This window comes from Bradyrhizobium tropiciagri, from assembly GCF_018130505.1.
Classification (GTDB): Bacteria; Pseudomonadota; Alphaproteobacteria; order Rhizobiales; family Xanthobacteraceae; genus Bradyrhizobium; species Bradyrhizobium tropiciagri_B.
On record NZ_JAFCKH010000007.1, the window covers coordinates 57,334 to 281,839 of the forward strand.

The 224,506-nt window shown below is 65.1% G+C and carries 216 protein-coding genes and 4 tRNA genes (2 of these 220 running past the window's edge); 146 read left to right on the forward strand and 74 right to left on the reverse strand.

Annotated elements, in window-relative coordinates; genetic code table 11:
• From ribH to JQ633_RS18535, 5 genes are all read left to right on the forward strand, one after another.
• On the forward strand, positions 1-464 hold the 3' portion of the coding sequence (gene ribH, locus JQ633_RS18515) for a 6,7-dimethyl-8-ribityllumazine synthase (protein ID WP_211986501.1). 28 nt of this gene lie to the left of the window's left edge; only the last 464 of its 492 coding nucleotides appear in the window; the start codon falls outside the window, past its left edge; it ends in the stop codon at positions 462-464.
• Between the two features lie 2 nt (positions 465-466).
• The gene (gene nusB / locus JQ633_RS18520; protein WP_211986502.1) at positions 467-961 is read left to right on the forward strand and encodes a transcription antitermination factor NusB; all 495 of its coding nucleotides are present in this window, start codon (positions 467-469) and stop codon (positions 959-961) included.
• A 176-nt stretch (positions 962-1,137) separates the two neighbouring features.
• Positions 1,138-2,139, forward strand: coding sequence for a thiamine-phosphate kinase (gene thiL, locus JQ633_RS18525; protein WP_211986503.1), 1,002 nt, complete (start codon positions 1,138-1,140; stop codon positions 2,137-2,139).
• Positions 2,140-2,367: 228 nt separating this feature from the next.
• Entirely contained in the window at positions 2,368-4,488 is a 2,121-nt protein-coding gene (locus JQ633_RS18530) for a sodium-translocating pyrophosphatase (protein WP_211986504.1), read from the forward strand.
• Between the two features lie 190 nt (positions 4,489-4,678).
• Entirely contained in the window at positions 4,679-6,226 is a 1,548-nt protein-coding gene (locus JQ633_RS18535) for a peroxidase family protein (RefSeq protein WP_211986505.1), read from the forward strand.
• Between the two features lie 44 nt (positions 6,227-6,270).
• Here the strand turns inward: JQ633_RS18535 and JQ633_RS35595 are convergent, their stop codons facing one another.
• The 4 genes from JQ633_RS35595 to JQ633_RS18550 form a co-directional block, all read right to left on the reverse strand.
• On the reverse strand, positions 6,271-6,480 hold the full coding sequence (locus JQ633_RS35595; RefSeq protein ID WP_433995670.1) for a RidA family protein: 210 nt from the start codon (positions 6,478-6,480) through the stop codon (positions 6,271-6,273).
• 12 nt (positions 6,481-6,492) lie between these two features.
• On the reverse strand, positions 6,493-6,657 hold the full coding sequence (locus JQ633_RS35600) for a hypothetical protein (protein ID WP_433995664.1): 165 nt from the start codon (positions 6,655-6,657) through the stop codon (positions 6,493-6,495).
• 39 nt (positions 6,658-6,696) lie between these two features.
• On the reverse strand, positions 6,697-7,701 hold the full coding sequence (locus tag JQ633_RS18545) for a Bug family tripartite tricarboxylate transporter substrate binding protein (protein ID WP_433995671.1): 1,005 nt from the start codon (positions 7,699-7,701) through the stop codon (positions 6,697-6,699).
• 280 nt (positions 7,702-7,981) lie between these two features.
• Positions 7,982-8,254, reverse strand: a complete 273-nt coding sequence (locus JQ633_RS18550; RefSeq protein WP_211986507.1) for a hypothetical protein — start codon at positions 8,252-8,254, stop codon at positions 7,982-7,984.
• A 515-nt stretch (positions 8,255-8,769) separates the two neighbouring features.
• Here JQ633_RS18550 and makC (JQ633_RS18555) point away from each other — a divergent pair.
• The 6 genes from makC (JQ633_RS18555) to makE are packed head-to-tail and all read left to right on the forward strand — an operon-like array spanning position 8,770 to position 13,729.
• Positions 8,770-9,159 carry an alpha-pore-forming tripartite toxin MakABE regulator gene (gene makC, locus JQ633_RS18555; protein ID WP_211986508.1) on the forward strand — a complete coding sequence of 130 codons (390 nt, stop codon included), beginning with the start codon at positions 8,770-8,772 and terminating at the stop codon, positions 9,157-9,159.
• A 52-nt stretch (positions 9,160-9,211) separates the two neighbouring features.
• A complete protein-coding gene (gene makC, locus JQ633_RS18560) occupies positions 9,212-9,604 on the forward strand; it encodes an alpha-pore-forming tripartite toxin MakABE regulator (protein ID WP_211986509.1) in 393 nt (130 codons plus the stop codon).
• A gap of 2 nt (positions 9,605-9,606) precedes the next feature.
• Positions 9,607-10,665, forward strand: coding sequence for an alpha-pore-forming cytotoxin subunit MakB (gene makB, locus JQ633_RS18565; RefSeq protein WP_211986510.1), 1,059 nt, complete (start codon positions 9,607-9,609; stop codon positions 10,663-10,665).
• Between the two features lie 20 nt (positions 10,666-10,685).
• The gene (gene makA / locus JQ633_RS18570) at positions 10,686-11,810 is read left to right on the forward strand and encodes an alpha-pore-forming cytotoxin MakA (protein ID WP_211986511.1); all 1,125 of its coding nucleotides are present in this window, start codon (positions 10,686-10,688) and stop codon (positions 11,808-11,810) included.
• 59 nt (positions 11,811-11,869) lie between these two features.
• Positions 11,870-12,658: a hypothetical protein gene (locus tag JQ633_RS18575; RefSeq protein ID WP_211986512.1), complete on the forward strand. Its 789-nt coding sequence runs from the start codon at positions 11,870-11,872 to the stop codon at positions 12,656-12,658.
• 15 nt (positions 12,659-12,673) lie between these two features.
• Positions 12,674-13,729, forward strand: coding sequence for an alpha-pore-forming cytotoxin subunit MakE (makE, locus tag JQ633_RS18580; RefSeq protein WP_211986513.1), 1,056 nt, complete (start codon positions 12,674-12,676; stop codon positions 13,727-13,729).
• Between the two features lie 52 nt (positions 13,730-13,781).
• On the opposite strand, the gene JQ633_RS18585 is transcribed toward makE, so the two are convergent.
• A complete protein-coding gene (locus JQ633_RS18585; RefSeq protein WP_249159476.1) occupies positions 13,782-14,258 on the reverse strand; it encodes an outer membrane protein assembly factor BamE in 477 nt (158 codons plus the stop codon).
• 136 nt (positions 14,259-14,394) lie between these two features.
• Here JQ633_RS18585 and JQ633_RS18590 point away from each other — a divergent pair, with 136 nt between their 5' ends.
• From JQ633_RS18590 to JQ633_RS18620, 7 genes are all read left to right on the forward strand, one after another.
• Positions 14,395-14,946 carry a ubiquinol-cytochrome C chaperone family protein gene (locus JQ633_RS18590; protein WP_211986515.1) on the forward strand — a complete coding sequence of 184 codons (552 nt, stop codon included), beginning with the start codon at positions 14,395-14,397 and terminating at the stop codon, positions 14,944-14,946.
• Complete coding sequence (locus JQ633_RS18595) at positions 14,943-15,527, forward strand: YceD family protein (protein WP_211986516.1); 585 nt, start codon at positions 14,943-14,945, stop codon at positions 15,525-15,527. The genes JQ633_RS18590 and JQ633_RS18595 overlap by 4 nt, the downstream gene beginning before the upstream one ends.
• Before the next feature lie 303 nt (positions 15,528-15,830).
• A complete protein-coding gene (gene plsX, locus JQ633_RS18600) occupies positions 15,831-16,892 on the forward strand; it encodes a phosphate acyltransferase PlsX (RefSeq protein WP_211986517.1) in 1,062 nt (353 codons plus the stop codon).
• Positions 16,889-17,866, forward strand: a complete 978-nt coding sequence (locus JQ633_RS18605) for a beta-ketoacyl-ACP synthase III (RefSeq protein WP_211986518.1) — start codon at positions 16,889-16,891, stop codon at positions 17,864-17,866. Before plsX ends, JQ633_RS18605 begins: the two co-directional genes overlap by 4 nt.
• 130 nt (positions 17,867-17,996) lie before the next feature.
• Positions 17,997-18,329, forward strand: coding sequence for an integration host factor subunit alpha (locus JQ633_RS18610; RefSeq protein ID WP_211986519.1), 333 nt, complete (start codon positions 17,997-17,999; stop codon positions 18,327-18,329).
• Between the two features lie 31 nt (positions 18,330-18,360).
• Positions 18,361-18,981 carry a MerR family transcriptional regulator gene (locus tag JQ633_RS18615; RefSeq protein ID WP_211986520.1) on the forward strand — a complete coding sequence of 207 codons (621 nt, stop codon included), beginning with the start codon at positions 18,361-18,363 and terminating at the stop codon, positions 18,979-18,981.
• A gap of 97 nt (positions 18,982-19,078) precedes the next feature.
• A tRNA-Pro gene (locus tag JQ633_RS18620) sits at positions 19,079-19,156 on the forward strand.
• A 192-nt stretch (positions 19,157-19,348) separates the two neighbouring features.
• Here JQ633_RS18620 and JQ633_RS18625 read toward each other — a convergent pair.
• Positions 19,349-19,861, reverse strand: coding sequence for a MarR family winged helix-turn-helix transcriptional regulator (locus tag JQ633_RS18625; RefSeq protein ID WP_211986521.1), 513 nt, complete (start codon positions 19,859-19,861; stop codon positions 19,349-19,351).
• A 449-nt stretch (positions 19,862-20,310) separates the two neighbouring features.
• On the opposite strand from JQ633_RS18625, the gene JQ633_RS18630 reads away from it, so the two are divergent.
• The 3 genes from JQ633_RS18630 (at position 20,311) to JQ633_RS18640 (ending at position 23,555) form a co-directional block, all read left to right on the forward strand.
• Complete coding sequence (locus JQ633_RS18630) at positions 20,311-21,870, forward strand: porin (RefSeq protein WP_211986522.1); 1,560 nt, start codon at positions 20,311-20,313, stop codon at positions 21,868-21,870.
• 461 nt (positions 21,871-22,331) lie between these two features.
• Positions 22,332-22,568 (forward strand): hypothetical protein, encoded by a 237-nt coding sequence (locus JQ633_RS18635; protein WP_433995672.1) that lies wholly within the window; start codon positions 22,332-22,334, stop codon positions 22,566-22,568.
• 78 nt (positions 22,569-22,646) lie between these two features.
• Positions 22,647-23,555 (forward strand): dihydrodipicolinate synthase family protein, encoded by a 909-nt coding sequence (locus JQ633_RS18640; protein WP_211986523.1) that lies wholly within the window; start codon positions 22,647-22,649, stop codon positions 23,553-23,555.
• Positions 23,556-23,665: 110 nt separating this feature from the next.
• Here the strand turns inward: JQ633_RS18640 and JQ633_RS35435 are convergent, their stop codons facing one another.
• Together JQ633_RS35435 and JQ633_RS18645 are read right to left on the reverse strand one after the other, a co-directional pair.
• On the reverse strand, positions 23,666-23,794 hold the full coding sequence (locus JQ633_RS35435) for a hypothetical protein (RefSeq protein ID WP_283812794.1): 129 nt from the start codon (positions 23,792-23,794) through the stop codon (positions 23,666-23,668).
• Between the two features lie 57 nt (positions 23,795-23,851).
• Positions 23,852-24,052 (reverse strand): hypothetical protein, encoded by a 201-nt coding sequence (locus JQ633_RS18645; RefSeq protein ID WP_211986524.1) that lies wholly within the window; start codon positions 24,050-24,052, stop codon positions 23,852-23,854.
• Between the two features lie 202 nt (positions 24,053-24,254).
• Between JQ633_RS18645 and JQ633_RS18650 the strand changes: the two genes are divergently transcribed.
• Complete coding sequence (locus JQ633_RS18650) at positions 24,255-25,223, forward strand: SDR family NAD(P)-dependent oxidoreductase (RefSeq protein ID WP_211986525.1); 969 nt, start codon at positions 24,255-24,257, stop codon at positions 25,221-25,223.
• Here the strand turns inward: JQ633_RS18650 and JQ633_RS18655 are convergent, their stop codons facing one another.
• The 4 genes from JQ633_RS18655 to JQ633_RS18670 form a co-directional block, all read right to left on the reverse strand.
• On the reverse strand, positions 25,224-25,712 hold the full coding sequence (locus tag JQ633_RS18655; protein ID WP_211986526.1) for a GcrA family cell cycle regulator: 489 nt from the start codon (positions 25,710-25,712) through the stop codon (positions 25,224-25,226).
• A 47-nt stretch (positions 25,713-25,759) separates the two neighbouring features.
• Positions 25,760-25,960: a hypothetical protein gene (locus JQ633_RS18660; protein WP_016844973.1), complete on the reverse strand. Its 201-nt coding sequence runs from the start codon at positions 25,958-25,960 to the stop codon at positions 25,760-25,762.
• 173 nt (positions 25,961-26,133) lie between these two features.
• Entirely contained in the window at positions 26,134-27,960 is a 1,827-nt protein-coding gene (locus JQ633_RS18665) for an AMP-binding protein (protein ID WP_211986527.1), read from the reverse strand.
• A gap of 81 nt (positions 27,961-28,041) precedes the next feature.
• Positions 28,042-28,983 carry an acetamidase/formamidase family protein gene (locus JQ633_RS18670; RefSeq protein WP_211986528.1) on the reverse strand — a complete coding sequence of 314 codons (942 nt, stop codon included), beginning with the start codon at positions 28,981-28,983 and terminating at the stop codon, positions 28,042-28,044.
• 66 nt (positions 28,984-29,049) lie between these two features.
• Between JQ633_RS18670 and JQ633_RS18675 the strand changes: the two genes are divergently transcribed.
• The 3 genes from JQ633_RS18675 (at position 29,050) to JQ633_RS18685 (ending at position 31,975) form a co-directional block, all read left to right on the forward strand.
• On the forward strand, positions 29,050-29,853 hold the full coding sequence (locus tag JQ633_RS18675) for a YdcF family protein (RefSeq protein ID WP_211986529.1): 804 nt from the start codon (positions 29,050-29,052) through the stop codon (positions 29,851-29,853).
• A 93-nt stretch (positions 29,854-29,946) separates the two neighbouring features.
• Positions 29,947-30,732, forward strand: a complete 786-nt coding sequence (locus tag JQ633_RS18680) for a DUF169 domain-containing protein (protein ID WP_211986530.1) — start codon at positions 29,947-29,949, stop codon at positions 30,730-30,732.
• Between the two features lie 64 nt (positions 30,733-30,796).
• Positions 30,797-31,975: a saccharopine dehydrogenase family protein gene (locus JQ633_RS18685; protein ID WP_211986531.1), complete on the forward strand. Its 1,179-nt coding sequence runs from the start codon at positions 30,797-30,799 to the stop codon at positions 31,973-31,975.
• Positions 31,976-32,340: 365 nt separating this feature from the next.
• On the opposite strand, the gene JQ633_RS18690 is transcribed toward JQ633_RS18685, so the two are convergent.
• Positions 32,341-33,537, reverse strand: coding sequence for an FAD-dependent monooxygenase (locus JQ633_RS18690; RefSeq protein WP_211986532.1), 1,197 nt, complete (start codon positions 33,535-33,537; stop codon positions 32,341-32,343).
• 144 nt (positions 33,538-33,681) lie between these two features.
• On the opposite strand from JQ633_RS18690, the gene JQ633_RS18695 reads away from it, so the two are divergent.
• Positions 33,682-34,155 (forward strand): MarR family transcriptional regulator, encoded by a 474-nt coding sequence (locus JQ633_RS18695; protein ID WP_433995673.1) that lies wholly within the window; start codon positions 33,682-33,684, stop codon positions 34,153-34,155.
• Here JQ633_RS18695 and JQ633_RS18700 read toward each other — a convergent pair.
• The 4 genes from JQ633_RS18700 to JQ633_RS18715 form a co-directional block, all read right to left on the reverse strand.
• On the reverse strand, positions 34,127-35,398 hold the full coding sequence (locus JQ633_RS18700) for an O-antigen ligase family protein (RefSeq protein ID WP_211986861.1): 1,272 nt from the start codon (positions 35,396-35,398) through the stop codon (positions 34,127-34,129). The two genes, JQ633_RS18695 and JQ633_RS18700, sit on opposite strands and share 29 nt — an antisense overlap.
• A gap of 137 nt (positions 35,399-35,535) precedes the next feature.
• Positions 35,536-37,077 (reverse strand): undecaprenyl-phosphate glucose phosphotransferase, encoded by a 1,542-nt coding sequence (locus JQ633_RS18705; protein ID WP_211986533.1) that lies wholly within the window; start codon positions 37,075-37,077, stop codon positions 35,536-35,538.
• Positions 37,078-37,192: 115 nt separating this feature from the next.
• Positions 37,193-38,335, reverse strand: coding sequence for a glycosyltransferase (locus JQ633_RS18710; protein ID WP_211986534.1), 1,143 nt, complete (start codon positions 38,333-38,335; stop codon positions 37,193-37,195).
• 3 nt (positions 38,336-38,338) lie between these two features.
• Positions 38,339-38,965 (reverse strand): polysaccharide biosynthesis/export family protein, encoded by a 627-nt coding sequence (locus JQ633_RS18715; RefSeq protein ID WP_211986535.1) that lies wholly within the window; start codon positions 38,963-38,965, stop codon positions 38,339-38,341.
• 182 nt (positions 38,966-39,147) lie between these two features.
• Between JQ633_RS18715 and JQ633_RS18720 the strand changes: the two genes are divergently transcribed.
• Positions 39,148-41,481, forward strand: coding sequence for a GumC family protein (locus JQ633_RS18720; RefSeq protein ID WP_211986536.1), 2,334 nt, complete (start codon positions 39,148-39,150; stop codon positions 41,479-41,481).
• Between the two features lie 93 nt (positions 41,482-41,574).
• Here the strand turns inward: JQ633_RS18720 and JQ633_RS18725 are convergent, their stop codons facing one another.
• On the reverse strand, positions 41,575-42,483 hold the full coding sequence (locus tag JQ633_RS18725) for a tripartite tricarboxylate transporter substrate-binding protein (protein WP_249159477.1): 909 nt from the start codon (positions 42,481-42,483) through the stop codon (positions 41,575-41,577).
• 142 nt (positions 42,484-42,625) lie between these two features.
• Here JQ633_RS18725 and JQ633_RS18730 point away from each other — a divergent pair, with 142 nt between their 5' ends.
• Positions 42,626-43,585: a LysR family transcriptional regulator gene (locus tag JQ633_RS18730; protein ID WP_211986537.1), complete on the forward strand. Its 960-nt coding sequence runs from the start codon at positions 42,626-42,628 to the stop codon at positions 43,583-43,585.
• 3 nt (positions 43,586-43,588) lie between these two features.
• Here the strand turns inward: JQ633_RS18730 and JQ633_RS18735 are convergent, their stop codons facing one another.
• Positions 43,589-44,782, reverse strand: a complete 1,194-nt coding sequence (locus tag JQ633_RS18735) for a GNAT family N-acetyltransferase (protein ID WP_211986538.1) — start codon at positions 44,780-44,782, stop codon at positions 43,589-43,591.
• 165 nt (positions 44,783-44,947) lie between these two features.
• On the opposite strand from JQ633_RS18735, the gene JQ633_RS18740 reads away from it, so the two are divergent.
• Positions 44,948-45,955 carry a polysaccharide deacetylase family protein gene (locus JQ633_RS18740; protein ID WP_211986539.1) on the forward strand — a complete coding sequence of 336 codons (1,008 nt, stop codon included), beginning with the start codon at positions 44,948-44,950 and terminating at the stop codon, positions 45,953-45,955.
• On the opposite strand, the gene JQ633_RS18745 is transcribed toward JQ633_RS18740, so the two are convergent.
• Entirely contained in the window at positions 45,952-46,161 is a 210-nt protein-coding gene (locus JQ633_RS18745; protein WP_211986540.1) for a DUF2842 domain-containing protein, read from the reverse strand. The genes JQ633_RS18740 and JQ633_RS18745 overlap by 4 nt on opposite strands.
• A gap of 107 nt (positions 46,162-46,268) precedes the next feature.
• Between JQ633_RS18745 and JQ633_RS18750 the strand changes: the two genes are divergently transcribed.
• Positions 46,269-47,354, forward strand: coding sequence for a COX15/CtaA family protein (locus JQ633_RS18750; protein WP_211986541.1), 1,086 nt, complete (start codon positions 46,269-46,271; stop codon positions 47,352-47,354).
• A gap of 4 nt (positions 47,355-47,358) precedes the next feature.
• Here the strand turns inward: JQ633_RS18750 and nadC are convergent, their stop codons facing one another.
• The 8 genes from nadC to JQ633_RS18790 all read right to left on the reverse strand — a co-directional run bounded on the left by nadC (position 47,359) and on the right by JQ633_RS18790 (position 55,200).
• A complete protein-coding gene (gene nadC / locus JQ633_RS18755; protein ID WP_211986542.1) occupies positions 47,359-48,210 on the reverse strand; it encodes a carboxylating nicotinate-nucleotide diphosphorylase in 852 nt (283 codons plus the stop codon).
• Positions 48,207-49,757, reverse strand: a complete 1,551-nt coding sequence (locus JQ633_RS18760) for an L-aspartate oxidase (protein ID WP_211986543.1) — start codon at positions 49,755-49,757, stop codon at positions 48,207-48,209. The genes nadC and JQ633_RS18760 overlap by 4 nt, the downstream gene beginning before the upstream one ends.
• Positions 49,754-50,740: a quinolinate synthase NadA gene (gene nadA / locus JQ633_RS18765; RefSeq protein ID WP_211986544.1), complete on the reverse strand. Its 987-nt coding sequence runs from the start codon at positions 50,738-50,740 to the stop codon at positions 49,754-49,756. The genes JQ633_RS18760 and nadA overlap by 4 nt, the downstream gene beginning before the upstream one ends.
• A 54-nt stretch (positions 50,741-50,794) precedes the next feature.
• Positions 50,795-51,751 (reverse strand): NUDIX hydrolase, encoded by a 957-nt coding sequence (locus tag JQ633_RS18770; RefSeq protein ID WP_211986545.1) that lies wholly within the window; start codon positions 51,749-51,751, stop codon positions 50,795-50,797.
• 14 nt (positions 51,752-51,765) lie between these two features.
• Positions 51,766-52,101, reverse strand: a complete 336-nt coding sequence (locus tag JQ633_RS18775) for a hypothetical protein (RefSeq protein WP_211986546.1) — start codon at positions 52,099-52,101, stop codon at positions 51,766-51,768.
• 145 nt (positions 52,102-52,246) lie between these two features.
• Entirely contained in the window at positions 52,247-53,527 is a 1,281-nt protein-coding gene (locus JQ633_RS18780) for an O-acetylhomoserine aminocarboxypropyltransferase (RefSeq protein WP_211986547.1), read from the reverse strand.
• Positions 53,528-53,677: 150 nt separating this feature from the next.
• Complete coding sequence (locus JQ633_RS18785) at positions 53,678-54,262, reverse strand: CoA-binding protein (protein ID WP_211986548.1); 585 nt, start codon at positions 54,260-54,262, stop codon at positions 53,678-53,680.
• Positions 54,263-54,375: 113 nt separating this feature from the next.
• Positions 54,376-55,200 (reverse strand): enoyl-CoA hydratase, encoded by an 825-nt coding sequence (locus JQ633_RS18790; protein ID WP_211986549.1) that lies wholly within the window; start codon positions 55,198-55,200, stop codon positions 54,376-54,378.
• A 70-nt stretch (positions 55,201-55,270) separates the two neighbouring features.
• Here JQ633_RS18790 and JQ633_RS18795 point away from each other — a divergent pair, with 70 nt between their 5' ends.
• From JQ633_RS18795 to JQ633_RS18815, 5 genes are all read left to right on the forward strand, one after another.
• On the forward strand, positions 55,271-55,699 hold the full coding sequence (locus JQ633_RS18795; RefSeq protein ID WP_211986550.1) for a PaaI family thioesterase: 429 nt from the start codon (positions 55,271-55,273) through the stop codon (positions 55,697-55,699).
• Positions 55,700-55,852: 153 nt separating this feature from the next.
• Positions 55,853-56,317: a 50S ribosomal protein L13 gene (rplM, locus tag JQ633_RS18800; protein ID WP_211986551.1), complete on the forward strand. Its 465-nt coding sequence runs from the start codon at positions 55,853-55,855 to the stop codon at positions 56,315-56,317.
• Entirely contained in the window at positions 56,317-56,793 is a 477-nt protein-coding gene (gene rpsI / locus JQ633_RS18805; RefSeq protein ID WP_211986552.1) for a 30S ribosomal protein S9, read from the forward strand. The genes rplM and rpsI overlap by 1 nt, the downstream gene beginning before the upstream one ends.
• A gap of 236 nt (positions 56,794-57,029) precedes the next feature.
• On the forward strand, positions 57,030-58,244 hold the full coding sequence (locus JQ633_RS18810) for a GGDEF domain-containing protein (RefSeq protein WP_211986862.1): 1,215 nt from the start codon (positions 57,030-57,032) through the stop codon (positions 58,242-58,244).
• Between the two features lie 47 nt (positions 58,245-58,291).
• Entirely contained in the window at positions 58,292-58,528 is a 237-nt protein-coding gene (locus tag JQ633_RS18815) for a hypothetical protein (protein ID WP_211986553.1), read from the forward strand.
• 6 nt (positions 58,529-58,534) lie between these two features.
• Here JQ633_RS18815 and JQ633_RS18820 read toward each other — a convergent pair whose 3' ends face one another.
• On the reverse strand, positions 58,535-59,680 hold the full coding sequence (locus JQ633_RS18820; protein ID WP_211986554.1) for an AI-2E family transporter: 1,146 nt from the start codon (positions 59,678-59,680) through the stop codon (positions 58,535-58,537).
• A 168-nt stretch (positions 59,681-59,848) separates the two neighbouring features.
• Between JQ633_RS18820 and JQ633_RS18825 the strand changes: the two genes are divergently transcribed.
• The 4 genes from JQ633_RS18825 to JQ633_RS18840 all read left to right on the forward strand — a co-directional run bounded on the left by JQ633_RS18825 (position 59,849) and on the right by JQ633_RS18840 (position 65,367).
• On the forward strand, positions 59,849-60,556 hold the full coding sequence (locus JQ633_RS18825; protein ID WP_211986555.1) for a hypothetical protein: 708 nt from the start codon (positions 59,849-59,851) through the stop codon (positions 60,554-60,556).
• 169 nt (positions 60,557-60,725) lie between these two features.
• A complete protein-coding gene (locus JQ633_RS18830; RefSeq protein ID WP_211986556.1) occupies positions 60,726-61,493 on the forward strand; it encodes a gamma-glutamyl-gamma-aminobutyrate hydrolase family protein in 768 nt (255 codons plus the stop codon).
• Positions 61,494-61,861: 368 nt separating this feature from the next.
• Positions 61,862-64,138, forward strand: a complete 2,277-nt coding sequence (locus tag JQ633_RS18835) for a hybrid sensor histidine kinase/response regulator (RefSeq protein ID WP_249159479.1) — start codon at positions 61,862-61,864, stop codon at positions 64,136-64,138.
• A 161-nt stretch (positions 64,139-64,299) separates the two neighbouring features.
• Positions 64,300-65,367: an ABC transporter substrate-binding protein gene (locus JQ633_RS18840; RefSeq protein ID WP_211986557.1), complete on the forward strand. Its 1,068-nt coding sequence runs from the start codon at positions 64,300-64,302 to the stop codon at positions 65,365-65,367.
• A gap of 164 nt (positions 65,368-65,531) precedes the next feature.
• On the opposite strand, the gene glnA is transcribed toward JQ633_RS18840, so the two are convergent.
• Both glnA and JQ633_RS18850 read right to left on the reverse strand, forming a co-directional pair.
• Positions 65,532-66,941 carry a type I glutamate--ammonia ligase gene (gene glnA / locus JQ633_RS18845; protein WP_211986558.1) on the reverse strand — a complete coding sequence of 470 codons (1,410 nt, stop codon included), beginning with the start codon at positions 66,939-66,941 and terminating at the stop codon, positions 65,532-65,534.
• Between the two features lie 153 nt (positions 66,942-67,094).
• Positions 67,095-67,433, reverse strand: coding sequence for a P-II family nitrogen regulator (locus tag JQ633_RS18850; RefSeq protein ID WP_011441447.1), 339 nt, complete (start codon positions 67,431-67,433; stop codon positions 67,095-67,097).
• Positions 67,434-67,791: 358 nt separating this feature from the next.
• Here JQ633_RS18850 and JQ633_RS18855 point away from each other — a divergent pair, with 358 nt between their 5' ends.
• On the forward strand, positions 67,792-69,291 hold the full coding sequence (locus tag JQ633_RS18855) for an NAD(P)H-hydrate dehydratase (RefSeq protein WP_211986559.1): 1,500 nt from the start codon (positions 67,792-67,794) through the stop codon (positions 69,289-69,291).
• A gap of 121 nt (positions 69,292-69,412) precedes the next feature.
• Here the strand turns inward: JQ633_RS18855 and JQ633_RS18860 are convergent, their stop codons facing one another.
• Positions 69,413-70,498 carry an enolase C-terminal domain-like protein gene (locus JQ633_RS18860; RefSeq protein ID WP_211986560.1) on the reverse strand — a complete coding sequence of 362 codons (1,086 nt, stop codon included), beginning with the start codon at positions 70,496-70,498 and terminating at the stop codon, positions 69,413-69,415.
• An 18-nt stretch (positions 70,499-70,516) separates the two neighbouring features.
• The gene (locus JQ633_RS18865; RefSeq protein ID WP_211986561.1) at positions 70,517-71,863 is read right to left on the reverse strand and encodes a multicopper oxidase family protein; all 1,347 of its coding nucleotides are present in this window, start codon (positions 71,861-71,863) and stop codon (positions 70,517-70,519) included.
• Between the two features lie 133 nt (positions 71,864-71,996).
• Here JQ633_RS18865 and JQ633_RS18870 point away from each other — a divergent pair.
• The 5 genes from JQ633_RS18870 (at position 71,997) to lon (ending at position 78,931) form a co-directional block, all read left to right on the forward strand.
• Positions 71,997-72,081 (forward strand) — tRNA-Leu (locus JQ633_RS18870).
• Between the two features lie 165 nt (positions 72,082-72,246).
• Positions 72,247-73,608, forward strand: a complete 1,362-nt coding sequence (gene tig, locus JQ633_RS18875; RefSeq protein WP_211986562.1) for a trigger factor — start codon at positions 72,247-72,249, stop codon at positions 73,606-73,608.
• 224 nt (positions 73,609-73,832) lie between these two features.
• Positions 73,833-74,468 carry an ATP-dependent Clp protease proteolytic subunit gene (locus tag JQ633_RS18880; RefSeq protein WP_076857756.1) on the forward strand — a complete coding sequence of 212 codons (636 nt, stop codon included), beginning with the start codon at positions 73,833-73,835 and terminating at the stop codon, positions 74,466-74,468.
• 440 nt (positions 74,469-74,908) lie between these two features.
• On the forward strand, positions 74,909-76,183 hold the full coding sequence (gene clpX, locus JQ633_RS18885; RefSeq protein ID WP_024506813.1) for an ATP-dependent Clp protease ATP-binding subunit ClpX: 1,275 nt from the start codon (positions 74,909-74,911) through the stop codon (positions 76,181-76,183).
• Positions 76,184-76,504: 321 nt separating this feature from the next.
• The gene (gene lon, locus JQ633_RS18890; RefSeq protein ID WP_211986563.1) at positions 76,505-78,931 is read left to right on the forward strand and encodes an endopeptidase La; all 2,427 of its coding nucleotides are present in this window, start codon (positions 76,505-76,507) and stop codon (positions 78,929-78,931) included.
• Between the two features lie 69 nt (positions 78,932-79,000).
• On the opposite strand, the gene JQ633_RS18895 is transcribed toward lon, so the two are convergent.
• Together JQ633_RS18895 and JQ633_RS18900 are read right to left on the reverse strand one after the other, a co-directional pair.
• Positions 79,001-80,224: an MFS transporter gene (locus tag JQ633_RS18895; RefSeq protein WP_211986564.1), complete on the reverse strand. Its 1,224-nt coding sequence runs from the start codon at positions 80,222-80,224 to the stop codon at positions 79,001-79,003.
• 1 nt (position 80,225) lies between these two features.
• Complete coding sequence (locus JQ633_RS18900) at positions 80,226-80,894, reverse strand: GntR family transcriptional regulator (protein WP_211986565.1); 669 nt, start codon at positions 80,892-80,894, stop codon at positions 80,226-80,228.
• Positions 80,895-81,046: 152 nt separating this feature from the next.
• Between JQ633_RS18900 and JQ633_RS18905 the strand changes: the two genes are divergently transcribed.
• Positions 81,047-81,451 (forward strand): GFA family protein, encoded by a 405-nt coding sequence (locus JQ633_RS18905; protein ID WP_211986566.1) that lies wholly within the window; start codon positions 81,047-81,049, stop codon positions 81,449-81,451.
• Between the two features lie 55 nt (positions 81,452-81,506).
• Positions 81,507-81,583: transfer RNA gene (locus JQ633_RS18910), tRNA-Val, on the forward strand.
• A 16-nt stretch (positions 81,584-81,599) separates the two neighbouring features.
• Here the strand turns inward: JQ633_RS18910 and JQ633_RS18915 are convergent.
• Positions 81,600-81,839 (reverse strand): hypothetical protein, encoded by a 240-nt coding sequence (locus JQ633_RS18915; protein WP_211986567.1) that lies wholly within the window; start codon positions 81,837-81,839, stop codon positions 81,600-81,602.
• Between JQ633_RS18915 and JQ633_RS18920 the strand changes: the two genes are divergently transcribed.
• Genes JQ633_RS18920 through JQ633_RS18930 form a run of 3 tightly spaced genes read left to right on the forward strand, consistent with a single transcriptional unit; the run spans position 81,832 to position 83,325 of the window.
• Positions 81,832-82,137, forward strand: coding sequence for a hypothetical protein (locus JQ633_RS18920; protein WP_211986568.1), 306 nt, complete (start codon positions 81,832-81,834; stop codon positions 82,135-82,137). The genes JQ633_RS18915 and JQ633_RS18920 overlap by 8 nt on opposite strands.
• A gap of 22 nt (positions 82,138-82,159) precedes the next feature.
• On the forward strand, positions 82,160-82,465 hold the full coding sequence (locus JQ633_RS18925) for a YciI family protein (protein WP_211986569.1): 306 nt from the start codon (positions 82,160-82,162) through the stop codon (positions 82,463-82,465).
• On the forward strand, positions 82,465-83,325 hold the full coding sequence (locus JQ633_RS18930; protein WP_211986570.1) for a class I SAM-dependent methyltransferase: 861 nt from the start codon (positions 82,465-82,467) through the stop codon (positions 83,323-83,325). The genes JQ633_RS18925 and JQ633_RS18930 overlap by 1 nt, the downstream gene beginning before the upstream one ends.
• Before the next feature lie 62 nt (positions 83,326-83,387).
• On the opposite strand, the gene pepT is transcribed toward JQ633_RS18930, so the two are convergent.
• Both pepT and JQ633_RS18940 read right to left on the reverse strand, forming a co-directional pair.
• Positions 83,388-84,644, reverse strand: a complete 1,257-nt coding sequence (pepT, locus tag JQ633_RS18935) for a peptidase T (RefSeq protein ID WP_211986571.1) — start codon at positions 84,642-84,644, stop codon at positions 83,388-83,390.
• 160 nt (positions 84,645-84,804) lie between these two features.
• Positions 84,805-85,104 carry an HU family DNA-binding protein gene (locus JQ633_RS18940; RefSeq protein WP_211986572.1) on the reverse strand — a complete coding sequence of 100 codons (300 nt, stop codon included), beginning with the start codon at positions 85,102-85,104 and terminating at the stop codon, positions 84,805-84,807.
• A gap of 304 nt (positions 85,105-85,408) precedes the next feature.
• Here JQ633_RS18940 and JQ633_RS18945 point away from each other — a divergent pair.
• Positions 85,409-85,485, forward strand: a tRNA-Asp gene (locus JQ633_RS18945).
• Positions 85,486-85,885: 400 nt separating this feature from the next.
• On the forward strand, positions 85,886-88,309 hold the full coding sequence (locus tag JQ633_RS18950; RefSeq protein ID WP_211986573.1) for an FG-GAP repeat domain-containing protein: 2,424 nt from the start codon (positions 85,886-85,888) through the stop codon (positions 88,307-88,309).
• Positions 88,310-88,436: 127 nt separating this feature from the next.
• Here the strand turns inward: JQ633_RS18950 and JQ633_RS18955 are convergent, their stop codons facing one another.
• The 5 genes from JQ633_RS18955 to JQ633_RS18975 all read right to left on the reverse strand — a co-directional run bounded on the left by JQ633_RS18955 (position 88,437) and on the right by JQ633_RS18975 (position 91,891).
• Positions 88,437-89,324, reverse strand: coding sequence for a right-handed parallel beta-helix repeat-containing protein (locus JQ633_RS18955; protein ID WP_211986574.1), 888 nt, complete (start codon positions 89,322-89,324; stop codon positions 88,437-88,439).
• A gap of 178 nt (positions 89,325-89,502) precedes the next feature.
• The gene (locus JQ633_RS18960) at positions 89,503-90,846 is read right to left on the reverse strand and encodes a hypothetical protein (protein ID WP_211986575.1); all 1,344 of its coding nucleotides are present in this window, start codon (positions 90,844-90,846) and stop codon (positions 89,503-89,505) included.
• 240 nt (positions 90,847-91,086) lie between these two features.
• The gene (locus JQ633_RS18965; RefSeq protein ID WP_211986576.1) at positions 91,087-91,281 is read right to left on the reverse strand and encodes a hypothetical protein; all 195 of its coding nucleotides are present in this window, start codon (positions 91,279-91,281) and stop codon (positions 91,087-91,089) included.
• Positions 91,282-91,309: 28 nt separating this feature from the next.
• Positions 91,310-91,510, reverse strand: coding sequence for a hypothetical protein (locus JQ633_RS18970; protein ID WP_211986577.1), 201 nt, complete (start codon positions 91,508-91,510; stop codon positions 91,310-91,312).
• A 177-nt stretch (positions 91,511-91,687) separates the two neighbouring features.
• Complete coding sequence (locus JQ633_RS18975) at positions 91,688-91,891, reverse strand: hypothetical protein (RefSeq protein ID WP_211986578.1); 204 nt, start codon at positions 91,889-91,891, stop codon at positions 91,688-91,690.
• 200 nt (positions 91,892-92,091) lie between these two features.
• Between JQ633_RS18975 and JQ633_RS18980 the strand changes: the two genes are divergently transcribed.
• From JQ633_RS18980 to mtnK, 23 genes are all read left to right on the forward strand, one after another.
• Positions 92,092-93,105 (forward strand): TRAP transporter substrate-binding protein, encoded by a 1,014-nt coding sequence (locus JQ633_RS18980; RefSeq protein WP_249159497.1) that lies wholly within the window; start codon positions 92,092-92,094, stop codon positions 93,103-93,105.
• A gap of 163 nt (positions 93,106-93,268) precedes the next feature.
• Positions 93,269-93,784, forward strand: a complete 516-nt coding sequence (locus JQ633_RS18985) for a MarR family winged helix-turn-helix transcriptional regulator (RefSeq protein ID WP_211986579.1) — start codon at positions 93,269-93,271, stop codon at positions 93,782-93,784.
• A 214-nt stretch (positions 93,785-93,998) separates the two neighbouring features.
• Positions 93,999-94,364, forward strand: coding sequence for an NADH-quinone oxidoreductase subunit A (locus JQ633_RS18990; RefSeq protein WP_211986580.1), 366 nt, complete (start codon positions 93,999-94,001; stop codon positions 94,362-94,364).
• Positions 94,355-94,936, forward strand: coding sequence for a NuoB/complex I 20 kDa subunit family protein (locus JQ633_RS18995; RefSeq protein ID WP_211986581.1), 582 nt, complete (start codon positions 94,355-94,357; stop codon positions 94,934-94,936). Before JQ633_RS18990 ends, JQ633_RS18995 begins: the two co-directional genes overlap by 10 nt.
• A 12-nt stretch (positions 94,937-94,948) precedes the next feature.
• A complete protein-coding gene (locus JQ633_RS19000) occupies positions 94,949-95,566 on the forward strand; it encodes an NADH-quinone oxidoreductase subunit C (protein WP_211986582.1) in 618 nt (205 codons plus the stop codon).
• Complete coding sequence (locus tag JQ633_RS19005; protein ID WP_211986583.1) at positions 95,563-96,759, forward strand: NADH-quinone oxidoreductase subunit D; 1,197 nt, start codon at positions 95,563-95,565, stop codon at positions 96,757-96,759. Before JQ633_RS19000 ends, JQ633_RS19005 begins: the two co-directional genes overlap by 4 nt.
• Before the next feature lie 43 nt (positions 96,760-96,802).
• Positions 96,803-97,414, forward strand: coding sequence for an NADH-quinone oxidoreductase subunit NuoE (nuoE, locus tag JQ633_RS19010; protein ID WP_211986584.1), 612 nt, complete (start codon positions 96,803-96,805; stop codon positions 97,412-97,414).
• Positions 97,414-97,623, forward strand: a complete 210-nt coding sequence (locus JQ633_RS19015; RefSeq protein WP_433995665.1) for a hypothetical protein — start codon at positions 97,414-97,416, stop codon at positions 97,621-97,623. Before nuoE ends, JQ633_RS19015 begins: the two co-directional genes overlap by 1 nt.
• A gap of 19 nt (positions 97,624-97,642) precedes the next feature.
• Positions 97,643-98,968, forward strand: coding sequence for an NADH-quinone oxidoreductase subunit NuoF (nuoF, locus tag JQ633_RS19020; RefSeq protein WP_211986586.1), 1,326 nt, complete (start codon positions 97,643-97,645; stop codon positions 98,966-98,968).
• 5 nt (positions 98,969-98,973) lie between these two features.
• Complete coding sequence (locus JQ633_RS19025) at positions 98,974-99,465, forward strand: hypothetical protein (RefSeq protein ID WP_211986587.1); 492 nt, start codon at positions 98,974-98,976, stop codon at positions 99,463-99,465.
• Positions 99,466-99,472: 7 nt separating this feature from the next.
• Entirely contained in the window at positions 99,473-101,548 is a 2,076-nt protein-coding gene (nuoG, locus tag JQ633_RS19030; protein WP_211986588.1) for an NADH-quinone oxidoreductase subunit NuoG, read from the forward strand.
• Between the two features lie 10 nt (positions 101,549-101,558).
• Positions 101,559-102,629 (forward strand): NADH-quinone oxidoreductase subunit NuoH, encoded by a 1,071-nt coding sequence (gene nuoH, locus JQ633_RS19035; RefSeq protein ID WP_211986589.1) that lies wholly within the window; start codon positions 101,559-101,561, stop codon positions 102,627-102,629.
• 7 nt (positions 102,630-102,636) lie between these two features.
• The gene (gene nuoI / locus JQ633_RS19040) at positions 102,637-103,131 is read left to right on the forward strand and encodes an NADH-quinone oxidoreductase subunit NuoI (protein WP_066511816.1); all 495 of its coding nucleotides are present in this window, start codon (positions 102,637-102,639) and stop codon (positions 103,129-103,131) included.
• A 9-nt stretch (positions 103,132-103,140) separates the two neighbouring features.
• Positions 103,141-103,779: an NADH-quinone oxidoreductase subunit J gene (locus JQ633_RS19045; RefSeq protein WP_211986590.1), complete on the forward strand. Its 639-nt coding sequence runs from the start codon at positions 103,141-103,143 to the stop codon at positions 103,777-103,779.
• A complete protein-coding gene (nuoK, locus tag JQ633_RS19050; RefSeq protein ID WP_076857700.1) occupies positions 103,776-104,084 on the forward strand; it encodes an NADH-quinone oxidoreductase subunit NuoK in 309 nt (102 codons plus the stop codon). Before JQ633_RS19045 ends, nuoK begins: the two co-directional genes overlap by 4 nt.
• Positions 104,085-104,091: 7 nt before the next feature.
• On the forward strand, positions 104,092-106,185 hold the full coding sequence (gene nuoL, locus JQ633_RS19055) for an NADH-quinone oxidoreductase subunit L (RefSeq protein ID WP_211986591.1): 2,094 nt from the start codon (positions 104,092-104,094) through the stop codon (positions 106,183-106,185).
• A gap of 1 nt (position 106,186) precedes the next feature.
• Positions 106,187-107,698, forward strand: a complete 1,512-nt coding sequence (locus JQ633_RS19060) for an NADH-quinone oxidoreductase subunit M (protein ID WP_211986592.1) — start codon at positions 106,187-106,189, stop codon at positions 107,696-107,698.
• 10 nt (positions 107,699-107,708) lie between these two features.
• Positions 107,709-109,145, forward strand: coding sequence for an NADH-quinone oxidoreductase subunit NuoN (gene nuoN, locus JQ633_RS19065; protein ID WP_211986593.1), 1,437 nt, complete (start codon positions 107,709-107,711; stop codon positions 109,143-109,145).
• 52 nt (positions 109,146-109,197) lie between these two features.
• Positions 109,198-110,004, forward strand: a complete 807-nt coding sequence (locus JQ633_RS19070; protein WP_211986594.1) for a biotin--[acetyl-CoA-carboxylase] ligase — start codon at positions 109,198-109,200, stop codon at positions 110,002-110,004.
• Positions 110,004-111,674 (forward strand): ribonuclease J, encoded by a 1,671-nt coding sequence (locus tag JQ633_RS19075; RefSeq protein ID WP_211986595.1) that lies wholly within the window; start codon positions 110,004-110,006, stop codon positions 111,672-111,674. Before JQ633_RS19070 ends, JQ633_RS19075 begins: the two co-directional genes overlap by 1 nt.
• A 63-nt stretch (positions 111,675-111,737) precedes the next feature.
• A complete protein-coding gene (gene mce / locus JQ633_RS19080; RefSeq protein WP_211986596.1) occupies positions 111,738-112,142 on the forward strand; it encodes a methylmalonyl-CoA epimerase in 405 nt (134 codons plus the stop codon).
• Between the two features lie 5 nt (positions 112,143-112,147).
• Complete coding sequence (locus JQ633_RS19085) at positions 112,148-112,441, forward strand: DUF1467 family protein (protein WP_211986597.1); 294 nt, start codon at positions 112,148-112,150, stop codon at positions 112,439-112,441.
• Positions 112,442-112,519: 78 nt separating this feature from the next.
• Entirely contained in the window at positions 112,520-113,821 is a 1,302-nt protein-coding gene (gene mtnK / locus JQ633_RS19090) for an S-methyl-5-thioribose kinase (RefSeq protein ID WP_211986598.1), read from the forward strand.
• 225 nt (positions 113,822-114,046) lie between these two features.
• Here the strand turns inward: mtnK and JQ633_RS19095 are convergent, their stop codons facing one another.
• From JQ633_RS19095 to JQ633_RS19110, 4 genes are all read right to left on the reverse strand, one after another.
• Complete coding sequence (locus JQ633_RS19095) at positions 114,047-115,081, reverse strand: ABC transporter permease (protein ID WP_211986599.1); 1,035 nt, start codon at positions 115,079-115,081, stop codon at positions 114,047-114,049.
• Positions 115,082-115,094: 13 nt separating this feature from the next.
• Positions 115,095-116,597, reverse strand: a complete 1,503-nt coding sequence (locus JQ633_RS19100) for a sugar ABC transporter ATP-binding protein (protein ID WP_211986600.1) — start codon at positions 116,595-116,597, stop codon at positions 115,095-115,097.
• A gap of 9 nt (positions 116,598-116,606) precedes the next feature.
• Positions 116,607-117,614: a sugar ABC transporter substrate-binding protein gene (locus tag JQ633_RS19105; RefSeq protein WP_433995666.1), complete on the reverse strand. Its 1,008-nt coding sequence runs from the start codon at positions 117,612-117,614 to the stop codon at positions 116,607-116,609.
• Between the two features lie 99 nt (positions 117,615-117,713).
• The gene (locus JQ633_RS19110; protein WP_211986602.1) at positions 117,714-118,139 is read right to left on the reverse strand and encodes a globin; all 426 of its coding nucleotides are present in this window, start codon (positions 118,137-118,139) and stop codon (positions 117,714-117,716) included.
• A 458-nt stretch (positions 118,140-118,597) separates the two neighbouring features.
• Here JQ633_RS19110 and JQ633_RS19115 point away from each other — a divergent pair, with 458 nt between their 5' ends.
• The 10 genes from JQ633_RS19115 to JQ633_RS19160 all read left to right on the forward strand — a co-directional run bounded on the left by JQ633_RS19115 (position 118,598) and on the right by JQ633_RS19160 (position 129,484).
• Positions 118,598-118,963: a DUF2946 family protein gene (locus JQ633_RS19115; protein ID WP_211986603.1), complete on the forward strand. Its 366-nt coding sequence runs from the start codon at positions 118,598-118,600 to the stop codon at positions 118,961-118,963.
• 86 nt (positions 118,964-119,049) lie between these two features.
• A complete protein-coding gene (locus JQ633_RS19120; RefSeq protein WP_211986604.1) occupies positions 119,050-121,440 on the forward strand; it encodes a TonB-dependent receptor family protein in 2,391 nt (796 codons plus the stop codon).
• Positions 121,441-121,451: 11 nt separating this feature from the next.
• On the forward strand, positions 121,452-122,678 hold the full coding sequence (locus JQ633_RS19125; RefSeq protein WP_433995667.1) for an exo-alpha-sialidase: 1,227 nt from the start codon (positions 121,452-121,454) through the stop codon (positions 122,676-122,678).
• Positions 122,675-123,172: a TlpA family protein disulfide reductase gene (locus JQ633_RS19130; protein WP_211986605.1), complete on the forward strand. Its 498-nt coding sequence runs from the start codon at positions 122,675-122,677 to the stop codon at positions 123,170-123,172. Before JQ633_RS19125 ends, JQ633_RS19130 begins: the two co-directional genes overlap by 4 nt.
• A 34-nt stretch (positions 123,173-123,206) precedes the next feature.
• Positions 123,207-123,728 (forward strand): copper chaperone PCu(A)C, encoded by a 522-nt coding sequence (locus JQ633_RS19135; RefSeq protein ID WP_211986606.1) that lies wholly within the window; start codon positions 123,207-123,209, stop codon positions 123,726-123,728.
• A 7-nt stretch (positions 123,729-123,735) separates the two neighbouring features.
• Positions 123,736-124,263 carry a YcnI family copper-binding membrane protein gene (locus JQ633_RS19140; protein WP_211986607.1) on the forward strand — a complete coding sequence of 176 codons (528 nt, stop codon included), beginning with the start codon at positions 123,736-123,738 and terminating at the stop codon, positions 124,261-124,263.
• Positions 124,264-124,267: 4 nt separating this feature from the next.
• Positions 124,268-125,842: a CopD family protein gene (locus tag JQ633_RS19145; RefSeq protein WP_211986608.1), complete on the forward strand. Its 1,575-nt coding sequence runs from the start codon at positions 124,268-124,270 to the stop codon at positions 125,840-125,842.
• 165 nt (positions 125,843-126,007) lie between these two features.
• Entirely contained in the window at positions 126,008-127,327 is a 1,320-nt protein-coding gene (gene proS, locus JQ633_RS19150) for a proline--tRNA ligase (protein WP_211986609.1), read from the forward strand.
• Positions 127,328-127,496: 169 nt separating this feature from the next.
• Positions 127,497-128,777: a lipoprotein-releasing ABC transporter permease subunit gene (locus JQ633_RS19155; protein ID WP_211986610.1), complete on the forward strand. Its 1,281-nt coding sequence runs from the start codon at positions 127,497-127,499 to the stop codon at positions 128,775-128,777.
• A gap of 8 nt (positions 128,778-128,785) precedes the next feature.
• Complete coding sequence (locus JQ633_RS19160; protein WP_211986611.1) at positions 128,786-129,484, forward strand: ABC transporter ATP-binding protein; 699 nt, start codon at positions 128,786-128,788, stop codon at positions 129,482-129,484.
• Between the two features lie 64 nt (positions 129,485-129,548).
• Here the strand turns inward: JQ633_RS19160 and JQ633_RS19165 are convergent, their stop codons facing one another.
• Entirely contained in the window at positions 129,549-129,815 is a 267-nt protein-coding gene (locus JQ633_RS19165; protein ID WP_211986612.1) for a DUF3551 domain-containing protein, read from the reverse strand.
• Positions 129,816-130,007: 192 nt separating this feature from the next.
• Positions 130,008-130,301 carry a DUF3551 domain-containing protein gene (locus JQ633_RS19170; RefSeq protein WP_249159480.1) on the reverse strand — a complete coding sequence of 98 codons (294 nt, stop codon included), beginning with the start codon at positions 130,299-130,301 and terminating at the stop codon, positions 130,008-130,010.
• A 294-nt stretch (positions 130,302-130,595) separates the two neighbouring features.
• On the opposite strand from JQ633_RS19170, the gene JQ633_RS19175 reads away from it, so the two are divergent.
• The 14 genes from JQ633_RS19175 (at position 130,596) to fabZ (ending at position 148,071) form a co-directional block, all read left to right on the forward strand.
• Complete coding sequence (locus tag JQ633_RS19175; RefSeq protein WP_211986614.1) at positions 130,596-131,348, forward strand: outer membrane protein; 753 nt, start codon at positions 130,596-130,598, stop codon at positions 131,346-131,348.
• Positions 131,349-131,585: 237 nt separating this feature from the next.
• Positions 131,586-131,864 (forward strand): hypothetical protein, encoded by a 279-nt coding sequence (locus JQ633_RS19180; protein ID WP_211986615.1) that lies wholly within the window; start codon positions 131,586-131,588, stop codon positions 131,862-131,864.
• Positions 131,865-132,510: 646 nt separating this feature from the next.
• On the forward strand, positions 132,511-136,035 hold the full coding sequence (dnaE, locus tag JQ633_RS19185) for a DNA polymerase III subunit alpha (RefSeq protein WP_211986616.1): 3,525 nt from the start codon (positions 132,511-132,513) through the stop codon (positions 136,033-136,035).
• A gap of 209 nt (positions 136,036-136,244) precedes the next feature.
• Positions 136,245-137,237, forward strand: coding sequence for a 30S ribosomal protein S2 (locus JQ633_RS19190; protein WP_211986617.1), 993 nt, complete (start codon positions 136,245-136,247; stop codon positions 137,235-137,237).
• A gap of 124 nt (positions 137,238-137,361) precedes the next feature.
• Positions 137,362-138,285: a translation elongation factor Ts gene (tsf, locus tag JQ633_RS19195; protein WP_211986618.1), complete on the forward strand. Its 924-nt coding sequence runs from the start codon at positions 137,362-137,364 to the stop codon at positions 138,283-138,285.
• Positions 138,286-138,358: 73 nt separating this feature from the next.
• A complete protein-coding gene (pyrH, locus tag JQ633_RS19200; RefSeq protein WP_211986619.1) occupies positions 138,359-139,075 on the forward strand; it encodes a UMP kinase in 717 nt (238 codons plus the stop codon).
• A gap of 51 nt (positions 139,076-139,126) precedes the next feature.
• Positions 139,127-139,690, forward strand: a complete 564-nt coding sequence (gene frr, locus JQ633_RS19205; protein WP_211986620.1) for a ribosome recycling factor — start codon at positions 139,127-139,129, stop codon at positions 139,688-139,690.
• Positions 139,691-139,755: 65 nt separating this feature from the next.
• Positions 139,756-140,514: an isoprenyl transferase gene (locus tag JQ633_RS19210; RefSeq protein ID WP_211986621.1), complete on the forward strand. Its 759-nt coding sequence runs from the start codon at positions 139,756-139,758 to the stop codon at positions 140,512-140,514.
• Positions 140,511-141,383 carry a phosphatidate cytidylyltransferase gene (locus JQ633_RS19215; protein WP_433995668.1) on the forward strand — a complete coding sequence of 291 codons (873 nt, stop codon included), beginning with the start codon at positions 140,511-140,513 and terminating at the stop codon, positions 141,381-141,383. The genes JQ633_RS19210 and JQ633_RS19215 overlap by 4 nt, the downstream gene beginning before the upstream one ends.
• 4 nt (positions 141,384-141,387) lie before the next feature.
• The gene (dxr, locus tag JQ633_RS19220; protein WP_211986622.1) at positions 141,388-142,611 is read left to right on the forward strand and encodes a 1-deoxy-D-xylulose-5-phosphate reductoisomerase; all 1,224 of its coding nucleotides are present in this window, start codon (positions 141,388-141,390) and stop codon (positions 142,609-142,611) included.
• A 43-nt stretch (positions 142,612-142,654) separates the two neighbouring features.
• On the forward strand, positions 142,655-143,806 hold the full coding sequence (locus JQ633_RS19225; protein WP_211986623.1) for a M50 family metallopeptidase: 1,152 nt from the start codon (positions 142,655-142,657) through the stop codon (positions 143,804-143,806).
• A 172-nt stretch (positions 143,807-143,978) separates the two neighbouring features.
• The gene (bamA, locus tag JQ633_RS19230) at positions 143,979-146,519 is read left to right on the forward strand and encodes an outer membrane protein assembly factor BamA (RefSeq protein WP_211986624.1); all 2,541 of its coding nucleotides are present in this window, start codon (positions 143,979-143,981) and stop codon (positions 146,517-146,519) included.
• A gap of 32 nt (positions 146,520-146,551) precedes the next feature.
• The gene (gene lpxD / locus JQ633_RS19235; protein WP_211986625.1) at positions 146,552-147,613 is read left to right on the forward strand and encodes a UDP-3-O-(3-hydroxymyristoyl)glucosamine N-acyltransferase; all 1,062 of its coding nucleotides are present in this window, start codon (positions 146,552-146,554) and stop codon (positions 147,611-147,613) included.
• Entirely contained in the window at positions 147,613-148,071 is a 459-nt protein-coding gene (gene fabZ, locus JQ633_RS19240; RefSeq protein ID WP_211986626.1) for a 3-hydroxyacyl-ACP dehydratase FabZ, read from the forward strand. The genes lpxD and fabZ overlap by 1 nt, the downstream gene beginning before the upstream one ends.
• Positions 148,072-148,081: 10 nt before the next feature.
• Here the strand turns inward: fabZ and JQ633_RS19245 are convergent, their stop codons facing one another.
• Complete coding sequence (locus tag JQ633_RS19245; RefSeq protein ID WP_211986627.1) at positions 148,082-148,405, reverse strand: KTSC domain-containing protein; 324 nt, start codon at positions 148,403-148,405, stop codon at positions 148,082-148,084.
• 138 nt (positions 148,406-148,543) lie between these two features.
• Between JQ633_RS19245 and lpxA the strand changes: the two genes are divergently transcribed.
• The 5 genes from lpxA (at position 148,544) to JQ633_RS19270 (ending at position 152,696) form a co-directional block, all read left to right on the forward strand.
• Entirely contained in the window at positions 148,544-149,338 is a 795-nt protein-coding gene (gene lpxA / locus JQ633_RS19250; protein ID WP_211986628.1) for an acyl-ACP--UDP-N-acetylglucosamine O-acyltransferase, read from the forward strand.
• A 20-nt stretch (positions 149,339-149,358) separates the two neighbouring features.
• Positions 149,359-150,216, forward strand: coding sequence for an LpxI family protein (locus JQ633_RS19255; RefSeq protein ID WP_211986629.1), 858 nt, complete (start codon positions 149,359-149,361; stop codon positions 150,214-150,216).
• Positions 150,216-151,394, forward strand: a complete 1,179-nt coding sequence (gene lpxB / locus JQ633_RS19260) for a lipid-A-disaccharide synthase (protein WP_211986630.1) — start codon at positions 150,216-150,218, stop codon at positions 151,392-151,394. The genes JQ633_RS19255 and lpxB overlap by 1 nt, the downstream gene beginning before the upstream one ends.
• 300 nt (positions 151,395-151,694) lie before the next feature.
• Positions 151,695-152,354, forward strand: a complete 660-nt coding sequence (locus JQ633_RS19265) for an SRPBCC family protein (RefSeq protein ID WP_211986631.1) — start codon at positions 151,695-151,697, stop codon at positions 152,352-152,354.
• 6 nt (positions 152,355-152,360) lie between these two features.
• On the forward strand, positions 152,361-152,696 hold the full coding sequence (locus JQ633_RS19270; RefSeq protein WP_211986632.1) for an ArsR/SmtB family transcription factor: 336 nt from the start codon (positions 152,361-152,363) through the stop codon (positions 152,694-152,696).
• Between the two features lie 33 nt (positions 152,697-152,729).
• Here the strand turns inward: JQ633_RS19270 and gltA are convergent, their stop codons facing one another.
• Positions 152,730-154,031: a citrate synthase gene (gene gltA / locus JQ633_RS19275; RefSeq protein ID WP_211986633.1), complete on the reverse strand. Its 1,302-nt coding sequence runs from the start codon at positions 154,029-154,031 to the stop codon at positions 152,730-152,732.
• 160 nt (positions 154,032-154,191) lie between these two features.
• Positions 154,192-155,616 (reverse strand): glutamate--tRNA ligase, encoded by a 1,425-nt coding sequence (gene gltX, locus JQ633_RS19280; RefSeq protein ID WP_211986634.1) that lies wholly within the window; start codon positions 155,614-155,616, stop codon positions 154,192-154,194.
• Positions 155,617-155,682: 66 nt separating this feature from the next.
• Here gltX and JQ633_RS19285 point away from each other — a divergent pair, with 66 nt between their 5' ends.
• The 4 genes from JQ633_RS19285 to JQ633_RS19300 all read left to right on the forward strand — a co-directional run bounded on the left by JQ633_RS19285 (position 155,683) and on the right by JQ633_RS19300 (position 160,903).
• The gene (locus tag JQ633_RS19285; RefSeq protein WP_211986635.1) at positions 155,683-156,270 is read left to right on the forward strand and encodes an NAD(P)H-dependent oxidoreductase; all 588 of its coding nucleotides are present in this window, start codon (positions 155,683-155,685) and stop codon (positions 156,268-156,270) included.
• A gap of 88 nt (positions 156,271-156,358) precedes the next feature.
• Positions 156,359-158,041, forward strand: a complete 1,683-nt coding sequence (locus JQ633_RS19290; RefSeq protein ID WP_211986636.1) for a glutamine--tRNA ligase/YqeY domain fusion protein — start codon at positions 156,359-156,361, stop codon at positions 158,039-158,041.
• A 34-nt stretch (positions 158,042-158,075) separates the two neighbouring features.
• Positions 158,076-158,462, forward strand: a complete 387-nt coding sequence (locus JQ633_RS19295; RefSeq protein WP_211986637.1) for a YybH family protein — start codon at positions 158,076-158,078, stop codon at positions 158,460-158,462.
• Positions 158,463-158,608: 146 nt separating this feature from the next.
• A complete protein-coding gene (locus tag JQ633_RS19300; protein WP_211986638.1) occupies positions 158,609-160,903 on the forward strand; it encodes a ComEC/Rec2 family competence protein in 2,295 nt (764 codons plus the stop codon).
• Here JQ633_RS19300 and JQ633_RS19305 read toward each other — a convergent pair.
• The 6 genes from JQ633_RS19305 to JQ633_RS19330 form a co-directional block, all read right to left on the reverse strand.
• Complete coding sequence (locus JQ633_RS19305; RefSeq protein WP_211986639.1) at positions 160,900-161,127, reverse strand: hypothetical protein; 228 nt, start codon at positions 161,125-161,127, stop codon at positions 160,900-160,902. The two genes, JQ633_RS19300 and JQ633_RS19305, sit on opposite strands and share 4 nt — an antisense overlap.
• Before the next feature lie 203 nt (positions 161,128-161,330).
• Positions 161,331-161,759, reverse strand: a complete 429-nt coding sequence (locus JQ633_RS19310; RefSeq protein ID WP_211986640.1) for a hypothetical protein — start codon at positions 161,757-161,759, stop codon at positions 161,331-161,333.
• Positions 161,760-162,006: 247 nt separating this feature from the next.
• Positions 162,007-162,711, reverse strand: a complete 705-nt coding sequence (gene lexA, locus JQ633_RS19315; RefSeq protein ID WP_211986641.1) for a transcriptional repressor LexA — start codon at positions 162,709-162,711, stop codon at positions 162,007-162,009.
• A 225-nt stretch (positions 162,712-162,936) separates the two neighbouring features.
• Positions 162,937-164,148 (reverse strand): molybdopterin molybdotransferase MoeA, encoded by a 1,212-nt coding sequence (locus JQ633_RS19320; protein ID WP_211986642.1) that lies wholly within the window; start codon positions 164,146-164,148, stop codon positions 162,937-162,939.
• Between the two features lie 67 nt (positions 164,149-164,215).
• Positions 164,216-164,842, reverse strand: a complete 627-nt coding sequence (locus tag JQ633_RS19325) for an HAD-IA family hydrolase (protein ID WP_211986643.1) — start codon at positions 164,840-164,842, stop codon at positions 164,216-164,218.
• Between the two features lie 365 nt (positions 164,843-165,207).
• Entirely contained in the window at positions 165,208-165,447 is a 240-nt protein-coding gene (locus JQ633_RS19330; protein WP_211986644.1) for a DUF6894 family protein, read from the reverse strand.
• Between the two features lie 292 nt (positions 165,448-165,739).
• On the opposite strand from JQ633_RS19330, the gene JQ633_RS19335 reads away from it, so the two are divergent.
• The 4 genes from JQ633_RS19335 to JQ633_RS19350 all read left to right on the forward strand — a co-directional run bounded on the left by JQ633_RS19335 (position 165,740) and on the right by JQ633_RS19350 (position 170,267).
• Positions 165,740-165,949 (forward strand): cold-shock protein, encoded by a 210-nt coding sequence (locus JQ633_RS19335; RefSeq protein WP_211986645.1) that lies wholly within the window; start codon positions 165,740-165,742, stop codon positions 165,947-165,949.
• A 108-nt stretch (positions 165,950-166,057) separates the two neighbouring features.
• Entirely contained in the window at positions 166,058-166,285 is a 228-nt protein-coding gene (locus tag JQ633_RS19340) for a transcriptional regulator (RefSeq protein ID WP_211986646.1), read from the forward strand.
• Between the two features lie 218 nt (positions 166,286-166,503).
• Positions 166,504-167,418, forward strand: a complete 915-nt coding sequence (locus JQ633_RS19345) for an amino acid ABC transporter substrate-binding protein (protein WP_211986647.1) — start codon at positions 166,504-166,506, stop codon at positions 167,416-167,418.
• A 215-nt stretch (positions 167,419-167,633) separates the two neighbouring features.
• Positions 167,634-170,267: a GTPase gene (locus JQ633_RS19350; RefSeq protein ID WP_211986648.1), complete on the forward strand. Its 2,634-nt coding sequence runs from the start codon at positions 167,634-167,636 to the stop codon at positions 170,265-170,267.
• 235 nt (positions 170,268-170,502) lie between these two features.
• Here JQ633_RS19350 and JQ633_RS19355 read toward each other — a convergent pair whose 3' ends face one another.
• A complete protein-coding gene (locus JQ633_RS19355; RefSeq protein ID WP_211986649.1) occupies positions 170,503-171,435 on the reverse strand; it encodes a LysR family transcriptional regulator in 933 nt (310 codons plus the stop codon).
• Positions 171,436-171,538: 103 nt separating this feature from the next.
• Between JQ633_RS19355 and JQ633_RS19360 the strand changes: the two genes are divergently transcribed.
• The 8 genes from JQ633_RS19360 to JQ633_RS19395 all read left to right on the forward strand — a co-directional run bounded on the left by JQ633_RS19360 (position 171,539) and on the right by JQ633_RS19395 (position 179,115).
• On the forward strand, positions 171,539-171,865 hold the full coding sequence (locus JQ633_RS19360; RefSeq protein ID WP_211986650.1) for a hypothetical protein: 327 nt from the start codon (positions 171,539-171,541) through the stop codon (positions 171,863-171,865).
• Positions 171,866-171,925: 60 nt separating this feature from the next.
• A complete protein-coding gene (locus tag JQ633_RS19365; RefSeq protein WP_211986651.1) occupies positions 171,926-172,393 on the forward strand; it encodes a hypothetical protein in 468 nt (155 codons plus the stop codon).
• A gap of 173 nt (positions 172,394-172,566) precedes the next feature.
• Positions 172,567-173,055 carry a Twin-arginine translocation pathway signal gene (locus JQ633_RS19370; protein ID WP_211986652.1) on the forward strand — a complete coding sequence of 163 codons (489 nt, stop codon included), beginning with the start codon at positions 172,567-172,569 and terminating at the stop codon, positions 173,053-173,055.
• A gap of 35 nt (positions 173,056-173,090) precedes the next feature.
• Positions 173,091-173,714 (forward strand): ferric reductase-like transmembrane domain-containing protein, encoded by a 624-nt coding sequence (locus JQ633_RS19375; RefSeq protein ID WP_211986867.1) that lies wholly within the window; start codon positions 173,091-173,093, stop codon positions 173,712-173,714.
• A gap of 23 nt (positions 173,715-173,737) precedes the next feature.
• The gene (locus JQ633_RS19380) at positions 173,738-174,685 is read left to right on the forward strand and encodes a fumarylacetoacetate hydrolase family protein (protein WP_211986653.1); all 948 of its coding nucleotides are present in this window, start codon (positions 173,738-173,740) and stop codon (positions 174,683-174,685) included.
• 282 nt (positions 174,686-174,967) lie between these two features.
• Positions 174,968-176,266, forward strand: coding sequence for a serine hydrolase domain-containing protein (locus JQ633_RS19385; protein WP_211986654.1), 1,299 nt, complete (start codon positions 174,968-174,970; stop codon positions 176,264-176,266).
• Between the two features lie 181 nt (positions 176,267-176,447).
• Positions 176,448-177,632, forward strand: a complete 1,185-nt coding sequence (locus JQ633_RS19390; protein ID WP_249159481.1) for an NADH:flavin oxidoreductase/NADH oxidase — start codon at positions 176,448-176,450, stop codon at positions 177,630-177,632.
• A 118-nt stretch (positions 177,633-177,750) separates the two neighbouring features.
• Positions 177,751-179,115: a S41 family peptidase gene (locus JQ633_RS19395; protein WP_211986656.1), complete on the forward strand. Its 1,365-nt coding sequence runs from the start codon at positions 177,751-177,753 to the stop codon at positions 179,113-179,115.
• A gap of 118 nt (positions 179,116-179,233) precedes the next feature.
• Here the strand turns inward: JQ633_RS19395 and JQ633_RS19400 are convergent, their stop codons facing one another.
• The 5 genes from JQ633_RS19400 to JQ633_RS19420 form a co-directional block, all read right to left on the reverse strand.
• Entirely contained in the window at positions 179,234-181,972 is a 2,739-nt protein-coding gene (locus JQ633_RS19400) for a bifunctional diguanylate cyclase/phosphodiesterase (protein ID WP_211986657.1), read from the reverse strand.
• A 192-nt stretch (positions 181,973-182,164) separates the two neighbouring features.
• A complete protein-coding gene (gene moaC, locus JQ633_RS19405) occupies positions 182,165-182,692 on the reverse strand; it encodes a cyclic pyranopterin monophosphate synthase MoaC (protein ID WP_211986658.1) in 528 nt (175 codons plus the stop codon).
• Positions 182,693-182,696: 4 nt separating this feature from the next.
• The gene (gene trpC, locus JQ633_RS19410; RefSeq protein WP_211986659.1) at positions 182,697-183,515 is read right to left on the reverse strand and encodes an indole-3-glycerol phosphate synthase TrpC; all 819 of its coding nucleotides are present in this window, start codon (positions 183,513-183,515) and stop codon (positions 182,697-182,699) included.
• A 58-nt stretch (positions 183,516-183,573) separates the two neighbouring features.
• Complete coding sequence (gene trpD / locus JQ633_RS19415; RefSeq protein WP_211986660.1) at positions 183,574-184,587, reverse strand: anthranilate phosphoribosyltransferase; 1,014 nt, start codon at positions 184,585-184,587, stop codon at positions 183,574-183,576.
• A gap of 87 nt (positions 184,588-184,674) precedes the next feature.
• A complete protein-coding gene (locus JQ633_RS19420) occupies positions 184,675-186,576 on the reverse strand; it encodes a peptidylprolyl isomerase (RefSeq protein ID WP_211986661.1) in 1,902 nt (633 codons plus the stop codon).
• 239 nt (positions 186,577-186,815) lie between these two features.
• Here JQ633_RS19420 and tpiA point away from each other — a divergent pair, with 239 nt between their 5' ends.
• Positions 186,816-187,568, forward strand: coding sequence for a triose-phosphate isomerase (gene tpiA / locus JQ633_RS19425; protein WP_211986662.1), 753 nt, complete (start codon positions 186,816-186,818; stop codon positions 187,566-187,568).
• 253 nt (positions 187,569-187,821) lie between these two features.
• On the opposite strand, the gene JQ633_RS19430 is transcribed toward tpiA, so the two are convergent.
• The 3 genes from JQ633_RS19430 to JQ633_RS19440 all read right to left on the reverse strand — a co-directional run bounded on the left by JQ633_RS19430 (position 187,822) and on the right by JQ633_RS19440 (position 189,577).
• Entirely contained in the window at positions 187,822-188,382 is a 561-nt protein-coding gene (locus JQ633_RS19430; RefSeq protein ID WP_211986663.1) for a hypothetical protein, read from the reverse strand.
• A 76-nt stretch (positions 188,383-188,458) separates the two neighbouring features.
• Entirely contained in the window at positions 188,459-189,007 is a 549-nt protein-coding gene (locus JQ633_RS19435; protein WP_211986664.1) for a GNAT family N-acetyltransferase, read from the reverse strand.
• A gap of 3 nt (positions 189,008-189,010) precedes the next feature.
• A complete protein-coding gene (locus JQ633_RS19440; RefSeq protein WP_211986665.1) occupies positions 189,011-189,577 on the reverse strand; it encodes a helix-turn-helix domain-containing protein in 567 nt (188 codons plus the stop codon).
• Positions 189,578-189,783: 206 nt separating this feature from the next.
• On the opposite strand from JQ633_RS19440, the gene secG reads away from it, so the two are divergent.
• Positions 189,784-190,185, forward strand: coding sequence for a preprotein translocase subunit SecG (gene secG, locus JQ633_RS19445; RefSeq protein ID WP_211986666.1), 402 nt, complete (start codon positions 189,784-189,786; stop codon positions 190,183-190,185).
• 167 nt (positions 190,186-190,352) lie between these two features.
• Positions 190,353-191,984, forward strand: coding sequence for a CTP synthase (locus JQ633_RS19450; RefSeq protein WP_211986667.1), 1,632 nt, complete (start codon positions 190,353-190,355; stop codon positions 191,982-191,984).
• Positions 191,985-192,028: 44 nt separating this feature from the next.
• On the opposite strand, the gene JQ633_RS19455 is transcribed toward JQ633_RS19450, so the two are convergent.
• From JQ633_RS19455 to JQ633_RS19465, 3 genes are all read right to left on the reverse strand, one after another.
• Complete coding sequence (locus tag JQ633_RS19455) at positions 192,029-192,694, reverse strand: class I SAM-dependent methyltransferase (RefSeq protein WP_211986668.1); 666 nt, start codon at positions 192,692-192,694, stop codon at positions 192,029-192,031.
• A gap of 102 nt (positions 192,695-192,796) precedes the next feature.
• Positions 192,797-194,176 (reverse strand): sensor histidine kinase, encoded by a 1,380-nt coding sequence (locus tag JQ633_RS19460; RefSeq protein WP_211986669.1) that lies wholly within the window; start codon positions 194,174-194,176, stop codon positions 192,797-192,799.
• Positions 194,173-194,847, reverse strand: a complete 675-nt coding sequence (locus JQ633_RS19465; RefSeq protein WP_211986670.1) for a response regulator transcription factor — start codon at positions 194,845-194,847, stop codon at positions 194,173-194,175. The genes JQ633_RS19460 and JQ633_RS19465 overlap by 4 nt, the downstream gene beginning before the upstream one ends.
• A gap of 491 nt (positions 194,848-195,338) precedes the next feature.
• Between JQ633_RS19465 and JQ633_RS19470 the strand changes: the two genes are divergently transcribed.
• Together JQ633_RS19470 and JQ633_RS19475 are read left to right on the forward strand one after the other, a co-directional pair.
• Positions 195,339-196,370, forward strand: coding sequence for a hypothetical protein (locus JQ633_RS19470; protein ID WP_211986671.1), 1,032 nt, complete (start codon positions 195,339-195,341; stop codon positions 196,368-196,370).
• Between the two features lie 198 nt (positions 196,371-196,568).
• Complete coding sequence (locus JQ633_RS19475; RefSeq protein ID WP_211986672.1) at positions 196,569-196,895, forward strand: NIPSNAP family protein; 327 nt, start codon at positions 196,569-196,571, stop codon at positions 196,893-196,895.
• Between the two features lie 55 nt (positions 196,896-196,950).
• Here the strand turns inward: JQ633_RS19475 and JQ633_RS19480 are convergent, their stop codons facing one another.
• Positions 196,951-197,286 carry a PAAR domain-containing protein gene (locus tag JQ633_RS19480; RefSeq protein ID WP_211986673.1) on the reverse strand — a complete coding sequence of 112 codons (336 nt, stop codon included), beginning with the start codon at positions 197,284-197,286 and terminating at the stop codon, positions 196,951-196,953.
• A gap of 165 nt (positions 197,287-197,451) precedes the next feature.
• Here JQ633_RS19480 and kdsA point away from each other — a divergent pair, with 165 nt between their 5' ends.
• From kdsA to JQ633_RS19505, 5 genes are all read left to right on the forward strand, one after another.
• Positions 197,452-198,309 (forward strand): 3-deoxy-8-phosphooctulonate synthase, encoded by an 858-nt coding sequence (kdsA, locus tag JQ633_RS19485; protein WP_211986674.1) that lies wholly within the window; start codon positions 197,452-197,454, stop codon positions 198,307-198,309.
• A gap of 16 nt (positions 198,310-198,325) precedes the next feature.
• Positions 198,326-199,534: an MFS transporter gene (locus tag JQ633_RS19490; protein ID WP_211986675.1), complete on the forward strand. Its 1,209-nt coding sequence runs from the start codon at positions 198,326-198,328 to the stop codon at positions 199,532-199,534.
• Between the two features lie 157 nt (positions 199,535-199,691).
• A complete protein-coding gene (locus tag JQ633_RS19495; RefSeq protein ID WP_211986676.1) occupies positions 199,692-201,818 on the forward strand; it encodes a GumC family protein in 2,127 nt (708 codons plus the stop codon).
• A 97-nt stretch (positions 201,819-201,915) separates the two neighbouring features.
• Entirely contained in the window at positions 201,916-203,148 is a 1,233-nt protein-coding gene (locus tag JQ633_RS19500) for a VpsF family polysaccharide biosynthesis protein (protein ID WP_211986677.1), read from the forward strand.
• A gap of 13 nt (positions 203,149-203,161) precedes the next feature.
• Positions 203,162-204,472: a glycoside hydrolase family 5 protein gene (locus tag JQ633_RS19505; RefSeq protein ID WP_211986678.1), complete on the forward strand. Its 1,311-nt coding sequence runs from the start codon at positions 203,162-203,164 to the stop codon at positions 204,470-204,472.
• Between the two features lie 3 nt (positions 204,473-204,475).
• Here JQ633_RS19505 and queF read toward each other — a convergent pair whose 3' ends face one another.
• The gene (queF, locus tag JQ633_RS19510) at positions 204,476-204,952 is read right to left on the reverse strand and encodes a preQ(1) synthase (protein ID WP_211986679.1); all 477 of its coding nucleotides are present in this window, start codon (positions 204,950-204,952) and stop codon (positions 204,476-204,478) included.
• Positions 204,953-205,076: 124 nt separating this feature from the next.
• Between queF and eno the strand changes: the two genes are divergently transcribed.
• The 13 genes from eno to JQ633_RS19575 all read left to right on the forward strand — a co-directional run bounded on the left by eno (position 205,077) and on the right by JQ633_RS19575 (position 217,404).
• A complete protein-coding gene (gene eno, locus JQ633_RS19515) occupies positions 205,077-206,360 on the forward strand; it encodes a phosphopyruvate hydratase (protein ID WP_211986680.1) in 1,284 nt (427 codons plus the stop codon).
• 45 nt (positions 206,361-206,405) lie between these two features.
• Positions 206,406-207,545, forward strand: coding sequence for a zinc-binding dehydrogenase (locus JQ633_RS19520; protein WP_211986681.1), 1,140 nt, complete (start codon positions 206,406-206,408; stop codon positions 207,543-207,545).
• 267 nt (positions 207,546-207,812) lie between these two features.
• Positions 207,813-208,364: an NADPH-dependent FMN reductase gene (locus tag JQ633_RS19525; protein ID WP_211986682.1), complete on the forward strand. Its 552-nt coding sequence runs from the start codon at positions 207,813-207,815 to the stop codon at positions 208,362-208,364.
• A 101-nt stretch (positions 208,365-208,465) separates the two neighbouring features.
• Positions 208,466-208,780, forward strand: a complete 315-nt coding sequence (locus JQ633_RS19530) for an FtsB family cell division protein (RefSeq protein ID WP_211986683.1) — start codon at positions 208,466-208,468, stop codon at positions 208,778-208,780.
• Between the two features lie 159 nt (positions 208,781-208,939).
• Positions 208,940-209,962, forward strand: a complete 1,023-nt coding sequence (gene pdhA / locus JQ633_RS19535) for a pyruvate dehydrogenase (acetyl-transferring) E1 component subunit alpha (RefSeq protein ID WP_211986684.1) — start codon at positions 208,940-208,942, stop codon at positions 209,960-209,962.
• A gap of 46 nt (positions 209,963-210,008) precedes the next feature.
• A complete protein-coding gene (locus JQ633_RS19540; protein ID WP_211986685.1) occupies positions 210,009-211,397 on the forward strand; it encodes a pyruvate dehydrogenase complex E1 component subunit beta in 1,389 nt (462 codons plus the stop codon).
• Positions 211,398-211,402: 5 nt separating this feature from the next.
• Complete coding sequence (locus JQ633_RS19545) at positions 211,403-211,708, forward strand: DUF5076 domain-containing protein (RefSeq protein ID WP_211986686.1); 306 nt, start codon at positions 211,403-211,405, stop codon at positions 211,706-211,708.
• A 1-nt stretch (position 211,709) separates the two neighbouring features.
• Entirely contained in the window at positions 211,710-213,071 is a 1,362-nt protein-coding gene (locus tag JQ633_RS19550; RefSeq protein WP_211986687.1) for a pyruvate dehydrogenase complex dihydrolipoamide acetyltransferase, read from the forward strand.
• A 12-nt stretch (positions 213,072-213,083) separates the two neighbouring features.
• Entirely contained in the window at positions 213,084-213,260 is a 177-nt protein-coding gene (locus JQ633_RS19555) for a hypothetical protein (protein WP_211986688.1), read from the forward strand.
• Positions 213,260-213,502, forward strand: coding sequence for a hypothetical protein (locus JQ633_RS19560; RefSeq protein ID WP_211986689.1), 243 nt, complete (start codon positions 213,260-213,262; stop codon positions 213,500-213,502). The genes JQ633_RS19555 and JQ633_RS19560 overlap by 1 nt, the downstream gene beginning before the upstream one ends.
• 17 nt (positions 213,503-213,519) lie before the next feature.
• The gene (lpdA, locus tag JQ633_RS19565; protein ID WP_211986690.1) at positions 213,520-214,938 is read left to right on the forward strand and encodes a dihydrolipoyl dehydrogenase; all 1,419 of its coding nucleotides are present in this window, start codon (positions 213,520-213,522) and stop codon (positions 214,936-214,938) included.
• Positions 214,939-215,113: 175 nt separating this feature from the next.
• On the forward strand, positions 215,114-216,355 hold the full coding sequence (locus JQ633_RS19570) for a threonine synthase (RefSeq protein WP_211986691.1): 1,242 nt from the start codon (positions 215,114-215,116) through the stop codon (positions 216,353-216,355).
• 80 nt (positions 216,356-216,435) lie between these two features.
• Positions 216,436-217,404 carry a tripartite tricarboxylate transporter substrate binding protein BugD gene (locus tag JQ633_RS19575; protein WP_211986692.1) on the forward strand — a complete coding sequence of 323 codons (969 nt, stop codon included), beginning with the start codon at positions 216,436-216,438 and terminating at the stop codon, positions 217,402-217,404.
• Between the two features lie 144 nt (positions 217,405-217,548).
• On the opposite strand, the gene JQ633_RS19580 is transcribed toward JQ633_RS19575, so the two are convergent.
• On the reverse strand, positions 217,549-219,786 hold the full coding sequence (locus JQ633_RS19580; RefSeq protein WP_211986693.1) for a lytic transglycosylase domain-containing protein: 2,238 nt from the start codon (positions 219,784-219,786) through the stop codon (positions 217,549-217,551).
• A gap of 267 nt (positions 219,787-220,053) precedes the next feature.
• On the opposite strand from JQ633_RS19580, the gene JQ633_RS19585 reads away from it, so the two are divergent.
• From JQ633_RS19585 to JQ633_RS19595, 3 genes are all read left to right on the forward strand, one after another.
• Positions 220,054-220,923, forward strand: coding sequence for an SMP-30/gluconolactonase/LRE family protein (locus tag JQ633_RS19585; protein ID WP_211986694.1), 870 nt, complete (start codon positions 220,054-220,056; stop codon positions 220,921-220,923).
• Positions 220,924-221,147: 224 nt separating this feature from the next.
• On the forward strand, positions 221,148-222,872 hold the full coding sequence (ilvD, locus tag JQ633_RS19590) for a dihydroxy-acid dehydratase (protein WP_211986695.1): 1,725 nt from the start codon (positions 221,148-221,150) through the stop codon (positions 222,870-222,872).
• A 190-nt stretch (positions 222,873-223,062) separates the two neighbouring features.
• Positions 223,063-223,686: a tetratricopeptide repeat protein gene (locus JQ633_RS19595; protein WP_433995674.1), complete on the forward strand. Its 624-nt coding sequence runs from the start codon at positions 223,063-223,065 to the stop codon at positions 223,684-223,686.
• Positions 223,687-223,744: 58 nt separating this feature from the next.
• Here JQ633_RS19595 and JQ633_RS19600 read toward each other — a convergent pair whose 3' ends face one another.
• On the reverse strand, positions 223,745-224,506 hold the 3' portion of the coding sequence (locus tag JQ633_RS19600; protein ID WP_249159482.1) for an MFS transporter. 603 nt of this gene lie beyond the right edge of the window; the window shows 762 of its 1,365 coding nt (coding positions 604-1,365); the start codon falls outside the window, past its right edge — the gene reads right to left on this strand; it ends in the stop codon at positions 223,745-223,747.

Sequence of the window (224,506 nt, forward strand, 5' to 3'; positions counted from 1 at the left end):
AGGACCAGACCGACATCACCGGCGCGCGCGCGCTGATCGTCGAGGCGCGGTTCTATGACGACATCCAGGACGCGCTGCTGGAAGGCGCGCTGGCCGAGCTGAAGGCCGCCGGCGTCAGCCACGACATCCTCACCGTACCGGGCGCGCTGGAAATCCCGGCCGCAATCGCGATCGCGATCGATGCGGCGGAGGCGAATGGAAAACCCTATGACGCGGCGATCGCGCTCGGCTGCGTGGTGCGCGGCGACACCATCCATTTCGAGATCGTCTCGCAGGAATCCTCGCGCGGCCTGATGGACCTCGCAGTCGCGCGCAAATTCCCGCTCGGCAACGGCATCCTCACCGTCAACACCGAGGCGCAGGCCTGGGCGCGGGCGAGGGCCAGCGAACTGAACAAGGGCGGCGATGCCGCGCGCGCGGCGCTCGCGATGCTGCGCATCAAACGCCGTCTGGCGAAGGCCTGACCATGGCAGACAGCAACAAGCCCGGCAAACCTCCCGAACGCAAGGCCAACCGGCGCGGCGCCGCGCGGCTCGCGGCCGTGCAGGCGCTTTACCAGATGGATATCGGCGGTGCCGGCATCAACGACATCTTCGCCGAGTTCGAGAGCCACTGGCTCGGTAACGAGGTCGAGGGCGACAAATACCTGCCGGCGGAGGCTGCGTTCTTCCGCGACGTCGTTTCCGGCGTGGTGCGCGACCAGGCGCGGCTCGATCCCCTGATCGACGACGCGCTGGCCAAGGGTTGGCCCCTGAAGCGGATCGACGCCATCCTGCGCGCGGTGCTGCGGGCCGGCTCCTACGAGCTCGAGCACCGCAAGGACGTGCCCGGCCGCGTCGTGGTGTCGGAATATGTCGACGTCGCGCACGCCTTTGTCGAGAAGGACGAGACCGGCATGGTCAACGCCGTGCTCGACCAGATCGCGCGCCAATTCCGCGGCGACGAGTTTGTGCGGGGATAGGCTGGCGTGCCTCTCTCCGTAGCCGTCACCCTGAGGTGCGAGCACTTGCGAGCCTCGAAGGGCGGCGGCGTGGCGTGGAGGCTGCATCCGGGCCGTGCATCCTTCGAGGCTCGCACGGGCTCGCACCTCCAGCGACAAAGGCGTAGCCTTTGTGCAGGGATGACGGGTCTGATGGCGTGACGCAGGACAGTAAACAAGCCTCCGGCGAAGACTCCCTGATCGCGCGCTACTTCAAGCCGCTCGCGACCGATCTCGGCGCGTTCGGTCTCGACGACGATGCCGCCGCATTGAAAGCGGGCGGCGAGGAGATCGTGGTCACGACCGATGCGATCGTCGAGGGCGTACACTTTCTCGCCGGCGATCCGCCGGACACCCTGGCGCGCAAGGCGCTGCGGGTGAACCTCTCCGATATCGCGGCCAAGGGCGCCGTGCCGGCCGGCTTCGTGCTGACGCTGGCGCTGCGCGGCGCCGACGAGAGCTGGCTGGCGCCGTTTGCGCAGGCCCTCGGCGAGGATGCCTCGCATTACGGCTGTCCGCTGCTCGGCGGCGACACCGTGTCGACGCCGGGACCGCTGATGATCTCGGTCACCGCGTTCGGCCGCCTGCCGCAGGGGCGGATGGTGCATCGCGCCGGCGCTAAGGCCGGCGACCGGGTGTTCGTGACCGGCACGATCGGCGATGCGGCGCTTGGTCTCGACGTGCTGCGGGGCGGCGTGGCCGCCTCCGCGCTGGCCGACGATGCCGCGGCGCGGGACTGGCTCGCATCCCGCTACCGCGTGCCGCAGCCGCGCAACGCGCTGGCGCTGGCCGTGCGCGAGCATGCCCGCGCCGCCATGGATGTCTCGGACGGATTGGCGGGGGACCTTGCGAAACTCTGCGTGGCCTCAGGCGTTTCCGCCGAGATCGAGTTGCCGCGCATCCCGCATTCGCCCGCCGCGGCGGCGCTGCTGGCGCGAGGGGCGGTCGGCGTCGAGGCGCTGATCGCGGGCGGCGATGACTATGAGATCCTTTGCACAGTGCCGGCGGGACGTGCCGACGCGTTCGTGCAGGCCGCGCAGGGCGCAGGCGTCGCGGTGGCCGCGATCGGCCAGATTGTCGCTGGTCGCGCGCGCCCCCGTTTCCTCGACGGGCAGGGCGCGGAACTGACCTTGAAGCGGCTGTCCTACAGCCATTTCTAGACGTCGGCCCCGGCGGGCCGCGTCTTTCCGCTCTAAATACCTGCTGAAATCGGCGTTTTCAGCCATGGGTGGCGTTGCGCCGCAGTAACGATTTTGGCAAGGTCGCGCCCGATTTGAGGCGATCCCTTTTTGGGGAGGGATTCGGTCCTCAAGAAAACAAGCGCCTGCCGCCTCGAGCGGCACAAAAAAGGGCGCGGGGGTTACATCAAGGATCTGAGGCAACATTCAATGACAGCATTATGGGTGATTGTGCTCTGCGGGGCGCTTTCCATCGTCTACGCGATCTGGGCGACGCAGTCGGTCTTGAACGCGGATGCGGGCTCGCCGCGCATGCAGGAAATCGCAGGTGCCGTGGCCGAGGGCGCGCAGGCCTATCTGCGCCGCCAGTACACCACGATCGGCATCGTCGGTATCGTGATCTTCCTGCTGCTCGCCTACTTCCTCGGCGTGCTGGTTGCCATCGGATTCTTGATCGGCGCCGTCCTGTCGGGCGCCGCCGGCTTCATCGGCATGAACGTCTCGGTGCGCGCCAACGTCCGCACCGCGCAGGCGGCGACCACCTCGCTCGCCGGCGGCCTCGAGCTCGCCTTCAAGGCAGGCGCGATCACCGGCCTCTTGGTGGCCGGCCTCGCACTGCTCGGCGTCACCATCTACTTCATGATCCTCGTCAAGTTCATGGGTCTGGAAGCGGGCAGCCGCACCGTGATCGACGCCATGGTGGCGCTCGGCTTCGGCGCCTCGCTGATCTCGATCTTCGCCCGTCTCGGCGGCGGCATCTTCACCAAGGGTGCTGACGTCGGCGGCGACCTCGTCGGCAAGGTCGAGGCCGGCATCCCCGAGGACGATCCGCGCAACCCGGCCACCATCGCCGACAACGTCGGCGACAATGTCGGCGACTGCGCCGGCATGGCCGCGGACCTGTTCGAGACCTATGCGGTGACCGCGGTCGCCACCATGGTGCTCGCCGCGATCTTCTTCGCCAAGACGCAGATCCTGGTGAACATGATGACGCTGCCGCTCGCGATCGGCGGCATCTGCATCATCACCTCGATCATCGGCACCTTCTTCGTCAAGCTCGGTGCCAGCCAGTCGATCATGGGCGCGCTGTACAAGGGCCTGATCGCCACCGGCGTGCTGTCGCTGTTCGGCGTCGCGCTCGCGATCCAGTGGCTGATCGGGTTCGGCAAGCTCGAAGGCGTCGACTACACCGGCATGTCGCTGTTCTGGTGCGGCGTGGTCGGCCTCGTCGTCACCGGCCTGATCATCTGGATCACCGAATACTACACCGGCACCGACTATCGCCCGGTGAAGTCGATCGCTGCGGCCTCCGTCACCGGTCACGGCACCAACGTGATCCAGGGCCTCGCGGTCTCGATGGAAGCGACCGCGATGCCCGCGATCGTCATCATCGCCGGCATCCTCGTCACCTACAGCCTGGCCGGCCTGTTCGGCATCGCGATCGCGACCGCCACCATGCTGGCGCTGGCCGGCATGATCGTCGCGCTCGACGCCTTCGGCCCGGTCACCGACAACGCCGGCGGCATCGCCGAGATGGCGGGGCTGCCGAAGGAAGTGCGCAAGTCGACCGACGCGCTCGACGCGGTCGGCAACACCACCAAGGCGGTGACCAAGGGTTACGCGATCGGCTCCGCCGGTCTCGGCGCGCTGGTGCTGTTTGCGGCCTATAACCAGGACCTCAAATTCTTCATCGGAGACTCCAACGCGCATGCCTATTTCAAGGGCGTCAATCCGGACTTCTCCCTGAACAATCCGTATGTCGTGGTCGGCCTCCTGTTCGGCGGCCTGCTGCCGTATCTGTTCGGTGCGATGGGCATGACCGCCGTCGGCCGCGCCGCCGGCGCGATCGTCGAGGAGGTGCGCCGTCAGTTCCGCGAGAAGCCGGGCATCATGCAGGGCACCGACAAGCCGGATTACGGCAAGGCGGTCGACCTTCTGACCCGGGCGGCGATCAAGGAGATGATCATCCCGTCGCTGCTGCCGGTGCTGTCGCCGATCGTGGTCTACTTCCTGATCTACGCGATCGCCGGCGGTGGCGCGGCCGGCAAGTCGGCGGCGTTCTCCGCGGTCGGCGCCATGCTGCTCGGCGTCATCGTCACCGGCCTGTTCGTCGCGATCTCGATGACCTCAGGTGGCGGCGCCTGGGACAATGCCAAGAAGTACATCGAGGACGGCCACTACGGCGGCAAGGGCTCCGACGCCCACAAATCCGCGGTGACCGGCGACACCGTCGGCGATCCCTACAAGGACACGGCGGGCCCCGCGGTGAACCCGATGATCAAGATCACCAACATCGTGGCGCTGCTGCTGCTGGCGATCCTCGCACACTGAATATGTAGCAAAGCGAGACACAATGAGCCCCGCGGCATCGCCGCGGGGCTTTTGCTTTGCGTCGCCACTTTGTCGCGGCCTGTCGATATGCCGCAGCCGAATGTGGGGTCAATTACAGATTGCAGGATAAATATGACGTACCCCGTGGGTGATCAGCGCGATCATTCATTTTGCCCCCACGGAGGTGTGCATGACACAGATTGCGAATATCAATCCAAAGCATGGCAGAGCAGGGCGTCAGCCGACCAAGGCCGGACTGAGGCCGTTCAAGGACAATGCCGATCCAGGCATGTTCGGCCGGATGTTCGATCTTCCGGCCTTTGCGCCAACCGAAGCATCATTGCATGCGCTGGCCGACGCGATGCGCGACGCCCAGCCCAATAACGCCGCCGGGGACAATCCCGATATCCCGTCGGGTTTCACCTATCTCGGCCAGTTCGTCGATCATGACATCACGCTCGACCTGACCTCGCTGGCCGAGAAGCAGGAAGATCCGCATGCCACGACGAACTTCCGCACCCCGCGGCTCGATCTCGACAGCGTCTACGGGCTCGGGCCGGACGGCAGCCCGCAGCTCTATGCGCGCGACCCCAACAACGTCACGCAGCCGAGCCCGAAGCTCCTGCTCGGCAAGACCGCGGCAACGCCTCGCGCGGCCGGCGATCTTGCCAACGACCTGCAGCGCAATTCGCAGGGGCGCGCGCTGATCGGCGATCATCGCAACGACGAGAACCTGCTGGTGGCGCAGACCCACCTCGCGTTCCTCAAATTCCACAACAAGATGGTCGACCGGCTCGCCGGCGGCGCCAATCCGCCCGCACCGGACAAGCTGTTCACCGAGGCGCGCAAGCAGGTCACCTGGCACTATCAGTGGATGGTGCTGCATGACTTCGTCGAGCGGCTCACCGAGCCCGGCATCGTGGCGAAAATCCTGCACGAGGGGCGCAAGTTCTATCGCTTCCAGAAGGTGCCCTACATGCCGGTGGAGTTCTCGGCGGCGGCCTACCGGCTCGGCCACAGCATGGTGCGCGAGGCCTACAGCCACAATCGCGTCTTCACCCCCGGCGGCCTCACGCCGGCGACGCTGAAGCTGGAGTTCGCGTTCTCGGGCCTGTCCGGAATCATCCTCGGCCAGGATGCGGCGACGCTGCCGGCTTCGCCAGGTTTGCCGCCCAATGTCGCGACGCTGCCGACCGACTGGATCATTGACTGGAGCCGCTTCTACGAGTTCGATCCACCGGTCGCGCCGACGCCGAACTTCCTGTTCAACCATTCGCGCAAGATCGATCCGTTCCTGATCCCGCAACTGCACGATCTGCCCGGCGGCGGCGGCAGCCTGCCGTTCCGCAATCTGCAGCGCGGCGTCAATCTCGGCTTGCCGTCAGGCCAGGACGTCGCGGGGGTGATGGGAATTCCGGCACTTACCCCGGCCGAAATCGCGACCGGGAGCGACGGCGCGGTCGCGGCGGCGCAGGGCTTCGATAAGAAGACGCCGCTCTGGTACTACATCCTGAAGGAAGCGGCGGTGAAGAAAGGCGGCCAGCGGCTCGGACCGGTCGGCGCGCGGATTGTCGCCGAGGTGTTCATCGGCCTCGTCGCCGGTGACAGCCAGTCCTACCTGAGCGATCCCACCTGGAAACCGACGCTGCCGGCCAAGACGCCGGGCACCTTCCTGATGAGCGACCTGCTGCGCTTCGTCGGGGATCTCAGCCCGATCGACGGCGTCACCACGGGCTAGCAATGTCGCGACGGCGTACCCTCTCCCGCTTGCGGGGGAGGGTATCACCCGGCGACGGCGATAGCCTCGATCTCCAGCAACCACTTCTCGTCGAAGATGTCGGCGATGATGACGGTCAGCGCCGGTGTGTGCTCGCCCAGCACGGATTTGCGGATTTCGCGGTTCTCGACCGCATGGCGCCGGTCGGAGAGGAAGATCGTCACCTTGGCAAGGTTCGCAAGACTCATGTCCGCGGCCTTCAGCTGGGCCTCGATATTGGCCCAGACCTACAGGCATTGCGCGCGAAAGCCATCGGGCAGATCGCCATCGGCGGTTTTCGGAATCTGCCCACTGACGAACAGGATGCGCTGCGCACCGGTGACTTCGAACGCCTGCGCGTAGCCGCCGACCGCGCGAGGTGCAGTGTCGGTGCCGACGATCCGTGTCTTCATTCGCTTGCCCTTACGATCGATGGCTGATGACGCCGCGCGTCACTTCACCTCCATCTGCAGGCCTTCCTTCTCGATGATCGCGGCGAACTTCTTGGTCTCGGCATCGACGAAATCCGAGAACTGCTGCGGCGAGCCGTAGTCGGCGCGGGCGCCCATGCCGGCGATGTTCTTCTTGACGTCGTCGCGCTCCAGCATCGCCTTGACCTGCCGGTTGAGCTCATCGAGCACGGGTGCCGGCACGCTCTTCGGCAAGAACACGCCGAACCAGGACGAGACGTCGAATTTGGCAAGCTCCGGCGCGCCCTCGCGCATGGTCGGCAGGTTGGGCGCGGAGTCGCTGCGCTCCGTCGTGGTGACGCAGAGGCCGTTGAGCTTGCCGTCCTGCACCTGCGGCAGCGACGGATAGAGATTGTCGAACAGAATCTGGATGTCGCCGGCAAGACCGGCCTGCAGCGCCGGGCCGGCGCCGCGGAACGGCACATGCGTCATCTTCAGCCCGGTGAGCTGCAGGAACCAGGCGCCGGTGAGGTGAGGGCTCTGGCCGGTGCCCGACGAGCCGTAGGTCAGCTTGTCGGGATTCTTCTTCAGGAAATCGATCAGCTCCGGAATCGATTTGATGCCGGTCGAGGGATGCGCCGAGACGATGTTCGGGATCCGGATCATGTTGGAGACCGGCTGCAGCTGGTCGGCCTTGTAGGTCAGGTTCTTGAAGATGCTCAGGGCGATCGCGTTCGGCCCGGGATTGCCGATCAGGATGGTGTGGCCGTCGCCCTTGCTGCGGGCGACCTCCGCGGTGCCGATGGTGCCGCCGGCGCCCGAGCGGTTCTCCACGATCACGGACTGGCCCCAGATCGGCTGCAAATGTGCCGCCAGCAGCCGGCCCATCACGTCGGTCGAGCCGCCGGCTGCCGCAGGCACGATGATCCGAACCGTCTCGGTCGGCCGCCAGTCACCGGCGCCAAGGCTCGCGCGCGGCAGAATTGCCGCGGTCGAGACTGCGGCTGCTCCGGTCAATAGCCGGCGGCGAGAAAAAGCTCGATTGATCACCCGGGTCGCTCCCTGCTTGGATTCTTGATCTTGTCGGCAGAGTAGCAATTGAGCGCCGCCGGGCAAGCGGGCGCCTTGACACAGTTCGCTCGTCGAGCGGTTGCCGGGAAAAACACGAAGCGGTTTCGCCTCACGGAATGTTTGGCCGTGCTCGATCCGGCCAGGACGAAAAGGTGCGTGCGTCAGTCCCGGCGCCCCTAACTCGCCCGCGAGGCAGGGGCGCCGGCAGCATTTTGGACGTCTTCGGATAAGTGGGCGAATTCGCCAACCGCCGCGGTTACACCAGCGCGTTGGCGTTCTTGGCAAACTCCTCGTCGGTGGTGAACGGAATTTCCGTGACCTTGACGACCTGGTTCTTGTTGCTGCCGATCACCACGATCTCCTTGAGGAAGGACCCGGGGAAGGAGCCGTGAACCTTATACGGCGTGGTGCCCTGGCCCAGCGGACCGGTCCAGCCCATGACCTTGATCGCGAGGCCGCCGACCCACTGCTCGTCGCGGACGAGCTTGATGCCCGACGTGAAATTCGGGGCGTTGCCCTTGACGGTCACGGAGAAGAATCCCGGAGCGCCCAATCCCGTCCAGACATAAACGGCCTCTGCGCTATCGAAAGGTTCCGGTCCATAAAAGCCCATGACGTTGATCTCCCTGCTGAATGAAGTCCGATGAGAGCTGCTGAAGAGCCGCTTGGCATGATCAGGCTCATCGCGAGCGTAACACGGGCATCGCTGCGTACGTGTGAAAAAGATTACAGGCAACTTGAAATTGTTTGAAACAAATGTGTGGATCGCAGCGTGACAAATCGACATCGCTCGAAGCGAGCTACGCGGCTCTGTTTTGCCATTGCAACATTCCTTTGATTCAAAGTTGAGCATGCACACGAGATCGACGACCAACTTTTCGTGTTGAACGAGAATCGTTCTTGCGCTTGGCGTCTGCACATGCATACTACCTCAACGTGTTACTACCTTAAGCAGCATTCCGTAAAAATTAAATTCTGAGATTGTCGTAGCGACGCGCAGCTGCGCGGGCGCTGACGACGCCTCGTGTTCTGGATCGGACAGCGATGGGGACAGTCAACGCACTGATCGTTGTTGATACCGAGGGCGCGCTCTCCAGCGGGTCAGCAGTCAACAATTCCTTTCTGGTCGACAACAACGGCTATCTCGGCTCGTGGAACGAGGGGACGCCGACGCTCAACACGGTCGTGCAGGACGGCCAGGTCGTGAACTGGAGCGTCACTCCCGTCAGCGCCACGGGCCAGGTGTCGATCACCGGCTTCTCCGGTCAAATGATCTCGACGTCGGTCTGCAAGCCCGCCCCGCAGGTGGGCAACCCGGATGTGTGGTCCGGCCGGGTCGAATCCCACGGTAAATTCGCGTCTTTCTCCTACACGATCGCCCTGTCGATCGGTGGAAGATCAATGACGCTCAACTCATCCATCAAGGTCGTCTAGCCCAGGGAGCAGCAGCGTGAGTGCAGAGAAAACGGATCGTGCAGCAGCCGCATTGAGTCAAGTCGATGTGTTGATCGTGGCGGATGTCGAAGGCGCGCTCGCCTCCGGCAACCTTCAGGACAACGTCTATATGATCGACACCAACAAGCACGCGGGCTCGGGCAGCGAAGGGCAGGCGGAACTCTACACCGCCGTCAAGGACGGTCAGGTCCTCAACTGGAGCGTGGTCGGGGTGTCGCCGTCCAGCGACGTGAACATCACTCAGTTCACCGGCCAGATGATCAACGACAAGATCTGCGTTCCGCAGTCGGTGTCGACGCCCGACGGCACCTATTGGTCCGGCCGGGTCGAAGCTCAGGGCTTCAAGGGCAACCAGCAATATTCCTGCGTCCTGACCATGGACGGCAAGGCCATGACTTTCGATCCATTCCTGAAGATATCCTGACCATGCTCAGCCCATCGATCAACGTCGCCAACAGCCTGCTGGCGCAGGCGTTCAACGAGGTATTGCGGCTCGACAGCTATTCGATCAGCGCGGGCGGCACCACCATCGGCGTGCTGCAGAAGGACCCCGCCTGGCTGGCACCGGTGCGCAACCAGGTCGGCATGCTGGGGCAGGCCGGCGCGAAATGGATCGAGGACAAGCCCTCGATCTGGGGAACGGTGCTGACGCAGTTCTCCAACTATGGCAGCGCCTTTGCCGGTGTGGCCGACGCCAAGGCCACCACAAGCGAGCAGTGGATCAAGTTGCTGAACGACGTTCTGCTCAGCCAGGCCAACAAGTCGATCGACGCCACGAATATCGCGGCGACGGAGCTGCAAAGCCACTACCAGGCTTTCAAGAACATCCAGCCGTTGCTGGAGAGCAGCATCAATGCGGGGTGGGACGCGCTGCAGAACGAAGAGCAGCAGATGGTCAAGATCGCCGCGCAGCTCACGCGTCTGGAGGATCTGGTCGGCTCGCTGCAGGATTCCATCACCGCGGGTGATCTCAGCACCGGCCAGAGCGTGGTCACCACCACGGTGAAGACGCTCTACAACGTCGCCACCGGGGTCGACGAATCCTTCTCCTTCCTAGGCATGGCCGCCGCCGCCTTCACCGTCGGCAAGTTCTACTACGACATCATCACCAAGACCGCGGCGGTCGGCGAGACCTTGCAGCAGATCGCCAAGCTCCAGATCGAGGCGAGCCAGGAGGCACAGGCCGCCGCCGGCACCAAGCTGGTGCTGCGGCTGCTCTACAATCTCGAACTGTCGTTCGGACGCATCGTCGACGTGATGCCCCAGATCGTGACGATGTGGACCACCGAACGCGACAAGGTGCAGCAGGCGATCCAAGCGCTTAAGGCCGGCGCCAACCCGGAGACCTATTTCGACATCTTCACTATCCCGATCGCGAACGCGAACTGGCAGGCGATCAGCAAGTTCGCAATCGCAATACCAGCGACCAAGACCACGGTCGGGCCGCCGGTCACGCTGGACCCGCAGAATCCGATCGCAACCTAGCACCGCGCAGGAGAGAGATCATGATGGCAGTAGCAAAACTAAAAGTGAAGGCAGCGCCGAAACTGGCGGCGACCACCCCGCTCGAGAGCAAAACCCAATCGGCCTTCGTGATCTTGTCGTTGATCACCCAGGCCTGTCACGGCATCCTGAACACGGTGTTCGTGCCGCCGTCGCCGAAGCCGAGCTGGTTCGACGACCTCAACAGCAAGCTCGACGTCGCCAAGACGCACGCGCAGGACTGGATCGACAATATCGGGCCCAGCGTCACCGGCGGCGTTCCGGTGCAGGTCATCAACTACGGCACGACCTATTCGGCCATCACCGGCACGATCCAGTCGATCGTCAACGCTCACCCGGACGCGCAAGGCGCCGACAACCAATACGTCAAGCAGGTCCATGAGCTGGTCGCTGCGCTCGAGCAGTCGGTGCAGGTCATCGTCACCAATGCCAACACCACCCAGACGCTGATGAAGAACTGGGGCGACCTGATGCAGGCGTCGCACGAGGCCCTGACCTCGGGCGCGGTCAGCATCCAGAAGGCGGAAGCGGATCTCAGCGCCGACATCAGCAAGATGAACGAAGCGATCAAGGTGCTCAACGACACCATTCACAACGAGAACATCGCGATCGCGGCGTCGGCCGGCGGCATCGCCATTGGCTTGCTTCTCCTGGTGGTGGGCATCGCGCTCGCGCCCGAAACCGGCGGCGCCAGCCTCCTCGTTGCCGGCACCGGCGGTTTGCTGGTCGTCGGTGGCGCCGTCACCTGGGGCGTCATGCAGAGCAAGATCAACGCGCAGTTCGACGAGATCGCCAAGGACCAGAAGGAGCTCGACGACGACAAGCGCCAGATGGTCGCCCTGCAGGGGCTGGGCTCCGCCTCGAGCCAGGCGATCACGTACATCACCGACGCCAGCAATGCGCTGTCCGACTTCCGCACCGCCTGGACCGTGTTCCAGGGCGAACTGCAGGGCGTGATGGCGAAGCTTCAATCGGCTGAAGCCTCGCTCAGCACCATCGTGGCGGGTGCTTTCACCACCGCAGCGGCCTCGGAATGGGCCGATGCGACGTCGTTCGCGCAGGGGCTGGTCAACGCCCCGGTGTCATATCCGGCCAAGGACCTGGCGATGGACGGCAAGGTCGCTTGATCACCTCGCGGGCACCGCCGCCTGCCGGCGGTGCCCGCCCTGCTTGAAAGGAATGCGTCATGTCGAACGACAAGCCAGGCGGCGAACCGGATGTGGGCGGCTTGGGCACGCTGATTTCTGCGTGCAAGGCGAGCTTCGGGGGTCTCACCGCGGTCACCGCAGCCTGCCATGGTCTGCTCAACGCGCTGCTGATCCCGCCGTCGCCGAAACCCGACTGGTTCGACGACCTCAACAGCAAGCTCGATGCCGCCAAGGCGCAGGCGCAGAGCTGGATCGACAATATCGGGCCTGATGTCACCGCCCAGGTTCTGGTGCAGGTCATCAACCACGGCACGACGTTCTCGGTAATTGCTTCACAGATTGGCTCGATTGCGGCTGCTCATCCGGATGCGCGGGGTGCGGACGATCCCTCCGTTCAAGGCGTGCTCGTACTCGCGGGCTCACTGGATCAGTCATTGCAAGCGATCGTCGCCGCCCTTGAAACGAGGCTCGCTACCCTCGAGACGTGGGAAGAGACCATGCTTGCCCGCGATGTTGCGCTCCGCGCGGCGGCGGACAAATCGCCTGACGCAAAAGCCGCGGCGGCGCCTGCGCTGGCTGCCGCCGAGGGGGTGCTGAATTCGATCGGCGATGCACTGAAGCATCTGCGTGAGCTGATCGGTATCTGGGGTAAGCTTCGGAACGCGATGCGCGATGCATTGGCGGAGCTTGGCGCCGGCAAGGTCACACTGGGCACGTTCGCGGCCAACAATTTCAGCGCGGCCGCGCAGGCCGAATGGGCCGCTGCCACGCAGTTCGCACAGAACCTCGTGAACGCCCCGATCGGAAACCCCGGCAGGGCGGCGTAACGAAGGGGACCCGACATGGCTTTCGACGGTGCGGCGACGAATGCACAGATCGACGCGAGCATGGGCGCGATCGTGCTGCTCAACTCGTCCTGCCAGGCGGTGATCGAGGCCGAGATCGCGGAGGTCTCTTCGCCCTGGTACGATCAGCTCGACCAGGAGCTCGGCACCGCCGAGAATCTGGTGGTCGGCTGGCGCCGCAGCGGGGTGCTGTATTTCCAGACCGATATCCTCGATACGATTGCCGACACCGGGCAGGCGTTTCTCGCGGCTGCCCCGCAAATCAACGCGCTGTTTGCCGCGCTCGAGCAAGACTTCTCGGCCGCGGGCAAGGCCCAGCTGATCGCCGCGATGCAGGCGCTCGAGCCGCCGATCCAGGCCATGATCGGACAGATCGCGGGCTATCTCGGCAAGCTCCAGACCTTCGAGGAGTCGATGCTGCAGGCCGACCAGGCGATGCGCAATACGGTCGGGCAGGTCCAGGCCCAGGAGGAGAAGATCCAGGGCGAGATCGACGCGATCAACAACCAGATCAAGCTGCTCAACGCGCAGATCCAGATCGATCGCGATGCGATTGCAAAGGCTAAGGCCGCGCGCACGCGCGGCATCATCGAGACCATCTTCGGTGTCCTGTTCGCGCCACTGACCGGCGGCGCATCGCTGATCCTGGCCGGCATCGGCGTGGCATCGATTGCCGAAGCCGAGGGCCAGATCGACAGCATGCAATCGGAGATCTCAGGCTATCAGCAGAAAATCGCCGGCGATCAGTCGGAGCTCAGCGACGATCAAAGGGTGGTCGCGACGCTGGGAGCGCTCACCATGAGCACCGGGCTCGTGCTGAGCGACATGGCGATGATCGAGAACGCGCTCGATTCGCTGCGAACCGGTTGGACCGCGCTCGACGGCGAGCTCGACGGCGTGATCGCCAAGCTCCAGTCGGCGACGTCGGCGGCCGACCTCATCGTCAGCCAGGCCTGGTACACCGCGGCCTGCACCGAGTGGAATCTGATCGTCAGCCACGTCGACGACCTGACCGGGCGGCAGATCGAAACCAGCCGGGTGCGAATCGGTTGAGCGTTCGGGACTTAAGCGTTCGGGACTTGCGCGTCCCGAACGCCGATACCGGTCAGTTGAAGCTCAGCAGCTTGAACAGCGGCGTCAGGTAGGACATTTCCTGACCCGAGGTCGGCGTGGTGCGGCTGATGAAGTCGAAAATCTTGCCGTCCTTCATGCCGTAATTGGCTAGCCGGCGCACCTGGCGGTTCTTGTCGAAATAGACCGCGATCACGCGCTGGTCGATCACCGACTGGTTCATGAAGGCGACCGGGCGGGAGGTCCGCTGCGAGATGTAATAGAACACCTCGCCGTCCAGCGTCGCGACGGTCGACGGTGTGCCCAGCACGATCAGCACCTGATCCTGGCTGGCGCCGATCGGAATCTGCTCCAGCGCGCCCTGCGGCAGGATGTAGCCCTTCTGGAATTGCTCGCCGCTGCACGCGCCAAGGCCGGCGCAAACCAGGCCGATGACGGCGACCGCGCAAAGGCGCGAGAGGAGGCCGCGCGGCGAGGCGGGGCGGGATGGTGCTGGAATGATCTGGCTCATTGGCGGAACTAATCCGTCCCCTTGCATCGGGCGAGGCGTTGACGTACCGGGCAGCTCACTGGATTGCAATATCGCGTAAGCCTCCGACGGAGCGCCCTCAACAGGCGACCGCTGGGCCCCGCAGCCGGAACCCATCATGCTTTGGCCGTTCAATCGCTTCAGGAAACCCCCGGCGCCCACGCGCAGCACCATTGAAGCCATCTATGGCATGATCGTGACGCAGGCGCGAGAACCGTTATTTTACCGTGACTTGGGCGTTCCGGACACGGTTAACGGCCGTTTTGACCTGCTTTTGCTGCACCTGTGGCTGGTGCTGCGGCGGCTCAAATCCTCTGAGGCGGCTCCGGAGCTGTCGCAGGCCCTGTTCGACCATTTCTGTACCGACATGGACGACAATCTACGCGAAATGGGCGTCGGCGACCTCACGGTGCCCAAGCGCATGCAGGCCTTCGGCGAGGCATTCTACGGCCGGACCGCGGCCTATGACCTCGCGCTGACCGACGGCGACGAGGCGCTGGCCCAGGCGCTGTGCAAGAACATCCTCAACGGCCAGCACGTCGAGAAGGCCCGCGCGCTCGCCGCCTACGCGAAGGACGCGCTGGCGGCGCTCGCGCGCGCCGACTTTGCTAAGCTCAGCTCGGGCGCCTGGCGCTTCCCGGCGCCGCAGACCGCGGGAGCCACGGCATGAGCGGCGATTCTTCACGCGATCCTTCTCGTGACGCTTCACGCGATCCTTGGCGCGTTCTCGTCAACGTGGCGCAGATTCCGGAGACCGGGCTGCATCGCGAGATCGAGGCCGATGCGGCGGCGCGCCAGGCGATGGCCGGGATCGCCGAGCTGCGCGAGGTGATCTCCGCCCGCGCGGCGCTCGACATCCTGCCGAAGCGCGACGGCAGCTACCACGTCACGGGCAGGGTGCAGGCGCGGATCGGCCAGACCTGCGTGGTGACGCTCGATCCGATCGAGAACGACATCGATGAGCCGATCGACGTTGTGTTCGCCCCGCCGGAGCAGATCCCGCAGATGGCTGACCTGGTCGACGAGGGCGAGGACAGCGACGAGGATACGCCGGACCCGCCGGAGCCGATCGTGGGCGGCTTTATCGACATCGGGCGCCTCGCCACCGATGCGCTGTTTCTCGGCGTCGACCCGTATCCGCGCAAACCGGATGCGGTGTTTGAACAGAAACTTGAAGCGCTTGATCCGGAGGATCACCCCTTTGCCGCGCTCAAGGCCCTGAGGGGCAAGGACGGCAAGAACGGAAGCTAGTCGTCACATTTGAGGGGATGGCTGCCTGCGCGGCAGCGCGAGGAGTGTCCGACGGAACTTCAAATATCTCCATCAATACGTTGAAATATCGATGGATTTTAGCTATCTTCTGGCGTATTCCGTGGTCGGTCAAGCGACTCGGGTGGCCACGGTCAAGAGGTTGTGTCGGACCAAGGACACGCTATTGTCGCGGCCCGGCCGGGACGTCAGTTGGCGTTTCGCCGCGCGCCGCTCGCGGCGGTGACTTCAAGCTTGCGGCTTTGCGTTCAATAGGCTGCGGGAGAGCAGGTTTCCGGGACGTTCATGCCTCAAAAGGTTCGAATCGCGCTTGACGCCATGGGGGGCGATGTCGGCGCAGCCGTCGTCATTCCCGGCGCCGCGATCTCGTTGAGCCGTCATCCCGGCAGCGAATTCCTGCTGGTCGGGGACCGTGCCCAGATCGAGCCGGAGCTTGCGAAGCATCCGGCACTGAAGGCGGTGTCGAAGGTGGTCCATACCGATGTCGCGGTGAAGAATGACGAGAAGCCGAGCCAGGCGCTGCGGCGGACCCGCAGGACGTCCTCGATGTGGCTGGCGATCGATGCCGTGAAGCACGGCGAGGCCGACGTCGCGGTCTCCGCCGGCAACACCGGTGCGCTGATGGCGATGGGCGGAATCAATCTGCGAACGCTGCCCGGCGTCGACCGCCCGGCGCTCGCTGCGGTGTGGCCGACGCTGCGCGGCGATTCCGTCGTGCTCGACCTCGGCGCCACGATCGGCGGCGATGCCCGCCATCTGGCGACGCTGGCGGTGATGGGCAGCGCCATGGCGAGCGTGCTGTTCAACCTCGAACGGCCGACCGTCGGCCTGCTCAATATCGGGTCCGAGGAGATCAAGGGCCATGAAGAGATCCGCGAGGCGGCCGGAATGCTGCGGGCGATGAACTCGGCGCAGTTCGACTATGTCGGCTTTGTCGAGGGCGACGGCATCGGCAAGGGCGCGGCCGACGTGATCGTCTCGGAAGGTTTCTGCGGCAACATCGCGCTCAAAACCGCGGAGGGAACCGCGCGCCAGATGTTCACGTTGCTGCGCGAAGCGATGAGCGCGAACTGGCTGGCGCGCATCGGTTACCTGTTTGCCCGCAGCGCGTTCCAGAAGCTGCGCGACAAGCTCGACCCCAACAAGTCGAACGGCGGGGTGCTGCTCGGCCTGCAGGGGGTGGTGGTCAAGAGCCATGGCGGCACCAGCGCGGAAGGCTTTGCCTACGCGGTCGATGTTGGCTATGAGATGGCCCACTACGATCTCCTCACCAAGATCAATCAGATGCTAAATCGCGACGGCAGTGCGCTGGTGCAGGCGCAGACCGCGCAGGAGGCTGTCTCGTGACTGCGATACGTTCGGTAGTGCTCGGCTGCGGCTCCTATCTGCCGGAGCGGGTTTTGACCAATGCCGAACTGGCCAGCCGGATCGACACGTCGGATGACTGGATCGTGCAGCGCACCGGTATCCGCGAGCGCCACATCGCCGCCGACGACGAGTTCACCTCGCATCTTGCGATCAAGGCGGCGCAGGCTGCGCTCACCGACGCCGGGATCGACGCGCAGTCGATCGACCTGATCGTGGTGGCGACCTCGACCCCCGACAACACGTTCCCGGCCACCGCGGTCGCGGTCCAGCACGGGCTCGGCATCAATCACGGCGTTGCGTTCGACCTGCAGGCGGTGTGCTCCGGCTTCGTGTTCGCGCTCACCACCGCGGACAATTTCCTGCGTGCCGGCAGCCACAAGCGGGCGCTGGTGATCGGCGCCGAGACCTTCTCGCGCATCCTCGACTGGAACGACCGCGGCACCTGCGTGCTGTTCGGCGACGGCGCCGGCGCCGTGGTGTTGGAGGCGCAGCCGGGGACCGGCACGACCGCCGACCGCGGCTTGCTGACCACGCATCTGCGCTCGGACGGACGCCACAAGTCGAAGCTGTTCGTCGACGGCGGGCCCGGCTCGACCAAGACGGTCGGGCACCTGCGGATGGAGGGCCGCGAGGTGTTCAAGCACGCCGTCGGCATGATCACCGACGTGATCGTCGACGCCTTCAACGCCACCGGCTTCACCGCCGAGGACATCAACTGGTTCATTCCGCACCAGGCCAACAAGCGAATCATCGATGCCTCGGCACACAAGCTGCATATTGCGCCGCAGAAGGTGGTGCTGACGGTCGACCTGCACGGCAACACCTCGGCCGCCTCGATCCCGCTCGCGCTGGCGGTCGCGGTGAAGGACGGACGCGTCAAGAAGGGCGATCTGGTGCTGTTCGAGGCGATGGGCGGCGGCTTTACCTGGGGCTCGGTGCTCGTGCGCTGGTAGGTGATCTCTAGGGAGCACCGTCACTTAGCCGACTTCTTTCATGCGACTGCATGCTGGTCGCTGTTGACCATTGCGCGCTAAGCTTTTAATTTCAGTCAAGAAATTGTTCGCCGAGAGTGCGGGGCAGGCGATGACCAATGGAACCGGGAAAACAGTTACGCGCGTCGATTTGTGTGAGGCGGTCTATCAGAAGGTAGGTCTGTCGCGCACCGAGTCGTCGGCGTTCGTCGAACTTGTGTTGAAGGAGATCACCGATTGCCTGGAGAAGGGCGAGACGGTGAAGCTGTCGTCGTTCGGCTCGTTCATGGTGCGCAAGAAGGGGCAGCGCATCGGGCGCAATCCGAAGACCGGCACCGAAGTGCCGATCTCGCCGCGCCGCGTGATGGTGTTCAAGCCGTCGGCGATTCTCAAGCAGCGTATCAATGGCCATCCGTCCGCCAATGGCAGCGGCAAGGCCGAATGAGCATTTGAACTGAGGTCAGAGGAGCCTGCATTTGGACAAGGCGCCGGATGCGTTCCGTACCATCAGCGAAGTCGCTGACGAGCTCGATATTCCCCAGCACGTCCTGAGGTTCTGGGAAACCCGCTTCGCGCAGATCAAGCCGATGAAGCGCAGCGGCGGCCGCCGCTATTACCGGCCCGACGACGTCGACCTGCTCAAGGGCATCCGCCGGCTGCTGTACGGCGAGGGCTACACCATCCGCGGCGTGCAACGGATCCTCAAGGAACACGGCATCAAGTCGGTGCAGGGCATCGCCGATCAGTCAGCGGCGGTCTCGTTCGGCGCGGTCGAGGAGGCGGTCGGCCACAGCATGGCCGAGCCTGATGATGCCGAGCTGAATGACGGTTTCGATCTCGACGGCGAGGAGGGCGACGGCGACGAGGGCGGCATCGACTACCGATTCGTCGATCCCGACGAGGACCCGATCCTGTCGACCTACAAGGCGCGCGCCCAGCCCAAGGCCCAGATCAAGGCCCCGATGAAGGAGCCTGCCGCCGCGGCCCCGGCAGCGCGGGCAGGGGTGCCGGCCGCCGACCGCGCCCGACTCGAGCGCGTGCTGCAGGACCTCGTCGCCTGCCGGCAGATGATCGACGCCGCGTTGAAGGACGGCTGAGGCCAAAGGGAACCGGCGCCCGGCCTGTACTTTAGGGCCTGTTTAAGCCGTGCCGCCGCCTTGCGCGAACGCAGGATCGCGGCTAATGGAACGGCATCGGAGCGTGGCGCAGCCCGGTTAGCGCACTAGTCTGGGAGACTAGGGGTCGGAGGTTCAAATCCTCTCGCTCCGACCATTTTTCTCAATATCGTCAGGAACACCTGAGGCGGTCGGTTGCCGACCGACTGCACCGCAGTCGATTCCCATCCCTGCAATCGACCGCGCAATGTCCCCCGAAACGAATTTCTCTGGCGTCTCTCGCGGCGACCACGCGCAACGCTGTGCGTGCGCCGGTTCGCATGTGAACCGAGACGCCGTCACCCGCGCCTCAGAAATTGTACTCCAGCGCCACGCGTCTGCACTCTTTCTGGAGACGGCTGTTGAGCGTGGCGAGCTTGGTGGTGAACTCGGCCAGCTCTTTCTCGCTGAACTCCTCGAACACCGTCTTGCGGAAAGCCTGGTGCTGATCGGCAAGGCTCGCCAGGTGCTTTCGGGTCTTGTCGGTCAACGACAATCGCACCACGCGCGCATCGGCCGGGGACGGCGTGCGGCGCAACAGTTCCTTCTGCTCGAGCAGCTTGGACTGCGTGGTGACGAACGACGGATCGACGTGGAGCGCCTTCGACACCACGTTGATCGGCACGCCCTCATCCTTGTCGAGATCGGAGACGGCGATCAGGATCATCCATTGCGGACCGCTGACGCCAAGCGCCTTGCCCCAGAACTGGCGCACGTCCTCGAGGTGCGAATTGATCGAAGATATTTCAAGCGTAAAGCGTTTGATGATGTCGAGATTTGCGAGCGCGCGTTGGCGCGTCGCGTCCTTCCTGGTCGCTGACACGGATTCCTCTCCTCTCGCCGACGCAGCTTTTGCGCTGCTTTGATTCTTGTTTTCCACGCGGCGTAGGTAATTTTTCTCGCAACTCGCTAACGAACGCAAGTGACCTTGAAGCAATTATGATGGCTATATGACGGGCGGTCTTTTTGGGGTGCGGCACATTTTCCCCCGTACAACCAAAGGGGTTAGCGTCTCAGCGTTGCTGGCGAGACACACTGTGGCAGCATTCGTATAGCTGACTTTATAAACTATTTTGATTAGGGAATTGGGCAATGCATATTGAACCCGGCGGTAGGGGAATCTCGATCGTCCCGTTGCGTTGATCGTTCAGGTTGTCGGTCCCGGTTTTTTCGAAGGGGGGCGAGACGGCCGGGCGGTCAGCGACAGTGCGGGGGGATCACGGGGCGCTAACGGTCCGGACTCTCCGCATATGAGCAACTTGGAGGTTTAATATGAAATTGGTGAAGAGCCTTATCCTGGGCTCGGCGGCTGCTCTCATGGCGGTCGGCGGAGCACAGGCGGCTGATCTTCCCGTCAAGGCCAAGGCGGTCGAGTACGTGAAGGTTTGCTCCCTGTATGGTCCCGGCTTCTACTACATGCCGGGCACCGACACCTGTATCAAGCTGGGCGGCTATCTGCGCGTCGACGTCGTCGCGAACGCGAACAGCGTCGCGGGTCCGAACTACAACGGCGCCGGCGGTGCCAACAACCGTTTCACGAACGGCTACACTTGGCGTTCGCGTGAAGACCTGAACATCGATACGCGCACCGCGACCGAGTACGGCGTGGTCCGCACCTACTTCGATGCGGTGTTCACCTGGACCACCGACAACTACGCCGTGAACGGCGCTGCTCCCGGCGCGACCATCTACTCGGCGCTCGGCGGCGGCGGCACGGTTGCCCCGGCTTCGGCTCCGAACAACGCGGGCGCCGGCAACGGTTCCTACGGCACGGTCGGCGTCTACTTCGCCTTCATCCAGTTCGCCGGTTTCACCATCGGTAAGGCGGTCTCGCAGTTCTCGGCTCCGTGGACCAACTATCCGGGCAACAACTTCGACGGTCTCGTCGGCGGCGGCGGCACGGTCACTGGTGTCAACCAGTTCACCTACACCGCGCAGTTCGGCAACGGCGTGTCGCTCTCTCTGTCGGCTCAGGATCAGGCTGCCTACTACCAGGCTGGCGTGAACAACCTCAGCGCCGGTGGTGCTTACGGCGCCAGCGACTATGCCGGCACGATCTCGCCGGACTTCGTCGCAGCCCTCAAGGTCGAGCAGGCCTGGGGTCTGTTCCAGGCGTCGTTCGCCGCGCATGACAACCACGCTGCCTACTACGGCGCCACCGAGTTGACCGGTCATCCGGACGACAAGTGGGGCTGGGCTGGTCAGCTGGCTCTGTCGATCAAGAACATCCCGACCGGACCTGGCGACACGATCAACGTCCAGGGCGTCTACACGGATGGTGCGACCCGCTACAACATCCAGGACCTGGCCAACCAGGCTGGCGCGATCGCGATCTACAGCGGTTCGAGCCTGCCGGGCGCCTATGGCAGCATCGGCTTCGGCACTGCGCCTGACACCGTGTTCGCGGCTGGCACTCAGCAGCAGACGGTCAAGACCTGGGGTATGCGCGGTGCGTACACCCATAACTGGGATCCTTACTGGAACACCAGCATCTACGGTGCCTACGCCGCGATCATGTACAATGACACGGCCAAGACCCTCATCTGCGGCGTCGGTGGCGTCGGTGGTACGTTCCGCACTGCCTTTGCTGGCGGCGCTGGCGTGACCTCCTGCAACCCCGACTACAACATCGGCCAGATCGGTTTGATCACCCGCTGGACTCCGGTCAAGAACCTCACCTTCTCGGCCGACGTGACCTACACCATGCTCGATCAGAAGTATGCTGGCACGATCACGACCTCCGCTGGCGCAATCGGCAAGCCGAGCGCGACCTACCAGCTGAAGGATCAGGACACCGTCATGCTGCTGCTGCGCGCGCAGCGTAACTGGTAATACCGGTTGATCTGATCACGATAAACAGAACCCCGGCAGGCAACTGCCGGGGTTTTTCTCTGGCGATGCAAGCAGCGAATGCGCATGCGACAACTTCGCCTCCCGACGATCACGAAGACGTGCCATGCGATTCATTTGTGGCAAACTTATTTACTTAGCTGACCTACTAAACTATATAAGTTCCGGCCAACAATTGAACGATGGCTCTTAGCTTCACGCTAAGCCTCCCAAACCTCCGGCAATGCCCTGCCGGAGGTTTTTGATTCCAGCCTCATCGCACTTGCCCGCTGCGGCCGCCGCGCATATGCGTCCGGATGCGAGCCACGTTCAGCCGATCATCGGCGCGTCAGCGAAATGAGTCGCAGCAGTTGGCCGATTCGATGCCGTCAAGATTTGACGGAATCGATTCGCGATGCATTCTCGCTGACATGCGACGGTTCAAGGACAGCCGCCTGGCTCGCATGAGCAGCGGCCATTACTGCATGATACGCGATCTCGGGCCGGTGAAGGGTGGCAAGGGATTGCGGCACCATGAGGTGGTCCTCGACCTCTCGTGGCGCGGACTGCTCCGGCTGCTGATCCCCTCGCTCGGCCGTCCGGCGGTGGAGCCTCACGGCCAAGCCCCGACCTTGGCCATGCCCGGATCAGGCACCAGTTCCGCCGTCGCGGCCGCTGGACGCAGCAACGACAATCAGTAGGCTTGGCCGGCCGGATCGATACCGCCGCCGCGAAGAGCGGGGATCGGATCCGCGGGATGAAACAGCGAGGGCCTGCCGATGAAGCCGCATCCGACCGGCGTGATACCGCCGATGACCACGCCGTTCCGCAAAGACGGCGAGATCGATTTCAAGCTGGTGGCGCCGCAGGTCGACTGGCTGCTCGGCGCGGGCTGTCACGGCATGGCGGCCGGCGGCTCGACCGGCGAGGGCCACGCGCTCGATCATGAGGAATACCGCGACCTGATCGCAGCGACGGTGGAGGCGGCGCGGGGCCGCGCGCCGGTGATCGCCGGCATTATCGTCGACTCCACGCGCGACGCGGTCAGGCGCGGCAGGCTGGTGCGCGACATGGACGTCGCGGCGCTGCAGGTGACGCCGGTGCACTATCTGTTCAAGCCCGACGACGAGGCGATGGTCGGCCATTTCCGCCGCATCGCCGACGACACCGGCATGCCGATCATCATCTACAACGTGGTGCCGTGGTCCTATCTGTCGCCGGCGCTGCTGACGCGGATCATGACCGAGGTGCCGCTGGTGATCGGCGTCAAGCAGAGCGCGGGCGACCTGAAGCTGTTCGCCGATCTGATGATGATGGCGCCGGACAAGCTGATCTACAGCGCGGTCGATGCGCTGATGTATCCGTCCTACACTCTCGGCGCGCACGGCTCGATCGCGGCGATCCTGACCGCCGCGCCGCATGCGTCGGTGGCGCTGTGGGACGCCGTGAAGGCCGGCGACCATTCGCGCGCGCTCGACCTGCACAAGAAGCTGCTGACGCTGTGGAATGCCGTCATCGCCGACAATCTGCCGGCCTGCACGCGCTACGCGCAGATGTCGCAGGGCATGCCGCAAACCTGTCCACGCGCGCCGATGCCGGAAGCATCCGTTGCGCAACAGGCCGCGATTGCGAAGGCGCTGGAAGGGCTGGGGGCTGTCACCGGCAAGCGGGTCGAGGCGGCCGAATAGGCCCGACGCTTAAACTTTGGCTCTTATTTTCGGAGTGGCGGCCGCCTGAACTCGTGCGGGCGCGAGGTCGTCGCGCGCGACAGCCGTTGCAATGAAGGCCGGCGGTCGGCTCAGATTCCGAGAAGCCAGACGCCGAGGACGACGCCGAGAACCGCCAGTCCGCTGATGGTCCAGCCGGCGGCGTAGGCCGCGCCCGAGGCCTCGGGTTGATCGACCATCGAGTCATGCCAGTGGGTCATGCCAACCTCCTGGAAAACCGCTCCCTGTCGAGTAGGTCTCGCTCGCACGGGCAAGGTTCAACCCCGGCTTACGATTTTGGTTCCGGGGCGGCTGCCGGCTCCGAAATCGCTGGCTACCGGCTCGGCCGCCCCCTGGCCGCGAGCGGCACGTCCGCGGTTGTGCAGGATCAGGGCTTCCTCGTTGGCTGCGGCCGAGTTCAAGATGCCGGCCGCGATCGCCATCAACATCGCCGCGACCGCCTTGTTCAGAGCCACCATGATCAACGTCTCCGATTGCCCATGCCGGTTTGTTCGCGGCGCGGAATGAGTTCGTTACGCCAGGCTTAGCTCACCTGCGCGTGAGCTTTGGGCGCCGTTGCCGGCCGTCGATTGTGATGTAGAGTGCACCGCGAAACGGTGGGGACCGCGATCCGCGCGCCGACCGATACGAAGAAAAAAGCAGGGACGAAACGGATCTCACATGAAGGATTTTGCCGGAAAGATTGCCGTGATCACGGGCGGCGGCACGGGCATGGGGCGCGAGCTCGCGCGTCAGCTGGTCGCCGAAGGCTGCAACGTCGCGATGTGCGACGTCTCGGCCGAGGCGATGGCCGAGACCAAGCGGCTGTGCGAAGTCGAGAAGCTCCCGCAGGGCCTGCGCATCACCACCCACATCGCCGACGTCTCGATCGAGGATCACTACAAGCGCTTTCGCGATGAGCTGATCGAGCAGCAGGCGACCGACAGAATCCACCTGCTGTTCAACAATGCCGGCATCGGCGGCGGCGGCAGCCTGTTCACCAATACCCGCGAGCAGTGGGAGCGCACCTTCAACATCTGCTGGGGCGGTGTCTATCTCGGTGTCCGCACCTTCCTGCCGCTGCTGGTGAAGGCCGACGAGGCGCACATCGTCAACACCTCCAGCGTCAACGGCTTCTGGGCCTCGGTCGGCCTGGGCGTGTCGCACACCGCCTACAGCGCGGCGAAATTCGCGGTGAAGGGATTCACGGAGTCGCTGATCAACGACCTCCGCCTCAACGCGCCGCACGTCAAATGCTCGGTCGTGATGCCCGGCCATATCGGCACCTCGATCGTCTCGAACTCGCGCAAGGTGCAGCTCGGCACCAGCTCCGACCAGCTCTCAGCCGACGAGCTGACGCAGGCGCGCCAGCGTCTGAAGGGGCAGGGCCTCGACGTCGCCAGGATGTCGGATGCCGACATCCAGCAGCTCGCACTCGACCGCGCCCGCATCTTCCACGACGAGGCGCCGACCTCGGCTTCCGCCGCCGCCAAGATCATCCTCGACGGCGTCAAGGCCGAGCGCTGGCGCATCCTGGTCGGCGACGATGCGCATCTGCTCGACGAGCGCGTGCGCAAGACGCCGGAAGAAGCCTACACGCCGGAGTTCTATCAGAGCATCGTCGCGCAGACCGGCTGGAAGGTCGGCTGATCAGCCGCGCGCGGCGCGCTGCCGCGACCCTACCTGATAGGCGAGGCGGTAATGTCCTGAGCAATAGGGCATGCCGCCGAGCGGGGTGTTGCCACAGAAGCAGAAGTCCTCGGCGCCCGGCGTGCTGATCGGCCAGCGGCAGCGCTGCTCGCTCAGCTCGAACAGCGAGCAATTGTTGACGGTGACGATCGACGCCTCATCGACCTGCTCATAGGCCTCCTGCAGGATCCGGAACTGCTGCTTTGCGGTCCCGACCGGTGCGGCGCGCCCGGCGGATTTCTTGCGCCGGGCCCGGCGCTCCTCGGGTGTGGTGCGCATCAGGTTCAGCCGCGACAGCTTGCCGATCACAGCATTGCGGCTGACGCCGATATTGACGGCGATATCGCGGCAGGAGAGGCCGGCAGCAAAATAGCTTTTGAGTTGTTCGACGCGCTCGGGCGTCCAGGTGGGCTGAAGGGTGGGCTGAAGGTTGGGTTGGATGGCAATCATTTGACGGTTCCACATTCTGTGTTGAACCGCCGCTTCCCGCGGCCGCCTCAGGGCGTGCGTCCGTTGTCGCGGATTGCAAGCAACCCGTCCTTGATGGCGAGCCGAATGCCTTCCTCGATCAGTGTCCGTGCGACGCCCGGGACGCTCGTGCCGTGGGTGCCCTGCCGCACCAGCTTCTCGAGATAACCAATGGTCGAGAGTGCCAGCGTGACCGGGACGCGGTCGGTTTCGGCCTTTTCCGTAGCCATAAAGAAACGCTTAACCCTGAACGCTTGTACTGAAAAGTATCTATTTAGAGTCTATTTAGGAATGTAGCTGTTCGTCAAGAGCGGTTCTCGGGTACGGCAGCGGCGCGCGAACGTGCGCCGGGGCCTGGCTCCGGCGCGATATCGTCTGCAGATTATCAAATGATATGAAAGCCTTACGGTTGTAGTTCAACCTTGACCGGGAACTTCTTGAGAAGCCGCTCCGCGGTCTCGGCCTTGTCGGGCGAGGCCGTGACGCTGAGGTACAGCCCGCGCGAGGGGTCGGTGATCGCGTCCACGCTGACTTCGCCGGATAACCCCTCCAGCGCCAGCAGTTCGCGCGCGGCCTCGCCGGCGGCGATCTCGCGCAGCTTCGGCTTGAAGATCTTGCCGACCGGCGTCACCGGCATGTCCGGGATTACCGACACCACGCGCGGCCGCGCCGGCGGCTCCAGGATGTTGTCCTGCACGAAGGCGGCGAGCGCCTGTGCATCGATCATGGCGCCGGGCTGCGCCGAGACGAACAACATCGGCACCTCGCCGGCATAGGCGTCGGGGCGGCCGACCGCGGCTGCCAGCGCCACGCCGGGGAATTGCAGCGCGGCGTCCTCGATCGCGCGCGGATCGATGTTGTGACCGCCGCGGATGATGACGTCCTTGGCGCGGCCCATGATGTAGACGAAGCCGTCGGCATCGATCCGGCAGATGTCGCCGGTGCGCAGCCAGCCGTCGCGGAATGCCTCCTCGGTCTGCTTCCGGTCGACATAGCCGGCGAACACCTGCGGCCCGCGAGTCAGCAACTCGCCGACGGGTGAGGGCCACGGGCCGGTGTGCAGCTTGTCGCCCTCGAGGATCGCGAGCTCGACCAGCGGATTGCGGGTGCCTACGCTTTCAGCGCGCGGCTTCACGCCGTGCACGTCATGGGTAATGGCGCCGGCGAGCTCGGTCATGCCGTAGAGCTGCTGGATACAGTCGCCGCCCCAGGTCGCAAGGTAACGCCGCTCGATCTCCGGCGGGCAGATCGAGGCCCCGGTGGCGGTGACGCGCAGGCACGAGATGTCACTGTCGGCGACCGGCACGTCGGCGAGCGCGCCGAGCGTGGTCGGCACGTTGCCGGCGATGTTGATGCGGTACTGCTCGATGATCCGCCAGAAGTTCGTGATCAGCGCCGGATCGCGCGCACCGGCGGGACCGGGGATGAAGATCGTCGTGCCGGCCGAGAGGCTGTTGGCCGTGGTGCAGAACAGGCCGCCGACATGGAATAGCGGCAGCGTGATCATCGCGCGCTCGCCGCGGTGGAAGTCGAGCGCCATGCGCGAGGAGAGGGTGGAGGCGACCATCGCACGGTTGGTGAGCCGCGCCACCTTGGGATGGCCGGTGGTGCCGCCGGTCGGCAGCATCACGGCGACCCGGTCGGCCTCGCCGCTGTCGGTCGACTTGCCGTAATCATCGCGCCAGGCCGGATCCGGCTTCAGCACCTCGCCGTCGAACGCGATGCTGCCGTCGAGCGGCGCGATCACGATGCGCTTCAGCGAGGGCACCTCGCGCTGCAGGCCCTCGACCTTTTCATACAGCCCGCCCGGCGTGCCCGGCGGCGGCGCCAGCAGCAGCTTTGCCTTGATGGCATTGAGCTGCGCGACGATGGCGTCCCGCGTGAACAGCAAATTGAGCGGCTCGGCGACGCCGCACGCGGCCGCGCCGAAGATCGCGACCACCGTCACCGGGCTCGCCGGCAACAGGATCGCGACCGGGTCGTCCTTGCCGATGCCCTGGGCGCGGAAATAGCTCTCGGCCGCCTTGATGCAGCCCATCAGATGATCGTTCGAGATCACGACCGGATTGGGATCGAGCGGCGCGCGCAGGTAGATCACCGCTTCGGCATCGGGCGCGCCCTGCGGGCCGCGCGCGATCAGATCGAGGATGCGCGGGCAGGCGGCGAGCGTCGACTGCATTTCCTTGTCGCGCGAGGCCTCGTCGGCCGGCGAAAGCCTGTCCTTCAGCATGTCCGTCCCATCCTCTGTGTTCGTTGGAACGGAGTGTATCGAGCCGCACGCGCGGAACACAAGTGCGGCGATATTTCGCGGTCAGCCGTGCACGACCGACTTGGCAATCATGCAGTGAATGCCCTTGGAGCCGTTGACCGTCTGCGTCACCCGCAGGTCGGCGGCAAGGCTGCACAGCGTGTAGGCGTCCTCGCGCGAGAGATTGCGCTTTTCGCCGAGCAGCACGATCATGTCGCGCAGTGCCCGCACCACGCACTGGTCGAGATCGGGATCCATCGCCATGGTCATGTAATGGTCCTGCGTCTCGGCGCGCGGATAGGCGAGTTTGAGGTCCTTGCGCAGCGTGAGGCGGAAGCGGCCGGTGAGCGCGGTCTCGATCGCGGTGACGCAGACCTCGCCGTCGCCCTGTACGCCATGGCCGTCGCCGCAGGAGAACAGCGCGCCCGGCACGAACACCGGCAGATAGAGCTTGGCGCCGGCGCCGAGCTCCTTGTTGTCGAGATTGCCGCCCATCGCGCGCGGGATCAGCGAGGAGATGCGGCCCCAGGCCGGCGGCGGCGACACGCCCATCACGCCGAAGAACGGCTTCAGCGGCAGGTCGAGGCCCCACGGCATGCGGCCGACCATGCGGTCGCGATCGAGCGGGATGTTGAGGATGCGTGTCTCGTGGAAATCGTCGGGCAGGGTGCCGGACAGCGGTTTGATCAGGTTGTAGCCCCAGTCCTGGCGCAGCTGCACGTCGAGGATGTCGACCTCGAGCACGTCGCCGGGCATAGCGCCATCGACCGCGATCGGGCCGGTGAGGATGTGGCCGGGCACCATCCGCTCGTTCTTCGCGTGGATGTCGTCGAGCTCGGGCGGGACGTGAAACTTGCCGCGGTCGGGCACCACGTCGGGGCCGCCGCTGACGGTCTCGATCGTGACCTCGTCGCCACTGGCGACGGTCAGGACCGGCTTCAGCCTGGCTTCAAAGAAGCCCCAATGGCAGGTTTCGGGACTGGACTTCAGGTGATGATGGGGCATGTGGCGTCTTTTGATTGCTTGTCCGGCAGCGTATGACGCTGTAGCAGAACTTCGCAGAGGCTTCCCTTGTTTTTTGTGCTCTCCAAGACGCTCGGCATCATGCTGCTGCCGGTGAATCTCTTGATCGGCCTCGGCGTGCTCGGTGCCGTGCTGCTGCTGACGCGTTTCGCCGCGTTGGGACGCAGGCTGATGGCCGCCGCGGCGGTGCTGCTGGCGCTGATCGCCTTCTCTCCGGTTGGCAATCTCCTGATCTATTCGCTGGAGCAGCGCTTCCCGCCGTGGGATCCGGCACGCGGCGCGCCCGACGGCATCATCGTGCTCGGCGGATCGATCGATCCGGATATCTCGCTCGCGCACCGCACGCCGGTGGTGCGGCAAGCCCCGGACCGCATCATCGTCGCGGCCGAGCTGGCGCGCAAATATCCCGATGCCCGCCTCGTCTTCACCGGCGGCAACGCCAATCTGATCTCGAACGATGCTGCGAAGGAAGGCGACTATGCCGGCGAACTGCTGGAAGGGCTCGGCATCGCGAAATCGCGCGTGATCATCGAACGGCAGTCGCGCAACACGGTGGAGAACGCCGAATTCTCCAAGGCGCTGGTCAAGCCGAAGCCGGGCGAACGCTGGCTGCTGGTCACCTCGGCCTATCACATGCCGCGTTCGGTCGGGCTGTTTCGCAAGGCGGGATTTGCCGTCGAACCCTATCCGGTCGACTGGCGCGTCGGCGGGCCAGGCGATCTCTTCATCGTCAACATGGCGCTGGACGGGCTGTCGCGCACCGAGATCGCGATCCGCGAATGGCTCGGGCTTATCGCCTATCGGCTGAACGGCAAGACCGATGCGCTGTTCCCGGGGCCGGACACGCCCTGAGCCGCGAACGAGCAGGTCGCCTCCGCCGGTCAATCCGGCTAACATCAATGCAAACAGGCGGCGCCAAAGCCGCTGGTCACGGGAGCTCACGCCATGCAGCAGCAGACACCGCCGGAACAGTTCGATCTCGGTGCAATCGTCGCCGATCTCAACAGCCTGTTGCGGCTGAAGACCACCGTGATCGGGATCAAGATGTTCGCCCGCGTCGAGGACATGGAAGCGATCCCGAAAATCCGCCGCCCCAGCGCGGTGCACACCACCGATCAGATCGTCAGCATGGCTTCGCGGCTCGGCTGGACCGTCGGCATCACCGGCGAGGATCTGGTCGGCGCGCAGTGTCGCGCGGTGATCGGGCTCGCGCCGCAGGATGAGAAATGGCTCGCCGGCGAAAGCTATGTCGGCGTCTGGCACGGCACTGCGGAGGATGCGCGAAAGCGGCAGGAGGCGCTCGACGTCGTGCCTTACGGCCAGTACCAGGCGATGGCGGTGAGCCCGCTCACCTCCGGCCGCCTCAATCCGCCCGATATCTGCCTCGTCTACGCGACGCCCGGTCAGATGATCATCCTGATCAACGGCCTTCAATACACCGGCTACAAGAAGTTCGAATGGGGCGTGGTCGGCGAGACCGCGTGCGCGGACTCATGGGGGCGGGCGCTGAAGACCGGCGAGCCGAGCCTGTCGCTGCCGTGCTTCGCCGAGCGCCGCTATGGCGGCGTGCCCGACGAGGAGATGCTGATGGCGCTGCCGCCGGCGTATCTCGTCAAGGCGATCGCCGGCATGAAGCAGCTCGCCAAGAATGGCCTGCGCTACCCGATCGCGCCCTACGGCATCCAGGCCGACGTTCGCGCCGGCATGGGTGTGTCCTACGCCAAGAAATAGCGCATTGCCTCGCTGCGTTCGCGGTGACAAAAGGGCGCCAATTGCTCCGCAGGGAACCTGATCCATGGCCTCGTCGAAATTCGACATCATCGTTTACGGCGCCACCGGCTTCACCGGCCAGCTGGTCGCCGAATATCTCGCGACCCGTTACAAGGGCGACCGCGCGCTGACCTGGGCGATGGCCGGGCGCAGCAAGGACAAGCTCGCCGCGGTCCGCGATGCGATCGGCGCGCCGTCGGATACGGCGCTGATCGTTGCCGATTCCAGCGATGCCGCCGCGCTGAAGGCGATGGTCGCGCAAGGCAAGTCGGTGATCTCGACGGTCGGGCCGTATCAGCTCTACGGCAACGAGCTGATCGCGGCCTGCGTCGAGACCGGCACCGATTATTTCGATCTCTGCGGCGAGCCGGTCTGGATGCGGCAGATGATCGACAGGCACGAGGCGGCCGCGAAGGCGAGCGGCGCGCGCATCGTGTTCTCCTGCGGCTTCGACTCGGTGCCGTTCGAGCTCGGCACGTTCTTCGTGCAGGATGAGGCCAAGCGCGTATTCGGTGCGCCGGCGCAGCGCGTGAAAGGCCGCGTCCGCGACATGCGCGGCACGCTGTCCGGCGGCACCGCGGCGAGCGCCAAGGCGACGTTCGACGCGGTGGCCAAGGATCTCAGCCTCGTTGCCATCCTGAACAACCCGTTCGCGCTGACGCCGGGATTCGAAGGGCCGAAGCAGCCGCGCGGCAGCAAGCCGGCCTATGAGGAGGACCTGCAATCCTGGGCCGCGCCGTTCATGATGGCGCTGATCAACACGCGCAACGTCCATCGCTCGAACATGCTGATGGGCTTTCCCTACGGCAAGGAGTTCGTCTACGACGAGATGGTGCTGACCGGCCCCGGCGAGAAGGGCGAGGCCAACGCCAAGAAGGTGATGGCGCTGAATGCCGAGAAGACCGGACCCGGCGCGCCGAAGCCCGGCGAGGGACCGTCGAAGGAAGAGCGCGAGAACGGCCGGTATGATCTGCTCTATGTCGCGAGCGCGCCGGACGGCCGCACCGTCCGCGCCGGCATCAAGGGTGACCGCGATCCCGGCTACGGTTCGACCTCGAAGATGATCTCGGAATGCGCGATCTGCCTGCTGCGCGATACGCCTGATGTGCCGGCCGGCTTCTGGACGCCGGGCGCGGCGATGCAGCACAAGCTGATCAAGCGGCTGGTCGACCACGCCGGGCTGACGTTCGAAGTCGAGAAGTAGCCGCGCATCGTACGGTGGGCAAAGCGAAGCGTGCCCACCATTCACGGCGTGCTCGCGATGGTGGGCACGTCGCTTCGCTCCTTTGCCCAGCCTACGGATTCCCGCCGCAGGGGCGCTCCGTCAAAATAGCGAAGAACAACCCCATGCAAAGTAGCCGGTGGCGGAAGGCGCTCGATCAGGCGACTTGACACGTCGGGCAACTCAGCGTTACGATTCCAATATTCCGAAATCGTGCCCGCCCCACATTCCGCCGTCATCGCCCGGCTTGACCGGGCGATCCAGTATTCCAGAGACGGTTGTACTTGAGCCGATGGGCCGCGGCGTACTGGATCGCCCGGTCAAGCCGGGCGATGACAGCAGTGCCGCTACGCCGCGCGCGGATTATACGCATACATGAAGTCCATCCCCTTCGACGCCAGCGGCAGCATCAGCTTCATCATGTGATCGCGCAGCCAGGCGCCGGTCGGGCTGAACTCGCGCTTGCTGTTGCCGTTGCGGCGGGCGAGGGCGACGATCTTCTCGGCGCGCGGCCGCCGTTCATGCTCGAAGGCCTGGAAGATCAGGCCGAGCTCCTGGCCGTCCCGCATCAATAGCCCGAGCCGCAGCGCGTCTTCCAGCGCCAGCGACGCGCCCTGGCCGGCATGCGGGCTGGTGGCGTGCGCGGCGTCGCCGATCAGCAGCGTCCGCTTGCGCGACCAGGTCGGCAGCGTCGCGACGTCGAGTGTGTCGGTGACCACGATATTCTCCGCGGCGTCGATGATCGCCGGGATCGGATCGTGCCAGCCGGCGTGGAAGTCGCGCAGATGCTGCCGGATCGCGTCCTGGCTCTGCAGACGGAACGCCGCGGCCGTCATGCCGCGCGACGGCTGCGTGCTCCACCACATCGCGCCCTCGTTCGGATCGGGGCTGCACAGGCCGTAGCCGAAGAAGCCGCTCTGTCCGAAAGTCGTGTCCACCCGCTGGCCGATCGAAAGCTTCTCGAGCATCGCGCGCGGCACGAAGCCGCCGAAGCCGAGCAGGCCGGTGTCGAACGGCGTCGGTCCATCAGGGATCACGTGCCGCCGCACCGCCGAGTGCACGCCGTCGGCGCCGATCACGAAATCGCCCTCGGCCGTGGTGCCGTCGGCGAAATAGGCGATCACCGGTTGATCGCCGCGATCCTCGATCTTGACCAGCCGCTTCTCGAAGAACACCGAGACGTTGGAGGACCAGGCCTTGTCGATCAGCGTCTCGCACAGCGTGGCGCGGCACATGTTCACCGCGGGCTGGCCGAAGCGCTGCTGCATGTTGCGATTGAGCGAGCCGAGCTTCTTGCCGCTCTGCGAGTAGAAGTCGAAGGATTCGGCGATCGAGCCGCCGCGGATCAGATCGTCGGCGAGGCCGAGCTCCGCCAGCACGTGCATGCCGTTCGGCGCGATCTGCAGACCGCCACCGATGCCGGTGGAATAGGGCCAGGCTTCATAGAGCTCGGCCTCGAAGCCGGCGCGCGTCAGAAACATCGCGGTCACGGGACCTGCGATGCCGGCACCGATGATCAAAGCTTTACGGGAACGTCGGGTCATGCCTTGCTCCATGCGTCCGTGTGAGGTACGAAAGATCAGAGACTAATCTTCTTAGTAACTAAGATATAAATCTCGTAAGATAAGGAATCGGCATTGTCAAGAGCGGAGTCGCGCGCGGCGCTGATGCAGGAGCTGGAAATCGCCATGCGGCGATCCTCGGCGCAGGGCGTGATGTACGGCCAAGCCGTTGCCAACATGGCCGGAATCTCCAATTCCGACATGGAGTGCATGGACATCCTGCACCTCGAGGGGCGCGTCACCGCCGGCCGGCTCGCCGAGGTCACCGGGCTGACCACGGGCGCGATCACCGGCGTGGTGGACCGTCTGGAGAAGGCGGGCTACGTGCGCCGCGAGCGCGACGAAAGCGACCGCCGCAAGGTCTTCATCTCGGTGGTGGAGGAAAAGGCCGAGGAGATCGGCAAGTTCTACGTGCCGATGCAGCAGGCGATGCAGAAGCTGTGGAGCAGCTACAGCGAAGACGAGCTGCGCCTGCTGCTGCGCTTCGCCAATGACGGCCACAGAGGCGTGCTGGAAGCAACCGAGGCGCTGAAGGCGATCATCGACATGCCGCCCGAGCAGCGCGCCAGCCTCAAGATGCCGCCGAAGCCTCGGCGCTGATCACCGCCGCTTGCGTGGCGCGATAGCGCTCGGCCGCGGCATACATGCCCCACATCGTGCCCAGCATCATCCAGAAGTGCCGCCAGTGGTCGGTGTCGATGATGAAGCTTTCGGCGACCGTGCCGAGGAATGCCGAGAACATCACGAGATAGCCGCGCTGCCACGGCACGCGCATGAAGACGTAGCGGAAGCCGACGATCACGCTGACGAAGACCAGCGCCGGATAGCAGACGCCCGAGATCCAGCCGCCCGACATGAAGGCGTTGAGGAACGAATTGTGGGTGTCCTCGGGGAAGTAGGTGTGGAATTGCAGCGGCCCAATGCCGAACGGCATCTCGAGCGCCATCTGCGCGCCGAGGATATGGCGGCCGAACCGGCCGAAGCGGCCTTCGTCATAGCTCTGGTCGAAGCTCGCGCGCTGCTTGAACATGTCGGCGACCGAGCCGATCGAGAGCAGCACCGCGATCAGCGCGACGGCGAGGATCACCGCGATCAGCGCCATCACGATGATGCGCGAGCGCTGTGCCTGCGAGCGGCTGGTCAGCACCATCAGCACCAGCATGAACACCGATGTCAGCACGAGGCCGCCCCAGGCGGCGCGCGAGAACGACAGCAGGACCGCCAGCGAGATGATGCCGAAGGCGATGGCGTTGCGGAATGCCTTGCCGACGCGGTCGGAGACCACGCTCTGCAGCGCGAACAGCGCCGGCAGGATCAGGAATGCGCCGAGCACGTTGGGATCCTTGAAGGTGCCGCGGGCGCGGTCGTACAGCGTCAGCAGGTCATAGCCGCCAGGCACCAGGTGGAAGTAGCCTGCGATGCCGGCGAGCGCCGCGATCATCGCGCCGACCAAAAGGCCCCGGCGCAGCATGTCGAGCCGCGCCTCGGTATCCTCCGACATCACCATGGCGAAGAAGATCACGGTGACGGCCATGTACCAGGAGGTGAAGACCCAGGTCACCACCTCCGGCTTGTCGAGGAACGGGATGGCGCCGATGCTGTAGCCGACATTGAGCACGATCAGCGCGAACAGCAGCGGCATGAAGACGAGCCGCATCCGAACGCCCGTGGCGAAGAACAGCACCGAGGCGGTCAGTGTGACCAGTTCGTACGGGCTCGGCTCGATGAACACGATGGCGCCGGACGCGCCAGCCAGCCACACCAGGGCGCGCTGCAAGGCCAGCACGCCGGGCGGCGCCGTGATCGGCGGGTAGGTCGTTCCGGCTGTCGCCGCATAGGCCATCGGATACTCACGCAACGCAACAAATCGTCAAACCTTCCGTCATTGCGAGCGAAGCGAAGCAATCCATCTATCCCCGGACTGCGGCATGGATTGCTTCGTCGCTTCGCTCCTCGCAATGACGGCGGAGGCCTTGGCTCTCAGTAGGCGTTCTCGTTCTTGGTCAGCAGCGAGAACGGTGTCTTCAGGAGAATGTAGAGGTCGAACAGCACCGACCAGTTCTCGATGTAATAGAGATCGTATTCGACCCGCTTCTGGATCTTCTCGTCGGTGTCGACCTCGCCGCGCCAGCCGTTGACCTGGGCCCAGCCGGTGATGCCGGGCTTGACGCGGTGGCGAGCGAAGTAGCCGTCGACGGCCTCGTCGAACAACTGGTTCTGCAACTTGCTCTGCACCGCATGCGGGCGCGGCCCGACCAGCGAGAGGTTGCCCTTCAGCACGACGTTGAACAGCTGCGGCAGCTCGTCGAGCGAGCTCTTGCGGATGAAGCGGCCGACCCGGGTGACGCGCGGGTCGTTCTTGGTCACGACCTTGGAGGCGGTGGGATCGGCCTGATGGTGGTGCAGCGAGCGGAACTTGTAGACGTCGATGCGCTCATTGTTGAAGCCGAAGCGCTTCTGGCGGAACAGCACCGGCCCGGGACTGTCGAGCTTGACCGCGAGCGCCACCAGTCCCATTACCGGCAGCGCCGCGAGCAGGATCAGGCCGCCGGCGATGCGGTCGAACAGCCATTTCATTACCAGGTCCCAATCGGTGATCGGCGCCTCGAACACGTCGAGCGTCGGCACCTTGCCGAGATAGGAGTAGGAGCGGGGACGGAAGCGCAGCTTGTTGGTGTGCGCCGACAGGCGGATGTCGACCGGCAGCACCCACAGCTTCTTCAGCATCTCCAGGATGCGGGTCTCTGCCGAGATCGGCAGCGCGAACAGGACGAGATCGACGCGGGTGCGGCGGGCGAATTCGACGATGTCGTCGACCTTGCCGAGCTTCGGGGAGCCGGCGCAGGTGTCCATGGCGCGGGCGTCATTGCGGTCGTCGAACACGCCGAGCACGTGGATATCGGTATCGTCCTCGGCCTTCAGCGCCTCGATCAGGTTCTCGCCGTTCTGGTCGGCGCCGACGATGATGGTGCGGCGATCGAGCCGGCCGTCATGCGCCCAGGCCCGCACCATCGAGCGGAGCAGCAGCCGTTGCATGATCAACAGCGCGAGGCCGACGAAGAAAAACGACGACAGCCAGACGCGCGACACCTCGCCGCCGAGCTTGACGAGGAAGGACACGCTGATGAACAGCAGGAACACGAAGGTCCATGACGAGATCATCCGCGTCATCTGGCGGAGCTGGCCGCGGAAAATCTGCACCTGGTAGATGTCGGCGGCCTGGAAGCAGATCACGGCGGCAAGGGCCATGCCGAGGATCGCTGTGACGTACCCCCAGGAGAAGAAACCGGAGAGCGGCTTGACGTAGCCAAGATAGAGGCCGACGCCGACCAGGCTGAGCAGCACGAAATCGGCGACCCGCACCGCGCCGGCGATCACGACCGGCGAATAGGCGCCGCGGACCTTCTGATTGGTGACGGCGAGCGCGGCCGGCGACAGGCGCCGGCGGCGTTCGACCTGCGGATGACCGGCCGTTGCTGACGCAGCGGCATCCAGCATCGAGCGTGCGTTAAACGGTTCCACGTGTCCACGTCCATTCCTGCGCATGCAGATGGGCATCCGCGCGCGGCAGCGAAATTCCCCTGCGCGTGAATTAACGGGTCAATTCGGAAGAAACGGTTACGTGCGTAAGGAGTGGTTAACGTTTGGCAAACGCGTCGCGATAACCCGCCAGTACGCCCTCGACCATCGCGCTCTGCGAGAAGTGCTCGGAGATCCGCTCGCGCAGCTTTTGCGCCCGCGCGGCGGTGGCCTCGGGATTGTCGAGCGCGGCCTTGATGGCATCGGCCATCGCGGCCGCATTGCTGGGCTGGAATAGCGCGTCGGTGTGGGTGTCGAAGATCTCCGGGATGCCGCCGACATTGGCGGCAATCATCGGAACGCCGGCGGCGGCGGCCTCGATCACCACATAGGGCATCGAGTCGCCGCGCGAGGGAACCACCAGCAGGCTGCCCTTGGAGAAGCCGTAGCGCGCCTTGACGTGGCCGATGAAGCGGACGGCATCGCCCAGCGCCAGCCGTTGGACCTGGGCCTTGAGCCGCTCGGTCTCCTCGCCATCGCCGCCCAGCGTCAGCGTCACCGGCTTGCCTTCGGCGCGCAGCTTGGCCACCGCGTCGATCAACAGATCGGCGCCTTTGATGTGCCTGAACTCGCCGACATAGACCACGTCGGTGGCGTCTTCGGCCCTCGGCACCGGCTCGAATTCCTCAGCGGTGACGCCATTGAAGACGCAATGCACCACGCCGGCGGTCGGCACGCCGACGGTGCGCTGATAGGTGTTGCGGGCGAACGCGCTCTCGAACAGGAACAGGTCGGTGCTGTTCATCAGCGTGCGCTCGAGCTGGCCGTAGAAGGCGCCCTTGAGCGTGTCGAGCGGGTAGTGCAGCGAGCCGCCATGCGGGGTGTAGACCCGGATGACCTTATTGGAGCGCCGCCGCATCCGGACATAGGCGCCGGCCTTGGCGCCGTGGCCGTGCACGACGTCGGGTTTGAGCTGCCAGATCAGGCGCACGATGTGCGCCCACACCGCGAAGTCGGCAAAGCGCGGCTCGCGGCGGATCGCCACACGGCGCACGCCGAGCGACAGGCGCGGCTCGATCTCGGCGAGTGCGGCGTCGGCCCGCGACCCGCCGGTCAGGCTGTCGGCGACGATGCCGACGTGGTGGCCGCGCGCGATCTGGCCATTGGCGACGTCGAGGATGTGACGGAAGATGCCGCCGACCGGCGCACGGACGACATGCAGGATGCGGAGCGGCGGTTCCTGATTCTGCTGCTGCGTCATCGATCAGAACCAGCGCTCGCTGACGAACACGGTGTCGCCGGGACCGATCGGCGTGCCCTGTGGCACGACGAAGCGGCCCGACCCCGATGCGTCGGTGTGGGTGAGGGTGACGGCGTCACGTTTGGCGCGCGTTGAGAAGCCGCCGGCGATCGCAACTGCACTCTCCACCGTCATGTTGGGCACATAGGGATATTGGCCGGGGGCGGCGACTTCGCCGAGGATGAAAAACGGGCGATAGGACTCGATCTCGACCGCCACCGACGGCTCGCGGATGTAGCCGTTGCGCAGCCGCGCCGAGATCTCGCCGGCAAGCCCGGCCGGGGTGCGGCCACGCGCCGGCACCGATCCGATCAAGGGCAGGGTGATCGCGCCCGCGGCATCGATTGCATAGGTGTTGGTGAGGCCTTCCTGGCCGTAGACCACGACACGCAGCCGGTCGCCGGGGCCGAGTTGGTAGGCGCCGCCGCCCGTCGGCAGCGGCTCGGCATAGGCCATCGGGATGGGCGCCCCATAGGCCATCGAATCGAGGCCGGGAGCCGGCGCGACCGCAACCGGCGCGGTCCGGCCCATGCAGCCCGACAGTGCGAGCGCAGCGATCAGACAAGCAATGGGAGCGCGCAGATTGCGCATGTCGGGAATCCCGCGGGAAATATCGGCGTCGATTAACGGCACTCATGGTTAACAAAGGATGACGCGAAAAATCCGGCGCGGAGGCTCCGCCTGCAACCAGCGGGCGATTAACCCGGCGGCAACCTTAATGGACTGTAATCGCCGCCATTGAGGTGGAGTCGCGGCGTCCGCGGGAGTGTATGATGCGTTTTGCATTTTGGCGTAGGGGCAATGAGAAGGCCGTCGTCCAACGGGCGTTGCCGAAGTCTGCGCCCGTTGCCGACGAGCCTGTCATTGCCGGGCCTGTTTCCTCGAAGGTGGTTGCCGCGAAGCCTGCTCCGAAACCTGTGCAGGCAGTGGAGGCGGGCGATCTCGATCTGCACGCGCTCGGCCGGGCGCTGGCGCGCAAGCGCGGCTGGATCATCGTCCCCACCGTGCTGGTGTTTACCCTCTCGCTGGCCGCCGTCAATGTCGTCACGCCGCGCTACAAGTCGGAAGCGCGCATCCTGGTCGACAACAGAGAGAACGCCTTCCTGCGCCCGAATGGCGAGCGCGATACGGAGCGCACCTCGCTCGATGCCGAGGCGGTGACGAGCCAGGTGCAGCTGTTGCTGTCGCGCGATCTCGCGCGCGAGATCATCAAGAAGAACAAGCTCGCCGAGCGTCCGGAGTTCGATCCGGTGCTGAAGGGCTTCTCGCCGCTGAAGTCGCTGCTGGCGCTGTTCGGCATCGGCCGCGATCCGTTCAGCCTGACGCCGGAAGAGCGGGTGCTCGATTCCTTCTATGAGCGCTACCAGGCCTATGCGGTCGACAAGTCGCGCGTAATCGTGATTGAGTTCCAGTCGGAAGATCCGGATCTCGCCGCGCGCGTCACCAACTCGATCGCCGACGGCTATCTCGTGCTGCAGCAGGCGGCGCGGCAGGATCAGGCCAAGAATGCCAGCACCTGGCTGCTCGGCGAGATCGACAAGCTGCGCAACAAGGTCGCGGACTCGGATTCGCGGGTCGAGGATTTCCGTTCGAAGTCGAGCCTGTTCGTCGGCACCAACAACACCTCGCTGTCCAACCAGCAGATGGGCGAGCTGAACACGCAGCTCAACAATGCCCGTGCGTTGCGCGCGGACGCCGAGACCAAGGCGCGGCTGATCCGCGAGATGCTGCAGAGCGGCAAGCCGATCGAGGCCTCGGAAGTGCTCAATTCGGAGCTGATCCGCCGGCTGGCCGAACAGCGCGCCACGCTCCGCGCGCAGCTCGCCGAACAGTCCTCGACGTTGCTCGACAATCATCCGCGCATCAAGGAATTGAAGGCACAGGTCGCCGATCTCGATCGGCAGCTGCGCGAGGAGGCGGGCAAGATCTCGCGCTCGCTGGACAACGACGCGCGCCTCGCGCGCGGCCGTGTCGACGAGCTGCAGGCGAGCCTCGACCAGTCGAAGAAGCAGGCCTCGTCGAGCAACAGCCAGGACGTGCAGCTGCGCGCGCTGGAGCGTGAGGCCAAGGCGCAGCGCGACCTCTTGGAAGCCTATCTCGCCAAGTACCGCGAGGCGACCGCGCGGGAAAACATCGAGGCTGCGCCGACCGACGGCCGCATCATCTCGCGCGCCACCGTCTCCAACACGCCGGCCTATCCGAAGAAGCTGCCGATCGTGCTGATCGCGACGCTGGCGACCTTGCTGCTGTCGTCGGGCATCATCGTCACCGGCGAACTGCTGCGGATCTCTGCGCCGGGCGCCGTCGGTCGTGCCTTCGCGCCGGCCGCCGCGGTGCTTGGGCGCCGCGAGCCGGTGATGGAAAGCGTGACCGAGGACGACGTCGCGCCGAAACTGTCGCCCGATCCCGACGTGCCGCTCGCGCCGAAATTCGCGCCACAGCCTGAAGTGCCGGCGGAAGCCGCTTTCGTGCCCGAGCCCGTTTTCAGCGAGCCGCCGCCGCTGCCCGCGCATACCGCCGGTGAGATCGACGAGGTCGCCGCAAGTCTGGTCGAGGCCGAGCCTGCCGCGCACAAGATCACGATCCTCGGCACCGCGGCGGGCGAGAGCGTCACGCTGACTGCGCTGGCGCTGGCGCGCCTGCTGGCCCGCCAGGCCAAGGTGGTGGTGGTCGATCTGGTCGCGTCCTCGCCGGCGCTGTCCGCGGCCTCGGTCGATCCAGCCGCGCCCGGCCTTGCCGAGCTGATGCAGGGCGAGGCGTCGTTCGCGCAGATCATCACCAAGGACCGGCTGTCGCGCGTTCAACTCGTCAGCGCCGGACGCCCGGGCTTCGACCGCGCGCATCTGCAGTCGCCGCGGCTGACGCTGGCGATCGACGCGCTGCTGCGGGTCTACGACCACGTGCTGCTCGACGCCGGCTCGGCCGTCGACCTGCCGGCCGAATTGCTGACCGCGCAGGCGCAGGCGATCGTCGTGCCTGATGCCGACATGGCGCAGGATGCGCGCCTGATGATGGTCGATCAGCTCAAGGCCGTCGGCTTCGGCACCGTGACGATGCTGAGCAAGCCGCACCAGCCGGCGCCGGGTCCGCGCGTGGTGGCGGCCTGACGGCCGCCGACTAGCCGGTAGGCGTAAAGCCCGTCGCCTGCACGATCGCCTTCCAGCGATCGGATTCCGCAGCGAGCAGCTGGACGAAGTCGTTCATCGCGACCGGTCCACCTCGACCGACAGCCTGGCCATGCCGGACTTGACCTCGTCGGTCCGCAGCGCCTGCTGGATCGAACCGTTCAACCTCTCGACGGCCGGCGCCGGAGTCTTCGCCGGCACGAAGACGCCGAACCAGGTCAGGTCGCGCAGCGCCGGATAGCCCGCCTCCTTAACCGTCGGCACGTCGGGAAGCGAGGCAAGGCGCTGTGGGCCGGTCGTCGCCAAGGCGCGAAGCTGTCCGGACTGGACCTGGCCCAAGAGGCTGTCGACCGGCATCACGGCCGACGCGATCTCGCCCTTGATGAGATCCTGCACCGCGGCTCGGCCCTGATAGGGCACGTGGAGATAATCGAAGCCGGCGCTGCGGCCGAGCATGGCGCCGATGAAATGCAACGAGGTGCCGGCGCCGGGCGTGCCGTAACTTGCTTGCGCCGGATTGGCGCGGCACCAGGCGACGAAGTCGGCGAGGCTCTTGACGTCGCCCGGCACCTTCGGCCCCACCGCCAGCAACGTCGCGAACGAACCGACGGTTGAAACCGGCGTGAAGTCCTGCGTCGCGTAGGGGAGGCTCTTGTAGATGTGCGGAAACAGCACCATGAAGCCGAGCGGGGCGAGCAGCATGACCGATCCGTCGGCCTCGGCGGTCTTCACGGCCTCGGCCGCGATCCGGCCGCCGGCGCCGGGCCGGGTCTCGATGACGATCGTCTCCGCATAGTCCTTCATCTGTCCGGCCACCAGCCGGGCCACGGCATCGGGCAATCCCGCGGTGAAGCCGGTCAGGATATGCGCGGTCTTCAGGCGCGGCTGCGCGGCGGCCGTCGCCGTGATGCCTGCGGCGGACAGTGCGGCGCTCGAGGCCAGCGCGGCCAAGACATCGTGCAGGACATCGCGACGGGTCAACATGGGCTGCCTCCATGATCCTCGGGGCCACACCGGGCGGGGCGCGACGATCTGCGTCAGCGCACGCGGAGGATGCGTGAGGCGAGGATAAACGTCCAATGCTAGTCTTGTGGGGATCCATAACCGTTTTGGTAGGGGACGTCGCATGCAGGACATCGAGCGCGCCCGGCGCCGCATCAAGCTGCGCGACCTGCATATCCTGCTCGTCGTCGCGCAGCGCGGCAGCATGGCGAAGGCCGCGGCCGAACTCGCAATGTCGCAGCCGGCGGTGTCGCGTGCGGTCTCGGACATGGAGCACGCGCTGGGCTTGCGGCTGTTCGACCGCGGGCGCGGCGGCGTCGAGCCGACGCTCTATGGCCGCGCGCTGCTCAGGCGGGGCGTCGCGATCTTCGACGAACTGACGCAGGGCCTGCAGGAGCTCGAATTCCTCGCCGATCCGACCGTCGGACAGTTGTGCATCGGCAGTTCGGAAAGCGTCGCGGCGGGCCTGTTGCCCGCGGTGATCGACCGCTTCTCGCGGCAGCATCCGGGCATTCGTCTCCATGTCGTCCAGACCGTGCTTGGCACCACGCATTATCGCGAGCTGCGCGAGCGCAGCATCGATCTGCTGCTGGGTTGGATACCGACGCCATTCGGCGAGGAGGACCTGACGGTGGAACATCTGTTCGGCGATCCGCGGGTCGTCGTCGCCGGGCGGCATAGCAGGTGGGCGCGCAAACCCGGCGTGGCGTTGGCTGACCTCGCCGACGAGTCCTGGGTGCTGCCGCCGCCGGAGACCTTTCCGGGCGCCGCGGCCGCCGATCTGTTCCGAGAGAGCGGGTTGCGGGTGCCGCGCGTCCCGGTCGCGACGCTGTCGATCCATCTCTGCTGCAGGCTGGCCGCGACCGGCCGGTTCGTCGCCTTGCTGCCGGGCTCGATCCTGTGGTTCGGCGGCAGCGATCTGGGATTGAAGATGATCCCGGTCAAGCTGCCGCGCGCGTCGGCCACGTCGGTCGCGATGGTGACGCTGAAGGACCGCACGCAGACTCCTGCCGCGGAGATCTTCATCGCATGCGTTCGCGACGTTGCGAAATCGATGGCGGAGAAGCCGCGCGCGCGGAGGTAATGTCTAGCGGAACATCGCGCGCAGATTCTGCGCGATCTCGAGCAGATGCGGGTTCTGCTTCACCGCGCGCTTGGCGCGGTTGAGCCGCGACAGCACGCTCGCCGCCGGCCGGCCGCGCAGGCTGAGCGGAATGAAGCTGTCGAAGATCGCCTCGTCATCCTTGCAGAACAGCCGCTTGTACTCGTCCGAGCCGATGCCGAGATCGAGCGCGCGATAGTTATCGCCGGCATGCCGGTCGATGATGTCGCGCATCAGGATCAGGCCGGGGCTGTATTTGGAATTGGCGGACATCGTGTAGGTGTTGAACATCATCGAGAAGCGATGACCGTCAGCGACGCCGGCGAAGATCGCAATCGGTTCCTCGTCGCATTCCAGCGCATGGATGTCGATCGCATAACCCTTGCCGTCGGCGCGCGGCGCGAGGCAGGCGGCGCGGATGAACTGCTCGACGCCGGGCTCGGCGAACACGTTCGGCAGCTTCTGCTCGGCCATGCGCAGCGGCTTGACGCGGAAGAACCAGTCGAGCAGGCGGCAGACGTCGGCGCCCTCGGTGGCGACGTAATAGCGATAGCCGGGCAGCGCCTGCAGCTTGCGCTCCTTGCCCTTGAGGCGGCGGCGGAACGAATTGCTGACCAAGGTCGCGGGCTCGGCGTCCGGCGGGATCGCCAGCACCGGGCAATCGTTCACCGAGGGCTGGTGCGGCAGCAAGGCCATCGGGTTCGGCAGATCCTGCCAGCGCAGCGGCTGCTGATGCAGCGCCAGCGCATCGACGCGGGAGCGTTCGGAGATCAGGGTGATCAGCGCCGCGAGGTCGGCCTCGGTGGCATTGGCGGCGAAATCGCGGTCGTAGAGCGCCATGTTGAAGGTCGAATGCTTGCCGCCCATGAAGGTCGCGCACTGCGCGCCCAGCCGGGACTCGATGGCCAGCGGCAGCAGCAGCAGCGGCCGCCGTTCGCTGTCGTGGGCGACCACGATGAACGGCCGCAGGCCGTCGCGTTCGCCCACCTGGCGCTGCCAGGCGGCGAGGAAGTCGAAGCGCTGATAGGGTGTGAACGAGTGTCCCGGTGTCTCGAAGCCACGCCAGATCGCCTCGGCCGCGGCGAGATCATGGAAAATGTCGACGCCGGCGATGCGGATTGCATTCGACCACGTTCGCGCACCTGCCGTCTGGCCTTCAATTGCCGCAGCCATGACCATCTCAGAACCCGATTGTTTTAGGAAATTATTTACAGTTCTCGACGCCGCGACCTTCGCAGGGAATCGTCAACAAAGGGTAAGAACAATGCCGGGCGGTCCACGGGAACCGCCGGGACGGGGGCGGGACCTTTGGCGTCGGATAATGGATTATGGCGGCGGGCGGGGATGGAGCTCGCCTATTTCAGCGGCGCGTTCCGCCTGCGGCAGCAGGGGGCCGGGGCGATCCTGCGCTTCGAGCGGATCCGCCCGGCCGGCTCCGCCCGGTTCCAGCCGCCGCGCGCCCGCGAGATCACGCCAGGCTTTCTCGATCGTACCATCGCTGCCCTGAAGCGCTGGAACTATGACATCGTCGGCATCGACGAGGCCTGCCGCCGCGCCGCGGCGCCGTCGGAGCGGCGGCGCTTCGTCTGCCTGACCTTCGACGGCGCCGGCAAGGACCTCGTCAGCCATGCCTATCCGGTGCTGGCGAGGCACCGGGTTCCCTTCACGCTGTATCTGCCGACGGCATTTCCCGACGGCCTCGGTGTGGCCTGGTGGCTGGTGCTCGAGCAGGTGATCGCCCGCGAGGGCCGTATCAGCCTGATGATCGACGGCAGGGAGCGGCACTTTGACGTCCCGAGGCTCGCGGACAAATACGAGCTGTTCGAATTCCTGTCCGGCTGGATGCGCAAGCTGCCGCCGGCGGAGCTGTCCTATGCCGTCAACGATCTCGGCACGCGTTATTCGGTCGACGTCGCGGAGCTGTCGCGCGGCGCCGCGCTGGACTGGGACGATCTGGCGAAGCTCGCCGCCGATCCGAACGTCACCTTTGGCAGCGCCACCGTGAACTATCCGGCGCTGTCGAACCTCGGTGATGCCGATGCCCGGCGCGAGATGGCGATGGGGCAGGCGGTGGTCGAGAGCGCGATCGGGCAACCGGTCAGGCATTTCGCCTTTCCGTTCGGCGATCGTGACTCGTTCCGTCGTGTCCACGTCGTGATGGCGGAGGAGGCCGGCTTTGCCAGTGCCGTCTCCACCATCCCGGGCATTGTCGAAGCGCAGGGGCGCACCAACCTTCACGTGCTGCCGCGCATCGCGTGGGACGGCCGCGTGCGCTCGCTGCGGATGATGCGGGTACTGCTGTCGGGCGTGATGTTTGCGCCGGTGAAGCCGACGCGGAGCGCGTCGGGCTAGGCCCGGTCCGGCCGCGACATCCAGGCGACGATCGGCATCGCCGGCAGCACCCAGCCGAGCCCGGCGACGACGTAGAAGATCGCCTGCAACAGCCCCGAATTGGCGAGCCAGGGCGTCTGCGCGATGGTCATGCCGAGCAGCGACCACACCACGACCAGGATCAGAAGGAAGATGGTTCCGAGCAGTTTGCGGGTGCGTATGGCCATGTCTTTATCGTGGAGCCGGATCTGTGCATTTCGTGATTTCAGCGGCGCTTGCGCCGCTGGCGGGGCGGACTATAAGGGGCGCGAAAATCCAATCAAGTCAGGGCGAAATGGCCGGTATTTCCGCAAAGACCTCGCAGCATCGCGCCGTCAGGATATGGCTGCTCTTTGTCGCCGGCCTGATCGCGCTGATGGTGCTGGTCGGCGGCGCCACGCGGCTGACCGAGTCCGGGTTGTCGATCGTCGAGTGGAAGCCGGTGACCGGCGCGCTGCCGCCGCTGACCGAGGCGCAGTGGACGCAGGCCTTCGAGGGCTACAAGACCATCCCGCAATATCGCGAGCTCAACGCCGGGATGACGCTCGATCAGTTCAAGACGATCTTCTGGTGGGAGTGGAGCCACCGGCTGCTCGGCCGCTTCATCGGCGCTGCCTACCTGCTGCCGTTCCTCTACTTCCTGTGGCGTGGCGCGGTCAGCGGCGAGCTGGGGCGGCGGCTGTGGGTGATCTTCGGGCTCGGCGCGCTGCAGGGCGCGGTCGGCTGGTGGATGGTGGCGTCCGGCCTGACCCAGCGCGTCGAGGTGTCGCAGTATCGGCTGGCGACGCATCTGGTGCTCGCGCTCCTGATCTTCGCCGCGATCGTCTGGACGCTGCGCCGGCTCACCGAGCGGCCGCCGCTGCTCGCGCCTTTCAGGCTGAAGGTCACGAGCGCGGTGCTGCTCGGGCTGACCTTCCTGCAGCTCTATTTCGGCGGGCTGGTCGCCGGCCTGCGCGCGGGCCGGGTCTACAACACCTGGCCGGAGATCGACGGCGGCTTCATTCCGTCGGCCGATCGCCTCTGGTTCGAGACACCGTGGTGGCGCAATTTGTTCGACAACACGCTGACGGTGCAGTTCGAGCACCGCATGACCGCGTATCTGTTGTTCGCGCTGGCGCTCGCGCATGCGATCGATGCGGTGCGCTCGCGCGCCGGCGGCGGCGTGATCGCGGGCGCCTGGTGGCTGGTCGCGGCCATCACGCTGCAGGCGACGCTCGGCATCCTGACGCTGCTGCATCAGGTGCCGATCGATCTGGCGCTGACGCACCAGGCGGTCGCGATCGTTGTGCTGACGCTCGCAGTGCTGCAAGTCGAGCGCTTCGCCGCGCGGCGGACCGAACGGGATCAGCCGACGCTGGTAGCCGTCGGGCAGCCCGGCTGATCCCTCACGCCAGATAGTCCAGTCCGATATCGAGCGCCGCCGAGCTGTGGGTGACCCAGCCGACTGAAATCAGGTCGACGCCAGTGGCGGCAATCGTAGGTGCGGTCGCAGCAGTGATGCGGCCCGACGCCTCGGTGATCGCCTTACCGCGCGCCATCTCCACCGCTTGCGTGAGCTGCTTGATGGTCATGTTGTCGAGCAGCACGGCGTCGACGCCGAGTGACAGCGCTTCCTCGAGCTGGGCGAGGGTGTCGACCTCGAGCTCGACCTTCACGAGATGGCCGACATTGGCCTTGGCGCGCTCGATCGCGGGACGGATGCCGCCGGCGAGCGCGATGTGGTTGTCCTTGATCAACACTGCGTCGTCGAGGCCGAAGCGGTGATTTCCGCCGCCGCCGGCGCGGACGGCGTATTTCTCCAGCGCGCGCAGTCCCGGCGTGGTCTTGCGGGTGCAGACGATCTGGGCGCGTGTGCCTGCTACGGCCTTGACGAGTGTCGCAGTCGCGGTGGCGACGCCACTGAGATGGCAGAGGAAGTTGAGCGCGGTCCGTTCCGCGGTGAGCAGGCTGCGGGCAGGGCCATCGATGATCGCGATCACCTCGTCGGGCTCGACCGCGCTGCCGTCCGGCCGCTCGGCGCGTAGCGCAATCGCCGGCGAGACCATTTGGAACGAGGAGCGCGCGACGTCGAGCCCGGCGACCACGCCGGGCTGTCGCGCCCGCATCACGAGGCGGGCTTGCTGGCTCGCCGGCACGATGGCGTCAGCGGTGATATCGCCGGCGCGGCCGAGGTCCTCGCGCAGCGCGGTCTGCACGATCGGTTCATACAGCAGCGGCAACAACGGATTGAGGGTCATGACAGGGCACTCCTGACTGATGGAACGGACTCGGCGAGTTCGCGCGCGGCGGCGAGCGCTTCGTTGCGTGTGAGCGAGGATGGGACGGCTGACGCAGCCGTGTCGGGAAAGTCGGTGCGGAAATGGCCGCCACGGCTTTCCTCGCGTCGCATCGCGGCGACGGCGATCATGAGTCCGATCAACGCTGCATCGGACGCCGCGCTTTCGCTGCGCGCCAGCGGATAGAGGCTGCGGATCGCGCGCGCGACCCCGATGTGGTCGCGCAACACGCCGAGCCCCTGGGTGAGGATCGGACGCACGGCCGACGGATCAGCCGCCGGCAGAATGGTCTCGGTGCACATTGTCGTGCACGGACCTGCGCCCGCGTCGGCGATGCTTGCGGCGACCCATTGCGCGCAGACGATCGCTTCCATCAGCGAGTTGCTGGCGAGCCGGTTGGCGCCGTGCAGTCCGGTGCGCGCGGCTTCGCCGCAGGCCCACAGGCCCTGCACGCTGCTGCGGCCTTCGCCATCAACGGCGATGCCGCCCATGTGGTAATGGACCGCGGGGCGGATCGGGATCGGATCATGAGCGGGATCGATCCCGGCCATCTTGCAGAATGCGCTGATCACGGGATAGCGCTGCGCGAAATCAGCGCCCGGATGCCTGCGCGCATCGAGGAAGGTGCGATGTCCCGCGGCACGGTGGCGCCACACCGCGCGCGCGACGATGTCGCGCGGCGCGAGCTCCGCGCCGGGCTCGTCGGCCATGAAGCGATGTCCGGTCTCGTCGATCAGCCATGCGCCATCGCCGCGGATCGCTTCGGTGAGCAGCGGCATCGGCCGCGATGGCCCGTCGAAGGCGGTGGGGTGAAACTGGACGAATTCGAGATCGGAGAGTTTTGCGCCGGCGTGCGCCGCGAGTGCGAGGCCCTGGCCAAAACATCCGCCCGGATTGGTGCTGTCGGCGAACAGCCCGCCGATGCCGCCGGTCGCGATCACGACGCGGTTGGTGGCGATCGTCAGTGCGCCGCGATCATTCGCGGCCAGCACGCCCTTGATCGCGTTGTCCTCGACCAGCAGCCGCCGTGCCTCGACGCCTTCGAGCAGCGCGATCGACGGCGTGCGCCGGACCTCTGCGATCAGCGCGCGCATGATCTCGCGCCCGGTGCCGTCGCCGGTCGCATGCACGATGCGGTTGCGGCCATGTGCAGCCTCGAGCCCAAGCCGCCAGCCGCCGTCGGCTCGCCGATCGAAGGCAACGCCGAGCCCGGCGAGACGCTCGACCGCCGCTGGTGCCGCGTCGACAATCCGGCGTGCCGCGGTCTCGTCGCAGAGGCCTGCGCCGGCGGCGAGCGTGTCGGCGAGATGCAGGGCAGGGGCGTCGTCATTGCCGACCGCGGCGGCCAATCCGCCCTGCGCCCACATGCTGGAGGCTTCGGCGCCGAGCGGCGATTTCGACAGCAGCACGACCGGCTCGGGCGCAAGCTCCAGCGCGGTCATCAGCCCCGCGGCGCCGCCGCCGATGATGACGGGGCGGCCGTTCAGATCAGTGACATCCGCGCTCATATCGCCAGCATCCTTTCGACACTGCGCCTTGCGCGATCGGCGATCTCGGGGTCGATCGTGACCTCGTGCTGGTTGGTCTCCAGCGCGTGGCGGATGTTCTTCAGCGTGATCCGCTTCATGTGCGGGCAGAGATTGCAGGGGCGGACGAATTCGATGTCCGGATTCCGTGCGGCGATGTTGTCGCTCATCGAACATTCGGTCAGCAGCACCACGCGCGGCGGACGCTTCGTCTCCACGAAGGTCTGCATCCCGGCGGTCGAGCCGGCATAATCGGCCGCGGCGACAACCTCTGGCGGGCATTCCGGATGCGCCAGCACCGTGACATCGGGATGAGCCTCGCGCAGCTGGCGCACGTCGTCGGCGGTGAACAGCTCATGCACCTCGCAATGGCCCTTCCATGCGATGATCTTCTTCTTGGTCTGCTTGGCGATGTTCTGCGCCAGGTACTCGTCCGGCAGCATGATCACGCGCTCGGTGCCGAGGGATTCAACGACCTTCAGCGCATTGCCGGAGGTGCAGCAGATGTCCGACTCCGCCTTCACCGCGGTGGATGTGTTGACATAGGCCACCACCGGCGCGTCCGGATAGCGCGCGCGCATCAGCCGCACGTCCTCGGCGGTGATGGAATCCGCGAGCGAGCAGCCGGCCCCTAGATCGGGGATCAGCACGGTCTTGGCCGGATTGAGCAGCTTTGCCGTCTCGGCCATGAAGTGCACGCCGGCGAGCACGATGACGTCGGCATCGACCTTGGTCGCCTCGCGCGCGAGCAGCAGGCTGTCGCCGACGATGTCGGCAACGCCGTGGAAGATCTCCGGCGTCTGGTAATTATGCGCCAGCACCACCGCATTGCGGCGGCGTTTCAGCGCCAGGATCGCATCGACGTCCTCGGCAAAGGTCGCCCATTCGAAGGGCGGGATCACGCGCTTGACGCGTTCATAGAGCGGCGCGGTGCGCTCGAGCAGTGCAGCATCTGGACTGGCCATTTATACTCTCCTTGAGCATAAGATGGCTTATACTTATCCTGAGCATAAGGTCTGTCAAGTGCGAGTCAGCGGCAGCTTGGTGCCGGCGACGGCCCGTTCGGCCAGCACGGCGTGACGGAAGCGGAACAGCTTGGCCGGGCGGCCGACCGTGTCGGCGGCCATTGCGCCAGTTTCTTCAACGAGTTCCTGCTGCTCGATGAGGCGGCGGAAATTCTGCTTGTGGACCAGCCGGCCTGCGAGCGCCTCAACACTGCGTTGCAGCTGCAGCAGGGTGAACTCGGCCGGCATCAGCTCGAACACGACCGGGCGGTACTTGATCTTGGCGCGCAGCCGCGCGATCCCGGTGGCTAGGATGCGGCGATGGTCGGCGGTCATCGGCTTGCCCGGGACGATCGCGGTGTCGCGGCCATGCTCGCGGCCGGTTTCCGGGATCAGTCCGGACTCGTAGAGCAGCTCGTAGCGCTGCAGCACCAGCTCCTCGTTCCAGGCGCGGTCGTCGAGACCGAAATTGATGGCGCAGCGCTGCCAGCGCTCGCGCTGCAGCGCGGGCGGCGGCGCCGACTTCGCCCAGGCCTTCAGCTTCGGCGTGATGACCTTGGCAAGGAACGGCGGCACGCCGGCGCGGTGGTCCTCCCACGGGAAATAGCCGTACCAGCCGGACCAGTGCGCCTCAAAACCTGCGCCGACCTGGTCCTCGCGGGTCAGGCCGAGATAGCTGATCGAGACGCTGTGCGGCGTCCCGGCGTCGCCGGAGCGGCCGCGGTCTGCAAAGGTGTAGAGCTGCTCGACATAGCCGAGCGGATGGCCGGTCTGCGCCTCGACCCAGGCGCGAAGCGCCGTCTGCAGCGAGCGGTGGCTGAACTCGAACGGGCCGCTCGGCAGCGCCGAGCCGCCGGCGATGGTCATGATCTTGGGCGTGCCGTCGGTGACGGCGACCAGCACGGCGACGAGGTCGGCGGTGATCGCGTTCCCTGACGGTGCGGTGCTGCGCTTCTGCGGCGATCTTGCCACCCGATCGTCCCGCGCTAGCAGTAGCCGTAGACGCCGCAGGCGTAGGGCAGGCGGTCCCAATAGTCGACATAGGCGCCGCCGTAATACGGGCCGAGATAGCTGTAGGAGCGCGAGTTGCCGTAATAGCCGGGCAGCGACGACGATCCGGGCAGCAGCGGCTCGCCGGGCACCCACGGGATGAAGGGCTCGGAGTTGAGCGGAACCACGACCACCCTGGGCTCGACCACGACGAGCTGGCGGCCGACCCGTGCATAGGTCGGCGGGGCCTTGGCGGCGGCTGGGACGTCAGCGGCCTCGGCGGGCGGGATCGCAACAAGCGCGATCGCGAGCGGCAATATCCAGCGCAGCATCAATGGTCTCCCGAATCATCCGGAGCCTATCACTGCCACTTTATGCCCGAATGAGCGTTAACGAGAGCCTTGCACCCTTGTGGGAGTCAACGGAGTTGAAGCCACCGGAGCGATGCGGCGCACCGCTCCGGAACCGGCAACCGGATCAGGCGCGCAGCGCCTGGTCGAGGTCCTCGATCAGGTCTTCCTTGTCCTCGATGCCGATCGAGAGTCGCACCACGTCGGGCGCCGCACCAGACTTCACCTTGGCGGCATCGTCGAGCTGGCTGTGCGTGGTGGAAGCCGGGTGGATCACCAGCGAGCGGGTGTCGCCGACATTGGCGAGGTGCGAGAACAGCTTCAGGTTCGACACCAGATTGACGCCGGCGTCATAGCCGCCCTTGAGGCTGAAGGTGAACACCGCGCCCGCGCCCTTCGGCGCATATTTGCGCTGCAGGTTATTGTAGCGGTCACCGGGCAGGCCGGCATAGTTGACCGCCGAGACCGCCGGATGGGTGGACAGGAATTCCGCCACCGCCTTGGCATTGTCGCAGTGCTTCTGCATGCGCAGCGGCAGCGTCTCGATGCCGGTCAGGATCATGAAGGCGTTGAACGGCGACAGCGCCGGTCCGAGATCGCGCAGCCCGAGCACGCGGCAGGCGATCGCGAAAGCGAAATTGCCGAACGTCTCCTGGATCCGGATGCCGTGATATTCCGGGCGCGGCTCGCTGAGCATCGGATATTTGTTGTCCTTGGCCCAGTCGAAGGTGCCGGCATCGACGATGATGCCGCCGAGCGAATTGCCGTGGCCGCCGAGGAATTTGGTCGCCGAGTGCACCACGATGTCGGCTCCGTGGTCGATCGGCTTGATCAAATAGGGCGAGGCCAGCGTGTTGTCGACGATCAGCGGCACGCCGGCATTGCGCGCGATCGCCGCGATCGCCTCGATGTCGGTGATGCTGCCGGCCGGGTTGGCGATCGACTCGATGAAGATCGCCTTGGTGTGCGGCGTCACTGCGCGCTCGAAGCTGCCGGCGTCATCGGGATCGGCCCAGGCCACGTTCCAGCCGAATGCCTTGAAGGCGTGGGTGAACTGGTTGATCGATCCGCCATAGAGCTTTCGCGCGGCGAGAACTTCGTCGCCGGGTCGCATCAGCTGCTGTAGCACGACGAGCTGCGCCGCGTGGCCGGAGGCCACGGCGAGCGCCGCGGTGCCGCCTTCCAGCGCGGCGACGCGCTCTTCCAGCACCGCATTGGTCGGGTTGCCGATCCGCGTATAGATGTTGCCGAACGCCTGCAGGCCGAACAGCGAGGCGGCGTGGTCGGCATCGTTGAACACGAAGGACGTGGTCTGGTAGATCGGCGTCGCCCGCGCGCCGGTGGTCGGATCAGGCTGTGCACCGGCATGCACGGCGAGGGTGGAAAATCCCGGAAGGCGATCGGTCATTATCTGCGTCCTGTTGTGGCCTGATCCAAAATGCGCGGCATGCTGATGGCAGCTCGCGCCGCCGTCAAGCCGCGTTGGCGAGGGCTCGCGTGTTTGGAACGGGCATGCTGCCCGATATCGCGCGATCGCGACGAATATTCCGCCGGTGCGTCAGGTTGACTCGGTTTTGTTTTTCGCGGCGCGGTCGGATGCCGCAGTCTGGCCGCCGCCGAAGCTGGTGCGGTTGAGCGACAGCCGCATGCCCTGCGTCGGCACCGGCGCGCGCTTGGAGCTCAGCGTGCGCGAGTTGACGCCCATCCAGGAGATCTCCGACGACAGCCGGCCATACTCGATCTTCGGGCAGCGGTTCATCACGACCTTGAGGCCCGCGGCCTCGGCCTTCTCCGCGGCGGCATCGTCGCGCGCGCCGAGCTGCATCCAGATCACCTTCGGCGGCGGCGACAGCTTCAGCGCCTCCTCGACCACCGGCATGATGTGGCTCGAATTGCGGAAGATGTCGATCATGTCGATCGGACGGCCGATGTCGGCGAGCGAGGCCACGAACGGCTTGCCCATCAGCGCCTTGCCGACATGGCCCGGATTGACCGGGATCATGTCGTAGCCGCGCTGCGCCAGATATTTGAACGCGAAGTAGCTCGGACGCACATTGACCGGCGAGGCGCCGACCATCGCGATCGACTTCACGCCGTTGAGGATGCTGCGGATGTAATTGTCGTCGTAGGCGTCGTGGTTCATGTCTGTTCTTTTTTGCTGTCATTCCGGGGCTCGCGAAGCGAGAACCCGGAATCTCGAGATTCCGGGTTCGATGCTTCGCATCGCCCCGGAATGACGACGCAGTTTCTGCGTCGTCATTTATCCTGCCATTTCGGTTCGCGCTTCTCGATGAAGGCGCCGATGCCTTCCTCGGCGTCGCGCGCCATCATGTTCTCGGTCATCACCTCGGCGGCGAAGCGATAGGCGTCGGCGAGGTTCATCTCGGCCTGGCGGTAGAACGCTTCCTTGCCGAGCTTCACCGTGTAGGCCGATTTCAGCGCGACCTTCTGCGCCAGCGCGAGCGCGGCGTCGCGCTCGGTACCGGCGGGTACCACGCGGTTGATCAGCCCGATGCTTTGGGCGGTGGCGGCCGAGATCGGCTCGCCGGTGAGCAGCATCTCCATCGCCTGCTTGCGCGGCACGTTGCGCGACAGCGCCACCATCGGGGTCGAGCAGAACAGGCCGATGTCGACGCCCGGCGTCGCGAAGCTGGCAGCTTCGGAGGCGACCGCGAGGTCGCAGCTGGCAACGAGCTGGCAGCCGGCCGCGGTCGCGATGCCCTGCACGGACGCGACGACGGGTTTCGGCAGATGCACCACGGCCTGCATCATGGCGCTGCAGGCATTCATCATGTGCGCGAAGTAAGCGCGGCCGCGATCGGCATCGCTGCGGCGCGTGGTGAGCTCCTTGATGTCGTGACCGGCGGAGAAGGCCGGGCCGTTGGCGGCGAGCACGACGCCGCGGACGCTGTCGTCGTCGCGGATCTCGTTCAGCGCGCCATGCAGCTCGGCGATCATGGCTTCCGACAGGCTGTTGCGGACCGCCGGGCGGTTGAGCGTCAGAATCGCGATACTGCCGACCTTTTCACGAAGCAGGATCGGGGCGTGCGGCGCTGCTGCGCGGGCGGCTTGAGCGGGCATGGCGAAATTCCATTATGGTCTGGATGACAATTTAATGTAACAGGCGACCAGAGGCGAGGGTACGGACGGCATGGCAACGGCGAAAATGAGCGTGGCTGAGGTGGAGGAGTTCCTGCGCAGGGAATTTCCGCAGGCCTTCGTTTACGACGACGTCAGGATCGAAAGCGCCGACGGCGAGACCGCGCTGCTACGCCAGCGCTTCAGCGAGCGCATGCTGCGGCCGGGCGGCACCGTATCCGGCCCAACCTTGATGAACCTGGCTGATTTCGCGATGTATGTCGTGCTGCTGTCGGCAATCGGGCCGGTCGGCCTTGCCGTCACCACCAACCTCAACATCAATTTCCTGCGCAAGGGCCAGCCCGCGCAGGACGTGCTGGCGGTCGCCAAGCTGCTCAAGCTCGGCAAGCGGCTGGCGGTCGGCGAGGTCAACCTGCTGTCGGGCTCGTCGCCCGATCCGATCGCCCATGTCACGGCGACCTATTCCATTCCAAATGCGTGATGTTTTCTCTGGTACTATAACACCATATTTTTAAATCATTGTTCTGATTGATGTAATTTGCGCACGCGGCCGTTGACGTGCGCCGGTACCTTCTCTAGAAGTCCGCCCAGTTCGGCGCATACGGCGCCGATTTCCTTTTTCACGGATATCACCATGAGCACGTTCTCGGCCAAGCCCGCCGAAGTGACGAAGAAGTGGGTCGTGATCGACGCCAAGGGTCTGGTCGTCGGCCGTCTTGCCACTATCGTTGCGATGCGTCTGCGCGGCAAACACCTGCCCACCTACACCCCGCATGTGGATTGCGGTGACAACGTCATCATCGTCAACGCCGCGCATGTGGTGCTGACCGGCCGCAAGCGCGACCAGAAGACCTACTACAAGCACACCGGTTTCATCGGCGGCATCAAGGAGCGCACCGCGAAGGAGATCCTCGAGGGTCGTTTCCCCGAGCGCGTCGTCGAGAAGGCGATCGAGCGCATGATCCCGCGCGGCCCGCTCGGCCGCATGCAGATGGGCAATCTGCGCGTCTATCCGGGTGCCGATCATCCGCATGAGGCCCAGAGCCCCGAGAAGGTCGATATCGCTTCCCTGAACCGCAAGAACACGAGGGCCGCATAATGTCCGATACGTTGCAGTCCCTCGACCAGCTCGCGCAGGTCAAGCCGGCGGCTCCCGACGCGCCGAAGTACGTCAAGAAGGTCGACAAGTTCAACCGCGCCTACGCCACCGGCAAGCGCAAGGACGCCGTCGCCCGCGTCTGGATCAAGCCGGGTGCCGGCAAGATCTCGGTCAACACCCGCGAGTTCGAGACCTATTTCGCCCGTCCGGTGCTGCGCATGATGATCCAGCAGCCGCTGGTCGCTGCCGCGCGTAACGGCCAGTATGACGTGATCTGCACCGTCGCCGGCGGCGGTCTGTCCGGCCAGGCCGGTGCCGTCCGTCACGGCATCTCGAAGGCGCTGACCAACTTCGAGCCCGAGCTGCGCAGCGTCCTCAAGAAGGGCGGCTTCCTGACCCGCGACAGCCGCACCGTCGAGCGCAAGAAGTACGGCAAGGCGAAGGCCCGCAAGTCCTTCCAGTTCTCGAAGCGCTAATTCGCGAACTAAAATTTGCGGCAATTGCCGCAGGCATCGAGTTGAAGAGGGCGCCGCGAGGCGCCCTTTTTGCTGCGCCGTTAGATGCGAATTAACGCAGATTTTCGCGAAAACTTGCCGGTGCGCGCAAACGAAATTGGAACTCGCTGCATCCTAGCGTGCGCATCAGCAGTAGCGCCGCATCACACATTTAAAAATCGCGCCTGCGAATTGTTGCATCACAGCGGGCTGGGCCAATTATGTCGTTCGACACATCGACACTGTATCTGTTCGCCACCATGGTCGCGGGCATGCTCGGGGCTATGCTTTTGTTGTTCGGCCGTCAGGAGAGCATTCCGGCGCTGAAATGGTGGGGCACCGCCTATCTGCTCGGCGCGTCCTCGGTCGCGCTCTGGACCATCGGCGGCCCCGCGCTGGGCGCGCCGGTCCTGCTCGGGCTGAATGCGGTGGGCTTTGCCGCCTGCGGCATGGTCTGGAACGCCTCGCGCGTGTTCCACGGCCGCAAGCCCAATCTGCCGGGACTCGTGCTCGGCCCGATCGCCTGGATCGGCGCCGTGACCACGGTGGAAGATACTGCGATCCGGCTGATCATCGGCGCGGCGATCGTCGCGGTCTATGCCGCGCTGACCGCCGCCGAGCTGTGGAGCGAGCGCCGCCGCGCGATGCAGCGGCGCTGGCCCGCGATCGTCGTGCCGGTGGTGCATGGCTGCGCCCTGATGATCCCGATCCTGATCGGCGCGCTGCTGCGGCCGCATGACGAGAGTTTCGCCAACAGCTTCTGGGTCACGCTGTTCGCGATCGAGCTCGTGCTGTACGCGATCGGCACGGTGTTCGTGATCTTCATGATGGTGTCGGACCGCGCGGTGGCCGTGCACAAGACCGCCGCGTCGGTCGATCCCTTGAGCGGCATGCTCAACCGCCGCGGCTTCTCCGAGGCCTGCGCGCGGGTGATCGAGCGTGAGGCCAATGCCGGCCGTCCGGTCACGGTGATGATCTTCGACATCGATCATTTCAAGTCGATCAACGACCGCTTCGGTCATCCGGCGGGCGACGAGATCCTGAAACTGTTCTCGGCCGTCGTGGTCAACAATTTGAGGATCAGCGATCTGTCGGGCCGGATCGGCGGCGAGGAATTCGCGGCGCTGCTGCCGTGCTCGCTCGAAGAAGGCGTGCTGGTCGCCGAGCGGGTGCGCGAAGCCTTCGAGACCAGCAACATCGTCTGCGAGGAGGGCGCCGTCGACACCACGGTCAGCATCGGCGTCGCCGGCGGGCCCGCCGGCACCGAGCTCGAAGTGCTGCTGGCCTCCGCCGACACCGCGCTCTACCAGGCCAAGCGCGGCGGCCGTAACCGCGTCGAGGCGGCTGAGGAGCTGCCGCTGTCGCTGGAGAACTGGCGGCGCAAGACGGCCGGCCTGCCGGCGTCGGCGCGCCAGAAGCCGGCGACCGCCTAGGGCTTGCGGTAACGACTGGTTAACCATTCGATCCCATGCTTTCCGGCATGGACTCGATCGGTCGTCGCAATCCACAAGCTGCCCTGATGTCGCTGGAAGCGTACGCAGCCTCGGCGCGCGGCGGCTTCGCCTGCCTGTTCTCGAACTCCGACGAATATGAGCGCGCACTGATCGCCGAACGGCGGGCGCAGGGCCGCTACGCGCAGCCGAAGCGCCGCTGGCCGCTGCTGATGTTGATCGGCGTCATGATGATGATCGCCGGTACGGTCCTGTTGCTGGTCTGACGCGGTTCACGCAATGCGCGCCGGCGCTTCGTCCTCGGCCTTGAAGTGGTCGATCATCACCTTGACGATCGCCATCAGCGGCAGCGCCAGCGCCAGTCCCCAGACACCGAACACGACGCCGAGCAGGATCTGGAACGCGAACAGCGTCGCCGGCGGGATGTCGAGCGCCTGGCGCTGGATGATCGGCGTCAGCACGTAGCTCTCCAGCGCGTGCACGCCGAGGAACAGGATGAAGGCGGAGAGCGCCGCGATCCAGCCGCTCGCAAGGCTCGCCAGCACCACGATCAACCCGCCGAGGATCGCGCCGACCGTCGGGATGAAGGCGAGCAGGCCGGCCTGGATGCCGAGGATGAACGAGCTCGGGATGCCGATGATCGCAAGCCCGATCCAGGTGACGAGGAACACCGCCGCCATGGTGATGATCTGCGCGATCAGCCAGCGCTCCAGCGTCTCGCCGATGCGGTCGACGATCGCGGTGGCCTCGCCGCGGTATTTCGCAGGCGCGATGAACAGCAGCCCGGCGCGGTAGATGCTCGGCTGCGCCGCGAAGGCGAGCCCCAAGAATAGCACGATGAAGAAGTTGCCGACCACGCTGACGGTGCCGAGCAGCACCTTCAGCGTCTGGCCGATGATCGCGCCGCCGCTCGAGGCGAGCGCGCTCGCGCCGCTCGGCAGGCCGTGGTTCTGCGACGCCGCAGGTGTAGCGGTGGTCGTCGTCACCGCGGTGCCCTCAGGCTTTGCCTCAGTGGCGGCGTTGGTGAAGTCGAAATAGCTGGTGTCGACGCCGTGCTGCTCGAGGAAATCCTTCACATTGCCGAGCTGCGACTTGATGGTGTTGGTCAGCACGGTGGCTTGCTGTGCGATGGTGGTGCCGCCGAGGAACACGATGCCGGACAACATCCCCGCCAGCGCCAGGCAGACGATCGCGAGCCGCAGCGCGTGCGGCAGTCCGGTCAGGCGGCCGAGCAGGGCGGCCATCGCATTCAGCCCGACGCCGAGCAGCATTCCTGCGAACAGCAGGAACAGCGTGGCGGCGTAATGCCAGGCGAACACCAATAGCGCGGTAAACAGCACGATGCCGATGCCGCCGACGGCGACCGCCCACGCCATGTCGTTGCGGGCCCGCAGGCGATTGTCAGCCGAATCTGTCACGTGATTCCCTCATTCGCGCCCTTCGACGCCACCTTGTCGCGAAAAAGCCCGCTGGGATCAAGCTGCGACGGCACGGCCGTTTGACGCTGGCGTCCCGATTGTGCCAAGCGAGGCGAAAGAGCGATCGGGGGCGGCAAAGTCCGCTCGGGGAAACGGCGAGGGCGGGGAATGGTTTTGAAATGGATCGGGCCGCTCGCGCTGCTCGCCGCGCTCGTGATCGGCGACCAGATCCGGATCAACCGGCCCGGCCACAAATACCGCCTGTCGGTCGAGGTCGAGACGCCCGATGGCGTCAAATCAGCCTCCGGCGTGCTCGCCGTGCATCCCGACCGCGGCTACAGCCGCGGCGGCCAGACCCGCACCGCGGGTGATGCGGTCTATGTCGATCTCGGCGGCGGCAAGAACCTGGTCGCGCTGCTGGCCCATGTCGACAAGGCAGTCGACAAGGCGATTGATCTCGACGACATCAACTACGTCGCGCTGCGTGCCTACACCGCGGCGAAAGGCGGGCGCGTCTCGTTCAATGAGATGAGCAAGCAGACCGGCGTGGTGCCGGTGACCGGCAAGCTGGTCCCGGTGCTGGTGACGTTCGCCGATCCGGCCGATCCGGCCAGCGCACGCGCCGTGTCACCCGACGACAGCGAAGCCGCGCTGGGTAACGGGTTCCGGCTTCACGGCCTCACCGCCGAGGTGGTGCCGAACGGCTATTGGCCGCTCGATTTCGGCGGCAGCCTCGGCGAGCCCGTCACGCGCGGGATCAGGGCCCGGCTGCCCTGGGGCGCTAGCGGCAGCGCCCCGGCGGCTTCGGCGCTCCGCGCTGCAGGCCTGCCCGGCGCCGACAGCATCGATGCCGGAGCCGCATTTACGCGAAAGTGACCGCTTTTGCCGGAACCAGCCGCGATCAGCACCGGATGTTTGCAGGACTGCACACCGCCGGTTGCAGATATCGCTGTTGATCCAGCGGGAACTCGAAGGCATGATCGCCTCGGAATCGCTCCCAAGATAGAAAATTCATTTCGCAAGACTTGAATGTGAGATCTGACGAATGAGACGGCCCGTGGTCGGCGTGATCGGAAACGCCCATCGCATCGAGAATCGCTTCACAGTCCAGATGGTCGGAGAGCGCAACCTCCGCGCGGTTGCTGAAGTGTCGGGCGCGGTGCCGCTGATGTTCGCGGGAAGCCCTGATATTACCGATGTCGGTGCCTTGCTCGACGTAGTCGACGGCGTGGTGCTGACCGGGGCCCGCGCCAACGTCCATCCGACCCGCTTCAACACCGAGCCCTGCGAGGCCCACGAGCCCTACGATCTGCACCGCGACGACGTCGCGCTGGCGCTGTCGGAAGCCTGCGTCGCGCGCGGCGTGCCGATCTTCGGCATCTGCCGCGGCCTGCAGGAGATGAACGTCGCGTTCGGCGGCTCGCTGCACCCGGAGATCCGCGAGATTCCCGGCCGCATGAACCATCGCATGCCGCGGCTGGAGAACGGCGAGATCCATCCCGATCCGACGGTGGTGTTCGCCGACCGCCACGACGTCACGCTGACGCCCGGCGGCGCCTTCGCGAAGATCCTCGGCCGCGAGACCATCCGGGTCAATTCGCTGCACGGGCAGGGCATCCTGGTGCCGGGCGAGCGCGTCGTGATCGAGGGAATTGCCGAGGACGGCACGATCGAGGCGATCCGCATCGCCGATGCGCCGGGCTTTGCGCTCGGCGTGCAGTGGCACGCCGAATACGACCCGCAGCGCAACCCGATCAACCGCGCCCTGTTTGAGGCGTTCGGTGAGGCATTGCGCGAGCGGCGGGCGGCGTAGCGCGGCGCAAAGGTCGGGGCAATCCAATCTCGGTGTCATCACCCGGCCAGTATTCCAGAGACACCAGCGATTGAGCCGATGGGCCGCGGCGTACTGGATCGCCCGATCCCGGGCGATGACAGATGTGGTTGAGGATGCAGTTTTGGGGCTCGCGACATGCGATGGGCCCTCGCGCTATGGGTGCGAATACCCACGACGCACGACCTCCGTAATTTTACGGATACGAAATTGGCGGATTGCAGGGCCGGACTCGGCTAAGCAAGCACGACAGCCGCCACCGGATATTGCCCGGCGCCGACACTCCTTTTCGAATTCCTGTTTTCCATTTTCCTGTTTCCGGTGTGGCTGATCACGATGAGTTGGTCGGGATGAAGTTGTCGGGCCGTCTGGCGCTCGGGATGCTGGTCCCGGTCGTCGCGATGCTGCTTGTGCTGGGCTCACTCCACGGCGTCTCCGGGCCGGGCTTGCTGCTCGCCGCGGGCGCGATTGCGGTGGTGCTGATGATTGGCGAGATCTTTGCGAGGTCGCTGTCGACGCCGCTCGCCCAGGTGACGCCAGCGGTAAAGGCGGCGACCGGCGAGTCGGCAAGCCGCGAGATCGCGAGCCTCACGGGCGCGCTTGCCGAACTGTCGGCGCAACTGGGCAGCCGGCAGAACCTGCTGGAGAAGACCGTCGAGAGCATCCGCGACCCGGTTGTGGTGGCGGACGAGACCGGCACCGTCGTGGTGGTCAACGCCGCCGCGCGCCGCCTGTTCGCCGTCGAGGCCGGTTTCAACAGCCTGACCGATGCGCGGGCCTTCCGGTGCTATTACGCCGATGGCGCGACGGCGATGCCGATTGAGGAGTCGCCGCTGGCGCGTGCGCTGCGCGGCGAAGAGATCGACGATCTCGAGCTCGTCGTGAAGGTTCAGCCCCCGGGGGCGGATGTTTCGCTGCTGGCCAATGCCCGGCCGCTGCGCGATGACGGCGGCAATCTGCGCGGCGCGGTCGCGGTGCTGCACGACATCACCGCGCAGCGGCGCGCGCATCAGGCGCTGGTCGAGAGCGAGCAGATGGCGCAGGCAATCGTCAAGACCGCGCTCGATGCATTCGTCCAGACCGATCAGGACGGCGTCATTCTGGAGTGGAGCCCGCAGGCCGAGGCGCTGACCGGCTGGACGCGGGCCGAGGCGCTCGGCCGCCGGGCGGTCGACCTCGTGCTTCCGGAGGAGTTGCGGGATGCTCACCGCCAGCGGGTTGTCCGTTTCCTGCAGGAGACCGCGGACGGCGGCATGGGCATGCGCTACGTATCCCCGTCGCTGCACCGCGACGGCAGCCAGTTCTTGGCCGAAGTGTCGCTTAACGCGTTCAAGCGCGGCGATGGCTACGTCGTCAACGCCTTCGTCCGGGACGTCACCCAGCGCCGCATCGCCGAGGAGCAATTGATCCAGGCGCAGAAGACGGAATCGCTGGGGCGGCTGACCGGCGGCATCGCGCACGACTTCAACAACATGCTGACGGTCATCACCGGCACGATCGAGATCCTCGCCGACGGCGTGAAGGACGACCCGCAGCTTTCGGCGATCGCCAAGCTGATCAGCGACGCCGCCGATCGCGGCGCGCAGCTCACCTCGAGCCTCCTGGCATTCGCCCGCAAGCAGCCGCTGCAGCCGGCCGAGACCAACGTCAACGATCTGATCGGCGACGTGGTGCGGCTGCTATCGCAGACGCTGGGCTCGCAGGTCGCGATCACGACCGAGCTCGGCCGCGATGCCTGGCTCGCTTTCGTCGACCGCAGCCAGCTCAGCGCGGCGCTGGTCAATCTCGGCATCAATGCGCGCGATGCGATGCCTGAGGGCGGCACGCTGAGCTTTGCGACCCGCAACGTCCAGCTCGGAATTCGCGAGGCGGTGGCGCGCGGCGTCGAGCGGGCGGGCGATCATCTCGTCATCGAGGTGACCGACACCGGCACTGGCATTTCACCGTCGCATCTGGAGAAGATCTTCGATCCGTTCTTCTCGACCAAGGAGGTCGGGCAGGGCACCGGGCTCGGCCTGAGCATGGTGTTCGGCTTCGTCAAGCAGAGCAATGGCGGGATCGAGGTGCAGAGCGAGGAGGGGCGTGGCACGACGTTCCGGATCTATCTGCCGAAGGCCGACCGCACCGCGCCGCTTGTGACCGAGGAGGACGATCAGCCGATCCGCGGCGGCACCGAGACCATCCTGTGTGTCGAGGACGATGTCCGGATCCGCGACTACGTCACCGGCCAGCTGGAGAGTTTCGGCTACAAGGTGCTGGTCGCGGCGAACGCGGATGCCGCGCTCGAGATCGCCGGCGGCGGCGCAGCGTTCGATCTGTTGTTCACCGACATCGTGATGCCCGGGACCATGAACGGCCGGCAGCTGGCCGAGCGGCTGATGGCCGGACGGCCGACGCTGCGGGTGCTGTTCACGTCGGGCTACAGCGACGGCGCTCTGCCGTTGCAGGGCGCCGGCCACGGCATTCCGCTGCTGATGAAGCCCTACCGGCGCAGCGAGCTGGCGCGGATGCTGCGGCGCTGCCTCGACCTCGCGGTTGATATCGAAGGCGATCCGGTTCCGATGCCTTACTCCGTGCAGCCCGATCTCGAACGCTTCCTGCGCGAGAACCCGCCGGAGAAGACGTAGCCTGCAGCTCGTAGGATGGGTGGAGCGCAGCGATACCCATCATCTCACCGCACACGGGCATGCTCTCGATGGGTATCGCTTCGCTCTACCCATCCGACTATCATCACGTCAGCAACGAAGGGTGCGGCCGGTCAACGGCCCGATCTGAAGGGAGTGTGCAGATGCATGACCGCAATTGGTCGCGACGCGACTGGCTCAAGGCGACGGCGGCCGGCGCGGCCGGACTGGTGTTCGCCGAGCCGTTGAAGGCGGCGGCGCCTCCGGCCACAGCGGTGACGGCTGAGCTGATCGCTGCGGCGACCAAGGAAGGCAAGGTCTCGTTCTACACCGCGCTGGAATTGAACACCGCCGAACGGCTGGCGCGGACTTTCGAGCAGAAATATCCGGGCATCAGCGTCCGCGTCGAGCGCAGCGGCGCAGAGCGTATCTTCCAGCGCATCGCGCAGGAGCAGGGCAGCGGCATCAACGCCGTCGACGTCGCCAACTCGACCGACCCCGCGCACTATCTCGACTGGAAGAAGAACGACTGGCTGGCAGCCTACGTCCCTGAAGAAGTCGCAAAGCACTTTCCGGCCGACCAGATCGATCCGGACGGTACTTCCGCGACGTCCTGCGCCTGGTTCGAGGTGATCGGCTACAACACCGAGCAGGTGAAGGGCGAGGAGGCGCCGAAGAGCTACGCCGATCTGCTCGACCCGAAATGGCGCGGCAAGATCGTCAAGGGCCACCCCGGCTACTCGGGCGCGATCATGACCGCGACCTTCGTGCTGGCGCGCGATCTCGGCTGGCCTTATCTGGAGAAACTGGCGCAGCAGCGCGTGATGCAGGTGCAGTCAGCGGCCGATCCGCCGAAGAAAATCCTGCTCGGTGAGCGCGCCGTGATGGCCGACGGCAATGACTACAATCTCGTGCTGGCCAAGGATCAGGGCAAGCCGGTCGAGGTGGTCTATCCGACCGAAGGCGCGCCGCTGATCATCGTGCCGAGCGGCATCTTCAAGGGCGCGCCGAACCCGAACGCGGCAAGATTGTTCCAGAGCTACTTCTTCAGCGCCGAGACCCAGCAGATGCTGGCCGACGAATTCGCTCACCGCTCGTTCCACGCCAAGGTGAAGGAGAAGGCCGGCCACGTGCCGCTCGACAAACTGAAGATGCTCAAGGCCGATCCGGCCCAGGTGCAGGCGCAGAGCGAGGAGATCAAGGCAAAATACGCGAAGCTGTTCCGGGTGTGAACCGGGCGACCTTGTAGGATGGGTGGAGCGCAGCGATACCCATCATCCGACCACGCGGATCGAAGTTGATGGGTATCGCTTCGCTCCACCCATCCTACGGTCTTTCGCAAAACAAAAGGCGCTTCCACCGGAAGCGCCTTTCGCATTCGTCAGGGCCGTAAGACTTACAGCGAGTAGTACATCTCGAACTCGACCGGGTGCGGGGTCATCTCGAAGCGAGCGACCTCGGTCATCTTCAGCTCGATGTAGGAATCGATGAAGTCGTCATCGAACACGCCGCCGTTCTTGAGGAACGCGCGGTCCTTGTCGAGGTTCTCGAGTGCCTCGCGCAGCGAACCGCAGACCGTCGGGATCTGCTTCAGCTCTTCCTTCGGCAGATCGTAGAGGTCCTTGTCCATCGCCGGGCCCGGATCGATCTTGTTCTTGATGCCGTCGAGACCGGCCATCAGCATCGCGGCGAAGCCGAGATACGGGTTGGCCATCGGATCGGGGAAGCGCACCTCGACGCGCTTGGCCTTCGGGTTCGCGGTGTAGGGGATGCGGCATGACGCCGAGCGGTTGCGCGCGGAGTAGGCCAGCAGCACCGGAGCCTCATAGCCCGGGACCAGACGCTTGTAGGAGTTGGTCGACGGGTTGGTGAAGGCGTTGATCGCCTTGGCATGCTTGATGATGCCGCCGATGTAATGCAGGCAGTTCTCCGACAGATCGGCGTACTTGTTGCCGGCGAAGGTCGGCTTGCCGTCCTTCCAGATCGACTGGTGGACGTGCATGCCCGAGCCGTTGTCGCCATAGACCGGCTTCGGCATGAAAGTGGCGGTCTTGCCGTAGATGTGCGCGACCTGGTGGATGCAGTACTTGTAGATCTGCATCTGGTCGGCCATCAGCGTCAGCGTGTCGAACTTCATGCCGAGCTCGTGCTGGGCGGAAGCGACTTCGTGGTGATGCTTCTCGACCTTGACGCCCATCTTGGCCATCGCGCCGAGCATTTCCGAGCGCATGTCCTGCACCGAGTCCTGCGGCGGCACCGGGAAGTAGCCGGCCTTGGTGCGGATGCGGTGGCCGAGATTGCCGCCTTCATATTCGGTGGCGGAGTTGATCGGCAGTTCGGAGGAGTCGAGACGGAAGCCGGTGTGGTAGGGGTCGGCCGAGTAGCGCACGTCGTCGAACACGAAGAACTCGGCCTCGGGGCCGACGAACACGGTGTCGCCCACGCCCATCGACTTCACCATCGCCTCGGCCTTCTTGGCGATGCCGCGGGGGTCGCGGTTGTAGGGCTCGCCGGTGGTCGGCTCGAGCACGTCGCAGGTGATGACCATGGTGGTCTCGGCGAAGAACGGATCGATCGTCGCGGTGACCGGGTCGGGCATCAGGCACATGTCGGATTCGTTGATCGCCTTCCAGCCGGCGATCGAGGAGCCGTCGAACATCTGACCTTCGGCAAAGGTGTCCTCTTCGATCATGCCGACGTCGAAGGTCACGTGCTGCCACTTGCCGCGCGGATCGGTGAAGCGCAGGTCGACGTATTTGACGTCGTTGTCCTTGATCATTTTCAGGACGTCTTTGGCGGTCTTCATGAATACCCCTTATGGATGTGCGGGTCGGTTTTTGCGGCGGTGGGCGACGTTATTCCCGCCTGCGGCGGGCTGGTGTGACGACTCAAACGAAATCAGGCTGCCGAAGCAGCCTTTATTCTCTTTTGACGTCGGAAAATCCGGATAGCATCGCCCTCAAATAGCGTCCAGCCCGGATTCACCGGTCCGGATGCGGATGGCTTCCTCGATGTTGGAGACGAAAATCTTGCCGTCGCCGATGCGCCCGGTCTGGGCAGCGCGGCGGATCGCGTCGATCGCCTTCTCGACCAGGTCGTCGCCGATCACGATCTCGATCTTCACCTTGGGCAGGAAGTCGACGATGTATTCTGCACCGCGATAAAGCTCGGCGTGTCCCTTCTGGCGGCCGAACCCCTTGGCCTCGGTGACCGTGATACCCTGCAGTCCGACTTCCTGGAGCGCTTCTTTCACCTCGTCGAGCTTGAAGGGCTTGATGATGGCTTCAATCTTCTTCACTGAGCGCCTCCCGGGCATTGCAGATTGCAGGGTCGTATTTTCGATGCGCGTGGGGCGCAGTCTGGTCGGGTTCTAGAGCTTCCGGCACCTCGCCGGAAACGCGCATCAAGGTCGCACGACGTGTCCCTAATGCGCGGCTTCCTCGAAAGCAGGGTCTATGCCAAGTTGTAAGGGTCCCCGAATTTGGAATGTTATCAGCCTTTTAACAGGCAGTCGGCTGATATCGAACCACCCTCGTCATGATATCCAAGCCTAGAGAATAGGCAAATAGATCAATCCTTATGCAATCGACCACTGGAAACCGCGGGAACGTCACCGGAATTGCCTCTGGAAAAGGCGAAGAGATCGAGGATTCGGCATGGACGTGCTGACCACCACTGAGATGGAACGCGCCGATCGTCTGACCATCGCAGCCGGCACGCCCGGCTTCGCGTTGATGATGAGCGCGGGGCAGGCGGTCGCCGAGGCGGCGATGGACCTGGTCGAGGAGGGGCCGATCGTGGTGGTGGCCGGGCGCGGCAACAATGGCGGCGACGGCTTCGTCGCCGCCGCCGAACTCGCCGCGCGCGGCCGCGAGGTCTCGGTCATCCTGCTCTGCGAGCGCGACAGCCTGCAGGGCGATGCGGCGCTGGCGGCGAAGGGTTGGAAATATCCGGTGCTGCCGTTCAACCCGCAGGCGCTCGGCAGGCCGGCGTTGATCATCGACGCCCTGTTCGGCGCCGGCCTCAACCGCCCGGTGAAGGGCGATCCGCTGGAGATGATCGTGGCCATCAACGCCAACGGCGCGCCGGTGCTGGCGGTCGACCTGCCGAGCGGCATCAACGGCACGACGGCTGCGGTGATGGGCGCCGCGGTGCAGGCGACCGAGACCGTGACCTTCTTCCGCAAGAAGCCCGCGCACCTCTTGCTGCCCGGGCGGATGCATTGCGGCCGCGTGCGGGTCGCCGACATCGGCATTGATCCGCAGGTGCTCGACGAGATCAAGCCGCTGACCGCGGAGAACGCGCCGCAGGCCTGGCGCTGGTCGTTCCCGGTGCCGCGGATCGACGGCCACAAATACGCACGCGGCCATGCCGTCGTTGTGTCCGGTGATATCGCCTCGACCGGCGCGGCGCGGCTCGCCGCCCGTGGCGCGCTGCGCGCCGGTGCGGGCCTGGTGACGCTGGCCTCGCCGCGCGATGCGCTCGCCGTCAACGCTGGCGCGCTGACCGCGGTGATGGTGCGCGCGGTCGACAATCCGATCCAGTTCGCCGAACTGCTCGCCGACAAGCGCTACAATGCCTGCGCGATCGGGCCCGGCCTCGGCGTCAATACGCGCACCCGCGACTTCGTCCACACCGCGCTGTCGGCGCAGCGCCATCTCGTGCTCGACGCCGATGCGCTGACGAGCTTTGCCAGCGCGCCGGACCGCCTGTTCGACGCGATCAAGGCCTCCGATGGTCAGCAGGTGGTGCTGACGCCGCATGAGGGCGAGTTTCCGCGGCTGTTCAGCGACATCTCCAACAAGCATCCGGGCCGCTCGAAGCTCGAGCGGGTGCGCGCCGCCGCTGAGCGTTCCGGCGCCGTGGTGCTGCTCAAGGGCGCCGACACCGTAGTCGCATCGCCCGACGGCCGCGCCACCATCGCCGCCAACGCACCGCCCTGGCTCGCCACCGCCGGCGCCGGCGACGTGCTGGCCGGCATCATCGCAGGCTTCCTGGCGCAAGGCGTCGCCGCCTTCGAAGCCGCCAGCATCGGCGTCTGGATGCACGGCGAGAGCGCAAGCGAGGCGGGACCGGGACTGATCGCCGAGGATCTGACCGAGGTTCTGCCCGCCGTGTTCCGCCGACTGTATGATGAGTTCGGGATTGAGTATTAGATCTCGCTCTTGCACGCGAGCGTAGGATGGATAGAGCGGAGCGAAACCCATCATCTATCCCAGCGCGGCGAGATGATGGGTATTGCTGCGCTCCACCCATCCTACGAGCAAACGCGCACGGCTAGCTCACGAGATACTTCGCCACCGCTGGCTCGTTCCATTCGATCCCGAGGCCGGGGCCACGTGCGGTCACCGCGCCGTCGACGATCTCGGCCGGTCTCGCCAGGATCGCGCCGGCGAAGTCGAGGAATTCGAGCCAGTGCGCGGTCGGCGTCACCGCGAGCAGATGCGCGCTGACCTCGGCGAACAGATGGCTCGACATCGGGATCGAGGCGGCGTCGGCCTGGCCTGCGACCTGCAGCCAGCCCGAGATGCCGCCGACCTTCATCACGTCGGGCATGATGAAGTCGGACGCGCCGGCGGCGATCGCCTCCGCAAAGCCGCGCGGGAACCACCAGTTCTCGCCGGCCTGGATCGGCGTCGGCGAGGTTTCGCGCACCTTGGCGTGGCCGGAGAGGCTCTCCTGCGGCACCGGCTCCTCGATCCAGTGCAGGTCGTAGGGCGCGAGCCGCGCGATGCGGCGCGTCGCTTCCGCGGGATCGAGCGACTGGTTGAAGTCGATCATCAGCGCGATGTCGGGGCCGAGCAGGGCACGCACGCCCCTGACGACGCGCTCGTCGTTGGCGGCATCGCCGTCGCCGCCCTTGATCTTGATGCCCTTGAATCCCTGGTCGAGCGAGCGGCGCAGCGCGCGCTCATCGGCGGCGGGATCGACGACGCCGTAGCTGTCATAGGCCTTGACCGGCTTTGCGGAGCCGCCGAGCAGTTCGACCAGCGGCCGGCCGGCAAGTTGGCCGAGCACGTCCCAATAGGCCATGTCGAGACCCGACACCGCCATGCCGACCAGACCCTGCCAGCCGAGCAGGCGAAACTTGGCGTCCATCGTCTGCATCAGATCGAACGGCGCGACCGGTTTGCCGACGAGGTCGCGGCCGATCTCCTCGATCAGATAGCAAAGTGGGTGAAGCGTGAGCTTGCTGTAGGCGAAGATGTAAGTGCGGCCGGTAACGCCTTGATCGGTCTCGACATCGATCAGCACCAGCGGGCCGGAATCGATCACGCCGAAGGCGTTCTTCACGGGGCGCTTGAGCGGCACCACGACGCTTCGCGCCGTCACTTTGCGAATCGCTGCAACTGTCTGGCTCATGAGTGTTTCCTCTTGTTGTTATTGGACACTGTACCATCGCAGTAGCCGCGGCGCGGCCCAATCGGCAGCTGTCGCTTCGATCAGATAGCGCCCCGGATATTCGGCGAGGAAGGCGATGCGTTGGGTCTGGCCGGGCTCGATCGCGAGCGTGTCGAGCCAGAACGGCTTCCAGCCGTCGTCGAGCCGGTCGAGCAGGCGGAAGTGATGGCCATGCAGTTGGAAGACGGAGGTATCGGCGGCGCGGTTGGTCAACGCCAGCACCACTGCGCGGCCGGCCTTGGCCTGAAACGCCGGCGCGGACGACGGCTTGAAGTCGGCGGCGCGGACCCAGTCGCCGGGTGCGCCAAGCGCCAGCTCGAACCGCGCCGCGTTCTTCAGGTCGAGCTGGGCGGGCAGGTCGTTGGCGGGAAGCGGCGGGGCAGGCGGAAACGGAGCGGAGCGGAGCGGAGGCTGCGCCGAGACGGTCAGCCTGCCGACCGGCCGGGCCTGCTTGCCATCGTGGAGCAGGATCGGAAAGCTGGTCCCGGCCGGTCCAGTGACGTCAACGAAGACATCAGTCCGGCCTCCCGGCGCCAGCACCAGCGCGCCGTTGCGCGCCGGAAACGGTTCGGCGGGCTGGCTGTCGATCGCCATCACCCGGACCTCGGTATTCTCCAGCTTGACGGCGAGCACGCTGCGCGGGCTGCCGTTGATGATGCGGAGTCTGAGGCGGGCATTGGCCGGGGCCGATATTTCGAATGAGGTCCGGCCGTTAACTGTATGAAATAACGTCGTATCTTTCGGGTCGGTTCCAGCCGGAATTGCGCTGCCGTCGGCGCGAAGCCGCCACTCCTCGATCAGCAGGACCTCGTCGCGGTCGACGGCGACCGGCGAGGTCCCGGCGACGACCACGGCGCGTGGCCGCACCGGCAAGGCGCCGTCGCCGAGCGGGCTCGCCTCAAAGAGGAGGGTGCCGGCCTGCCGTAGCGCGAGCTGGAAGGTATCCTTTGCACCCGTGGCGAGTGGCGCGCGGGAGGTCAGCGGCTCTGCCGCCGGTACGCCGTCGAGGCCGCGGCAGTCGAACGCGGCCGGCAGTGGCAGCTCGTTGCTGAAGCTCACGTCGATGGTCTCGCCGCGCTTGAAGCGCAGCTCGCCGCCGCTGAGTGACCAGATCGAGGTTTCCGGGGCGCCCGGACGCAACGCGATACGATCTGCCTTGGCTTGCAACGCCACCGCGGTCCGGCCCTGCGCCACGACGCTGGTGGGCAAGACGGGACAAAGCGCCGCGGTACCGAGGAGGGCGATCAGCTCGCGTCGGGTAAGAGGAAATTCAGGGCGTATCACAGGACGTATCACAGGACTTGCCATCGGACCGATGCGGACCATTTTCAGTTAAGCCTGTCCAGCCGCGATCGGTCGCAGCAGGGCTTGCATATCGGCCATTTTTTTGCTGCGAACCGGTGGGCGCATGCTATAAGCCCGCCGCCCGCGGCATCGCGGCCGGAGTGGATGCTTTCACGCGGGCGTGGCGGAACTGGTAGACGCGCTGGATTTAGGTTCCAGTGACGAAAGTTGTGGGGGTTCGAGTCCCTCCGCCCGCACCAAGCGCTTACAGCGTTTGCATGACGAATCCTTGTTGGACCTTGAGCCTGGGCGGGCCGCGGGTCCACCGAACCACCGGCGTCAGGCTGACAAGGCCGTGCGTCGACCTTGATTGAACACTGCCACGGCCGAAAGGCCGTCGGCGAAAGCGGAAGAAGATTGACACCATGCAGGTCACCGAGACCCTCAACGAGGGACTGAAGCACGAGTTCAAGATCAGCGTCCCGGCATCCGATCTCGATGCCAAGGCCGGCGCCAAGCTGGTCGACCTCAAGGACAAGGTGCGTCTCAACGGCTTCCGTCCGGGCAAGGTGCCGGTGGCGCATCTGAAGAAGATCTACGGCCGCTCGGTGATGGCCGAGACCATCGACCAGACCATCAGCGACACCAACAAGCAGATCTTCACCGACCGCGGCTTCCGCCTCGCCGGCGAGCCGAAGATCACGATGCCGACCGAGAAGGACGAGGTCGAGGACCTGCTGTCGGGCAAGACCGACCTGACCTACACCGTCGCGATCGAGGTTGTGCCGCCGATCACGCTCGCCGACTTCAAGACCTTCGCGGTCGAGAAGCCGGTGGTCGACGTCTCCGACGCCGACGTCGATGACGGCATCAAGCGCATCGCCGACAGCAACCGTCCGTACAACGCCAAGTCCGAGGGCGCCAAGGCCGAGAACGGCGACCGCGTCACCATCAACTTCAAGGGCACCATCAACGGCGAAGCCTTCGAGGGCGGCACCGGCGAGAACATCCAGGTGTCCATCGGAACCGGCCAGTTCATCCCGGGCTTCGAGGAGCAGCTGATCGGCATCGGCGCGAACGAGACCCGCACGCTGAAGGTCTCCTTCCCGAAGAACTATCTCAACGACAAGCTCGCCGGCCAGCCGGCCGAGTTCGAGACCACCGCGACGCTGATCGAAGCGCCCGGCGAGACGACGATCGACGACGAGTTCGCCAAGACGCTCGGCCTCGAATCGCTGGACAAGCTGAAGGAGCTGATGCGCGAGCGCCTCAAGGCGGAGTTCGCCGGCGCCACCCGCCAGCGCGTCAAGCGCGCGCTGCTCGACCGGCTCGACGAGAACCACAGGTTCGAGGCGCCGCCGTCGCTGGTCGACGAAGAGTTCAACCTGATGTGGAACTCGATCAAGTCCGAGATGGAGTCCTCCGGCAAGACTTTCGCCGACGAGAACACCACCGAGGAAGCGGCCAAGGAAGAGTACCGCACCATCGCCGACCGCCGCGTGCGGCTCGGCCTCGTGCTGTCGGAGATCGGCGAGAAGAACAAGATCACCGTGACCGACGACGAGGTCTCGCGCGCCGTGATTGAGCGCGCCCGCCAGGTGCCCGGCCGCGAGAAGGAAGTCTGGGACTACTATCGCAACAACGCCCAGGCGCTGGCTCAGCTGCGCGCCCCGATCTACGAGGACAAGGTGGTCGACTTCATCCTCGAGCTCGCCAACGTGACCGAGAAGAAGGTCACCAAGGAAGAGCTGTTCAAGGATGAAGACGCCGAGAAAACTGCCGCTTAATTCCGGCACCTCGCGTTAATGATGAACCGTGAAAGCGCGCTGGCGACGGGGCCCCGTCGCTAGGCGCGCCGCGGCGAATCAGCTTGAACTCCGGCTGCTTCAATTTGCCTGCCTGAGTTTGCCTGCCCGGGTGGCTAGTGCCGGTCTTGTCGGTCGGAAATTGGCCTATATCTGGGTTAACCGTAAGCTACCTTCCGCATCACCCCTAACCCTTGGGTCCTTCCATGCGCGATCCCGTTGAAACCTACATGAACCTCGTCCCGATGGTCGTCGAGCAGACCAATCGCGGTGAACGCGCCTACGACATCTTCTCGCGCCTCCTCAAGGAGCGCATCATCTTCGTGACCGGTCCGGTCGAGGACGGCATGTCGACGCTGATCGTCGCGCAGCTCTTGTTCCTCGAGGCCGAGAATCCGAAGAAGGAAATCTCGATGTACATCAACTCGCCGGGCGGCGTGGTGACGTCGGGCCTTGCGATCTACGACACGATGCAGTTCATCCGCCCGCCGGTGTCGACGCTGTGCACGGGGCAGGCGGCCTCGATGGGCTCGCTGCTGCTGGCCGCCGGCGAGAAGGACATGCGCTTCACGCTGCCGAACTCGCGCATCATGGTGCACCAGCCCTCCGGCGGCTTCCAGGGCCAGGCCACCGACATCATGCTGCACGCGCAGGAGATCCTGAATCTCAAGAAGCGCCTCAACGAGATCTACGTGAAGCACACCGGCCAGACCTACAAGGCGATCGAGGACGCGCTCGAGCGCGACAAGTTCCTGACCGCCGAGGACGCCAAGGCGTTCGGCCTCGTCGACAAGGTGATCGACAAGCGTCCCGAGGACCCGGCGTCGGCGAAGGCGGCCTGAGCAGGGCAGGCATCCCGAGGCGTCGTGTGATCTTCCACATTGACGCCTCACATAACCGGCAAACGGGCTGCGGAGCCGCCCGTTAGTGCTGGTGTGTGGGCAGAAAGTTCCGCTTTCGTGCTCATTTTGCGGCGTGGCAATCCCGCAACGTTTCGTGGATTTCGACGCGTATTCCACGTGCGATCGTGGAAAATCACGGTATTGTCACGGTCTTGAGCTGGCCCCGCGATTAGCGAATTCTTGATAGTCGGGTGCCAGCATGGTTGGCTGTGACGCATCGACTATGATCGCGGGGGATTCGAAGGCACCGTGATTCGCACGGTCAGTACTGCGTAGGGTCTTTTTTGGTACGGAATTTGCTCTATCTACCCATCAGCCCCGGTTTGTGCCGGATTGGGTCGATCTGGCAAACGAGATCGAACGGCGGACGGAGATAATGAATGAGTAAGGTCGGCACGAGCGACTCCAAGAACACGCTATATTGCTCGTTCTGCGGCAAGAGCCAGCATGAAGTTCGCAAGCTGATTGCCGGACCGACTGTCTTCATTTGCGACGAGTGTGTCGAACTCTGCATGGACATCATCCGTGAGGAGAACAAATCCTCGCTGGTGAAGTCGCGCGACGGCATCCCGACGCCGAAGGAAATCTGCAAGGTGCTGGACGATTACGTGATCGGCCAGAGCCACGCCAAGAAGGTGCTGTCGGTCGCCGTCCACAATCACTACAAGCGGCTCAACCACCAGACCAAGCACAACGACGTCGAGCTCGCGAAGTCGAACATCCTGCTGATCGGTCCGACCGGTTCGGGCAAGACGCTGCTCGCGCAGACGCTGGCCCGCATCCTCGACGTGCCGTTCACCATGGCGGATGCGACGACGCTGACCGAAGCCGGCTATGTCGGCGAGGACGTCGAGAACATCATCCTCAAGCTGCTGCAGGCCGCCGACTACAATGTCGAGCGCGCACAGCGCGGCATCGTCTACATCGACGAAATCGACAAGATCAGCCGCAAGTCGGACAATCCCTCGATCACCCGCGACGTGTCGGGCGAGGGCGTTCAGCAGGCGCTGCTCAAGATCATGGAAGGCACGGTGGCCTCGGTCCCGCCGCAGGGCGGCCGCAAGCATCCGCAGCAGGAGTTCCTGCAGGTGGACACCACCAACATCCTGTTCATCTGCGGCGGCGCCTTCTCGGGCCTCGAGAAGATCATCTCCGCGCGCGGCCGTTCGACCTCGATCGGCTTCGCGGCGCAGGTGCTCGCGCCTGAGGATCGCCGCACCGGTGAGATCTTCCGTCACGTCGAGCCGGAAGACCTCCTGAAGTACGGCCTGATCCCGGAATTCGTCGGCCGTCTGCCCGTCGTCGCGACGTTGGAAGACCTCGACGAGACCTCGCTGAAGAAGATCCTCACCGATCCGAAGAACGCGCTGGTGAAACAGTACCAGCGGCTGTTCGAGATGGAGAACATCGAGCTGACCTTCGCCGACGAGGCGCTTGGCGCGGTCGCCCGCAAGGCGATCGAGCGCAAGACCGGCGCGCGTGGCCTGCGCTCGATCCTGGAGAGCATCCTGCTCGAGACGATGTTCGACCTCCCGGGCCTCGAAGGCGTCGAGGAAGTCGTGATCTCGCGCGAGGTGGTCGAGGGAACGGCACGTCCGCTCTACATCTACGCGGATCGTTCCGACCGCGCGGTCGAGAGCAGCGCGAGCGCGTAAGGCGCGCCGGTCTGACTGTCCAAAAATGCACGGCTGCCGGGCGTTCCGGCGGCCGCTGTCGTTCAGCAGCGCCGCTCTTTTGGCGTAGCACCAAATGGCTGTTTAGCCCTGTTTTTCCGGGCACTTCTCATACTTGACACCCCTATGCCCGATAGCCACCTAATGCTGTCGGCGGCGGGCCTCATGTGTTGAGATTCGTTGCTTCCCGATGCGGAAAAAGCGGCGGCCATGCCTCACTTATTCCGGATCACCAAGGCACCTTGAGGCGGTTGCGCGAGCAGGCGGACTGCGTGCAAGGGGGCATAACAAGAGGATTAGGCCATGACGACTTCCAAACCCCGGCCAACGATCGTTCACGGCGAGAGCCACTCCTATCCGGTGCTGCCGCTCCGCGACATCGTCGTCTTCCCGCACATGATCGTGCCGCTGTTCGTCGGCCGCGAGAAATCGATTCGCGCGCTCGAGGAGGTCATGAAGACCGACGCGCTGATCATGCTCGCGACGCAGAAGAACGCGTCCGATGATGATCCGGCACCCGAGTCCATTTACGAGACCGGTACGCTCGCCAGCGTTCTGCAGCTGCTCAAGCTGCCCGACGGCACCGTTAAGGTGCTGGTCGAAGGGCTCGAGCGCGCCCGCGTCGAGACCTATTCGGACCGCGCCGAATACTACGAGGCGACCGCGGTCGCGCTCGCCGACACTGACGCCACCTCGGTCGAAGCCGAGGCGCTGGCGCGTTCGGTGGTGTCCGACTTCGAAAACTACGTGAAGCTGAACAAGAAGATCTCGGCCGAGGTCGTCGGCGTGGTCCAGGCGATCACCGATTTCGCCAAGCTCGGCGACACCGTTGCCTCGCATCTGGCAGTGAAGATCTCCGACCGGCAGGCGATCCTGGAGACGCTGTCCGTCACGCAGCGCCTGGAGAAGGTGCTCGGCCTGATGGAGAGCGAGATCTCGGTGCTGCAGGTCGAGAAGCGCATCCGCTCGCGCGTCAAGCGCCAGATGGAGAAGACCCAGCGCGAGTATTACCTGAACGAGCAGATGAAGGCGATCCAGAAGGAACTCGGCGACGACGAAGGTCGCGACGAGCTGGCCGATCTGGAGGAGAAGATCTCCAAGACCAAGCTCTCCAAGGAAGCACGCGAGAAGGCCCAGCACGAGCTGAAGAAGCTGCGCCAGATGTCGCCGATGTCCGCGGAAGCGACCGTCGTGCGCAACTATCTGGATTGGTTGCTGTCGATTCCGTGGGGCAAGAAGTCCAAGGTCAAGAAGGACCTCGCGGCCGCGCAGGCGGTGCTGGACTCCGATCACTACGGCCTCGAGAAGGTCAAGGACCGCATCGTCGAGTACCTGGCTGTGCAGTCGCGCGCCAACAAGCTGACCGGACCGATCCTGTGCCTCGTCGGCCCTCCCGGCGTCGGCAAGACCTCGCTCGGCAAGTCGATCGCGAAGGCGACCGGCCGTGAGTTCGTGCGCGTGTCGCTCGGCGGCGTGCGTGACGAGGCCGAGATCCGCGGTCACCGCCGCACCTATATCGGCTCGATGCCCGGCAAGATCATCCAGTCGATGCGGAAGGCGAAGACCTCGAATCCGCTGTTCCTGCTGGACGAGATCGACAAGATGGGCGCCGATTTCCGCGGCGATCCGTCGTCGGCGCTGCTCGAGGTGCTGGACCCCGAGCAGAACTCGACCTTCAATGACCACTACCTCGAGGTCGACTACGATCTGTCCAACGTGATGTTCATCACGACCGCGAATACGCTGAATATTCCGGGCCCGCTGATGGACCGCATGGAGATCATCCGGATCGCCGGCTACACCGAGAATGAGAAGGTCGAGATCGCGCGCAAGCACCTGATCCCGACCGCGATCTCCAAGCACGGTCTGGACTCCAAGGAATGGTCGATCGACGACGCGGCCTTGCTGCTGATGATCCGCCGCTACACCCGCGAAGCGGGCGTGCGTAATTTGGAGCGTGAGCTGTCGACACTTGCCCGCAAGGCGGTGAAGGAGCTGATGATCTCCAAGAAGAAGTCGGTGAAGGTGACCGAGGCGAACATCGAGGAGTTCCTCGGCGTGCCGAAGTACCGCTTCGGCGAGATCGACGACGAGGATCAGGTCGGTATCGTGACCGGTCTTGCCTGGACCGATGTCGGCGGCGAGCTGCTGACCATCGAAGGCGTCATGATGCCCGGCAAGGGCAAGATGACGGTCACGGGCAACCTGCGTGACGTGATGAAGGAATCGATCTCGGCGGCGGCGTCCTACGTCCGCTCGCGTGCGATCACCTACGGCATCGAGCCGCCGATGTTCGATCGCCGTGACATCCACGTCCACGTGCCGGAGGGTGCAACCCCGAAGGACGGTCCGTCGGCCGGTGTCGCAATGGCCACCGCGATCATCTCGGTCATGACCGGCATCCCGGTCCGCCACGATGTCGCGATGACCGGCGAGATCACGCTGCGCGGCCGCGTGCTGCCGATCGGCGGTCTGAAGGAGAAGCTGCTGGCTGCCGCACGCGGCGGCATCAAGACGGTGCTGATCCCCGAGGACAACGCCAAGGATCTCACGGAGATTTCCGATGCGATCAAGGGCGGCATGGACATCATCCCGGTCTCGCGGCTGGACGAGGTCGTCGCCAAGGCGCTGACCCGAGTCCCGACGCCGATCGTCTGGGAAGAGGAGACCAAGGTCGACGTCAAGCCCGACGCTTCGGACGAAGCGGGTGGCGGCCTGACGGCGCACTGACCAAGCTCTCGGCAACACATCAAACGGCGCCTTCGGGCGCCGTTTTTGTTTCTAACGTCGAGTAGAACGCTAGCGCTTCTTCTCGATCATCCAGTTGCCGATCGCGCCCAGCGCCATCAGCACGCTGGTGCCGAGAAACACCGCGGGCATGCCGATATGGCCGCCGACGAAACCGCCGGCGAGCGGGCCGATCACCTGTCCGGCATATTGCGCCGACACCGAATAGCCCAGCATGCTGCCGGTGACCGTATCAGGCACGTTGTGCCGGATGACGCTCGCGATGCACGGCAGCAGGCCGCCGAGCGCCAGCCCCATCAGGAAGCGCAGCACGATCAGCTGCCAGCCGCTGACCACGAAGGCCTGCGGGATCAGCAGCACGGCCGAGACCGCGAGACAGACGATGATGATCCGCCAGTGGCCGACGCGGTCGGCGAGCTTGCCGAGATGCGACGATGACAGCAGGCTGCCGAACGCCGCCGCCGACATCACGATGCCGGCGACGAACGTCACCTGGGGCGCCGCGACCAACTGGGCGACATAGACCGTGATGATCGGTTCGATCGACATGTTGGCGATCATCAGCAGCAGGCCCGTCAACCACATCGCAATGAGAGGGCGCCTGTCCGGGACCAACTCCCAGCCGCCGCGCGACTTGCTGCCGCTCGTGCGCTTCGGCCGGGGTCCCTCGCGGAGCAGGAAGGTGGTGGCGAGGAAGGTGACGAAGATGACGCCGCCGATCAGGAAGAACGACGCGCGGATGCCGATCAGGGGCGGCAGGATGCCGCCGACCAGGGGACCGACCAGGCTGCCGGCCATGATGCCGGCGGACAATACGCCGATCGCCCAGCCGGAGCGCGACTTCGGCGTCTGCGCTGCGACCATCACGGTCGAGCCCGAGGCGTAGCCGCCGAGCAGGCCGGTCAACAGCCGCAGCCCGACCAGTTCATAGACGTTGTGCGCCATGCCCATCAGCGACATCGCGATCGCCATGCCGAGGCTCGCGCGGATCAGCATCAGCTTGCGGCCATAGCGGTCGGCGAGGCGCCCCCATAGCGGTGCGGTCAGCGCGGCGGAGAAGAAGGTGGCGCCATAGGCGATACCCGACCATTGCACGATGGCGGCATGATCCGACACGCCGAGCTGCTCGACATAGAGCGGCAGGAACGGCAGCAGCAGCGTCATCCCCACGATGGTGGTGAAGGAGCCGTACACGCAGACGATCAGGTTGCGTTTCCAGGGGCCGGCCTCGAGGGCGGCCTCGCGATCGATTTCAGTGGGGGAACGAGCGTCCATCTCAGCGCAGCCCGACCACGGCGAAGCCGCGCGCTTTGAGCCCGCGGCGGTCCTCGCTCAGCGAGCGCAGCAGGCGATCGCGGGTGCCACTGATGTGATCGGCGGCCTCGCGCGCGGCGGCCTCCGGATCGTTGGTCTTGATGAAGGAGAGGATACGCCGGTGTTCGGCCCAGGCCTGCTCGCGCGAAGGCTCGGTCCACACCTCGAGCCAGCGCGCCCGCGACAGCCGCGTCATCGCACCTGAGATTGCCTTGACGATGAACGGGTTGCCGGAGAGGCGCGCGATCTCGACATGGAAATCGGTACCGACGCGGTGCCATTCCTCGCGCGGTGCGCCGGCCTGGCAGGCATCCAGCATCGCCTCGATGCCGGCAATGTCGGCCGCGCTGGCCCGCGTGCAGGCGAGGCGGACGGCGGTCGTCTCCAGCGGCAGGCGGAATTCGGCGAGCGCTTCCAGTTCGCCGAGATCGATCGGCGCGACGATCCAGTTGCGGCCGTCGCGGCGCACCAGCTCCTCGCTTTCGAGCCGGACCAGCGCCGCGCGGATCGGCGTCCGCGAGCCCTCGAAGCGGCTCTCCAGCCAGCGTTCGGTCAGCCGCTCGCCGGGTCCGAGGTCGAGCGACAGGATCATCTCCCGCAACTGGTCGTGGATTTGCAGCATCTGCGACATGGGCGATTCTCATGGGGAGGCGGCTTCAGGCAAAGTATCCCATTTTGGTATCCCAAACAAGGCAATATTGGGATACCGGTTGTTTGCGCCTGCTATGAGTGGAACGGTGCGTCCGGGCGTCATCTTGTTGGGGTCGTAAGAGGAGCAGCACGATGCAGATCGACGGACAGTGCCAATGCGGAGCCGTGACCTATCGGGCCGATATCGATCCAGAACGGGTGTCGATCTGCCATTGCGCGGATTGCCAGACCCTGACCGGATCGCCCTATCGCGTGACGGTGATCTGCGCCGCCGGGCAGGTCCGGCTGACCCGCGGAGCGCCAAAGGTCTACGGCAAGCGCGGCGACAACGGCCGAATCCGTTTCCAGCATTTTTGCGGCGATTGCGGTTCCCCGTTGTTCACCAGCGGCGAGGACGGCGGGCCGGACGACTGGGGCATCCGCTGGGGCAGCATCCGCCAGCGCGGCGAATTGGCGCCGCGGCGGCAAATCTGGTGCCGCTCCGCTGCGCCGTGGATCCATGATCTTAAGGGATTGCCGGGCCGTCCGATGGATTAGAACGGTCGACCTTGCGCCGCGGGGGCGGGCAAGGCTAAAGAGGCGGCGCAGGTGAGGGCGGCTAGCTCAGCTGGTTAGAGCATCTCGTTTACACCGAGAGGGTCGGGAGTTCGAATCTCTCGCCGCCTACCAGCCTTCGCACTGCGGGCTACGGCTCGGCAAGCCAGCCTTCACGGAACACCAGCCACTTGCGCAGATGCCGCAGGCGAAGGCTGTCGCGCCGAAGCTCGAAGAGCGAAGGCGGACTGTTCCCAATCGCACATCCGTTTCGTCTGAGCCGGAACAGCGCAGCAGACTTGCGCATCGTCCAATCATTGTCATTCTTGCCGCGCAGATTTGGCGCGATGATATCGTCGCCGCACAACCGGGAGTCTCGTTCGATGCGCATTATCGCTGCCGCCTTCATGATGGCCCTGATCACCGGACCCGCTCTGGCGCAGGATCACATCCAGCAGTATCGCGAGGAGGACAAGCCGAAGACCGAGGCGCAGAAGGCCGAGGACAGGCGGGCCGAGCGTGCCTATCAGCGTTCCCTGAGCAACGTGCCGGACCAGAAGCAGACCGATCCGTGGGGCATGGCGCGCCCCGACAACGCGTCGCAGGCCGCGCCGAAGCCGCATGCCAAGCCTGCGGCGAAGATGGCCGCGCCGAAGCCGGCTGCACCAGCGGGCACCGCCACCAAGTGAAGCGCGAAATCAGGGCTGAGCCATGAAGCATTACGTCTGCCGGCTGACCGGACCGCGTCCGACCTTTCCGCAGGACATGACGCCGCAAGAGGCCGAGATCATGCAGGCGCATGTCGCCTATTGCGGCGAGCTGTTGCGCGCCGGCAAGGCGCTGGTGTTCGGCCCGGTGGCCGATCCCGCCGGGCTCTGGGGGCTCGGCGTGCTGCAATTGCCCGACGATGCCGATCCGCAGGAGATCGTCGCCAACGATCCCGTCACCAAGGCCAATGCAGGTTTCGTCTATCAGGTGATGCCGATGCTGCGCGCCGCGACCAGAGAGAACTGCTGATGGACCTCGCGCAAGGCCACGAACGCAATGCCGACCAGATCGCCTATTGGAACGGACCCGGCGGCCAGCGCTGGGCCGACCGCCAGGCGGTGCAGGACATCCTGCTGACGCCGGTCCTCGACCTGCTGCTCGATCGCGCCAGGCCTGCGCCCGGCGAGCGCGTGCTCGATGTCGGCTGCGGCAGCGGCGCGTCCACCATCGCATTCGCGCGCAAGGTTGCACCGACGGGCCATGTGTTCGGTGTCGACGTGTCGGGGCCGATGCTGGAGCGGGCACGACAGAGCACGCCGAAGGATGCGCCGGCCGGCTACGCGCTCGCCGATGCCACCGTCTATCCGTTCGATCCGGCCAGCTTCGATCTGCTTGCATCGCGCTTCGGCGTGATGTTCTTCGCCGATCCTGTGGCCTCGTTCGCCAATCTGCGCAAGGCGATGAAGCCGTCGGGACGGCTCACCTTCATCTGCTGGAAGGAGCCGCGCGAGAACCCGTTCTTCATGGCGCCGCTGCAGGCGGTCTACAAGCACGTGCCGAAGATGCCGCAAGTCGGGCCCGAAGACCCCGGTCCGTTCTCCTTCGCCTCCGAAGCGCGGGTGCAGCGTATCCTCGGCGAGGCCGGGTTTACCGGCGTGGCGATGGAGCCGTGCCGGCTCGAGCTCGATGTCGCGATCGGGCGCGGCATGGACTTCGCGGTGCAGGGCGCGCTCGAGATCGGTCCGGCCAGCCGCGCACTGGACGGACATCCGGACGAGGTGCGCGCCGCCGCCGTCAATTCGATCCGCGAGGCGCTGACGCCGTTCGCGAAGGGCAATTCGGTGCTGCTGCCGGCCGCGATCTGGGTCGTGACGGCGCGGGCGTCGTAGCGCCAGAGCGCAAGCCTCACGCCTCGTCATTGCGACCCGTTGGCTCGCAATGACGGAGAGGGCTACGCCCGCTCTTCCCAGATCATCGCGAGATGCACGATGGTCTGCACCGCCTTCTCCATGTCCTGCCGACTGACCCATTCGAGCCGCGAATGGAAGGCGTGCTCGCCCGCGAAGATGTTGGGGCAGGGCAGCCCCATGAACGACAGCCGCGAGCCGTCGGTGCCGCCGCGGATCGAGGTCTTCACCGGCGATAGCCCGGCGCGCTTGATCGCCTCGATGGCGTTGGCGACCACTTCGGGATGGCGGTCGATCACCTCTTTCATGTTGCGGTACTGCTGCTTGACTTCCATCCGGTAGCTCGAGCGCGGATAGGCCTTCATGACGTCCTTCACGATCGCCTCGAGCAGCGCCTCCTTCTGCTTCAGGCCGGTCTCGGTGAAGTCGCGCACGATGAAGTCGATCCGCGCCTTCTCCAGCGCGCCGGAGATCGCGACCGGATGCAGAAAACCTTCCTTGCCCTCGGTGGTCTCCGGCGAGCAGGTGTCCTTCGGCAGGCGGTCGACGATCGCGGCCGCGATCTTGATCGCGTGCTCCATCTTGCCCTTCGCGAACCCCGGATGGGTCGCGACGCCCTCGATGACGATGCTGGCGCCGTCGGCGGAGAAGGTCTCGTCCTCGATATGGCCGGCGCTCTCGCCGTCCATGGTATAGCCGAAATCGGCCCCGAGCTTCTTGATGTCGACCTTGTCGACGCCGCGGCCGATCTCCTCGTCCGGCGTGAACAGGATCCTGATGGTGCCGTGCTTCACCTGCGGATTGCTGACGAGGAAATGCGCGGCATCCATGATCTCGGCGAGGCCTGCCTTGTTGTCGGCCCCTAACAGCGTGGTGCCGTCGGTGGTGATGATGTCGTTGCCGATCTGCGCGGCCAGCGCCTCATGCTCGGAGGCGCGGATCACCTGGGACGGATCGGCCGGCAGCACGATGTCGCCGCCGCGGTAGTTCTTCACGACCTGCGGCTTGACGTCCTTGCCGGTGCAGTCGGGCGAGGTGTCCATGTGCGAGCAGAAGCAGATCACCGGGACCTTTTTGTCGGTGTTGGCCGCGATCGTCGCGTAGACGTAGCCATGCGCATCGAGATGCGCGTCGGCGATCCCCATCGCCTGCAACTCGGCGACCAGCAGGCGGCCGAGGTTCTTCTGCTTCTCGGTGGAGGGACAGGTCGGCGAGTCCGGATCGGACTGGGTGTCGATCACGACATAGCGCAGGAAGCGCTCGGTGACGGTGTGCTTGAAGTTCAGGACCGGTGCCAGCATGAAGACCGCGCGGATAAGGGTACGGGAAGCGAAGCAGAGCTGTTCGCACGAAGTGCGCGCACAAACGAGAAACCTCAGGCTCTATAACAGAAAAGCGCCATCCCGGGGCCGCGTTCCAACCCGGAATGGCGCTTCGTTAACGAAGCGTGCGCAGCGTGGCTTACACCGCTTCCTTCAGCTCCTTGGCCGGGCGGAAGGCGACCTTCTTGCTGGCCTTGATCTGGATCTGCTCGCCGGTAGCGGGGTTGCGGCCCATCCGGGCGGCACGCTTGCGCACCTGGAGGATGCCGAGGCCGACGATGCGGATGCGCTCGCCCTTCTTCAGGTGCTTGGTGATCCGTGTGACCATGTCGGTCAGGATCGCCTCCGCCTGCTTCTTCGACATGTCCTGCTCCTCGGCGATCGCCGCCGCCAAATGCTTCAGCGTGATGGTCGCCGGGGTCGCTGCTTTCTTCGCCATGTTGGCCCTCCTCCTGAATGGCTGGAATTGCTGCTTGTGCGCGAATGGGCGGGGCCGTTCGCGTCCGTTCCGGCTGGTCCGGAAAGCCGCCGCGCCGGTCGGGGCAGCGTCCGGACACCGGGACGCATCAGGCGTATTTGATTCGGGGCTTTGCTGACTACGCGGTTTCCCCTGAAAACCGGCCACAATGGGCGGCCGGCGGCGCAAAACGCCCGTCTTGTGGGGACTTCCGCAACGTCCTTGACTAACGGGATGAGGGCCTTTATGCCCTCGGTCCTGCGCGGATCAGTCCTGATCGGCATCCGCGGGAGTAGCTCAGTTGGTTAGAGCGCCGCCCTGTCACGGCGGAGGCCGCGGGTTCGAGTCCCGTCTCTCGCGCCATCATTTCAATGGCTTAGCGCAAGTTCCCAAATCCCAGTCGTGATCCGAAGGCATGTACCTCGCCGAAACGCGGGATGCTGACCTCCTGTCGGATTCGCATCGCCGCTGGTGCTGCACCCATCGGGCCTGGGATGATGTGGGTGAGGCGAGTCCGAACTGCGGCGGCTCGGCCGCGACAATCGGGTGCAAGCTCACCCGTTGGGGTGATGACGGTCTGGCGCGGCTTGAATAGCAGTTTCGCAAGGCCGTTTGTTGCGTTGCCGCTGCACGCGCGATTTCGAAAGCACCGGCGCATGCACCACGCGGCGGCAGAGGCGCGGTCGGCGGATTCCAAGCCCGCGAACGATGCAAACGGGAACGTCCTGAAACGAGAGCGCCCTTCGAACTCGTGGAGATTGGGATGACGACGGTTTCTTACGGCATTGTGAACGTCAAGCCGGAATACGATGGCTCGATCAACTCGAGCATCTTCCTCGGCTCGGAGATGACGCCCGCGCTGACGACCTTCGACGACGGCTCCTTTGCGCTCGCATACGGCTACGAGCCCGCCGCCACCGAGGTCATCAAGAACGCCGTCTTCATCGATCGCTACAATCCCGACGGATCGCAGGCGATGGCCATCGGGGTTTACGGCGCAAGCGAGTTCAGCACGTCGAGCTACGCATTCTATCCGTCGATCGCGAACCTGCCGGGCACCAATCGCTATCTGGCGGTCTGGACGAGCTCGACCGGACTCAATGGCGGAACCATGTTCGGTATCTCCAAGCCGTTGGGGACGCCCGACGGCGTCGGCTACAACAAGATCTTCAGCCAGCAGGCCGTGCTGCCGGGCTCGACCATCTACGATTCAATCAGCCACCTCGCGATGCTGCCGAACAACAAGTTCGCCGTGCTGGTGAACAGCGGCAGCAGCACGGCCGGTGTCAGGATCTTTGCCTACGATGGCGCCTTCAATGTAAGTCCGGTCACGCAGTGGCAGCTCGGGGACGGCAGCGGTGGCCTCGGCGAGACCTCGGCAAATCTGGCGGTCCTGGACGGCGGCAACCTCGCCATCACCTATGTGCAATCCCAGGGCGGCGCCTATAGCGCCGTTGTGGAAATCGACACCGCGAGCGGCGCCAGGATTCTTGCGCCAACGACTTTGAATAGCCTGGGCAGCACGCGCAGCCCGGCCATCGTCGCGCTGAAAGACGGTGGGTTTGCGGTCGCCTATCTGCAATCCGGTGGCGGAGCCAGCAACGATCTTCGGCTGGCGTTCTACAGTTCAACCGGCGCGCTCCGTGGCAATCAACTGGTCGCGTCAGTGTCGGTGTTCACCGACACCGACCCGACATTTACCGTTCTCTCCAACGGTTTTGTCGATCTGACCTGGACCAGCGGCATCAACACGCCCGGGGTGAATTATTACAGCAACATATCGGCAGCGATGTTCGATCCGGCCACCATGACCAAGGTGGCCGCCGCCGATCTTGAAACCCAGGACGGAGCGCAGTTTGAGCCGGCGGTGACAGCGCTCCTCGGCGGGCAATTCGCGACCGCGTGGACCGATTGGAATACGGACGCTGCCGACGGCAATGTCGACACCCACGGATCGCATGTGTCGCTGCAGATCGATGCGCTGACGAGGACGTCGGTCGGGACCAGCGCCGGCGACACGCTCACCGGCGATTCATTGCGCGACGTATTCACGGGTGGCGGCGGAAACGATACGTTCGCCTTCGGCGCCGGTGGTTCGACCGACATCATCACGGACTTCGTGCACGGGCAGGACAGGATCTATCTCGCCAACTTCTTTTCGCTGCACAGCTTCACCGACGTGCTGAACCACATCTTCTCCGGCCCGACGGCGGTGCTCAGCCTGGGGCCCGATTCCCTCACGTTGACCAACGTCAACAAGACCAGCCTGACGGCGGATGATTTCATCCTGGCGCGGCAGAAGGCCGACTTCGACGGCAACAACCGGAGCGACGTCGTGCTGCTGGGCGACAACGGCGTAGCGACGGTTTGGGACAACGGCGCGCCGGCCAGCGCGCACCAGATCGCTCCCGCCGGCACGATCTCGGGCGGCTGGCACTTCGGCGGCACCGGCGACTTCGACGGCAACGGCCAGAGCGACATCCTGTGGGTCAACGACAGCACGGGCCAGGCGTCGATCTGGGACAACGGCCAGATCGGCGGGGCGCACATCATTGCTCCCGCCGGCACCATCGCGGGCGGCTGGCATTTCGCCGGCACCGGCGACTTCGACGGCAACAGCAGGACCGACATCCTGTGGGTCAACGACGGCACGGGCCAGGCATCGATCTGGGATAACGGCCAGATCGGCGGGGCGCACATCATTGCCCCTGCCGGAACCATCGCGGGCGGCTGGCACTTCGGCGGCACCGGCGATTTCGACGGCAACGGCAGGAGCGACATCGCCTGGGTCAACGACAACGGCAAGATATCGATCTGGGACAACGGCCAGATCGGCGGCGCTCACATCGTTGCCAACCTCGGCAGCGACATCAGCGGCTGGCATCTCGCCGGCACCGGCGATTTCGACGGCAACGGCAAGAGCGATCTTCTCTGGGTCAACGACAACGGCCGGGCCTCGATCTGGGACAATGGCGACGTCGCCAGGGCTCACACCATCGCTCCCGCCGGCACCATCGCGAACGGCTGGCAATTCGCCGGCACCGGCGACTACGACGGCAACGGTCACAGCGACATTCTCTGGCAAAACAGCAACGGGCAGGCGTCGATCTGGGACAATGGCAGCATTGCGAAGGCCCACATCATCGCCGCCGCCGGCAGCGTTCCCGCGGGTTGGGATATTGTCTAGTTCCGGATCGAAGCATCACAAACAGCAACTCGCCCCGGCAATGCGCCACTGCCGGGGCGAGTCTCGCTGAAGTGCTTCCGGGGCACCTCAGTTGACCCCGGGAGGAGTAGACCCGGGGCAAGGCCGGCTATTGCTGAGCAGCCGTATTGAATGCGCCGGTCGCGGCGTTACCGACCAGGCGATTGGTGCCGAAGCTCGTCGGCGTGCCGGCAAAGGCCGCCGTCGAATTGAAGTTGATGTCGGAATCCGACACGCGGATCCCGCCGCCGTTCAAGCCGGTCGCATTGCTGTTGACCGCGCTGCTGTTGATGGAAATCTGCGCGCCCGGATCGGCCGTGACTCCGATGGAGTTGCTGGAGAAGTCCGAACGCTTGACGGTGACGTTGTTGCCGTTGCCGACGGCGAGCCCGAACGCGTTGTTGTAGGAGCGCACATTGTCGAGGGTCGCGTTGTTGGTCGCCGCTCCTGCGATCGAGATTCCGGAGCCGGTGTTGTGGGTGATGATGGTGTCCTTGATCAGTAATTTGCCGCCGGCATTGGTGCGCTGATCGAGAATGCCCTGCTGGCCGAACTGCGTGACGACACAGTTTTCGATCGAGACCGACCCGGCCGAGATGATCTTGATGCCGGCAATGCCGGCATTTGCCGAAGGACCGATGCCTTGGAACTGGATGTTCCGGAGCACCACCCGGTCGGAAATGCCGGCCTGGATGACGATGCCGTTGGTGCCGGCGACGAGCACGGAGCCGATCGTCTCACTGCAATTGATGGTGATCGCCTTGGTGATGGTCAGCGCGCCGTAACCTGCGGGATCGAGGCAATTGATCTCGCCTTGCAGGGCGGTCTTGGAGATCGCGCCGGCAAACGTCTTGCAAGGCGCGGTGCGGCTGCACGGGTTGGCGTCGTCACCGACACCGGAGACCCAGGTTCGGGTCGCTTGGGCATGAGCGGGGGCTGATGCGAGCGCGGGTAGAAGCAGGCCAATGGCCAATGTCAGCACGTGTAAACGCCGCATAATTCAAAATCTCCCTTGAGAATGGACACCTGTATCCGAAACCTTCCTTTCAGCTCGAAATGTCGCACTGCAAGATTGGACTGCGGGCGCAATCAGCTGAACGGAAAGGCTTCGGGAAATCCGCCGGAGTGAAAAGTGTGGCCGGCAGCGCGAATGCTGCAGGAAGTTGCAAATTGATTCAACTGGAAACGTGCGGTGCAACCAACCGTGGCTTTACGGACGCGGCGAGACCGACAAGCTCGGCCGGCTGAGCCGTCCGCACCGGGCTGCGAGAAAATTCCGCTCGCCATTCGGGCGTCAGCCACCACAGCAGGAACAGCAGCCCTAGTCCGTTCGACAGCAGTGCGGTGGTCAGCGGCACGTTCATGATCGCCTGGACGGCGATGCCCGACGACACCGCGACGAACTGCGGCGACAGATGTCGCGAGGCCATCGACCCGGCCGACAGGATCACGCCGCATACGAACGCCGAGATCGGAGCGAGCAAAAGGCCGACCGACGCGATGCCTTCGGTGGCGAGGAAGGAGGCGTTGAAATTGCCGTCGCGATAGACCGCCGCGAGCGTCGGTCCGAGTTCGCCATAGCCGCAGCCGTTGAGGTGCCGCAGGATCGACACCTGGCAGAAATGGGTGAGCTCGCGGCGGGCGAAGAAGTCGGCATAGTGATCGAGCGCCAGCGACGGAACCGCGATGAAGCGCAGGTTGATGGCGCTGAACAGAACGTCGTCCTTGTCGGCGGCAAGGACGAAGAAGGCGGCGAGGCCGATCATCATCGGGATGAGAAACGCCAGCACCGTCGCAAGCCGCGGATTGAATTGCCCGAACAGCCAGAACAGGAACGGCAGCCAGATCGGTAGCAGGAGGATCGTCTTGTTGTTGACGACCGGATAGAAGCACAGCGCAAGCAGCAGCACGCAGGCTGCCGCGGTCCAGCGATGGCGCGTCGCGAAGTGCGCGAACAGATAGGGCAGCAGCGCGCCGATGATGATGCCGGTGAGATAGTTGAGCGGCGACGGCCGCGTCACGGCATTGCGCGCCGGCCCGTAGGGATCGCCAAGGCTGGTGCCGTAGGAGACGTCGGCGATCAGCACCGCGAACGATACCGCCAGCAGGACGAGCACGATGCGGTTCAAGGCCGCTTCCGACAATTCCGGCCGCCAGATACGGAAGTCCCGCACCATGAGCGGGACGATCGCCGCCGCCAGCGCAGCGATCATGGCCCAGCGCGCGAACGCATGCGGATAGTCGAAGCCGCTGAAGAAGCTGAGCCAGACGAAGCCGAAAACCGCCGACAGCAGCGCGAAGGAAACGAGATAGCCGAAGCTGAAGCGTCCGGCGACGAACGCCGGCACGAACACCACCATGACGGCCGTGCCGAGAACGGCTTGCGCGGTGATGCCGTCGGAGCGCCAGACGTGCATCGCCGGGAAGACGTAGCCGCAGGCGATCAGGGATGCGATGCTCATGACGAAGAACGCGAGAATGGATCCCCCGATCGCCAGGTCTTCGCGCGTCAATCTCATCGGCCGGTTCGATCCTCGAAAGCTGTGTGTGCAGACAGCCAGCAAACCCCGGACGAGGCAAGTTAAGCTGAGTCTCGGTTGTTGTTTTTATGTTTCTCAATGTACGGCCGAGAAATGCACAATTCTCGGTGAGGGGACTTGATAAACCGGCGACTCGCTAACGTGGCGCCCGGCATGCATGGCCACCGATTCGGGCCGGCGTCGATGTTTGATGGGCAGCGCTGGGGCCGAACCGGCCGATCAGGCAAAGAAGGCGGCGATCGCGGCGAGGTCGGATTGGCGGGGTGCATCGCCGCGCAGGCTGGCGTCGATGGCGCGACGGCATGCGTCGACCGTCGGAGCGTCGTTCAGTTCGTTGGCGGCATCGAGGATCGACCAGATCGTGTCGATCGGGACGTTGTCGCTGAGCTGGGCGGCGGTCTGGTCGGACGGCATCGATGGCGCCAAGGCTAAACTCAAAGGGCTAGAACTCGAACACGTCTCGGCTGCGCTCAGCCAGCATGTGCAGATCTGCCATAGTGCCGCGCACGGCATTGCAGCGGCTGCATTCGATGATGGTGTCGTCGGACGCATGCGCCGGATCGGTCGCCTTGATCGAGAGGCTGCCGCAATCGGTGCAGATGATCTTGAACCCGGTTGAAATCGTTTGCTGCTCTAAAATCATTTTGGCCTGAGCCCCTGTTGACGCCGACCTTACGGAAGAATTTTTAAAACTGGGGTCGCGGAGTGGGTCGCAATCGAGCGACCGGATTAGGAGGCAGTTAAGGTTGGGCCTGAGGTTCGACCGAACAAAAAAGCCGCCCAGGGGCGGCCTTTTTGTCTGGCCGAAGCCTGGAAACTCTTAGCGGACGGTCGAGGTCCCCGACGAGGTGATCGCGACCGGTTTACCGGCCTTGATGACCTGGGTGGACTGGGCGGTCTGACTGAAGTCCGCATTGTTGCGGGCGGAAATGCCGAGCGCTGCAACCGCGATGCCTGCAATGAGCGCGACGACCACAATCTTGAGATGGGTCGAACGATCAGCTGAGTGGATCGAGTGGTTCATGGTCGCCTCCGGGCGTCTATGCGCCGTCTGTTGGACGGATTCGTAAGCCCCATCTGTTTCCGGATCGTTTCGTGGGTTCCCCGAAATGGTTTCATCCGTCCGGCGGTTTGGTTTCGCCGCGGCTTGCGCGGCGCCGCCTCAAAGCCGAAAATGAAGCCGGGCGCGGGGATGCGCCCGGGAGAAAAACAATAATGAAAACAATGAACATGACCCGCAGGGGCCTGCTTGGGGCCGGTTCCGGGGCGGTCGCGGCCGCGATGCTTGGTAAACCTGCTCTTGCCGCCGCCGAGTTCGATTTCAAGCTCGGCGTCAACACCCCGGAAACCCATCCGCTAACGATCCGCCTGGCCGAGGCCGCCAAGGCGGTCGGCGCGCAGTCGGCCGGCCGGGTCAACATCACGGTGTTCGCCAACAGCCAGCTTGGCGGCGACCCGGAAATGCTGTCGCAGGTTCGCGCCGGCGGCATCGAGCTGCTGGCGGCGCCGAGCATGACGTTATCGACGCTGGTGCCGCTGTCGGGCCTGCCCAGCATCGGCTTCGCCTTCCAGTCCTACGACCAGGTCTGGGCGGCGATGGACGGCGGCGTCGGCGACCTCGTGCGCGAGGCGATCGCCAGGACCGGCGTGGTGCCGTTGAAGAAGGTCTGGGACAACGGCTTCCGCCAGATCACCTCGTCGTCGAGCCGGCAGCTCAACAGCGTCGACGATCTCAGGGGATTCAAGATCCGCGTGCCGGTGACGGCGCTGCTGACCTCGCTGTTCTCCGGGCTCGGCGCGCTGCCGTCGAGCATCTCCTACAGCGAGCTCTATTCGGCACTGCAGACCCACATCGTCGAGGGCCAGGAGAACCCGCTGGCGCAGGTCTCGACCGGCAAGCTCTACGAGGTGCAGAAATACTGCGCGCTGTCGAACCATTGCTGGAGCGGCTACTGGATCCTCGGCAACCGCCGCGTCATGGCGAGCCTGCCGCCGGACCTGCTCGAGATCATCAACACCGCCTTCGACGCCGCGGCGGTGAAGGAGCGGGCCGACCTCGTCGAGATGGACCGCTCCCTGCAGGCCGAGCTGACGGAGAAGGGCATGACCTTCAACAAGCCCGACCCCGTGCAGTTCAGGGCCGCGCTGGTGAAGGCCGGCTTCTACACGCAATGGCAAAAGACCTACGGCGCGGAGCCCTGGGCGGCGTTGGAGAAGTATACCGGCAAGCTGACCTGATCGATCCGGAGGATCAGGTCCTCGCCGAGTGCGGACTTTCCTGGGGATATCGGTGGCGTCACCGACGAGGCCGATCGGGTGCCGGCGGCGCAGCGTGAGATCGATGACAGCGTCAACGATCTCCTGGCTCGGCAGCGGGCCTCTTCGTTGGCAGAGGTTGGCGATGACCGAGAAGCTGAAGACCGCCAAGGCCTTGCCGCCGGCACTTGCCGTCGACGCCGAGCAGGCGCCGATCACCGCCATGCTGTCATCGCAGTTGATGGTGCTGGCCAATCTGCTCAAGCGCGGCGCCATCCTGCGCTACAAGCGGCTCGCGGGGCTGTCCTCCGTCGAGTTCGGCCTGGTGGCCTCGCTCGGGCGGCGGCCACCGATGAGCGTGGTGCGGTTGGCGGAGGCGGTCGGCATGGACAAGGGCCAGATCAGCCGGGCGCTCGCCGAACTCGTCGCGCGCAAGCTGGTCGCCAAGGCGCCCAACCCGCACGACAACAGGGAGACGCTGGTGTCCCTGACCAAGGCCGGGCTGGCCGTCCATGACGCGATCGTTGCCGGCGCGCAGGAGCGCAACCGGCGCCTGCTGGAACAGCTCGATCCACAGGATCTTGAGGCGCTGCTTGGACATATCGACCGCCTGACCGCAACAGCCGCAGAAATGCTCGCGGCCGAGAAAGAGCTGGGCTGATATGGCAGTGGTGCAGGGCACCGGAGGCCTTCCACGGCGTTGCCCCGAGGAGCAAGCGCATCCGCCCGGTGGCGCCGAGAGCCCGCGGAGACGACGGTAAAAGCGTCAAAATAGCTTGTCTTGCGCCCCCTGTTGCGCTGCGCTAAAGCCTCAAGAACAATTCCAATCAACGAATCTGCGGCATGTCCGAAACCGCAGCAAGAAGGCCTCGCCGATGACCGGCATCCTGCAGAATTATCTCCCACTTGTGGTCTTTATCGGGGTCGCCGGCCTGATCGGTCTGGCGCTCCTCGTCGCCCCGTTCCTGGTCGCGTTCCAGCAGCCGGATCCAGAAAAGCTGTCCGCCTATGAATGCGGATTCAACGCTTTTGACGACGCCCGCATGAAGTTCGACGTCCGCTTCTACCTGGTGGCGATCCTCTTCATCATCTTCGACCTCGAAGTCGCGTTCCTGTTCCCCTGGGCGGTCGCGTTCGGAAAGCTCGGCGTAACGGGGTTCTGGTCGATGATGGTTTTCCTGGCCGTGCTGACGGTCGGGTTTGCGTATGAATGGAAGAAAGGCGCGCTCGAATGGGATTGAGCCCCACAGCCCAACCTGCGATCGCGCAGGCTCCGAAGGGCATCCTTGATCCGTCGACCGGCAAGCCGGTCGGCGCCAATGATCCGTTTTTCCTCGAGGTCAATCACGAGCTGTCCGACAAGGGCTTCTTCGTTGCCGCGGCCGACGATCTCATCACCTGGGCCCGCACCGGCTCGCTGATGTGGATGACCTTCGGTCTCGCCTGCTGCGCGGTCGAGATGATGCAGGTCTCGATGCCGCGCTACGACGTCGAGCGCTTCGGCTTCGCGCCGCGCGCCTCGCCGCGGCAGTCCGACGTGATGATCGTCGCGGGCACGCTGACCAACAAGATGGCGCCGGCGCTGCGCAAGGTCTACGACCAGATGCCCGAGCCGCGCTACGTCATCTCGATGGGCTCCTGCGCCAATGGCGGCGGCTACTATCACTATTCCTACTCGGTGGTGCGCGGCTGCGACCGCATCGTGCCCATCGACATCTACGTGCCGGGCTGCCCGCCCACGGCGGAAGCGCTGCTCTACGGCGTGCTGCTGCTGCAGAAGAAGATCCGCCGGATCGGCACCATCGAACGCTAAGGTTTTTACGTCATGGACGACGGCAAGCTCGACGCCCTTGGGCAGACGATCGTGAGCGCGCTTTCGGGCGCGGCCACCACGCACTCGGTCGCGTTCAACCAGCTCACTATCGATGTCGAGATTGGCAGAATCGTGGACGTCGTTACGTTTTTGCGTGACGATCCGAACTGCCGTTTCGTCAATATCACCGACGTCACCGCGGTCGACTATCCCTCCCGCGAGAAGCGCTTCGACGTGATCTACCATCTGCTGTCGCCGACGCTAAACACGCGCATCCGCGTGCGCGGCCAGGCCGACGAGACCACGCAGGTGCCCTCGATCATCAGCGTTTTCCCGGGCGCCGACTGGTTCGAGCGCGAGACCTACGATCTCTACGGCGTGATCTTCACCGGCCATCCCGACATGCGGCGGCTGCTGACCGATTACGGCTTCGACGGCCATCCGCTGCGCAAGGATTTTCCGCTCACCGGTTTCGTCGAGGTTCGCTATGACGACCAGGAGAAGCGGGTGCTGTACGAGCCCGTGAGGCTCAACCAGGAATTCCGCAAGTTCGATTTCCTCTCGCCCTGGGAAGGCGCGGACTATCCGCTGCCCGGCGACGAGAAGGCCAAGGCGGAGCCGAAGCCATGAATGAACAGCCGCAAAACCTTCGCAACTTCACCATCAACTTCGGTCCGCAGCATCCGGCGGCGCACGGCGTGTTGCGTCTCGTGCTGGAGCTCGACGGCGAGGTCGTCGAACGCGTCGATCCGCACATCGGCCTGCTTCACCGCGGCACCGAGAAGCTGATCGAGCACAAGACCTATCTGCAGGCGATTCCGTATTTCGACCGGCTCGACTACGTCGCGCCGATGAACCAGGAGCATGCGTTCTGCCTCGCGGCCGAGAAGCTGCTCGGCATCACGGTGCCGCGCCGCGGCCAGCTGATCCGCGTGCTCTATTGCGAGATCGGCCGTATCCTCTCGCACCTCCTCAACGTCACGACACAGGCGATGGACGTCGGCGCGCTGACCCCGCCGCTGTGGGGCTTCGAAGAGCGCGAGAAGCTGATGGTGTTCTACGAGCGTGCCTCGGGTTCGCGCATGCACGCGGCGTTCTTCCGCGTCGGCGGCGTGCACCAGGACCTGCCGCCGAAGCTGATCGACGACATCGATGCGTGGTGCGATCCGTTCCTCAAGGTGGTCGACGACCTCGACACGCTGCTGACCGGCAACCGCATTTTCAAGCAGCGCAACGTCGACATCGGCGTGGTGCCGCTGAAGGAAGCCTGGGAGTGGGGCTTCTCCGGCGTGATGGTGCGCGGCTCCGGCGCCGCCTGGGACCTGCGCAAGTCGCAGCCTTATGAGTGCTACGCCGAAATGGATTTCGACGTGCCGATCGGCAAGAACGGCGACTGCTACGACCGCTATCTGATCCGCATGGAAGAGATGCGCCAGTCGGTGCGCATCATGAAGCAGTGCATCCAGAAGCTCAAAGCGGCCGACGGGCAGGGCCCGGTGGTGGTCGAAGACAACAAGATCGCGCCGCCGCGCCGTGGCGAGATGAAGCGCTCGATGGAAGCGCTGATCCACCACTTCAAGCTCTACACCGAAGGCGTCCACGTGCCGGCCGGCGAGGTCTATGCCGCGGTCGAGGCGCCGAAGGGCGAGTTCGGCGTCTATCTCGTCGCCGACGGCACCAACAAGCCCTACAAGTGCAAGATCCGCGCGCCGGGCTTCGCCCATCTGCAGGCGATGGATCACATCTGCAAGGGCCATCTCCTGGCCGACGTTTCCGCCATCCTTGGCTCGCTGGACATCGTGTTCGGCGAGGTCGACCGGTGATGATGCCCGCATCCGCACCGCGCGCTAATTGAGAGTTTGATCGATGTCCGTCCGCCGCCTTGCCCCGAAGGAATTGCAGCCCGCGAGCTTCACGTTCAGCGACGAGAATCTCGCCTGGGCCAAGAAGGAGATGGCGAAATATCCGGAAGGTCGTCAGGCCTCGGCCGCGATCGCGATCCTGTGGCGCGTGCAGGAGCAGCATGAGGGCTGGGTGTCGGAAGCCGCGATCCGCGCCGTCGCCGACCTGCTCGATATGCCGCACATCCGCATGCTGGAGATCGCGACCTTCTACACCATGTTCCAGCTCTCGCCGGTCGGCAAGAAGGCGCATGTCCAGGTCTGCGGCACCACGCCGTGCCGGCTCCGCGGCGCCGGCGACCTGATCGAGGTGTGCCAGCATCGCATCCATCACGATCCCTTCCAGCTGTCGAAGGACGGCAACTTCTCCTGGGAAGAGGTCGAGTGCCTGGGCGCCTGCGTGAACGCGCCGATGGTGCTGATCTGGAAGGACACCTATGAGGACCTGACCAAGGAAACCTTCGGCAAGGTGCTCGACGGTTTCGCCGCCGGCAATCCGCCGAAGCCGGGCCCGCAGGTCGACCGTCAGTTCTCCGCCCCCGCGGGCGGCCCGACCACGCTGAAGGAAACCACCTGATGCGCGGTCACGTGCTGGCAAACGGAACGGGGAGGGAGGCTGCGATGAATGCCTGGCGCACGATCGCCCTGCACACGTCCGTTGCCGCCGGCTTCATGTTCCTGCTGCAGCGCTACGGGCTGAGCGCCTCGCTGGAATCAAGTCTGTTGTGGGCGATCGTGTTCGGCGGCTGCGCTGCCGGGCTCGCTTACTCCCAAGCCAAACGGTGATGTTCGGAAAGTTTTGAGCATGCTCGACGACAAGGACCGCATCTTCAAGAACCTCTACGGCCTGCACGATTGGGGCCTCGAGGGCGCGCGCCGCCGAGGCGCCTGGGATGGCACCAAGGGGATCATCGACAAGGGCCGCGACTGGATCATCAACGAGATGAAGGCGTCGGGCTTGCGCGGCCGCGGCGGCGCCGGCTTCCCGACCGGCATGAAGTGGTCCTTCATGCCCAAGGAGTCCAAGGACGGCCGTCCGAGCTATCTCGTCGTCAATGCGGACGAGTCGGAGCCGGGCACCTGCAAGGACCGCGAGATCATGCGGCACGATCCGCATCTGCTGATCGAGGGCTGCCTGCTCGCCAGCTTCGCGATGAATGCGAATGCCTGCTACATCTATGTCCGCGGCGAGTTCATCCGCGAGCGCGAGCATTTGCAGGCGGCGATCGACCAGGCCTATGACGCCAGGCTGGTCGGCAAGGACAATATCAACGGCTGGCCGTTCGACATCTATGTCGCCCACGGCGCCGGCGCCTATATCTGCGGCGAGGAGACCGCGCTGCTCGAGAGCCTCGAGGGCAAGAAGGGCCAGCCGCGCCTGAAGCCGCCGTTCCCGGCCAATGTCGGCCTCTATGGCTGCCCGACCACCGTCAACAACGTCGAATCGATCGCGGTTGCGCCCGACATCCTGCGCCGTGGTGCGGCATGGTTCGCCGCGATCGGCCGGCCGAACAATGTCGGCACGAAGCTGTTCTGCATTTCCGGCCATGTCGAGCGGCCCTGCAACGTCGAAGAGGCGATGGGGATTCCGTTCCGCGAGCTGATCGAGAAGCATTGCGGCGGCATCCGCGGCGGCTGGGACAATCTGAAGGCCGTGATCCCCGGCGGCTCGTCAGTGCGCATGGTGCCGGCCGAGCAGATCATCGACACGCCGATGGATTTCGACTCGCTCAGCAAGCTGCGCTCCGGCCTCGGCACCGCGGCCGTGATCGTGATGGACAAGTCGACCGACCTGATCCGCGCCATCGCCCGCATCTCCTATTTCTACAAGCACGAGAGCTGCGGCCAGTGCACGCCGTGCCGCGAGGGCACCGGCTGGATGTGGCGCGTCCTGACCCGCATGGCCGACGGCCGCGCCCACAAGCGCGAGATCGACATGCTGCTGGAGGTGACCAAGCAGGTCGAGGGCCACACCATCTGTGCGCTCGGCGACGCCGCGGCTTGGCCGATCCAGGGCCTGATCGCGCATTTCCGTCACGAGATTGAAGAGCGCATCGACCAGTATTCGCACAAGGCCGACCTCGACGATCAAGGCGTGCGCGATCCCGTGCACATGGTGGCGGCGGAGTAACGACGGTGACGACGCAACAGGCCGCATGGTGGCAGAGATACGGAACGCTGGCGCAGGTGGCGCACGCGACCGTGGCGCTGCTCGGCTTTTGCGCCGTCCTGCTGCAGATCAACGAGATCCGTTCGTCGAACCGCGCCTCCGCGGCGCGCACGGCGTATCTGGGCTACACCGATCTCGCGTTCAAGAACCCGAGATTCGCGCAGCCCGATTACGAGGCGATCAAGGCCGGCAGCCGCGAAGAGCGGTCGCAATATGACAGCTTCGTCTCGTATTTCCTCTATGCCTGCGAGGAGACCTTTGCCGCGTTCGCCGACAAGGCCGAATGGCAGGCATCCTGCGACTACGACCTGAAGCCGCATTTGCCGTTCCTCTGCGAGAAGAATCAGGCGCAGCCCGCGTATCTCGGGACCTACGGCGCCGAGACCCAGCAATGGGTCAAAACCTCACTGAAAGCCGCTGGCGTCGCACCGCCCGACTGCAAGCTCGGAAAGACTTGAGACAGACATGAGCAAGATCATTGTCGATGGCAAAGAGATCGATGTGCCGCCGGAGTACACGCTGCTGCAGGCGTGCGAAGCGGCCGGCGCCGAGATTCCGCGCTTCTGCTACCACGAGCGGCTGTCGATCGCCGGCAATTGCCGGATGTGCCTCGTCGAGGTGAAGGGCGGCCCGAAGCCGGTGGCGAGCTGCGCCTGGGCCGTGCGCGACTGCCGTCCGGGCCCGAAGGGCGAGCCGCCGGAAATCTCGACCCGTTCGCCGATGGTCAAGAAGGCGCGCGAAGGCGTGATGGAGTTCCTGCTGATCAACCATCCGCTGGACTGCCCGATCTGCGACCAGGGCGGCGAGTGCGACCTGCAGGACCAGGCGATGGGCTACGGCGTCGACACCAGCCGCTTCGCCGAGAACAAGCGCGCGGTCGAGGACAAGTATCTCGGCGCGCTGGTCAAGACCTCGATGAACCGCTGCATCCAGTGCACGCGCTGCGTCCGCTTCTCCGCCGAAGTCTGCGGCGCGCCGGAAATGGGCGCGACCGGCCGCGGCGAGGACATGGAGATCACGACCTACCTGGAGTCCGCGCTGAGCTCGGAGCTGCAGGGCAACCTCGTCGACATCTGCCCGGTCGGCGCGCTGACCTCCAAGCCCTATGCCTTCGCGGCGCGCCCGTGGGAGCTCGGCAAGACGCAGTCGGTCGACGTGATGGACGGCGTCGGATCGGCGATCCGCGTCGATACCCGCGGCCGCGAGGTGATGCGCATCCTGCCGCGCATCAACGAAGCCGTGAACGAGGAGTGGATTTCCGACAAGACCCGGCACGTCGTCGACGGCCTGCGCACGCAGCGCCTCGACCGGCCCTATGTGCGCCAGAACGGCCAGCTCCGGCCGGCGTCGTGGCAGGAAGCTTTTGCCGCGATCGCGGCCAAGACCGGCCGCATCGACGGCAAGCGGATCGGCGCCATCGCCGGCGATCTCGCCGCGGTCGAGGAGATGTACGCGCTGAAGGAGCTGCTCGCGAAGTTCGGCTCGGTCAATGTTGCCGTGCAGGGCGGCGACGCCTTCGACGCCAAGGCGGGCCGCGGCTCCTACATCTTCAATCCGACCATTGCCGGCATCGACCAGGCCGATGCGCTGCTGATCATCGGCTCGCATCCGCGCAAGGAAGCGGCGGTGCTGAACGCGCGGATCCGCAAGCGCTGGCGCAATGGCGGGCTCAAGGTAGGCCTGATCGGCAGCACGGCCGAGTTCACCTATCCGCATGAATATCTCGGCGCCGGCTCCGACACGCTCGCCGATCTCGCCGCCGGCAAGCACTCCTTCGCCGACGTGCTGAAGAACGCCAAGAACCCGATCATCCTGGTCGGCGCCGGTGCCTACACCCGTCCCGACGGCGCGGCGGTGCTGGCGCAGGCCGCCAAGCTCGCGCTCGACGTCGGCGCGCTCAAGGACGGCTGGAACGGCTTTGCCGTGCTGCAGGACACCGCCTCGCGCGCCGGCGCGCTCGACATCGGCTTCTCGCCGGTGGCGGGCGGGCTGACCACGGCGCAGATGACGACGGCGGGCACGCTCGACGTGCTGTTCCTGCTCGGCGCCGACGAGGTCACCGCGCCGGACGGCACCTTCGTGGTCTATATCGGCACCCATGGCGACCGCGGCGCGCATCGCGCCGACGTGATCCTGCCGGGCGCCGCCTATACCGAGAAGTCCGGCATCTACGTCAACACCGAGGGCAGGGCGCAGATCGCCAACCGCGCCGCGTTCCCGCCCGGCGAAGCCCGCGAGGACTGGGCGATCCTGCGCGCGCTGTCCGACGTGCTCGGCAAGAAGCTGCCGTTCGACTCGCTGCAGGCGCTGCGCCAGGCGCTGTTCAAGGCAGTGCCGCATCTGATGCGGCTCGACCAGATCGAGGCCGGCAAGGCCGACGACGTCAAGGCGCTGGCCGGCAAGGGCGGCAACGTCGACAAGGCGGCGTTCAAGCCGACCGTCGAGGACTTCTATTTGACCAACCCGATTGCGCGGGCCTCTGCCGTGATGGCGGAGTGCTCGCGGCTGGCATCGGACCGAATGCTGACGGCAGCGGAGTGAGCGTGACCTGATGGCTGATTTCTTCGCAAGCTCGTTCTGGACCGGCTTCCTCTGGCCGCTGATCGTCATGGTCGCGGAGAGCGTGCTGCTGCTGGTCGTGCTCCTGATCGCGATCGCCTACATCCTGCTCGCCGACCGCAAGATCTGGGCGGCGGTGCAGATCCGTCGCGGCCCCAACGTGGTCGGCCCGTTCGGCCTGCTGCAGTCCTTCGCCGACCTGTTGAAGTTCGTGCTGAAGGAGCCGGTGATTCCTGATGGCTCCAACAAGGGCGTGTTCCTGCTGGCGCCGCTGGTCTCCTGCGTGCTGGCGCTGGCCGCCTGGGCCGTGATCCCGATGGATTGGGGCTGGGTGATCTCCGACATCAATGTCGGCATCCTCTACATCTTCGCGATCTCGTCGCTGTCGATCTACGGCGTGATCATGGCCGGCTGGTCGTCGAACTCGAAGTATCCGTTCCTCGCCGCGCTGCGCTCGGCGGCGCAGATGGTGTCCTACGAGGTCTCGATCGGCTTCGTCATCATCACCGTGCTGCTCTGCGCCGGCTCGCTGAACCTGTCGCATGTGGTGGATGCGCAGAACACCCGCGGGCTCGCGCACCTGATCGGGCTGCCGCAGCTCACGATCCTGAACTGGTACGTGTGGCCGCTGTTCCCGATGTTCGTGGTGTTCTACGTCTCGGCGCTGGCTGAGACCAACCGTCCGCCGTTCGACCTCGTCGAAGCCGAATCCGAGCTGGTCGCCGGCTTCATGACCGAATACGGCTCGACGCCGTACCTGTTGTTCATGCTCGGCGAGTATGTCGCGATCACCACGATGTGCGCGCTGGCGACGATCCTGTTCCTCGGCGGCTGGCTGCCGCCGGTCAATCTGCCGCCGTTCACCTGGATCCCGGGCATCGTCTGGTTCGCCCTCAAGGTGTTCTTCATGTTCTTCATGTTCGCGATGGCGAAGGCGATCGTGCCGCGCTACCGCTACGATCAACTGATGCGGCTCGGCTGGAAGGTGTTCCTGCCGCTGTCGCTGGCAATGGTGGTGATCGTGGCCGGCGTGCTGCAGTTCGCCGGCATCGCGCCGAAGTGAGGCCGTCATGAGTGTCAACGTCAACGCAACTGCCCGCTCGCTTCTGCTCTCGGAATTCGTCTCGGCGTTCTTCCTCGCCATGCGCTATTTCTTCAAGCCGAAGCCGACACTGAACTATCCCTTCGAGAAGGGCCCGATCTCGCCGCGTTTCCGCGGCGAGCACGCGCTGCGCCGCTATCCGAACGGCGAGGAACGCTGCATCGCCTGCAAGCTGTGCGAGGCGATCTGCCCGGCGCAGGCGATCACGATCGAGGCCGGTCCGCGCCGCAACGACGGCACCCGCCGCACGGTCCGTTACGACATCGACATGGTGAAGTGCATCTATTGCGGCCTGTGCCAGGAGGCCTGCCCGGTGGATGCCATCGTCGAGGGCCCGAATTTCGAATTCGCGACCGAGACCCGCGAGGAGCTCTTCTATGACAAGGCCAAGCTGCTCGCCAATGGCGACCGCTGGGAGCGCGAGATCGCGAAGTCGATCGCGCTCGACGCGCCGTACCGGTGAGGTGAGGGCATGATCCTTCCGGCGCTGTTCTTCTACCTGTTCGCCACCATCTGCGTGGCCTCGGCGGTCATGGTGATTGTCTCGCGCAATCCCGTGCACTCCGTGCTGTATCTGATCCTGGCCTTCGTCAACGCCTCCGGCCTGTTCATCCTGATGGGCGCCGAGTTCCTCGGCATGATGCTGATCGTGGTCTATGTCGGCGCGGTCGCGGTGCTGTTCCTGTTCGTGATCATGATGCTCGACGTCGATTTCGTCGAGCTGCGCGAGGGCTTCATCCAGTACCTGCCGATCGGCATCGTGATCGGCGGCATCTTCATGTTCGAGCTGTTGATGGTTGTCGGTGCCTGGGTGATCAACCCGTCGGTCACCAAGACCATCACGGCGGCGATCCCGACCAACGTCAGCAACACCGAGGCGCTCGGCCTCGTGCTCTATACGAAGTACATCCATTACTTCCAGCTTGCCGGCATGGTGCTGCTGGTCGCGATGATCGGCGCCATCGTGCTGACGCTGCGCCACAAGGCCAACGTCAAGCGGCAGAACATCAACGTGCAGAACGCGCGCACGCCCGAGATGGCGATGGCGCTGCGCAAGGTGGCGTCGGGGCAGGGCCTGCAGGATGCCGATGCGGCGGAGTGGGTGAAATGACGATCGGGCTCGGGCACTATCTCGCGGTTGCCGCGATCCTGTTCACGCTCGGGATCCTCGGCATCTTCCTCAACCGCAAGAACATCATCATCATCCTGATGTCGATCGAGCTGATCCTGCTGTCGGTCAACATCAACCTGGTGGCGTTCTCGACCTTCCTCGGCGACATCGTCGGCCAGGTGTTCGCGCTCCTGGTCCTGACGGTGGCGGCGGCCGAGGCCGCGATCGGTCTTGCCGTGCTGGTGGTGTATTTCCGCAACCGCGGTTCGATCGCGGTTGAAGACGTCAATCTGATGAAGGGCTAGCGCGCCGATGTACCAGGCAATCGTATTCCTGCCGCTGCTGGGCGCCATCCTTGCGGGGATCATCTCGCTGGCCGGCGCGCACGCGCGCAACCCGAGCGGCGACACCGTCGATCATCACGACGATGCGCATGGCGACGCCCATGCCCATGCCGCGGCGGCCCATGACGATCACGGGCATGACGATCACGGACATGACGACCATGGCCACGACGACCACCACGTCGCCGAGCCGCCGGCCGCGGGTTCGCGCGCTGCCGAGCTGATCACCACCGGGCTGCTGTTCGTCTCGGCGGCGCTGTCGTGGTTCGCCCTGGCCGATGTCGGCTTCATGCATCATGACGCGCGCGTCGTGCTGCTGCCCTGGATCAATTCGGGTGACCTGCAAGTGGCGTGGTCGCTGCGGATCGACACCCTGACCGCGGTGATGCTGGTCGTGGTCAACACGGTGTCGGCGCTCGTCCACCTCTATTCCATCGGCTACATGGACGAGGATCCGAACCGGCCGCGGTTTTTCGGCTATCTCTCGCTGTTTACCTTCGCGATGCTGATGTTGGTGACCGCGGACAATCTGGTCCAGATGTTCTTCGGCTGGGAAGGCGTCGGCCTTGCGAGCTATCTCCTGATCGGCTTCTGGTACCAGAAGCCCTCGGCGTACGCGGCGGCGATCAAGGCCTTCATCGTCAACCGGGTCGGCGATTTCGGGTTCCTGATCGGCATCTTCTCGGTCTTCATGCTGATCGGCTCGGTCGACTTCGAGACGATCTTCCATGCCGCGCCGGGCCTGACGGGCAAGACCATCAACTTCTTCGGCTGGCATGCCGACGCGCTGACGCTGGCCTGCATCTTCCTGTTCATGGGCGCGATGGGCAAGTCGGCGCAGTTCCTGCTGCACACCTGGTTGCCGGACGCGATGGAGGGCCCGACCCCGGTGTCGGCCCTGATCCACGCCGCGACCATGGTCACCGCCGGCGTCTTCATGGTGGCGCGGCTGTCGCCGCTGTTCGAACTGGCACCGACCGCCCAGGCGGTGGTGATGTTCTTCGGCGCCACCACGGCGTTCTTCGCGGCCACCATCGGCCTCGTGCAGAACGACATCAAGCGGATCGTCGCCTATTCGACCTGTTCTCAGCTCGGCTACATGTTCGTGGCGATGGGGGCAGGCGCCTATTCGGTCGGCATGTTCCATCTGTTCACGCACGCCTTCTTCAAGGCGCTGCTGTTCCTGGGCTCCGGCTCGGTGATCTACGCGATGCACCACGAGCAGGACATCCGCAACATGGGCGGCCTGTGGCGCAAGATCCCGTACACGTTCGCGGTGATGTGCGTCGGCACGCTGGCGCTGACCGGCTTCCCGCTGTTCGCCGGCTACTTCTCCAAGGATGCGATCATCGAGTCGGCCTATGCCGCGCACAACCCGTTCGCGACCTACGCCTACATCCTGACGATCGCCGCCGCCGGCCTGACCTCGTTCTATTCCTGGCGTCTGATCTTCAAGACGTTCTTCGGCGAGCCGCACGACCAGAAGCACTACGAGGCGGCGCATGAGAGCCCGATGTGGATGCTGGTGCCGATCGGCGTGCTCGCCGCCGGCTCGATCCTCGCCGGCCTGCCGTTCAAGGAGGTTTTCGCGAGCCCGCACGGCGTCGAGGAGTTCTTCCGCGACTCCGTCAAGATGAACCCGCATATCCTCGAGAACATGGAGCACATGCCGGGTTGGCTTGTGCCGCTACCTACCGTGATGATGGCGCTCGGCCTGTTCGTCTCGTACCTGTTCTACATCCGCAGGCCGTATCTGCCGGTCGAACTCGCGAACCAGCAGCCGATGCTGTACCAGTTCCTGCTCAACAAATGGTACTTCGACGAGCTGTACGATCTGATCTTCGTGCGCCCCGCGAAGTGGATCGGCTACCAGCTCTGGAAGAAGGGCGACGGCTTCGTCATCGACGGCTTCGGGCCCGACGGCGTCTCCGCCCGCGTGCTCGACGTCACCCGTAACGTCGTCAAACTGCAGACCGGCTACCTCTATCACTACGCGTTCGCGATGCTGATCGGGGCCGCCGGATTGATCACCTGGTTCATGTTCGGCTTGGGAGGCCAGTAAGATGACTTGGCCTATCCTTTCGGTCACGACCTTCCTGCCGGCGGTCGGCGCGATCCTGGTCTATCTGCTCGCAAGGGGCGGGGACGAGAGCGCCAACCGCACCGCGCGCTGGATCGCGCTGTGGACCACGTTGATCACCTTCGTGATCTCGCTGATCCTGGTCGCGCGGTTCGACCCGGCCTCGACCGACTTCCAGTTCGTCGAGAAGGCGTCCTGGCTCGCCACCGGCATCACCTACCACATGGGCGTCGACGGCATCTCGCTGCCGCTGATCATCCTGACCACCGCGATCATGCCGCTCTGCATCATCGCGAGCTGGAAGGCCATCACGACCCGGGTCGGCGAATACATGATGGCGTTCCTGATCCTGGAAACGCTGATGGTCGGCACCTTCTCGGCGCTCGACCTCGTGCTGTTCTATCTGTTCTTCGAGGGCGGCCTGATCCCGATGTTCCTGATCATCGGCGTCTGGGGCGGCCCGCGCCGGGTCTATGCCTCGTTCAAGTTCTTCCTCTACACCTTCCTCGGCTCGGTCCTGATGCTGCTCGCCATCATGGCGCTGTACTGGAACGCCGGCACCACCGACATCCCGACCCTGATGCACACCGCGGTGCCGCGTTCGCTGCAGACCTGGGCTTGGCTCGCCTTCTTCGCCTCGTTCGCGGTGAAGATGCCGATGTGGCCGGTGCACACCTGGCTGCCGGACGCGCACGTCGAAGCGCCGACGGCGGGCTCGGTGATCCTGGCCGCGATCCTGCTGAAGATGGGCGGCTACGGCTTCCTGCGCTTCTCGCTGCCGATGTTCCCGCTGGCCTCGCATGACTTCGCGCCGTTCGTGTTCACGCTCTCCGTCATCGCCATCATCTACACCTCGCTGGTGGCGCTGATGCAGGAGGACATGAAGAAGCTGATCGCGTACTCCTCGGTCGCGCATATGGGCTTCGTCACCATGGGTATCTTCGCGGTGACGACCCAGGGCGTTGCCGGCGGCATGTTCCAGATGATCTCGCACGGCATCGTCTCCGGCGCGCTGTTCCTCTGCGTCGGCGTGGTCTACGACCGCATGCACACCCGTGAGATCGCGGCCTATGGCGGCCTCGTCAACCGGATGCCGCTCTACGCGCTGACCTTCATGGTGTTCACCATGGCCAATGTCGGTCTGCCCGGCACCAGCGGCTTCGTCGGTGAGTTCATGTCACTGCTCGGCACCTTCAAGGTGTCGCTGCCGACCGCGTTCTTCGCCACCACGGGCGTGATCCTGTCGGCCGGCTACGCGCTGTGGCTCTACCGCAAGATCGTGTTCGGTGCGCTGGTCAAGCCGTCGCTGATGTCGATGAAGGACCTGACCTTCCGCGAATGCGTCACGCTGTTCCCGCTGATCGCGCTGACCATCCTGTTCGGCGTCTATCCGAAGCCGGTGCTCGACATGTCGGCCGCCTCGGTGCAGCAGCTCGTCAATAATTACAATACCGCCGTGACTGCCGTGAAGGCAGCCGCGCTGGTTACGCAGTAAGGCCTCCGCCATGAGCTTTTCCAGTGCAGGTTATCAGTTGCAGCCGGTGCTGCCGGAGCTGGTGCTCGCGGTCGGCGCCATGGTGCTGTTGATGATCGGAGCCTATCGCGGGCAGGGGACCACGCGGCTGGTCACGGCGCTGTCGGTGTGCCTCTTGATCCTGACCGGGGTGCTCGAGCTGTGGCTGCCGGCCGGCAAGCTCGTCACCTTCGGCGGCAGCTTCATCGTCGACGACTTCGCCCGCTTCCTGAAGATCCTGGCGTTGATCGGCTCCGGCGCGACGCTGATCCTGGCGACGGAATTCCTGTCGCAGCCTTCGAACCGCAACTTCGAGTTCTCGATTCTGGTGCTGCTGTCGACGCTCGGCATGATGGTGCTGATCTCGGCCGGCGACCTGATCTCGCTCTATCTCGGCCTCGAGCTGATGAGCCTTGCGCTGTACGTCGTCGCCGCGAGCCAGCGCGACAACGCCAAGTCGAGCGAGGCCGGCCTGAAGTATTTCGTGCTCGGCGCGCTGTCGTCCGGCATGCTGCTGTACGGCGCCTCGCTGATCTACGGCTTCACCGGCACGGTGAGCTTCGCCGGTATTGCGGCGGCCGCGACCAAGGGCAGCATCGGCATCGTGTTCGGCCTGGTGTTCCTGCTCGCCGGCCTCTGCTTCAAGGTCTCGGCGGTGCCGTTCCACATGTGGACGCCCGACGTCTACGAGGGCGCGCCGACCCCGGTGACGGCGTTTTTCGCCTCGGCGCCGAAGGTCGCGGCGCTCGCCGTGTTCACCCGCGCGACGCTGACCGCGTTCCCCGGCATCGTCACCGAGTGGCAGCAGATCCTGGTTTTCGTCTCGATCGCCTCGATGGCGCTGGGCTCGTTCGCGGCGATCGGCCAGACCAACATCAAGCGGCTGATGGCCTATTCCTCGATCGGCCATATGGGCTTTGCCCTGGTCGGGCTGGCCGCCGGCACCGTCGAGGGCGCCCAGGGCGTGCTGATGTACATCGCGATCTACGTCGCGATGACGCTCGGCACCTTCGCCATCATCCTTGCCATGAAGCGCAACGGCCAGGCTGTGGAGCAGATCAGCGATTTCGCCGGCCTGTCCCGCACCAACCCTCTGCTGGCTTTCGTCTTCGCGATGCTGCTGTTCTCGCTGGCCGGCGTGCCGCCGCTGGCCGGTTTCTTCGGCAAGTGGTACGTGTTCGTCGCTGCGATCAAGGCCAATCTGTTCACGCTCGCGGTGATCGGCGTGCTGACCAGCGTGGTGGGCGCGTTCTACTATCTGTCGATCGTCAAGGTGATGTATTTCGACCAGCCGCTCGCCAAGCTCGACCCGATGCGGATCGAGCTGCGCACCGTGCTGGCGGTTGCCGGCATCTTCAACATCTTCTTCTTCGCCTATCCGGGGCCGCTGGTGAGCGTCGCCACCGCGGCGGCGAAGTCGCTTTTCTGAACCCGAAAAGTCGAGACTGGCTTTCGGGGGCAATCATGCGCAGAATATCGGTATGACATTCGCGCTCGGTCCCCGCGCCATATCGGCCGGCTACATGCTCGCCGCCTTCGATCAGGTCGGCTCCACCAACACGGAGGCCATGCAGCACGCCCGTGATGGCGGGCAGGGGCCGCAATGGTTCGTGGCCGCGGAACAGACCGCGGGGCAGGGGCGGCGGCAGCGGGCCTGGATCGCGCCGCGCGGTAACCTCGCCTGCAGCATCCTCGAGGTGATCGACGTCGCGCCCGCCGTTGCCGCGACGCTTGGCTTCGTCGCGGGTCTCTCGCAGGAGGCCGCCCTCGAGCAGGTCAGCGTCGAGGCCGCGCTTCGGCTCGGTCCCGGCCGCCCGCGATACGCGCTGAAGTGGCCGAATGACGTGCTGGCCGGCGGGGCCAAGCTCGTCGGCATCAACGTGCTGGCCGAGGCCGTCGACAGCCGTCTCGCGGTCGTCGTCGGCATGGGCACCAATGTCGTGGCGGCGCCCGAGGGCATGCCGACACCTGCGGTGTCGCTCGCCGAGCTCGGCGTCCAGATCAGCGCGGAAGAACTGTTCACGGCGCTGACCGATGCCTGGGTCGAGCACCGCGGCATCTGGGACAACGGCCGCGGCTTTGCCGAGATCCGCCGGCGCTGGCTCGAGCGCGCCGCCGGGCTCGGCGACAGGGTCGCGATCAACACGGGGACGACCACCATCGAGGGCATCTTCGACACCATCGACGAGACCGGCTGCCTGATCGTGCGGACGCCCGAAGGCCGGCGCATCCCGATCGCGGCGGGCGATGTCTATTTCGGCAACGCGGCCTCGGCGAGGGCGGTCTGATGGCGCGGCCGGATGAACTGACCTTCGCGCCGCTCGGCGGCGTCGGCGAGATCGGCATGAACCTGTCGATCTACGGGCTCGGCAACCGCCACCAGCGCTCCTTCCTCGCGGTCGATCTCGGCGTCTCCTTCGGCGACGAGGAGCATCTGCCGGGCATCGACCTGATCATGCCCGACGTCCGCTTCCTGGAGAAGGAGCGCAACAATCTGATGGGCCTCGTGCTGACGCACGCCCATGAGGACCATTTCGGCGCCATCATCGACCTCTGGCCGAAGCTCGGCTGCAAGATCTACGCGACCCAATTCAGCGCCGCGTTGTTCGAAGCCAAATGCGCCGCCGAGCGCAACCCGCCGAAGATCCCGGTCACGGTGATCCCCTCGGGCGGCCGGGTCGATATCGGCCCGTTCAATGTCGAGTTCATCCCGGTGGCGCATTCGATTCCGGAATCGCATGCGCTGGCGATCAAGACCGAGGTCGGTACGGTGCTGCACACCGGCGACTGGAAGATCGACCCGACCCCGATCATCGGCCCGCCGACCGACGAGCGGCGGCTGCGCGAACTCGGCGACGAAGGCGTGCTGGCGCTGGTCGGCGATTCCACCAACGCGGTGCGCGACGGCCGCTCGCCGTCGGAGACCGAGGTCGCCGCCACCATCAAGAAGCTGGTCAAGGCGGCCAAGGGCCGGGTCGCGGTCACCACCTTCGCCTCCAATGTCGCCCGCGTCCGGGCGGTGGCGGATGCCGCCAATGCCGCCGACCGCGAGGTCGTGGTGGTCGGCCGCGCCATGGAGCGCGTGGTGCAGGTGGCGCGCGAATGCGGCTATCTCGACGGCTCGCACAAATTCCGCAGCACCGACGTCTACGGCCATTTCCCGCCGGACAAGGTGCTGGCGCTGTGCACCGGCAGTCAGGGCGAGCCGCGCGCCGCGCTGGCGCGGATCGCCAATGACGACCATCCCGAGGTCACCCTGAACAAGGGCGACACCGTGATCTTCTCCTCCCGCACCATTCCCGGCAACGAGAAGGCGGTCGGCAGCATCATCAACGGACTGGTGGCGCAGGGCGTCGAGATCATCACCGACCGCGAGCACCTCGTGCATGTCTCCGGCCATCCGCGCCGCGACGAGCTGCGCGACATGATCTCCTGGGTGCGGCCGCAGCTCCTGATCCCCGTGCACGGCGAGGCGCTGCACCTTGCCGAGCACGCCAAGCTTGCGCGCTCGGCCGGGGTGCCGAAGGTCTTGACCTGTCGCAACGGCGACCTGATCAAGCTTGGCCCCGGCGAGCCCGGCATCATCGGCGAAGTGCCGGCCGGCCGGCTCTACAAGGACGGCACCATCCTCGAGGATTCCAAGTCGCGCGCCGTGGTCGAGCGCCGCCGGATGGGCTTTGCCGGCTGCGCCTTCGTCGCCGTCGCCATGACCGGGCAGGGCGAACTGGCCGACGATCCCGAGGTTGATCTCGTCGGCATGCCGGAGAAGAATGCGGCCGGCGAGCTGCTCGACGACATCGTGTTCGACGTCGTGGTATCGACGATCGAGGGCCTGCCGAAGCCGCGGCGGCGCGATCCGGATGCGCTGGGAGAATCGGTGCGCCGCGCGGTACGCGCCGTCATCAATGAGCACTGGGGCAAGAAGCCGATCTGCCTCGTGCACGTTCTGACGGTTTGACGCGCGATCCGGAAAAGCGCGAAGCGGCTTTCCGGATACTGCGCTGGATAAAGGGAGAGAGACATGCTGGGCCGGCTCAATCACGTCGCGATCGCGGTCAAGGACGCGAAGAGCGCCGCAAGGATTTATGGCACCGCCTTCAATGCGGAGATTTCCGATGCGGTGCCGCTGCCCGAGCATGGCGTCATCACCGTGTTCGTGACCCTGCCCAACACCAAGATCGAATTCATCGAGCCGCTCGGCGAGGTCTCGCCGATCGCAAAGTTCGTCGAGCGCAACGCCGACGGCGGCATCCACCACATCTGCTACGACGTGCCCGACATCATCGCCGCGCGCGACCGCCTGATCGCCGACGGCGCCCGCGTGCTCGGCGACGGCCAGCCGAAGATCGGCGCCCACGGCAAGCCGGTGCTGTTCTTCCACCCCAAGGATTTCTCCGGCGCGCTGGTCGAGATCGAGCAGGCCTGAGGCGCATGACTTTCTCGGCCTACCAGATCTCCACCGGCCTTGCGATCTACTTCGTGCTGTGGTGGCTCACGCTGTTCCTGACGCTGCCGTTCGGCGTGCGCAGCCAGCATGAGGACGGCGTCGGCGCGCCCGGCACCGATCCCGGCGCGCCGATCCTGGCGCGGATGGGCCGCAAGCTGCTGTGGACCACGCTGCTCTCGGCCGTGATTTTTGCAATCGGGATGTGGGCCTATTACGCCGGCTATCTCTCGATCGAGCGGCTGTCGAAACTGATGGGGATGCCGGACTTTCACAATTGACGCTGCAATAAGCCGAGACCGGCCCATCGCGGGAGTGAGGATCAACCTCGCCCCGGCACATGCGGAGGAGGGGACGACATGAACCTGCAGGCGCAGCCGGGCTCCGGGGCGAGTCAATACCGCATCCTGCGGGAAACCGATCTCAGGGATTATCTCGCGGCGCTCCCCGCCGTGGCCAGCCGGCTCGGCGGCACGCCGGCAAGCTGGTCGATCAGCGAGGTCGGCGACGGCAATCTCAACCTCGTTTTCATCGTCAAGGGCGCGAGCGGCAGCATCGCGGTGAAGCAGGCGCTGCCCTACGTGCGTCTGGTCGGCGAGAGCTGGCCGCTGCCGCTCTCGCGCGCCCATTTCGAGCACATGGCCCTGGTGCATCAGGCGCGGCTGGCGCCGAAGCTGGTGCCGGCCGTGCTGCATCACGACGACACGCTGGCGCTGACCGCGATGGAACTGCTCGAGCCGCACATCATCATGCGCAAGGGGCTGATCGAAGGCGCGCGCTATCCGCGCTTCGTCGATGACATCTCGACCTTCCTGGCGCGGACGCTGTTCTTCACCTCCGACCTCGCGTTGTCGGCCGCGGAGAAGAAGCAGGGCATCGCCGATTTCGCCGGCAATCACGCGCTGTGCAAGATCACCGAGGATCTGATCTTCACCGATCCCTACCGTATCGCCGAGCAGAACCGCTGGACCGCGCCGTATCTCGACGCGACGGCCGCCGCGTTCCGCGACGATCTCGACCTGCATGTCGCGATCTCCAGGCTCAAGCTGAAGTTCATGGCGAGCCCGGAAGCGCTGCTGCACGGCGACCTGCACACCGGCTCGATCATGGTCACCGAGACGGACACGCAGGTGATCGACCCCGAGTTCGCCTTCTACGGCCCGATGGGTTTCGATATCGGAGCCGTCGTCGGCAATCTCCTGATGGCCTATCTCGCCTCCGCCGGCCACGAGCGCACGCCCGGCGAACGGGCGTCGTTCGAGGCCTGGCTGCTCGAAACCATCGAGGACGTCTGGACCGGGTTCTCACAAAGGTTTCTCGCGCTGTGGCGCAGCGAGGCGAAGGGCGACGGCTATCCCGTATCGCTGTTCGCAGGCGAGGCGGGCGCCGCTCGGCTGGAGGCCGAGCGGCAGGCCTACATGGCGCGGCTGTTCCAGGACACGGTCGGTTTCGCCGCCGCCAAGACCATCCGCCGCATCCTCGGCCTCGCGCACAACATCGATTTCGAGTGGATCACTGACGAGAAGCAGCGCGCGATCTGTGAGGCGCGCAGCCTGAAGCTGGCTCGCACCATGATGCTGGACACACCGTCGTTCACGACGATCGGCGCCGTCACCGCGGCAGCGCGCGAGGTGCGTGGTTGGCAGCCGGATTTCGCCTGACGGAGGTGCGGCCACACCCACCGCCGTCATCGCCCGGCTTGACCGGGCGATCCAGTACGCCGCGGCCCCTCGGCTCAAGCACTGCCGTCTCTGGAATACTGGATCACCCGGTCGAGCCGGCTGATGACACCGCGTTGTTTGGCTAGCGATGTGCCACACACTCAGTGTCGTCCCTGCAAAGCAGGGACGACGGGTGGACAGAGCTGTGTGCTCATCTCCACCATTCTAATCCACCGCCTTCTCCCGGAGCCGCTGGGCGTAGACGTTGATGATCAGCGCCGCAAGCAGGATCAGGCCGCGGATCAGGATCTTCAGAAAACTGTCGATGTTGACGTGGTCGAGGCCGTTGTTGAGCACGCCGAGCACGAACAGGCCGACGATGGTGTTGCCGATGCCGCCGCGGCCGCCGAACAGGCTGGTGCCGCCGACCACCACAGCCGCGATCGAGTCGAGCAGATAGGTGTCGAACTCGTTCTGCTGCGCGCTGCCGAAATGCGCGACGCCGAGCATGCCGCCGATCCCCGAGCACACCGCCGAGATCACCATCACCGCGCCGAGGATCAGCTTGACGTTGAGGCCGGCGAACTCCGCGGCCTCGCGATTGCCGCCGACCATGTAGACGTAGCGGCCGAACCGCGTGTAGGTCAGTACTAGATGGCCGCCGAGCAGCATCACCGCGGCGACGATCACGATCCAGGGGATGCCGCCGATCGAGCCGGAGCCGAGCGTCGTGATCAGCGGCGGCACCTTGTAGGCGATCTGGCCGCGCACCAGCATCGCGGAGACACCGGCCGCGATCTGCATCATCGCCAGCGTCATGATGAAGGAGGGGATGCCGATCACGGTCAGCCCCAGCGCATTGACGAGGCCGAGCAGCGCGCACAGCGCCAGCGCCAGCAGGATCGCGGCCCAGCCGGGCATCGGCACGTTGGCGATGTTGACGTAGGATTCCTGCACCGTGAAGTAGGCGACCGCGATGCCGGTGACGTTGGCGATGCTGGCGATCGACAGGTCGATCTCCGCGCACAGGATCACGAAGGTGAGGCCGACCGCGATGATGCCGGTGACCGATACCTGTGTGAGGATATTGCCGACATTGTCGAGCGTCGCGAAGGACGGGCTCGCGATCGCGAAGAAGCCGCTGAGCAGGATCAGGGTCAGGAACGGCGCGATATTGCGCATCTGCGAGCGCAGGAACGGCGCCAGCCCGCGCGGCCGCTTGTGATCCGCAGGGCTCGCCGCGCTGTCACTGCTCGTCATATACGTCTCTCCCTCAGGCGGCTTCCAGCAGGCGGTCCTTGCTGACCGCTTCACCGGCAAATTCACGCACCACGGCGCCGCGCTTCAGCACCAGGATCCGGTCGGCCAGCGACAGCACCGTCTCCGGCTCGGTCGACAGCACGATGATCGCAAGGCCCTTGGCCCGGAGGTCGCGGACGATGTTGATCACGTCGTTCTTGGCGCCGACATCCATGCCGCGGGTCGGCTCGCACAGCACCAAAAGGCGCGGCGGGTAGGTCAGCCATTTCGCCAGCGCCACCTTCTGCTGGTTGCCGCCGGACAGCATGCCGAGGTCGAGGCCGACCACCGGCGGCCTGATCTGCAGCTGCTCGACCTGGCGCTTGGCGATGGCGCGCTCGGTCACCGGCTTGAGCAGCAGCGCGGAGATGCGCTCCAGGATGCTGATCGAGATGTTCTTGTAGACCGGCTCCTGGTGGAACAGCATCGCGCGGCGGCTCTCCGGCACCAGCGCGACGCCGGCGCGCCGCGCGGCCGCGGTGCTGCGGAACGTCTTCGCGGCGCCATCGACCGCGAGCGTGCCGCCATCCGGCTTCAGCTTGCCGAACAGGATGCGCGACAGTTCGAGCTGCCCGCAGCCCATGAAGCCGTAGACGCCGAGCACCTCGCCGGAGCGCGCCTCGAAGGAGACGTCCTGCAGGCTGCGGCCGAGCGAGAGCTGGTCGGCTTTCAGGACCGTCCGGCCACCGCCGGCTGGCGGCAGCATCAGGTCGTCGCTGTAGCTGTGCTCCAGCGCCTCGCCGCCGCGGCCGATCATCGCCTCGATCAGCGCGCCCTTGCTGGTCTCAGCGGACCGGGTCTCGGTGACCTTGCGGCCGTTGCGGAACACGGTCACCACGTCGGAGACGCGCAGGATGTCCTCGATGAAATGCGAGATGAAGACGATGCTGGTGCCTTCCTCGCGCAGCCTGCGCAGCGTGGCGAAGAGACGCTCGACCTCGGGGGGCGAGAGCGCGGAGGTCGGCTCGTCCAGGATGATGATGCGCGCGCCGGAGAACAGCACGCGGGCGATCTCGATCAATTGCTGCAGGCCGATCGGCAGGTCGCCGAGCCGCGTCATCGGATCGACGTCGATGCCGAATCGCGACAGCTGCTCGCCCGCCTCGCGCGCCATCCGCCGCCATTGCACAAGGCCGAGGCGGTTGGTCGGCTGGTTGCCGAGGAAGACGTTCTCGGCGACGGTGAGATCAGGCGCCACGCTTAGCTCCTGATGCACCATGCCGATGCCGGCGGCATGCGCGTCGCGGGTCGAACGGAAGCGCGTCTCCTTGCCGTCGAGCATGAAGCGGCCGGAAAATTCCGGGTGCACGCCGGCGATGATCTTCATCAGCGTGCTCTTGCCGGCGCCGTTCTCGCCGACGAGACCATGGATCTCGCCGGCGTGAAGCGCGAAGTCGACGCCACGAAGGGCTTCGACACCGCCGAAGGCCTTCGTGATGTCCTTCAATTCCAGGATCGGGGCGCGTCCCTGCGACATGCGGGCCGCTCAGATCAGGAAGTGATCCTCCATCCACTGCATGCCCGGCGCGTTGGCCTTGGTCACGACCGGACCGTCGGTGATGACGTGCTTGGGGATGCCCTGGCCGCTCTTCTCGCCGCCGACCACGGCCGCGACACCGGCGACGATCGCGCCGCCATGGATGCGGCAGGACGGATTGCGCACGGTCGCGAACATGCGGCCTTCGCTGACCGCCTGGATCGCCGGCGGCATGGCGTCGACGCCGCCGATCAGGATGTTGGTGCGGTTGCGCGCCTTCATGATGTTGTAGGCGGCGAGCGCCATGTCGTCATTGTGGAAGAACGCCGCGTCGATCTGCGGATACTTCGTCAGATAGGTTTCCCAGAGCCGGGCGGTCTTCGAGACATCCCAGTCCGCGGGCTGGGTGTCCAGCACCTCGATGTTCGGGAACTGCTTCACGACCGTGTTAAAACCCTTGGCACGGCCCTGTGCGCCGGTGTGGCCGAGCGCGCCCTGGGTCATGATGATCTTGCCCTTGCCGCCCATCGCGTTGCACAGCGCCTGCGTCACCGAGGCGCCCATGAACTCGTTGTCGGGCGCGAGGAACGAGTGGACGTTGATCTGGTCGAGCGGAGCAATCAGCGTGTCCATGTCGATCACGGGCGTGCCGGCATCGATCATCTTCTGCACCGGCTGGGTGAGGGTGCCGATGCCGAAGGCCTGGATGGCGACGAAGTCCCACTTCTGCGAGGCCATGTTGTCGATCGCGGCGCGCTGCTTGACGGCGTCGAGCTGGCCGTCGAACCAGGTGACCTCGACATTGAATAGCTTGCCCCAGAACTCGGCGGCCTGCTTGCCCTGCGCGCACCACGTCGCCTGCAGTCCGGCGTTGGAGAAGGCGGCCTTCAGCGGCTTTTCCGAGCGGCCCATTTCGGCGGCGAGCGCCGGACCCATCGCGCCGAACATCGCTGCGGCTGCGCCACCGGCTGCCGCGAGTTGCAGAAGGTCGCGCCTCGTCGTCGACGACTTGTCCATCCCTGGCATCGTTGCTTGCTCCCTCTTCATTTTTTGACCGTCGGCGTCAGTTGCACGCGCCGCGGATCACGGGAGTGTGTCACAATCGGAACGGCGACGCTACGGTGTCTCCGCCGCGAGATGTTTCTGCTGCGCCACGACGGCGTCGATGTCGCGCAGCAGCTTGTGCCACGCAGCATCGATCTCGTCGGACCAATCATCGCCGAGGATGTCGCGCAGTTCGTTGGCGATCACGCCGAAGAACGCGATGAACAAGTCGCGCGGCGTGCCGTACGCATCATGCGACGACACTTCGCATTCGATCAGCCGGAAATGTCCGCGGCGCTCGCCTGCAAAATCGATGATCGCCTCGATCGTCAGCGACAGCATCGAGCCTCTCACGTGCTCGCTGCCTTCGGTGCGAAACATCGCCTGCGTCTCGGGGTGTTCGCGAAACAGCCGTCGATAGACGAGCGGCGTCAGATCATCGCAGCGCGCGGCGGCGAGGTCGAAACTGTGTTCGATTGGATTTGATGATGAGGTCATAGCGCGATGCGATCATCACATAAAAAAAGAGCAGGGCTCCAAGCCCTGCTCCAAAAATTGTGTCGACCCTATTTGCCCCAAAAATTCGATTTGATCTTGATTGATGGGGTGACGCTGCTTGTGCGCGTCGGGCTCCTCCCGAGACTTGGACCACCAGGACACGCCTCGCGGCTGGCCTGAGCCCGAAGTGGTAGACCATCTTTCCAGGCTTGTCACCATTTTCGGCAACGATTGTTCAAATTTCGAGCAATTTGCGAAATGATTGGGATGTTGCCACTGACGGTTGTGAGGGTGAGTGGAAAACGCGTGATGGGGTAAAGAGATACGGCAGTCTGTTAGACTGCTTGCCGCGCGCGCCACGGCTGCGTTCATTTCCGCGGGCTGGAATAAACGGCGCACTGCTGTGTCTCGACTTCTAGCCGATGTGGTGGTTAGTTCCTCCCGGGATGGGTTTTGCGATGCGCGGGCGGCTCAAGAACTTCTTGCCGATCGTCCTGGTTGCCCTGTTGGTGCAGATCTTCGCACCGATCGGGGCCTGCTGGGCGGCGAGCCTTGCCGCGTCCGATCCGCTGGCCAGGGCCACCATCTGCCACGGCGATTCGAGTGGCGGTGCCGGGCAGGGCGATCAGACCGGCGCCCATGCCGGCTGCTGTTCCGCCTGCAGCGTGCTGCAGACCGGTGCGCCCGTTGATAGCCCGCCGCCGTCGGTCGCGCGCATCGAACGCGCTCCGCGGCAGGTCGCCTGGCACGATTTCACCAACGAACTCGACTGCTCGCGCGCCGGCTCGCCCGCACAAGCCCGCGCGCCACCGTTGCTCTCCTGACAATGGTCTCGCGGCCGGTGCGCACCTCGCGCGCCGGCAAGTGCCCTTGAGCAAGCCGGCCAGAGAGCCGGTGTCAGGATTCTTCCATGTTACGTCATCATCCGCTGGGCGGGGCAGGTGTGCTCGCACTCGGCGCCGCGCTCGCCGGCAGTCCAACCGGAGCGAACGCCCAGACGTCAGGCGCCGAGCTGCCGGCCGTCACGGTCGACGCCCCGCAGGCGACGCGCGCCAAACCGGCCGCGGCGAAGCCGCGCGCCCGGGCCGCTTCGGTGCGGCGGGCGCCGAAGCCGCGGGTCGTGCCGGCGGTAGCGGCGGCCCCCTCGCGCGGCGCGACGCCCGGCGAGACGCTTGCGGCGACACGCGACGGTCTGAACCAGGCGCCCGCCGGCCAGACCCAGACCACCATCGACCGCAGCCAGTTCGACAACCGGCCCTCGTTCTCGGTCGCCGACGTGCTGCGCGACAGCCCGGGCATCTCGATCAAGCAGGGCAACGGCCCGCGCGATTTCGGCATCTCGATCCGCGGATCGAACGCCCGCAACGGTTTTGGCATCCGCAACCTCGTGATCTTCGACGACGGGTTCCCGGTCACCCAGCCCGACGGCCTGTCGCGCAGCGATCTGATCGATCCGCATGCCTATGGCGCGATCGACGTGATCCGCGGCCCGTCATCGGCGCTCTATGGCAATTACGCGACCGGCGGCGCGCTGAATTTCCGGACCCGGCCCGGCGGCAGCATCGATGGCATCGAATACGGTGTCGACGGCGGCAGCTTCGGCTATCTCAACAACTACCTCGCCGCCGGCAAGAAGGTCGGCAATTTCGAAGCCTCGCTGTTCGCCAGCGACACGCGCGGCGATGGTTTTATCCAGAACAGCTGGTTCAACACCCAGACGGTGAACTTCCTCGCCACCCTTCAGGCAACGCCGGACGATCGCTTCACCGTCAAGCTGATCAACAACGATCTGAGCGCGCGGCTGCCGGTGAGGCTGTCACTGAACCAATACTATCAGAACCCATTCCAGTCCGGCTGCGAAGTGCCGGGTACGGCGGGTTGCGGAACCCAGTCGCTGCTCATCAATGGCTTCAACGGCGCCAGGTCAGCTCAGACGGCGATCGCCGCCGGCTTCGGACGCGATGATCGTCGGACCATCGTCGGCGGCCGATGGGAGCACGACTTCGACAACACGACCACCTGGCGCAACCAGTTCGTATTCGACGACCGCAACATCAACCAGCCCACGGGTGCGACCAGCGCGATCGGCGATTTCCCCTCCTATAACTACATGAGTGACGTCACCAAACGCGGCGAACTGTTCGGGATGGATTCCACGACATTCGTCGGCGGTTGGTACAATACGCTGACGACCACCAGCGATACGGTCAACGTGAAGCCGGGAGGCGATGCCACGCTCGGCCTGCTGCAGAGCCGTCAGTACCAGTCGACGACCAACTACGGTGTACGCGCGCGTGAGGAACTCAAGCTTGTTCCGTCGCTGACCGCGGTCGCCGGTATCGGCTGGGAAACGACGACCTTGAATGGCGTCAATACAGCGTTCGGGTATCCGGTCCTGAACAACCCATCTGTCGTCGTCCCGACCGTCACGAAAGCCGCGCCGCAGTTCACCAATACCGCGCCCGAGTTTGCGTTGCTCTACAGGCCGGATAGTGAATGGCAGTGGCGGGCGCGGGTAGCGACCGGCTACGGCACTCCGCAGGTCAGCAACCTGTTCGTCCTTCCCAGCGGCCTTCCGGGCAACAACACCGCGCTCAAGTCGCAGACCAATCTGGGCTACGATCTCGGCGCCGACTGGACGCCGAACAAGGCTCTGACGCTGAGCGCGACAGCGTTCTATGAGTTCTTCAAGAACGAACTGGTGTCACAGGCAACGCCGGTCGCCGGCGCGAGCTTTACTTTCAATGCGCCGCGTTCGGAGCATCGCGGCGTCGAACTCGCCGCGGACTGGAAGTTTCTGCCCGGTTGGCGCTTCTCCGCCGCCTACACCTATCTCGACGAGGTCTATACCGACTACGTCGAAAGCATCAGCGGGTTCACCTTCAACCGCGCCGGCAACAAAATTCCCGGCATCTCGCCGAACGAGCTCACGGCCCGGCTCGGCTACGACCAGATGTGGGGTCCGCTGCAAGGGCTCGGCGGCTTCGTCGAGGTCCAGTGGAAGGACTCCTTCTACATGGACAATGCCAATCTGTTGAAGGCGCCGGGCTATGAGCTCGTCAATCTCAACCTGCACTACAAGACCGATCTCGTGTCTGATTATTTCAGAAGCCTGAACCTGTACCTCGAGGTGCGGAACGTGTTCGACCGCACCTATGTGGCTTCGGCCAACAACATCGCGAATTCGGTGACGGCGGCCGGCGTTCAAAATCCTGCGAGCTTACTGGCAAACACGACCGGCTCGATCTATGCCGGGTCGCCGCGCGCATTCGTGGCCGGCATGAAGATCGCGTTCAAATGAGGAGCGCATCGATGCGATATTGCAGTCCTCTGGTTCGGGCCGCGCTGGCGGCGATCATGCTGGTCGCGCTGCCGGGCCTTGCCGCGGCACAGATGAGCCATCAGCACGCCTCCGAAGCGGCGTGCGACGAGACCGATCTGCACTGCGCGACCAGGGTCACGCCGGCTTTCGGACCTGACGGCACGTTGTGGCTCGCCTGGATGGCGGGCGGGCAAATCTCGGTCGCGAGCTCGAAGGATCAGGGCGCGACCTTCTCGACACCGGTGCAGGTGACGCGGGAGCGGCTCAACCTGGATTGGGGCCCGGACGCCCGGCCGAAGCTCGCGATCGACGCCAAGGGCGGCATCGCGCTGGCGTTCTCGATCTTCCGCGATCAGGCCTTCAACGGCCAGGTGCTCGCTACGCGATCAAGCGACGGCGGACGGAGGTTCGATCAGCCGAAGCCGATCACCGCGAACAATGAAAGCCAGCGCTTCGAGGCGATCGGCTTCGATCCTTCCGGCGCCGTATTCGCGGCCTGGCTCGACAAGCGCAATCGCGTGCCGGCGCAGCAGCGCGGCCAAAAATACGACGGCGCCGGTTTGTTCGTCGCGACCTCGAAGGATGGCGGCGCGACCTATTCCGATGCAAAGCTTGTCGCTGACAACACCTGCGAGTGCTGCCGGCTCGGACTTGCGTTCGATGGTGCCGGCCATCCGGTGGTCGTCTTCCGCAACATCTTCGAGGGCGGCGTGCGCGATCATGCGATCGTGACGTTCACCGATCTGGCGACACCCGGCGAGGTGCACCGGGTCAGCCGGGACGACTGGCAGATCGCCGCGTGCCCGCATCACGGTCCGAGCCTCGCCATCTCGCCCGCCGGCACCTATCATGTGACGTGGTACACCAACGGCAAGACGCGCAAGGGATTGTTCTATGCGCAGTCGCGCGACGGCGGAAAGACCTTCTCCGATCCGCTGCCGATCGGACAGCCGAACCGCAGCCCGTCGCGGCCGCAGATCGCCGCGGGACCGCAGGGGCTCGTGATGGTCTGGAAGGAGTTCGACGGGCAGAAGACGACGATCAATCAGATGATCTCGCACGATGACGGAGCGACCTGGTCGAAGCCCACGGCGATTGCCGACACGGCCGACAGCTCCGACCATCCGCTGCTCGTATCGGACCGCCGGCATACCTATTTGTCGTGGATGACCAAGGCAGACGGCTATCATTTCCTGGCGATCGGGAGCGAACCATGAAACGCCATCTGCTCGCGGCGCTCATCCTGCTCGGCACGCTGGCGCCTGCACCGGCGGCGGAGCAGGGCGCGCTGAAGCAATTCGAGCGCGGCAGCTGGCAGCAGCTGTTGCGTGCGCACAAGGGACATCCGACCCTGGTCCATTTCTGGGGCGTGACCTGCGGACCGTGCAAGGTCGAGCTGCCCGAGCTCGGCCAGTTCATGAAGGATCATCCGGGTGTTGACGTCGTGACGATCAGCGCGGATCTGGTGCCCAACCTGCCGGACGCGACCCGGTCGATGCTGGATCGCGCCGGGTTGGCATCGGCCGAGAACTGGATTTTCGGCGACGGCTTTGCCGAGCGGCTGCGATACGAGATCGACCCGGCATGGCAGGGCGACATCCCGCGCACCATGCTGGTGGCGCGCGACGGAACGATCACGACGATCGAGGGATCGGCCGAAATCGCCGACCTGAGCAAATGGTCCGATGCGCAGGCTGCAGCCATCCGGTAACAAGCAACATCAACGCATAAGGAAATCCGTAGCCATGAAGACGCTCTCCCGCATCCTCGCGCTAGCCGCGCTGACCGCCGCAGTCATCTCCACATCCGCGCGCGCCGAGGACATCAAGGCCGGCGATCTCGTGATCAGCCAGGCCTGGACGCGCGCCACCCCAAACGGCGCCAAGATCGGCGGCGGCTATCTCACCATCGAGAACAAGGGCACGGCGCCCGATCGGCTGGTCGGCGGCTCGGGCGACATCGCGGGCCGGGTGGAGATCCACGAGATGGCGATGGACAACGGCGTGATGAAGATGCGCCCGCTCGACAAGGGTCTCGCCATCGAGCCCGGCAAGACGGTGAAGCTGGCGCCAGGCGGCCTGCACCTGATGATGTTCGATTTGAAGAACCCGCTGAAGCAGGGCGACAAGGTGCCGGTCACGCTGCAGTTCGAGAAGGCCGGCAAGGTCACGGTGTCGCTCGACGTGCAGTCGGTCGGTGCGCAGTCGCCCGGCGGTGACCAAGGGGGTGGCCATGGCGGCGGCCACATGGACATGAAGAAGATGTGAGACGGTGATGCGGTCACACAAGCTCCTCATTGCCGCGGCGGCGCTGATCTCAGCGTCGCCGGCGCTGGCGCACATCACGCTGGAGCGCAAGCAGGCGGCCGTCGGCTCCTACTACAAGGCCGTGTTCGCGGTGCCGCATGGCTGCGCGGGATCGCCGACGGTAAAGATCCGTATCCAAATTCCGGAAGGCGTGATCGGCGTGAAGCCGATGCCGAAGGCCGGCTGGACCCTCGATACGGTGAGCGGCAAATACGCCGTGCAATACGACTATCACGGCGCCAAAATCTCCGAAGGCGTGACCGAGGTGGCCTGGAGTGGCGGCAAGCTCGCGGATCAGAATTACGACGAGTTCGTGATGCAGACATTTCTCACCGACACGCTGAAGCCGAACACGGTGCTGTATTTTCCGGTCGTCCAGGAATGCGAGCAGGGCGTCAGCCGCTGGATCGACATTCCGGCCGAAGGGCAGGGCGGCGGCCACGATCACGGCAGCAAGACGCCGGCGCCCGGCGTCAAGCTGCTGCCGAAGACTTAAAGCCGTGCGGCGCCTCGCAAGGCTCGCCGCGCTGCTGGCGGTGGTGTGTCTTGCGGTGTGTGTTGCAACCGCGGCGCATGCGCATGCCGTCCTGATCGGCGCCGAGCCGGCCGACGGCAGCGTGTTAACGGAGGCGCCGAAGATGGTGGTGCTCCGCTTCAACGAAGCGGTGGCGCCGACCGCGGTCAGCCTGCTCGATGCAGCGGGCCGGCCGCGCGATGTGGCGATCCGCGCTGTCGATCAATCGGTGATGGTGACCCTGCCGGCCGGTCTGCCGCGGGGCACGCAGGTCATCAGCTATCGCGTGGTGTCGCAGGACGGTCATCCCGTCGCGGGATCGCTGCTGTTCTCGATCGGCGAAGTGACCGGCTCGGCCACGCCGTCCGGCGACGGCCTGGTCGACGCGCTGATCTGGCTGGCGCGGCTCGGGCTCTATGTCGGACTGTTTGCCGGCGTCGGCGGCGTGTTCTTCGCCGCCTGGATCGGGCAGGGCCCGGCCGGCGAAGGCCTGATCATGTGGTCGCTGAAGATCGGCCTCGCCAGCGCGGTTGTCTCGCTCGGCTTGCAGGGCGTCGACCTGTTGAACCTGCCGCTGTCGGGCATCCTGACCTGGGCGGCATGGGCCAGCGCGGCCGGGACCAGCCTGTTCATCGCCCTGCTGCTCGCGATCGCGGCCATGCTGATCGCCGCGATCGCCTGGCGCAGTCCGTCGTTCAATGCGGCCTTCGTACGCACCACGATCGCCATGATCTGTGTCGGGCTGTCGTTTGCGGTCAGCGGCCATGCCGCCACCGCCTCGCCGCAATGGCTGACCCGGACCGCGCTGTTCATCCATGGCATTGGCGTCGCCTATTGGATGGGCGCGCTGGCGCCGCTGGCGGTGCTCGCCTGGCAGCGCAAGGATACGCTGCTGCGGGTGCTGTGGCGGTTCTCGACGCTCGCGATGCCGATCGTGGCGCTGATCGCCGCGTCGGGCCTCGCCCTTGCGGTCGTGCAAGTCGACAGTTTTCGCGCGCTGATCGACACCGGATACGGCAACATCCTGCTCTGGAAACTCGTGCTGGTGTCGCTGCTGCTCACCTTCGCGGCGTTGAACCGGCTGGTCTTCACTCCGGCCATCGAACGTGAATTCCACCGGACGCGGCCGCTGCAGCGCTCGATCGCGCTCGAATTCCTGCTGATGATCGCGATCCTCGGCCTCGTAGCGGGCTGGCGCTTCACGCCGCCGCCGCGCGCGCTGGCGATGTCGGCAGAGGTTCCGCTCGCGGTCCACATCCACACCGATGCCGCGATGTTCCAGGTGCTGATCGCACCGGGCCGGATCGGACCGAATGATTTTACGCTGCAGTTGATGAACGGCGATGCCAGCCCGTTCGCCGCCAAGGAGGCCACGCTGATATTGAGCCTGCCGGAACGCGGTATCCGACCGATGGAACGCCGCGCCTCGCCGGGCGGCGACGGCTATTGGCACCTGAGCAAGGTGCCGCTGCCGTTCCCCGGCCGCTGGCACATGCGGATCGACGCCCTGGTGACCGATTTCAAGAAAGTGACACTGGAAGACGATTTCGAGGTCAGGTAACGCAGTGCCCATCTGCCGGGCGGCCGGTGCGGCGCGCAATCCGCTCAAATGGCCGAAATTCGCCTGATTTGAAGGGTTTTTGATCTGAAGCGGCCTTGTGTTTTCGCACCCGATCCGGTTTCACTGCAGTCCTTCTAAGGCACCTCTGATTCTCCGAGTAACCCCATGCGATTGTCGCGGTTTTTCCTGCCCATCCTGAAAGAGAACCCGAAAGAGGCGGAGATCGTCTCGCATCGGCTGATGCTGCGCGCGGGCATGATGCGGCAGGAGGCGGCCGGCATCTATGCCTGGCTGCCGCTGGGCTTCCGGGTGCTGAAGAAGATCGAGCAGATCGTCCGCGAGGAGCAGAACCGCGCCGGCGCGCTCGAGCTCTTGATGCCGACGCTGCAGCTCGCCGACCTCTGGCGCGAGAGCGGCCGCTACGACGCCTATGGGCCGGAGATGCTCCGCATCGCCGACCGCCACAAGCGCGAACTGCTGTATGGGCCGACCAACGAGGAAATGATCACCGAGATCTTCCGCGCCTACGTCAAGTCGTACAAGAACCTGCCGTTGAACCTCTACCACATCCAGTGGAAATTCCGCGACGAGCAGCGTCCGCGGTTCGGCGTGATGCGCGGCCGCGAATTCCTGATGAAGGACGCCTATTCGTTCGACCTCGACGAAGCCGGCGCGCGGCGCTCCTACAACAAGATGTTCGTCGCCTACTTGCGCACCTTCGCGCGGATGGGCCTGAAGGCGATCCCGATGCGCGCCGAGACCGGCCCGATCGGCGGCGACCTGAGCCACGAATTCATCGTGCTCGCCGAGACCGGCGAGTCCGGCGTCTACATCAACCGCGACGTGCTCGATCTGCCGGTGCCGGGCGAGGACGTCGACTACGAGGGCGACCTGGCCCCGATCATCAAGCAATGGACCTCGGTCTATGCGGCGACCGAGGACGTGCACGAGGCTGCGCGCTTCGAGAGCGAAGTGCCCGAAGCCAAGCGGCTCAACACCCGCGGCATCGAGGTCGGCCAGATCTTCTATTTCGGCACCAAATATTCCGACAGCATGAAGGCGCTGGTGGCCGGTCCTGATGGCGTCGACGTGCCGATCCATGGCGGCTCCTACGGCGTCGGCGTGTCGCGCCTGGTCGGTGCGATCATCGAGGCCTGTCACGACGATGCCGGCATCAAGTGGCCGGAGGCGGTGGCGCCGTTCCGCGCAGCGATCCTCAACCTCAAGCAGGGCGACAGCGCAGTCGATGCCGCCTGCGAGCAGCTCTATCGCGACCTCTCGGCCAAGGGCGTCGACGTGCTCTATGACGACACCGATCAGCGCGCGGGCGCAAAGTTCGCCGCGGCCGACCTGATCGGCATTCCCTGGCAGATCCTGGTCGGGCCGAAGGGGCTTGCGGAGGGCAAGGTCGAGGTGAAGCGTCGCAGCGACGGCTCGCGCGACAACATGACTCCAGCCGACGTGGTCGCGAAGCTCGCGGGCTAGCGCATGATCCGGAAAAGTGGAAGCCGGTTTTCCGAAAAGATCATGGTCAATCAATGAGATTGGATCATGATGCGAATCGTAGATCGCATCATGATCCGAATTATTCACCGCGCGCTTTCCCGCGGGGTAATACGGCCACATTTGCCCCGAATCATGGGATTATCGACAGATGGATGAGACCATGACCGAGCCAGTCCGTACCCCGCCGTTTGCGCCATTCGAATGGCTGCTGTCCGGACGCTATCTGCGCGCACGTCGCCGGGAAGGGTTCATCTCGGTCATCGCGGGCTTCTCGTTCCTCGGCATCATGCTCGGCGTCGCCACGCTGATCGTGGTGATGGCGGTCATGAACGGCTTCCGCAAGGAGCTGCTGGACAAGATCCTCGGCCTCAACGGCCATATCCTGGTGCAGCCGCTGGAATCGCCGCTGACCGACTGGAAGGACGTGGCCGACCGCATCAGCCAGGTGCCGGGTGTCCGGCTCGCCGCGCCCGTCGTGGACGGGCAGGGGCTCGGCTCGTCGCCGTTCAACGCCGCCGGCGTTTTCATCCGCGGCATCCGCGCCGACGACCTCAACAACCTCACCTCGATTGCCAAGAACATCAAGCAGGGCTCGCTCGAGGGTTTTGACGAGGGGCAGGGCGTTGCGATCGGCCGCAGGCTCGCCGATCAGCTCTCGCTGCATGCCGGCGACATGATCACGCTGGTGGCGCCCAAGGGCGCGGTGACGCCGATGGGCACGACGCCACGCATCAAGCCGTACAAGATCACCGCGGTGTTCGAGATCGGCATGTCCGAATACGATTCGACCTTCGTGTTCATGCCGCTGGCCGAGGCGCAGGCCTATTTCAACCGCAACAACGACGTCTCCTCGATCGAGGTGTTCACCGTCAACCCCGACCGGATCGATAACTACCGCAAGCTGGTGACCGAGGCGGCCGGCCGGCCGGTGTTCCTGGTCGACTGGCGACAGCGCAACTCGACCTTCTTCAACGCGCTGCAGGTCGAGCGCAACGTGATGTTCCTGATCCTGACCATGATCGTGCTGGTTGCGGCGCTCAACATCGTCTCCGGCCTGATCATGCTGGTGAAGGACAAGGGGCAGGACATCGCCATCCTGCGCACCATGGGCGCCTCGCAGGGCTCGATCATGCGGATTTTCCTGATCACCGGTGCCTCGATCGGCGTGGTCGGCACGTTGACCGGCTTCTGCGTCGGCATGCTGATCTGCATGAACATCGAGTCGATCCGCCAGTTCCTGTCCTGGCTCACCAACACCGAGTTGTTCTCGCCCGAGCTCTATTTCCTCTCCAAGCTGCCGGCCGAGATCGATTTCGGCGAGACGCTTGCGGTCGTGATCATGGCGCTGACGCTGTCCTTCCTGGCGACGCTCTACCCGTCGTGGCGCGCCGCGCGCCTCGATCCGGTCGATGCGCTCCGGTACGAGTGAGGGCGGGCATGGCGGAGGGGGCGGAAGAGACGCCGGTCATCTATCTCCACGACATCAAGCGGGAGTACCGGCAGGGCGAAGCCACGCTGACGATCCTGGACGGTGCCAAGCTCGCGCTGTGGCCGGGCCAATCGGTGGCGTTGGTGGCGCCGTCCGGATCGGGCAAGTCGACGCTGCTGCACATCGCAGGCCTGCTCGAGAGCCCAGACGACGGCGAGGTCTATGTCGCGGGCGCGCCGACCTCGCAATTGTCTGACATCGAGCGCACCCAGATACGCCGCACCGATATCGGCTTCGTCTACCAGCAGCACCGCCTGCTGCCGGAATTCTCGGCGCTGGAAAATGTCATGCTGCCGCAGATGATCCGCGGCCTGAAGCGCTCGGAGACCGTGAAGCGGTCGACCGAGATCCTGTCCTATCTCGGGCTCGGCGACCGCATCACGCATCGCCCGGCCGAATTGTCGGGCGGCGAGCAGCAGCGTGTGGCGATCGCCCGCGCGGTCGCCAATGCGCCGCGGGCGCTCTTGGCGGACGAGCCGACCGGAAACCTCGATCCGGGCACCGCCGACCATGTCTTCAACGCGTTGATGCAACTGGTGAAGGCAACGCGGGTCGCGATGCTGATCGCAACCCACAACATGGAGCTGGCGGCGCGGATGGATCGCCGGGTTTCGCTGTCGGGCGGGCAGGTCGTCGAGCTGGAATAGGCCGTAGATTCTCTTTGACGCGTTTTGTTCACGCGAACCGGAATCCACTTCGCTCGAAAACGCTCTAATACGCCGGACGGCTGCGCCGCTCCGGGCTTCTCGCGCGAGAAGCGGCGGGGCCGGCGTAATAGGGGTTGTCGAAGCACATCGCCCCGACGCCCGCGGCGGCCAACCGGCACTGCTCCAGCGACGTGTAGCCGCAGTCGGTGTCCTCGCCGCCCCATCGATAGTTGGTCTTGCAGACCGGAGACGTCGAATCGTACTTCTGCGCGCTCGCCGGCGTCGCTGCGACGACGCCGAGGGCCAACAGTGCCAGAACCAAACCGCGCATCAGAAATCTCCCGTCGAGGCGGCGTCCGCACTCTTGTTCGCCAGATGTGTGCAAGCAGGCCTTCCCGCGCAGGCCAGCGTCAAATCACTTTCACGCCGCTGCTCGCGGCATCGGCGCGCAGGATACGGAAGAGTGGAAGCCGTCTTCCGAACTGATCGTGTCAAACAGGATCAGCGCAAGACCGGTTCGGGCTCAATGGATGAACAGATCGAAGAAATTGCCCTCGCGGCGGTCGCGCTCGGGTACGTTGAGGTAGGAGCGCGGATCGTTGTCGCCGGCATAATAGGGATTGGCGATGCAGCTCTGTCCGATGCCCGAGGCGGTCGCGAGGCACGCCTGATATGACGGATACGAGCAGTTGCTGAGACCGGGATACCGGTCGCCCTGGATGCAGAACGGATAGCGCACGCCGACCGCCTGCGCGGGTGCGGTTCCATATGCGGCGAGCGCGACCACCGACGCCGCAGCAAGAATCATTGTCCGCATGTGCATTCCCTTCGCTGCGACGGCCAGACCTTCACGACGATCCAAATCGGACAAGCAGGTTCCCGTCAACTCGCATCTCACGCGCATTTGCGCACGCAGTTTTGAATTGTGAAATTTATGCGGCAATGATGTGGCGAAACATGCAAGAAGTGCCTGCAACACAACATTAACTTACAATTTGAACGAAGTCGTTTGGGGGTGTCTGTTGCAGCGAAGTTACAGCAATTTGGATCGAGACTGCTATGACGATGTCTCGCGGCCTTGGGGGCCAGTACAAAAGTTGGAACGGGAAAAATGAAAAAGGTTTTGCTTGTCACGGCCAGCCTGATCGCGCTCGGCGCGGTCGCTCCGGCCTCCGCAGCCGATCTCGCGGCGCGCCCTTACACCAAGGCTCCGCCTCCGATGGTTGCGGCTGTCTATGATTGGACCGGCTTCTACATTGGTATCAACGGCGGTTGGGGCACCAGCCACAACAGCTGGACCAACACCGCGGTTGGCGGCGTTCCGTTCGCGCCGCTCGGCGAAGGCAGCCATGACGCAGACGGCGGCACGGTCGGTGGTCAGATCGGCTACCGTTGGCAGGCTGGCGGCTGGGTGTTCGGCCTGGAAGCTCAGGGCAACTGGGCTGACTTCACCGGCAACAACGTGAGCGCGGCCTTCCTCCTGAACAACCGCACCAAGATCGAAGCGTTCGGCCTGTTCACCGGTCAGATCGGTTATGCCTGGAACAACACCCTGCTCTACGTGAAGGGCGGTGCTGCTGTGACCGACAACAAGTACAGCGGCATCACCGCTGCCGGCGCGCTCGTCGACAGCGCCAACGACACCCGTTGGGGTGGCACCGTCGGCGTCGGCCTCGAATACGCCTTCGCTCCGGGCTGGTCGGCCGCGGTCGAGTACGACCATCTGTTCATGGACAACCAGACCTACACCCTGGTCACCCCGGCCGGCGTCAACAGCCGCACCGACACCATCAAGCAGGACGTCGACCTCGTCACCGTTCGCCTGAACTACAAGTTCGGCGGCCCGGTCGTTCCGCGCTACTGATCGCTCGCTTCGCTGCAAGCAATCTCGAGAACCCCGGGCTTCGGCCCGGGGTTTTTTGTTGGCCGGGCGAGGGGAGATCGCGCGCGGGTTAACCATCGGTTCGGATCGCGCGTAGGATCTTCCCGGCGAGTGGGTCAGATTGGCTGTTGGCGGTTGCCTCCACTGGAAAACTTGCAAGTCCAGACGCATACTCAGGGGATGATCAGGCGTGGCATAGGACCTGTCCGCAAGGCTGTCTTGCTGGTGTTCTACGTGGCCATGATTGCCATCGCGCTAGGGGCCACTTACGACTGGCTAGTCTCTGGCGGCAGAGGGATGCTTATCAAGGCAAGCGGATTCCTTGCGTTGTTGGCCGCCTATCTCGTGTGGAACGACGGGCGCAAATCGGTGCCCATGTCTCTGACGATCGGAAGGGTGCTGGTATTCTTCGGCCTCGCCATCACGGCGTTCCTGGGGGCCGGGCTTACGCTGTACTCAGCAACTTATGAGTTGGGGTCATCCGCGCCCGACAATTGATGAGGCTCGCTCGATTCTTCGCTCCGCCGCCACGATCACTGGGGCCTTATTGGCGATCATACTCTGCGTCGAGAACCATCGGGAGCGTAGCTGACCCACAGCGTCCGAGCGACCCAGCCGGTTCGCCATTGTCTACTCATCTGCGGTTCTGCTCTTGATCGCTACGGCTGCCCTGAGCGCGCTGATGGCGGCGTATCTGGCGACGGGCCATCATTAAGCGCTGCCACCTCCCGCCAAGATTAACCAAGGGAATTCTTTCCGGGTTCGGTTTTCAAACTGACCGACGGCCCTCGCTTGACTCGCAGAACAAAAAAGGAACAATGTTCTGTATACGTTCCAGTTCACGGAGGCGATCATGTTGAAGATTTTCGTGGAAGAGGCGGCGGCGCTGGCGTCCATCACGCTGTTCGTCGGGATGATTGCGGTTTGGGCCCAGCTGATTCCCCAGTTCTGAAAATGTGCGAGCAGCAACAGCGGCATAGGTGCCCTGGGGAAAGCCGGGACGACCCGGCTTCCATGCTGCCTTCGGCGTGGACTCGGCGAGGTGCAGGCCTCATCGTGAGGCAAGCGAGTCGGGCCTGACGCAGCGAAAGCGGTCCGGTTCCGGTGCTCGCTCCACCCCGACGCAGAGATTTTCCGAGCCGCCATGTCGAATCCCGGATTCGTCCACCTTCACGTCCATTCGGCGTATTCACTGCTGAAAGGCTCGATCAAGATCGCCAAGCTCGGCGAGCTCGCAAAAGCCGACCGCCAGCCGGCGCTGGCGCTGACCGATACCGACAACATGTTCGGGGCACTGGAATTCTCCGACAAGATGGCCGGCTACGGCATCCAGCCGATCGTCGGCTGCGAGGTCGCGGTGGATTTCGGCGACGTCGATCCCAACGTGCGCAGCGTGTTGGCGGCGGGACCTCAGCGCATCGTGCTGCTGGCGGCGCGCGAGCGCGGCTACCAGAACCTGATGCGGCTGAACTCGCGTGCGTTCCTGGAGACGCCGGTCAACCAGACCCCGCACATCAAGTTCGACTGGCTTACCGACAACGCCGAGGATCTGATCGCGCTGACCGGCGGGCCCGACGGGCCGATCGCGCTGGCGCTGCGCGCCGACCAGGCTCAGCTCGCGGCCACCCGCTGCGACCGTCTGGCAGGCCTGTTCGGCGATCGCCTCTACATCGAATTGCAACGCCACGGCATCGACAAGGAACGGCGCACCGAAAGCGGCCTGATCGATCTCGCCTACGGCAAGGGCCTGCCGCTGGTCGCGACCAACGAGCCGTATTTCGCGACCACGGACGATTATGAATCGCACGATGCGCTGCTCTGCATCGCCGGCGGCCATCTGATCGCCGAGACCGAGCGCGAGCAGCTGACGCCCGATCATCGCTTCAAGAGCCGCGCGGAAATGGCGGTGCTGTTCGCCGACATTCCGGAAGCGCTGGCCTCGACGGTCGAGATCGCCGAGCGCTGCTCGTTCCGGCCGAAGACGCGCAAGCCGATCCTGCCGTTCTTCACCGTCGGCGCCGCGCAGAGCTCCGACGCCGCCGCCGACGAGGCCGCCGAGCTGAAGCGGCAGGCCGAGGAGGGGCTCGCCAACCGGCTGCGGGTGCACGGCCTGTCGCCGGGCATGACCGAGGAGGACTACAGCAAGCGGCTGGCCTTCGAGCTCGACGTCATCACCCGCATGAAATACGCGGGCTACTTCCTGATCGTTTCCGACTTCATCAAATGGGCCAAGGCGCAGGGCATTCCGGTCGGGCCGGGCCGCGGCTCCGGCGCGGGCTCGCTGGTCGCCTGGGTGCTGACCATCACCGATCTCGATCCGATGCGCTTCGCGCTGCTGTTCGAGCGCTTCCTCAATCCGGAACGCGTCTCGATGCCGGACTTCGACATCGACTTCTGCCAGGACCGCCGCGGCGAGGTGATCCAGTATGTGCAGGATCGTTACGGCCGCGATCAGGTGGCGCAGATCATCACCTTCGGTACGCTGCAGGCGCGCGGCGTGCTGCGCGACGTCGGCCGCGTGCTGCAGATGCCCTACGGCCAGGTCGACAAGCTCACCAAGCTGGTGCCGCAGAATCCCGCCGCGCCGGTGACGCTGGCGCAGGCGATCGAGGGCGAGCCCAAGCTGCAGGCGTTCCGCGACGAGGATCCGGTGGTGGCGCGCGCCTTCGACATCGCGCAGCGGCTCGAGGGCCTGACCCGCCACGCCTCGACCCACGCCGCCGGCATCGTGATCGGCGACCGTCCGCTCAGCGAGCTGGTGCCGATGTACCGCGATCCGAAATCGGACATGCCGGTCACCCAGTTCAACATGAAATGGGTCGAGCCCGCGGGCCTCGTGAAGTTCGACTTCCTCGGCCTCAAGACGCTGACGGTGCTCGACGTCGCGGTGAAGCTGCTGAAGCAGCGCGACGTCCATGTTGATCTCGCGACGCTGCCGATCGACGACGCGCCGAGCTACCAGATGCTGGCACGGGGCGATGTGGTCGGCGTGTTCCAGGTGGAAAGCCAGGGCATGCGGCGCGCGCTGATCGACATGCGTCCCGACCGATTCGAGGACATCATCGCGCTGGTGGCGTTGTACCGCCCGGGTCCGATGGCGAACATCCCGACCTATTGCGCGCGCAAGCACGGCGACGAGGAGCCGGAATATCTGCATCCGATCCTCGAGCCGATCCTGAAAGAGACCTTCGGCGTCATCATCTACCAGGAACAGGTGATGCAGATCGCGCAGCAGATGGCCGGCTACTCGCTCGGCCAGGCCGACCTGCTGCGCCGCGCGATGGGCAAGAAGATCCGCGCCGAGATGGACAAGCAGCGCGACATCTTCGTTGCCGGCGCGATGAAGAACGGCGTCACCAAGGGCCAGGCCGAGACGATCTTCGAGCTGCTGGCCAAGTTCGCCGACTACGGCTTCAACAAGAGCCACGCGGCGGCCTATGCGCTGGTGTCGTACCACACCGCCTACATGAAGGCGCATTACCCGGTCGAGTTCCTGGCGGCGTCGATGACGCTCGAACTCAACAATACCGACAAGCTGTCCGAATTCCGCTCCGAGGCGCAGCGGCTCGGCATCAAGGTCGAGGCACCCAACATCAACCGCTCCGGCGCGACCTTCGAGGTCAGCGACAACACGATCTACTACGCGCTCGCCGCGCTGAAGGGCGTCGGCATCCAGGCGGTCGAGCAGATCATCGCCGAGCGCAACAACAAGGGCGCCTTCACCTCGCTGGCCGATTTCGCCTCGCGGGTGTCGCCGCGCGCCGTCAACAAGCGCATCATCGAGAGCCTTGCAGCGGCGGGCGCGTTTGACACGCTGGAGCGGAACCGGGCACGGGTGTTCGCCGGCGCCGATGCGATCCTCGCGGCGTGCCAGCGCAGCCACGAGGCCGCGACCTCGGGCCAGAACGACATGTTCGGCAGCGCGCCGGATGCGCCCAGCATCATGCTGCCGCAGGTCGAGCCATGGCTGCCCGCGGACCGGCTGCGCCGCGAATACGACGCGATCGGCTTCTTCCTCTCGGGCCATCCGCTCGACGACTACGCGACGGCGCTGAAGCGGCTGCGCGTGCAATCCTGGGCGGAGTTTTCGCGCGCGGTCAAAACCGGCGCGACGGCGGGCAAGGTGGCGGCGACCGTGGTGTCGCGCATGGAGCGGCGCACCAAGACCGGCAACAAGATGGGCATCATGGGCCTGTCGGATCCGACCGGTCATTTCGAGGCGGTGCTGTTCTCGGAAGGGCTCGCGCAATATCGCGACGTGCTCGAGCCGGGCGCCGCCGTGCTGCTGCAGCTCGGCGCCGAACTGCAGGGCGAGGACGTGCGGGCGAGGGTGCTGCATGCCGAGCCGCTGGACCACGCCGCTGCAAAGACCCAGAAGGGCCTGCGCATCTTCGTGCGCGACACCAAGCCGCTCGATTCGATCGCGCGCCGTCTCAACATGCCGGAAGCCGCGCCCGCACCCGGCGGTACCGGCAAGCCGCTGGCCGTGGCCAAGCCGGCCGCCGCGCCACCGCCCGCGGCAGGCGCCGACGGCGACGTCTCGCTGGTGATGATGCTCGACCTCGAAACCGAGGTCGAGATGAAGCTGCCGGGCCGCTACAAGGTCTCGCCGCAGATCGCGGGCGCGATCAAGGCGGTTGCCGGCGTCGTCGACGTGCAGACGCTGTAAACTCGCTCAATACGGGCCATTTCGGCCGGAATCCGGGCCTTCCGGCCGGCATAACCGGCCGTATTTCCTTGCTTCTGGCGCAAATCGCGCTATATAGCGCGCCATCTCACACGGAAACATGGCTCTCAAAGGCCGTCCGGTGGCAACCGGGCCAGTCAGGCCCGTTTGCTCACACGTTTCCGGAGGAACCAACCGGAGAATTAAAACCTATGTCGCTGCCCGATTTCAACATGCGTCAGCTCTTGGAAGCTGGCGTTCACTTTGGCCACCAGGCCCACCGCTGGAACCCGAAGATGCAGGATTACATCTTCGGCGCCCGCAACAACATCCATATCATCGACCTCGCGCAGACCGTGCCGATGCTGCACACCGCGCTGAAGGCGGTCAGCGATACCGTCGCCAAGGGCGGCCGCATCCTGTTCGTCGGCACCAAGCGTTCGGCGCAGGACGGCGTCGCCGAGGCTGCCAAGCGCTCGGCGCAGTACTTCGTCAATTCGCGCTGGCTCGGCGGCACGCTGACCAACTGGAAGACGATCTCGGCCTCGATCAAGCGTCTGCGTCACCTCGACGAGGTGCTGTCGTCGGGTGAAGCCAACTCCTACACCAAAAAGGAGCGCCTGACGCTGCAGCGCGAGCGCGACAAGCTCGACCGTTCGCTCGGCGGCATCAAGGACATGGGCGGTCTGCCCGACATGATCTTCGTGATCGACACCAACAAGGAAGACATCGCGATCCAGGAGGCCCAGCGCCTCAACATTCCGGTCGCCGCGATCGTCGACACCAATTCGGACCCGAAGGGCATCACCTATGTGGTGCCGGGCAATGACGACGCCGGCCGCGCGATCTCGCTGTATTGCGACCTCGTGGCGCGCGCCGCCATCGACGGCATCTCGCGCGCCCAGGGTGAATCCGGCATCGACGTCGGCGCGTCGGCAACGCCGATCCAGGAAGACCTGCCGGCCGCTGCGCCGTCCGGCTTCCAGGGCCTGGCTGGTCCGCGCGGCACCGCCGACAACCTCAAGAAGCTGACCGGCGTCTCCGGTACGATCGAGAAGAAGCTCAACGACCTCGGCATCTTCCACTACTGGCAGCTCGCCGAGCTCGACCACGACACCGCGCACAAGATCGGCGAAGAAGTCGGTCTGCCGAGCCGCGCCGACGCCTGGGTCGCTCAGGCCAAGACGCTCGCCGAAGCGGAATAAAAGTTACGCGGCGTGGCCGGGGCTCCCGGCCGCCGCTCTCTTCCACGAACAACGATTTCCCTGTCGCTGACGGCGGCGCCACCCGGCGCCGCGGTTGCTCTACAGGCAAGAAGGACATTGAACGATGGCGACGATCACAGCAGCGATGGTCAAGGATCTCCGCGAGTCGACCGGCGCGGGCATGATGGATTGCAAGGCGGCGCTGACCGAGAACAACGGCGACATGCAGGCCGCGCAGGATTGGCTGCGCAAGAAGGGTATCACCAAGGCCGCCAAGAAGTCCGGCCGCGTCGCGGCTGAGGGCCTGATCGGCGCGTTGACCCAGGGCAACAAGGGCGTGCTGGTCGAGGTCAACTCGGAGACCGACTTCGTCGCGCGCAACGAGCAGTTCCAGGGCCTCGTCAAGATGGTCGCGCAGGTCGCGCTGCATAACGGCGCCGATGTCGAGACCATCAAGGCTGCCAAGGTCGGCGACGTCACCGTCGAGACCGCGATCTCGGACGCCATCGCGACCATCGGCGAGAACATGACGCTGCGCCGCGCCGCTGCCCTCGAGGTCGGCAAGGGCGTGGTGTCGAGCTACGTGCACAATGCGGTCGTCGAAGGTGCCGGCAAGATCGGCGTGATCGTGGCGCTCGAATCCACCGGCAAGACCGACGAGCTCGCCGTTCTCGGCCGCCAGCTTGCCATGCACGTCGCCGCCGCGAAGCCGCTGGCGCTCGACCCGACCGGGCTCGATCCGGAGACCGTCAAGCGCGAGAAGGACGTGCTGGCCGACAAGTACCGCCAGGCCGGCAAGCCGGAGAACGTCATCGAGAAGATCGTCGATTCCGGCCTGAAGACCTATTTCAAGGAAGTTTGCCTGCTGGATCAGGCCTTTATCCATGACAGCGGCAAGTCCGTCGCCCAGGCGGTGAAGGAAGCTGAGGGTAAGGTCGGCGGCCCGATCAAAATCGCGGGCTTTGTGAACTATGCTCTCGGTGAGGGAATCGAGAAGCAGGAAAGCGACTTCGCCGCTGAAGTCGCCGCCGCCAGCGGCAAGAAGTAACCGCTGACGCCATTAGAGCCATCCGGCGCAGGCGCTGGATGGCTGCCCGCGCGGATAGGAAAGCGATCGCATCATGGCTGAGCCGGTCTATCGTCGCGTGGTGATCAAGCTGTCCGGCGAATATCTGGCCGGCTCCCATGCCTTCGGTATCGACCAGCCTACCGTCGACCGCATCGCCGACGACCTGATCGCAGCGCAAAAGCTCGGCATCGAGGTCGCGGTCGTGATCGGCGGCGGCAACATCGTCCGCGGCGTCGAGGTCTCCGCGCGCGGCGTGTCGCGGCCGACCGGCGACACCATGGGCATGCTTGCCACGATGATGAACTGCCTCGCGCTGGAGGCGGCGATCGAGCGCAAGGGGACGCCGGCGCGAACGCTGTCGGCGTTCGTGATGCCGGAGATTTCCGAGCTGTTCACCCGCACTGCAGCGCACAAATATCTCGCCGAGGGGCGCATCGTCCTGCTCGGCGGCGGAACCGGCAATCCGTTCTTCACGACCGACACCACCGCAGTGTTGCGTGCGGCCGAGATCGGCGCGCAGGCGGTGCTGAAGGCTACCAATGTCGACGGCGTCTATACCGCCGATCCGAAGAAGGACCCCAAGGCCACGCGGTTCGACCGCCTGACCCATTCGCAGGCCATCGAGGGCGGCTACAAGGTCATGGATGCGACCGCTTTCGCGCTTGCCCGCGAGACGTCGCTGCCTATCATCGTGTTTTCGATCGCGGAGCCCGGTTCGATCGGCGCGATTCTGCGCGGGTCCGGACACGGCACTGTCGTCGCCGGCTGACCTGACGCCTTCGGGCGTCGACCACCGGATATCTTGAAAAGGGAGAACGTCATGGCCGCACCTGGTTTTGACATCAACGAATTGAAGCGCCGCATGCAGGGCGCCACGCAGTCGCTCAAGCACGAGCTCGGCGGCCTGCGTACCGGCCGTGCCGCGGCCTCCATGCTGGAGCCGGTGCAGGTCGAGGCCTACGGCTCGCACATGCCGCTCAACCAGGTCGCAACCATCAGCGTGCCCGAGCCGCGCCTGCTGTCGGTGCAGGTCTGGGACAAGTCGATGGTGAAGGCCGTCGAAAAGGCGATCGTCGATTCCAACCTCGGCCTGTCGCCGGCGACCGAAGGGCAGGTGCTGCGCTTGCGGATTCCCGAGCTCAACGAGGAGCGCCGCAAGGAGCTCGTCAAGGTCGCGCACAAATACGCCGAGCAGGCCAAGGTCGCGGTTCGCCATGTGCGCCGCGACGGCCTCGACATCATCAAGAAGCTCGAGAAGAATCACGAGATCTCCGAGGACGATCAGGAGCGCCTGTCGAACGAGGTGCAGAAAGCGACCGACGGGGTGATCCACGAAGTCGACCAGTTGCTGGCCGCCAAGGAAAAGGAAATCCTGACGGTCTGACGCGCCCCTTTTGTCTGACGCGCTTTCGTCAGCGAACCGCTCTCGAAAGCGCTATGGAACACGCCATGTCGAATGCCACAGCCCCTGCAACCGATGGACCGGATCGCTCCGGAAGTCCGCTGCATGTGGCTGTCATCATGGACGGCAACGGGCGCTGGGCCGCTGCGCGCGGCCTGCCGCGCGCCGAGGGCCATCGCCGTGGCGTCGAGGCGCTGCGCCGTGTGGTGCGCGCCGCCGATGAGCTCGGCATACTTTATCTGACGATCTTCTCGTTCAGCTCCGAAAACTGGTCGCGGCCGGCGACCGAGATCGGCGATCTGTTCGGCCTGCTGCGCCGCTTCATCCGCAACGACCTCGCGACGCTGCACCGCGACGGGGTGAGGGTGCGCGTGATCGGCGAGCGCAACGGGCTCGATCCCGACATCTGCGCGCTGCTGAGCGAGGCCGAGGAGCTGACCCGGAACAACACCAAGCTCAACCTCGTCGTCGCCTTCAACTACGGCTCGCGGGCCGAAATCGCCTCCGCCGCGCGGCGGCTTGCGCGCGAAGTCGCGGAAGGCAAGCGCGATCCTGAAACGATCGATGCCGATACGCTCGGGCAGTATCTCGATGCGCCCGACATTCCCGATCCCGATCTGATCATCCGCACCAGCGGCGAGCAGCGGCTGTCGAATTTCCTGATGTGGCAGGCCGCCTACAGCGAACTGGTGTTCGTGCCGATTCACTGGCCGGATTTCGACAAGGCCGCGCTGGAAGGCGCGATCGCGGAATATGGCCGACGCGAGCGCCGCTTCGGCGGCCTTGCTGCGAAAACCGGCTCGTGAGCGAGGGCGAAGCCGCGTCGGCGGCAGCAAGCGAGCAGCCGCCGGCAGCCGCAAGCGAGCAGGGGTCGCGCAATCTGGTGATGCGCGTGGTCGCGGCGCTGGTGCTGGCGCCGATCGCGATTGGCCTGGCCTATGTGGGCGGTGTCGCCTGGTCGCTGCTGGTGACGCTGGCGGCAATCGGACTGTTCGTCGAATGGCTGATGATCACGGGCCTCGTGCGCGAGCTACACGTGCTGGTGCCCGGCGTCGCGGCACTGCTGCTCGCGGGTCTTGGCCTGATCGCCGGCCGGCTCGACGCGGCCGTGGCTGTCGTCGCTGTCGGCATGGTCGCACTGGCGCTGTTCTCGGGGTCACAGCGCGTCTGGGCAATCGCAGGCCTGCTCTACGCGGCGGGGGCCGAGATCGCATCGGTTTTGGTGCGGCACGATACGGCCAAGGGATTTGCTGCGCTGATGTTCGTGCTGCTGGTCGTCTGGGTCACCGATATCGGCGGCTATTTCGCCGGCCGCAGCATCGGCGGACCGAAGCTGTGGGTGCGGGTCAGTCCGAAGAAGACATGGGCCGGCGCGATCGGCGGCTTCGCGGCGAGCCTGCTGGTTGCCGCGGGCTTCGCCGCCTTCGAGATCGGCACGACCGGACCGCTGCTGGCGCTCGGCGCCGTGCTGTCGGTGGCGTCGCAGCTCGGCGATCTGTTCGAATCCGCCGTGAAGCGGCGGTTTGGGGTCAAGGACTCCAGTCATATCATTCCCGGCCACGGCGGCGTACTGGACCGCCTGGACGGGTTTGTTGCGGCCGTCATTGTTGCGGCGATTTTAGGTTTTGTTCGCGGCGGTGCCGATGGCGTCGGACGCGGTCTTATGGTTTGGTGATCAGATGAGCGCAGTTCCGTTGCGTAATAACAAGGCCGCGGCGTCAACCGTTCGGTCCGTAACCGTTCTCGGTGCCACCGGCTCGATCGGCGACAGCACCATGGACCTGCTGCGCGGGGCGCGCGACCGTTACCGGGTCGAGGCGCTGACCGCCAACAGCAATGTCGAGGGGCTTGCCAAGCTCGCCAGGGAATTCGGCGCCCGGTTTGCCGCGATTGCCGATCCGGCGCGGCTTTCCGAGCTCAAGGAGGCGCTGGCCGGCACCCGCATCGAATGCGGCGCCGGTGAGAGCGCGATCATCGAGGCGGCGGCGCGGCCTGCGGACTGGGTGATGGCGGCGGTGAGCGGCGCTGCCGGGCTGAAACCCGCGCTGGCGGCGGTCGATCGCGGCGCGTCGGTCGCGCTCGCCAACAAGGAGTGCCTGGTCTGCGCCGGCGACTTCTTCATGGAGCGCGCCAAGAAGGCGGGCGCCTGCATTCTGCCGGCGGATTCCGAACACAATGCGCTGTTCCAGGCGCTCGGTTCCGGCAATCGCGAAGAGCTGGTGCGGGTGATCATTACCGCGTCCGGCGGGCCGTTCCGCACCTGGGCTCCGGCCGATATCGAGCAGGCCACCCTCGAGCAGGCCCTCAAGCATCCCAACTGGAGCATGGGGCAGAAGATCACCATCGATTCCGCGTCGATGATGAACAAGGGCCTCGAGGTGATCGAAGCCTCGTATTTGTTTGCCCTGACGCCCGACGAGATCGACGTGCTGGTGCACCCGCAGTCGATCATTCACGGCATGGTCGAGTTCTCCGATCGCTCGGTGATGGCGCAGCTCGGCACGCCAGACATGCGGATACCGATCGCGCATTGCCTGGGCTGGCCGGACCGCATCGTCGGCCCGTCGGCGCGGCTCGACCTCGCCAAGATCGGCCAGCTCACTTTCGAGGTGCCGGATTTCGCCCGCTTCCCAGGGCTGCGGCTGGCCTATGAGGCGCTGCGGACCGGGAAGGGTGCGACCACCGTCTTCAACGCCGCCAACGAGGTCGCCGTCGCGGCCTTCATCGCCGGCAAGATCAAGTTCGGCGCCATCGCCCGCCTGGTCGAGGCGACGATGAACGATTGGATTCGGACCGGGAATCGGGCACCGCTGCAATCGGCGGATGACGCGATTTCCGTTGACCATGTTGCGCGAAATAGAGCTGCCGCCCTATTGCCTCAAATTGCCTTAAAGGCAACCTAGAGGGTTGGGGACGGAGCCTTTGGCTCTTGTCGAGGGAAATCGGATGCCCGAGTTTTTTCTTCACTATTTCAATACGTTGAGCCACGGGCTCGTCGGCTACATTGTCCCGTTCCTGTTCGTCCTGACCATCGTCGTGTTCTTCCATGAACTCGGCCACTTCCTGGTCGCGCGCTGGGCCGGCGTGAAGGTTCTGACCTTCTCGCTTGGTTTCGGACCTGAGCTCGCCGGCTTCAATGACCGGCATGGCACGCGCTGGAAGATCTCTGCCATTCCGCTCGGCGGCTACGTCAAGTTCTTCGGCGACGATACCGAGGCGTCCACGCCCTCGACCGAAACGCTCGCTTCGATGACGGCCGAGGAGCGCGCTGGCAGCTTCCATCACAAGTCGGTCGGAAGGCGCGCTGCGATCGTCGCCGCCGGCCCGTTCGCCAACTTCATTCTGGCGATCGTGATCTTCACCTGCCTGTTCACCTTCTTCGGCAAGCCGAGCACCACCGCTCGCGTCGACAAGATCGAGGCCAGCAGCGCTGCGGCCGCGGCCGGGTTCCAGGTCGGCGACATCGTGACCGCGATCGACGGCTCGAAGATCGGCAGCTTCTCGGACATGCAGCGGATCGTCAGCATCCACGCCGGCGATACCCTGAACTTCACGGTCAAGCGGGGTGATTCGACCGTCGAGCTCCGCGGCACCCCGGAACTGCGTGAGGTCAAGGACCCGTTTGGCAACGTCCATAAGCTCGGCGTGCTCGGGATCACCCGCGCGACTTCGCCGGGCGACGCCGTCACCGAGAGGGTCGATCCCGCCACCGCGCTCTGGCTGGGCGTCAAGGAAACCTGGTTCGTGATCGACCGGACGCTGGCCTATATCGGCGGCGTCTTCACCGGCCGCGAGGCGGCCGACCAGGTCGGCGGTCCGCTGCGAATCGCCCAGATCTCGGGGCAGGTGGCGACCATCGGCGTAGGGGCATTGATTCACCTTGCTGCCGTACTGTCGATCTCGATCGGCCTGCTGAACTTGTTCCCGGTTCCATTGCTCGATGGCGGCCACCTGCTGTTTTATGCGGTGGAGGCCGTCCGTGGACGTCCGCTCTCGGAGCGGGCCCAGGAGATGGGGTTCCGGATTGGGCTCGGTTTGGTGCTGATGTTGATGGTATTTGCAACCTACAACGACATCCTGCATCTGGCCGCGTCCTGAAGTAGGCATTTTTGAGGCGTTGCCGATGGGCAACGTCTTGGAAGGAATTGGAAATACGGCTCCGTAGTAAGTTTGCCCGCGTGGCAAATTTGGTTACAAGCTGGGCTCAAGTTGGGAATCTGTCGGGCTGTTGGGGAATGGTTCGGCATCTGAAGGATAGGGCGCGTCGCGCATGATGTTGGGAATGCGAGTGAGGGGGGGCTTGTTCGCTGCCCTAGTCATGTTCGCCGTGCCGGTGGCTGCCACCTTGGCGGCCGTAGCTGTGTCTGCGCCTGCGGTCGCCCAGACCGTCAATTCGATCACGGTTGAGGGCAACCGGCGCGTCGAACTCGAGACGATCCGCTCGTATTTCCGGCCCGGCCCGGGCGGCCGGCTCAGCCAGGCTGATATCGACGACGGCCTCAAGGCGCTGATCGAGACCGGCCTGTTCCAGGACGTCCACATCGACAACCGCGGCGGACGAATCGTCGTGGTCGTGGTCGAGAACCCGGTGATCGGCCGCATCGCCTTCGAGGGCAACAAGAAGATCAAGGACGAGCAGCTTACGGCTGAAATCCAGTCCAAGCCGCGCGGCACCTTCTCGCGTCCGATGGTGCAGTCCGATTCGCTGCGAATCGCTGAGATCTATCGCCGGTCGGGCCGCTACGACGTGCGGGTCAATCCGCAGATCATCGAGCAGCCGAACAACCGCGTCGACCTGGTCTTCGAGGTCAATGAAGGCGTCAAGACCGGTGTCCGGTCGATCGAATTCATCGGCAACAGCGCCTATTCGGCCTCGCGCCTGCGCGACGTCATCAAGACGCGCGAATCGAACCTGCTCAGCTTCCTCGGTGGCAACGACGTCTACGATCCCGATCGCGTCGAGGCCGACCGCGACCTGATCCGCCGCTTCTATCTCAAGAACGGCTATGCCGACGTCCAGGTCGTTGCCGCGCTGACCGAATACGATCCCGACAAGAAGGGCTTCCTGGTCACCTTCAAGATCGAGGAAGGCCAGCAGTATCGCGTCGCCTCCGTGAACTTCACGTCGTCGATCTCGACGCTTGATCCGAACGCGCTGCGCTCGTGGTCGCGCGTCAATGTCGGCTCGCTCTACAACGCCGAGGCGCTGGAGAAGTCGGTCGAGGAGATGCAGATCGAGGCCTCGCGCCGCGGCTATGCCTTCGCCGTGGTGCGGCCGCGCGGCGACCGCAATTTCGAGAATCACACGGTGTCGATCACCTTTGCGATCGACGAGGGCCCGCGCACCTACATCGAGCGCATCAACGTCCGCGGCAACACCCGCACGCGCGACTACGTGATCCGCCGCGAATTCGACATCTCCGAGGGTGATGCCTACAACCGCGCGCTGGTCGATCGTGCCGAGCGCCGGCTGAAGAACCTCGACTTCTTCAAGAGCGTCAAGATCACCACCGAGCCGGGCTCCTCCAGCGATCGCGTCATCCTGATCGTCGATCTCGAAGAGAAGTCGACCGGCGACTTCTCGGTGTCGGGCGGCTACTCGACCACCGACGGTGCGCTGGCTGAAGTCAGTGTCTCCGAGCGCAACCTGCTCGGTCGAGGCCTGTTCGCCAAGGCGTCGGTGACCTACGGCCAGTATGCCCGCGGCTATTCGCTGTCGTTCGTCGAGCCCTATCTGCTCGACTACCGCGTCGCGCTCGGCCTCGACCTGTACCAGCGCCAGCAGCTGTCCAACAGCTACATCGCCTACGGCACCAAGACGCTGGGCTTCAGCCCGCGGCTCGGCTTCAGCCTCCGCGAAGATCTCTCGCTGCAGCTGCGTTACTCGATCTACCAGCAGGAAATCTCGCTGCCGTCGACGCTCAACAACTGTAACAACGTGCCGACGCTGGCAGACGGCAGCCCGAATCCTGCGTTCAATCCGAGCCCGGCCTACGCCAGCCTGAACGGCATCGACCTGACGTCGACCAACGGCCTCGGCTGCTTCTACGACGGCGAAGCCTCGCTACCCGTCCGCAAGGAACTGGCGGGTGGCAAGACGCTGACCTCGGCGCTGGGCTACACGCTGAACTACAACACCCTCGACAACAACAAGAACCCGACCGACGGCCTCCTGGTCGACTTCCGGCAGGACTTCGCGGGTGTCGGCGGCGATGTCAGCTACATCAAGACCGCGATCGACGCGAAGTACTACACCCCGCTGGTCTCGGACATCGTCGGCGTGATCCGTGCTCAGGGCGGTATCCTGAACAAGCTGGGCAGCAGCGAGCTGCGCATGCTGGATCACTTCCAGATGGGCCCGAACCTGGTCCGCGGCTTCGCGCCGAACGGCATCGGTCCGCGCGACATCAACCCCTACAGCACGCAGGACGCGATCGGCGGCACCAAGTACTGGGGCGTGTCGGCGGAACTGCAGATGCCGTTCTGGTTCCTGCCGAAGGAAGTCGGGCTCAAGGGCGCGGTCTACGCGGACGCCGGTGGTCTGTATGACTACCAGGGACCGACCTCGTGGGCGGCGACCGGCGAAGTCAATGTGCCCGGTTGTAAGCCGCCGACGCAGAACCCGGCGACCCCCGGCACCTGCCTTGGTTTGCAGTACAACGACAGCAAGGTGGTCCGCAGCTCGGTTGGTGTCGGCCTGATCTGGCAGTCACCGTTCGGCCCGCTGCGCTTCGACTATGCGATCCCGCTGACCAAGGGCCAGTACGACCGCACCCAGGAATTCCGGTTTGGCGGCGGTACCTCGTTCTAAGACCGTGTGTCGGCCGGACTGCGACGGATGGAATGGCGCAGCCGATCTTCTACAAGAGTCCTCCTTCGTCAACGCTGGCTGAGATCGCCGCGCTGACGAAGGCGCAATTGGTCGACCCCGCGAGGGGAGCGCAGGAGATCAGGGGGCTGGCTTCGCTCGACGAAGCCGGTCCGATGCATCTCGCCTTCTTCGACAATCTCAAATATGCCGACGAGCTCGCCGCGACCAAGGCCGGCGCCTGTCTGGTCCATCAGCGCTTCGAGGCGCAGGTGCCCGAGGGCGTCGCCGTGCTGCGCGCGACCAAGCCGTTCCACGCGTTCGTTGCGATCGCACGGGAGTGGCATGCGGACGCGCTGCGGCCGCAGTCCTGGTTCAATACCGAGGGCATCGCGCCGTCGGCGATCATCGATCCCACCGCGCGGCTCGAGGACGGCGTCATCGTCGATCCGCTGGTCGTGATCGGTCCGCGGGTCGAGATCGGCGCGGGCACCATCATCGGAGCCGGCGCGGTGATCGGGGCCGACGTCAAGATCGGCCGCGACTGCAATGTCGGCGCCAAGACCACCATCCAGTTCGCGCTGATCGGCAACAACGTCCTGATCCATCCGAGCTGCAATATCGGCCAGGATGGCTACGGCTTCATCTTCTTCGGGCCGTCGGGCCATGTGAAGGTGCCGCAAACCGGCCGCGTGCTGATCCAGAACAATGTCGAGGTCGGCGCCGGCTCGACCATCGACCGCGGCTCGCTGCGCGACACCGTGATCGGCGAGGGCACCAAAATCGACAATCAGGTCCAGATCGGCCACAATGTGACGATCGGCAGGCACTGCCTGCTGGCGGCCCAGATCGGGCTCGCGGGCAGCCTGACGATCGGCGACAATGTCGCGCTCGGCGCCAAGGTGGGCATCAACAACCACCTCACCATCGGCGACGGCGCGCAGGTCACCGCCATGAGCGCGGTCAAGGACGACATTCCACCCAATGGTCGCTGGGGCGGACATTTCGCCAAGCCGACCAAGCAGTGGTTCAGGGAAATCATCGCGGTGGAGCGCCTGGTGCGCGACAACGAAGCGAAGGGTAAGGAACAGGAGTGATGGAGGAGTCCCCGGTCAGGTTCGAGCTCGTGGATATCAACGATATCCTGAAGACGCTGCCGCACCGCTTTCCGATGCTGTTGATCGACCGGGTCATCAATATCCGCGCCGACTACAGCGGCATCGGCATCAAGAACGTCACCTTCAACGAGCCGCCGTTCCAGGGGCATTTCCCGGACCGTCCGGTCTATCCCGGCGTGATGATGATCGAGGCGATGGCCCAGACTGCCGGCGTGATCGGCATCAAATCGGTCGAGGGCACCGAGAAGCCGCGCGCGGTGTATTTCCTCACCATCGACAAGTGCAAGTTCCGCAAGCCGGTGATGCCCGGCGACACCATCGAGTACCACATGCGCTCGCTCGGCCGGCGCAAGACGATGTGGTGGTTTCACGGCGATGCCAAGGTCAACGGCCAGGTCGTGGCCGAGGCCGATGTCGGCGCGATGCTGACGGACTGAGTCGGCGAACTCACGACGTCCTGCAGGCGTAGCGGCCGTCGGCGCCCGCGATCCGCAACACCCGGTTGACGAAGATGCTCATTGACGGCGCGTTCATCAGCGCGTCGAAGGTCTCGAGCGGCACGCCGCAATATTGCTGGTAGTTGCCCCTGACCGCGACCAGCAGCGCGCGCTGGGCAGCGTCGTAGCAGACCCGCTGGACCATCGTGCTGCGATTGATGTCACGGCACTCGAACGTCGAGAGATCGATCCTGCCGCGGCGTCCGAGATCGACCGTCTCCGGTCCGACCGGGGCGGCGAGCAGGCTCAGGAGCAGCGTGGCGGCGCGGACCATGGACGGTAGCGACCCTGTTCGTTGCAACAGCTGGTCATGATACGTCACTGGACAGGGCGGGCAAAGTCGCGCTAACGACCCGCCGAGCCGGCGCCGTAGCACCTTGGCGCCGTTAACGAATTCCGGACCGCAATTGATATGAGCATGATCGATCCCACCGCGCGCATTGCCGATGGCGCCGTGATCGGGGCCGGCACCGAGATCGGTCCGTACTGCATCATCGGCCCCAACGCCGTGATCGGCGAGAACTGCAAGCTGCTGGGGCATGTCACGGTCAGCGGCCACACGACGGTCGGCGCCGGCTGCGTCATCTCGCCATTCGCCGCGCTCGGCGGGCCGCCGCAGGATCTCAGCTACCGCGGCGAGCCGACCCGGCTCGAGATCGGCGAGGCCTGCACGATCCGCGAAGGCGTCACGATGAACGTCGGCACCGTGAAAGGCGGCGGGCTGACCCGTGTCGGCAACCGCGGCTTCTTCATGAACAACAGCCATGTCGGGCACGACTGCAGCGTCGGCAACGACGTGATCTTCGCGACCTCGGCGACGCTCGGCGGCCACTGCGAGATCGGCGACTTCGTCTATATCGGCGGCCTGTCGGCGGTGCATCAGTTCACCCGCGTCGGCCCGCAGGTGATGATCGGCGGCGTCTGTGGCGTGCGCGGCGACATCATCCCGTTCGCCCTCGCCAACGGCCAGTACGCCGTGCTCGACGGCCTCAACATCATCGGCATGCGGCGGCGCCAGTTCACCAAGCAGCGGCTCGCCGCGGTGCGCGCGTTCTATCAGAAGCTGTTCCACGGCCCCGGCATCTTCGCCGAGCGGCTGGCCGCGGTGCAGCCGCTCGCCGGCGAGGATCCGGCGATCGCGGAGATCCTCGCCTTCATCGGCGGCGCCAAGCACCGCGCGCTCTGTCTTCCCGCCAACACCAACTGAGCTCGGGGATGGCCGCCAGCATGACGTCAGCGGCTTCCTCGGTCTCTTCACCGGTCGGCGTGATCGCCGGCGGCGGCGGCATGCCGTTCGCGGTGGCGGATTCGCTTGTCGCGCGCGGCATCACGCCGGTGCTGTTCGCGCTGCGCGGCGCCTGCGATCCCGCTCGCGTACAGAAGTTTCGGCATCGCTGGATCTCGGTCGGCCAACTCGGGCGGGCGACCCGGCTGTTCCGCGACGAGGGCTGCCGCGACCTGATCTTCATCGGCACCCTGGTGCGCCCGGCGCTGTCAGAGATCCGGCTCGACTGGGGCACGCTGCGCCTGCTCGGCCATGTCATGCGGGCGTTCCGCGGCGGTGACGATCACCTGCTGTCGGGCGTCGGCCGCATCCTCGAGCAGCAGGGCTTCCGCATGGTCGGGATCAAGGACGTCGCGCCCGACCTGCTGATGCCGGAGGGCGCGATCACGCGCGCCGTTCCCGATGGTGATGCGCTCGCCGACATCGCGCGCGGACGCGGCGTGCTCGACGCGCTCGGTCCGTTCGACATCGGGCAGGCCGCCGTCGTGATCGACGGCCATGTAGTTGCCGTCGAGGACATCGAGGGCACCGACGGGTTGCTCGCGCGCGTGGCGCGCCTGCGCGCCGACGGCCGGATTCGCGCCAAGGCCGGCCGCGGCGTGCTGGTGAAGGCGCCGAAGAGCAAACAGGACCTGCGGTTCGATTTGCCGACCATCGGCCCGCGGACGGTCGAGGGCGCGGCCGGCGCAGGGATCGCGGGGATCGCCGTGATCGCCGGCAACACGCTCGCGGCCGAGCCGCAGGCCCTGATCGAGACCGCCGACGCCAGGGGGCTGTTCGTCATCGGGCTGGCCGGCTGATGCCCCCGCGCAGTCCCAGCACCGGCCGCAAGATATTCCTGATCGCGACCGAGGAGTCCGGCGACCGGCTCGGCGCCGCGCTGATGAAGGTGCTGCGTCAGCGGCTCGGCGATACCGTGCAGTTCGCCGGTGTCGGCGGCCGGATGATGACGCGCGAAGGCATCACGCCGCTGTTCCCGATCGAAGAGCTCTCGATCATGGGCTTTGCCGCTGTCGTGAAGCAGCTGCCCAAGATCTTGCAGTTGATCCGCCGTACCGCGGACGCGGTGCTCGATGATGCGCCCGACATGCTCGTCATCATCGACAGCCCCGATTTCACCCATCGCGTCGCCCGCCGGGTCCGCGCGCGCAACCCGAACATTCCGATCGTCGATTATGTGTCGCCGTCGGTCTGGGCCTGGCGGCCGGGCAGGGCGCGCGCGATGCGGCGCTATGTCGACCATGTGCTGGCGCTGCTGCCGTTCGAGCCGGAGGAATATCGCAAGCTGCGCGGCCCGCCATGCAGCTATGTCGGCCATCCGCTGGTCGAGCAGCTCGCGTCGCTGCGGCCGAACGCCGAGGAGCAGAAGCGGCGCGATGCCGAGCCGCCGGTCCTCCTTGTGTTGCCGGGAAGCCGGCGCAGCGAGATCAGGCATCATCTGGCGCTGTTCGGTGCCGCGCTCGGCCAGCTCGACCGGAGAACCACGTTCGAGCTCGTGCTTCCGACCACGCCGCATCTCGAGAAGATGGTGCATGACGGCGTCGCGGGATGGCCGGTGGTGCCGCGGATCGCGGTCGGCGAGATCGAGAAGCGCGCCGCGTTCCGTCTCGCCCGCGCCGCGCTGGCGAAGTCCGGCACCGTGACACTGGAGCTCGCGCTGGCGGGGATTCCGATGGTGACGGCCTATCGCGTCGGCGCCGCGGAGGCATTCATCCTGCGCCGCGCGATCCAGGTGTCGTCGGTGATCCTTGCCAATCTCGTGATCGGCGATGAGGTGATCCCGGAGTTCCTGCAGGAGAACTGCACGCCGGACAAGCTGGCGCAGGCGCTCGGCGAAATCCTCGCCGACACGCCCGCGCGCCGGCGGCAGGTCGCGGCGTTCGCGACCCTCGATGCAAAGATGTCGACCGGCGACCAGCCGCCGAGTGTCCATGCCGCCGACATCGTGTTGGCAACGATGGCACGGCGATCCGGCTAGACTGGTTTGATCGCCTTTGCTCTTTTGTCCGCCGACGGCGGAGGGAATCCTCCGTCGCGGAGGCGCGTTGCCAAAATGCGGAAAACAACCCCATGCAAAGTAGCCGGCGGCGGCCGACGGTCGCCACGGCAACTTGACACGTCGGGCAACTCAGTCATATTATTCCAATATTCCGAAATTTTGTACTGCCCGCACCGGAACAGCTCGATGCGGCGAGCGGCAACCGGCCGCAGCGGTTCCGCTTGCATCAGATAATTAGGCTGTACTAATATTAGCTAATTCTAATATTTGGAGTCGCCCATGAAGATCGATCCAATCGCCTATGTCGGTGCCGTCGTTCGCGAGGTTGCCTTCGGGGAGCGCGACGGCAAGCCGACGCGGGCTGTCATCGCGACCCGCGGCTATGACACCGACATCGACGATCTCTGGGATGCGCTGACCAACCCCGAGCGCATTCCGCGCTGGTTCCTGCCTATTTCCGGCGATCTGAGGCTCGGCGGCCGCTACAAGTTCGAGGGTCAGGCGGGCGGCGAGATCAGGAGATGCGAGCCGCCGCGCCGGCTCGCCGTCACCTGGGAGGCGATGGGCAGCGTCAGCTGGGTCACCGTGACGTTGGCCGAGGACGGCGCCGAGCGCACCCGTCTCGAACTGGAGCATGTTGCTGTCGTCGAGGGCGAGTTCTGGGATCGCTACGGGCCCGGCGCTGTCGGCGTCGGTTGGGATCTCGCTTTGCTCGGGCTCGCGCTCTACCTTGCCACGCCGCCGGGCGAGGCATTCGACCGCGCCGCCGCGTCGGCATGGCCGGCCTCCGACGACGGCAAGGATTTCATCCGCCGCAGTAGCTCGGACTGGTCCCGGGCCTCGATCGCTGCCGGCACGGACGAGGTCGCAGCGCGCAGGGCAGCGGCCAACACCACGGCGTTCTATTGCGGCGAGCCGGAGCCGGGGAGCGGAGGCTAGCGAACATTGCACGCGTTCGACATTCTCGGCGATCCCGTCCGCCGGCGCATCCTCGAGCTACTCGCGACCGGCGAGCATAGTTCGGGCGACATCGTCGTCGTCGTGCAGCGTGAATTCGGCATCACCCAGTCGGCGGTGTCGCAGCAACTGAGGGTGCTGCGCGACGCCGGTTTCGCATCGGTCCGCGCCGACGGCACCCGCCGCATCTATGCGGTCGAGCCGCGGCGGCTGCGCGAGGTCGACGACTGGCTCGACCGCTTCAGGGCATTCTGGCTGCCGAAGCTGGACGCGCTCGCGACCGAGGTTGCGCGCGGCAAACGAAAACGGCGCCATCAGGACTGATGGCGCCGTTCCGGATCGGGTATCGAGTACGACTTACTTGCGCTTGTCGATCGCGACGTAGTCGCGGCGCGCGACGCCGGTGTAGAGCTGGCGCGGACGGCCGATCTTCTGCTGCGGATCCTCGATCATCTCGCTCCACTGGCTGATCCAGCCGACGGTGCGGGCGACCGCGAACAGCACGGTGAACATCGACACCGGCAGGCCCATCGCCTTCAGCGTGATGCCCGAGTAGAAGTCGACGTTCGGGTAGAGCTTGCGGTCGATGAAGTAGGGGTCGTTGAGCGCGATCTTCTCGAGCTCGAGCGCGACCTTGAGCATCGGATCGTCGCCGTGCCCGGTCTCCTTGAGCACCGCGTGACACATCTTCTGCATGATCTTGGCGCGCGGGTCGTAGTTCTTGTAGACGCGGTGGCCGAAGCCCATCAGGCGGACTTCGCTGTTCTTGTCCTTCACCTTGGCGATGAAGTCCGGAATGTTCTCCACCTTGCCGATGCCGTAGAGCATGTTGAGCGCGGCTTCGTTGGCGCCGCCATGCGCCGGGCCCCACAGGCAGGCGATGCCGGCCGCGATGCAGGCGAACGGATTGGCGCCCGACGAGCCGGCGATGCGCACGGTCGAGGTCGAGGCGTTCTGCTCATGGTCGGCGTGCAGGATCAGGATCTTGTCCAGCGCGTCGGCGAGCACCGGATTGATCTTGTAGTCCTCGCAGGGCACCGCGAAGCACATGTTGAGGAAGTTCTCGGCAAACGAGAGCGAGTTCTTCGGATACACGAAGGGCTGGCCGACCGTGTACTTGTAGGCCATCGCCGCCAGCGTCGGGATCTTCGCGATCATCCGGATCGAGGCGATCATCCGCTGCTTCGGATCGTTGATGTCGGTGGAGTCGTGATAGAACGCGGCGAGCGCGCCGACTGCTGCGACCATGATCGCCATCGGGTGGGCGTCGCGGCGGAAGCCCTGGAAGAAGCGGGCCATCTGCTCGTGCACCATGGTGTGGTGCATGACGGTGTAATCGAATTCCTTCTTCTGCGCCGGGGTCGGAAGCTCCCCGTAGAGCAGCAGATAGCAGGTCTCGAGGAAGTCGCCTTGCTCGGCGAGCTGCTCGATCGGATAGCCACGGTATTCGAGGACACCGGCGTCGCCGTCGATGTAGGTGATCTTGGACTGGCAGCTGCCGGTCGAAGTGAAGCCCGGATCGTAGGTGAACACGCCGGCCTGGCCGTAGAGCTTGGCGATGTCGATGACATCAGGCCCAACCGTGCCGCTCAGGATCGGGAAATCGTAATTCTTGTTGCCGATGGTGAGTGTGGCTGTCTTGCTGGATTTTGCGTCCATCGTGATATCCCCGATGAATTCGTTGCGAAAACCGACCTTGCCCAGTCGCTAATTTGCGGCCCGTGGCGGGGCGGAACGGCTTGTGGAGAAAGCGTCCGGGATTGGGTAGCTCATTGCCATGTGCGCTGCAAGATGGACCCTGGGTGGGGTCCATGCAGGATCATGCCGCCTGATCGGCGAGGCGGGCGAGGCACTCCTGGCGTCCCAGCACCGCCAGGACGTCGAATATACCAGGCGAGGTCGTGCGGCCGGTCAACGCCACCCGCAGCGGCTGCGCGACTGCGCCGAGTTTCAGATTGTTCTGCTCGGCGAAATTCCGCATGGCGGCCTCGGTGGTTTCCGCGGTCCAGTCGTTGACGGCCTCGAGCGCGGTGCGCAGGCGGCCGATCAATGCCCGCGTTTCCGGCGTCAGCAGCGCCGCCGCCTTCGGATCGAGCTCGAGCGGACGGTCGGCGAAGATGAAATAGGCGCCCGAGATCAGCTCGATCAGCGTCTTGGCGCGCTCCTTCAGACTCGGCATCGCCCGCAGCAATTGCGCGCGCGTGGTGTCGTTGAGCTTGGCCTTCAGCGCCGCACCCTCGGGAATATAGTCCAGCACGCTCTCGAACTGGGTCACGAGGGATTGATCGTCGCTCTGGCGGATATAGTGACCGTTGAGGTTCTCCAGCTTGGCGAAATCGAACCGCGCCGCCGAGCGACCGATGCCGGAGAGGTCGAACGCCTCGATCATTTCCTGCGTCGAGAAGATCTCCTGATCGCCGTGGCTCCAGCCGAGCCGGACCAGATAGTTGCGCAGCGCGGCCGGCAGGTAGCCCAGCGCGCGGTAGGCATCGACGCCGAGCGCGCCGTGGCGCTTCGACAGTTTCGAGCCGTCCGGACCGTGGATCAGCGGGATGTGGGACATGCTCGGCAGCTCCCACTCCAGCGCGTCGTAGATCTGCTTCTGGCGCGCGGCGTTGATCAGGTGATCGTCGCCGCGGATGATGTGGGTGACGCCCATGTCGTGGTCATCGACCACCACCGCGAGCATGTAGGTCGGGGTGCCGTCGCCGCGCAGCAGGACGAGATCGTCGAGGTTCTCGTTCTGCCAGACCACGCGGCCCTGCACCTGGTCCTCGATCACGGTCTCGCCGGTCTGCGGCGCCTTCAGGCGGATGGTCGGCTTGATACCGGAGGGCGCCGTCGCCGGATCGCGGTCGCGCCACATGCCGTCATAGAGGCGGGTGCGGCCCTCGGCGCGCGCCTTCTCGCGCATCGCGGTGAGCTCCTCCGGCGAGGCGTAGCAGTAGTAGGCGCGCCCGGCGGCGAGCAGGCTCTCGGCGACCTCGCGATGGCGGGCGGCGCGGCTGAACTGGTAGATGACGTCGTCATCCCAATCGAGCTCGAGCCACTTCAGGCCGTCCAGGATGGCGGTGATCGCCTCCGTGGTCGAACGCTCGCGATCGGTGTCCTCGATCCGGAGCAGCATCTTGCCGCCATGCTTCCTGGCGAACAGCCAGTTGAACAATGCGGTGCGGCCACCTCCGATGTGGAGGAAGCCGGTCGGCGACGGAGCGAAGCGCGTAACGATCGGAGACGAGGTCATTCGACGATGGGTAACCCAATTTAAGAGCCGGGCGACCGTGTATCATAGCCGGGGGAGACTTAGCCAATGCTAATCCAGGTCGTTCATAGCCATCCGCTCGAGGACAGCTTCAACCATGCGCTCTTCCGGACCATCGTCGAGACACTGCGGCGCCGGCACGAGGTGATCGCGACCGATCTCGATCGCGAGCAGTTCTCGCCGGTCATGACGGCGGCCGAACGGCGGAGCTATTACCAGGGCCCGTATGCGGAGCAGGTGGTAGCGCGGCTGATCGGCGATCTCAGGCGGGCCGACGGCATCATCTTCTGCTTTCCGCATTGGTGGTTTTCGATGCCCGCCATGCTCAAGGGCTATTTCGACCGGGTCTGGGCGCCGGGAACCGCGTTCGCCCACGATCTGGCCGGGGCGCGGATCAAGCCGCTGCTGACCAACATCCGCATGTTCGGCGTGGTGACGACCTACGGCTCGCCCTGGTGGCTGACCCGGATCGTGATGCAGGACCCCGGCCGCAAGGTGCTGTTCCGAGCCCTCAAGCCGATGTGTGGCGGAGCCGTCCAATCGTTCTATATGGCTCATTACGACATGGACCGCTCCACGCCGGCCTCCCGGGCGGCGTTCATCGAGCGGGTACGGGCCAGGGTCGCCGGGCTATGATCGGGCAGGCAAGGGGCTTGGGTAGACGGGGCTTGGCCGGACCGCGCGAATTTGGCAGAAGGCAACTAAATCCAATGGGAACCCTTTGATGACGACTGACACGGCGACGGCAGAGGCAGGGCGCGACTTCATCCGCGACATCGTCCAGGCCGATCTCTCCTCCCACAAGCACGGCCGGATCGTGACGCGCTTCCCGCCGGAGCCGAACGGCTACCTGCATATCGGACACGCCAAGTCGATTGCCCTGAACTTCGGCATCGCCCAGGAGTTCGGCGGCCAGTGCAATCTGCGCTTCGACGACACCAATCCGACCAGGGAGGAGCAGGAGTACATCGACTCCATCCAGGCCGATGTGCACTGGCTCGGCTACGACTGGGGCAAGAACCTGTTCTACGCCTCCGACTATTTCGAGCGCCTCTACGATTGGGCCGAGGGCCTGATCAAGGCCGGCTACGCCTATGTCGACGATCAGTCGCAGGAGCAGATCCGCACTTCCCGCGGCACGCTGACCGAGCCTGGCAAGAACTCGCCGTTCCGCGACCGTTCGGTGGACGAGAACCTCGACCTGTTCTGCCGCATGAAGGCCGGCGAGTTTCCGAACGGCACCCGCGTGCTGCGCGCGAAGATCGACATGGCGTCCGGCAACATCAACCTGCGCGATCCCGTGCTGTACCGCATCCTGCACGCCCATCATCCGCGCACCGGCGACAAATGGTCGATCTACCCGAGCTACGACTATGCCCACGGCCAGTCGGACGCGATCGAGGGCATCACCCATTCGATCTGCACGCTGGAGTTCGAGGATCATCGCCCGCTCTATGAGTGGCTGCTCGACAAGCTGCCGGTGCCCTCGAAGCCACGCCAGTATGAAATGGCGCGGCTGAACCTGACCTACACGCTGCTGTCCAAGCGCGTGCTGACCCAGCTCGTGCGCGACGGCCATGTTTCGGGCTGGGATGATCCGCGGATGCCGACCATCGCCGGGCTGAAGCGGCGCGGCGTGCCGCCGGCCGCGGTGCGCGAATTCATCAAGCGTATCGGCGTCGCCAAGGCGAACAGCGTGGTCGATGTCGGCATGCTCGAATTCTGCATCCGCGAGGAGCTGAACCGCACCGCGCTGCGCCGCATGGCGGTGCTGCGGCCGCTCAAGGTCGTGATCGAGAATTATCCGGAAGGGCAGGTCGAGGAGCTCGAGGCGATCAATCATCCCGACAATCCGGAGGCCGGCAGCCGCAAGATCGCGTTCGGCCGCGAGCTCTATATCGAGCAAGACGATTTCATGGAGAACCCGCCGAAGAAGTTCTTCCGCCTGTCGCCGGGCAACGAGGTGCGGCTGCGCTATGCCTACTTCATCAAGTGCACGAGCGTGGTGAAGAACGATGCCGGGGAGATCGTCGAGCTGCGCTGCACGTATGATCCGGCGACCAAGGGCGGCAACGCGCCCGACGGCCGCAAGGTCAAGGCGACGATGCACTGGCTTTCGGCGGCGCAGTCGAAGCCGGCGGAGATCCGCGTCTACAGCCAGCTCTTCGCCAACCCGAGCCCCGACGCCGGCAACTTCGCTGCCGACCTCAATCCGCAGTCGCTGGAAGTGCTGACCGATGCGCGGGTCGAGCCTGCGATCGCCGAGGGCAATTCGCCGGATGCGATGCAGTTCGAGCGGCAGGGCTATTTCGTGCGCGACAAGGATTCGACGCCGGACAAGCTCGTGTTCAACCGCACCATCGGCCTGCGCGACACCTTCGCGAAGGAAGTGGGCGGCAAGGGCTAAGGCGTCCAGTTCGGACAATCAACGGAGGCGATGCATGCCAAGCGAAACCGACGACATCGCCTCCGGCATCATCGCCAAATGGTCGGCCGGCTTCAGCAGGCTCGACGCCGACGTGCTGTCAGCGCTCTATTCCAGCAGAGCGTTCTTCTTCGGCTCGAACCCGACGCTCTATCGCGGTCGCGACGGCGTCAAAGCCTATTTCAATGGACTGCCGCGCTGGCGCACGCAGCGCGTCCAGTTCAGCGATGTCGCGACCGAGCGGGTCAATCCTGATCTCGTCAACATGGCCGGCATCGCATCCTTCTTCCTCGACGGCGACGCGCCGTCGCTCGCCGTCAAGATCACATGGGTGATCGCGCGCGAGGACGGCGACTGGAAGATCGCCTGCCACCACGTCTCCTCGAAAGAGCCGCTGATCTAACGCCGCATACCCTGGTAGCGATGTTGCGGTGCTCGCGTCTGCGAGCGCACCTCATTCACACCCTTGGGTAGAGTGTTGCGGTTCTGTTCTCTGTTGGCTTGCAGCGGCATCCGCTAGCCTCCGGCCCGGCAGGGATCGCAAGCGGAATGGCGGAGCAGGGCATTACCCCGGGCGGCAAACGCGGCTATGCGGGGACGTGGCCGCCGCGCGCGGCTGCCCCGGTCGGCGGCTATGTCCCGGCACGGACCAGCATCTGGCCGCCGATCATCGAGACATTGCGGCAATGGGCACGCGCGGAGGCGGGCGCCGGGCGATTGTTGCCTTGGGTGCCGGTCGCGTTCGGCACCGGCATCGCCTTCTACTTCGCGGCCGAGCACGAGCCGATGCTGTCGGTTGCGGCGAGTGTCGCGATTGCGCTCTGCGTGCTCGCATTCCTGTTGCGGCGGCGGCGGATGTTTGCTGCCGTCGTGATGCTGGCGGCGGCCGCGGCAGGCTTTGCCACCGCGACCTGGAAGACCGCGCGCATCGCGCACAATGTGCTGGCGCGGCCGATGTTCTCGGTGGCGCTAACCGGATTCGTCGAGACGCGTGATATCAGAGAGAAGACCGATCGCTTCGTGCTGCGCGTGGTCTCGATGGAAAGTCCGCGCGAGACGACAAAACTCGAGCGCGTGCGGCTTTCGGTGAAGAAGGGCGCCGCGCCGGAGGTGGGCAGCTTCGTCGAACTGAAGGCGCGGCTGTTGCCGCCGCTCGGGCCGCAGCGGCCGGGCTCCTATGATTTTGGGCGCGACCTTTACTTCCAGGGCATCGGCGCCTCCGGCTTCGTGATGGGTGCGGTCAAGACCAGCGAGCCGCCGGCGAGCGGCGGCCTGAAGCTGCGCTACGCCGCCACCATGCAGGGCCTGCGCGATGCCATCGATGCGCGAATCCGGACCACGCTCGACGGCGACCGGCGCGCGATCGCGACCGCGCTGCTCACCGGACGGCGCGATGCGATCTCGTCGCCGGTCAACGATGCGATGTTCATCTCCGGGCTCGGCCATGTGCTGTCGATCTCCGGCTATCACATGGCAGTGGTCGCGGGCGTGGTGTTCTTCGCGGTGCGCGCGCTGCTCGCGCTGTTTCCGGCACTGACGGCGGGGCAGCCGATCAAGAAATGGGCGGCCGCGGCCGCGCTGTTTGCCGCGGCGTTCTATCTGCTGCTGTCGGGGGCCGAAGTCGCGACGCAGCGATCGTTCTTCATGACCGCCGTGGTGCTGATCGCTGTCATGGTCGATCGCCGCGCGATCACGTTCCGGACGCTGGCGGTGGCGGCGCTGATCGTGCTGGCGATCGCGCCGGAGGCGCTGGTGCATCCGAGTTTTCAAATGTCGTTCGCCGCGACGCTCGGCCTGGTCGCGCTGGTGCAGATCGGGATGCCGAGCCTCCTCGCATCGCCCGATCATTCGGTGACCGCGCGGGTCGCGCTGTGGGGCGGGCGCGAGCTCGTCGTGCTGGTGCTGGCCTCGCTGGTGGCGGGGCTCGCCACCACGCCCTATGCCGCGTTCCACTTCCATCGCGTGACGCCCTACGGGTTGCTCGCCAATCTCGCGGCGATGCCGGTGGTGTCGGCGATCGTGATGCCGGCAGGCTTGCTCGGACTGTTGGTGATGCCGTTCGGCTTCGACGGCGTGTTCTGGGCGATCATGGGCGTCGGCATCGACTGGATGATCGTGGTGACGCAGTGGGTCGCGGCGCTGCCCGGCGCGGTCGGACGGATGGCGGCGTTCGGTGCCGGGCCGCTGATTGCGGCGAGCGCGGGGCTCATCCTGCTCGGGCTGCTGCGCACGCCGCTGCGCTGGTCGGGCGCGGCGCTGCTCGTGGTGGCGCTGGTCTGGGCGGTGCGGGCGCCGCTGCCGGACGTGCTGATCTCCGCCGACGGCCGCAACGTCGCCGTTCGCGGCGGCGACGGTCGGCTGCATCTGATGCACGGCGTCAAGGATGCCTTTCTCGTCAAGGAGTGGCTGGCGGCGGATGCAGATGCGCGGATGGCCGGCGACCCGTCGCTCGGCGTCGGTGTGTCCTGCGATCCAACCGGCTGCGTGACCAGGGCCGCCGGCGGCGGCATCGTCGCGCTGGCGAACCGGCCCGAGGCGCTGGCCGACGATTGCCAGCGGGCGGCGCTGATCGTGACGGCGCGGCCGGTGCCCGCGGGCTGCGCGGCCTCGGTGATCGATGCCGAGCGGTTGCGGCGCCACGGCGCGCTGACGCTGCGCCGCAGCAGCAGCAGCGACGGTGGCTTTGCGATCGATGCGGTCAAACCGGGCGGCATCGACCGGCCATGGTCACCGGCGGTTCCCGGCGACGGCGAGAGTGAGACCATCCTGCGCCCGCCTGCCGCAGCGTCGCGGCCGGCGGTCGATGCGACGCCGGCCGAGGCCGACGTCCAGCCCGACGACTAGTGTTGCCCGGATGAAGGGTCGACCGGCAGCTCGAACAGGCCGAGATGGTATTCGTCCTCGTCGGGACCGGCGTCGGGCTTCTTGACGAGGGTGAAGACGGCTTCGGGAAATTGCTGCCAGACCTTGAGGTCTTCGGCGGTCACCGTCAGCCAGCCGAACCGGAACATGTAGCGGCCCGGTTCCGTGACGCGTCCAGCCTTTTGCCATGTGACCTTGTCGACCACTGCGCAGCTTTCCGAGAATGCACGTCTGTGTGCGGATGATGCGCCAAGGTGCCGCCCGGCGCAACCAGCCGCCGCCCAACGCAACCGGCGCCGCTCGACGCAAATCCGCAAGCTGCGCCCCGGAGCCTCAAGGTCCGGGGTCGCTTGAAATCGCCTTGGTCACCCGCCGCGCAAGCAGACCTCATCCGGCGGAGACGATGCGCTCAACCCAAAAACAGCGATGCGAATACGGAGGGCCGCCGCTCCACGACCTTGGGCTTCTGCTCGACCGGCGGATGCGTTGCCGGCAGCTGCAGCACGGTGCAGCGCTGGCCTTCGACCAGCTGGGTCACCAGCACATGGGTGCCGTCGGGGAATTCGACCGCATCGTGATGGCGGTCGGGCACATCGGGCTCGACTTCGTTGAACACGCCGACGCGGAAGCCGATGGTCTTGGTCCAGATCCAGCGGCTGTCGTAGCGGACGTTCTCGGCGAAGGCGAGCTCGGTGCCCGGCAGCATGCAGACCGCGACGTTGGGATCGGTCTCCGAAGCAAAACCGCGGGTCGACGTGCCGCGGAATGTCGTGCTGATCAGCGTCTCTCCGACGACGGCGGGACGCGATTGCACCGCGTGCAGGCTATAGTCACACATCGGATGGCTCCTCTGTCGAGGTAGCGACCCGTGCCTCTCCTTGAGGCGCAGGCCTCTACCAGAGTGGACGATAGCGAACGAGTGTTTCCTCGTTTCGAGGCGATTGTACGACTGGCCGCGAAAAGCCCCGATCACAAACGCGCTACACGGCGCGCCGGCGGTATCGGGGCGCATCCGGGTGAAAAATCACGCGCTGCGCTATACGTTCAAGCAACGGTCCGATGTGTCGCTCCGTTCCTTCGCGGCTTCAGTATTTGCGATAGAGTCCGATCAGCTTGCCCTGGATGCGAACGCGGTTCGGCGGCAGGATGCGCACTTCGTAGGCGGTGTTGGCCGGCTCGAGCGCGATCGACGCACCGCGGCGGCGGAAGCGCTTCAAGGTGGCTTCCTCCTCGTCGATCAGCGCCACCACGATGTCGCCGGTATTGGCGGTGTCGTTGCGCTGGATCAAGGCCATGTCGCCGTCGAGGATGCCGGCATCGACCATCGAGTCGCCGCGGACCTCCAGTGCGTAATGCTCGCCGGAGCCGAGCATGTCCGGCGGCACGCTGATGGTGTGGCTGCGGGTCTGCAGCGCCTCGATCGGGGTACCGGCCGCGATCCGGCCCATCACCGGCACGGCGACCGGGCGGTTGCCGTCGTCCTCGGCGACCGGCGGCGTGCTGGCGCGCCGGCCGAGCGTGCCTTCGATGACGCTCGGCGTAAAGCCGCGGCGGCCGTTGGCGCCGCCGGCGGACAATTCGGGAAGCTTGATCACCTCGATCGCGCGGGCGCGGTTCGGCAGGCGACGGATGAAGCCGCGCTCTTCCAGCGCGGTGATGAGCCGATGGATACCGGACTTCGAGCGCAGGTCGAGCGCATCCTTCATCTCGTCGAACGAGGGGGGTACGCCGGCCTCTTTCAGACGTTCATTGATGAAACGCAGAAGTTCGTACTGTTTGCGCGTGAGCATCTCGAGTATTCCCCCGGTTTGATAGCGTCGTTCGATTCCGAGACCTCGGAAGACCCGACCTCAGGAGCGCGCGGCTCGCGAAGATCTAGGGTGGCCTCCCGATTGTGGGCACCAGTACTCGAAACAAATCATGAACGGACACTATATGTTCGATATGTGTTCCGCAACCACTTAATTTCAGGTGAACGTAACCGGCAAACCTCTAACGAAGAGGGCCGCGATGCCTCACTCCGGCACGATCAGGATCTCGCAATGCTCGCCTTTGGCGGCGGCTGGCGCGAACGGCGGACGGATGAGAAGTGCCCCTGCCGCAGCGAGATTCCCGAGCAGCGAGCTGTCCTGCTTGTTCACCGGCGTTGCGATCAGCGCGCCATCCTCGCGCTCCTCGATATGCGCGCGCAGATAGTCCTCGCGCTGGTCGTTGGCGGCGAGATCGCGGCCGAGCAGCGCACGCTCGCGGACGTGATGAATAGCCTTGCGGCCGCTCAAAGCCCGAATCAACGGCACCAGAAACAGGTAGGCGCAGACATAGGACGACACCGGATTGCCGGGCAGGCCGATCACCCGCATCGCGCCGAGGCGGCCGTGCATCATCGGCTTGCCGGGCCGCATCGCGATCCGCCAGAACGCCATGCTGACGCCCTCGGCCTCCAGCGACTGCTTGACGAGGTCGTGGTCGCCGACCGAGGCGCCGCCGGTGGTGATCAGGACGTCGGCGCCGGCGTCCCGTGCGCGGCGAATCCCGGAGGTGGTCGACGCGACCGTGTCGGCGGCGATCCCGAGATCGATGGTGTCGGCGCCCTCGGCGCGCGCCAGCGCCCGCAGCGCGTAGCCGTTGGAATAGACGATCTGGCCGGGACCCGGCACGGAGCCCGGCATCACCAGCTCGTCGCCGGTGGCGAGCACCGCGACCTTCGGACGGCGGTGCACCGCGAGTTCCGGATAGTTCATCGATGCGGCGAGCGAGAGCGCGCGGTCGGAGAGGCGGCTGCCGCCGGTCAGCAGCACGTCACCTTCGCGGAAATCCACCCCGGCGGGGCGGATATGCCGCCCGGCCGCCGCGGCTTCGGTGATGGTGATGTGGTCGCCGTCGACCCGGGTGTCCTCCTGGATGATCACCGCATCGGCGCCGGCAGGGATCACGCCGCCGGTGAAGATCCGCACCGCTTCGCCCGGGCCGACCGTCCGCTCGAACGGCCGCCCGGCGGCGACTTCGCCGATCACCTTCAGCCGCGCCGACAGGTCGGACGCATCGATCGCGCGCACGGCGTAGCCGTCCATCGCCGACATCGCCTCCGGCGGCTGGGTGCGGCGCGCTGCGAGATCGCGCGCCAGCGTGCGGTGGTAGGCGGCATCGAGCGCGACCATCTCCTCAGGCAGCGGCTCGGCACCGGCGAGAATGGCTGACAGGGCATCGGCAACCGGCATCAAGGCCACGCTGAGACTCCTCGATTCAAACGCTCAAATTCCAGAGCTCAAATTCCACAGCTCAAATTCCAAGAGCTCAAATTCCAAGCGCGGTCAGCGCCCTTGCCACGTCATCCATCGATGTCACGTGGACGGCATGAAGGCCGCGCGCCCGCGCACCTTCGATGTTGGCGGCCGAGTCGTCGAAGAACAGGATCCGCGACGCCGGCACGCCGATCTCCTTTACCACATGATCATAGGCCTCGGCGTCGGGTTTGCGGAACCCGATGGTCGAGGACAGGAAGACGGTGCGGAAGTGGCTGAGCACCTCGGCATACTGCTTCGAGAAATATGCGATATGGGCCGGGTTGGTGTTGGAGAACGCATAAAGCGGCAGCCGCTTGCCGGCCGACGCGAGCATCGCCGCGATCCCCGGCATCTCGCCGGTGAAGATCGCGTTCCAACCCTCGAGGAACTGGGCGTCGGTGATGCCGATGTCGAGCGTGCCGCGCAGGTTCGCAAAGAACGCGGCGTCGTCGATCCGGCCGATCTCGTGATGCTTGAAACTGTCGTCGACGACGAAGCGCGAGGCGAGGTCGTCCGGCAGGCAGCCGGCATGCGTCGCCCAGCTCGCCATCACCCTGTCGAAGCTGATGTCGAGCACGACCCGGCCGATATCGAACAGCAGCACGTCGACGGAATTGGGGGAGAGCGAGGAGGTCATTGCGCGACCGGTGTACGAGAATTGCGGGGTGGCGGCAATGGAGTCGATGGGGTGGGGCGACCGTACGAACCGGCGCCCGACTCTCTCCGCTCGTCGTCCTGGCTTTCGCCAGGACGACAGTGTTGTGCGAGCGCCAGCCACACCTGCGGTGTCATCACCCGGCTTGACCGGGTGATCCAGTATTCCAGAGACGGTCGTGATTGGACCGAGAGGCCGCGGCGTACTGGATCGCCCGGTCGAGCCGGGCGATGACAGCTGGGATGGGGATGTAGTTTCGCATTCTCGCGACATGGTCGTCCGAGCTCTGCACATCCATACGAAAATCCGGAGCAGGATAAACAGAAATGGACGCGGAAGCGGGGATCCTAGTGCCTCGCTCTGCCATTGTGAAAAACCAATGCGGCATGAAACAGTGGATCGGTGCCGGTGCGGACCTCGACCGCCACATCATCGTCTCGGCCATGCATGCTCGCGGCGTCGCGGGCCAACACCGCCAATGTGTGCGCCGCTTCCATCTCGGCCGCGCGCTGGTCTGGCAGATCCAATCCTTCCTCATCGGGGTAGAGGCCGGTTCCATCTCTAATGTCGAAGAAATAGCGCGTCATGTGACGCTTTCCTCACCGAGGGGGGGTAGCACCGTCATGGCAACGAGGGGCGTTCGGAAACAGTTCCTAGGCCAACGGCATCGCCTCAGCTCAAATCACAACCCGGACGGGTCGTGGTGAGCCTTTGCTCACCGGGGTCTTGCTTGCACCGGCCTGCCGACGACCCTATGTTATCGTTATTCGATTAGCCGCCGTGCCTTTTTGAATGTGCCCGCGGGCTACTTTCCGAAGACATCGCACCAGTTGAATCCGGCCGCAGACCGGCCGAGCGAAACGTACTTTGGAGAAGAAAATGGCGACAGGCACAGTGAAGTGGTTCAACGGCCAAAAGGGCTATGGGTTCATCCAGCCGAGCGACGGCAGCAAGGATGTGTTCGTGCATATCAGCGCAGTCGAGCGTGCGGGCTTTAGCGGTCTCGCCGAAGGCCAGCGCGTCAACTACGAGATCAGGACCGACCGGAAGAGCGGGAAAGACAGCGCGGATAATCTTTCTCTCGCATAGAGCGCGCTCGTCATTCCACGGATGTACTGGAATGATCGCGGCGGAATGATCATGGCTCGCTCGATCCCGGATTGAGCGAGCCTTGTTTCCTGCAGACAAGGATCGGCGATGGACGGGAAGAAGGTGCTCTCGCCTACGAGCGTCGCGCGTGCTGAACGGCAGCGTGTGGCTGCGGAAGAAGGCGCGCGAGCGATGGCCGAGATCGACCGTGAGGCCGTTGCGGTCCGCAAGAACATGGAACGGCTCCGCCTGTTGAGGGAAGCCAAGCAGGCGGCGGACGCCGGTGCTCAAGCAGATGCCCCCGACGTCAAGAAGAAGCGCACGAAGACCGTGTGATCTCCACGATCGAAGACCTCCAAATGGCTGATCGCGACCGCGGCAATAGCTGATGCTGGCAAGCATCCTCGTCGCAGGTTTGGCGCGCCGGCGCATAACAAAGCGCGATAGCTGCTAGACACATCCTCGTCTACCGTCCGGCGCCGCTGCAAGTTATCACCGCCAGCAATGAATCCCGCTACCCAATCCCGCACATGATGAGCCTGCAGGAGCAGTCGATGCGTTTGCCTCCCGTTCTTTTGGCCGTTCCTTTGGCCTTCGCGCTCGCTGCGAGCCCGGCGGCCGCCGAAGAGCTGTCCGGCACGCTGCAGAAGGTCAAGGAGACGAAGAAGATCACGCTCGGCTATCAGGAGGCGTCCGTTCCGTTCAACTATCTCGATGACCAGCAGCGGCCGATCGGCTTTGCGCTCGATATCTGCCTGAAGATCGTCGATGCGGTGAAGCAGCAGCTCGGCACGCCGGATATCGCGGTCGACTACCTCCCGGTGACCTCGTCGAACCGGATCCCGCTGATGGTGAACGGAACGATCGATCTGCATTGCTCGGCCACCACCAACAGCGCCGATCGCCAGAAGCAGGTCACCTTCACCAACACGCACTTCCTCAGTGCGACGAAATTTGCCGCGAAGAAGTCATCCGGCATCAACACCATCGATGACCTGAAGGGCAAGTCGGTGACCGCGGTGGCGGGCTCGGTCAACCTGACGCAGCTCATCAAGGTCAATGCCGAGCGCAAGCTCGGCGTCAACGTCCTGCCGGCCAAGGACCAGGCCGAGGCTTTCCTGATGCTGGAGACCGATCGCGCCCAGGCCTATGCGCTCGACGACGTGCAGCTCTACGTGGCGATTGCGCGATCGAAGCAGCCGGCGCTCTACATGGTCAGCGAGGAGGCGTTCTCGAAGGCGGAGCCGTTCGGGATCATGCTGCGCCGGGAGGACGCGCCCTTCAAAGCGCTGGCCGACCGCGCCACCGCGGAGCTCTACAAGAGCCCGGAGATCGAGGTCATGTACCGCAAGTGGCTGGAAGCGCCGACGCCGCCGAACGGCATCAACTACAATGTTCCGATGTCGCCGGCGCTGCGCAACGCGTTCAGCAATCCGAGTTCGAGCTACGATCCGGATGTGTACGAGTAAGGCTCCGAAGGAGTCGATTGCGGCGGGCGCGACGTCGGGTGAGGGTGCACCCGGGGAGCTCCTGCGACGCGCGTTGCCTAGACATCGTTGGAGACGAAAAATCTTGGATTCGGAGTAGCCGGGCGACAATGGCTGTTGCAACTCGGCGGTGTACCACGTTTCTATTTCAATTCTCGCAGTGGTTGTGTTAGCTTGCGCCTATATACGGGGGCAGCATGACGATAGAGCAGGCAACTGATATTCGAGCTGAAGCTATTTTGAAGGGGCTGAGCGAACTGCAAGCTTTGCTGGAGGAGCCTATCACTAGGCACGCGTTAGACCTCACTAACAACGCAAAAACCGCACATCATTACGATATTCTAAATCGGACTCATCGAAGCCTAACACAATATCTGAGGCTTGAAGGGGACCTTTTTTACGTTGGCCTGCTTGGGCACTTTTCGACAGGGAAATCCAGCACGATCAATTCCGTTCTCGACACTTGGGGTTCTGAATCTGAGCGTCCCACCGATCTGAATCCAACCGACGACACAATCACGTTGGTAACACGCCCCGCGAATGAGAAGTATCTGTTGGGAGTTATACGTGAAGGTTCGGTTACAATTCGATCCAAGCCGATTGATAATGAGCTCCTTGATAACATCGTGCTTGTTGATACTCCAGGCACTGGTGATCCGGCGTTAGTCGAAGAAATCGCGCGAGATTTCTTGCCGATCTGCGACGTGATCTTGTTCTTCCTCTCAGCGGCTAGCCCTCTCGACAAGGACGACATGCCGCTCCTTGAGGAGCTTCACAAGCGCTTGCCGTTCGTGCCGATTCATTTCGTCGTTACACGAGCCGACGAGTTGCGACGTGACATTCTAGCTGCCGTATCCCAAGACAATATTGACGCCGGAAAGCGTGCGCGATTCTTTGATGAGGTCTTGGGCCGCCTCAACAAGCTATTGAAGCCAAAGCTCTACACGGAAGAGCAGTTTATTCTGCTAGACAATAGGCACAAGTATAACGTGGCCGGCGTCAAGCAATTTATCCAGTCCAAATGCGATCCGACCAATTCGCGGTCTCGTCTAGCGATGCATAGCCACAAGCTCGGCTATTTTGCCGCGATCGCAAAAGATCTAAGAGGCTTCTTCGAGACCTTTCTAGACTTCAAGCTTCGAGAGCTAAACAAGATAGTGCATTCCGCCGAGCAAAATCGCGTTCGCTACACGGAAAACGTCCGCATATCAAATAACAACTTAACGAAGACCTGGCTCGACCAACTTGCCGCTGTGCACGTGGAGCGCGATCGAGTTCTGAAAGCGTTGCCCGAACCGGAGTTGCTTCCGTCCGTAGTTGATGGATTCGAAGTCATTAGGAAGCGGCGTCAGGAAATTGCGGGAGAGATTTTTGAAGACGCACAGCGCACCGCCCGTCACGTCGCTGAGACGCTCAAGCTAAAGATTTCCTCGAGCATCGCTGATCAGATTCACGAATACGAGTTGATGAGCTTAGAAGCGATTGCGGGTGATGCGGGAGACGCGATTTCGCTCAAAATTCCTCAAATGGAGCTGGGCGCTACAATGCCATTGGTTCCGTCCAAGCTAATGACAAAGTGGGCGACATTTAGAGAGGCCAAGGTCGGGTCGTTGCGCGAGATGGCTGCAAGATTGAGAAAGGTTATCGAAGAAGCAAACGCGCTCGTGATGGTTGGCTCTCCATTTACTGAGTGCGAAAAGATCGTGCGGGGGGCGCAGAACTCCCTTACGGATGATCTTACGCGATTTTTTGGGAATGCTGAACTTTATCGCGCCGGAGTCTTTACTCATACAACGAAGGAATCGATTGGCGCCCTCGGGCTAGGAAAGGAGCTCGACGATCTCGAATCCGAATTTGACGAATCCGACCGAGCTACGTTCACCGCGGACGCCGTAAACAATCTCTTCTCGCAGTTTTCGGAGATAGCCAACGATGCCCGCACCCAGGTTGTGGCAATGGAAAAGAAACTGCGTCCATTGGTGACAAGAATCAATGATTTGAAAATTCCGTCGCCGGAAACGAACTATACGCTTCTCGACACCTTGGCGGCTGCTGAGAGCGATTCTGCTATCCAAGATCTGTTTAGAGAGCTACGCGATAATGTGGGCCTATTTCTTGGCACGCTCGAAGCGAAGCTGTCGAGTATTGTTGCCGAGAAGCGGCGTGCTTACGAGAAAGAAATGTCTGACGCTCGAAGGCGTCGTCGATTTCTATACGTTGGCACTTCTATCGTCGGTGCGGTCTTGGGTTTATGTACTTACTTGGCCTATGTCGACGCTGTAGAGATTCCTCAGAATACGTTCCATGCAGTCCTTTGGAATATTGTAGCTCAGCTGATCTGGGCGCCGCTTGCGTTCTTAGGTGCGAAAGCCATCGACAATTTTCCAAAGCGATCGAGAACGATCAGAAGCGACCATCAATCATTGCTTCGGCGCGAGCTCGAAAGGACGGCAGACGAAGAGATCGCCAGCTACGAATTTGCAGCGATTAGTGCGCAAACTCTCTCGAAGAGATTGGACAAAGCATATCAAGGTCTCATCGACTATGACCCTGACAGCTGGAATATGACCGCGGCGGAGCGCCTCATAACATTGCGCGAGTTGCATTCCGAATTCTGTAAGAGCCGCACAGAATATGCCGACTTGGTCGAGACGGTGACGGACAGAGTCTCCTCATATTTTAGCGATGCGACCAAGAATTTGCAGCTGTTGAATGACGTGGCCGATAAGATAAAGGCAAGAGCTATAGAGCCGTCGTTTAAGTTGCTTGGTGATACACGGGAATCGTTACATCGGATCAGACAGCAACTTCATGAGGTCGAATTTGGATAGTGAGGTTGTTTCGGGGGCTGGTGACCTGCATTAGGCGAGTTTTGGACAGTCCTCCGGATTCTACAGCCGCTCGTATCTGAATTGACGACGTGGGTATCATTCTGCGCTCGAATGCTCCTAACTGGCATCGCGAGCGAAGCTGCGCTTGTTCAATTTCGCTTGCAGGAGCGTATGTCTCACCTCTCCGCCTAGACGATCTGGCTTACAGGTAGTGTGAGCGTGCGGAAACCGTAACCTACACTTCAGCGACCAGTTCGCTGATCTGCTGCCGCAGCCAGCTATGCGCGGGGTCGCGGTCGTAGGACGTATGCCATAGCAGCGACACCGTCACATCGCGCAGCTCCACCGGCGGCGGGCTGAGGCTGAGCCCGAGCTCGGTGGCGAACAGGCGGGCCAGCCGCGCGTGCATGGTGACGATGACGGGGGCACGCGCCACCAGGAACGGCACCGTGAGGAAGCGTGGCGTGGTCAGCGCCACCGAGCGGCGGAGACCCAGCTTCTCCAGCGCTTCATCGACGACGCCACGCACGCTGAGGCCGGGCCGCAGGCTGGTCAGCACGTGCGGCAGCCGCACATAGTCGTCGAGCGAGATCGGCGCTTTGATACCGGTCTTTTCGGCGTTGAACATGCACAGATAAGTTTCAGTGAACAGCTTGCGCCGCTTGTGGTGCGACTGTCCGTGCTGGAACATGTCGTAGCCGATGGCGAGATCCATCTCGTCGGCGTCGAGATCCTCGAACAGGCGGGACGTATCGAAATTGTAGAGCCGCAGGTGAATGCCGGGCGCGATCTCGCGCATGCGCGCCAGCAGAGCGGGCATGATCAGGATCTCCATGCTGTCGGGCAATCCGAACCTGAAGGTGCGCACCGCCGTGGCCGGATCGAACGCCTGGTCGCGCGCCACCAGCGCCTCGACCTGCGCCAGCATGGTCCGCACCGGTTCGACCAGCGTCACCGCGCGCGGGGTGAGGCGCATGCCGTCGGAACTCCGCGTCAGCAGTTCGTCGCCGAACAAGTCGCGCAGCCGGGCGAGGTTGTGGCTCATCGCGGATTGGCCGATGCCGACCCGGACTGCGGCCCGCGTGACGCTCCGCTCGGTCAGCAGGGCGTCGAGATGAACCAGCAAATTCAAGTCGATACGGCTTAAATTGACGGCGTCGATGGTCATTATCGATCCTATCGGTTTGATCGATAATGATAGCCTCACCATCTCCACCGGCAAGGGAGCAGGCGGGCAATGTGGCCCGCCGCCCAAACCAACGGAGAGTTAAATGTCAGTCCGCAGCACGCTTCTCGCAGCCGCCTTCACCCTGGCCTCATTGGGCGCCGCACATGCGGGCGGCCTGCGGCCGATCGAGGGGCAGAGCATCCGGCTCGGCGACGTCACCGGCGTCGCCTATTACACCGTCGAGCGCGACGGGTTCCGCGTCGTGACGACGCTGGCGCAGGGCGAGGCGGGCACGCCGATCCGCTTTGTCTCGGTGCTGGCGCCGGGTCAGCGCGTCGTGCTTTCGACGCCGCACAACGCCGGCGCGCTCGAAATCACCCGCGACGGCGACAATCTGTCGGTCCGCAAGGCGGCTGTGGTGTCCAACTAATTCCGGGCTGCCCGGCGCCTCCGGCAACAGAGGCGCCGGCGCCGAATGCGAGGTTCAGACATGTCCACGATCCATCTGCATCGGACCACCAGCCTGACGCCGGAGCAATATCTGACCGGGCTGACCGACTTCGGGCCCGGTCGCGCCAGGCTGTTCGGCAACAGCGCCGACGAATATCTCAAGGTGCATCATCGCGGCGCCTCGCAGGCCGACGTCACCGAGGGCTCGGCCGGCATCTGGGAACGCTTGCACTATGATTGGTCCGACCCGAACCGCGTCGTGCTGACGACGACCGACTCCAACGTATGGGGCGGCCCGTCGGGGCACACCTACACCTTTACGCGCCGCCCGGATGGCAGGACCGACATCGACGTTGCCGTTGTGCGCGCCGGCAAGAATCTTCGAGGATGGATCCTTGGTCTCGTGCTTGCGACAGTCGGCCGAAGGGTCCTGGAAAAAGCGTTCGAAAATTCCGTCACGGCGATCGAAAACGGTGCCTTGACCCGCCGCGATCGCATCGCCGCGTAGTCGCCAAGCGCAGTCGGAAAACGCAGGCAGCCGACGAAAGGGGTCTGGCGCGGGGTACCCGTTCACAACTCTTTTATTGCGGGCCACCGGGCCCTTCGTCTCCCTCAACTGTGCGGCGTCAGCTTGTTGTTGTACCCTCCGAGGCAATCGCACGGTCGCCGGGAGGAACTTGCATGAGCACCATCCTACTCAACCGCCGCACCCTGATCGCCGCTGGCGGCGCCGTCCTGGTAACCGGGACGTCCGGCCTCCTGTTGCCCGCCCGCGCAGACGACTTTGCACCGACCGCTTCGATGCCGGGCGGAGCCAACAATTACCGGGCGGGGGCGCCGACCGTGGACCGGATCGGGAAGGGTGGTTTCTGGATGAGCGGCACGGTGCGCCGCGCCGGTGACGGCGCCCCGCTTGCCGGGCAGCGCATCCAGATCTGGGCGCACACGACCGAAGGGCGCGAGCAGGACCCGCAGAGTCACGGCGCCACGCTCACCGACAAGAACGGGGCGTTCCGTCTCGAGATGCCGCAGATCGTTCCGGTGTTCGGCCAGCCGCACGGTCATCTCGCCTATGACAGCGGCGAATTCAAAACCGTCTTCCTCCGTCCCGTGATGGGAAGCGCAAAGGACACCAGCCTGGAGGCGCACTTCGTCCTGCAGCCGGCCTGACGGCGTTGCGAACGGAGCAGTGGAAATTGGCCCGGTTGATCCTGATCTGGGCCGTCATTGTTGTGGCCGTTGCCGTGCCGATCGCCGCTGCGGCTTTGAGCCCGCTGCTCGCATGGCGTGATCCCCTCTACATCCTGGCCGGTTTCGCCGGCATTGTCGCATTGGGCATCATGCTGTTTCAGCCGGTGCTGATCGGCGGATACCTGCCGGGATTGCCGGCCCGTATCGGGCGGCGTGTCCATCTGTGGACCGGAGCCGTGCTTGTCGCGGCCGTGGTGATCCACGTCGCCGGCCTCTGGATCACCAGTCCGCCCGACATGATCGACGCGCTGCTCTTCACGTCGCCGACGCCGTTCTCCCCCTTCGGCGTCATCGCCATGTGGGCGATCCTCGCCGTCGCGGTCCTCGCTGTGCTCCGCCGCCGGCTTGGATTACGACCGCGGACCTGGTTCCTCGTGCACAGGCTGCTTGCGATCGTCATCGTCGTGGGCACTGTGGTGCACGGCCTCCTGATCGAGGGGACGATGGAGACGGTCTCGAAGGTGGCGCTATGCGCGCTGGTCGTCGCGGCGACCGTCAAGGTGATGGCCGACTTGTGGATGTGGCGGAAAAGACGGACGGTGCACGAGCGGACCGACATCGGCGCAAGCTCGGCATAAAAAACAAAGGTGAGGGACATAGGATGAAGCTGCTCCATTTCGATGACTACAGGCTGGGCGTGTTGAAGGGCGACGCCGTGGTCGATGTCAGTGCCGAGGTGAAGGACATCCCGCATACCGGCCCGGGCGATTTGATGAACGGGCTGATCGAACGTTGGGGCAGCTACAAGCCGCGGCTCGAAGCGGCGGCCGCGCGAGGCGCAGGGGTGCCGCTGTCTGATGTCCGCATCCGTCCGCCGGTGCCGGGCCCGCGCACGATCGACTGCATGGCGGTCAACTACATGGAAGACGGCACGCGCAGTGCGCCGGCGCCGATCAACGCCTTTCACAAATCGCCGAGCGCGATCATCGGACACGGCGACACGATGCTGCTGCCCGACGTGCCGGCGACGATCTTCGAGGGCGAAGCCGAGATGGCCGTCGTCATCGGCAGGAGGTGCAGCCATGTGAGCGAAGCCGAGGCGATGAGCTACGTGTTCGGCTACATGAACTTCATCGATGGTTCGGCGCGCGGCCTGCCGCCGTCGGGCAATGTATTCTTCCAGATGAAGAGCCGCGATACATTTGCGCCGATCGGCCCCTATCTCGTCACCGCCGACGAAATCAGCGATCCGCAGAAGCTACAAATCAGGCTGTGGAATAACGGCGTGCTGATGCAGAACTTCAATACCGACGATATGGGCCACAGGATCGCCAAGTGCATCGCCTGGCTGTCGTCCATCCATACGCTGCTGCCCGGCGACATCGTTGCGACCGGCACCAATCACCGGGGTCTCAACCCCTTCATGGACGGCGATACGATCGAACTCGAAACCGAGGGGCTGGGCCGCTTGAGGTTCGGCATCAGGGACGATTTGAAGCGCGGCTGGGCGCGCAAGACCCGTGACCAGATGCACGAAGAGGCCAGCGAGAAGACCGCGGGCGCCTATCCGGACGTCACCCGGCAACTCACCGGCAAATACGCGAAGTAGCGTCGGATCCAAAAGCGCCTTCGCGCAAGTCAGCCTCGGCGGGGCGCGTCGACCTGCTTGCGAGCGGGAGGTTGCGCTGTCACTATGTCGGCAGCGATAGCCACCATTACCCGAACAGGTGATGCCTGCTCGCATTGCATGGTATTCTATCGCGTTGGAATTCGACGCTGCGTCATACTTCATCTGCACTCTTGGACTGAACGTCGCGCTCACGGCTGCTCCCTGCGGCAGCATCGAGTCTCGAGCGGACCTCCGGCATCATTTCTTTAAGAGGGTGGCATCATGAAATTCATTTCCGCATTGATATTCGCGTTCATTTCGACTTGCGCGTCGGCTCAGGATCTCAAGTCCGCGGGCGATCCGGCAAAGCTCGGCTTTGCCCCCGATCGTCTTGAGCGGTTGACCCTGGCCTTCCAGGGCTACGTCGACCGTGCCGAATTGCCCGGCGCGGTGGTCCTGATCGCCCGCGATGACAAGGTGGCGTATTTTCAGGCTTTCGGATTCCGCGACCGCGAGCAAAAGGCGGCGATGACCACCGACGCGATCTTCCGCATCGCGTCGATGACCAAGCCGATCGTCAGCGTCGGCGCCATGATGCTGGCAGAGGAGGGCAAGCTGGACATCGTCGCACCGGTTTCGCGGTATCTGCCCGAGTTCAAGGACCTGCAGGTCCGCGTCGAACAGCTCGATCCCGCGACCGGCAAGAAGGACGCCGTCATGCAGCCGCAGAAGCGGGAGATGACGGTGCAGGACCTGCTGCGTCACACCTCCGGCCTGGTCTATCCGCCGCCGATCGGCAGCGGTCCGGTCGCTGATGCCTATCGCGAAGCCAGTGTGCTCGATCGCAACACCACGCTTGCCGAAATGGTCACGAAACTTTCCAAGCTTCCGCTTGCGCACCAGCCGGGCGAGATGTGGGAGTACAGCCTCTCGGTCGACGTGCTCGGCCGGATCATCGAGGTGGTTTCCGGGATGGAGCTGGATCGCTTCATCGAGGAGCGCATCACGAAGCCGCTCGGGATGAACTCGACCGGCTTCTCTGTGACCGAAGCCGATCGCGACCGGCTGGCGCAGCCGCAGGTCGATGCCGCGACGGGAAAGCGTCCGCCGATGTTCGACGCAACGCAGAAGCCGAAACTGTTCTCGGGCGGCGGCGGCATGGTGTCGACGGCAGCAGACTATCTGCGGTTTTGCCAGATGGTGCTGCACGGCGGCCAGCTCGACGGCACGCGTCTGCTGGCGCAGCCCACGATCGCGCTCATGACGTCGGACGCCCTCAAGCCGGGGATCGCCTATTCCGACGCGGCCCTGGGGCGTATGGCCGATATCGGGCCGACGCCGGCAATGGGACAGGGCTTTGGCTTGGGCTTTGCCGTGCGCACGGAGCCGGGCCGCAACCCGCTGCCGGGATCGACGGGTTCATTCTATTGGACCGGTGCGTTTGGAACGACCTTCTACATCGATCCCAAGCAACATCTCGTCATCATCATGATGATTCAGGCGCCGGGCCCCGCCAACACTCTCTATCGTCACACGGTGCGCTATCTCGCGTATCAGGCGCTTTCGGCCGCGCTGGAATAGCAGCGCCGGGATTTTCGTCCCGGCGCCGGCTGTAAGAGTGTGGGACACTGCCATTGCTGCTCGCCATGGCGGGCAGCAATCTCGTACGCCTCTATCTGCGATGGCACGGCCCGTATATCGTCTACGGCAACACAAGATCGACCCGGCGCGCTCCGGGAACGACGCCCAGACGAGGAAGCCGATGTCCGACAAACTCCTGTTTTCGCCGATGACGATCCGCGGTGTCACGCTGAAGAACCGTATCGTGGTGCCACCGATGCATCAGTATTCGGCGGAGAAGGGCTTTCCGACGGATTGGCACCTGATGAATGCCGGCAAGTTCGCCGCCGGCGGCGCGGGGCTCGTGATCGTCGAATCGACCAAGGTGGAACGGCGCGGCTGCGGCACGGTCGGCGATCTCGGCATCTGGGACGACAAGTTCGTCGCGCCGCTCAGCCGCCTGGTCGGCTTCATCAAGCAGCAGAACGCGGTCGCCGGGATCCAGCTCGGCCATTCCGGCCGCAAGGCGCGGGCGAGCCGGCCGTGGGAGGGCGATCGTCCGCTGCAGCAGACGGCTGAGATCGAGGACTGGGATGCATGGACACCGGTGGCGCCGAGCGCGATTGCCCATAGCGAACGCTGGCCGGTGCCGCGGGCGCTCGAAACCAATGAGGTGAAGGACCTCGTCGCGGCCTGGGGCCAGGCGGCGCGGCGCGCGCATGAGGCCGGGTTCGAGGTGCTGGAACTGCACGGCGCGCACGGCTACCTCGTGCACGAATTCCTCTCCGAGCGCTCCAACCAGCGCACCGATGCCTATGGCGGCTCGGAAGCCAACCGGATGCGCTTCCTGATCGAGGTGACGGAGGCGGTGCGGGCGCAGTGGCCAGATGAAAAGCCGTTGTTCGTGCGACTGTCGGTCGAGGACAATGCCGGCTGGGGGCCGGAGCAGAGCGCGCGGCTGGCGACGATCCTCAAGGCCAAGGGCGTCGACGTGATCGACTGTTCCTCGGGCGGCATCACCGAGGCGGCGCCGATCCTCGGCAAGGAGATCAAGTACAGCTACCAGGTGCCGCTTGCGGAATACCTTCGCGCGCACGCCGATATCATGACCATGGCGGTCGGACTCATCATTCATGGCGACCAGGCCGAACAAATCCTGCGTGATAAACAAGCAGATTTGATCGCCGTCGGCCGCGAAATCCTGAATAACCCCAACTGGCCGATGGATGCCGCGCTCAAGCTCGGCGTCGAGGGGCCGTTCCGCAACGTGCCGCCGCAGTTCGGCTACTGGCTCGGCACACGGGCCAAGCGCGGCTTCGGCACCGCGCCGTCGACCTGGCAGAACGGGTTGCAGGAAGCGGAGAAGGCAATCGTGACAAGGTCTTAATGCTCCGGTGACGGCGCGGCCTTGATCCGACCAAAAAGCCGGTGTGTGGTGCCCCGGTCCGGGGTGAGGCGGCCGAATGTTGCGGAACATTGCCGGCCATAGCGAAAAAGGATCGCAGATGCGCAAGAACGTTGGCTTTTTCCTCGGCACGGTTGCGGGGGCCTGTCTCACCCTGCTCGTGACCTCGCCGCAGGGGACGCATCTGGTCGACGTCGCCAAGGCCGCCGCGCGTTCCGACAACACCTATTCCCAGCTCAATTTGTTCGGCGAGGTGTTCGAGAAGGTCAAGTCCGACTATGTCGAGAAGCCCGACGACGGCAAGCTGGTCGAAGGCGCGATCAACGGCATGATCTCCTCGCTCGATCCGCATTCTCGTTACATGAACGAGAAGGGCTGGTCGGAGATGCAGGAGACCACCCACGGCGAGTTCGGCGGCCTCGGCATCGAGGTCACGATGGAGGACGGTTTCGTCAAGGTGGTGGCGCCGATCGACGACACGCCAGCCTCGCGCGCCGGCATCATGTCGGGTGACGTGATCACCTCGATCGACGACGAATCGATCCAGGGCATGACGCTCGACCAGGCCGTCAACAAGATGAAGGGCGCGCCGAACAGCTCGATCCGGCTGAAGATCGTGCGCAAGGATGCCGACAAGCCGATCGAAGTCGCCATCACCCGCGAGATCATCCGCGTCCGCCCGGTGAAGTATCACGCCGAGGGCGGCGACATCGGCTACATCCGCATCAGCTCGTTCAACGAGCAGACCACCGAGGGCCTGCGCAAGGCGATCGGGGATATTCAGAAGCAGATCCCGCAGGACAAGCTCGCCGGCTATGTGATCGACCTGCGCAACAATCCGGGCGGGTTGCTCGACCAGGCGGTGTCGGTGACCTCGACGCTGATGCAGCGCGGCGAGGTGGTCTCGACCCGCGGCCGCAATCCGGAAGAGACCCAGCGCTTCACCGCGCATGGCGGCGACATGACCAAGGGCAAGCCGCTGGTGGTCCTGATCAACGGCGGCTCGGCCTCCGCTTCCGAGATCGTCGCCGGCGCGCTGCACGACCACAAGCGCGCGACGCTGATCGGCACCCGTTCGTTCGGCAAGGGCTCGGTGCAGACCATCATTCCGCTCGGCACCGGCAACGGCGCGCTGGCGCTGACCACGGCGCGCTACTTCACGCCGTCGGGCCATTCGATCCAGGCGCTCGGCATCAAGCCCGACATCGAGGTGCTGCAGGACGTGCCGGACGAGTTCAAGACCCGCTCGGAGATCAAGGGCGAGGCCTCGATGCGCGGCCATCTGTCGGCCGAAGGCACCGAGCAGAGCGGCTCGCAGTCGTACGTCCCGCCGGACGAGAAGAACGACAAGGCGCTGGCCGCGGCCTTCAACCAGCTGCGCGGCGTCACCGTCAACGCCGACGCCAAGAACATCGACAAGAACGCCGACAGCAAGACCGCGCAGAAGCGCCCGGTCGCGAACTAGGCTTTTTTTGATGCGTAGCCCGGATGGAGCGAAGCGAAATCCGGGACCTTCGCAAACGGACAAAGCGTACCCGGATTGCGTTACGCTACATCCGGGCTACGTAATCCTGGCTACGTAATTACGCAGCTCCGGCGATAGGCTTGCGCCGGCGCGTGCTGCCGCCGACGGATGTCGCTGTGCCTTGGTGATACCCGGCCAGCAGCTCGCGGATCTGCGCGGCCGGCTTCGGCGCGCTGAACAAATAACCCTGCATTTCCGAGCAGCCGAGCTCGCGCAGCATCTGCTGCTGCTGCGCGGTCTCGACGCCTTCCGCGGTCGTCGTCATGCGCCGTTCGGCAGCGATGTTGACGACGGCGGCAACGATGCCGGCCGAGCCCTGCGGATCGGCGATGTCGGTGACGAAGCAGCGGTCGATCTTGATCTTGTCGAACGGGAAGCGCTTCAAATAGCTGAGCGACGAATAGCCGGTGCCAAAATCGTCGAGCGCGATCCTGACGCCGATGGCGCGCAGCTGGTGCAGCACCGCGAGCGCCGCCTCGTCGTCGCGGATCAGCACGGCCTCGGTGATCTCGAGCTCGAGCCGGCCCGCCGACAGCCCCGACGCCGCCAGCGCCGCGATCACCTTCAGCGCCAGCGTGCCGCTCTTGAACTGCACCGGCGAGACGTTGACCGCGAGGCTGATATGGTCGGGCCAGGCGACGGCCTCCCTGCAGGCGGTGGTCAGCACCCATTCGCCGAGCTGGTTGATCAGGCCGGTCTCCTCGGCGATCGGCACGAAATCTGCCGGCGAGATCATGCCGCGCACCGGATGGCGCCAGCGCACCAGCGCCTCGCAGCCGTTGATCGCGTTGCTCCTGAGATCAAGGCAGGGCTGGTAGTGCACTTCCAGCCCGCTGCCACCGGCGGCGATCGCCTGGCGCAACTCCATCTCGAGTTCGCGGCGGGCGCGCGCGTCGGCATCCATGGCGGGCTCGAAGAAGCGCGAGGTGCGGCGGCCGGCCGACTTCGCCGCATACATCGCAAGATCGGCGTTCTTCAGGATCTGGTCGAGATCGGTGCCGTCGCGCGGCGCCAGCGCGATGCCGATGCTGGCATCGGTGGTGAGCTGGTGGCCGAGGCACTGGTAGGGGGCGCGGATCGCCTCGTAGATCCGGTTGACGAGGTCGGTGACCTCGTCCGTGCTCGTCACGGCGGTCTGGATGATCGCGAACTCGTCGCCGCCAAGCCGTGCGACGAAGTCGCCGTTCCCGATCACGCCGCTCAGGGTCCTGGCGACGGATTTCAGCAGCTCGTCGCCGACCATGTGACCGAGCGAGTCGTTGACGCCCTTGAACTCGTCGATGTCGATGTAGAGCACCGCAAGCTGGCTGTCCGGTGCGGCATGCTGCAGCTCGCGCCTGATCTCCTCATGGAACAAAGCGCGGTTCGGCAGGTCGGTGAGGGCATCGTAGTGGGCAAGATGGGTGATGCGCTCCTCGGTGCGGCGGCGCTCGGTGATGTCCTCATGGGTGGCGAGCCAACCGCCGTCGGCCAGCGGTTCGTTGACGATCTGGATCGAGCGCCCGTCGGGCGTCGTGATCACCATGATGTTGCGGGTGCCGACGTCGCGCAGCACGAGGTTGACGTAGCGCTCGACGTCGCCTTCGAACGAGCCGGTCTGGTGGCGGTGCGCGATGACGTCGTGGAAGCTGCAGCCGGGCCTGACGACATCGGCTGACAGGCGGTACATCTCGATATAGCGCTTGTTGCAGATCACGAGGCGCCGCGAGGCGTCGAACAGCAGGAGGCCCTGCGTCATGTTGTTGACGGCGGTGTCGAGCCGGAGCTTCTCCAGCGTCAGGCGCTGCTGCTGGGCGCGATGCTGCTGGATCAACTTGCGCACCACCAGCGTCAGTAGCAGTGCGATGGCGAGCACCGAGACGCCGGTCACCGCGATCAGCATGCCGATCTGCTCGCGCCAGGTGGCAAGCGCCGCCGTCGTGGTGGTCGTCGCGACCACGACGATCGGGAATTTGGTGAGCGCGCGCGACGAAATCAGGCGGTCCTCGCCGTCGATCGGGCTGGTCAGTCGCGAGGTGCTTTGCGCCGTCTCGAACACCCGCTGCTGGCCGGCCGGGCCGGTGCGGAAGTTCTTGCCGATCAGCTCCTCGACATGCGGGTAGCGCGCCAGCAGCGTTCCGTCGCGATGGTGCATCGAGATCGCGGCGCCTTCGCCGAGCGCCACCGTGGAGAAGAACTTCTCGAAGGTGGCTGCCTCGATGCCGCGGCCGATCACCCCGAGGAACTCGCCGTTCGGTCCGGTGACCTTGCGCAGGATGACGGTGGTCCATTGGCCGCTGACGCGGCTGACGACGGGCGCGACCAGCATCTCGGGTGAGTAGGGGCTCGACTTGAAGATCCCGAAATAATCGCGGTCGGCGATGTTGGCGCGCGGCACCGGCCAGGCCAGCGAGCTGTTGATCAGCGTACCGTCGGCGTCGAATAGGTTGAGGCCGCCGACATAGGACAGCGCGTCCATCTTGGACTTGAGCATGGCATGAATGTCGGCGCCCGACATCCGCCGCTTGTAGTTCTCGGCCGTCGCGATGCCGTTGTCGCGCATGAAGGCGATCAGGTCCTTCTGGACGACCTCGAAATCCTCGAGCTGCTGGTCGAAGTGCCGTGCCAGCAGCAGCACGGTGTTCTCCAGCTCGCGCTCGTTGTTGCGCAGTGCGCGTTCACGGAAATTGCCGGCCATCAGCGTCGCGCCGATCGCGATCGCAGCCATCAGCACGGCGCCGCCGAGGATCAGCCAGCGGATCGGGCCGCTGCGAAACACCGGCGTGATGTTGAACAAGGCGCTGCCGTCTGAACTCATGTGTCGCGATCGCTTCCAGGCGTTTCACCCGGAAGTAGGTTTGGTTCACCTCCGGCCCGCCAAAGTCGTAACCAATCGAGATGGACCTGCCGTTAGCAAGGCTGGTTAACGAATGGTTGCGGGCGGCCGCGAAACCGCGACAACAACGATGCAATATCTGCGGCCGACGCGATCAACGGCCACACGGCGCGCTCATTCGCCGGCGCGAAAATGCCCGGATTTGCCGCCGATCTTCTCGATCAGGTGGATGCCTTCGATGCGCACGCCGCGCTCGACCGCCTTGATCATGTCGTAGATCGTCAGGCAGGCGACCGAGACGGCGGTCAGCGCCTCCATCTCGACGCCGGTCGGGCCGGTCACCTTCACGGTGGCGCGGACGATGCAGCCGGGGAGCTTGGCGTCGGTTGCGATGTCGATCGTCACCTTGCTGAGCGCCAGCGGATGGCACAGCGGGATCAATTCCGAGGTCCGCTTCGCCGCCATGATGCCGGCGATCCGCGCCGTCGCCAGCACGTCGCCCTTCTTGGCCTGGCCGGAGGCGATAAGCGCGAGCGTCGCCTTGCTCATCAGGACGCGGCCTTCGGCGACTGCGGTGCGTTCCGTCGCCGGCTTGTCGGAGACGTCGACCATCCGCGCCTCGCCCTTGGCGTCGATATGGGTGAGGGCGGCGCCGGGCCTGGACGGAGACTTGGACGAAGCGGCCTTGCTCTTGCGCGCCATTTCGTCAGCGCGTGCCGGTGGCGCGGGCCGCCTGCCGCGTCAGCAGCGCGCGGGTCGCCGCGGTGACGTCCTGCTGGCGCATCAGGCTTTCGCCAACCAGGAAGGTCGACATGCCGACGCGCTCGAGGCGGGCGAGATCATCAGGTGTGAAGATGCCGCTCTCGCCGACCATCAGGCGATCCTGCGGGATCAGCGGCGCCAGCGCCTCGCTGGTGGCGAGCGTGGTCTCGAAGGTGCGCAGATTGCGGTTGTTGACGCCGATCATCGGCGAACGAAGTTTCAGCGCGCGGTCGAGCTCGGCGCGGTCGTGGATCTCGATCAAAACGTCCATGCCGAAGGCGAGGGTGGCATCCTCGATGTCCTTGGCGGCGGCATCGTCGAGCGCCGCCATGATGATCAGGATGCAGTCGGCGCCATGGGCGCGCGCCTCCGCCACCTGATAGGTGTCGAACATGAAATCCTTGCGCAGCACCGGCAGATTGGTCGCCGCGCGTGCCGCGACCATGAAGTCAAGATGGCCCTGGAACGACGGCGTATCGGTCAGTACCGACAGACACGCCGCGCCGCCGGCCTCGTAGGCCTTTGCCAGCACGGGCGGATCGAAGTCGGCGCGGATCAGACCCTTGGAGGGCGAGGCCTTCTTCACCTCGGCGATCAGCGCGTAGTCGCCGCGGGCGTGCTTTGCCTTGAGCGCGCGGACGAAGCCGCGGGGCGGAGAGGCGGATTTCGCTTGCGCCTCGACCTCGGCGAGCGGACGGGCGCGCCTTGCCGCCGCGATCTCCTCGCGCTTGTAGGTCTCGATCTTGGTCAGGATGTCGGACATGGCGCCTCTCTAAGCACGATCTCGTCGAAAAGCCGACTCACGCTTTTTCAACTCATGCTCACCCGTTGGAAACCGCGACCAGATGCTTCAGCCGCGCCGCGGCGGCGCCGCTGTCGAGCGACTGCGTACCGATCGCAACGCCTTCCTTAAGATCCTTGGCACGGCCGGCCACGATCAGCGCCGCGGCGGCGTTGAGCAGCGCGACGTCGCGATAGGCGCTCGGCTTGCCCGCGAGCACGCCGGACAGCGCGACCGCGTTGGCGTCGGCATCGCCGCCCTTCAGCGCCTCGCCGGCGACGCGGCCGAGGCCGGCCTCGTCGGGCGTCACCTCGAACGTCTTGATCTCGCCGTTCTCCAGGCTCGCGACGAAGGTTGGGCCGGTGAGCGTGATCTCGTCGAGGCCGTCGGAGCCGTGCACGACCCAGATCTTGTCTGCGCCGAGATTCTTCAGCACCTGCGCCAGCGGCTGCACCCATTGCCGCGAGAACACGCCGACCATCTGCCGCTTGACGCCGGCGGGGTTCGACAGCGGGCCGAGCAAATTGAAGATCGTCCGGGTGGCGAGCTCGACGCGGGTCGGGCCGACGTTCTTCATTGCCGGGTGATGCGCCGGTGCGAACATGAAGCCGATGCCGGCCTCCTTGACGCAGCGTCCGACATGATCCGGCGTCAGGTCGATCCTGACCCCGAGCGAGGCCAGCACGTCGGCCGAGCCCGAGCGCGACGACAGCGCGCGGTTGCCGTGCTTTGCCACCGGCACGCCGGTGCCCGCGACGATGAACGCGGCGCAGGTCGAGACGTTGACCGAGCCGGAGCCGTCACCGCCGGTACCGACGATGTCGACGGCCTCCGCCGGTGCTTTCACCCGCAGCATCTTGCCGCGCATCGCGGCGACCGCGCCGGTGATCTCCTCGACGGTCTCGCCGCGCACCCGCAGCGCCATCAACAGGCCGCCCATCTGCGAGGGCGTCGCCTCGCCGGACATCATGGCGTCGAAGGCGGACGCCGCTTCCTCACGCGTCAGCGTGGCGCCGGTGGCGACTTTTCCGATGATCGATTTCAGGTCGTCCATTCGCTCGCTCAGGTCAGTTGCGGGAGCTTGATCTCCGCGCGACGCCATCGCGTTGGCCGCGCGGAGAACCAGTCTCCCGGATGATGCTCAATTATTTGCGCCTGTCACCTGTGCGAAGGCTGCCTGGTTGACGGTCACGCCGATGTCGGACTCGATCTTGGTGACGTATTGCGCGACCTGCTCGTCGCTGAGCGAGCGCCGCACCGCTTCCTTGAGCTGCTTGACCTGCTCGGACGCAAAGTCGACCGCCGGCACCGTCACGTCGGTGACGCGGAACACGATCCACTGGCTGCCGCCGGCGGCGGGGGTCTGTCCGTCGCTGTCCTTGGCGGTGCGGAACGCCGCGGTGATGACGGCGGCCGGCACGCCGGGCGGCTCGGCATCCCTGCGGAAGTTCGCGGCGGTCTCGACCTTGACGCCGAGCGCGGCCGCTTCGTCGGCGAGCTTGCCGCCGGCGTCGAGCTTCTGCACCAGTTCGGTCGCCTTGCTGCGCAGCTTGGCCGAGATCTGGTCCTCGCGCCATTTCGCCTCGACCTGGGGGCGGACCTCGTCGAGATTGCGCTCGCGCGAGGGCGTGATGCCCAGCACGTCATACCAGACCCAGCCACCGGCAAACTGGATCGGATCGTTGTCGACGCCGACGTCGCTGCCGAAGGCTTGCGACACCACGTCGAGGCCTTGCGGGATGTTGGGGACGGCCTGGCCGTCCGGCTGCCGGCCGGAGCGGTCGACGGCGTCGATGGTGACGGCGGTCAGCCCGAGCTTCTGCGCGGCCTCAATGACACTGGCGCCGCCGCCGCGTTCGTCTTCCATCTTGTCGCGTAGCTCGGCGACCTTGTTGCGGGCGCGCTCGGTGGCGATCTCGCTCTTCACCTGCGCGGCGACGCTCTCATAGCTCGGCGTCACGCCGGGCTCGATCTTGCCGACCTTGACCAGCGCCACGCCGAAGCTGCCCTGCACCGGCTGGCTGACTTCGCCCGTGGGCAGCTTGAAGGCGGCCTCGCCGACGGCGGGATCGAGGATCGCCGATTTCGCGACCAGCCCGAGATTGACGTCGGACGGGCTGAGCTTGCGCTCCTTGGCGATGTCGTCGAACGAGGTGCCCGACGTGATGCGGGCGCGCGCGGCTTCGGCGTCGCCGAGGTTCGGAAACACGATCTGCGACACCTCGCGCTTCTCCGGCGTGCTGATGCGGTCCTTGCGTTCGTCGAAGATCTTCCTGGCGTCCTCGTCGGAAACGGTCTCCCATTTGCCGATGGCTTCCGGGGTGATCGCGACAAACGAGATCTTGCGGTATTCGGGCGCCCGGAACTGGACCTTGTGGTCCTCGAAATAGGCGGCGAGCGCTTCGGGCGAGGGCGGATCGATGGTGCCGGCCTGGGCGGCGTCGAGCTTGACGTAGTCGATCGAGCGCTGCTCGTTCTGGAACCGCGTCAGCGCCTCGATCATCGATTTCGACGGCTCGACCCCGGCTGACACGGTGCCTGCGATCTGCCGCCGCAGTCCGACCCGGCGCTGCTCGGCGATGTAGCGGCCTTCCGTGTAGCCATAGTTGCGGATCACGGACAGGAAGCGCTGAGGGTCGAACTGGCCGTTGAGGCCCTTGAAGTTCGGATCGGCATAGATCTGGCGCAGCACCTCGGCATCGGACTCGTTGAGGCCCATGCGGCGCGCTTCCTCGTCCAGCGCGGCTTCGGCCAGCGTCTGCTGCAGCACCTGGCGGTCAATGCCGAAGGTGCGCGCCTGCTCGGGCGTCAGCGGACGGCCGAACTGGCGGCCGACCTGCTGCAGGCGGTCGGTATAGATCTGGCGGAATTGCTCGGCCGAGATCTCGGTCCCGCCGATCTTGGCCAGCGACGACTGGCCAAACCCCTTGAAGATGTCCGCGATGCCCCAAATGCCGAAACTGACAATCAAAACGCCCATCACAACGGCCATAATCGTCTTGCCGAGCCAGTTTGATGAGGCTTTCCGCATTCCTCGAAGCATGGGTCCAACTTGTTTTACAGGAGGGGAACCGGGTCGTGCCGTGCCGGGATATCTCATCCCGCAGCAGGGCGTCACCGAATTGAAAACCCATCATAAAGTGGCCGCCGTCCCCCCGCAACCTTGACCGCGCGGATGGGTTGCAGCGGTTAATCGCCGCGCGGACCGCGCCGCGGCTCTCTGGAAGTCGCCGCTTACCTCTGCTAGCGCAGGGCCGCGCTTGATCGATGGGGAAATCTGACATGACCGACGCCATCCGGCCGCTGATCGCCGGCAACTGGAAAATGAACGGCCTCACATCTTCGATGGCCGAGTTCGAGGCGATGCTGGCGGGTGCCGGCAATGTGACGGGAAAAGCCGACCTATTGGTCTGTCCGCCGGCGACGCTGGTCGGGGCCTTCGCGGAGAAGGCGCGCGGCGGCAAGGTCGCGGTCGGCGCCCAGGATTGCCATCCGAAGGCGTCGGGGGCGCATACCGGGGACCTTTCGGCGGAGATGTTCAAGGATTTGGGTGCGACCGCCATCATCGTCGGCCATTCCGAGCGCCGCGCCGATCACGGCGAAACCGACGCACTGATCCGGCAGAAGGCGGAGGCCGTTTGGCGGGCCGGTCTGACCGCGATCGTCTGCATCGGCGAGACGCGCGAGCAGCGCGATGCCGGCAAGGCGCTCGATGTCTGCGGCACCCAGCTTGCAGGTTCGTTGCCCGACGGCTCGACGTCGGCCAATCTCGTGGTGGCTTATGAGCCGGTCTGGGCGATCGGCACTGGCCTGACGCCGACCGCCAAGGATGTCGAGGAGGTGCACAGGTTCATCCGCGGCGTGCTCGCCGAGCGCTTCAAGGGCGAGGGCGCGAAGGTCCGCATTCTCTATGGCGGCTCGGTCAAGCCGTCGAACGCGGCGGAACTGATGGCGGTTGCCAATGTCAACGGCGCGCTGGTCGGCGGCGCGAGCCTGAAGGCGGCGGACTTTCTGGCGATCGCGGCGGGTTGCTGAGCAGCTCGCGCATTGCGCGCTGACCCTGTTCACCGTCACCCTGAGGAGCGCGCAACGCGCGCGTCTCGAAGGGTCGACGGCCCGGCTGGAGGCCGATTCATCCTTCGAGGATCGCAAGAGCTCGCGCCTCAGGATGACGGATTGGCAGCTATTCCGCTGTGCCGATCTGCGCTTCCAGTAGATCAAGGTGCCAGTGAGGCCGCCATGCTGGTGCGAGTGGCTCAGTCCTGATTCTTCAGGGCGAGCCGTTACGTCAAAAGTGCGCTTTCTCGCCGGTTACGCGCTCATAGATGTCGCTGGAAATCATGTGGCCGATGCGGCTGAGGTCATCGGGAGAGCCAACATATTCCTGGCCTGTGAGTTGTTGGCCACTGGCGACGTCCCAAAGCCTGAACGCGACTTGGATGCGACCGTCAGGCCGGCGAACGACGCGCCCCACAACTAACTCCTCTGTTCTGGTGGCGCGCCAATCGGCAAACTGAGGCAACTCGTCGACGCTGACTTTCCTATCAAGAAGTGCGAGCCGATCGATCGGTTCGAAAACGCCGTTTTGGCTAAGATCATCGGCGATGATTTGCGAGAGCATATGGGCCGACCCGGCGTCTTCAGGACTCGGTGCGATAAAATCCGGCACCGCGAGCACAACTCGTTGGGGCCATTTCAGGACAGGCCTTTGAACCCAAGGGTCGGCGTTCGCGCGCAGGTTTGTGAGCATCGCCAGCCCAACAGCGGCAGCAAAGCATACGGTCCGGACAGCCGTGCGCCCGCCAAGCCCGGATGCCGCTGGTTGGTCAAGGTTCTGATAGTCCGGCATGACGACCTCTCACGGGCGGTGGACGCAAGTTTGGATGATTCGACTCGCAGAAGCGGTCGAAAGTTAGAGAAGCGCGTCAGGTTGAACCACTTTCGACGCTATTCATGCGCTCAAGCTTCTTCCAATAGATCAGCGTGCCAGTCAGCCCGCCATGCGGCTTCAGCGCGTAGTCGGGGATGAGGCCGGTGAGCTGGAAGCCCAGCCGCTCATAGAGAGCCGCAGCGCCGTCCTCCTCGGCGGTGTCGAGCACGAGAAGCGTGCGGCCGTGGGCGACGGCGAGCCGTTCGGCGGCCCGCATCAGCGCCGTCGCCACGCCGCGCTTGCGATGGGCGACGCGTGTCATCATTTTTGCGATCTCCGCGCGATGCGGCTGGTTCGGCGGCAGTTTGAGCAGCAGCGTCACGGTGCCGATCAGCGCATCGCCGTCGAACGCGCCGAGCACGATGCGTTCGCCCTGCGCGGCCGCCCGCAGCGAGTCCTGCCAGAACGCCAGCGCCTCATCCCGCGCAAGCGGGTGCAGGAAGCTGACCGAGCCGCCGCTTGCGACGGTCTCGACCAGTAGCGTGCCGAGCGCGTCGCGAATCTGCGGCTGATCATCGAGCGGCTTGATCAGGAACGGCGGCATGCATCAGCTCCGGGCCAGCGCAACGACATAAGAGCACGCGGCGTTGCTCTCGTTGGCAAAAGTGGTCTCGGCCGGTGGGCCGAAGCCGAGGCAGTCGCCGGCGGCGAGTGCGTGGCGCGTGCCGCCTTCGGTGATGACGAGGCTGCCGCTCTGCACCCAAACCAGCTGGCGGATATGGGCGTAGGACGAGGCGGGCAGCGTGACGGCCTGCTTGGCGGGAAGCTCGACCCGCACCAGTTCGACCGGATGATCGGGGCGGCTGTAGACTTGGCGGCGCAGATACCCGCTCTCGGGATCGCGCCAGACCGGCTGCGCGGCGGCGCGCGACAGCCGCTCGCCGGGGCCCTCGGCGCGCAGCATCAGGCCAGCCAGCGTGAGGTCGAAGGCGCCGGCGAGGCGCACCAGCACGACCGCGGTCGGGCTGACCTCGGCGCGTTCGATCTTGCTGATCGTCGCCTTGGAGACGCCGGAGCGTTCCGCGAGGTCGGCCAATGACCAGCCCCTGCCGTCGCGTTCGAGCCGGATTCGCTGCGCCAGCCGCTGGCTCAAATCGTCTACTAAAGTATCCATTCGTCCATTATTATGGAAGATGGCAAGGCAATCAAGTGCTGGATTGGCGCTGTCGCAGTTCGCTTGTGATCGCACATCCTGCGACTATCTCGGGGGTGACAATGCCCGGTGCAATCGTGTAACAGGGCGCGACTTCACGAAAACCCGCAAAGCCGATAGCGCCGTTTGTGTCTGGCCGCTTGGCGGCTTGTGACGGAAGGCTTGCGATGCAGACTGTCGTTATCATCATCCATCTCATGATCGTCTCCGTGCTGATCGGCGCGGTGCTGCTGCAGAAATCAGAAGGCGGCGGCCTTGGCATGGGGGGCGGCGCCGGCTTCATGTCGAGCCGCGGTACCGCCAACCTGCTGACGCGGACCACGTCGATCCTGGCGGGGCTTTTCTTCCTGACCAGCCTGTTCCTGTCGTGGTACGCGGGCTACGACCGCAAGCCGAGCTCGATCATCGGCACCGGCGCGCCGGCCCAGCAGCAGCAGCCGGCCGGTGGCGCCCCGATCACGGCGCCGACCTCGGGCGGCATCCTCGATTCGCTGAAGAAGGCCGACCAGCAGCAGGGCCAGCAGGCCCCGGCGGCGCCGTCCGGCCCGCAGGCGCCACAGTCGCAATAAAGCAGGGTGGCCATGCAGGATGCGGCGCTGGCATCCTGCATCAGAAATCCCCATCAATAGTCTGAAATCGCTGTCAATTTGACGTCACCCACAGCCCGGCCGGTAGTTTGCCGGGGAGAGCCGATTCGTTTTGCGAATCGCAGGAAGCGGATTAAAGGTAAAGTCCCATGGCGCGGTACATATTCATCACCGGCGGCGTGGTCTCATCGCTCGGCAAGGGTCTGGCTTCAGCGGCACTCGGTGCCCTGCTGCAGGCTCGCGGGTACAAGGTCCGTCTCCGCAAGCTCGACCCCTATCTCAATCTCGATCCCGGAACGATGTCGCCGTATCAGCACGGCGAAGTGTTCGTGACCGATGACGGCGCCGAGACCGATCTCGATCTCGGCCACTACGAGCGCTTCACCGGACGGCCGGCCACCAAGGCCGACAACATCACGACCGGGCGCATCTACCAGGACATCATCTCCAAGGAACGCCGCGGCGATTATCTCGGCGCCACTATCCAGGTGGTCCCGCACGTCACCAACGCGATCAAGGAATTCGTGCTGTCCGGCAATGACGAGTACGATTTCGTGCTGGTCGAGATCGGCGGCACCGTCGGCGACATCGAGGGCCTGCCGTTCTTCGAGGCGATCCGCCAGCTCAAGAACGAGCTGCCGCGCGATCATGCGGTCTACATTCACCTGACGCTTTTGCCGTACATTCCAAGTGCCGGCGAACTCAAGACAAAACCGACGCAGCATTCGGTGAAGGAGCTGCGCTCGATCGGCATCCAGCCCGACATCCTGCTGTGCCGCACCGACCGCGAGATCCCCAAGGAAGAGCGCCGCAAGCTTGGCCTGTTCTGCAACGTGCGTGAAAGCGCGGTGATCGAGGCGCGCGACGTCGACAACATCTACGCGGTGCCCGAGGCCTATCACGCCGCCGGCCTCGACGACGAGGTGCTGGCCGCATTCGGCATCACCGCCAAGATCCCGCCGGCGCTGCAGAGCTGGAACGTGATCAACGAGCGCGTCCGCAATCCGGAAGGTGCGGTGACGATCGCGATCGTCGGCAAGTACACCGGCATGAAGGATGCCTACAAATCGCTGATCGAGGCGCTCTCGCACGGCGGCATCGCCAACAAGGTGAAGGTCAATCTCGACTGGATCGAGAGCGAGGTGTTCGAGAACGAGGACCCGGCGCCGTTCCTCGAGCACGTCAACGGCATCCTGGTGCCCGGCGGCTTCGGCCAGCGCGGCGCCGAGGGCAAGATCAAGGCGGCGCAGTTCGCACGCGAGCGCGACGTGCCGTATTTCGGCATCTGCTTCGGCATGCAGATGGCCGTGATCGAGGCGGCGCGTAATCTGGTCGGCATCGAGAACGCCAACTCGACCGAATTCGGTCCGACCGAGGAGCCGTTGGTCGGCCTGATGACCGAATGGCTGCGCGGCAACGAGCTCGAGAAGCGCTCGCAGGCCGGCGACCTCGGCGGCACGATGCGGCTCGGGGCCTATCCCGCGGCGCTCAACCGCGGCAGCCGCGTCTCGCAGGTCTATGGCGGCGCGACCGAGATTTCCGAGCGGCATCGCCATCGCTACGAAGTCAACACCGCCTACAAGGACCGGCTCGAGCAGCACGGCCTGCGCTTCTCCGGCATGTCGCCCGACGGCGTGCTGCCCGAGATCGTGGAGTACGAGGATCATCCCTGGTTCATCGGCGTCCAGTTCCACCCCGAGCTGAAGTCGCGGCCCTTTGAGCCGCATCCGCTGTTTGCCTCGTTCATCGAGGCGGCGGCGAAGCAGAGCCGGCTGGTCTGATCCGGCTCCTGGCGCTCGGTACGGATAGCCCGTCAACATCGCGCTTACGCGGGCGTGCAATCCTCGTGCGCGCGGCGTTCGCCGTTGACGCGCGCGACGGATGAATCATCAGCCGGCGCGGCGTCGCGCGTGATCAGCCGGTATTGCGGCCGCCGGGTCAGCCGGTAGACGGCGGCGGGCGGCACGTTGAGCAGCGCGCGATCGACCAGCGTGGCGCGCAGGCCGAGCCGGTCGAGGATCGGCCGCGGCACCGGACAGCGCATGCCGTAGGTGAACTGATAGAATGCGCCGCCGGGACGCAGATAGCTGAACGCACCGCTGACGATCGAGATCACCTTGCGCGGCGACATGTTGAGCAGCGGCAGGCCGCTGACGACAGCGCCGACGGGCGCGCCGGCGTAGAGCCGTTCCGACGCCAGCCGCGCCGCGTCCATCCACAGCACGCGTGCGCCGGGAAAGCGGAGCTGCAGCAGGCGCATGAAATCGGAGCCGTATTCGATCAGCGTGAGATCCTGTTGCCGCACGCCGCGCTTGAGCAGTTGATAGGTGAACGCGCCCGTGCCCGGACCGAGCTCCAGGATCGGTCCGGTGTCGGCGCTGATGTCGCGCGTGATCAGTTCGGCGAGCGCCGCGCCCGACGGCGCGATCGCGCCGACGCGGCCGGGTGCCGCCATCCATGCCGTGAAGAAAGAGAGGAAGTCGTGTGACATTTGCATTCCCAGCAATGTGTGACCGTGCTTCGATTCAAACTGCGAAGCGTGATCACCTGTTTGCGGGAGCTGCATTGCGACAACATTGCGCGATGTTGCCGATCACTGCGCGAAGGGCGCCGGCGGCAGCGTGAGGCGGAAGCACGCACCGCCCTTCGGACCATCGAGCACGGAAACGTGACCGCCGTGCAGTCTTGCGATCTCGCGCACCATGTTGAGTCCGAGACCGGCACCGCGATCGAGCGGAGCCAGCCGGTAGAACGGATCGAAGATCCGCGCGCGCTCGTCCGATGGAATGCCGTCGCCTTCATCGGTGACGTCGACCGTCGCGGTGCTGCCGACACGGATCGTGATGGTGCCGCGCCGGCCGCCATGCTGGATGGCGTTCTGCACCAGGTTGGTCAGCGCGCGCTCCAGCGCGGCGCGGTCGCCGAGCGTGTCGACCTGGTCCGCCGCGGTGTCGAGCGACAGTTCATAGCCGGCCGCGATCGCGAGCGGCGCGAGGTCGGCGGCGACGCTGCGTGCGACCGCGACGAGGTCGACGCGGACCAGCGGATTGCGGCACTGGTCGAAGCGCTGGATGTCGAGCAGCTGCTCGGCCAGCGTTGCCAGCCGCGCCGAGTCTTCCAGCAGGCGCGTCCTCTCCGGGCTTGCCGGCAGCGCTTCCAGCCGGGTGTTGAGGATCGCGATCGGCGTGCGCAATTCGTGGGCGGCGTCGGCGACGAAGCGCTGGTGGCGCGCATAGCCGTGGTCGAGCCGCTTCAACGCATCGTTGATGGCGGCAACCAGCGGCGCGACTTCGAGCGGCAGGTGGTCCGCCGACAACCGGCTGCCGCGCCGGCGGAAATCGATCCGGCGTGCTTCCTCCGCCGCGGTGTCGAGGCCGGCGAAGGCGCGCCTGACCACCATTGGCGTCGCCACGAAGGTCGCCGCGGCCATCAGGAGAAGCCCGGGCAGGGCGATCGCGAGGAAGGCGACCGAGGTGGCGAGCACGGTCCGCGCGCGCGACATCGGTCCTTCCGTCGCGGTCATGATCTGCACGAGGCCGATGTCGGCGTGAACGCGTTTCATGCGCGCCGGCGTCTTGCGCGGATCGTCCTCGAACATCTGCCAGCCGAGCCGCGCCTGGCTGATCTCGTTGAGCGCATCGCCGAGCCGGGCGAATTCGCCGGGCACCGGGCCCTCCGACAGCGAATGGCCCTGCGGGTCGCGCACCAGGAACCAGAGATCGGGCGTGTTGTCGCGCAGCTCGTTCAGCTCGGCCGTCGGGCGCAGCACGAGGCTGCCTTGCGCGTCGCGTGCGAGCGCGTGCTGCACGACGGCGATGACATGGTCTTCGTCGCGCGGCACCACCAGGACGCCGGACGCGCACAGGGCGGCGATCAAGAGCACGATGAGCGTGACCAGCATCACTGCCTGCAGCGCGACCAGCCGCCAGCTGAGATACGAGCGCAGGCAATAATGATCGGCGGTTTCGCTCATGAGGTCTGCTTCAGGAGATAGCCGACGCCGCGGATGCTGTGGATCTCGATCCCGGCGTCGTTGTCGGCAAGCTTGCGCCGCAGCCGCGAGACGTGTGTGTCGAGCGCATTCGACTGGATCTCGTCGTCGAAATTGTAGACGGCTTCCTCCAGCGCGCCGCGCAGCACGGTGCGTCCGGTTCGCCGCAGCAGCGCCTCCAGCACCAGCAGTTCGCGCCGCGGCAGGTCGAGCGGGCGGCCGTCGACGCTGACCTCACGATGGCTGCAGTCGAAGGCGACGCGCCCGGCGCGGATGATCTCGAGCTGCAGGCCGGCGGGGCGGCGCAGCACGGCGCGCAGCCGCGCCAATAATTCCTCGACCGCAAAAGGTTTTGCCAGATAATCGTCGGCGCCGCTGTCGAGGCCGATGACGCGGTCGGCGAGATCGCCGCGCGCGGTCAGCACGATGATCGGTACGCCGTCGGCGCGTGCGCGCAATTTCGGGATCAGCGCGAGCCCGTCGCCGTCGGGCAGCTGGCGGTCGAGCAGCACGGCCGCGTGCACGTCGGCGCAAATCGCCTCCTCGGCCTCGGCGAGACTGGGGACGTGGTCCACCACCATGTCGTAGGCCTTCAGCGCCTGCGACAGCGCCGCCGCCATCTCGGCTTCGTCTTCCACCAGCAAAATCCGCATGTTGCTCGTTATCCGGCTCTCCAACCCCCCGGTTCTATGGCGGCCAACATTGCAGCAACATTGCGGGAATGGCGCTGATGGAGCGGGCAGGGGTGCCATGTTGTCAATAAATAGGCAGAAAAGCAGTCGATTTCAGTGCGAGTCTTCAGACAGCAAATCCGGCCGAATCGGAACTAGTCGCGGTCGTTGCGACGTTTCGGCAAATAGACATTCGCCGGAATGCTTGTTTCAAACGCGGTTCAAGTGAGGTGATGTCCGCGCTCTAGATTGCGTGCTGAAAAAATCGGCTGCCTTGGGGTAAGGCGGATCTGTCCGTTAGTCACTCAACACCAACATTCAACCTGACATTCAACGGCTTGGCCCGCGGGCCAAAGATCGACAATTTGCGCCGATCGGCGGGACCAGACTGAATTTTTTACCGCGCGGAGGACCCGGGTATGCCTCTTGTGTCGAGATGGTTCGGCGGGAACGCTCGCCTTCAGACATGTCTGGTGTCTGACCCCGCGCACGTCGTGACAGGCGACTCGGGTGATCATGTGTCGCTCGTTCAAGAGGCGCTCGTGGTGCTGGACGAGGCGAGGATAGCGCCGGAAGAGATCGCGGGCCGCCTCTACGGGAAATCGACCGCCGCCGCCGTCCTCAGCTACAAGAAGAAGCGAGGCATCATCAATCGAGCCTACCAGACTGTCGCCGACAACATCGTCGGCAAGATGACTATTCGGTCGCTCGACGATGAGATCAGTGCAAAAGAGCTCCAGAGGTCGCGGTCGCTGCTGGCGTTCAAGGTGCCGGAGCAACCGTTGGGGCTCATCATCTCGCAGAGCCACCCGTTCCCGAACAGGTGGGCGACCCAGGTCGAGCAGGCTCACAAGACCCTCCTGAAGAAGAAGCCTTCGCCGGCAGGCCCCCCCGCGGTCGCGGTGCGGCAACTCCAGGCGCTCATCAGATCGGCCGGCCCGAACGGCCTGCTGCTTTTCGCGGTGGGACACGGAATCGCAAAGTCGGATTTTTCGGCGAGCGGCGGCTTCGATCTGGCCGAACGCACTGTGCTGCGGATTGGCGGGGTGGGATCGAGCCGCGATCCGAAGACGTTTGCGAACGTCTTCTACGACGAAAAGCCGCCGCCAAACGCCACGATCAAATTCTCGGAGAAGGAAATTGACGAACGAACCCGCCCGGCCGGATCCGACAGGCGCCTGAAGAATTTCGCGCTCTTCCAGACCCTGTCCCAGACGTTCAGGGAGACGAAGCCCCTGATTGTCCTGCTGACGTGCCGCGTCGGGTTGTCGCGCGACTTCCTGCAGAAGGTATCGGATATCTGGCAGAGCCCGATCCTGGCCTACGATGACTTCATTACCTACGAGGCCGATGTCCGCGACAATCGCATTCTTCTCCGCGTGCGCGCGATCCTCGACCGCGACAAGGGCAAGTTCGGAACGCCCAATCCGGGCACAAACACGACGTTCGCGGAAACCATGATTCCGATCTCCATCCGCGACATGTCGCTGTTTTTTCCAAGATAGGTCGACAACGCAGAAGCGTGGAGGTCGTCCGCGACGGGCGTAAACTTCGCCTTGGCGAACCTGTCCGACTATTTTGAAAGCACGACGTGACGTTGCGTCCTGCCGGATGCCCAACGCTGCCATGTTGTCGCCCCTCAAGACAGCCGGGAAGCCGCTCGCTATAACCGCCCGCGCAAAACAAATCTGGGAGGACCACCAGTGATCTACGAGACCCGCGTCTATCGTTGCCTGCCGGGCCGGCTGCCGGCGCTGCTCAAGCGCTTCGAGACCATCACGCTGAAGCTGTGGGAGAAGCACGGCATCAAGCAGGCCGGCTTCTTCACCACCCTGGTCGGCGAATCCAATCAGGAGCTGACCTACCTGCTGGCCTGGGAGTCGCTGGCCGACCGCGAGAAGAAGTGGACCGCCTTCCAGACCGATCCGGAATGGATCACGGCGCGCGCCAAGACCGAGGAGGACGGCCAGATCGTGCTCAACATCGTCAACCAGCTGCTGGTGCCGACGTCGTTCTCATCGGTGAAGTGATCGCGTGTCACGGGACGGGGCGACGGATGATCCCGTCGCGCCCGAACACCGTGAGCTATTGCGCGCAGCCCGAGGTCTGGTCGCCCTGGCGCACCATCGGCTTGCCGTTGATGAAGACGCCGTTGCTGCCGGAGGCGGCCTTGCCGCCGCAATGGTTGCGGTCGCCGACCACGACCGCCGGCTTGCCGTTGATCAGGACGTTGGGCACTCCCTCGACCAGCGCGCCGCCATTGCTGGTGGTGTCGCCGCTGCGCGCGGCCGGCTTGCCGTTGATGGTGACGCCGGTGGCGCCGCTGGTGACGACGCCGGGCTGGCTGGCGGTCTGGGCGAGCGCCGGCGCTGCGGCTGTGGACAGCACGACGGCGGCTGAGATCACGAGCGATAGGCGCATTTGTCCCTCACGGGTTCGGTTCCGGCGCAGTCTATAGCGGCGCTCGGGGCGGGAATATGATAGCACGGCGCTCCCACGGCGTCAGTGCAACCCCCTCCATCGCGGGGATGGCTTGATCCCTCAGGCCTCAGCTTGCATGGTCGGGCCGCGAAAGGATGCAACATATTGACCAGTCACGTTTCCGCGCAGGCCGCCGCGCCCGTCGTCGCCGTTGGATCGGTGCAGTTCGGCAATAACCTGCCGCTCCAGATCATTGCCGGGCCCTGCCAGCTCGAGAGCCGTGCGCACGCGCTGGAAGTCGCTTCGGCGCTGAAGGACATCGCCGAGCGGCTGAAGGTCGGTCTGGTTTACAAGACGTCGTTCGACAAGGCCAACCGCACCAGCGCCTCCGCCGCGCGCGGCATCGGCCTTGCGCAGGCGCTGCCGATCTTCGCCGAAATCCGTTCGTCGCTCGGCCTGCCGGTGCTGACCGACGTGCATGAACCTGCCCAGTGCGCTGAAGTGGCGCAGGCGGTCGACGTGCTGCAGATCCCGGCCTTCCTGTGCCGGCAGACCGATCTGCTGCTGGCCGCGGCGGCGACCGGCAAGGTCGTCAACGTCAAGAAGGGGCAATTCCTGGCGCCTTGGGACATGGCCAATGTGGTCAGCAAGATCACCAGCGCCGGCAACGCCAATGTGCTGGTCACCGAGCGCGGTGCGTCGTTCGGCTACAACACGCTGGTCTCGGACATGCGCGCGCTGCCGATCCTGGCGCGCACCACCGGTGCGCCCGTGATCTTCGATGCCACCCATTCGGTGCAGCAGCCGGGCGGCAAGGGCACCTCGTCGGGCGGCGAGCGCGAGTTCGTGCCGGTGCTGGCTCGCGCCGCGGTCGCGGTCGGCGTCGCCGGCGTCTTCATCGAGACCCATCCCGATCCGGATCACGCGCCGTCCGACGGCCCGAACATGGTGCCGCTCCGCGATTTCGAATCCCTCGTCAAGCGGCTGATGGACTTCGACTCGCTCGCCAAGACGATGCCCTGACGCGGCGGATCGGGACATGACCGCAACGAGCGGCATGCCGCCGGCCCTCAATGTCATCACGCTGGCGACCTTCGCCGCGAGCCTGTCGGTGCGCGCGCTTGATCCGGTGCTGCCGCATGTCGCCGAGGATTTCTCCGTCAGTATCGCGACCGCGGCGAGCTTCGCTGCGGTGTACGCCTTCACCTTCGCCGCGGTGCAGCCGGCGATCGGGGCCGCCGCCGACCTGTTCGGCAAGGCCCGGCTGATGACGATCTGCCTCGTGTTGCTCGGCGTCGCCAACATCCTCGGCGCGCTCTCGACCTCGTTCCCGATGCTGTTCGTGACGCGCGTCCTCGCCGGCATCGGCTCGGGCGGAGTGTTTCCGGTGGCGCTGTCGCTGACCTCCGATCTCGTCGGTCCCGAGAAGCGGCAGCTCGCGATCGGGCGCACGTTGGCGGGATCGATGACCGGCAATCTGCTCGGCGCGACAGCCTCCGGCCTGATCGGCGATCTGCTCGGCTGGCGTGGCGTGCTCGCCGTGCTCGGCGGCCTCGTCATCATCGTGGCGTTGGCGGTAGCGGCAGGCTTTCGCGGCGCCGAATTGAACCGGCCGCCGCGAACCAGCCTGAAGGCGCTGCGCCACGGCTATCGCACCATCTTCACCAATCCCAACGCGCGGATCTGCTACTCGGCGGTCTTCATCGAAGGCTGCTGCGTGCTCGGGCTGTTTCCGTTCATCGCCGCATTCCTGTTCGAGCTCGGCGAAACCTCGCTGTCGATCGCCGGCATCGTCATCGCCGGCTTTGCGATCGGCGGACTGATCTACACGCTGACGGTGTCGCGCCTGCTGCCGTGGCTCGGCGTCCGCGGCATGATGGTGGTCGGCGCGACGCTGGTCGCGACCCAGCTGGTCGGCGTCGCCTTCGGCCCGCTCTGGAAGCTGCAGATGGCGGGCTTGTTGGTGATGGGCCTCGGCTTCTACATGATCCATGGCTGCCTGCAGGTATTCGCCAGCGAACTATCCGTCGAGGCGCGCGCCACTGCGCTGTCGCTGCATTCGTTCTTCTTCTTCATGGGCCAGACTGTCGGCCCGATCGCCTATGGTTTCGGCCTGCAGCACGCCGGCAAGACGCCGACGCTGGTCTCGGCCGCCGTCGTGATGGTGGTGCTCGGCTTCATCTGCGCGAGATTTTTGAAACAGGGCAGGCCGGCCGATGCCGCTGCGCGGCCGGACGTCGAGCCGTAGCAGCTAACCGTCGCTTCGCCGGCGGTATCTGGTTCGCACAAGACTTTCTACGGGGAGGCGCGGCAGGGTCAAGTAACCGCGGATTAACTGTACCTGTTTAGGTTGCGGCCGTCGGCTGGTCCGAAGCGTTGTGGTGCCCGTCGCGTTGGAATTTGGAATGACGGGTCAGTACAAAAACGGCGGCAAGGCAATCAACGCCATTCTGCGCGATGCGAGTGGTCAGCTTCCGCACGGTGTCGATCCTCAGGTTCCGAACGTTGCCGATTCCCCGGTTCCGAACGGCGTTGATTTCAAGGATGTGACCGGCATCCTGTTCCGGCGCAAGGCCTGGGTCTTCGGGGTGGCTGCGGCCTTCTGCGCGATGGCGGTGACGTATGTCGCGTTCGCGCGGCCCGCCTATACCGCGACCGCCGAGGTCTATGTCGATCCACGCGACCGCCCGACGCCGAAGGACGAGCCCTCGGTGCAGAACTCCGTGCCCGGCGACGGCTTGCTGCTGGTTGAAAGCCAGCTGAAAATCATCACGTCCGGTGAAGTGCTGACGCGCGTCGTCGACGAGATGAAGCTGGCCAGCGATCCGGATTTCAACGGCCGGAACGACCTCACGGGCGCGATCAAGGCGCTGCTCGGATTATCGCAGAACAAGCCTCCCGAACTGGTCGCCTTGCGCAATTTGCGCCTGAACACGGCGGTCAAGCGTAATGACCGTTCGTTCGTCATCGATATCATGGTGTCGGCCCGCACGCCTGAGCAGGCGGCTAGGCTCACCAACGCCGTGGCCAATGCCTTTCTGGAAGGGCAGGCCAGTGCAAACTCGAATTTCAACCGCCGCATCTCGGACGCGATCACATCGCAGCTGGACCGGATGCGTGCTTCCGTCAACCAGTCGGAACAGGCTGTCGCAGCCTATAAGGCCGCCAACAATCTGGTGGGCGCGCGAAACAGATTGGTGACCGAGCAGGAGCTCGACGAAGCCAATACCCAACTGACGAATGCGAAGACGCGGCTGAACGAGATCCTGGCGCGCGTCAAGGTGATCGAATCGATCGAAGCCGGGGGCGCGCAGCTGGAGGCGCTGCCGGAAGCAGTGCAGTCGGCGACGATCGCGCAGCTTCGCGCCCGTGCAGCGGACGCTTCACGCGAAGAAGCGCAACTGGCGCTGATCAACGGTCCCAATCATCCGGCGCTCCGGTCTGCGCGCGCGCAGCTCCAGGACGTTCAGGTCGCGATCAAGAACGAAGTCAAGCTGATCGCCGCAGCGGTCCGCAACGCGGCCGCTGGCGAGCGAACCAACGTGCAGACGCTGCAAGCACGCTTCGATTCATTGAAGAAGCTCTCGGAGAACAACGAAAAGGTCATGGTGCCGCTGCGTGAGCTGGAGCGCAAGGCGGACTCCGATCGCGCCCTCTACGAGACGTTTCTCGCAAAGGCCAAGACCGCGGGCGTACAGGAAGTGATCGACACCACCAATATCAGGCTGATCTCGCAAGCGTCGCCACCGGATCGCAAAAGCTGGCCTCCGACCGCGATCATCCTGGCCGTGGCACTGTTCGGCGGCCTTAGCCTCGGCGTCGTCCTGGCCCTGGCGCGCGAAAGCCTCGACAACGGGGGCGGGGGAGCACCGAAGCCGACCGCGCGGCGCGTAACTGTCTCGCCGCCGCTGCAGCCGGAAGTCGTCGCTCCCGTCAGAACGGAGCGCCCAGTCCGGTTGCGCGATTTTTCAGCGGAACTGCTCGGCGGGCCCTCGGGGCACTCGGTGCTGCTGGTCCGCGCCTCGTCCGAGGCCTCGCTTGATCTGGTCGCACTGGAACTGGCGCGTTCGGTCGAGGAGGCGGGGCAAAAGGTGATGGTCATCGATGCCGATCTGGCGCGCCATCCGGTGACGGCGCGCTTACGCTTCGGCCAACATGCTGGTTTCCGCGACGTGCTGGCCGGCAAGTCCGCTATCGGGGAGGTGGCCCGCGCATTGGGACGAACGAACATTCAAATCGTTCCGGTCGGCATCACGAAACTGGCTTCGCCGGACCGCCGGATGCGTGCTTTGCTCTCGACTGCGTTGATCGCGGCGCGCGGCTTCGACTGCGTCATTATCGACGGCGGCGAACTGGGCGGGACACCATCCGAATTCGGGCTTTACGCCATGGCTGACGAGGTGATCTTCCTGGAGTCCGCGAGGGGCGCCAGGACGGATGATGCGCAGGTTCTGGCCGAACTGCTGAAGCACAACCGGATCAAGGCCAAATTCGTCATCGTGGAATCCGATCCCGAAACAGTGGCGGCATGAATTGAGCAGTCGCGTTGCCGGAGACGAAGTTACGCTCTCGCACGCCGCGCCGCCTGCAGGGACGATCAGACTGAGGTTGCCGTTTGCCGGCCCGCGCATGCAGAACCTGCTCGCGGCCTATGTCGTCGTCCTGTTGTTCGTGCCCTCGACCCTGCTTGATCTCGTCGGCTATGACTATTCGTCGATCGGCGGGTTGCCGCTGACCAAGATACACTTCGCCACCTATTTCATCGTCTTCGTGTTCCTGGCCTTCCTCGTCTCGTATCCGCGCAAGGCCGACCTTGCCCGCTACTATCTCGCGACCAAGCTCGGGACGATCTACTTCTTCTTTGCGGCGACGTTTGCGGTGGTCAACATCGTCATCGACAAACGAAGCGGATTCGGGATGTATTTCGACACCGATCTGCATCTGTTTCTGTGCTGCATGCTGGTGCCGTTCGTGCCGCCGCACGACATGGACCGGCTCGAACGCCTGCTGCATTGGTTTTTCGCGCTCAATGCGGTTGTCGGCATTTTCGAGCTCGTCTCCGGCATCAACGTCTTTCCGCTCATGACATACTCTCCGGACGGCTACTCGACGCTGGAGCCGCGGTCGACCGCCTTTCTCAGCCATCCGCTTCACGCGGCAAGCGTCACCTGTGCCTACATCGTTAGCCTGCTGCTCGGCGCCGGCAGGCTGCTGCGGCCGAATTTGCGCGTTCCGATGATTGCCTTGCAAATGACGGCGCTGCTGGCCTTCGGCGGCAGGACCGCCTTTCTGCTGACCCTGATCATCGTCGCCTTCGCCTTGCTGTGGCAGGTGCTGCGGTTCGCCGGGGGAAAGCCCGTTCCCCGCATCCATGTGATCCTTGCCGTCGCGGTCGTCCCGGTCGGGATCGCTGCCATCGCCGTTCTGGCCTACGCCGGCTTCTTCGATCAGTTCCTCGATCGCTTCACGGAGGACGGCGGCAGCGCCCGCAGCCGCGTCTTGATGTTGCCGTTGCTGTGGTCGTTCGACTGGACGGACTTTCTCTGGGGCGCGAACACCGATTACGTGCGGGCGCAAGTCTATACGTTCGGCCTCGAGTGGGGCGTCGAGAATCCTTTTCTTCAGATGAGCGTCTACCAGGGTGTGGTGGTCGCATCCCTCGTCATGTCGGGGCTGCTGCTGCTGCTGTATGATGTCTACAAGCGGCTTGAGCCATACGTGATCTTTCCGATCGTCACCTACCTGATGCTTTGCAACACCTTCGGATCATTCGCGGGTCGCTTCGTCAATTTCTCGATCTTCATCGTCATCGTCTCCACGCTGTTCCGGCGGCGGGACGTCTCGCGGGATTACGTGACCTGACGAGGATCAACTCATGGCCGCCCTTGCATTGGACTCGCACATCGCTCCCCCCGCCATTGTGCTTCAGGTTGGCGAAAGCGAGCGTCCCTCGGCGCGCGGCGGCCGACTCCTGCCGCCCGGTTTCCTGAGCACGTCGGGCAGTCAGATCGTGGATGCTGCCGGCCGCAGTGTCCGCATCGCATCGATCGGCTGGAACGGAACGGATAGCCCGCCGGGTGCGGTGCTCGCGGGTCTTTGGCGCGTGAGCTACCGGACGGTGCTGGATTCGATCGTCGGAGGTGGATTCAACACGGTCAGAATCCCCTGGACCGACGCCGGTCTCGATGCACGGCTCAATGGCTATAACGATCGGCTCGGCTGGATTCACACCAGCCTGAACTGGGATCTGGTCGCCGATCCGGCGCCGGATGCCAATGGGCACTATCGCTACGTCACCACGATGCAGCTGTTCGACAAGGTCGTCAGCTACGCCGGACAAATCGGCCTGAAGGTGATTTTCGACCATCACAACAACGAAGGCACCGAGCAGAAGAACGGTCTGTGGTTTGATCTGGGACCGGGAAGCGCGAGCAGGGACGGCGGCGTCAAGGGGCGGGTCACCGCCGAAACGTTCAGGCAGAATTGGCAGCGGATCGCCCGGGCATTCGCCGGAAATGCCACGGTGATCGGCTTCGATCTGCATAACGAGCCGAACGGTGAAAAGGGCCGCATCACCTGGGGAGACGGCGGGCCGACGGACATCAAGGCGATGTGCGAAAGCGTGGGTTCGGCGATTCAGTCGGTCAACAAGGACGCGCTGATCATCTGTCCCGGGCCGTTCTTCTACGCGCCGCCGCCGCCAGCCTCGGGGATGGATCCGAAATACGCCGCGCCTGCGGGAAATCTGACCGCCGCGGGTACCAATCCGGTGAAATTGCCGATTGCAAACAAACTCGTCTACACCGTTCATGAGTATCCGGATGAAGTCTCCGATATTGCGCGATTTGGCCTCGCACAAAGTGGAACGGACTATGTCGATCGGATGAACCGGAGCTGGGGCTATCTGGTCCGCGACAACATCGCGCCGGTCTGGATCGGCGAAATGGGTTCGTCGCTACGGACACCTGCCGACCGTGACTGGGCCGCGTCATTGATCGGATACATGACGGGTGAATATGCCAGGCAAGGCGGCCCGGCGTTTGGTCCCGGCCAGCAGCCCATCAGCGCCAGTTGGTGGTTGATCGGCCCATCGAACGATCCGCCCTACGGCATCCAAACCGAATGGGGCATCGGCAATTATCGCCCCGAACAGCAGGACATCACCGACCGCATGCTGATGCGATAGACGTCAGCCGCGCCCGCGATAGGGTGCGACGCCCTGATCGGGAACCCAGATGCCCTTCGGCAGGCGGCCGGTCTGGAAGAACACGTCGATCGGGATGCCGCCGCGCGGATACCAGTAGCCGCCGATGCGCAGCCATTTCGGCTTGATCTCGTCCGCAATGCGCCGGCCGATCATCACGGTGCAATCCTCGTGGAAGGCGCCGTGGTTGCGGAAGCTCGCGGCGAACAACTTCAGTGACTTGGATTCGAGCAGAAAGCGGCCGGGCACGTAGTCGATCACCAGATGAGCGAAATCCGGTTGTCCCGTCACCGGGCAGATCGAGGTGAACTCAGGCACGGTGAAGCGCACCAGATAATCGGTACCAGCCTGCGGATTGGGGACGCGGTCGAGCTTGGCCTGCTCCGGCGTGTCGGGCCACTCCACCGCGCGGCCGAGTTGCAGGTCGCCTGAGGGCTTCGATTTGCTGGACTTTTTCGCCATTGGTGGGGTCTCCGTGGGGTCCTCTTAGCTAATGATAGCGGGCCCGTCACCCGGCCTTTTCGGCCCCGATGCATTGCGCTAGAAGCACCGCCATCCGACCCGACCACTGCCAGAAGAGGTTCTCATGACTGCCATCATCGACATCATCGGCCGCGAAATCCTTGATAGCCGGGGCAATCCCACGGTCGAGGTCGATGTGGTGCTGGAGGATGGGTCGATCGGCCGCGCCGCGGTGCCGTCGGGCGCCTCCACCGGCGCGCATGAGGCGGTCGAACTGCGCGACGGCGACAAGGCGCGCTATCTCGGCAAGGGCGTGGAGAAGGCGGTCGCCGCCGTCAACGGCGAGATCTTCGAGGCGCTCAGCGATCACAGCGTCGAGGACCAGGTCGCGATCGACCAGATCATGATCGATCTCGACGGCACGGCGAACAAGAGCCGGCTCGGTGCCAACGCCATCCTCGGCGTCTCGCTGGCCTGCGCCAAAGCCGCCGCCGAGTCCTTCGACATGCCGCTCTATCGCTACGTCGGCGGCACCTCGGCGCGGACGCTGCCGGTGCCGATGATGAACATCATCAATGGCGGCGTGCATGCCGACAACCCGATCGACTTCCAGGAGTTCATGATCCTCCCGGTCGGTGCCACCAGCTTCGCCGAAGCGCTGCGCTGCGGTTCGGAGATCTTCCACACGCTGCGCGGCGAACTGAAGAAGGCCGGCCACAACACCAATGTCGGCGACGAGGGCGGTTTCGCGCCGAACCTGCCGAACGCCGATGCCGCGCTCGAGTTCATCATGAACGCGATCGGCAAGGCGGGCTACAAGGCGGGCGGCGATGTCCTGCTCGGGCTCGACTGCGCCTCGACCGAATTCTTCAAGGAAGGCTCCTACGTCTATGGCGGCGAGAGCAAGACCCGCTCGCGCTCCGAGCAGGTGAAGTATCTTGCCGATCTGGTCGGCCGTTATCCGATCGTCACCATCGAGGACGGCATGTCCGAGGACGACATGGACGGCTGGAAGGAGCTGACCGACGCGATCGGCAAGAAGTGCCAGCTGGTCGGCGACGATTTGTTCGTCACCAACGTGACGCGGCTCGCCGATGGCATCAAGAACGGCCGCGGCAACTCGATCCTGGTCAAGGTCAACCAGATCGGCACCCTGACCGAGACGCTGTCCGCGATCGAGATGGCCTACAAGGCCGGCTACACCGCCGTGATGTCGCACCGCTCCGGCGAGACCGAGGACTCCACGATCGCCGATCTCGCGGTCGCGACCAATTGCGGGCAGATCAAGACCGGCTCGCTGGCGCGCTCCGACCGTACCGCCAAGTACAACCAGCTGCTGCGTATCGAGCAGCAACTCGGCACCCAGGCGAAGTATGCGGGCAGGGCGGCCTTGAAGGCGCTGGCCTAACGCCCCAACTGATCGGAACCAAGACCATAAAGCAGGGAGGTCGGGATGAGCGACGGCAAGAGCGGGCTGCAACTGCGTTCGCTGCTCAAGAAGGATGGCGAGCTGGAATTGTCGCTGGTCAATGTCCCGACCCCCGAGCCCGGACCCGACGAGGTCGTGGTCCGGGTCGAGGCGACGCCGATCAACCCGTCCGACCTCGGCCTCTTGATCGGTCCGGCCGACATGTCGGCGGCCAAGGTCTCCGGGACAAGGGAATTGCCTGTGGTGACCGCCCGGGTGCCCGAGGCGGCGCTGGGCGGGCTGACCGCGCGGCTCGACGAGTCCATGCCGGTCGGCAATGAGGGCGCGGGCGTCGTGATCCGGACCGGGTCGTCCGATGCCGCCAAGGCGCTGATGGGCCGCACCGTCGCGATGATCGGTGGCGCAATGTATGCGCAATACCGCACGCTGCGGGTGGGCGAATGCCTGCCGCTGCCCGATGGCACCACGCCGGCCGAAGGCGCATCCTGCTTCGTCAATCCGCTGACCGCACTCGGCATGACCGAGACGATGCGGCGCGAGGGCCACAAGGCGCTGGTGCACACCGCCGCGGCGTCGAACCTCGGCCAGATGCTCAACAAGATCTGCCTCAAGGACGGCATCGGCCTCGTCAACATCGTGCGCAACAAGGAGCAGGCCGACATCCTGCACAAGATCGGCGCCAAGCACGTCGTCGATTCCTCGTTGCCCACTTTCATGGACGATCTCACGGGCGCGCTGGTCGAGACCGGCGCCACCATCGCATTCGACGCGATCGGCGGCGGCAAGCTGGCCGGCCAGATCCTGGTCGCGATGGAGACCGCGATCAACAAGACCGCCAAGGCTTACAGCCGCTACGGCTCGAACGTGCACAAGCAGGTCTATGTCTATGGCAGCCTCGATACCCATTCGATCGAGCTGCCGCGCGGCTTCGGCATGGCCTGGGGCGTCGGCGGCTGGCTGCTGTTCCCGTTCCTGATGAAGATCGGTCCGGAGGCAGGCAACAAGCTGCGCCAGCGCGTGGTGGCGGAATTGAAGACCACCTTCGCCAGCCACTACACCAAAGTGGTGTCGCTGCAGGAGGTGCTGCAGCTCAGCAACATCGCCGTCTACAACAAGCGCGCGACCGGCGAGAAATTCCTGATCAACCCGAACAAGGCGATGTAGCCGCGCCAGTCGCGCTCAAGAACCCGTAGCCCTGTAGCCCGGATGTAGCGAAGCGCAATCCGGGACCGCGCTGTCCGCGTATAGAGGCCCCGGATTTCGCTTCGCTGCATCCGGGCTACGATGCTACGCGCGGTCGTGTCGGTCGGCCGGATTTCCCGAACGCTGCGTTTCCGGAATTCGCTGATCCATGCACTTGCATCTTTCTCGCCGCACCGGTAGGTGAAGGCCTGTCCCGGTTCACAAGCCAAACGTCCGAAGGAATTTGCTATGGCCTATAACATCGTCACGATCGTCGGCAGCATCCGCAAGCAGAGCTTCTCGCTCAAGATCGCCAATGCGCTGGCCAAGCTCGCGCCCGCCTCACTCAAGCTCGACGTCACGACGCTCGAGGGCATTTCCTTCTTCAACCAGGACCTCGAGGCGGCGCCGCCGGCGGACTGGCTGGTCTTCCGCGAGAAGCTGCAGAAGTCGAACGGCGTGCTGTTCGTGACCCCCGAATACAACCGTTCGATCCCGGGCGTGCTGAAGAACGCGATCGACGTCGCCTCGCGGCCCTATGGCAAGAGTTCGTTCCTCGGCAAGCCGGTCGGCATCGTCTCCAACTCGCCCGGTCCGCTCGGCGGCGTCAGCGCCGCAAAGCACCTGCAGAACATCCTGCCCGGCATCGCCGGCCCGATCCTCGGCCAGCCGGAGACCTATCTCAACGGCGTCGGCGATGCCTTTAACGAGAGCGGCGAACTCACCAAAGAGGCGTTGAAGGGCGTGTTGCAGCAATATCTCGACGCGTTTGCGGCGTTCATCGAGAAGCAGAACCGCTGACAGCATGATCCGGAAAAGTGCGTAGCGGTTTTCCGAACAAGATCATGCTCATATAAGGGCCTTAGCGGTCCATTAACTGCCATGGCCGCATGGTCGCGGCCATGGTCTCCCGCACGCGACTCAAATCGATCCTCACCGGCCTCGCCCTCTACACGATGGCGGCGCTGATGGTCGGCTATTTCGGGGTCAACGCCTACACCGGCAAATACGGTCTCAACGCCCGGCAGGAGCTCGACCAGGAGATCATCGCGCTGACCTCCGAGCTGGCGCGGCTGAAGAAGGAGCGGGCCGAGAGCGAGCAGCGGGTGTCGCTGCTGCGGACCGACCGCGTCGACCCAGACATGCTGGACGAGCGCGCGCGCTACCAGCTCGACTATGCCAATCCGCGGGACCTGGTTCGGATCAACAAGAACTGACGCGTTCTCAAATTTCAAAAACCTCCGCGCGCTATCACAAAAGTGTCGCGCCGCGTTGCAGTGCGGCATAGCAATTATTCGTCCGTCGCACGCGCTTCTTCCAAGGCGATTTGAGTTGGGTTAGAGAGGGTTTTCCAACTTCTCTCACCCGGAATTGCCATGGCCGCCGCACCCAAGAAAACCGTCGCAAAGGAATCAGGGCAGGAGAAGGCAGGATCTCCGCCCGAGCTCAACAAGGAGCAGGAACTCAAGGCGCTGCGCGACATGCTCCTGATCCGCCGCTTCGAGGAGAAGGCGGGCCAGCTCTACGGCATGGGTGCGATCGGCGGCTTCTGCCATCTCTATATCGGCCAGGAAGCGGTCGTCGTCGGCATGCAGATGGCGCTCAAGCTCGGCGATCAGGTCATAACCGGGTACCGGGACCACGGTCACATGCTGGCCTGCGGCATGGAAGCCAAGGGCGTGATGGCCGAACTCACCGGACGCCGCGGTGGCTATTCCAAGGGCAAGGGCGGCTCCATGCACATGTTCAGCATGGAGAAGCACTTCTACGGCGGTCACGGCATCGTGGGCGCGCAAGTGTCGCTCGGCACCGGGCTGGCCTTCGCCAACCGCTATCGCGGTAACGATTCCGTCAGCGTGACCTATTTCGGCGACGGCGCGGCCAACCAGGGCCAGGTCTATGAAAGCTTCAACATGGCCGAACTGTGGAAGCTGCCGGTGATCTACGTCATCGAGAACAATCGCTATGCGATGGGCACCTCGGTCTCGCGCGCCTCGGCGCAGCAGGATTTCTCCAAGCGCGGCGCCTCCTTCAACATTCCCGGCAGGCAGGTCGACGGCATGGATGTGCGCGCTGTGAAGGCTGCGGCCGACGAGGCCGTGGCATGGTGCCGCGGCGGCAACGGTCCGATCATCCTGGAGATGCAGACCTACCGCTATCGCGGCCACTCGATGTCCGACCCCGCCAAGTATCGCACGCGCGAGGAGGTCGAGAAGGTGCGCCACGATCAGGATCCGATCGAGCAGGTGCGTAACCGTCTGCTCGCTGCCGGCACGAGCGAGCAGGACTTGAAGGCGATCGACGCCGAGGTGCGCGAGATCGTCAACGAGTCCGCCGACTTCGCCCAGCACGATCCGGAGCCCGATCCGTCGGAGCTCTATACCGACGTCTACCGCTGATTCATCCGCGCAGAAGAACCTTCAAGACTGATTTCCGGGAGCTGTTATGCCCATTCAAGTGCTGATGCCTGCGCTGTCGCCCACCATGGAAAAGGGCAACCTCGCCAAATGGCTGAAAAAGGAAGGCGAGACCATCAAGTCCGGTGACGTCATCGCCGAGATCGAGACCGACAAGGCGACGATGGAGGTCGAGGCGACCGACGAGGGCACGCTCGGCAAGATCCTGATCCCGGAAGGCACCGCCGACGTCGCGGTCAACACGCCGATCGCCACCATCCTCGCCGACGGCGAGAGCGCCGCCGATCTCGCCAAGGTGCCCGCCGCTCCGGCGCCGACGCCGAAGGCCGAGGCCGCGCCGGCGGAAGCCAAGTCAGAGGCGCCGAAACCCGCCGCTGCGCCGGCCGCGCCGGTTGCGGTCGCCGCGCCCGATCCGGAAGTGCCTGAGGGCACCGAGATGGTCACGCAGACCATCCGCGAAGCGCTGCGCGACGCCATGGCCGAGGAGATGCGCCGCGACCAGGACGTCTTCATCATGGGCGAGGAGGTCGCCGAGTATCAGGGCGCCTACAAGGTGACCCAGGGCCTGCTGCAGGAATTCGGCGCCCGCCGCGTGATCGACACGCCGATCACCGAGCACGGCTTTGCCGGCGTCGGCGTCGGCGCGGCGATGGCCGGCCTGAAGCCGATCGTCGAGTTCATGACCTGGAATTTCGCCATGCAGGCGATCGACCAGATCATCAACTCGGCTGGCAAGACGCTTTATATGTCCGGCGGCCAGATGGGCTGCTCGATCGTGTTCCGCGGCCCGAACGGCGCTGCCGCGCGCGTCGCCGCGCAGCACAGCCAGGATTATGCCGCGTGGTACTCACAGATCCCGGGCCTGAAGGTGATCGCGCCGTATTCGGCCGCCGATTACAAGGGCCTGCTGAAGGCTGCGATCCGCGATCCCAATCCGGTGATCTTCCTCGAGAACGAGATGCTGTACGGCCACACCGGCGAGGTGCCGAAGCTCGCCGACTTCGTGGTGCCGATCGGCAAGGCGCGGATCGCCCGCGCCGGCAAGGACGTCACCATCGTCTCCTGGGCGATGGGCATGTCCTACGCGCTGAAGGCCGCCGATGAACTCGCCAAGGAAGGCATCGAGGCCGAGGTCGTCGACCTCCGCACCATCCGTCCGATGGACACCGAGACCATCATCAACTCCGTGAAGAAGACCGGCCGCGCGGTCACGGTCGAGGAGGGCTGGCAGCAGAGCGGCGTCGGCTCCGAAGTCGTGGCGCGCATCATGGAGCATGCCTTCGACTATCTCGATGCGCCGGTCGCGCGCGTCTCCGGCAAGGACGTGCCGATGCCCTATGCCGCCAATCTCGAAAAGCTTGCTCTGCCCTCCGTCGCGGAGGTGGTCGCGGCCGCCAAGGCCGTGTCCTACCGGTAACGCCCATGACCGGTCCCAAGGAGCAGCCGCTGCCGCCTGACGTGATGGACCGCGAGGACGCCGTCGAGGTGCTGCGCGCCTTCGTCGTCGACGGCGGTCTGTCGATCGCATTCCAGCGCGCCTTCGAGGAGCCGGACATGTGGGGGCTGATGCTCGTCGACATCGCCCGTCACGCCGCGCGCGCCTATGCGCGCGAGAGCGAATACACCGAGGACGAAGCGCTCGCGCGCATCGTCGAGATGTTCGAAGCCGAAATCGCCCGGCCGACCGACACGGGCAAAACCATGCCGCGGTCGCAACAAGGTCACTGACATGCCGATCAACATTCTCATGCCCGCGCTGTCGCCCACGATGGAGAAGGGCAACCTTGCCAAGTGGCTCAAGAAGGAGGGCGACACGGTCAAGTCCGGTGACGTCATCGCGGAGATCGAGACCGACAAGGCGACGATGGAAGTCGAGGCGGTCGACGAAGGTACGATCGCGAAGATCCTGGTGCCTGAGGGCACCCAGGACGTACCGGTCAACGACATCATCGCGGTGCTCGCCGGCGACGGCGAGGATGTGAAGGCGGCGGCCAGCGCCGGTGGCGGAGCCGCGCCGAAGCCGGCCGAGGCACCGAAGCCGGCGGAAGCCCCGAAGCCCTCCGCCGCTGCCGCGGCACCCGCACCGGCGGCTGCTCCTCCTGCGCCGAAGCCTGCTGCGCCCCCACCGGCGCCGCAGCCAGCGGCCGCACAGGCCAACGGTCATGCCCGCATCTTCTCGTCGCCGCTGGCGCGCCGTCTGGCGAAGGAAGCCAATATCGAGCTTGGCCGCATCACCGGCACCGGCCCGCATGGCCGCGTCATCGCCCGCGACGTCGAGGACGCCAAATCCGGCAAGGGCCTCAAGGCACCGGCGGCCGCACCCGCCGCGGGACCGAGCATCGCACCGTCGATGTCGGACAAGCAGATTCTGGCGCTGTTCGAGCCTGGCTCATACGAGGTCGTGCCGCATGACGGCATGCGGCGAACCATCGCCCAGCGCCTGACGGCGTCGGTGCAGAACGTGCCGCACTTCTACCTGACGATCGACTGCGACATCGGCAAGCTGCTCGCCGCGCGCGAGGAGATCAACGCCGCCGCGCCGAAGGACAAGGAGAAGAAGCCGCTCTACAAGATCTCGGTCAACGACTTCGTCATCAAGGCGATGGCGGTCGCGCTGCAGAAGATTCCGAACTGCAATGTGAGCTGGACCGAAGGCGGCATGCTCAAGCACAAGCATTCCGATGTCGGGGTCGCGGTGGCGATGCCGGGCGGCCTGATCACCCCGATCATCCGCAAGGCGGAGACCAAGACGCTCTCGACCATCTCGAACGAGATGAAGGATTTTGCCGCGCGTGCCCGCGCCCGCAAGCTGAAGCCGGAGGAATACCAGGGCGGCACCACGGCGGTGTCCAACCTCGGCATGTACGGCATCAACCACTTCACCGCGGTGATCAACCCGCCGCATGCCTCGATCCTCGCGGTCGGCACCTCGGAGGAGCGCCCGGTGGTGCGCGGCGGCAAGATCGAGATCGCGAGCATCATGAGCGTGACGTTGTCCTGCGATCACCGCGCGATCGACGGCGCGCTCGGTGCCGAGCTGATCGGTGCCTTCAAGCAGCTGATCGAAAATCCCGTGATGATGATGGTCTGACGGGCATCACGCATGTACGCGATCTACGGTCCGTACGTCCTGCTCGCCGCCATCGCCGTCGCGTCGATCATTGCGGTCAATCGTGACCTCGTATCCACGATCCAGTTCAGGATCGCGATCATCGGCGCGGTCGTGCTCGCGCTGGTCTGGACGGTGATCCTCGGAGTGGTTTGGCCGGAACATGGATAATGGCCGACAGACGGATCACGCTCTGGCCCTGGATCTCGATGCTGCTGTCGGCCGCGGCCGTGCTCAATCCGGTCGGACTGGATATTCTGCGCTCCGCATTCTTTTCCGGCGAGCAGCTGGCGCGGAGCATCGGTCAGGCCGTCGTGCTGATCGCCGGGCTCATCATGGCCCTGGTCATCGCGATCGAATGGCTGGTCAGGTTGTTGATCACAAGAAGCCGCGCCCGCGGCGTCACAAGTTGAGTTGAATGGGAGCCGCCATGGCCGACACATCTTTCGACGTCATCATCATCGGCTCCGGTCCCGGCGGCTACGTCACGGCGATCCGCGCCGCGCAGCTCGGCTTCAAGACCGCGATCGTGGAGAAATCCTATCTCGGCGGCATCTGCCTGAACTGGGGCTGCATCCCGACCAAGGCGCTGCTGCGCTCGGCCGAGATCTATCACTATATGCAGCACGCCAAGGACTACGGGCTGTCGGCGGACAACGTCTCGTTCGATCCGAAGGCTGTGGTGCAGCGCTCGCGCGGGGTCTCCAAGCGGCTGAACGACGGCGTCGGCTTCCTGATGAAGAAGAACAAGATCACGGTGATCTGGGGCGACGCCAACATCGACGCGCCCGGCAAGATCACGGTGAAGAAGTCCGCGGTCGAGGCGCCGAAGGGCGCCAGCGGCGAGGGCACCTATCAGGCCAAGCACATCATCGTCGCGACCGGCGCGCGGCCGCGCGTGCTGCCCGGGCTCGAGCCCGACAAGCAGCTGGTCTGGACTTATTTCGAGGCGATGGTGCCGGAGCGGATGCCGAAGTCGCTGCTGGTGGTTGGCTCCGGCGCGATCGGCATCGAGTTCGCCTCGTTCTTCCACACCATGGGTGCCGACGTCACCGTCGTCGAGGTGCTGCCGCAGATCCTTCCCGTGGAAGATGCCGAGATCGCCGGCCTGGCGCGCAAGCGGTTCGAGAAGATGGGCATCAAGATCATGTCCTCGACCAAGGTCACGAAGCTGGAGAAGAAGGCCGACAGCGTCGTCGCGACCATCGACGACGGCAAGGCGCCGCAGACCATGGAATTCGAGCGCGTGATCTCCGCCGTCGGCGTGGTCGGCAATATCGAAAATCTCGGGTTGGAGAAGCTCGGCGTGAAGACCGACCGCGGCTGCATCGTGATTGACGGCTACGGCAAGACCAACGTACCCGGCATCTACGCGATCGGCGACGTCGCCGGTCCGCCGATGCTCGCGCACAAGGCCGAGCATGAGGGCGTGGTCTGCATCGAGGCGATCAAGGGCCTGCATCCGCATCCGATGGACAAGCTGATGATCCCGGGCTGCACCTACTGCCACCCGCAGGTCGCTTCCGTGGGCCTCACCGAGGCCAAGGCGAAGGAGGGCGGCCGCGAGATCCGCGTCGGCCGCTTCCCGTTCGTCGGCAACGGCAAGGCGATCGCGCTCGGCGAGGATCAGGGCCTGGTCAAGGTCATCTTCGACAAGAAGACCGGGCAGCTGCTCGGCGCGCACATGATCGGCGCCGAGGTCACCGAGCTGATCCAGGGCTATGTCGTGGCGATGAACCTGGAGACCACCGAAGAGGAACTGATGCACACCGTGTTCCCGCATCCGACATTGTCCGAAATGATGAAGGAAGCAGTGCTCGACGCCTACGGCCGGGTGCTGAATATTTGAGACTGGAATAGTAGCCGTCCCGTCATCCTGAGGAGCGCGTAGCGCGTCTCGAAGGATGCACGGCCCGGATCGAGCAGCGGGGCCTGTCGCCCTTCGAGACGGCCGCTTCGCGGCCTCCTCAGGGTGACGGGTCAGGCAGGAACGAACTCACGAAGAACAAGAAAGAGCGCACCTCGTGAAAGACAACGACAACCTCACCATCGAACGCCCGACCTTCGTCACTCATCTCGAATGCGCGATGGAGGGCGATCACTATCCGGCGGATCAGGTCCACAACCTCTCCAAGGCCGGCAAGCCGCTGTTGGTGCGCTACGACCTCGCCGGCGTGAAGAAGGCGCTGACCAAGGACGCGCTGGCGCAGCGCCCGGCCGACATGTGGCGCTATCGCGAGCTGCTGCCGGTGCGCGAATGCAAGGACATCGTCTCGCTCGGCGAAGTGACGACACCGCTGATCCGGCTGCCGAAGCTTTCGCACAAATTCGGCGGCGGCGAGATCATCGTGAAGGACGAGGGGCGGCTGCCGACCGGCTCGTTCAAGGCGCGCGGCCTCGTCATGGCGGTGTCGATGGGCAAGGCGCTCGGCATCAAGCACATGGCGATGCCGACCAACGGCAATGCCGGCGCGGCGCTCGCGGCCTACGCAACGTCGTGCGGCATCAAGACCACGATCTTCTGCCCGGCCGATACGCCGGAAGTGAACGTCAGCGAGATCGAGCTGCAGGGCGCCACCGTCTACCGCGTCAACGGCTATATCGACGATTGCGGCAAGATCGTCGGCGAGGGCAAGGCCAAGGTGGGCTGGTTCGACACCTCGACCTTGAAGGAGCCGTACCGGATCGAGGGCAAGAAGACGATGGGCCTCGAGCTCGCCGAGCAGCTCGGCTGGGACGTGCCCGACGTGATCTTCTATCCGACCGGCGGCGGCACCGGCCTGATCGGGATGTGGAAGGCGTTCGACGAGCTGGAGAAGATCGGCTTCATCGGCTCGAAGCGCCCGCGCATGGTCGCGGTGCAGGCTTCCGGCTGCGCGCCGATGGTGCGGGCCTATGAGGCCGGCACCGAGCATGCGACGCGCTGGGAGGACGCCCACACCATCGCCTCCGGCATCCGCGTGCCGCAGGCGATCGGCGATTTCCTCATCCTGCGCGCGGTGCGCGAGAGCAAGGGCTTCGCCATCGCGGTCGACGACGACAAGATCTCGGCCGCGCTCAACGAGGTCGCGCGCGAGGAGGGGCTGCTGCTGTGCCCCGAGGGCGCCGCGACCTACGCCGCCTACAAGGACAGCCTCGCCGACGGCCGCGTCTCCAAGACCGACCGCGTCATGCTGTTCAACTGCGCGAGCGGGCTGAAATATCCGCTGCCGCCGGTGACGCGCACGCTGGACCGGCACAAGCCGATCGATTTCTCGCAGTTCTGACGCCTTATCCGAAGGGCCATCTTGTCGAAAGGTGGCCCTTCAAAAATGATAGCAATAAGAAAATTGAGGGAGAGAGCGTGATGCGGAAACTGGTTCTGGCCGTGTTGGCGATGTTGGCGTTCACTGGCGCCGCATCAGCGCAAGCCTATCCCACCCATCCGATCACCATCATCGTGCCGTTTTCCGCCGGTGGACCGTCGGATGCGATGGCGCGCATTCTCGGCGAACGCATGAAGCAGTCGCTCGGCGAGGTGCTGCTGATCGAGAACGTCACCGGGGCGGGCGGCTCGATCGGCGTCGGCCGCGCAGTCCGCTCCGCGCCGGACGGCTACACCATCTCGTTCGGCCATCTCGGCACCCATGTCGCCAACGGCGCGATCTACAAGCTCGGCTACGACCTGGTCGAGGATCTCGAGCCGGTGGTGCTGCTGCCGAGCAACCCGATGATCATCGTCAGCAAGAACGCCGTGCCGGCGAAATCGCTGAAGGAACTGCTGGCGTGGCTGAAGTCGCGGCCGTCGCCGCCGACCGCGGGCACCGCCGGCGCCGGCAGCGGCAGCCACATCGCCGGGCTCTACTTTGAAAATGTCTCGGGCATCAAGCTGCAATACGTGCCGTATCGCGGCACCGGTCCCGCGCTGAACGATCTCGTCGCCGGCCAGATCGACATCATCGTCGACCAGACCTCGAACTCGATCAACCAGGTCCGTGCCGGCACCATCCGCGCCTACGCCGTCACCGACTCCAAGCGGGTCGAGAACGCTCCCGATATTCCGACTGTGGACGAAGGCGGCCTGCCGGGCTTCCACATGACGCTGTGGTCGGGCCTCTGGGTGCCGAAGGGCACGCCGAAGGAGATCATCGCGAAACTCAACAAGGCTGCGGTCGAGGCACTGAACGATCCGGCCGTGCAGAAGCAGTTGGAAAATCTCGGCCTGCAGATGCCGCCGAAGGACCAGCTGACGCCGCAGGCGCTCGGCACCTGGCAGAAGGCCGAGATCGCAAAGTGGTGGCCGATGATCAAGGCCGCCAATGTGAAGGTGGATTGAGGCCGATATCTCTCAGCGGTCGTCCCGGCGAAGGCCGGGACCCATTACCTCAAATGGCGGTTGGCGCACGACGCTGAGGCCACGTTCCCGATCACAATTGAATGCAGTGGTTATGGGTCCCGGCCTTCGCCGGGACGACGGCTGTTACTGCGACGGGACCGTTGCCCCCGCAGGCGCCGCGTTGGTCTCCTGCGTCACGACGCGTTCGCCGTTCTTGGCCATGGCCGTGCCGGCGTCCTCGAAGCGGGCGCGGTAGACTGCGAGATTCTCGATCACGCGCTGGACGTAATTGCGCGTCTCCGAGATCGGGATCCGCTCCACCCAGTCGACGGGATCGACATTGGGATCCCGCGGGTCGCCATAGGCCTTGACCCAGTCGCGAACGCGGCCGCGGCCGGCGTTGTAGCCGGCGAAGGTCATGATGTGGTTGCCGCGATATTCCGACAGCAGCGCGCTGAGCTCGGCCGCGCCCATCTGGGTGTTGTAGACGGGGTCGGAGACCATCCGGCTCCAGTCGTAGCTGACGCCGAAGCGCTTTGCGGTGTCGCGGCCGGCTTCCGGCGTCACCTGCATCAGGCCGACCGCGTTGGCCGCCGATTTATCGCGCTGGTCGAAGGCGCTTTCGGTGCGCGCCACCGAATAGGTCATGCTGAGCCCGATATCGGGCGCGACCGGCGTGTGCTTCGGCAGTCCGATGACCGGGAAGGCATAGTGGTCGAGCGCGAAGCCGCGGCCGAGCGCGATCTTGCCGATCTGCAGCATCGCGCGGGCGTCGTTGCGGCGGCGGGTGAGTTCGCCGAGTGCCTCGAGCATGCCGACCTCGGAGCTTTCCTCGGCGAGATCGGCGACGAAATACAGCACCACGTCGGGCTCGCCGATGGCGTAGAGCATGTCGGCAGCACGCACCCGCTCGTCGGAAGCCATGCTCTCGGCGCTCGCGGCCGGCGAGGGCACGCGCAGGTCGAGGCCGTCGCGGCCGAGCTTTGCCAGCGCGAGCTGGCCGTAATAGGCGGTCGGATAGCGCGCGGCGGCCTGGTAATCGGCGCGCATCACGGCCTTGTTGCCGAGCGCCTCGGCAACGCGGCCGCGCCAGTAGGCGGCGCGCGCCAGCACGGTCGGGTTGGTCTGGCCTTCGTCGATACGCGCGAAATGCGCCGCCGCTGCCTTGGCGTCGTCGAGATAGCGCAGCGCGATCCAGCCGCACATGAAGTGCAGGTCGGAGCGGTAATACGGGTTGTCGGGAAGCGCCGCCGGGCGGATCACGTCGTAGGCGGTCTGGAACTTGCCCTGGTCGAGCAGCTTGCGCGCCAGGATACGCCGTTCGCGCCACCATTGGTCGGTGTCCTGCTGCGCCATGGTCTCCGGCGCCGCCGCGATCGCCACGCGGGCCGCATCGTCGATCCTGTTCTGCGCCAGCAGCCACTGCATCCGGCAGAGCGCGTAGCCGAGGTCGCCGCGGGCGTCGCTGGGCACGTCGTTGAGCGTGTCCTCCGCCTTGCTCGATTTCGCGCGCACGGCGCCGCAGGCCTTTACGATCGCCAAATCGTCATCGCCGAGCCGCTGCGCGGCGCGCCGGGCGCCGGCCAGATCCTTGGCGCCGATCCGCTTGTCCATCCGCGCGCGATGATCGTCGCGCGTGAGCAGGTCCTTGAACGCATCATAGGCGTCGCTCTCGGTGCGGTCGGACAGGTCCTCCGAGCGCCAGGCCTCGCGCACCAGCCGCGTCGCGCCGTCACGGTCGCCCTCGGCGAGCAGCACGCGCGCGAGCGCGAGCTTGCCCTTGGCGCTGATCGGCTGGTCGAGCGTGAAGCCGTGCACGGTCGCCGCGGCGCTGCGCTCCTGCCACATCCGGGCCTCGGCCCGTCGGCGCAGCAGCGTCACGCTCGGCCAGCCCGGATTGGCGGCGATGAACGCCGCATAGCGGCTGAAACCGGCAGCCGACTCGGAGTGGCGCAGCAGATACCATTCGACGAGCTTCTGCCCGACGGGGTCGGTGATCTTGCTCTGGATGTCGGTCGCCTCGCTGGTCCTGCCCTTGCGCGCCGCGAGGATCGCATCCCTGACCGCGGCGAGATCGCCCGACAACTGCGGGCCCGCGGGCTTCTCTGTCGCCGGTGCCTTGTCGGCTTCAGCGGCTTTCGAAGATGATTTGGCTTTGGCGGATTTGCGCTCGGCGGCGCTGCGCTTGGCATGACGCCGCTTGCCTGACGTCGTCTCGCGCGCGGCCTTGGCTTTCTTGCCGGCGCCCTGCGCCTTCTTGTCAGCCTCGTGCGAACTCTTGGCTTGGTGTTGGCTGTGCGGCTTCGCGGTCACCTTGACCGGAAGCAGCGCAAGCGCTGCGGCGGTGGCGAAGCACGCCAGCGGACGGAGGCAATGGTTCATTCCCTGGTCCCCCCTGAGAAACCATGAGGCACAAACAAACAAAGCTTACACGCGGCACAAACCGGGCCGCCGATTATCGGACCCCTTGATTCACAACCCCTTAAGTCAACCGCAACTCTACAGAGAAAGGCGGCAAAATATGGAATGTGACGTGTGGAACTCACGGAAATCGGCAAGTTCCATGCCTGGGTGGCGGCCATCTCCGTAGTTTCACCGGCTCCGCCCCGGAGCTATCCTGCCGATAAGCGCTGGAGTGACAGTCCCGACATGACGACTGAACTGAAGACCGTGCTCGACGGCGGCCGCTATTTCGAAGGCCCGCGCTGGCACAATGGGCGGCTGTGGTTCGTCGATTGCATGGCGCGGACGTTGCTCAGCATCAGCCCGTCGGGCGAACGGCAGGAGCACGCAGCGATCGGCGACGACACGCCGTGCGGCCTTGGCGTGCTGCCTGACGGCGACATCATCGTGCTGACGATGTTCAGCAAGCAGTTGCTAAGATTTTCCGGCGGCAAGCTCTCTCTCTATGCCGACCTCTCGCGGATCGCCGCCGGCACGATCGACGACATGATCGTCGACGGGCAGGGGCGCGCCTATGTCGGCGATCTAGGCTTCGACCTGCCGCCGCCGGAGGGCCGCGGCGCGGTCGGTCGGATCATCCTGGTGACGCCCGATGATAACGCGCGCGTCGTTGCCGACGGCCTGCGCTTTCCCAACGGCATCGCCGTGTCCTCCGATCACCGCCGGCTTGTCGTCGCCGAGATGGATGGCGCGTGCCTTGCCGATTACGACATCGCGACGGACGGCAGTCTCAGCCTGCGCGGAAAGCTGGGCCAGATGAGCGATCCTGACGGCATCTGCCTCGATCGCGAGGGATCGGTCTGGGTCGCGTCGTTCACGGAGGACGCCTTCATCAGGATTGGCCGCGAGGGCAACGAGCAGGCCCGCATCGCCGTACCCGGCCGCCGCGCGCTGGCCTGTGCGCTCGGCGGCGCCGATCGCAGGACGCTGTTCTGCCTCAGCGCCGCCACCTCCTACGAGGAATTGCGCAAGGGCCAATCGGTGTCACGGATCGATCTCGTCGAGGTCCAGGTTCCAGGTGACGGTATCCCTGAACCACCGCGGGGCCGGTTATAAGGTCCCGTAATACATGGTTGCGTCCTTGCCACGATCGTTGCGTAATCGCAACAGTTCCTGGACATTTAACCTTGTTGACAGGCGGTCACAGGTCACGCCGCTTTTTAGCCACACCTGTCCATGAAATCATATTCATAAAGCTGAATGGCCGAGCGCTTCGCGATGGCCGGGACTTTTTTGCGGGTTCCGGCGTTTGCGAGGGAGGAGAGGCTGGAGAGCAGGCGATGGACGCCAAGACGAACATCAAGGGCAGGTTGCCGAGCCGCCACGTGACGGAAGGTCCCGCACGCGCGCCGCACCGCTCCTATCTTTACGCGATGGGGCTGACGACAGCCCAGATTCATCAACCGTTTGTCGGCGTTGCTTCATGCTGGAATGAAGCTGCTCCATGCAACATCTCGCTGATGCGCCAGGCGCAGGCGGTGAAGAAGGGCGTGGCATCCGCCGGCGGCACGCCGCGCGAGTTCTGCACCATCACCGTGACCGACGGCATCGCGATGGGCCATGACGGAATGCGCTCGTCGCTGCCGTCGCGCGAATGCATCGCCGATTCGGTCGAGCTGACCGTCCGCGGCCATTCCTACGACGCGCTGGTCGGGCTGGCCGGCTGCGACAAGTCGTTGCCGGGCATGATGATGGCGATGGTGCGCCTCAACGTGCCGTCGATCTTCATCTACGGCGGCTCGATCCTGCCGGGCAATTTCCGCGGCCAGCCCGTCACCGTGCAGGACATGTTCGAGGCGGTCGGCAAGCATTCGGTCGGCGCGATGTCCGACGAGGACCTCGACGAGATCGAGCGGGTGGCATGTCCCTCGGCCGGCGCCTGCGGCGCCCAGTTCACCGCCAACACCATGGCGACGGTGTCCGAGGCGATCGGCCTCGCCCTCCCGTATTCTGCCGGGGCTCCGGCGCCCTACGAGATCCGCGACAGCTTCTGCGCCGCCGCCGGCGAAAAGGTGATGGAGCTGATCGAGAAGAACATCAGGCCGCGTGACATCGTCACCCGGGAAGCCCTTGAAAATGCTGCGGCCGTGGTTGCAGCCTCAGGTGGTTCGACCAATGCTGCACTGCACTTGCCGGCGATCGCGCATGAGTGCGGCATTAAGTTCAACCTGTTCGACGTTGCCGAAATCTTCAAAAAGACTCCTTACGTCGCGGATTTGAAGCCGGGCGGCCGTTATGTTGCCAAAGACATGTTTGAAGTAGGTGGCATTCCGCTGCTGATGAAGACGCTGCTCGACAATGGCCACCTGCACGGGGATTGCTTAACCGTCACCGGCCGAACGATCGCTGAAAACCTCAAAAGCGTGAAATGGAATCCGCACCAGGATGTGGTGCGGCCCGCCGACAATCCGATCACCGTCACCGGTGGCGTTGTCGGTTTGAAGGGTAATCTCGCTCCGGAGGGTGCGATCGTGAAGGTCGCGGGAATGTCCAACCTGAAGTTTACCGGCCCCGCCCGGTGCTTCGACCGCGAGGAAGACGCCTTCGAGGCGGTCCAGAACCGCACCTACAAGGAAGGCGAGGTTATCGTGATCCGCTACGAGGGACCGAAGGGCGGTCCCGGCATGCGGGAGATGCTGGCCACCACGGCAGCGCTGACCGGGCAGGGCATGGGCGGCAAGATCGCCCTGATCACCGACGGACGGTTCTCCGGGGCCACGCGCGGCTTTTGCATCGGACATATTGGACCCGAGGCGGCCATCGGCGGGCCGATCGGACTGTTGCAGGACGGCGACATCATCGAGATCGATGCGGTCGCCGGCACTCTTGACGTAAAATTGAGCGACGCCGAGCTCGCAAATCGTAAGACCAAATGGGCCCCTCGGGCGACTAACCACACATCTGGTGCGCTGTGGAAGTACGCCGAGCAAGTGGGGCCGGCGGTGGATGGCGCTGTCACCCATCCGGGTGGCGCGTACGAGAAACAGTGTTATGCGGACGTTTAGGCGTACGATATTTGCGTTTGCGTTAGGGGCCATTCCGGTGGCGGGCCCCGGATTCGGATTCGACGGAGCCCCGGTCAACCCGCAAGACACTGCCCTTCCGATCGTTTCGCCACAGCCCGGCACGGCCGCCCTGAAGCGCGCCGCGACCCCGATCGCGCCGGCGGCGCTGCCGAACTCGAACACCACCGTGATGTCGCTGGCCGAGGCCGGCCACCCCGTGGCGCAGTGGAAGCTCGGCAAGATGTACGCCGAGGGCGACGGCGTCGCCCAGGACGACGTGCGCGCGTTCGAATATTTCAGCCGGATCGCCAATGCGCATGCCGAGGATTCGCCGTCGGCGCCGCAGGCTTCGATCGTCGCCAATGCCTTCGTGGCGCTCGGCCGCTACTATCTGAGCGGCATTCCCAATTCCAAGATCAAGGCGGACACCGAGCGCGCGCGGGAGATGTTCTCCTATGCCGCGTCCTATTTCGGCAACGCCGACGCCCAGTACGACCTCGCCAGGCTGTACCTGAAGACGCCGGACGCCTCGCGGGACGATTTCCGCTACGGCGCCCGCTGGCTCGGCCTTGCGGCCCAGAAGGGCCAGCATCAGGCGCAGGCGCTGCTCGGCCAGATGCTGTTCAACGGCGACCGTCTGCCGCCGCAGCGGGCGCGCGGCCTGATGTGGCTGACGCTGGCGCGCGACAGCGCAACCCCCGACGAGAGCTGGATCCGGGAAAGCTATAACCGGGCAGTCGCCAAGGCGTCCGAGGACGACAAGACGATGGCGCTGCAGATGCTCGAGCACTGGGTGCAGGGCCGCCGGGACTAAAACGGCCGCCGGGATCGATCCCGACGGCCGCCGTGTCGTCTCAGCCCCGCGCAGAGCCCTAGTCGTGCTCGTAGCCGTAGACCTCCGGCAGGATGAAGATCGCGGCGAGCAGCCCGATCAACGGGAAGATCGCGACGAACAGCGTCGCATTGGCCTGACCGATCGCCTCGAACAGCGACGGGAACAGGAAGATCGCCAGGAACGACGGCAGCTTCACGAACATGTAGGCGAAGCCCGACGCGGTGCCGCGGTACTGCGGCCGGGCGACCATGGTCGGGATCGTCATGCAGTTCGAGGCGTCCCAGTAATGGCCCCACAGCATGGCCGCGGCGGCGAACGGCAGGATGTATTTGTGGCCGGTGTACAGCGCGCCCGCCGCGACCAATAGCGAGACCAGCACGATGCTGAAGCCCGCGATGCTGATGCCGCGGTGGCCGATCTTCGGCGTCAGCAGCGGCCCGACCCAGCCTGATAGCGCCGCGAACGAGAACAGCGCCATGGTGACGAGGTTGTTGCCGAGCACGGTCGAGACGCCGACCATCGCGAACAGCACCGGCAGATAGAACGCGAAGGTGGAGAATTCGCTCGCCTGGGCGAAGCAGGCGATCCAGCCATACAGCGTGGCGCGCCAGCGGATCGGATCCTTGCGCAGATCGGCGAGGAAGGCGGTCGGGCGCGGCTTCGGCAGCACCACGTCCTGGTCCGGCAGCATCGCGAGGTCGTCATTGTACATCTGCCGCGCGACCTGCTTGGCCTCGCGGAAGCGGCCCTGCTGCACCAGCCAGACCGCGGTCTCCGGCACGTCGTGGCGCATCAAGAG

What these genes read in the sequence shown, in the direction of transcription:
- JQ633_RS19255 (WP_211986629.1), top strand. Translation starts at nt 149,359, where the DNA reads ATGACGTCAGCGGCTTCCTCGGTCTCTTCACCGGTCGGCGTGATCGCC.
- JQ633_RS19005 (WP_211986583.1), top strand. Translation starts at nt 95,563, where the DNA reads ATGAATGAACAGCCGCAAAACCTTCGCAACTTCACCATCAACTTCGGT.
- JQ633_RS19045 (WP_211986590.1), top strand. Translation starts at nt 103,141, where the DNA reads ATGATCCTTCCGGCGCTGTTCTTCTACCTGTTCGCCACCATCTGCGTG.
- JQ633_RS19015 (WP_433995665.1), top strand. Translation starts at nt 97,414, where the DNA reads ATGCGCGGTCACGTGCTGGCAAACGGAACGGGGAGGGAGGCTGCGATG.
- JQ633_RS19165 (WP_211986612.1), bottom strand. Translation starts at nt 129,815, where the DNA reads ATGCGCGGTTTGGTTCTGGCACTGTTGGCCCTCGGCGTCGTCGCAGCG.
- JQ633_RS18960 (WP_211986575.1), bottom strand. Translation starts at nt 90,846, where the DNA reads ATGAGATTGACGCGCGAAGACCTGGCGATCGGGGGATCCATTCTCGCG.
- JQ633_RS18760 (WP_211986543.1), bottom strand. Translation starts at nt 49,757, where the DNA reads ATGAGCGCGGATGTCACTGATCTGAACGGCCGCCCCGTCATCATCGGC.
- JQ633_RS19560 (WP_211986689.1), top strand. Translation starts at nt 213,260, where the DNA reads ATGGCCGACAGACGGATCACGCTCTGGCCCTGGATCTCGATGCTGCTG.
- bamA (WP_211986624.1), top strand. Translation starts at nt 143,979, where the DNA reads ATGATGTTGGGAATGCGAGTGAGGGGGGGCTTGTTCGCTGCCCTAGTC.
- nadA (WP_211986544.1), bottom strand. Translation starts at nt 50,740, where the DNA reads ATGGCCAGTCCAGATGCTGCACTGCTCGAGCGCACCGCGCCGCTCTAT.
- JQ633_RS18930 (WP_211986570.1), top strand. Translation starts at nt 82,465, where the DNA reads ATGGACCTCGCGCAAGGCCACGAACGCAATGCCGACCAGATCGCCTAT.
- JQ633_RS18825 (WP_211986555.1), top strand. Translation starts at nt 59,849, where the DNA reads ATGGTTTTGAAATGGATCGGGCCGCTCGCGCTGCTCGCCGCGCTCGTG.
- JQ633_RS18895 (WP_211986564.1), bottom strand. Translation starts at nt 80,224, where the DNA reads ATGGACGCTCGTTCCCCCACTGAAATCGATCGCGAGGCCGCCCTCGAG.
- makC (WP_211986508.1), top strand. Translation starts at nt 8,770, where the DNA reads ATGGGGACAGTCAACGCACTGATCGTTGTTGATACCGAGGGCGCGCTC.
- JQ633_RS19170 (WP_249159480.1), bottom strand. Translation starts at nt 130,301, where the DNA reads ATGCGGACAATGATTCTTGCTGCGGCGTCGGTGGTCGCGCTCGCCGCA.
- JQ633_RS19000 (WP_211986582.1), top strand. Translation starts at nt 94,949, where the DNA reads ATGGACGACGGCAAGCTCGACGCCCTTGGGCAGACGATCGTGAGCGCG.
- JQ633_RS19585 (WP_211986694.1), top strand. Translation starts at nt 220,054, where the DNA reads ATGACGACTGAACTGAAGACCGTGCTCGACGGCGGCCGCTATTTCGAA.
- glnA (WP_211986558.1), bottom strand. Translation starts at nt 66,941, where the DNA reads ATGAAGACCGCCAAAGACGTCCTGAAAATGATCAAGGACAACGACGTC.
- JQ633_RS19155 (WP_211986610.1), top strand. Translation starts at nt 127,497, where the DNA reads ATGGATGAGACCATGACCGAGCCAGTCCGTACCCCGCCGTTTGCGCCA.
- JQ633_RS18655 (WP_211986526.1), bottom strand. Translation starts at nt 25,712, where the DNA reads ATGATTGCCATCCAACCCAACCTTCAGCCCACCCTTCAGCCCACCTGG.
- gltX (WP_211986634.1), bottom strand. Translation starts at nt 155,616, where the DNA reads ATGACCTCGTCTCCGATCGTTACGCGCTTCGCTCCGTCGCCGACCGGC.
- JQ633_RS18725 (WP_249159477.1), bottom strand. Translation starts at nt 42,483, where the DNA reads ATGTTGACCCGTCGCGATGTCCTGCACGATGTCTTGGCCGCGCTGGCC.
- JQ633_RS35600 (WP_433995664.1), bottom strand. Translation starts at nt 6,657, where the DNA reads ATGAAGACACGGATCGTCGGCACCGACACTGCACCTCGCGCGGTCGGC.
- JQ633_RS18880 (WP_076857756.1), top strand. Translation starts at nt 73,833, where the DNA reads ATGCGCGATCCCGTTGAAACCTACATGAACCTCGTCCCGATGGTCGTC.
- JQ633_RS18900 (WP_211986565.1), bottom strand. Translation starts at nt 80,894, where the DNA reads ATGTCGCAGATGCTGCAAATCCACGACCAGTTGCGGGAGATGATCCTG.
- dnaE (WP_211986616.1), top strand. Translation starts at nt 132,511, where the DNA reads ATGTCGAATCCCGGATTCGTCCACCTTCACGTCCATTCGGCGTATTCA.
- JQ633_RS19580 (WP_211986693.1), bottom strand. Translation starts at nt 219,786, where the DNA reads ATGAACCATTGCCTCCGTCCGCTGGCGTGCTTCGCCACCGCCGCAGCG.
- JQ633_RS18720 (WP_211986536.1), top strand. Translation starts at nt 39,148, where the DNA reads ATGCGTTTTGCATTTTGGCGTAGGGGCAATGAGAAGGCCGTCGTCCAA.
- JQ633_RS18955 (WP_211986574.1), bottom strand. Translation starts at nt 89,324, where the DNA reads ATGCGGCGTTTACACGTGCTGACATTGGCCATTGGCCTGCTTCTACCC.
- JQ633_RS19175 (WP_211986614.1), top strand. Translation starts at nt 130,596, where the DNA reads ATGAAAAAGGTTTTGCTTGTCACGGCCAGCCTGATCGCGCTCGGCGCG.
- nadC (WP_211986542.1), bottom strand. Translation starts at nt 48,210, where the DNA reads ATGACCCTCAATCCGTTGTTGCCGCTGCTGTATGAACCGATCGTGCAG.
- JQ633_RS19460 (WP_211986669.1), bottom strand. Translation starts at nt 194,176, where the DNA reads ATGAGCGAAACCGCCGATCATTATTGCCTGCGCTCGTATCTCAGCTGG.
- JQ633_RS19365 (WP_211986651.1), top strand. Translation starts at nt 171,926, where the DNA reads ATGTCCACGATCCATCTGCATCGGACCACCAGCCTGACGCCGGAGCAA.
- JQ633_RS19540 (WP_211986685.1), top strand. Translation starts at nt 210,009, where the DNA reads ATGCCCATTCAAGTGCTGATGCCTGCGCTGTCGCCCACCATGGAAAAG.
- JQ633_RS18920 (WP_211986568.1), top strand. Translation starts at nt 81,832, where the DNA reads ATGCGCATTATCGCTGCCGCCTTCATGATGGCCCTGATCACCGGACCC.
- JQ633_RS19345 (WP_211986647.1), top strand. Translation starts at nt 166,504, where the DNA reads ATGCGTTTGCCTCCCGTTCTTTTGGCCGTTCCTTTGGCCTTCGCGCTC.
- JQ633_RS19595 (WP_433995674.1), top strand. Translation starts at nt 223,063, where the DNA reads ATGTCGCTGGCCGAGGCCGGCCACCCCGTGGCGCAGTGGAAGCTCGGC.
- JQ633_RS18635 (WP_433995672.1), top strand. Translation starts at nt 22,332, where the DNA reads ATGAGCAGCGGCCATTACTGCATGATACGCGATCTCGGGCCGGTGAAG.
- dxr (WP_211986622.1), top strand. Translation starts at nt 141,388, where the DNA reads ATGAGCGCAGTTCCGTTGCGTAATAACAAGGCCGCGGCGTCAACCGTT.
- JQ633_RS19310 (WP_211986640.1), bottom strand. Translation starts at nt 161,759, where the DNA reads ATGTGTGACTATAGCCTGCACGCGGTGCAATCGCGTCCCGCCGTCGTC.
- JQ633_RS19450 (WP_211986667.1), top strand. Translation starts at nt 190,353, where the DNA reads ATGGCGCGGTACATATTCATCACCGGCGGCGTGGTCTCATCGCTCGGC.
- lon (WP_211986563.1), top strand. Translation starts at nt 76,505, where the DNA reads ATGACGACTTCCAAACCCCGGCCAACGATCGTTCACGGCGAGAGCCAC.
- trpD (WP_211986660.1), bottom strand. Translation starts at nt 184,587, where the DNA reads ATGGACGACCTGAAATCGATCATCGGAAAAGTCGCCACCGGCGCCACG.
- JQ633_RS18970 (WP_211986577.1), bottom strand. Translation starts at nt 91,510, where the DNA reads ATGATTTTAGAGCAGCAAACGATTTCAACCGGGTTCAAGATCATCTGC.
- JQ633_RS18785 (WP_211986548.1), bottom strand. Translation starts at nt 54,262, where the DNA reads ATGAACCACGACGCCTACGACGACAATTACATCCGCAGCATCCTCAAC.
- JQ633_RS18585 (WP_249159476.1), bottom strand. Translation starts at nt 14,258, where the DNA reads ATGAGCCAGATCATTCCAGCACCATCCCGCCCCGCCTCGCCGCGCGGC.
- JQ633_RS19520 (WP_211986681.1), top strand. Translation starts at nt 206,406, where the DNA reads ATGAGCGACGGCAAGAGCGGGCTGCAACTGCGTTCGCTGCTCAAGAAG.
- JQ633_RS19355 (WP_211986649.1), bottom strand. Translation starts at nt 171,435, where the DNA reads ATGACCATCGACGCCGTCAATTTAAGCCGTATCGACTTGAATTTGCTG.
- JQ633_RS18940 (WP_211986572.1), bottom strand. Translation starts at nt 85,104, where the DNA reads ATGGCGAAGAAAGCAGCGACCCCGGCGACCATCACGCTGAAGCATTTG.
- JQ633_RS19575 (WP_211986692.1), top strand. Translation starts at nt 216,436, where the DNA reads ATGCGGAAACTGGTTCTGGCCGTGTTGGCGATGTTGGCGTTCACTGGC.
- eno (WP_211986680.1), top strand. Translation starts at nt 205,077, where the DNA reads ATGACTGCCATCATCGACATCATCGGCCGCGAAATCCTTGATAGCCGG.
- JQ633_RS18710 (WP_211986534.1), bottom strand. Translation starts at nt 38,335, where the DNA reads ATGACGCAGCAGCAGAATCAGGAACCGCCGCTCCGCATCCTGCATGTC.
- JQ633_RS19125 (WP_433995667.1), top strand. Translation starts at nt 121,452, where the DNA reads ATGCGATATTGCAGTCCTCTGGTTCGGGCCGCGCTGGCGGCGATCATG.
- JQ633_RS18775 (WP_211986546.1), bottom strand. Translation starts at nt 52,101, where the DNA reads ATGCTGCGCTGGATATTGCCGCTCGCGATCGCGCTTGTTGCGATCCCG.
- JQ633_RS18780 (WP_211986547.1), bottom strand. Translation starts at nt 53,527, where the DNA reads ATGACCGATCGCCTTCCGGGATTTTCCACCCTCGCCGTGCATGCCGGT.
- JQ633_RS18575 (WP_211986512.1), top strand. Translation starts at nt 11,870, where the DNA reads ATGTCGAACGACAAGCCAGGCGGCGAACCGGATGTGGGCGGCTTGGGC.
- tpiA (WP_211986662.1), top strand. Translation starts at nt 186,816, where the DNA reads ATGACCGACGCCATCCGGCCGCTGATCGCCGGCAACTGGAAAATGAAC.
- JQ633_RS19360 (WP_211986650.1), top strand. Translation starts at nt 171,539, where the DNA reads ATGTCAGTCCGCAGCACGCTTCTCGCAGCCGCCTTCACCCTGGCCTCA.
- JQ633_RS19285 (WP_211986635.1), top strand. Translation starts at nt 155,683, where the DNA reads ATGCTAATCCAGGTCGTTCATAGCCATCCGCTCGAGGACAGCTTCAAC.
- JQ633_RS19075 (WP_211986595.1), top strand. Translation starts at nt 110,004, where the DNA reads ATGGCGCGGCCGGATGAACTGACCTTCGCGCCGCTCGGCGGCGTCGGC.
- lpxB (WP_211986630.1), top strand. Translation starts at nt 150,216, where the DNA reads ATGCCCCCGCGCAGTCCCAGCACCGGCCGCAAGATATTCCTGATCGCG.
- JQ633_RS18715 (WP_211986535.1), bottom strand. Translation starts at nt 38,965, where the DNA reads ATGCGCAATCTGCGCGCTCCCATTGCTTGTCTGATCGCTGCGCTCGCA.
- JQ633_RS19395 (WP_211986656.1), top strand. Translation starts at nt 177,751, where the DNA reads ATGCGCAAGAACGTTGGCTTTTTCCTCGGCACGGTTGCGGGGGCCTGT.
- clpX (WP_024506813.1), top strand. Translation starts at nt 74,909, where the DNA reads ATGAGTAAGGTCGGCACGAGCGACTCCAAGAACACGCTATATTGCTCG.
- JQ633_RS19400 (WP_211986657.1), bottom strand. Translation starts at nt 181,972, where the DNA reads ATGAGTTCAGACGGCAGCGCCTTGTTCAACATCACGCCGGTGTTTCGC.
- JQ633_RS18750 (WP_211986541.1), top strand. Translation starts at nt 46,269, where the DNA reads ATGGCCGGTATTTCCGCAAAGACCTCGCAGCATCGCGCCGTCAGGATA.
- JQ633_RS19095 (WP_211986599.1), bottom strand. Translation starts at nt 115,081, where the DNA reads ATGACGAGCAGTGACAGCGCGGCGAGCCCTGCGGATCACAAGCGGCCG.
- JQ633_RS18700 (WP_211986861.1), bottom strand. Translation starts at nt 35,398, where the DNA reads ATGGCCTATGCGGCGACAGCCGGAACGACCTACCCGCCGATCACGGCG.
- fabZ (WP_211986626.1), top strand. Translation starts at nt 147,613, where the DNA reads ATGGAGGAGTCCCCGGTCAGGTTCGAGCTCGTGGATATCAACGATATC.
- trpC (WP_211986659.1), bottom strand. Translation starts at nt 183,515, where the DNA reads ATGTCCGACATCCTGACCAAGATCGAGACCTACAAGCGCGAGGAGATC.
- nuoK (WP_076857700.1), top strand. Translation starts at nt 103,776, where the DNA reads ATGACGATCGGGCTCGGGCACTATCTCGCGGTTGCCGCGATCCTGTTC.
- JQ633_RS18695 (WP_433995673.1), top strand. Translation starts at nt 33,682, where the DNA reads ATGCGGCGATCCTCGGCGCAGGGCGTGATGTACGGCCAAGCCGTTGCC.
- JQ633_RS19505 (WP_211986678.1), top strand. Translation starts at nt 203,162, where the DNA reads ATGGCCGCCCTTGCATTGGACTCGCACATCGCTCCCCCCGCCATTGTG.
- JQ633_RS18995 (WP_211986581.1), top strand. Translation starts at nt 94,355, where the DNA reads ATGGGATTGAGCCCCACAGCCCAACCTGCGATCGCGCAGGCTCCGAAG.
- proS (WP_211986609.1), top strand. Translation starts at nt 126,008, where the DNA reads ATGCGATTGTCGCGGTTTTTCCTGCCCATCCTGAAAGAGAACCCGAAA.
- JQ633_RS18680 (WP_211986530.1), top strand. Translation starts at nt 29,947, where the DNA reads ATGCAGCAGCAGACACCGCCGGAACAGTTCGATCTCGGTGCAATCGTC.
- JQ633_RS18685 (WP_211986531.1), top strand. Translation starts at nt 30,797, where the DNA reads ATGGCCTCGTCGAAATTCGACATCATCGTTTACGGCGCCACCGGCTTC.
- nuoE (WP_211986584.1), top strand. Translation starts at nt 96,803, where the DNA reads ATGTCCGTCCGCCGCCTTGCCCCGAAGGAATTGCAGCCCGCGAGCTTC.
- JQ633_RS19105 (WP_433995666.1), bottom strand. Translation starts at nt 117,614, where the DNA reads ATGGACAAGTCGTCGACGACGAGGCGCGACCTTCTGCAACTCGCGGCA.
- JQ633_RS18950 (WP_211986573.1), top strand. Translation starts at nt 85,886, where the DNA reads ATGACGACGGTTTCTTACGGCATTGTGAACGTCAAGCCGGAATACGAT.
- nuoH (WP_211986589.1), top strand. Translation starts at nt 101,559, where the DNA reads ATGGCTGATTTCTTCGCAAGCTCGTTCTGGACCGGCTTCCTCTGGCCG.
- JQ633_RS18730 (WP_211986537.1), top strand. Translation starts at nt 42,626, where the DNA reads ATGCAGGACATCGAGCGCGCCCGGCGCCGCATCAAGCTGCGCGACCTG.
- JQ633_RS18590 (WP_211986515.1), top strand. Translation starts at nt 14,395, where the DNA reads ATGCTTTGGCCGTTCAATCGCTTCAGGAAACCCCCGGCGCCCACGCGC.
- JQ633_RS18610 (WP_211986519.1), top strand. Translation starts at nt 17,997, where the DNA reads ATGACCAATGGAACCGGGAAAACAGTTACGCGCGTCGATTTGTGTGAG.
- nuoI (WP_066511816.1), top strand. Translation starts at nt 102,637, where the DNA reads ATGAGTGTCAACGTCAACGCAACTGCCCGCTCGCTTCTGCTCTCGGAA.
- JQ633_RS19115 (WP_211986603.1), top strand. Translation starts at nt 118,598, where the DNA reads ATGCGCGGGCGGCTCAAGAACTTCTTGCCGATCGTCCTGGTTGCCCTG.
- makA (WP_211986511.1), top strand. Translation starts at nt 10,686, where the DNA reads ATGATGGCAGTAGCAAAACTAAAAGTGAAGGCAGCGCCGAAACTGGCG.
- JQ633_RS18790 (WP_211986549.1), bottom strand. Translation starts at nt 55,200, where the DNA reads ATGCCCGCTCAAGCCGCCCGCGCAGCAGCGCCGCACGCCCCGATCCTG.
- JQ633_RS18535 (WP_211986505.1), top strand. Translation starts at nt 4,679, where the DNA reads ATGACACAGATTGCGAATATCAATCCAAAGCATGGCAGAGCAGGGCGT.
- pdhA (WP_211986684.1), top strand. Translation starts at nt 208,940, where the DNA reads ATGGCCGCCGCACCCAAGAAAACCGTCGCAAAGGAATCAGGGCAGGAG.
- JQ633_RS19455 (WP_211986668.1), bottom strand. Translation starts at nt 192,694, where the DNA reads ATGTCACACGACTTCCTCTCTTTCTTCACGGCATGGATGGCGGCACCC.
- JQ633_RS19500 (WP_211986677.1), top strand. Translation starts at nt 201,916, where the DNA reads ATGCAGAACCTGCTCGCGGCCTATGTCGTCGTCCTGTTGTTCGTGCCC.
- JQ633_RS18740 (WP_211986539.1), top strand. Translation starts at nt 44,948, where the DNA reads ATGGAGCTCGCCTATTTCAGCGGCGCGTTCCGCCTGCGGCAGCAGGGG.
- JQ633_RS19525 (WP_211986682.1), top strand. Translation starts at nt 207,813, where the DNA reads ATGGCCTATAACATCGTCACGATCGTCGGCAGCATCCGCAAGCAGAGC.
- JQ633_RS19325 (WP_211986643.1), bottom strand. Translation starts at nt 164,842, where the DNA reads ATGACCTCCTCGCTCTCCCCCAATTCCGTCGACGTGCTGCTGTTCGAT.
- lpdA (WP_211986690.1), top strand. Translation starts at nt 213,520, where the DNA reads ATGGCCGACACATCTTTCGACGTCATCATCATCGGCTCCGGTCCCGGC.
- JQ633_RS18830 (WP_211986556.1), top strand. Translation starts at nt 60,726, where the DNA reads ATGAGACGGCCCGTGGTCGGCGTGATCGGAAACGCCCATCGCATCGAG.
- JQ633_RS19330 (WP_211986644.1), bottom strand. Translation starts at nt 165,447, where the DNA reads ATGACGCGCTATTTCTTCGACATTAGAGATGGAACCGGCCTCTACCCC.
- JQ633_RS19120 (WP_211986604.1), top strand. Translation starts at nt 119,050, where the DNA reads ATGTTACGTCATCATCCGCTGGGCGGGGCAGGTGTGCTCGCACTCGGC.
- JQ633_RS19190 (WP_211986617.1), top strand. Translation starts at nt 136,245, where the DNA reads ATGTCGCTGCCCGATTTCAACATGCGTCAGCTCTTGGAAGCTGGCGTT.
- JQ633_RS18530 (WP_211986504.1), top strand. Translation starts at nt 2,368, where the DNA reads ATGACAGCATTATGGGTGATTGTGCTCTGCGGGGCGCTTTCCATCGTC.
- tsf (WP_211986618.1), top strand. Translation starts at nt 137,362, where the DNA reads ATGGCGACGATCACAGCAGCGATGGTCAAGGATCTCCGCGAGTCGACC.
- JQ633_RS19070 (WP_211986594.1), top strand. Translation starts at nt 109,198, where the DNA reads ATGACATTCGCGCTCGGTCCCCGCGCCATATCGGCCGGCTACATGCTC.
- JQ633_RS19430 (WP_211986663.1), bottom strand. Translation starts at nt 188,382, where the DNA reads ATGCCGGACTATCAGAACCTTGACCAACCAGCGGCATCCGGGCTTGGC.
- JQ633_RS19160 (WP_211986611.1), top strand. Translation starts at nt 128,786, where the DNA reads ATGGCGGAGGGGGCGGAAGAGACGCCGGTCATCTATCTCCACGACATC.
- JQ633_RS18835 (WP_249159479.1), top strand. Translation starts at nt 61,862, where the DNA reads ATGAAGTTGTCGGGCCGTCTGGCGCTCGGGATGCTGGTCCCGGTCGTC.
- gltA (WP_211986633.1), bottom strand. Translation starts at nt 154,031, where the DNA reads ATGGACGCAAAATCCAGCAAGACAGCCACACTCACCATCGGCAACAAG.
- nuoF (WP_211986586.1), top strand. Translation starts at nt 97,643, where the DNA reads ATGCTCGACGACAAGGACCGCATCTTCAAGAACCTCTACGGCCTGCAC.
- makB (WP_211986510.1), top strand. Translation starts at nt 9,607, where the DNA reads ATGCTCAGCCCATCGATCAACGTCGCCAACAGCCTGCTGGCGCAGGCG.
- JQ633_RS18745 (WP_211986540.1), bottom strand. Translation starts at nt 46,161, where the DNA reads ATGGCCATACGCACCCGCAAACTGCTCGGAACCATCTTCCTTCTGATC.
- nuoL (WP_211986591.1), top strand. Translation starts at nt 104,092, where the DNA reads ATGTACCAGGCAATCGTATTCCTGCCGCTGCTGGGCGCCATCCTTGCG.
- JQ633_RS19530 (WP_211986683.1), top strand. Translation starts at nt 208,466, where the DNA reads ATGGTCTCCCGCACGCGACTCAAATCGATCCTCACCGGCCTCGCCCTC.
- JQ633_RS18855 (WP_211986559.1), top strand. Translation starts at nt 67,792, where the DNA reads ATGGACGTGCTGACCACCACTGAGATGGAACGCGCCGATCGTCTGACC.
- rplM (WP_211986551.1), top strand. Translation starts at nt 55,853, where the DNA reads ATGAGCACGTTCTCGGCCAAGCCCGCCGAAGTGACGAAGAAGTGGGTC.
- JQ633_RS19390 (WP_249159481.1), top strand. Translation starts at nt 176,448, where the DNA reads ATGTCCGACAAACTCCTGTTTTCGCCGATGACGATCCGCGGTGTCACG.
- JQ633_RS19495 (WP_211986676.1), top strand. Translation starts at nt 199,692, where the DNA reads ATGACGGGTCAGTACAAAAACGGCGGCAAGGCAATCAACGCCATTCTG.
- pyrH (WP_211986619.1), top strand. Translation starts at nt 138,359, where the DNA reads ATGGCTGAGCCGGTCTATCGTCGCGTGGTGATCAAGCTGTCCGGCGAA.
- lpxA (WP_211986628.1), top strand. Translation starts at nt 148,544, where the DNA reads ATGAGCATGATCGATCCCACCGCGCGCATTGCCGATGGCGCCGTGATC.
- pepT (WP_211986571.1), bottom strand. Translation starts at nt 84,644, where the DNA reads ATGCTGGCACCGGTCCTGAACTTCAAGCACACCGTCACCGAGCGCTTC.
- JQ633_RS19295 (WP_211986637.1), top strand. Translation starts at nt 158,076, where the DNA reads ATGCCAAGCGAAACCGACGACATCGCCTCCGGCATCATCGCCAAATGG.
- JQ633_RS19225 (WP_211986623.1), top strand. Translation starts at nt 142,655, where the DNA reads ATGCCCGAGTTTTTTCTTCACTATTTCAATACGTTGAGCCACGGGCTC.
- JQ633_RS19135 (WP_211986606.1), top strand. Translation starts at nt 123,207, where the DNA reads ATGAAGACGCTCTCCCGCATCCTCGCGCTAGCCGCGCTGACCGCCGCA.
- JQ633_RS18640 (WP_211986523.1), top strand. Translation starts at nt 22,647, where the DNA reads ATGAAGCCGCATCCGACCGGCGTGATACCGCCGATGACCACGCCGTTC.
- JQ633_RS18860 (WP_211986560.1), bottom strand. Translation starts at nt 70,498, where the DNA reads ATGAGCCAGACAGTTGCAGCGATTCGCAAAGTGACGGCGCGAAGCGTC.
- JQ633_RS19545 (WP_211986686.1), top strand. Translation starts at nt 211,403, where the DNA reads ATGACCGGTCCCAAGGAGCAGCCGCTGCCGCCTGACGTGATGGACCGC.
- JQ633_RS18840 (WP_211986557.1), top strand. Translation starts at nt 64,300, where the DNA reads ATGCATGACCGCAATTGGTCGCGACGCGACTGGCTCAAGGCGACGGCG.
- JQ633_RS18815 (WP_211986553.1), top strand. Translation starts at nt 58,292, where the DNA reads ATGGACTCGATCGGTCGTCGCAATCCACAAGCTGCCCTGATGTCGCTG.
- makE (WP_211986513.1), top strand. Translation starts at nt 12,674, where the DNA reads ATGGCTTTCGACGGTGCGGCGACGAATGCACAGATCGACGCGAGCATG.
- JQ633_RS19060 (WP_211986592.1), top strand. Translation starts at nt 106,187, where the DNA reads ATGACTTGGCCTATCCTTTCGGTCACGACCTTCCTGCCGGCGGTCGGC.
- JQ633_RS19140 (WP_211986607.1), top strand. Translation starts at nt 123,736, where the DNA reads ATGCGGTCACACAAGCTCCTCATTGCCGCGGCGGCGCTGATCTCAGCG.
- nusB (WP_211986502.1), top strand. Translation starts at nt 467, where the DNA reads ATGGCAGACAGCAACAAGCCCGGCAAACCTCCCGAACGCAAGGCCAAC.
- JQ633_RS18630 (WP_211986522.1), top strand. Translation starts at nt 20,311, where the DNA reads ATGAAATTGGTGAAGAGCCTTATCCTGGGCTCGGCGGCTGCTCTCATG.
- JQ633_RS19435 (WP_211986664.1), bottom strand. Translation starts at nt 189,007, where the DNA reads ATGCCGCCGTTCCTGATCAAGCCGCTCGATGATCAGCCGCAGATTCGC.
- queF (WP_211986679.1), bottom strand. Translation starts at nt 204,952, where the DNA reads ATGGCGAAAAAGTCCAGCAAATCGAAGCCCTCAGGCGACCTGCAACTC.
- tig (WP_211986562.1), top strand. Translation starts at nt 72,247, where the DNA reads ATGCAGGTCACCGAGACCCTCAACGAGGGACTGAAGCACGAGTTCAAG.
- mce (WP_211986596.1), top strand. Translation starts at nt 111,738, where the DNA reads ATGCTGGGCCGGCTCAATCACGTCGCGATCGCGGTCAAGGACGCGAAG.
- JQ633_RS19245 (WP_211986627.1), bottom strand. Translation starts at nt 148,405, where the DNA reads ATGGTCCGCGCCGCCACGCTGCTCCTGAGCCTGCTCGCCGCCCCGGTC.
- JQ633_RS18595 (WP_211986516.1), top strand. Translation starts at nt 14,943, where the DNA reads ATGAGCGGCGATTCTTCACGCGATCCTTCTCGTGACGCTTCACGCGAT.
- JQ633_RS18735 (WP_211986538.1), bottom strand. Translation starts at nt 44,782, where the DNA reads ATGGTCATGGCTGCGGCAATTGAAGGCCAGACGGCAGGTGCGCGAACG.
- JQ633_RS19265 (WP_211986631.1), top strand. Translation starts at nt 151,695, where the DNA reads ATGAAGATCGATCCAATCGCCTATGTCGGTGCCGTCGTTCGCGAGGTT.
- JQ633_RS18990 (WP_211986580.1), top strand. Translation starts at nt 93,999, where the DNA reads ATGACCGGCATCCTGCAGAATTATCTCCCACTTGTGGTCTTTATCGGG.
- JQ633_RS19465 (WP_211986670.1), bottom strand. Translation starts at nt 194,847, where the DNA reads ATGCGGATTTTGCTGGTGGAAGACGAAGCCGAGATGGCGGCGGCGCTG.
- JQ633_RS19300 (WP_211986638.1), top strand. Translation starts at nt 158,609, where the DNA reads ATGGCGGAGCAGGGCATTACCCCGGGCGGCAAACGCGGCTATGCGGGG.
- JQ633_RS18665 (WP_211986527.1), bottom strand. Translation starts at nt 27,960, where the DNA reads ATGCTGAAGGACAGGCTTTCGCCGGCCGACGAGGCCTCGCGCGACAAG.
- mtnK (WP_211986598.1), top strand. Translation starts at nt 112,520, where the DNA reads ATGAACCTGCAGGCGCAGCCGGGCTCCGGGGCGAGTCAATACCGCATC.
- lpxD (WP_211986625.1), top strand. Translation starts at nt 146,552, where the DNA reads ATGGCGCAGCCGATCTTCTACAAGAGTCCTCCTTCGTCAACGCTGGCT.
- JQ633_RS19335 (WP_211986645.1), top strand. Translation starts at nt 165,740, where the DNA reads ATGGCGACAGGCACAGTGAAGTGGTTCAACGGCCAAAAGGGCTATGGG.
- JQ633_RS19340 (WP_211986646.1), top strand. Translation starts at nt 166,058, where the DNA reads ATGGACGGGAAGAAGGTGCTCTCGCCTACGAGCGTCGCGCGTGCTGAA.
- JQ633_RS18925 (WP_211986569.1), top strand. Translation starts at nt 82,160, where the DNA reads ATGAAGCATTACGTCTGCCGGCTGACCGGACCGCGTCCGACCTTTCCG.
- moaC (WP_211986658.1), bottom strand. Translation starts at nt 182,692, where the DNA reads ATGGCGCGCAAGAGCAAGGCCGCTTCGTCCAAGTCTCCGTCCAGGCCC.
- ilvD (WP_211986695.1), top strand. Translation starts at nt 221,148, where the DNA reads ATGGACGCCAAGACGAACATCAAGGGCAGGTTGCCGAGCCGCCACGTG.
- JQ633_RS18915 (WP_211986567.1), bottom strand. Translation starts at nt 81,839, where the DNA reads ATGCGCATCGAACGAGACTCCCGGTTGTGCGGCGACGATATCATCGCG.
- JQ633_RS35435 (WP_283812794.1), bottom strand. Translation starts at nt 23,794, where the DNA reads ATGACCCACTGGCATGACTCGATGGTCGATCAACCCGAGGCCTCGGGC.
- JQ633_RS19210 (WP_211986621.1), top strand. Translation starts at nt 139,756, where the DNA reads ATGTCGAATGCCACAGCCCCTGCAACCGATGGACCGGATCGCTCCGGA.
- nuoG (WP_211986588.1), top strand. Translation starts at nt 99,473, where the DNA reads ATGAGCAAGATCATTGTCGATGGCAAAGAGATCGATGTGCCGCCGGAG.
- lexA (WP_211986641.1), bottom strand. Translation starts at nt 162,711, where the DNA reads ATGCTCACGCGCAAACAGTACGAACTTCTGCGTTTCATCAATGAACGT.
- JQ633_RS18795 (WP_211986550.1), top strand. Translation starts at nt 55,271, where the DNA reads ATGGCAACGGCGAAAATGAGCGTGGCTGAGGTGGAGGAGTTCCTGCGC.
- JQ633_RS19370 (WP_211986652.1), top strand. Translation starts at nt 172,567, where the DNA reads ATGAGCACCATCCTACTCAACCGCCGCACCCTGATCGCCGCTGGCGGC.
- JQ633_RS18645 (WP_211986524.1), bottom strand. Translation starts at nt 24,052, where the DNA reads ATGGTGGCTCTGAACAAGGCGGTCGCGGCGATGTTGATGGCGATCGCG.
- rpsI (WP_211986552.1), top strand. Translation starts at nt 56,317, where the DNA reads ATGTCCGATACGTTGCAGTCCCTCGACCAGCTCGCGCAGGTCAAGCCG.
- JQ633_RS19130 (WP_211986605.1), top strand. Translation starts at nt 122,675, where the DNA reads ATGAAACGCCATCTGCTCGCGGCGCTCATCCTGCTCGGCACGCTGGCG.
- JQ633_RS19380 (WP_211986653.1), top strand. Translation starts at nt 173,738, where the DNA reads ATGAAGCTGCTCCATTTCGATGACTACAGGCTGGGCGTGTTGAAGGGC.
- JQ633_RS18980 (WP_249159497.1), top strand. Translation starts at nt 92,092, where the DNA reads ATGAACATGACCCGCAGGGGCCTGCTTGGGGCCGGTTCCGGGGCGGTC.
- JQ633_RS19085 (WP_211986597.1), top strand. Translation starts at nt 112,148, where the DNA reads ATGACTTTCTCGGCCTACCAGATCTCCACCGGCCTTGCGATCTACTTC.
- JQ633_RS18965 (WP_211986576.1), bottom strand. Translation starts at nt 91,281, where the DNA reads ATGCCGTCCGACCAGACCGCCGCCCAGCTCAGCGACAACGTCCCGATC.
- JQ633_RS18670 (WP_211986528.1), bottom strand. Translation starts at nt 28,983, where the DNA reads ATGCCCCATCATCACCTGAAGTCCAGTCCCGAAACCTGCCATTGGGGC.
- nuoN (WP_211986593.1), top strand. Translation starts at nt 107,709, where the DNA reads ATGAGCTTTTCCAGTGCAGGTTATCAGTTGCAGCCGGTGCTGCCGGAG.
- JQ633_RS19555 (WP_211986688.1), top strand. Translation starts at nt 213,084, where the DNA reads ATGTACGCGATCTACGGTCCGTACGTCCTGCTCGCCGCCATCGCCGTC.
- JQ633_RS19110 (WP_211986602.1), bottom strand. Translation starts at nt 118,139, where the DNA reads ATGACCTCATCATCAAATCCAATCGAACACAGTTTCGACCTCGCCGCC.
- JQ633_RS19490 (WP_211986675.1), top strand. Translation starts at nt 198,326, where the DNA reads ATGACCGCAACGAGCGGCATGCCGCCGGCCCTCAATGTCATCACGCTG.
- JQ633_RS19480 (WP_211986673.1), bottom strand. Translation starts at nt 197,286, where the DNA reads ATGCGCCTATCGCTCGTGATCTCAGCCGCCGTCGTGCTGTCCACAGCC.
- JQ633_RS18660 (WP_016844973.1), bottom strand. Translation starts at nt 25,960, where the DNA reads ATGGCTACGGAAAAGGCCGAAACCGACCGCGTCCCGGTCACGCTGGCA.
- JQ633_RS19550 (WP_211986687.1), top strand. Translation starts at nt 211,710, where the DNA reads ATGCCGATCAACATTCTCATGCCCGCGCTGTCGCCCACGATGGAGAAG.
- plsX (WP_211986517.1), top strand. Translation starts at nt 15,831, where the DNA reads ATGCCTCAAAAGGTTCGAATCGCGCTTGACGCCATGGGGGGCGATGTC.
- JQ633_RS19350 (WP_211986648.1), top strand. Translation starts at nt 167,634, where the DNA reads ATGACGATAGAGCAGGCAACTGATATTCGAGCTGAAGCTATTTTGAAG.
- JQ633_RS19385 (WP_211986654.1), top strand. Translation starts at nt 174,968, where the DNA reads ATGAAATTCATTTCCGCATTGATATTCGCGTTCATTTCGACTTGCGCG.
- secG (WP_211986666.1), top strand. Translation starts at nt 189,784, where the DNA reads ATGCAGACTGTCGTTATCATCATCCATCTCATGATCGTCTCCGTGCTG.
- JQ633_RS18975 (WP_211986578.1), bottom strand. Translation starts at nt 91,891, where the DNA reads ATGAACCACTCGATCCACTCAGCTGATCGTTCGACCCATCTCAAGATT.
- frr (WP_211986620.1), top strand. Translation starts at nt 139,127, where the DNA reads ATGGCCGCACCTGGTTTTGACATCAACGAATTGAAGCGCCGCATGCAG.
- JQ633_RS18905 (WP_211986566.1), top strand. Translation starts at nt 81,047, where the DNA reads ATGCAGATCGACGGACAGTGCCAATGCGGAGCCGTGACCTATCGGGCC.
- JQ633_RS18650 (WP_211986525.1), top strand. Translation starts at nt 24,255, where the DNA reads ATGAAGGATTTTGCCGGAAAGATTGCCGTGATCACGGGCGGCGGCACG.
- JQ633_RS18865 (WP_211986561.1), bottom strand. Translation starts at nt 71,863, where the DNA reads ATGGTCCGCATCGGTCCGATGGCAAGTCCTGTGATACGTCCTGTGATA.
- JQ633_RS19440 (WP_211986665.1), bottom strand. Translation starts at nt 189,577, where the DNA reads ATGGATACTTTAGTAGACGATTTGAGCCAGCGGCTGGCGCAGCGAATC.
- JQ633_RS19420 (WP_211986661.1), bottom strand. Translation starts at nt 186,576, where the DNA reads ATGCTTCGAGGAATGCGGAAAGCCTCATCAAACTGGCTCGGCAAGACG.
- JQ633_RS18985 (WP_211986579.1), top strand. Translation starts at nt 93,269, where the DNA reads ATGACCGAGAAGCTGAAGACCGCCAAGGCCTTGCCGCCGGCACTTGCC.
- JQ633_RS19100 (WP_211986600.1), bottom strand. Translation starts at nt 116,597, where the DNA reads ATGTCGCAGGGACGCGCCCCGATCCTGGAATTGAAGGACATCACGAAG.
- JQ633_RS18690 (WP_211986532.1), bottom strand. Translation starts at nt 33,537, where the DNA reads ATGACCCGACGTTCCCGTAAAGCTTTGATCATCGGTGCCGGCATCGCA.
- JQ633_RS19290 (WP_211986636.1), top strand. Translation starts at nt 156,359, where the DNA reads ATGACGACTGACACGGCGACGGCAGAGGCAGGGCGCGACTTCATCCGC.